Origin of the sequence: Arthrobacter sp. JUb115 (assembly GCF_004365035.1) — a bacterium.
GTDB lineage: Bacteria > Actinomycetota > Actinomycetes > Actinomycetales > Micrococcaceae > Glutamicibacter.
The window spans coordinates 1-230,686 of the sequence record NZ_SOBS01000006.1; the positions used below are offsets into that span (position 1 = coordinate 1).

209 protein-coding genes, 10 tRNA genes and 1 riboswitch are annotated in these 230,686 nt (G+C 60.7%); of the genes, 86 read left to right on the forward strand and 133 right to left on the reverse strand.

The window, feature by feature from the left end:
- Positions 1–247: 247 nt before the first annotated feature.
- The 3 genes from EDF61_RS11400 to EDF61_RS11410 form a co-directional block, all read right to left on the reverse strand.
- Positions 248–321, reverse strand: a tRNA-Gly gene (locus tag EDF61_RS11400).
- A gap of 186 nt (positions 322–507) precedes the next feature.
- Positions 508–1,476 (reverse strand): Fpg/Nei family DNA glycosylase, encoded by a 969-nt coding sequence (locus EDF61_RS11405; RefSeq protein WP_105659203.1) that lies wholly within the window; start codon positions 1,474–1,476, stop codon positions 508–510.
- Positions 1,477–1,478: 2 nt separating this feature from the next.
- Positions 1,479–1,952 carry a ribose-5-phosphate isomerase gene (locus EDF61_RS11410; RefSeq protein WP_105659202.1) on the reverse strand — a complete coding sequence of 158 codons (474 nt, stop codon included), beginning with the start codon at positions 1,950–1,952 and terminating at the stop codon, positions 1,479–1,481.
- 289 nt (positions 1,953–2,241) lie between these two features.
- Between EDF61_RS11410 and pepN the strand changes: the two genes are divergently transcribed.
- From pepN to EDF61_RS11425, 3 genes are all read left to right on the forward strand, one after another.
- On the forward strand, positions 2,242–4,797 hold the full coding sequence (pepN, locus tag EDF61_RS11415) for an aminopeptidase N (protein ID WP_105659201.1): 2,556 nt from the start codon (positions 2,242–2,244) through the stop codon (positions 4,795–4,797).
- A gap of 81 nt (positions 4,798–4,878) precedes the next feature.
- Entirely contained in the window at positions 4,879–5,355 is a 477-nt protein-coding gene (locus EDF61_RS11420) for an OsmC family protein (RefSeq protein ID WP_133834183.1), read from the forward strand.
- Positions 5,356–5,367: 12 nt separating this feature from the next.
- Positions 5,368–5,886, forward strand: a complete 519-nt coding sequence (locus EDF61_RS11425; protein WP_133834184.1) for a globin — start codon at positions 5,368–5,370, stop codon at positions 5,884–5,886.
- A gap of 56 nt (positions 5,887–5,942) precedes the next feature.
- Here EDF61_RS11425 and EDF61_RS11430 read toward each other — a convergent pair whose 3' ends face one another.
- Entirely contained in the window at positions 5,943–6,602 is a 660-nt protein-coding gene (locus tag EDF61_RS11430; protein WP_133834185.1) for a DUF8185 domain-containing protein, read from the reverse strand.
- Positions 6,603–6,775: 173 nt separating this feature from the next.
- Between EDF61_RS11430 and EDF61_RS11435 the strand changes: the two genes are divergently transcribed.
- The gene (locus EDF61_RS11435; protein ID WP_105659197.1) at positions 6,776–7,669 is read left to right on the forward strand and encodes an acyl-CoA thioesterase; all 894 of its coding nucleotides are present in this window, start codon (positions 6,776–6,778) and stop codon (positions 7,667–7,669) included.
- Positions 7,670–7,700: 31 nt separating this feature from the next.
- Here EDF61_RS11435 and EDF61_RS11440 read toward each other — a convergent pair whose 3' ends face one another.
- Positions 7,701–9,437 carry an MOSC domain-containing protein gene (locus EDF61_RS11440; protein ID WP_133834186.1) on the reverse strand — a complete coding sequence of 579 codons (1,737 nt, stop codon included), beginning with the start codon at positions 9,435–9,437 and terminating at the stop codon, positions 7,701–7,703.
- 109 nt (positions 9,438–9,546) lie between these two features.
- Positions 9,547–10,053, reverse strand: coding sequence for a redox-sensitive transcriptional activator SoxR (gene soxR / locus EDF61_RS11445; protein WP_105659195.1), 507 nt, complete (start codon positions 10,051–10,053; stop codon positions 9,547–9,549).
- 132 nt (positions 10,054–10,185) lie between these two features.
- Here soxR and EDF61_RS11450 point away from each other — a divergent pair, with 132 nt between their 5' ends.
- A complete protein-coding gene (locus tag EDF61_RS11450) occupies positions 10,186–10,692 on the forward strand; it encodes a flavin reductase family protein (RefSeq protein WP_166650788.1) in 507 nt (168 codons plus the stop codon).
- 68 nt (positions 10,693–10,760) lie between these two features.
- Here the strand turns inward: EDF61_RS11450 and ettA are convergent, their stop codons facing one another.
- The 3 genes from ettA to EDF61_RS11465 all read right to left on the reverse strand — a co-directional run bounded on the left by ettA (position 10,761) and on the right by EDF61_RS11465 (position 13,973).
- Entirely contained in the window at positions 10,761–12,443 is a 1,683-nt protein-coding gene (ettA, locus tag EDF61_RS11455) for an energy-dependent translational throttle protein EttA (protein WP_105661447.1), read from the reverse strand.
- Between the two features lie 113 nt (positions 12,444–12,556).
- Entirely contained in the window at positions 12,557–13,006 is a 450-nt protein-coding gene (locus EDF61_RS11460) for a single-stranded DNA-binding protein (RefSeq protein ID WP_105659229.1), read from the reverse strand.
- Between the two features lie 91 nt (positions 13,007–13,097).
- Entirely contained in the window at positions 13,098–13,973 is an 876-nt protein-coding gene (locus EDF61_RS11465) for a CPBP family intramembrane glutamic endopeptidase (protein WP_133834188.1), read from the reverse strand.
- A 126-nt stretch (positions 13,974–14,099) separates the two neighbouring features.
- On the opposite strand from EDF61_RS11465, the gene EDF61_RS11470 reads away from it, so the two are divergent.
- Positions 14,100–14,173 (forward strand) — tRNA-Arg (locus EDF61_RS11470).
- Between the two features lie 80 nt (positions 14,174–14,253).
- Here the strand turns inward: EDF61_RS11470 and EDF61_RS11475 are convergent.
- On the reverse strand, positions 14,254–15,966 hold the full coding sequence (locus tag EDF61_RS11475; protein ID WP_286172234.1) for an FAD-binding dehydrogenase: 1,713 nt from the start codon (positions 15,964–15,966) through the stop codon (positions 14,254–14,256).
- Between the two features lie 293 nt (positions 15,967–16,259).
- On the opposite strand from EDF61_RS11475, the gene EDF61_RS11480 reads away from it, so the two are divergent.
- Positions 16,260–17,477, forward strand: coding sequence for an MFS transporter (locus EDF61_RS11480; protein WP_105659215.1), 1,218 nt, complete (start codon positions 16,260–16,262; stop codon positions 17,475–17,477).
- Here the strand turns inward: EDF61_RS11480 and EDF61_RS11485 are convergent.
- Positions 17,474–17,920 carry an Lrp/AsnC family transcriptional regulator gene (locus EDF61_RS11485; protein ID WP_105659214.1) on the reverse strand — a complete coding sequence of 149 codons (447 nt, stop codon included), beginning with the start codon at positions 17,918–17,920 and terminating at the stop codon, positions 17,474–17,476. The two genes, EDF61_RS11480 and EDF61_RS11485, sit on opposite strands and share 4 nt — an antisense overlap.
- A 154-nt stretch (positions 17,921–18,074) precedes the next feature.
- Here EDF61_RS11485 and EDF61_RS11490 point away from each other — a divergent pair, with 154 nt between their 5' ends.
- The 6 genes from EDF61_RS11490 to EDF61_RS11515 all read left to right on the forward strand — a co-directional run bounded on the left by EDF61_RS11490 (position 18,075) and on the right by EDF61_RS11515 (position 23,462).
- Positions 18,075–18,791 carry a LysE family translocator gene (locus tag EDF61_RS11490; protein ID WP_105661450.1) on the forward strand — a complete coding sequence of 239 codons (717 nt, stop codon included), beginning with the start codon at positions 18,075–18,077 and terminating at the stop codon, positions 18,789–18,791.
- 217 nt (positions 18,792–19,008) lie between these two features.
- Complete coding sequence (locus EDF61_RS11495; RefSeq protein ID WP_286172235.1) at positions 19,009–19,629, forward strand: energy-coupling factor ABC transporter ATP-binding protein; 621 nt, start codon at positions 19,009–19,011, stop codon at positions 19,627–19,629.
- Complete coding sequence (locus EDF61_RS11500) at positions 19,626–20,231, forward strand: energy-coupling factor transporter transmembrane component T family protein (RefSeq protein WP_166650789.1); 606 nt, start codon at positions 19,626–19,628, stop codon at positions 20,229–20,231. The genes EDF61_RS11495 and EDF61_RS11500 overlap by 4 nt, the downstream gene beginning before the upstream one ends.
- A 45-nt stretch (positions 20,232–20,276) precedes the next feature.
- On the forward strand, positions 20,277–20,858 hold the full coding sequence (locus EDF61_RS11505) for a biotin transporter BioY (RefSeq protein ID WP_133834190.1): 582 nt from the start codon (positions 20,277–20,279) through the stop codon (positions 20,856–20,858).
- A gap of 4 nt (positions 20,859–20,862) precedes the next feature.
- Positions 20,863–22,302: a class I adenylate-forming enzyme family protein gene (locus EDF61_RS11510; RefSeq protein WP_133834191.1), complete on the forward strand. Its 1,440-nt coding sequence runs from the start codon at positions 20,863–20,865 to the stop codon at positions 22,300–22,302.
- On the forward strand, positions 22,299–23,462 hold the full coding sequence (locus EDF61_RS11515; RefSeq protein WP_133834192.1) for a thiolase family protein: 1,164 nt from the start codon (positions 22,299–22,301) through the stop codon (positions 23,460–23,462). Before EDF61_RS11510 ends, EDF61_RS11515 begins: the two co-directional genes overlap by 4 nt.
- Before the next feature lie 17 nt (positions 23,463–23,479).
- Here EDF61_RS11515 and EDF61_RS11520 read toward each other — a convergent pair whose 3' ends face one another.
- The 6 genes from EDF61_RS11520 to EDF61_RS11545 all read right to left on the reverse strand — a co-directional run bounded on the left by EDF61_RS11520 (position 23,480) and on the right by EDF61_RS11545 (position 28,612).
- On the reverse strand, positions 23,480–23,764 hold the full coding sequence (locus EDF61_RS11520; protein WP_105656642.1) for a metal-sulfur cluster assembly factor: 285 nt from the start codon (positions 23,762–23,764) through the stop codon (positions 23,480–23,482).
- Between the two features lie 147 nt (positions 23,765–23,911).
- Positions 23,912–24,256: a metal-sulfur cluster assembly factor gene (locus EDF61_RS11525; protein WP_133834193.1), complete on the reverse strand. Its 345-nt coding sequence runs from the start codon at positions 24,254–24,256 to the stop codon at positions 23,912–23,914.
- 10 nt (positions 24,257–24,266) lie between these two features.
- On the reverse strand, positions 24,267–25,025 hold the full coding sequence (sufC, locus tag EDF61_RS11530; RefSeq protein WP_105656644.1) for a Fe-S cluster assembly ATPase SufC: 759 nt from the start codon (positions 25,023–25,025) through the stop codon (positions 24,267–24,269).
- Positions 25,026–25,086: 61 nt separating this feature from the next.
- Complete coding sequence (gene sufD / locus EDF61_RS11535) at positions 25,087–26,367, reverse strand: Fe-S cluster assembly protein SufD (protein WP_133834194.1); 1,281 nt, start codon at positions 26,365–26,367, stop codon at positions 25,087–25,089.
- A 2-nt stretch (positions 26,368–26,369) separates the two neighbouring features.
- Entirely contained in the window at positions 26,370–27,830 is a 1,461-nt protein-coding gene (gene sufB / locus EDF61_RS11540; RefSeq protein ID WP_133834195.1) for a Fe-S cluster assembly protein SufB, read from the reverse strand.
- Complete coding sequence (locus EDF61_RS11545; RefSeq protein WP_105656647.1) at positions 27,827–28,612, reverse strand: helix-turn-helix transcriptional regulator; 786 nt, start codon at positions 28,610–28,612, stop codon at positions 27,827–27,829. The genes sufB and EDF61_RS11545 overlap by 4 nt, the downstream gene beginning before the upstream one ends.
- A 190-nt stretch (positions 28,613–28,802) precedes the next feature.
- On the opposite strand from EDF61_RS11545, the gene EDF61_RS11550 reads away from it, so the two are divergent.
- Genes EDF61_RS11550 through EDF61_RS11560 form a run of 3 tightly spaced genes read left to right on the forward strand, consistent with a single transcriptional unit; the run spans position 28,803 to position 31,500 of the window.
- On the forward strand, positions 28,803–29,756 hold the full coding sequence (locus tag EDF61_RS11550) for an ABC transporter ATP-binding protein (protein WP_133834196.1): 954 nt from the start codon (positions 28,803–28,805) through the stop codon (positions 29,754–29,756).
- Positions 29,753–30,517 carry an ABC transporter permease gene (locus EDF61_RS11555; RefSeq protein ID WP_105656649.1) on the forward strand — a complete coding sequence of 255 codons (765 nt, stop codon included), beginning with the start codon at positions 29,753–29,755 and terminating at the stop codon, positions 30,515–30,517. The genes EDF61_RS11550 and EDF61_RS11555 overlap by 4 nt, the downstream gene beginning before the upstream one ends.
- Positions 30,518–30,549: 32 nt before the next feature.
- Positions 30,550–31,500 carry a COX15/CtaA family protein gene (locus EDF61_RS11560; protein ID WP_133834197.1) on the forward strand — a complete coding sequence of 317 codons (951 nt, stop codon included), beginning with the start codon at positions 30,550–30,552 and terminating at the stop codon, positions 31,498–31,500.
- A 49-nt stretch (positions 31,501–31,549) separates the two neighbouring features.
- On the opposite strand, the gene EDF61_RS11565 is transcribed toward EDF61_RS11560, so the two are convergent.
- From EDF61_RS11565 to EDF61_RS11575, 3 genes are all read right to left on the reverse strand, one after another.
- Positions 31,550–32,506: a DUF1700 domain-containing protein gene (locus EDF61_RS11565; RefSeq protein ID WP_133834198.1), complete on the reverse strand. Its 957-nt coding sequence runs from the start codon at positions 32,504–32,506 to the stop codon at positions 31,550–31,552.
- Complete coding sequence (locus EDF61_RS11570; protein ID WP_133834199.1) at positions 32,490–32,840, reverse strand: PadR family transcriptional regulator; 351 nt, start codon at positions 32,838–32,840, stop codon at positions 32,490–32,492. Before EDF61_RS11570 ends, EDF61_RS11565 begins: the two co-directional genes overlap by 17 nt.
- Positions 32,841–33,053: 213 nt before the next feature.
- Positions 33,054–34,001 (reverse strand): heme o synthase, encoded by a 948-nt coding sequence (locus EDF61_RS11575; RefSeq protein ID WP_133834200.1) that lies wholly within the window; start codon positions 33,999–34,001, stop codon positions 33,054–33,056.
- Between the two features lie 808 nt (positions 34,002–34,809).
- On the opposite strand from EDF61_RS11575, the gene tkt reads away from it, so the two are divergent.
- The 9 genes from tkt (at position 34,810) to EDF61_RS11620 (ending at position 46,170) form a co-directional block, all read left to right on the forward strand.
- Positions 34,810–36,924: a transketolase gene (tkt, locus tag EDF61_RS11580; RefSeq protein ID WP_133834201.1), complete on the forward strand. Its 2,115-nt coding sequence runs from the start codon at positions 34,810–34,812 to the stop codon at positions 36,922–36,924.
- Positions 36,925–36,942: 18 nt separating this feature from the next.
- On the forward strand, positions 36,943–38,046 hold the full coding sequence (tal, locus tag EDF61_RS11585; RefSeq protein ID WP_105656655.1) for a transaldolase: 1,104 nt from the start codon (positions 36,943–36,945) through the stop codon (positions 38,044–38,046).
- On the forward strand, positions 38,047–39,621 hold the full coding sequence (locus tag EDF61_RS11590) for a phosphoglucose isomerase-related protein (protein WP_133834202.1): 1,575 nt from the start codon (positions 38,047–38,049) through the stop codon (positions 39,619–39,621).
- Positions 39,622–39,627: 6 nt separating this feature from the next.
- Positions 39,628–41,148 carry a glucose-6-phosphate dehydrogenase gene (gene zwf, locus EDF61_RS11595; RefSeq protein WP_105656657.1) on the forward strand — a complete coding sequence of 507 codons (1,521 nt, stop codon included), beginning with the start codon at positions 39,628–39,630 and terminating at the stop codon, positions 41,146–41,148.
- On the forward strand, positions 41,145–42,086 hold the full coding sequence (locus tag EDF61_RS11600; RefSeq protein WP_105656658.1) for a glucose-6-phosphate dehydrogenase assembly protein OpcA: 942 nt from the start codon (positions 41,145–41,147) through the stop codon (positions 42,084–42,086). Before zwf ends, EDF61_RS11600 begins: the two co-directional genes overlap by 4 nt.
- Complete coding sequence (gene pgl, locus EDF61_RS11605; protein ID WP_133834203.1) at positions 42,076–42,816, forward strand: 6-phosphogluconolactonase; 741 nt, start codon at positions 42,076–42,078, stop codon at positions 42,814–42,816. Before EDF61_RS11600 ends, pgl begins: the two co-directional genes overlap by 11 nt.
- A gap of 91 nt (positions 42,817–42,907) precedes the next feature.
- On the forward strand, positions 42,908–43,891 hold the full coding sequence (locus EDF61_RS11610) for an FAD-dependent oxidoreductase (RefSeq protein ID WP_133834204.1): 984 nt from the start codon (positions 42,908–42,910) through the stop codon (positions 43,889–43,891).
- A gap of 229 nt (positions 43,892–44,120) precedes the next feature.
- Positions 44,121–45,482: a TrkH family potassium uptake protein gene (locus EDF61_RS11615; protein WP_133834205.1), complete on the forward strand. Its 1,362-nt coding sequence runs from the start codon at positions 44,121–44,123 to the stop codon at positions 45,480–45,482.
- On the forward strand, positions 45,475–46,170 hold the full coding sequence (locus EDF61_RS11620) for a potassium channel family protein (RefSeq protein ID WP_181148794.1): 696 nt from the start codon (positions 45,475–45,477) through the stop codon (positions 46,168–46,170). The genes EDF61_RS11615 and EDF61_RS11620 overlap by 8 nt, the downstream gene beginning before the upstream one ends.
- Before the next feature lie 66 nt (positions 46,171–46,236).
- Here the strand turns inward: EDF61_RS11620 and secG are convergent, their stop codons facing one another.
- The 12 genes from secG to uvrA all read right to left on the reverse strand — a co-directional run bounded on the left by secG (position 46,237) and on the right by uvrA (position 59,682).
- Positions 46,237–46,488, reverse strand: coding sequence for a preprotein translocase subunit SecG (secG, locus tag EDF61_RS11625; protein ID WP_105656662.1), 252 nt, complete (start codon positions 46,486–46,488; stop codon positions 46,237–46,239).
- 22 nt (positions 46,489–46,510) lie between these two features.
- Positions 46,511–47,326, reverse strand: a complete 816-nt coding sequence (gene tpiA, locus EDF61_RS11630; RefSeq protein WP_133834206.1) for a triose-phosphate isomerase — start codon at positions 47,324–47,326, stop codon at positions 46,511–46,513.
- 2 nt (positions 47,327–47,328) lie between these two features.
- Positions 47,329–48,558, reverse strand: coding sequence for a phosphoglycerate kinase (locus tag EDF61_RS11635; protein WP_133834207.1), 1,230 nt, complete (start codon positions 48,556–48,558; stop codon positions 47,329–47,331).
- Positions 48,559–48,574: 16 nt separating this feature from the next.
- The gene (gap, locus tag EDF61_RS11640; protein ID WP_105656665.1) at positions 48,575–49,582 is read right to left on the reverse strand and encodes a type I glyceraldehyde-3-phosphate dehydrogenase; all 1,008 of its coding nucleotides are present in this window, start codon (positions 49,580–49,582) and stop codon (positions 48,575–48,577) included.
- Between the two features lie 184 nt (positions 49,583–49,766).
- Entirely contained in the window at positions 49,767–50,396 is a 630-nt protein-coding gene (locus EDF61_RS11645) for a superoxide dismutase (RefSeq protein WP_105656666.1), read from the reverse strand.
- 60 nt (positions 50,397–50,456) lie between these two features.
- Positions 50,457–51,437 carry a DNA-binding protein WhiA gene (whiA, locus tag EDF61_RS11650; RefSeq protein WP_105656667.1) on the reverse strand — a complete coding sequence of 327 codons (981 nt, stop codon included), beginning with the start codon at positions 51,435–51,437 and terminating at the stop codon, positions 50,457–50,459.
- A 27-nt stretch (positions 51,438–51,464) separates the two neighbouring features.
- Entirely contained in the window at positions 51,465–52,490 is a 1,026-nt protein-coding gene (locus EDF61_RS11655) for a gluconeogenesis factor YvcK family protein (protein ID WP_105656668.1), read from the reverse strand.
- Positions 52,491–52,495: 5 nt separating this feature from the next.
- The gene (gene rapZ, locus EDF61_RS11660) at positions 52,496–53,389 is read right to left on the reverse strand and encodes an RNase adapter RapZ (protein WP_105656669.1); all 894 of its coding nucleotides are present in this window, start codon (positions 53,387–53,389) and stop codon (positions 52,496–52,498) included.
- 9 nt (positions 53,390–53,398) lie between these two features.
- Positions 53,399–55,342 (reverse strand): excinuclease ABC subunit UvrC, encoded by a 1,944-nt coding sequence (gene uvrC / locus EDF61_RS11665; protein ID WP_133834208.1) that lies wholly within the window; start codon positions 55,340–55,342, stop codon positions 53,399–53,401.
- Between the two features lie 3 nt (positions 55,343–55,345).
- On the reverse strand, positions 55,346–56,017 hold the full coding sequence (locus tag EDF61_RS11670) for a lysophospholipid acyltransferase family protein (RefSeq protein WP_105656671.1): 672 nt from the start codon (positions 56,015–56,017) through the stop codon (positions 55,346–55,348).
- Positions 56,018–56,725, reverse strand: coding sequence for an HAD hydrolase-like protein (locus EDF61_RS11675; RefSeq protein ID WP_286172215.1), 708 nt, complete (start codon positions 56,723–56,725; stop codon positions 56,018–56,020).
- An 86-nt stretch (positions 56,726–56,811) separates the two neighbouring features.
- On the reverse strand, positions 56,812–59,682 hold the full coding sequence (gene uvrA / locus EDF61_RS11680) for an excinuclease ABC subunit UvrA (RefSeq protein ID WP_286172216.1): 2,871 nt from the start codon (positions 59,680–59,682) through the stop codon (positions 56,812–56,814).
- A 1,054-nt stretch (positions 59,683–60,736) separates the two neighbouring features.
- On the opposite strand from uvrA, the gene EDF61_RS11685 reads away from it, so the two are divergent.
- A complete protein-coding gene (locus tag EDF61_RS11685; protein WP_166650790.1) occupies positions 60,737–61,138 on the forward strand; it encodes a nuclear transport factor 2 family protein in 402 nt (133 codons plus the stop codon).
- Positions 61,139–61,353: 215 nt separating this feature from the next.
- On the opposite strand, the gene EDF61_RS11690 is transcribed toward EDF61_RS11685, so the two are convergent.
- Entirely contained in the window at positions 61,354–61,626 is a 273-nt protein-coding gene (locus tag EDF61_RS11690) for a DNA gyrase subunit A (protein ID WP_133834210.1), read from the reverse strand.
- A gap of 510 nt (positions 61,627–62,136) precedes the next feature.
- Between EDF61_RS11690 and EDF61_RS11695 the strand changes: the two genes are divergently transcribed.
- Complete coding sequence (locus EDF61_RS11695) at positions 62,137–62,424, forward strand: hypothetical protein (RefSeq protein ID WP_286172218.1); 288 nt, start codon at positions 62,137–62,139, stop codon at positions 62,422–62,424.
- A 356-nt stretch (positions 62,425–62,780) separates the two neighbouring features.
- Here EDF61_RS11695 and EDF61_RS11700 read toward each other — a convergent pair whose 3' ends face one another.
- From EDF61_RS11700 to EDF61_RS11710, 3 genes are all read right to left on the reverse strand, one after another.
- Positions 62,781–63,167: a hypothetical protein gene (locus EDF61_RS11700; RefSeq protein WP_133834212.1), complete on the reverse strand. Its 387-nt coding sequence runs from the start codon at positions 63,165–63,167 to the stop codon at positions 62,781–62,783.
- A 147-nt stretch (positions 63,168–63,314) separates the two neighbouring features.
- The gene (locus tag EDF61_RS11705; RefSeq protein WP_133834213.1) at positions 63,315–63,749 is read right to left on the reverse strand and encodes a GNAT family N-acetyltransferase; all 435 of its coding nucleotides are present in this window, start codon (positions 63,747–63,749) and stop codon (positions 63,315–63,317) included.
- Positions 63,750–63,942: 193 nt separating this feature from the next.
- Positions 63,943–64,341 (reverse strand): hypothetical protein, encoded by a 399-nt coding sequence (locus tag EDF61_RS11710; protein ID WP_133834214.1) that lies wholly within the window; start codon positions 64,339–64,341, stop codon positions 63,943–63,945.
- Between the two features lie 259 nt (positions 64,342–64,600).
- Between EDF61_RS11710 and EDF61_RS18940 the strand changes: the two genes are divergently transcribed.
- Entirely contained in the window at positions 64,601–64,897 is a 297-nt protein-coding gene (locus EDF61_RS18940) for a DUF4190 domain-containing protein (protein ID WP_133834215.1), read from the forward strand.
- Between the two features lie 656 nt (positions 64,898–65,553).
- Here EDF61_RS18940 and EDF61_RS11720 read toward each other — a convergent pair.
- Positions 65,554–65,931 (reverse strand): GntR family transcriptional regulator, encoded by a 378-nt coding sequence (locus tag EDF61_RS11720; protein ID WP_105656678.1) that lies wholly within the window; start codon positions 65,929–65,931, stop codon positions 65,554–65,556.
- Between the two features lie 82 nt (positions 65,932–66,013).
- Between EDF61_RS11720 and EDF61_RS11725 the strand changes: the two genes are divergently transcribed.
- Both EDF61_RS11725 and EDF61_RS11730 read left to right on the forward strand, forming a co-directional pair.
- A complete protein-coding gene (locus EDF61_RS11725) occupies positions 66,014–66,667 on the forward strand; it encodes an MBL fold metallo-hydrolase (protein WP_133834216.1) in 654 nt (217 codons plus the stop codon).
- Positions 66,668–66,778: 111 nt separating this feature from the next.
- Positions 66,779–67,420 (forward strand): phosphatase PAP2 family protein, encoded by a 642-nt coding sequence (locus tag EDF61_RS11730; protein ID WP_133834217.1) that lies wholly within the window; start codon positions 66,779–66,781, stop codon positions 67,418–67,420.
- Between the two features lie 45 nt (positions 67,421–67,465).
- Here the strand turns inward: EDF61_RS11730 and EDF61_RS11735 are convergent, their stop codons facing one another.
- Entirely contained in the window at positions 67,466–68,257 is a 792-nt protein-coding gene (locus tag EDF61_RS11735) for a trans-aconitate 2-methyltransferase (protein WP_133834218.1), read from the reverse strand.
- Between the two features lie 77 nt (positions 68,258–68,334).
- On the opposite strand from EDF61_RS11735, the gene EDF61_RS11740 reads away from it, so the two are divergent.
- The 3 genes from EDF61_RS11740 to EDF61_RS11750 all read left to right on the forward strand — a co-directional run bounded on the left by EDF61_RS11740 (position 68,335) and on the right by EDF61_RS11750 (position 71,602).
- The gene (locus EDF61_RS11740; RefSeq protein WP_133834219.1) at positions 68,335–70,869 is read left to right on the forward strand and encodes a DEAD/DEAH box helicase; all 2,535 of its coding nucleotides are present in this window, start codon (positions 68,335–68,337) and stop codon (positions 70,867–70,869) included.
- Positions 70,869–71,336, forward strand: a complete 468-nt coding sequence (locus EDF61_RS11745) for an NUDIX domain-containing protein (RefSeq protein ID WP_105656682.1) — start codon at positions 70,869–70,871, stop codon at positions 71,334–71,336. The genes EDF61_RS11740 and EDF61_RS11745 overlap by 1 nt, the downstream gene beginning before the upstream one ends.
- Positions 71,337–71,410: 74 nt before the next feature.
- Positions 71,411–71,602 (forward strand): hypothetical protein, encoded by a 192-nt coding sequence (locus tag EDF61_RS11750; RefSeq protein ID WP_133834220.1) that lies wholly within the window; start codon positions 71,411–71,413, stop codon positions 71,600–71,602.
- Between the two features lie 16 nt (positions 71,603–71,618).
- Here the strand turns inward: EDF61_RS11750 and EDF61_RS11755 are convergent, their stop codons facing one another.
- Together EDF61_RS11755 and EDF61_RS11760 are read right to left on the reverse strand one after the other, a co-directional pair.
- The gene (locus tag EDF61_RS11755) at positions 71,619–72,557 is read right to left on the reverse strand and encodes a phosphotransferase (RefSeq protein WP_166650791.1); all 939 of its coding nucleotides are present in this window, start codon (positions 72,555–72,557) and stop codon (positions 71,619–71,621) included.
- Positions 72,558–72,635: 78 nt separating this feature from the next.
- Positions 72,636–73,388 carry a metal-dependent hydrolase gene (locus EDF61_RS11760; RefSeq protein WP_105656685.1) on the reverse strand — a complete coding sequence of 251 codons (753 nt, stop codon included), beginning with the start codon at positions 73,386–73,388 and terminating at the stop codon, positions 72,636–72,638.
- 62 nt (positions 73,389–73,450) lie between these two features.
- Between EDF61_RS11760 and EDF61_RS11765 the strand changes: the two genes are divergently transcribed.
- Together EDF61_RS11765 and EDF61_RS11770 are read left to right on the forward strand one after the other, a co-directional pair.
- A complete protein-coding gene (locus EDF61_RS11765) occupies positions 73,451–73,939 on the forward strand; it encodes a GNAT family N-acetyltransferase (protein ID WP_133834222.1) in 489 nt (162 codons plus the stop codon).
- Positions 73,939–75,225: an alpha/beta fold hydrolase gene (locus tag EDF61_RS11770; protein WP_133834223.1), complete on the forward strand. Its 1,287-nt coding sequence runs from the start codon at positions 73,939–73,941 to the stop codon at positions 75,223–75,225. Before EDF61_RS11765 ends, EDF61_RS11770 begins: the two co-directional genes overlap by 1 nt.
- Positions 75,226–75,306: 81 nt before the next feature.
- On the opposite strand, the gene EDF61_RS11775 is transcribed toward EDF61_RS11770, so the two are convergent.
- The 5 genes from EDF61_RS11775 to coaE form a co-directional block, all read right to left on the reverse strand.
- Complete coding sequence (locus tag EDF61_RS11775; protein ID WP_133834224.1) at positions 75,307–75,759, reverse strand: MarR family winged helix-turn-helix transcriptional regulator; 453 nt, start codon at positions 75,757–75,759, stop codon at positions 75,307–75,309.
- A gap of 100 nt (positions 75,760–75,859) precedes the next feature.
- Positions 75,860–76,900: a TerC family protein gene (locus EDF61_RS11780; protein WP_105656689.1), complete on the reverse strand. Its 1,041-nt coding sequence runs from the start codon at positions 76,898–76,900 to the stop codon at positions 75,860–75,862.
- A 245-nt stretch (positions 76,901–77,145) separates the two neighbouring features.
- On the reverse strand, positions 77,146–79,233 hold the full coding sequence (gene uvrB / locus EDF61_RS11785) for an excinuclease ABC subunit UvrB (protein WP_133834225.1): 2,088 nt from the start codon (positions 79,231–79,233) through the stop codon (positions 77,146–77,148).
- A gap of 72 nt (positions 79,234–79,305) precedes the next feature.
- A complete protein-coding gene (locus EDF61_RS11790; RefSeq protein WP_105656691.1) occupies positions 79,306–79,554 on the reverse strand; it encodes a hypothetical protein in 249 nt (82 codons plus the stop codon).
- A 2-nt stretch (positions 79,555–79,556) separates the two neighbouring features.
- Positions 79,557–80,153 (reverse strand): dephospho-CoA kinase, encoded by a 597-nt coding sequence (coaE, locus tag EDF61_RS11795; protein WP_133834226.1) that lies wholly within the window; start codon positions 80,151–80,153, stop codon positions 79,557–79,559.
- 25 nt (positions 80,154–80,178) lie between these two features.
- Between coaE and EDF61_RS11800 the strand changes: the two genes are divergently transcribed.
- The 3 genes from EDF61_RS11800 to EDF61_RS11810 all read left to right on the forward strand — a co-directional run bounded on the left by EDF61_RS11800 (position 80,179) and on the right by EDF61_RS11810 (position 83,773).
- Complete coding sequence (locus EDF61_RS11800) at positions 80,179–80,853, forward strand: IMPACT family protein (protein WP_133834227.1); 675 nt, start codon at positions 80,179–80,181, stop codon at positions 80,851–80,853.
- Positions 80,850–82,034 carry a class I SAM-dependent methyltransferase gene (locus EDF61_RS11805; protein WP_286172221.1) on the forward strand — a complete coding sequence of 395 codons (1,185 nt, stop codon included), beginning with the start codon at positions 80,850–80,852 and terminating at the stop codon, positions 82,032–82,034. Before EDF61_RS11800 ends, EDF61_RS11805 begins: the two co-directional genes overlap by 4 nt.
- Positions 82,035–82,096: 62 nt before the next feature.
- A complete protein-coding gene (locus EDF61_RS11810) occupies positions 82,097–83,773 on the forward strand; it encodes an HNH endonuclease signature motif containing protein (RefSeq protein WP_133834228.1) in 1,677 nt (558 codons plus the stop codon).
- A 28-nt stretch (positions 83,774–83,801) separates the two neighbouring features.
- Here EDF61_RS11810 and EDF61_RS11815 read toward each other — a convergent pair whose 3' ends face one another.
- The 4 genes from EDF61_RS11815 to EDF61_RS11830 all read right to left on the reverse strand — a co-directional run bounded on the left by EDF61_RS11815 (position 83,802) and on the right by EDF61_RS11830 (position 89,121).
- Positions 83,802–85,112, reverse strand: a complete 1,311-nt coding sequence (locus tag EDF61_RS11815) for a hypothetical protein (RefSeq protein WP_133834229.1) — start codon at positions 85,110–85,112, stop codon at positions 83,802–83,804.
- Positions 85,113–85,360: 248 nt separating this feature from the next.
- On the reverse strand, positions 85,361–86,836 hold the full coding sequence (gene rpsA / locus EDF61_RS11820; protein ID WP_013349277.1) for a 30S ribosomal protein S1: 1,476 nt from the start codon (positions 86,834–86,836) through the stop codon (positions 85,361–85,363).
- Between the two features lie 218 nt (positions 86,837–87,054).
- A complete protein-coding gene (locus EDF61_RS11825; RefSeq protein WP_166650792.1) occupies positions 87,055–88,368 on the reverse strand; it encodes a GNAT family N-acetyltransferase in 1,314 nt (437 codons plus the stop codon).
- Between the two features lie 69 nt (positions 88,369–88,437).
- Positions 88,438–89,121, reverse strand: coding sequence for a polysaccharide deacetylase family protein (locus EDF61_RS11830; RefSeq protein WP_286172224.1), 684 nt, complete (start codon positions 89,119–89,121; stop codon positions 88,438–88,440).
- Here EDF61_RS11830 and EDF61_RS19100 point away from each other — a divergent pair.
- Positions 89,108–89,329 (forward strand): hypothetical protein, encoded by a 222-nt coding sequence (locus tag EDF61_RS19100; protein WP_286134100.1) that lies wholly within the window; start codon positions 89,108–89,110, stop codon positions 89,327–89,329. The two genes, EDF61_RS11830 and EDF61_RS19100, sit on opposite strands and share 14 nt — an antisense overlap.
- Positions 89,330–89,422: 93 nt before the next feature.
- Here the strand turns inward: EDF61_RS19100 and polA are convergent, their stop codons facing one another.
- Entirely contained in the window at positions 89,423–92,035 is a 2,613-nt protein-coding gene (gene polA / locus EDF61_RS11835; RefSeq protein ID WP_286172237.1) for a DNA polymerase I, read from the reverse strand.
- An 85-nt stretch (positions 92,036–92,120) separates the two neighbouring features.
- Here polA and EDF61_RS11840 point away from each other — a divergent pair, with 85 nt between their 5' ends.
- Positions 92,121–92,606 carry a hotdog fold thioesterase gene (locus EDF61_RS11840; RefSeq protein WP_105656699.1) on the forward strand — a complete coding sequence of 162 codons (486 nt, stop codon included), beginning with the start codon at positions 92,121–92,123 and terminating at the stop codon, positions 92,604–92,606.
- 83 nt (positions 92,607–92,689) lie between these two features.
- Here the strand turns inward: EDF61_RS11840 and EDF61_RS11845 are convergent, their stop codons facing one another.
- The 4 genes from EDF61_RS11845 to EDF61_RS11860 form a co-directional block, all read right to left on the reverse strand.
- Complete coding sequence (locus EDF61_RS11845) at positions 92,690–93,235, reverse strand: dihydrofolate reductase family protein (RefSeq protein ID WP_105656700.1); 546 nt, start codon at positions 93,233–93,235, stop codon at positions 92,690–92,692.
- Positions 93,236–93,329: 94 nt separating this feature from the next.
- Positions 93,330–93,578, reverse strand: a complete 249-nt coding sequence (locus tag EDF61_RS11850; protein ID WP_105656701.1) for a hypothetical protein — start codon at positions 93,576–93,578, stop codon at positions 93,330–93,332.
- Positions 93,575–94,807 carry an inorganic phosphate transporter gene (locus EDF61_RS11855; RefSeq protein WP_105656702.1) on the reverse strand — a complete coding sequence of 411 codons (1,233 nt, stop codon included), beginning with the start codon at positions 94,805–94,807 and terminating at the stop codon, positions 93,575–93,577. Before EDF61_RS11855 ends, EDF61_RS11850 begins: the two co-directional genes overlap by 4 nt.
- A gap of 290 nt (positions 94,808–95,097) precedes the next feature.
- Positions 95,098–95,715, reverse strand: a complete 618-nt coding sequence (locus tag EDF61_RS11860; RefSeq protein ID WP_105656703.1) for an ANTAR domain-containing response regulator — start codon at positions 95,713–95,715, stop codon at positions 95,098–95,100.
- 189 nt (positions 95,716–95,904) lie between these two features.
- Between EDF61_RS11860 and EDF61_RS11865 the strand changes: the two genes are divergently transcribed.
- Positions 95,905–95,989, forward strand: a tRNA-Leu gene (locus EDF61_RS11865).
- 181 nt (positions 95,990–96,170) lie between these two features.
- On the opposite strand, the gene pyk is transcribed toward EDF61_RS11865, so the two are convergent.
- From pyk to hisI, 12 genes are all read right to left on the reverse strand, one after another.
- The gene (gene pyk, locus EDF61_RS11870; RefSeq protein ID WP_133834232.1) at positions 96,171–97,682 is read right to left on the reverse strand and encodes a pyruvate kinase; all 1,512 of its coding nucleotides are present in this window, start codon (positions 97,680–97,682) and stop codon (positions 96,171–96,173) included.
- A gap of 86 nt (positions 97,683–97,768) precedes the next feature.
- On the reverse strand, positions 97,769–99,238 hold the full coding sequence (locus EDF61_RS11875) for a glutamate synthase subunit beta (protein ID WP_105656705.1): 1,470 nt from the start codon (positions 99,236–99,238) through the stop codon (positions 97,769–97,771).
- Complete coding sequence (gene gltB, locus EDF61_RS11880; RefSeq protein ID WP_502699066.1) at positions 99,231–103,850, reverse strand: glutamate synthase large subunit; 4,620 nt, start codon at positions 103,848–103,850, stop codon at positions 99,231–99,233. Before gltB ends, EDF61_RS11875 begins: the two co-directional genes overlap by 8 nt.
- Before the next feature lie 305 nt (positions 103,851–104,155).
- Complete coding sequence (locus tag EDF61_RS18815; RefSeq protein ID WP_166650793.1) at positions 104,156–104,320, reverse strand: hypothetical protein; 165 nt, start codon at positions 104,318–104,320, stop codon at positions 104,156–104,158.
- Between the two features lie 92 nt (positions 104,321–104,412).
- The gene (lgt, locus tag EDF61_RS11885; RefSeq protein ID WP_286172225.1) at positions 104,413–105,411 is read right to left on the reverse strand and encodes a prolipoprotein diacylglyceryl transferase; all 999 of its coding nucleotides are present in this window, start codon (positions 105,409–105,411) and stop codon (positions 104,413–104,415) included.
- On the reverse strand, positions 105,411–106,193 hold the full coding sequence (trpA, locus tag EDF61_RS11890; RefSeq protein ID WP_133834233.1) for a tryptophan synthase subunit alpha: 783 nt from the start codon (positions 106,191–106,193) through the stop codon (positions 105,411–105,413). The genes lgt and trpA overlap by 1 nt, the downstream gene beginning before the upstream one ends.
- Positions 106,194–107,525 (reverse strand): tryptophan synthase subunit beta, encoded by a 1,332-nt coding sequence (gene trpB, locus EDF61_RS11895; RefSeq protein ID WP_133834234.1) that lies wholly within the window; start codon positions 107,523–107,525, stop codon positions 106,194–106,196.
- A gap of 110 nt (positions 107,526–107,635) precedes the next feature.
- Positions 107,636–108,460 (reverse strand): indole-3-glycerol phosphate synthase TrpC, encoded by an 825-nt coding sequence (gene trpC / locus EDF61_RS11900; protein ID WP_133834235.1) that lies wholly within the window; start codon positions 108,458–108,460, stop codon positions 107,636–107,638.
- Between the two features lies 1 nt (position 108,461).
- On the reverse strand, positions 108,462–108,710 hold the full coding sequence (locus EDF61_RS11905) for an HGxxPAAW family protein (RefSeq protein WP_105656709.1): 249 nt from the start codon (positions 108,708–108,710) through the stop codon (positions 108,462–108,464).
- 156 nt (positions 108,711–108,866) lie between these two features.
- Positions 108,867–109,457 carry a Trp biosynthesis-associated membrane protein gene (locus tag EDF61_RS11910; protein ID WP_133834236.1) on the reverse strand — a complete coding sequence of 197 codons (591 nt, stop codon included), beginning with the start codon at positions 109,455–109,457 and terminating at the stop codon, positions 108,867–108,869.
- A complete protein-coding gene (locus tag EDF61_RS11915; RefSeq protein ID WP_133834237.1) occupies positions 109,454–111,025 on the reverse strand; it encodes an anthranilate synthase component I in 1,572 nt (523 codons plus the stop codon). The genes EDF61_RS11910 and EDF61_RS11915 overlap by 4 nt, the downstream gene beginning before the upstream one ends.
- Positions 111,026–111,128: 103 nt before the next feature.
- Positions 111,129–111,530 carry a phosphoribosyl-AMP cyclohydrolase gene (gene hisI, locus EDF61_RS11920; RefSeq protein ID WP_105656852.1) on the reverse strand — a complete coding sequence of 134 codons (402 nt, stop codon included), beginning with the start codon at positions 111,528–111,530 and terminating at the stop codon, positions 111,129–111,131.
- Positions 111,531–111,664: 134 nt separating this feature from the next.
- On the opposite strand from hisI, the gene EDF61_RS11925 reads away from it, so the two are divergent.
- The 4 genes from EDF61_RS11925 to EDF61_RS11940 all read left to right on the forward strand — a co-directional run bounded on the left by EDF61_RS11925 (position 111,665) and on the right by EDF61_RS11940 (position 114,805).
- Positions 111,665–112,306 (forward strand): TIGR03085 family metal-binding protein, encoded by a 642-nt coding sequence (locus EDF61_RS11925; protein ID WP_286134102.1) that lies wholly within the window; start codon positions 111,665–111,667, stop codon positions 112,304–112,306.
- 102 nt (positions 112,307–112,408) lie between these two features.
- On the forward strand, positions 112,409–113,041 hold the full coding sequence (locus tag EDF61_RS11930) for a hypothetical protein (RefSeq protein WP_133834238.1): 633 nt from the start codon (positions 112,409–112,411) through the stop codon (positions 113,039–113,041).
- A 229-nt stretch (positions 113,042–113,270) separates the two neighbouring features.
- Positions 113,271–113,906, forward strand: coding sequence for a DUF6318 family protein (locus EDF61_RS11935; RefSeq protein ID WP_133834239.1), 636 nt, complete (start codon positions 113,271–113,273; stop codon positions 113,904–113,906).
- Positions 113,906–114,805: a PKD domain-containing protein gene (locus tag EDF61_RS11940; protein WP_133834240.1), complete on the forward strand. Its 900-nt coding sequence runs from the start codon at positions 113,906–113,908 to the stop codon at positions 114,803–114,805. Before EDF61_RS11935 ends, EDF61_RS11940 begins: the two co-directional genes overlap by 1 nt.
- Before the next feature lie 54 nt (positions 114,806–114,859).
- On the opposite strand, the gene hisF is transcribed toward EDF61_RS11940, so the two are convergent.
- The 13 genes from hisF to EDF61_RS12005 all read right to left on the reverse strand — a co-directional run bounded on the left by hisF (position 114,860) and on the right by EDF61_RS12005 (position 126,110).
- Entirely contained in the window at positions 114,860–115,630 is a 771-nt protein-coding gene (gene hisF, locus EDF61_RS11945) for an imidazole glycerol phosphate synthase subunit HisF (protein ID WP_105656715.1), read from the reverse strand.
- A gap of 21 nt (positions 115,631–115,651) precedes the next feature.
- Positions 115,652–116,500: an ATP phosphoribosyltransferase gene (gene hisG, locus EDF61_RS11950; protein ID WP_133834241.1), complete on the reverse strand. Its 849-nt coding sequence runs from the start codon at positions 116,498–116,500 to the stop codon at positions 115,652–115,654.
- A 142-nt stretch (positions 116,501–116,642) separates the two neighbouring features.
- The gene (locus EDF61_RS11955; protein ID WP_038991810.1) at positions 116,643–116,906 is read right to left on the reverse strand and encodes a phosphoribosyl-ATP diphosphatase; all 264 of its coding nucleotides are present in this window, start codon (positions 116,904–116,906) and stop codon (positions 116,643–116,645) included.
- Between the two features lie 72 nt (positions 116,907–116,978).
- Positions 116,979–117,470 (reverse strand): 6,7-dimethyl-8-ribityllumazine synthase, encoded by a 492-nt coding sequence (gene ribH, locus EDF61_RS11960; protein ID WP_133834242.1) that lies wholly within the window; start codon positions 117,468–117,470, stop codon positions 116,979–116,981.
- Between the two features lie 36 nt (positions 117,471–117,506).
- Positions 117,507–118,754: a 3,4-dihydroxy-2-butanone-4-phosphate synthase gene (gene ribB / locus EDF61_RS11965; RefSeq protein ID WP_133834243.1), complete on the reverse strand. Its 1,248-nt coding sequence runs from the start codon at positions 118,752–118,754 to the stop codon at positions 117,507–117,509.
- Positions 118,754–119,377: a riboflavin synthase gene (locus EDF61_RS11970; RefSeq protein ID WP_105656719.1), complete on the reverse strand. Its 624-nt coding sequence runs from the start codon at positions 119,375–119,377 to the stop codon at positions 118,754–118,756. Before EDF61_RS11970 ends, ribB begins: the two co-directional genes overlap by 1 nt.
- Before the next feature lie 34 nt (positions 119,378–119,411).
- Positions 119,412–120,452, reverse strand: a complete 1,041-nt coding sequence (ribD, locus tag EDF61_RS11975) for a bifunctional diaminohydroxyphosphoribosylaminopyrimidine deaminase/5-amino-6-(5-phosphoribosylamino)uracil reductase RibD (RefSeq protein WP_133834244.1) — start codon at positions 120,450–120,452, stop codon at positions 119,412–119,414.
- Between the two features lie 15 nt (positions 120,453–120,467).
- Complete coding sequence (gene pnuC / locus EDF61_RS11980) at positions 120,468–121,169, reverse strand: nicotinamide riboside transporter PnuC (RefSeq protein ID WP_133834300.1); 702 nt, start codon at positions 121,167–121,169, stop codon at positions 120,468–120,470.
- A 115-nt stretch (positions 121,170–121,284) separates the two neighbouring features.
- A riboswitch (FMN riboswitch) is annotated at positions 121,285–121,422 on the reverse strand.
- 41 nt (positions 121,423–121,463) lie between these two features.
- Positions 121,464–122,126, reverse strand: coding sequence for a ribulose-phosphate 3-epimerase (rpe, locus tag EDF61_RS11985; RefSeq protein ID WP_105661463.1), 663 nt, complete (start codon positions 122,124–122,126; stop codon positions 121,464–121,466).
- 28 nt (positions 122,127–122,154) lie between these two features.
- The gene (locus EDF61_RS11990; protein WP_133834245.1) at positions 122,155–123,678 is read right to left on the reverse strand and encodes an RsmB/NOP family class I SAM-dependent RNA methyltransferase; all 1,524 of its coding nucleotides are present in this window, start codon (positions 123,676–123,678) and stop codon (positions 122,155–122,157) included.
- Positions 123,675–124,607 (reverse strand): methionyl-tRNA formyltransferase, encoded by a 933-nt coding sequence (gene fmt, locus EDF61_RS11995; RefSeq protein ID WP_133834246.1) that lies wholly within the window; start codon positions 124,605–124,607, stop codon positions 123,675–123,677. The genes EDF61_RS11990 and fmt overlap by 4 nt, the downstream gene beginning before the upstream one ends.
- 3 nt (positions 124,608–124,610) lie before the next feature.
- On the reverse strand, positions 124,611–125,174 hold the full coding sequence (gene def, locus EDF61_RS12000; RefSeq protein ID WP_133834247.1) for a peptide deformylase: 564 nt from the start codon (positions 125,172–125,174) through the stop codon (positions 124,611–124,613).
- 93 nt (positions 125,175–125,267) lie between these two features.
- Positions 125,268–126,110 carry a PD-(D/E)XK nuclease family protein gene (locus EDF61_RS12005; protein WP_286172228.1) on the reverse strand — a complete coding sequence of 281 codons (843 nt, stop codon included), beginning with the start codon at positions 126,108–126,110 and terminating at the stop codon, positions 125,268–125,270.
- Between the two features lie 192 nt (positions 126,111–126,302).
- Between EDF61_RS12005 and EDF61_RS12010 the strand changes: the two genes are divergently transcribed.
- The 9 genes from EDF61_RS12010 (at position 126,303) to EDF61_RS12050 (ending at position 128,839) form a co-directional block, all read left to right on the forward strand.
- Positions 126,303–126,375: transfer RNA gene (locus EDF61_RS12010), tRNA-Gly, on the forward strand.
- A gap of 54 nt (positions 126,376–126,429) precedes the next feature.
- Positions 126,430–126,500, forward strand: a tRNA-Cys gene (locus tag EDF61_RS12015).
- Positions 126,501–126,527: 27 nt separating this feature from the next.
- Positions 126,528–126,599 (forward strand) — tRNA-Val (locus EDF61_RS12020).
- A 45-nt stretch (positions 126,600–126,644) separates the two neighbouring features.
- Positions 126,645–126,717 (forward strand) — tRNA-Gly (locus tag EDF61_RS12025).
- A gap of 54 nt (positions 126,718–126,771) precedes the next feature.
- Positions 126,772–126,843, forward strand: a tRNA-Val gene (locus tag EDF61_RS12030).
- Positions 126,844–126,888: 45 nt separating this feature from the next.
- A tRNA-Gly gene (locus EDF61_RS12035) sits at positions 126,889–126,964 on the forward strand.
- A gap of 19 nt (positions 126,965–126,983) precedes the next feature.
- A tRNA-Gly gene (locus tag EDF61_RS12040) sits at positions 126,984–127,059 on the forward strand.
- Positions 127,060–127,296: 237 nt separating this feature from the next.
- The gene (locus EDF61_RS12045; protein ID WP_133834248.1) at positions 127,297–127,506 is read left to right on the forward strand and encodes an antitoxin; all 210 of its coding nucleotides are present in this window, start codon (positions 127,297–127,299) and stop codon (positions 127,504–127,506) included.
- Between the two features lie 145 nt (positions 127,507–127,651).
- Positions 127,652–128,839, forward strand: coding sequence for a benzoate/H(+) symporter BenE family transporter (locus EDF61_RS12050; protein ID WP_133834249.1), 1,188 nt, complete (start codon positions 127,652–127,654; stop codon positions 128,837–128,839).
- Positions 128,840–128,863: 24 nt separating this feature from the next.
- Here the strand turns inward: EDF61_RS12050 and zapE are convergent, their stop codons facing one another.
- Positions 128,864–129,904: a cell division protein ZapE gene (gene zapE / locus EDF61_RS12055; protein WP_133834250.1), complete on the reverse strand. Its 1,041-nt coding sequence runs from the start codon at positions 129,902–129,904 to the stop codon at positions 128,864–128,866.
- A 214-nt stretch (positions 129,905–130,118) separates the two neighbouring features.
- Here zapE and EDF61_RS12060 point away from each other — a divergent pair, with 214 nt between their 5' ends.
- The 3 genes from EDF61_RS12060 to ybaK are packed head-to-tail and all read left to right on the forward strand — an operon-like array spanning position 130,119 to position 132,031.
- The gene (locus EDF61_RS12060) at positions 130,119–131,033 is read left to right on the forward strand and encodes a sulfurtransferase (protein WP_133834251.1); all 915 of its coding nucleotides are present in this window, start codon (positions 130,119–130,121) and stop codon (positions 131,031–131,033) included.
- The gene (locus EDF61_RS12065; protein ID WP_105656729.1) at positions 131,030–131,470 is read left to right on the forward strand and encodes a SufE family protein; all 441 of its coding nucleotides are present in this window, start codon (positions 131,030–131,032) and stop codon (positions 131,468–131,470) included. The genes EDF61_RS12060 and EDF61_RS12065 overlap by 4 nt, the downstream gene beginning before the upstream one ends.
- A gap of 57 nt (positions 131,471–131,527) precedes the next feature.
- A complete protein-coding gene (ybaK, locus tag EDF61_RS12070; RefSeq protein ID WP_105656730.1) occupies positions 131,528–132,031 on the forward strand; it encodes a Cys-tRNA(Pro) deacylase in 504 nt (167 codons plus the stop codon).
- Positions 132,032–132,116: 85 nt separating this feature from the next.
- Here the strand turns inward: ybaK and EDF61_RS12075 are convergent, their stop codons facing one another.
- A complete protein-coding gene (locus tag EDF61_RS12075) occupies positions 132,117–133,340 on the reverse strand; it encodes an alpha/beta hydrolase family protein (protein WP_105656731.1) in 1,224 nt (407 codons plus the stop codon).
- Between the two features lie 62 nt (positions 133,341–133,402).
- Between EDF61_RS12075 and msrB the strand changes: the two genes are divergently transcribed.
- From msrB to EDF61_RS12115, 8 genes are all read left to right on the forward strand, one after another.
- The gene (msrB, locus tag EDF61_RS12080; protein ID WP_105656732.1) at positions 133,403–133,846 is read left to right on the forward strand and encodes a peptide-methionine (R)-S-oxide reductase MsrB; all 444 of its coding nucleotides are present in this window, start codon (positions 133,403–133,405) and stop codon (positions 133,844–133,846) included.
- Between the two features lie 149 nt (positions 133,847–133,995).
- Positions 133,996–135,381, forward strand: a complete 1,386-nt coding sequence (locus EDF61_RS12085) for a DUF6421 family protein (RefSeq protein ID WP_133834252.1) — start codon at positions 133,996–133,998, stop codon at positions 135,379–135,381.
- Positions 135,382–135,403: 22 nt separating this feature from the next.
- Positions 135,404–136,108, forward strand: coding sequence for an SDR family oxidoreductase (locus tag EDF61_RS12090; protein ID WP_286172231.1), 705 nt, complete (start codon positions 135,404–135,406; stop codon positions 136,106–136,108).
- A gap of 82 nt (positions 136,109–136,190) precedes the next feature.
- The gene (locus EDF61_RS12095) at positions 136,191–137,252 is read left to right on the forward strand and encodes a threonine aldolase family protein (protein WP_133834253.1); all 1,062 of its coding nucleotides are present in this window, start codon (positions 136,191–136,193) and stop codon (positions 137,250–137,252) included.
- 61 nt (positions 137,253–137,313) lie between these two features.
- Complete coding sequence (locus EDF61_RS12100) at positions 137,314–137,952, forward strand: DUF3000 domain-containing protein (protein WP_105656736.1); 639 nt, start codon at positions 137,314–137,316, stop codon at positions 137,950–137,952.
- A 46-nt stretch (positions 137,953–137,998) separates the two neighbouring features.
- Positions 137,999–139,249: an HRDC domain-containing protein gene (locus EDF61_RS12105; RefSeq protein WP_133834254.1), complete on the forward strand. Its 1,251-nt coding sequence runs from the start codon at positions 137,999–138,001 to the stop codon at positions 139,247–139,249.
- A 158-nt stretch (positions 139,250–139,407) separates the two neighbouring features.
- The gene (locus EDF61_RS12110) at positions 139,408–140,658 is read left to right on the forward strand and encodes a thiolase family protein (RefSeq protein ID WP_208294265.1); all 1,251 of its coding nucleotides are present in this window, start codon (positions 139,408–139,410) and stop codon (positions 140,656–140,658) included.
- Positions 140,659–140,668: 10 nt separating this feature from the next.
- A complete protein-coding gene (locus EDF61_RS12115; RefSeq protein ID WP_133834255.1) occupies positions 140,669–142,792 on the forward strand; it encodes a 3-hydroxyacyl-CoA dehydrogenase NAD-binding domain-containing protein in 2,124 nt (707 codons plus the stop codon).
- Between the two features lie 200 nt (positions 142,793–142,992).
- Here the strand turns inward: EDF61_RS12115 and EDF61_RS19105 are convergent, their stop codons facing one another.
- On the reverse strand, positions 142,993–143,124 hold the full coding sequence (locus EDF61_RS19105; RefSeq protein ID WP_219844114.1) for a putative transporter small subunit: 132 nt from the start codon (positions 143,122–143,124) through the stop codon (positions 142,993–142,995).
- Positions 143,124–144,815: a sodium:solute symporter family protein gene (locus EDF61_RS12120; protein WP_133834256.1), complete on the reverse strand. Its 1,692-nt coding sequence runs from the start codon at positions 144,813–144,815 to the stop codon at positions 143,124–143,126. The genes EDF61_RS19105 and EDF61_RS12120 overlap by 1 nt, the downstream gene beginning before the upstream one ends.
- Before the next feature lie 999 nt (positions 144,816–145,814).
- On the opposite strand from EDF61_RS12120, the gene EDF61_RS12125 reads away from it, so the two are divergent.
- Entirely contained in the window at positions 145,815–146,288 is a 474-nt protein-coding gene (locus EDF61_RS12125; protein ID WP_133834257.1) for a Rieske (2Fe-2S) protein, read from the forward strand.
- A 74-nt stretch (positions 146,289–146,362) separates the two neighbouring features.
- On the opposite strand, the gene EDF61_RS12130 is transcribed toward EDF61_RS12125, so the two are convergent.
- Positions 146,363–147,337, reverse strand: a complete 975-nt coding sequence (locus EDF61_RS12130; protein WP_133834303.1) for an aldo/keto reductase — start codon at positions 147,335–147,337, stop codon at positions 146,363–146,365.
- A gap of 135 nt (positions 147,338–147,472) precedes the next feature.
- Here EDF61_RS12130 and argG point away from each other — a divergent pair, with 135 nt between their 5' ends.
- A complete protein-coding gene (gene argG, locus EDF61_RS12135) occupies positions 147,473–148,900 on the forward strand; it encodes an argininosuccinate synthase (RefSeq protein ID WP_105661468.1) in 1,428 nt (475 codons plus the stop codon).
- 145 nt (positions 148,901–149,045) lie between these two features.
- Here argG and EDF61_RS12140 read toward each other — a convergent pair whose 3' ends face one another.
- The 6 genes from EDF61_RS12140 to EDF61_RS12165 all read right to left on the reverse strand — a co-directional run bounded on the left by EDF61_RS12140 (position 149,046) and on the right by EDF61_RS12165 (position 154,106).
- Positions 149,046–149,381 carry a hypothetical protein gene (locus EDF61_RS12140; RefSeq protein WP_105656743.1) on the reverse strand — a complete coding sequence of 112 codons (336 nt, stop codon included), beginning with the start codon at positions 149,379–149,381 and terminating at the stop codon, positions 149,046–149,048.
- Between the two features lie 21 nt (positions 149,382–149,402).
- Positions 149,403–149,864: a GNAT family N-acetyltransferase gene (locus EDF61_RS12145; protein ID WP_286172232.1), complete on the reverse strand. Its 462-nt coding sequence runs from the start codon at positions 149,862–149,864 to the stop codon at positions 149,403–149,405.
- A gap of 36 nt (positions 149,865–149,900) precedes the next feature.
- Entirely contained in the window at positions 149,901–150,470 is a 570-nt protein-coding gene (locus EDF61_RS12150; RefSeq protein WP_133834259.1) for a hypothetical protein, read from the reverse strand.
- Between the two features lie 28 nt (positions 150,471–150,498).
- Positions 150,499–151,050 carry a DUF402 domain-containing protein gene (locus tag EDF61_RS12155; protein ID WP_286134572.1) on the reverse strand — a complete coding sequence of 184 codons (552 nt, stop codon included), beginning with the start codon at positions 151,048–151,050 and terminating at the stop codon, positions 150,499–150,501.
- A gap of 65 nt (positions 151,051–151,115) precedes the next feature.
- Positions 151,116–153,083: a 1-deoxy-D-xylulose-5-phosphate synthase gene (dxs, locus tag EDF61_RS12160; RefSeq protein ID WP_105656856.1), complete on the reverse strand. Its 1,968-nt coding sequence runs from the start codon at positions 153,081–153,083 to the stop codon at positions 151,116–151,118.
- A gap of 168 nt (positions 153,084–153,251) precedes the next feature.
- Positions 153,252–154,106 carry a phosphotransferase gene (locus EDF61_RS12165; protein WP_133834260.1) on the reverse strand — a complete coding sequence of 285 codons (855 nt, stop codon included), beginning with the start codon at positions 154,104–154,106 and terminating at the stop codon, positions 153,252–153,254.
- A 94-nt stretch (positions 154,107–154,200) separates the two neighbouring features.
- Here EDF61_RS12165 and EDF61_RS12170 point away from each other — a divergent pair, with 94 nt between their 5' ends.
- A complete protein-coding gene (locus EDF61_RS12170) occupies positions 154,201–154,815 on the forward strand; it encodes a class I SAM-dependent methyltransferase (RefSeq protein ID WP_105656748.1) in 615 nt (204 codons plus the stop codon).
- Between the two features lie 96 nt (positions 154,816–154,911).
- Here the strand turns inward: EDF61_RS12170 and acnA are convergent, their stop codons facing one another.
- The 3 genes from acnA to EDF61_RS12185 all read right to left on the reverse strand — a co-directional run bounded on the left by acnA (position 154,912) and on the right by EDF61_RS12185 (position 161,159).
- Positions 154,912–157,620, reverse strand: a complete 2,709-nt coding sequence (acnA, locus tag EDF61_RS12175) for an aconitate hydratase AcnA (protein WP_133834261.1) — start codon at positions 157,618–157,620, stop codon at positions 154,912–154,914.
- 191 nt (positions 157,621–157,811) lie between these two features.
- Positions 157,812–159,134, reverse strand: coding sequence for a class I SAM-dependent RNA methyltransferase (locus EDF61_RS12180; protein ID WP_133834262.1), 1,323 nt, complete (start codon positions 159,132–159,134; stop codon positions 157,812–157,814).
- A 30-nt stretch (positions 159,135–159,164) separates the two neighbouring features.
- Positions 159,165–161,159 (reverse strand): APC family permease, encoded by a 1,995-nt coding sequence (locus EDF61_RS12185; RefSeq protein WP_208294267.1) that lies wholly within the window; start codon positions 161,157–161,159, stop codon positions 159,165–159,167.
- A gap of 145 nt (positions 161,160–161,304) precedes the next feature.
- Here EDF61_RS12185 and EDF61_RS12190 point away from each other — a divergent pair, with 145 nt between their 5' ends.
- On the forward strand, positions 161,305–161,982 hold the full coding sequence (locus EDF61_RS12190; RefSeq protein WP_133834263.1) for a potassium channel family protein: 678 nt from the start codon (positions 161,305–161,307) through the stop codon (positions 161,980–161,982).
- 16 nt (positions 161,983–161,998) lie between these two features.
- Complete coding sequence (locus tag EDF61_RS12195) at positions 161,999–162,664, forward strand: potassium channel family protein (RefSeq protein WP_105656752.1); 666 nt, start codon at positions 161,999–162,001, stop codon at positions 162,662–162,664.
- On the opposite strand, the gene EDF61_RS12200 is transcribed toward EDF61_RS12195, so the two are convergent.
- From EDF61_RS12200 to dut, 4 genes are all read right to left on the reverse strand, one after another.
- A complete protein-coding gene (locus EDF61_RS12200) occupies positions 162,661–163,392 on the reverse strand; it encodes a DUF3159 domain-containing protein (RefSeq protein WP_286172233.1) in 732 nt (243 codons plus the stop codon). The genes EDF61_RS12195 and EDF61_RS12200 overlap by 4 nt on opposite strands.
- Positions 163,393–163,453: 61 nt before the next feature.
- The gene (locus EDF61_RS12205; protein WP_133834264.1) at positions 163,454–163,828 is read right to left on the reverse strand and encodes a hypothetical protein; all 375 of its coding nucleotides are present in this window, start codon (positions 163,826–163,828) and stop codon (positions 163,454–163,456) included.
- A gap of 3 nt (positions 163,829–163,831) precedes the next feature.
- Positions 163,832–164,533, reverse strand: coding sequence for a DUF3710 domain-containing protein (locus EDF61_RS12210; RefSeq protein ID WP_105656754.1), 702 nt, complete (start codon positions 164,531–164,533; stop codon positions 163,832–163,834).
- Between the two features lie 38 nt (positions 164,534–164,571).
- Complete coding sequence (dut, locus tag EDF61_RS12215) at positions 164,572–165,030, reverse strand: dUTP diphosphatase (protein WP_133834265.1); 459 nt, start codon at positions 165,028–165,030, stop codon at positions 164,572–164,574.
- 140 nt (positions 165,031–165,170) lie between these two features.
- Between dut and EDF61_RS12220 the strand changes: the two genes are divergently transcribed.
- Positions 165,171–165,704 carry a DUF3093 domain-containing protein gene (locus EDF61_RS12220; RefSeq protein WP_133834266.1) on the forward strand — a complete coding sequence of 178 codons (534 nt, stop codon included), beginning with the start codon at positions 165,171–165,173 and terminating at the stop codon, positions 165,702–165,704.
- An 87-nt stretch (positions 165,705–165,791) separates the two neighbouring features.
- Here EDF61_RS12220 and EDF61_RS12225 read toward each other — a convergent pair whose 3' ends face one another.
- Complete coding sequence (locus EDF61_RS12225; RefSeq protein WP_105656757.1) at positions 165,792–166,091, reverse strand: DUF4193 family protein; 300 nt, start codon at positions 166,089–166,091, stop codon at positions 165,792–165,794.
- 260 nt (positions 166,092–166,351) lie between these two features.
- On the opposite strand from EDF61_RS12225, the gene sepH reads away from it, so the two are divergent.
- Positions 166,352–167,419 (forward strand): septation protein SepH, encoded by a 1,068-nt coding sequence (gene sepH, locus EDF61_RS12230; RefSeq protein WP_133834267.1) that lies wholly within the window; start codon positions 166,352–166,354, stop codon positions 167,417–167,419.
- An 89-nt stretch (positions 167,420–167,508) separates the two neighbouring features.
- On the opposite strand, the gene EDF61_RS12235 is transcribed toward sepH, so the two are convergent.
- From EDF61_RS12235 to EDF61_RS12245, 3 genes are read right to left on the reverse strand one after another with little or no spacing between them, the layout of a single operon-like run.
- Positions 167,509–168,693, reverse strand: coding sequence for an alkaline phosphatase family protein (locus tag EDF61_RS12235; protein ID WP_133834268.1), 1,185 nt, complete (start codon positions 168,691–168,693; stop codon positions 167,509–167,511).
- A 2-nt stretch (positions 168,694–168,695) separates the two neighbouring features.
- Positions 168,696–169,283, reverse strand: a complete 588-nt coding sequence (locus EDF61_RS12240; protein WP_105656760.1) for a DUF5998 family protein — start codon at positions 169,281–169,283, stop codon at positions 168,696–168,698.
- A 51-nt stretch (positions 169,284–169,334) separates the two neighbouring features.
- The gene (locus EDF61_RS12245; RefSeq protein WP_133834269.1) at positions 169,335–171,995 is read right to left on the reverse strand and encodes a bifunctional acetate--CoA ligase family protein/GNAT family N-acetyltransferase; all 2,661 of its coding nucleotides are present in this window, start codon (positions 171,993–171,995) and stop codon (positions 169,335–169,337) included.
- 98 nt (positions 171,996–172,093) lie between these two features.
- Here EDF61_RS12245 and EDF61_RS12250 point away from each other — a divergent pair, with 98 nt between their 5' ends.
- On the forward strand, positions 172,094–174,727 hold the full coding sequence (locus EDF61_RS12250) for a DNA gyrase/topoisomerase IV subunit A (protein ID WP_105656762.1): 2,634 nt from the start codon (positions 172,094–172,096) through the stop codon (positions 174,725–174,727).
- Positions 174,728–174,798: 71 nt separating this feature from the next.
- On the opposite strand, the gene cydC is transcribed toward EDF61_RS12250, so the two are convergent.
- The 3 genes from cydC to EDF61_RS12265 are packed head-to-tail and all read right to left on the reverse strand — an operon-like array spanning position 174,799 to position 180,804.
- Positions 174,799–178,128, reverse strand: coding sequence for a thiol reductant ABC exporter subunit CydC (gene cydC, locus EDF61_RS12255; protein ID WP_133834270.1), 3,330 nt, complete (start codon positions 178,126–178,128; stop codon positions 174,799–174,801).
- 27 nt (positions 178,129–178,155) lie between these two features.
- Positions 178,156–179,181 (reverse strand): cytochrome d ubiquinol oxidase subunit II, encoded by a 1,026-nt coding sequence (cydB, locus tag EDF61_RS12260; RefSeq protein ID WP_105656764.1) that lies wholly within the window; start codon positions 179,179–179,181, stop codon positions 178,156–178,158.
- Positions 179,182–179,205: 24 nt separating this feature from the next.
- A complete protein-coding gene (locus tag EDF61_RS12265) occupies positions 179,206–180,804 on the reverse strand; it encodes a cytochrome ubiquinol oxidase subunit I (RefSeq protein ID WP_105656765.1) in 1,599 nt (532 codons plus the stop codon).
- 397 nt (positions 180,805–181,201) lie between these two features.
- Between EDF61_RS12265 and EDF61_RS12270 the strand changes: the two genes are divergently transcribed.
- Both EDF61_RS12270 and EDF61_RS12275 read left to right on the forward strand, forming a co-directional pair.
- Positions 181,202–181,573 (forward strand): BlaI/MecI/CopY family transcriptional regulator, encoded by a 372-nt coding sequence (locus tag EDF61_RS12270; RefSeq protein ID WP_066144398.1) that lies wholly within the window; start codon positions 181,202–181,204, stop codon positions 181,571–181,573.
- Positions 181,574–181,830: 257 nt separating this feature from the next.
- Complete coding sequence (locus EDF61_RS12275; protein ID WP_332727150.1) at positions 181,831–182,559, forward strand: M56 family metallopeptidase; 729 nt, start codon at positions 181,831–181,833, stop codon at positions 182,557–182,559.
- 70 nt (positions 182,560–182,629) lie between these two features.
- Here the strand turns inward: EDF61_RS12275 and EDF61_RS12280 are convergent, their stop codons facing one another.
- Positions 182,630–184,738 carry a DNA gyrase/topoisomerase IV subunit B gene (locus tag EDF61_RS12280; RefSeq protein ID WP_105656859.1) on the reverse strand — a complete coding sequence of 703 codons (2,109 nt, stop codon included), beginning with the start codon at positions 184,736–184,738 and terminating at the stop codon, positions 182,630–182,632.
- 221 nt (positions 184,739–184,959) lie between these two features.
- Between EDF61_RS12280 and EDF61_RS12285 the strand changes: the two genes are divergently transcribed.
- A complete protein-coding gene (locus EDF61_RS12285; protein ID WP_105656767.1) occupies positions 184,960–185,184 on the forward strand; it encodes a DUF7455 domain-containing protein in 225 nt (74 codons plus the stop codon).
- A gap of 127 nt (positions 185,185–185,311) precedes the next feature.
- Here EDF61_RS12285 and EDF61_RS12290 read toward each other — a convergent pair whose 3' ends face one another.
- The 4 genes from EDF61_RS12290 to EDF61_RS12305 all read right to left on the reverse strand — a co-directional run bounded on the left by EDF61_RS12290 (position 185,312) and on the right by EDF61_RS12305 (position 190,188).
- Positions 185,312–186,523, reverse strand: a complete 1,212-nt coding sequence (locus EDF61_RS12290; protein ID WP_105656768.1) for an RNA polymerase sigma factor — start codon at positions 186,521–186,523, stop codon at positions 185,312–185,314.
- A 254-nt stretch (positions 186,524–186,777) separates the two neighbouring features.
- Positions 186,778–187,881: a DUF4192 family protein gene (locus EDF61_RS12295; RefSeq protein ID WP_133834271.1), complete on the reverse strand. Its 1,104-nt coding sequence runs from the start codon at positions 187,879–187,881 to the stop codon at positions 186,778–186,780.
- A gap of 85 nt (positions 187,882–187,966) precedes the next feature.
- The gene (locus EDF61_RS12300) at positions 187,967–189,229 is read right to left on the reverse strand and encodes an MFS transporter (protein WP_105656770.1); all 1,263 of its coding nucleotides are present in this window, start codon (positions 189,227–189,229) and stop codon (positions 187,967–187,969) included.
- Positions 189,226–190,188 carry a proteasome assembly chaperone family protein gene (locus EDF61_RS12305; protein ID WP_105661472.1) on the reverse strand — a complete coding sequence of 321 codons (963 nt, stop codon included), beginning with the start codon at positions 190,186–190,188 and terminating at the stop codon, positions 189,226–189,228. Before EDF61_RS12305 ends, EDF61_RS12300 begins: the two co-directional genes overlap by 4 nt.
- A gap of 254 nt (positions 190,189–190,442) precedes the next feature.
- On the opposite strand from EDF61_RS12305, the gene EDF61_RS12310 reads away from it, so the two are divergent.
- The 4 genes from EDF61_RS12310 to EDF61_RS12325 all read left to right on the forward strand — a co-directional run bounded on the left by EDF61_RS12310 (position 190,443) and on the right by EDF61_RS12325 (position 195,918).
- On the forward strand, positions 190,443–191,957 hold the full coding sequence (locus tag EDF61_RS12310) for a leucyl aminopeptidase (RefSeq protein ID WP_105661473.1): 1,515 nt from the start codon (positions 190,443–190,445) through the stop codon (positions 191,955–191,957).
- 283 nt (positions 191,958–192,240) lie between these two features.
- Positions 192,241–193,620: a dihydrolipoyl dehydrogenase gene (lpdA, locus tag EDF61_RS12315; RefSeq protein WP_105656773.1), complete on the forward strand. Its 1,380-nt coding sequence runs from the start codon at positions 192,241–192,243 to the stop codon at positions 193,618–193,620.
- Between the two features lie 117 nt (positions 193,621–193,737).
- Positions 193,738–195,456: a 2-oxoglutarate dehydrogenase, E2 component, dihydrolipoamide succinyltransferase gene (gene sucB / locus EDF61_RS12320; protein WP_133834272.1), complete on the forward strand. Its 1,719-nt coding sequence runs from the start codon at positions 193,738–193,740 to the stop codon at positions 195,454–195,456.
- 111 nt (positions 195,457–195,567) lie between these two features.
- Positions 195,568–195,918 (forward strand): hypothetical protein, encoded by a 351-nt coding sequence (locus EDF61_RS12325; RefSeq protein WP_105656775.1) that lies wholly within the window; start codon positions 195,568–195,570, stop codon positions 195,916–195,918.
- A gap of 78 nt (positions 195,919–195,996) precedes the next feature.
- Here EDF61_RS12325 and EDF61_RS12330 read toward each other — a convergent pair whose 3' ends face one another.
- Complete coding sequence (locus EDF61_RS12330; protein ID WP_133834273.1) at positions 195,997–197,541, reverse strand: serine/threonine-protein kinase; 1,545 nt, start codon at positions 197,539–197,541, stop codon at positions 195,997–195,999.
- A gap of 45 nt (positions 197,542–197,586) precedes the next feature.
- On the opposite strand from EDF61_RS12330, the gene lipB reads away from it, so the two are divergent.
- The 3 genes from lipB (at position 197,587) to EDF61_RS12345 (ending at position 200,210) form a co-directional block, all read left to right on the forward strand.
- A complete protein-coding gene (lipB, locus tag EDF61_RS12335) occupies positions 197,587–198,261 on the forward strand; it encodes a lipoyl(octanoyl) transferase LipB (protein ID WP_286134117.1) in 675 nt (224 codons plus the stop codon).
- A 34-nt stretch (positions 198,262–198,295) separates the two neighbouring features.
- Entirely contained in the window at positions 198,296–199,294 is a 999-nt protein-coding gene (lipA, locus tag EDF61_RS12340) for a lipoyl synthase (RefSeq protein WP_133834274.1), read from the forward strand.
- A 166-nt stretch (positions 199,295–199,460) separates the two neighbouring features.
- The gene (locus EDF61_RS12345) at positions 199,461–200,210 is read left to right on the forward strand and encodes a DUF4191 domain-containing protein (RefSeq protein ID WP_105656779.1); all 750 of its coding nucleotides are present in this window, start codon (positions 199,461–199,463) and stop codon (positions 200,208–200,210) included.
- A gap of 70 nt (positions 200,211–200,280) precedes the next feature.
- Here the strand turns inward: EDF61_RS12345 and EDF61_RS12350 are convergent, their stop codons facing one another.
- Positions 200,281–200,718 (reverse strand): RDD family protein, encoded by a 438-nt coding sequence (locus EDF61_RS12350; RefSeq protein ID WP_105656860.1) that lies wholly within the window; start codon positions 200,716–200,718, stop codon positions 200,281–200,283.
- Between the two features lie 274 nt (positions 200,719–200,992).
- On the opposite strand from EDF61_RS12350, the gene glnA (EDF61_RS12355) reads away from it, so the two are divergent.
- Positions 200,993–202,417, forward strand: coding sequence for a type I glutamate--ammonia ligase (gene glnA / locus EDF61_RS12355; RefSeq protein ID WP_105656780.1), 1,425 nt, complete (start codon positions 200,993–200,995; stop codon positions 202,415–202,417).
- A 162-nt stretch (positions 202,418–202,579) separates the two neighbouring features.
- Here the strand turns inward: glnA (EDF61_RS12355) and EDF61_RS12360 are convergent, their stop codons facing one another.
- The 4 genes from EDF61_RS12360 to glnA (EDF61_RS12375) form a co-directional block, all read right to left on the reverse strand.
- Positions 202,580–203,050, reverse strand: a complete 471-nt coding sequence (locus tag EDF61_RS12360) for a nucleoside deaminase (protein ID WP_105656781.1) — start codon at positions 203,048–203,050, stop codon at positions 202,580–202,582.
- Positions 203,051–203,155: 105 nt separating this feature from the next.
- Entirely contained in the window at positions 203,156–203,638 is a 483-nt protein-coding gene (locus EDF61_RS12365; protein WP_105661476.1) for a DUF1990 domain-containing protein, read from the reverse strand.
- Between the two features lie 8 nt (positions 203,639–203,646).
- On the reverse strand, positions 203,647–206,673 hold the full coding sequence (locus EDF61_RS12370) for a bifunctional [glutamine synthetase] adenylyltransferase/[glutamine synthetase]-adenylyl-L-tyrosine phosphorylase (RefSeq protein WP_133834275.1): 3,027 nt from the start codon (positions 206,671–206,673) through the stop codon (positions 203,647–203,649).
- Positions 206,674–206,725: 52 nt separating this feature from the next.
- A complete protein-coding gene (gene glnA / locus EDF61_RS12375) occupies positions 206,726–208,066 on the reverse strand; it encodes a type I glutamate--ammonia ligase (RefSeq protein WP_105656784.1) in 1,341 nt (446 codons plus the stop codon).
- Between the two features lie 136 nt (positions 208,067–208,202).
- Here glnA (EDF61_RS12375) and panB point away from each other — a divergent pair, with 136 nt between their 5' ends.
- Complete coding sequence (panB, locus tag EDF61_RS12380; RefSeq protein ID WP_133834276.1) at positions 208,203–209,039, forward strand: 3-methyl-2-oxobutanoate hydroxymethyltransferase; 837 nt, start codon at positions 208,203–208,205, stop codon at positions 209,037–209,039.
- Between the two features lie 110 nt (positions 209,040–209,149).
- Here panB and EDF61_RS12385 read toward each other — a convergent pair whose 3' ends face one another.
- Positions 209,150–209,344, reverse strand: coding sequence for a hypothetical protein (locus EDF61_RS12385; RefSeq protein WP_105656786.1), 195 nt, complete (start codon positions 209,342–209,344; stop codon positions 209,150–209,152).
- A gap of 133 nt (positions 209,345–209,477) precedes the next feature.
- On the opposite strand from EDF61_RS12385, the gene map reads away from it, so the two are divergent.
- On the forward strand, positions 209,478–210,353 hold the full coding sequence (gene map, locus EDF61_RS12390) for a type I methionyl aminopeptidase (RefSeq protein ID WP_105656787.1): 876 nt from the start codon (positions 209,478–209,480) through the stop codon (positions 210,351–210,353).
- Between the two features lie 82 nt (positions 210,354–210,435).
- Here the strand turns inward: map and nrdR are convergent, their stop codons facing one another.
- From nrdR to EDF61_RS12475, 17 genes are all read right to left on the reverse strand, one after another.
- Complete coding sequence (gene nrdR / locus EDF61_RS12395; RefSeq protein ID WP_105656788.1) at positions 210,436–210,924, reverse strand: transcriptional regulator NrdR; 489 nt, start codon at positions 210,922–210,924, stop codon at positions 210,436–210,438.
- Between the two features lie 84 nt (positions 210,925–211,008).
- Positions 211,009–212,361, reverse strand: coding sequence for a histidinol dehydrogenase (gene hisD / locus EDF61_RS12400; protein WP_105656789.1), 1,353 nt, complete (start codon positions 212,359–212,361; stop codon positions 211,009–211,011).
- 77 nt (positions 212,362–212,438) lie between these two features.
- On the reverse strand, positions 212,439–216,002 hold the full coding sequence (gene dnaE / locus EDF61_RS12405; RefSeq protein ID WP_133834277.1) for a DNA polymerase III subunit alpha: 3,564 nt from the start codon (positions 216,000–216,002) through the stop codon (positions 212,439–212,441).
- Between the two features lie 106 nt (positions 216,003–216,108).
- On the reverse strand, positions 216,109–217,053 hold the full coding sequence (locus EDF61_RS12410; RefSeq protein WP_105656791.1) for an RluA family pseudouridine synthase: 945 nt from the start codon (positions 217,051–217,053) through the stop codon (positions 216,109–216,111).
- A complete protein-coding gene (lspA, locus tag EDF61_RS12415; protein ID WP_105661481.1) occupies positions 217,050–217,631 on the reverse strand; it encodes a signal peptidase II in 582 nt (193 codons plus the stop codon). The genes EDF61_RS12410 and lspA overlap by 4 nt, the downstream gene beginning before the upstream one ends.
- A 97-nt stretch (positions 217,632–217,728) precedes the next feature.
- Positions 217,729–218,478, reverse strand: a complete 750-nt coding sequence (locus tag EDF61_RS12420) for a DivIVA domain-containing protein (RefSeq protein ID WP_105656793.1) — start codon at positions 218,476–218,478, stop codon at positions 217,729–217,731.
- Between the two features lie 230 nt (positions 218,479–218,708).
- A complete protein-coding gene (locus EDF61_RS12425) occupies positions 218,709–219,005 on the reverse strand; it encodes a YggT family protein (RefSeq protein ID WP_133834278.1) in 297 nt (98 codons plus the stop codon).
- Between the two features lie 23 nt (positions 219,006–219,028).
- Positions 219,029–219,580 (reverse strand): cell division protein SepF, encoded by a 552-nt coding sequence (locus tag EDF61_RS12430; protein ID WP_105656795.1) that lies wholly within the window; start codon positions 219,578–219,580, stop codon positions 219,029–219,031.
- 125 nt (positions 219,581–219,705) lie between these two features.
- Entirely contained in the window at positions 219,706–220,428 is a 723-nt protein-coding gene (locus EDF61_RS12435; protein WP_133834279.1) for a purine nucleoside phosphorylase YfiH/LACC1 family protein, read from the reverse strand.
- 20 nt (positions 220,429–220,448) lie between these two features.
- On the reverse strand, positions 220,449–221,648 hold the full coding sequence (gene ftsZ, locus EDF61_RS12440; protein WP_105656797.1) for a cell division protein FtsZ: 1,200 nt from the start codon (positions 221,646–221,648) through the stop codon (positions 220,449–220,451).
- 219 nt (positions 221,649–221,867) lie between these two features.
- On the reverse strand, positions 221,868–222,602 hold the full coding sequence (locus EDF61_RS12445) for a cell division protein FtsQ/DivIB (RefSeq protein WP_133834280.1): 735 nt from the start codon (positions 222,600–222,602) through the stop codon (positions 221,868–221,870).
- 62 nt (positions 222,603–222,664) lie between these two features.
- Entirely contained in the window at positions 222,665–224,062 is a 1,398-nt protein-coding gene (gene murC / locus EDF61_RS12450; RefSeq protein WP_133834281.1) for a UDP-N-acetylmuramate--L-alanine ligase, read from the reverse strand.
- A 4-nt stretch (positions 224,063–224,066) separates the two neighbouring features.
- Positions 224,067–225,188: an undecaprenyldiphospho-muramoylpentapeptide beta-N-acetylglucosaminyltransferase gene (murG, locus tag EDF61_RS12455; protein WP_133834282.1), complete on the reverse strand. Its 1,122-nt coding sequence runs from the start codon at positions 225,186–225,188 to the stop codon at positions 224,067–224,069.
- Between the two features lie 99 nt (positions 225,189–225,287).
- Positions 225,288–226,541, reverse strand: a complete 1,254-nt coding sequence (gene ftsW / locus EDF61_RS12460) for a putative lipid II flippase FtsW (RefSeq protein ID WP_133834283.1) — start codon at positions 226,539–226,541, stop codon at positions 225,288–225,290.
- 43 nt (positions 226,542–226,584) lie between these two features.
- Positions 226,585–228,129 (reverse strand): UDP-N-acetylmuramoyl-L-alanine--D-glutamate ligase, encoded by a 1,545-nt coding sequence (gene murD, locus EDF61_RS12465; protein WP_133834284.1) that lies wholly within the window; start codon positions 228,127–228,129, stop codon positions 226,585–226,587.
- Positions 228,111–229,214: a phospho-N-acetylmuramoyl-pentapeptide-transferase gene (gene mraY, locus EDF61_RS12470; RefSeq protein ID WP_105656803.1), complete on the reverse strand. Its 1,104-nt coding sequence runs from the start codon at positions 229,212–229,214 to the stop codon at positions 228,111–228,113. Before mraY ends, murD begins: the two co-directional genes overlap by 19 nt.
- Entirely contained in the window at positions 229,211–230,668 is a 1,458-nt protein-coding gene (locus EDF61_RS12475; protein WP_105661487.1) for a UDP-N-acetylmuramoyl-tripeptide--D-alanyl-D-alanine ligase, read from the reverse strand. Before EDF61_RS12475 ends, mraY begins: the two co-directional genes overlap by 4 nt.
- Positions 230,669–230,686: the final 18 nt, after the last annotated feature.

Sequence of the window (230,686 nt, forward strand, 5' to 3'; positions counted from 1 at the left end):
GTTGTTTATCTTTGTCTACTAGACGTCTGCTTGCAGGGTTTCCCATTGCTAGATCTCTTTCTGCTGAGATGTCTAACTTTTGGGGGGCACTTCACAGACACACTTTATTGCCTATAGCCCCGCAAACATTATCGGAGCCTCATTTCTGCAGTGACCCGAAATGGCTGCACTACGCAGAGGAGGCCAGGAAAAGAGCGGCCTTCGTCCAGATACGCGAAAAGGCCCCGCACGGCGAGACCTTTTCATTTGGAGGGGATGACGGGAATCGAACCCGCATCATTAGTTTGGAAGACTAAGGCTTTACCACTAAGCTACATCCCCATTTCGAAGCTTCTGCGCTTCGAACAAGATTCAGTCTAGACCATAAAACTCTTGCTTTGCAAATCGGGGATTCCATGTCTCACTTGGCACCTCTCCCTTATCACTGCCGTACGGTGATGGTTAGCGAAACACGCCGACGAGCCTGAACGAAAAGAACTCCGCTCGTCCCATCGACGAATCTGCAGCTTATGCCTTCACATGTTTGCGCGGAAGCTTCTGGCAACGAGGGCACCAGTACAGCTTGCGAGCCGCGATTTCGGCCAGGGAAATCTGCGCCGAACATTTCCGGCACCCCATTCCCTGCCGCTGATAAACGTAGTACGCGTTATCGGGCCAAACCACGCCCTGTGGGTCGCGGTCTTCGGGCAAGGTAGTGATGATCTTGCCATCGCGAACGCCGTCTTCCATTACCGATACGATGTCCCACCAAAGTGATTTGGCCTTTTGAGCACTAAGTTCATTCGCCGGCAATTCCGGAGCGATTCGATTCCGGAATAGGGCTTCCGCTCGGTAGATATTGCCGACACCAGAAATGAGCGCCTGGTTCATGAGCACGATGCCAATGGCTGTCTTGGTCTTCATCAGGTTCGCCCGGAATTCCTTGAAGCCCGCTTCAAGCCGAATATCTGCGTCCGCTAAATCAGCCTGGCCTTTGGCTGCCCTGAAACGCACTGCGGACCCAATCAATGGATCCGGGCCGAGCTTATCCAGATGAATCTGGACCTGTTCGTATTCCAGAACCTCGCATGCAGTTGGCCCGCGCAAATCAGCCCAGCCGTGTTCGGAAACGATCCGCGCTCTAACTGCTCCTACCGGTGCGGGCGGGCCGGTGTACTTCTCAGCATCCGTACTGGCACTGGCTTCGATTTCACCAATCTTCCGAGGGGCGCCAATCGAGGAAGCACCCGTAAAGTAGCTGTCTCCCCCGAAATTGAACGCGCCATAGAGCCCCAGATGCACTCGCAGATAGAGATCGTTGGAAAAGCGGCAGAAGAGCTGCTTGCCCTTGGCAAAGGCCTGTTCCAGCTGATGGCCGTCGATGCGCGCGGCATCGGAGCTGAAACGGCCCTGCGGAGAAGTAACCAGGACCGTTTGCCCGCCAAAGACATCGTCGAACTGGCGGGCAAGTCGGTGAAGGGAATGACCTTCAGGCACGACTAGTCGATGACCTCGCCGGTCGTTTCATACGTGGCGATCTTGCCGATGCGGCGTACGTGGCGCTCCGCTTCGCTAAATGGTTCAGCGAGGAAGGCCTCGATAAGTTCCGCAGCTTCTTCTACTGAGTGCTGGCGCCCGCCAACGGCTATGACGTTGGCGTTGTTGTGCTCACGGGCCAATTTCGCGGTATCCATGTTCCACGCCAGTGCGGCGCGAATCCCTTCGACCTTGTTGGCAGCAATTTGTTCGCCGTTGCCGGAGCCGCCCAAGACGATACCCAGTGCGTCCACGCCCGCGCGCTGGTCATCAACAACAGCTTGTGCCGCGTTGATGCAGAATGCCGGGTAATCATCCTCCGGGTCATAGGACTTCGGGCCGTGGTTGACCATTTCGTAGCCCTTGGCGGTCAGGTGCTTTACCAGGTAGTCGCTGAGCTCAAGTCCTGCATGGTCAGTAGCGATATGCACGCGCATAGTCGATTGCCTCATTTACTAGGGAGGGTTCTTTTACTTTCCTATCTAGGATAGCGACCGCGGCACGCGCTCCGGCTACTTCTCAGCTGCGCATCACGGAGTATGAACCGAATAAGTCTCCGAGGCGTCCCAAAGCGTGCAATTTCGGGACGCTATTGGAAAATTGAGTAAATTGTTCGGCCCGATGACTTGCGCAATGCCCGGTCAAAGGTGACACAATAGACAGATATTCAATATTCATTTCACAACTTCCACCGGTGGATAGCCATCGCCAAGAATTGGAGAACCCATGCCAGGAATGAACCTCACTCGCGCCGAGGCCAGCGAACGCGCAAATCTGCTCAACGTTGACAGCTATGAGGTAAGCCTGGATCTTACTCGCGGTGAGCGCGTCTTCACTTCCAAGACTACGGTGCGGTTCTCCGCCACCGCCGGCGCTTCGACATTCATTGATGCAGTCACCGACTCGGTACGCTCCATCAATCTCAATGGCGTCGAGCTGGACCCAGCGCAGCATTCAGATGGCATCCGTATCCAGTTGCCGAACCTCGCCGCAGAAAACCTACTCGTGATCGACGCGGACGCGCTGTACATGAACACCGGCGAAGGCCTGCATCGATTCGTAGACCCAGTGGACCAGGAAGTCTACTTGTACACCCAGTTCGAGGTCGCGGACTGCCGGCGCATGTTCGCCGTCTTCGAGCAGCCTGATTTGAAGGCCACCTTCCAGTTCTCGGTCACCGCGCCAAAATACTGGAACGTTGTTTCCAACGCCCCGACTCCTGCGCCAGAGGAAAACGGGAATTCAGCAACTTGGGCCTTTGCCCCAACCCAGCGGATCTCGTGCTACATCACTGCCCTGATCGCAGGCCCCTACCAGGTCGCCCGCGATTCGCTGGTTTCCTCCAGCGGCCGCACCATCGAGCTGGGTGTCTTCGCCCGCGCATCCATGATGCAGTACCTGGACGTCGAGAACATCGTCACCGTGACCCGTCAGGGTTTCGAATTCTACGAGAAGAACTTCGGCACCCCATACCCATTCGAGAAGTACGATCAGTTGTTCGTTCCCGAATTCAACGCAGGCGCCATGGAAAACGCTGGAGCGGTGACCTTCCTCGAGGAATACATCTTCCGTTCCCGTCCAACCGGTGCCATGATTGAGCGCCGCGCGATCACCATCCTGCATGAGCTGGCACACATGTGGTTCGGTGACCTGGTCACCATGAAGTGGTGGAACGATCTGTGGCTCAATGAGTCCTTCGCAGAATTCATGTCCACTCTGGCGGCCGCGCAGAACACCGAGTTCACCAGCGCTTGGACCACCTTCAATACGTTGGAGAAGAACTGGGCCTACCGCCAGGACCAGTTGCCTTCCACCCACCCCATTGTCGCGGAGATCAATGACCTTGAAGACGTAGAGGTCAACTTCGATGGAATCACCTATGCCAAGGGGGCCAGCGTTCTGCGCCAGCTGGTAGCTTTCGTAGGCCAGGAAGAATTCATGGCTGGCGTACGCGAGTACTTCGCCAAGCATGCCTGGAAGAACACCGAGCTGCCAGACCTGCTCAAGGAACTGGAAGCCGCCAGCGGCCGCGATCTCAGCGGCTGGGGCGCATCCTGGCTGGAAACCGCTGGTGTGAACACCCTCAAAGCCGAAATTGAAACCGGCAATGACGGTGCTATTACGTCCTTTGCCATTCGCCAGTCCGCCGTTGCCCAGTTCCCGACTTTGCGCCAGCACCGACTTGCTGTTGGCTTCTACTCGCTCGATGAGGCCGGAACGCTGCAGCGCGTGCACCGCGAAGAACTTGATATCGATGGCGAGCTCACCTTCGTTCCCGCGCTGGCCGGCATGAAGCGCCCGGATTTGGTTCTGCTCAATGACGATGACCTGACCTACGCGAAGATCCGCCTGGATGAAGTTTCCTTGGCGACTGCCACCGAGCATCTGAAGGACTTCCAGGAGTCGCTGCCGCGCACTCTTGTTTGGTCAGCCGCGTGGGACTCTGTACGTGATGCCGAAGCCCCTGCAAGCACCTACGTCCAGTTGCTGCTGAACAATATTGGCCACGAGGTGGATTCCACGGTGATCATGGTGCTGTTGCGCCAGCTGAACACCTCGCTGGATCTTTTTGTTGCTGCAGAACGCAGCGAAGAACTTTCGGTGCAGGCTGCCGACCAGCTGTGGCAGCTGGCTTCCAATGCTGAAGCAGGCTCCGACGCGCAGCTGCAGTTCGTCAAGGCCTTCGCGCACCGCTCGCGCGCCGCCGCCCAGTTGGATCGCGTCAGGAACTTGTTCGACGGCTCGGCAAGCTTGCCAGGCCTGGCCGTTGACACCGATTTGCGCTGGTCCTTCGCAATCGCGCTGAGTGCCGGCGGCTACCTGAGCGATGCTGATCTCGACGCAGTTCTGGCCAGCGACGACACGGCCAAGGGCAAGGCGTCGTGGTACACCGCGCGAGCTTCCCGCCCAACTGCAGAAGCAAAGGCAGAGGCATTCGGGGCGGCAACCGCTGCTACCTTGTCCAACGATCAGCAAAGCGCCGTCATTTCCGGTTTCAACAACGTGCACCAGAACGCGTTGATCTCCGGATACGCCGAGGACTACTTCGGGCTGCTGGTCAACGCGTGGGAATCCTACTCGCATGAGATGGCCAAGCAGATTGTGATCGGCTTCTACCCCAGCTCCAACGTCTCGCAGGAAACTTTGGACCAGACGGATGCATTCCTGGAATCCCTGGGATCCAAGCACGCGGCGATGCGCCGTCTGCTGGTGGAATCGCGTGCCGACGTGGTCCGGGCTCTCGCTGCGCGTCGGGCTGACGCCGAGGCACTAGAAATCTAGGGTCGCTCGTATGGTGGCGGCGGCTTCTGCTCAATGCGGAAGCCGCCGCCACCTTTCGGTTAAAAGTGGGAGAATAGACCTATGGACCTCTCGCAATATGAATATCGGGTAGGGCTCGAATGGACAGGCAATCGTGGAACCGGAACGGAAAGCTACCGCAGCTACGGCCGGGACCATGTATTGCGTGCATCGGGCTTGCCAGATTTGCCGGGCACCGCGGATCCAACATTCCATGGGGATCGCGATCGCTGGAATCCAGAACAACTCCTGCTTGCTGCCCTGAGCCAATGCCACATGCTCTCGTATCTGCATGTAGCGGTTACCCACGGCGTGAATATCACTGGCTATACGGACGATGCTTCTGGAACACTGCGTCTCAATCGGGATAACAGCGGTGAATTCACCCAAGCCATCTTGCGGCCCGTCGTTTACCTTGCCGATGAATCCCAACGAGAACTTGCCGATTCGCTCCACTCCCGGGCGAACAAGGTTTGCTTCATCGCCCGGTCCGTCAACTTCCCGGTTCTCCACGAGCCGGTATCCCCTAGCTCCTCCTGAGGATTTTTACGAATGACTGAAAACCTGCCACTTGCACATGACCCGAAAAAGGATCCCTTCAGCAATCCCCTGGTTCTAGGCCGATCCAGCCAAGAATTCTTGGATGCCGCTGAAACGCCGGTCGACGTTGCCAACTATCCCGGTACCTTCTACGCAGAGGTTGGAGGTCGCGAGGTTTTCGCTCAGCTGACCAAGAATTTCTACAGTTCCGTTGCCGAAGACGAGGATTTCCGTCGGATGTATCCAGAGAAGGAGCTTCGGGCTGCCCAAGTTCGCCTCCAGCTGTTCCTGGAACAATACTGGGGTGGTCCGACAACGTTCTCCGAGCATCGTGGCCACCCTCGGCTCCGCATGCGTCATGCAAATTACCCGGTGAACGGCCACTACCGTGATGTCTGGCTGGGCCATATGAACAAGGCTATCGACCAGCTAGAGCTGCCAATGCTGCAGGCCGAAACCCTTCGGGACTACTTTGAGCGTGCGGCCCACTCGTTGCTGAACACTCCGGATGAACACCGGAATCTGCTCTAAGAATTTATGGACTAGAACCGCCACGGGCGAGTTCTAGTCCATATCCTTATTACTGCTTAGCCGAGCAAAGAGGCTTTGCGGACAAGGACATGCCCTCGCTCGTTACTCAGTCGAGTCCAACTGCCATTGCGGAATATTCGGCTTTGCCCGCCAGGCGCCAGGAAACCCAAGGCATGCATGGCAAATGCGGAGCCCATAGGAATCTTCAAATCTTCTCCTGGCACATCCGCAGCCCAAATTCGCTGCCGTATCTGCACAAGCACAGGCAATCCCGGGTTTTCCGGCAATGCTTGGGCGACGGCGTCGATGCCGTTTTGAGCTGAGGAAGTTAGCATGTCGTTCGCTACGGCTCCTGCATCTTCCCAGCCTGAGACCGGCACGGAGATCCCAGCCCATTTAGGGTTCTCTTCAACCGGTGGGAGCGCGAAGTCGACGGTTGACTCCCCCATGCGAGCAAGGCGATCCTGGATCGATGCCAAGGAATAGCTGGCCTTGAGATCTGCAGGCTGCGCCAAGCGATGAACTCGCATTCCGAGGATGGTATAGCCGCCTTGACCGAGGTCGGAAGGGACCAAAACAGGTACGTAGACAGCCAAGGCCGTATTTCGAGCGACGAATTGGGCCGCATCATCTTCAATTGTTTTCGCCCGGCTAATAAAGTTCGCTAAGTCGCTTACTGAATTACTGTCGTCGAAAATCACCGCATCACTAGCCATATATTTATCGTCTCACGGAGCGGCAACTACGCGTGGCGACTTTGCTCATGGCGTGATGCTGCTCCGTGAAACGTATAGTTTTCCTATGAGCCCGAATCTCAACTGAAAATATTACTTTCGAGTAGCATTAAATTTGGTTTTGTTCCGCTATCGCATTCCAAGGAGCCCGCACAGTGACCGAAGACCTAGGCACCACCCAGATCCTGCTGGATCTGTTGAATCTGGATGGAGAAGACCAGGCGCGCACGGATGAGGATATCTTCATCGGCCATACCCCTGGGCAGACTCGACCTCGCGTCTTTGGCGGGCAGGTTCTGGCCCAATCGATCATGGCCGCCACGCGTACAGTTGAAGCGACCCGTGCGATCCATTCCCTGCACGGTTACTTCCTGCGTCCGGGAGACCCGAACCAGAACATCACTTTCGGCGTACAGCGCCTGCGCGATGGCCGCTCATTTTCCGCACGTCGAGTGCACGCCTACCAAAATGGCGAACCGATCCTGTCAATGATCACCTCATTCCAGGAACCGGCAAACGGCCTCGAACACCATGATCCAATGCCTGCCGGAATCCCGGATCCCGAGTCGCTTCCGACTACCGCAGATCTCGTGGGGCACCTGGACCATCCAGTGGCAAAGGAATGGGCTTTCGAACGGCCTTTCGACGTCCGGCATGTTTCGGAACCGATCTACCTTCCAGGAAATTCGGCCAAGCTTGCCGATAGTGCGGTTTGGCTGCGCACCACCTCGGCAATGCCCAATGAGCCCGCCCTGCACCGAGCTGCCTTGGCTTACGCGAGCGACTACATGCTACTTGAGCCTGCCCTGCGAGCCCATGGAGTGCCATGGGTACATCGCGGCTTGAGCATCGCCAGCCTCGATCACGCAATGTGGTGGCACCGGGATTTCCGAGTCGATGAATGGCTGCTCTACGTACTTCATTCGCCATCGGCCTCGTCGGCCCGCGGACTTGGTGCGGGAAAGTTCTACAACAAGGCAGGCGAGCTCGTCGCGACCGTCGCCCAGGAAGGCATGATCCGCCTGCCTGAGTTCGCAGAGGGGCACTAGCCCTCAATCGATAGCGCACCGCCCGCGTGGTTCATGCGTCCAGTTCAATATCGCCTGCTGGTACGGCCATACAGGCGAGGATCTGGCCCGGTGCTACGCGGGCGCTCGGCTCCAACGGGTAGGAAATCCTGCCCCTGAGCAGGCTAACGGCGCATTCGCCGCAAGAACCCGAGCGGCAAAGACTAGCCGGTTCAAGCCCTTGCTCTTCCAGCGCATCAAGCAACACTCCATTCTCCGCACTCCAGGTGAAATTCTTTTCGCTCCCACGACAAGAGACTTCTGCGGGCGGATAGTTCTCAAAAAGGCGTTCCAGATCGGTCGCTGGTGATGCGAAGGTTTCGCTGTAAATCTGCGAAGCAGAAATTCCCGCTTGCTCGCACGCCTCGAATACCATCTTGGTGAACTGTTCAGGCCCGCACACCACCACCCTGCTGCAACCGCGTAGTCGTGCTGCGATCGCAGCAGCCGCTGGCCGCCCCTCGGAGGTGTCGATGCGATCCAAGCTGATTGGCGCCTTCAGCCCGGCAGCCATCTGTTCCAGCCGGCAGTACAAGGCACTGGCTCCGCCACGTTCGACATGGATGAACCTCAGATCTTGGCTGCCATTCACCGCTGCAGCATCCCCGAGCAGCCCCAAAGCAGGAGTGATGCCAATTCCAGCGCTGACGATGGCAGTGCTGGAGCCTAGTACATTAGCCGAGGTCAGCACACCGTACGGCCCTGAGACAAGAAGTTGCTCGTCCTCCTGCAGCTGTGCTATTTTCGCTGAAGCTTCACCTTGGATGCGAACGGCGATACTAATGCCCCGGTCGCTCACCGAGGTGATGGTGTAATTTCTCCACAGCGGATCTGGCAAGTGAACCCTTAGATGCATGCCCGGTTCATACTCAGACTTAATCCATCCGTAAGGATCGTGAAGCAGCAGTTCGACTACTCCTGAGCCCAAGTCCTCGTTTCGAAGTATGGTCATGAACCGTGGAGAGATCTTCACTGGAACCAGTTCTTCGGCTTCTGTTGCTTCGTTTTCTATTTCAATTGAGGCGCCAGTCTCCAAGACCCCGGATTCCAGAACGGTTCCATAAATGCCACAGTGAACGTGGCCAAAGTGCGTTGCCAGCAAACGGGGTCCGTTGGTATCGACTTCGGTAGTATCCGGATTTACCGAGGTTGCTGAGCAACGGGCGATTGATTTGGTAATGGCAATACGGGTTTCGCCTATGCGCAGCACTTTGCCAATAAGCCCATATTCCGAGTATGCGGGCAGGCCTTCCACCACAAGGTTGCCTCGATACCGCCGGGGATCCAAGTGCACCCCGGATACTCGCGACAGCTCCGCAACCGTATTGGGGTTAATAATCGAAATGCCCGACAGTCGCGAATCGAACATTCCTTGCGGTGCAGACACCAATCTTCGCGGTTTTGGCCCCTGCGCCGGCAAGTGATTCGACAGATAGGCGCTGGCGGCATCCCTGCCATGATGGCTACTGGCATCAAAGGTCAATGGTGCCGCACCTGTAGATGCTGGCGCGGTCATGGTGATAAGTGGAAAACTGGATTCAACTTGCCACTTTTGCAGGCTCTTGTTGTTCTTGAGAATAGTGAAGCTTAGGCAGCTCTGCCACTGCCCGTCTTGGTGCTCAATTGTGCCGTTTCCGAAGGCGACACAGCGATCGCCCTCTAGCCCGCTTCCCTTTTTGGCTGCGACCGAACTGACTGCTTCGCCTGGTAGCCCTTTAACAGGAAAGCGATATATTTGAGCAATTTTCATGATTACATTCTAGTAAGTGCCGAGTTCAGTACGGGAGTTCCAGGCGGCGCCAATCGAAGGCGCCAGAGGATATCGGAATTTCAAAACAGGTAATGTTCTGCCCCTCCGGCTACATGGACTGCTCCCCGGCATCTGCGGGTGCTTCCAATCGCCGCGCGCCCACACCTTCACGCGCCAATTGGTCTTCCGGATTCAGGAGGCTGCAGGCCTGCATCGACAGGCAGCCGCATCCAATGCATCCCATAAGCCGATCTTCTAATTCCTCGATGGCACGCCGCCTCGCTTCGAGTACTTTCTTCCATTCCTCTGTCGCGCGAAGCCAGTCTCTTTCCTCGGGGATTTTTCCCATCGGCACTGGTGCCAAAGCACGCTTGATGTCGCTGAGTGGGATGCCCAACTTACTGCCGACACTGATCAACGAGATACGACGCAGCAAGTGGCGAGGATAGCGTCGCTGATTCCCCGCTGTCCGCATGGAAACGATCAGCCCAATATCTTCGTAATAATGCAGTGCAGATCTGGCCACACCAGTGCGTTCGCTAACCTGCCCGATGCTTAGCAGCTCACGCCCGGGAAAATTTTTTTCGCAATCCCCAGATTCCGCTGTGTGAAGCATCACCACCCCTTTCCTTGACCTCAAGTTTACTTGAGGTCTTAGGGTGGAAGTATTCAAAGTTGTTGGCAAAAGCTCGGGCTTTTGCATCAGTTACTGGAGTTTTATTCCAACTCCAGGCAAAGGAGCGGCTCAGTGAGCGAATTATCAGATGGATTCCGTACAGCCTTCCGTCACCATCCTGCTGGAGTAGCAGTGATTACTGCAGCGGTCGACGGGGCATTCTACGGTTTAACTATCTCTTCCCTCGCTTCACTTTCCATTGATCCCGTTGCCGTTTCGTTCTCGCTGGCCAAAGAATCCGGCGCTGCCGGCGCTGTGCTAGCAGCACCGAGTTTCGTGATCCATATGCTCGGCGAAGACCAGCACGAGCTGGCAAATAATTTCGCGCGCCCGGGTGCCCCACGATTTACCAGCGATCAACATTTCCGGGTCTTGCCCACCGGCGAGCCACATTTCATCGAGGCTCCCGTTGCTTTCCGCGCCAGTATCCACTCCTCCATCAGCGTTGGAGGCTCCCGCCTGATTGCTGCTGAAGTCCATGCGGTACTCTTCGGGCATGCGCAACAGCAACACCTGCTTTACCAGGATCGCGAGTATCTGAAATTGTCCGGATTGCGTGCCGATTCGACGACGAGCTAATTGAACGATGCCTCCTGCGGCATAAAAATAGCCGCCACAAATGTGGCGGCTATTTTCATGCCCGTGGATTAGTCGCGGGTCAGGCGACGGTGGGTAACACGGTGCGGCTTAGCCGCGTCGGCACCCAATCGTTCAACCTTGTTGCTCTCGTAAGAGTCGAAGTTGCCTTCGAACCAGTACCAGTTCGATGGGTTCTCCTCAGTGCCCTCGTACGACAAGATGTGGGTCGCGACTCGGTCCAGGAACCAACGGTCGTGGGAGACCACTACAGCGCAACCCGGGAACTCAAGCAGCGCGTTTTCCAACGACGACAGGGTTTCAACGTCCAAGTCGTTAGTAGGCTCATCGAGCAGCAACAGGTTGCCACCCTGCTTGAGGGTCAGTGCCAGGTTCAGACGGTTGCGCTCACCACCGGAGAGAACACCTGCCTTCTTCTGCTGGTCTGGGCCCTTGAACCCGAACGCCGAAACGTAGGCACGCGATGGCATCTCAACTTGACCGACGTTGATGTAATCGAGGCCGTCAGAAACGACCTCCCACAACGACTTCTCTGGGTCGATATTTTCGCGATTCTGGTCGACATAGGAAATCTTGACCGTGTCGCCGACCTTCAGGGTGCCACCGTCAAGCTCTTCCATGCCAACGATGGTCTTGAACAGGGTCGACTTGCCGACGCCGTTGGGACCAATGACACCCACGATGCCGTTGCGCGGTAGCGAGAAGGACAGACCATCGATCAATACACGATCGCCGAATCCCTTCTTCAAGTTTTCGGCTTCGATTACCAGCTGGCCCAGGCGCGGGCCTGGCGGAATCTGGATTTCTTCGAAGTCCAGCTTGCGGGTGCGCTCGGCTTCCGCAGCCATTTCCTCGTAGCGCGCCAGACGAGCCTTCGACTTAGTCTGACGGCCCTTGGCGTTCGAACGAACCCACTCGAGTTCTTCTGCCAGACGCTTAGCAAGCTTCTGGTCTTTCTTGCCCTGAACTTCCATGCGCTCGCGCTTCTTCTCCAGGTAAGTGGAGTAGTTGCCCTCGTATGGGTGCAGGCGACCGCGGTCAACTTCACAGATCCATTCGGCGACATGGTCCAGGAAGTAGCGGTCGTGGGTTACGGCCAGCACGGCGCCCGGGTAAGATGCCAGGTGCTGTTCCAGCCACAGTACGGACTCTGCGTCCAAGTGGTTAGTAGGCTCATCGAGCAGCAGCAAGTCCGGCTTCTGCAGGAGAAGCTTGCACAGTGCTACACGTCGACGTTCACCACCGGAGAGGTGGGTAACTTTCTCGTCGCCTGGTGGGCAGCGCAGCGCGTCCATTGCCTGTTCGAGCTGATTGTCAATGTCCCAAGCGTCGGCAGCGTCAATCGCTTCCTGCAGCTTGCCCATTTCTTCCAGGAGCGTGTCGAAGTCGGCACCGTCCTGTGCCATCTCTTCCGAGATTTCGTTGAAGCGAGTGATCTTTTCATAGATCTCGCCAACACCTTCCTGGACGTTGCCCAGGACGGTCTTTTCTTCATTCAGTGGGGGTTCCTGCAGCAGGATGCCTACCGAGTAGCCCGGTGAAAGACGCGCTTCACCGTTGGAGGGAGTATCGATCCCCGCCATGATCTTTAGGATCGTTGACTTACCAGCACCGTTGGGTCCCACGACGCCAATTTTGGCACCGGGGAAGAACGACATGCTGACATTGTCAAGGATGACTTTGTCGCCAACGGCCTTGCGAGCCTTGGTCATCGTGTAAATGAATTCCGCCATGTTCTTAAGGCTAGTCTGTTGCGGGGGTCATTTCCGAATCCACACACCACTATTTTGGGTTGGTGGTGCCCGGATTCACACGAAACCCTCAAACACCACCAGAACACGCGTCTTCAGGCCGCTTCCCCATCCTCGCTTTGCCAGCTCGCTTCAGTGTCGGACGAACGTGACGGGTGCTGCACACGCTCCATTTCGCCGGTATCTGTCCGTACACGGTTGAAGGAACTCGTTCCAAAACGCAGATCGTGACCAATTGAATAAGCCTCGATATCTGCGCTATTCCCTCGCGAGCCATCTGCTCGTTCGAATTCTCGGATCTGCAACTTTCCGAAAATCATTACATGGTCGCCTTGCCCCAGGGATTCCATGGAATTCTCTCCCAGGGCACGGAACGCCGAAACCGCATACCAATTGGTCGGCCCGTCGACCCACTGCCCTGTTTCAAGATCGCGTTTTCGCTCATGCGTCGCTACTCGGAATTTCAAGATAGAAACGCCCTTGGGCGTAATGCTGAGTTGAGGTTCCGTTCCGACAATTCCGCGGATTGTCACAAGATCGCTCATTGGACTGCCTCCTATTGGATACAAATGGCAGAAGCCTTTTCTGCCATTGAATCCGATGATGGCGCACCGCAAGATCCGGTCGGACGCAAAGTCAACGGCCTGTGGATAAATCTTTAGCCCATTGAGGTTTGAATGCGCCTTTCAATAGCATGGCGGCTATGACGATTCCTGGCAAGATCCAGCCGGACCAACCCATGATTGATGCTTTTGTTGCGTCCAAAGGAACTCCCATCACCATAAACAGTGAAACCAATCCCACGCTGGCGTTGAAGGCTCCATGCGCCAAAGCCGCTGGCCATACGGAATCACTGTAGGTACGCAACCAGCCAAGGAAGGCGCCAAATACGGTACACATGCCGCACATAGCCATGACTCCCCACGCGCCCGTAGCCATCGGATAGTTGTAGCCCAGAAGCACCAATGGTGCATGCCAGATCCCCCAGACGACGCCGGATACAAGAATTGATACAAGTTGCCCATAAGGCTGCAGGCGAATCCAAAGCCATCCCCGCCAACCAATCTCCTCTCCTAAAGCAAACAAGGAATTCATGAGGCCAGCGACAACTATCAACCCCGCCTGTCCGAGAAGGTAGATTGTCGGGCCTTCCTGGCCGGAGACAACGCGCAGTACGGTGAAATTCTGCAGATCACCAGGGAAGACCCCTAGCCATGTTCCGATGAAGGGCGCTTGAAGTATGAGCCCGAGCGGAATCACATAGGACAGCACCAGTGCGATGGCAAACTTCCCCGGACGCTTGATTGGCCAGAGCCCAACCTCGGAGGTGAAGCTCGTTAGCCGGCGTTCGACAATGGCAATCACTAGAGCAGCGATGGTCGGGGTAAACATCATTGCCATGGCGATTCCTGGAAGCTTGGCATCATTTATGCCTTCTCCCATCCAAAGCGGCAACGCTACGGCCCAAGCTAAAACCACGCTTAGCACACAGAAGCACACGATGCTCAACACGCTACCGATTCTCAATTTCGGCAACTTAACTACTCCTAATCAGATGATGATCTACATTCGTTTCTCCAGCCTATCGGCCTCAAGTCGTATTTTTGGTGATCAATGAGCTAAACTATTTTCGGTTATGCCTCCGTAGCTCAGCTGGATAGAGCAAGAGCCTTCTAATCTCTAGGTCGCCGGTTCGAATCCGGCCGGGGGTACGAAATAAACCGCCGTTCACTTGGTAATACAAGTGAACGGCGGTTTTCGCATCTATCCAGATCTAGGAATTTGACCAGTGTTAGGCCTCATTTCTAGCTTGAGGCCCTTTCCGGCCGAGCCTGTCAGCCAGCCCTCGTCCTATTTGCCGGCCACTAAATAAGCACCCGCCCAAGAAAGTTCCTTCCAGCGCGTTGTACCCATGCATCCCGCCGCCCCCGAATCCAGAAGCTTCACCGGCCGCATAAAGCCCGTCAAGAACTGTTCCGTCGTATTTGAGGACTCGCCCAGATAGGTCTGTCTGCAGTCCGCCTAATGACTTTCGCGTCAGAATGTGCAGCTTCACAGCTATCAATGGCCCCGCCGCAGGATCGAGTATCCTGTGCGGAGCAACTGCTCGGGTCAAACGGTCTCCGATGTACTTTCGGGCATTGCGGATAGATTGAATTTGGCGATCTTTGCTAAATGGATTTTCAGTTTGCGAATCACGAACCATTAGTTGCTGGTGAAGCCGCATCGGATCAATATGTGCTTCCGGCGCGATTGCATTCATCTTCGTCACGAGCTCCTCGACGGTAGTCGCTGAAACGAAATCCGCACCTTTGTTCAAGAAATCCGTGACCGGCCCCGGAGCACCCTTGCCAAAGAACCGGTCCTTGATAACTCCGGCTTTATCCCGATTAGTCAGATCTGGATTTTGCTCCGACCCTGACAGCGCAAACTCCTTCTCGATAATTCGCTGATTTAGCACGAACCATGAATAGTCGTACTTTCGCGCAGTGGGATCGGTGCGCAGGTATTTCAACGTGCCCAAAGTGTCGTGCCCCGGAAGGCAAGGAGGACGAAGGCGGTTCCCTTCGGCATCGAACCACATCGGGCTTGGACCGGGCAAAATTCTAATTCCATGAGCGGGCCAAATTGGGTTCCAATTCTGGATTCCCTCTGTGTAATGCCACATTCGATCGCGGTTAACAAGACGCGCCCCCACATCCTGCGAGAGTTCAATGCCGCTGCCGTCAACATAATTCGGAACGCCGGTAATCATGCGCCCCGGCGCGATGCCGAGCCTGTCGGGCCAGAGTTTCCGAACCAGGTCCTGATTTCCGCCTATTCCCCCGGTTGCAATCACCACTGCTTCAGCCGAAAACTCGAACTCCGAAACCACGTTTCTTGACGACTGTTGCCCGCGTGGAGCGTCATCAGGCGACAAGACCTCACCGCGAACGCCGGTAACTGAACCGTCAGTGGTCACCAATCCAGTAACCCTGTGGCGGTTGAGCAACTCGGCATGTCCCGTTTGCAGTCCGTCGAGCACCCTATTCACAAATGGCATCGATACCCCGGTGCCAGTTCCCCAGGCGATGTGAAATCTGGGTACAGAATTCCCATGCCCTTCGGCGCGACCATCGCCGCGCTCTGCCCAGCCCACAACTGGAGTCAGATCTATGCCTTTTTGCTTGATCCAGGACCGTTTTTCAGTAGCTGCGAACTCCACGTAGGCTTTGGCCCAACGTTGCGCCCACAGGTCCTCATCGTCCAACCGGTCAAATTGTGCACTATGCTGCCAATCCGACCAGGCAAGGTCAAAAGAATCACGAACTCCCAAGCGGCGCTGTTCAGGAGTATCAACGAGAAACAGTCCCCCAAAAGACCAGTAAGCCTGGCCGCCGAGATTACCCCTGTTTTCCTGATCCAGGATTCGGACTCTCAGTCCTGCATCAAGTGCCTCGGACGCTGCAACCAGCCCGGCCAATCCAGCACCCACGATGATCACTCCGCATTGTTCGGAACTCAACTTCACGATCCCACCTCTGCACGCAAGAAATTTACGAGTTTTCATCTCGAGCGTACTTCCCGGTGGGCAATGCCACCATACCCGTATTTTCCGCAAAGAAATCTGCTGACTAGCGAGAACTTTCGTTCTTCACCACCGTTTCTCTTCCTGGTCCGGCCGTCGAATCTGTGAATGTCATGATCGTGAGCCGTGCAGCGGCGCATAATCACTCAGAATCCCGACTGAACAGTAACTTATCCCCCTAATTTGAGATAAACTCTAGGAATTGTAGAAATCGAAAGGGACAGTGCCCGATGACCCAACTGGTCGCCCACCTCGCGCGACAGAGAATCACGGAACGCACCAGCATCAATCTAATATTCCTTCTTGCAGGATTATCTTTTGCGACTTGGGCAGGCCGCCTCTCCATTATCGACGCTGTTTTCGATTTCTCTGGCTTGAACCTCGGATCGTTCTTGATTTGCAGCACCATCGGAACTTTGCTCGGAATCTCCCTTATTCCGTCGGTGAGCAAATTCGTTCCAACACGCCGCCTGTTGTGCTGTTTGCCCATCGGATTAGCAGCATGTTTGGTCGTACTGGGCATAGCCATTTCGATAACCGAGGAAGCCACTCTTGCCTACGTAGCCCTGTTCTTTTACGGGCTTACTTTTGGCTGTTTGGACATCATGATGAACGTCAGCGGCGCACAGGTTGAACGTCGTGTCGGCCGCAGCATCATGCCTTCCCTTCATGGGTTCTTCAGCCTGGGAACCCTAATTGGCGCCGGGGTGGCAACAGCAACCATTTCCTTGAATATCTCGAGCCTTTGGCACTTCTCGTTTGTCGCGGTCATCATTCTTCTTCTCGCTTACGTTGCCCATCGAGGTATTACCTGCTGGGAAAACGAAAATTTGGTTCCAATCAACAAGGATGTCCCCCAGAACCGAATTCAATCAACGCACAAAATGGGACTCTTGCTGCTGCTTGGCATAATGGTCGCCGGTTTAAGTTTCAGCGAGGGTGCGGCCAATGATTGGATTGCCGTTACTTCGGTTGACGGGCACGGTTTCAAGCATCAAATTGGCGCGCTCATGTTCACCTTGTTCGTCGCAGCAATGACGCTGGGACGCTTTGTCGGCGGTCGCCTTGTGGACCGCTTCGGCACGAAAAATACACTCCTGATCATGGGAATTATCGGCCTTCTCGGCGTCGGCTTGTTCATCACCGGCACAAGTCCCTCCCTAGTAGGCCTCGGTGCAGCATTGTGGGGCCTCGGTAGCTCGCTCGGCTTCCCCTTGGGCATGAGCATCGCTGCTTCCCGCGGAGAACGCCTGGGTCCAAAAGCGGTGAGCATCGTCAGTGCGTTTGGATATGGAGCAATGCTTGGCGGTCCACCATTTATTGGTTTCGTCGTCGATACCTTGAAGTTGCCTCAGGCCTTATGGATTTGCGCGGTAGTTCTGATTATTTCGTTGTCCTTGACGCCGGCGGTAACCCGCAACCGGAAGCCGTCCGACAAGACGTCCTAGACGGGCAGAACCGCACGCTCCTTGATGTTTCGCATGACTATGGTGCTCGTCAATTTTTCCACGCCCGGTAGATCAACTAGGACCTCGTCGTATACACGCTGGTAATGCGGCAGATCCTTGGCAAAGACTCGCAATAGGAAGTCTGGCTCGCCGAAAAGGCGCTGCGCATCAACTATTAGCTCTTCCCTCTCTACTGCTAATTCAAAATGCTTAAGCTGCGCTCTGTCTTTCAACGTGACGAAAACCAGGGCCTCGAATCCCAGTCCAACCTTCTCCGGGTCAATCACCGCTTGGTAGCCGCTGATGACTCCCCTGCGCTCAAGATCTTTGATCCGGCGATGGCAGGGAGCCACCGATAGCCCAACTTTTGCAGCTACCGCGGTAGCGCTCATCCGTCCGTCATTCTGCAACTCGGCCAAGATCGCACGGTCTAGTTCATCCATGAAATCAGACTACAGCACAAATAATTTGCGCCATTTAACGCCAGAGCAATTTTTTCTTGCCGAAGGGCCGGGTATCCCCAAAGAATCGGCAAGCACATTTCACGATTTTTTCCTTACTGTTATCAGAGCACAGGTTTCTAGATTTGGAGAAGCAATGGATCTCTCGCAGTTCACCGGGTTCCTCTTGGTATCGGTGACGTTGGCGTGCACGCCCGGCGCCGACTGGGCGTACATCATTTCCTCTGCACTGGGCAAAACCAGCTATCGCCCAGCCGTATGGGGATTGCTCTCGGGATACCTGGTTCATACTGCATTGCTGGTGTGCGGAATTGCGGCCCTGGTCGCGAGTTCCCCGTCACTTCTCCTCTGGCTCACGGCAGCCGGATCGGTCTATCTGCTGTGGCTAGGCATTGCGACCCTGCGTTCCTGCAGGAACGCCAGGTTCTTTGATGCCAATGCTCCATCTACCTCCGAAATTGAAGCACTCGATGGCGATTACCCTCGGAGCAATCCCGAACCTACCGATAGCACCGTCGCGCTGTTGGACAAGGTCCGTCATCGATCGCTACGCGGCCAATTCCTCAAGGGCCTGCTCACCAGCGGCACTAACCCCAAGGCACTACTGCTGTATGTGGCCCTCATCCCGCAGTACCTGGATTCATCCCTGGATCTTCCGCTCTCCCTGCAAACCGGCGCTCTTGGGCTTACTCATTTCGCGGTATCGATCCTCGTGTACTTCTCCGTTGCATTGGCTGCCAGGGTGCTGCTTCGCTCCCGGCCCATGGCGGCACGCATCGTAACCATGTGCTCCGGAACCATAATGATCCTCTTGGCCCTGGGCTTGGTCTACGAACAATTCTTCGTTGCATAAGAATTTATTGAACACTGATCAAGACAATTGAACGGTGATCAAGTATGCTCTTAATCGATGGCTCTTCGGTCATCTGTAACGCAAGCATGAATGGCTGTCCGATCATGGAGCCCGCCGTTCAAGCTACGAACCTTGCGCTGGAGCACTCGTGGAACTACCCCCAATTCGATTTGAGAATGTCACTGTCCGCTTTGAAGAGCGCGATGTCCTCAAAGATGTGCGATTGACTCTCAACGAACAGCGCATCGGCATTATCGGGGCAAACGGTGCTGGGAAGAGTACGCTCTCCCGGCTCATCAATGGCCTCGTTTTGCCTACTGAAGGATCCGTGCACGTTGGCGACCTGAACACTCGGAATCATGCAAAGCAGATCCGCCGCGATGTTGGTTTTGTCTTCCAGAATCCAGCAAATCAAATCATCATGCCGCTGGTCTCTGAAGACATTGCGTTCGGACTGAAGAATTTGCAAATTCCCAAAGCAGAGCGCCAATTGCGCGTGCATGAGACACTGGCAGAGCTCAACATCTCGCATCTGGCAGATCGCGAAAGCCACACTCTTTCCGGCGGCGAGCAGCAAATGGTCGCACTCGCTTCCGTCCTTGCCATGCGGCCTCGAACCATTGTTTTCGATGAACCCACTACGATGCTGGATCTGCGCAATCGACTCGCGTTCCAACGCGAAATAGCCAAGCTGGCGCAACGTGCAATTGTGGTGACGCACGATTTGGAAATACTTGAAGATTTCGACCGCGTTCTCGTGGTCACCGACGGAGCTATCGCATTCGATGGCCGACCGGAAGAAGCAATCGCCCATTACCGCCAATGGAGCCACGCATGATCGCGGCCAAGAATACTTCGTATCTAGCGCGTGTTAAGCCGGGATGGAAATTCGGAACATTGCTGGTTCTGAGCATCGGGCTTTACTTGATTAGCTCGTGGCAGGTCTTGCTGCCCCTGTTCATTCTCAGTGCGATACTGCTGCTTTCGGCTAGGGTCGACCTCAAGCAACTGCGCATGCCACTGTTCTCATTGGCCATGATTCTCGGCATCGTCTTCATTCTTCTCGCCCTGCAAACCGATTGGGCCAACGCCGTGGTCTCGGTCCTGCGGCTGCTGACCATGTGCCTGATGGCCTACGCCGTCAGCCTCACCACAAGCTTTGACGCGATGCTCGAGCTCTTCCAACAGGTTGCCTCTCCATTACGATTCCTTGGAGCTAATCCAGCGCAAATCGCATTGGGATTGTCCATGACAATACGGTTCATTCCGGAATTGAAAAAGGTATACCTCGAAGTCCGCGAAGCCCAGCATGCTCGGGGTCTGGGCAACAATCCGTTGGCCGTGAGTGTCCCATTAGTTATCAGATCACTAAAAATCGCTGACGAGACAGCCGAAGCGTTAGACGCCCGCGGCTACGATTCAGCACCTTACCGACGCTAAGCGCGTCAGCTACTTCCATCTCGCTCGCACTTCCAAGGAAACACAATGCCAACTCGCACCGACTCAACTTTGCAAACTCACAATACGGTATACGTCGCAGTCTTTGCCGCCATGATCGCGGCCATGGGGCTCCTTCCCCCTATTACATTGGGGATCATCCCGGTACCCATTACCCTGCAAACCCTGGGTGTCATGCTGGCCGGCGCCTTATTGGGACCTTGGCGAGGTTCATTGGCCTCACTGGTTGTCGTAGTCCTGTCTTTGGCAGGGCTGCCCTTGTTGGCTGGTGGGCGTGGTGGGCTTGGAGTCCTGTTCGGGCCGACCGGCGGATATCTCATTGGATGGATTTTCGGGTCACTCGTTATTGGAGCCCTCTTCAAATACTGGGTTCTGCGCAACGAAAACAAGGTCGCCCGATTCATGTCCGGACTGGCCTCGGCTCTCGTTGGCGGAATCGTCGTCATCTATCTGTTTGGCGTTCCGTGGACCGCTGCTGTTACCGGGCTTGATCTGGGCACATCCTTGCTGGGGTCTCTCGGATTCCTGCCCGGGGACGTCCTCAAAGCCGTAGTCGCCACCCTGGTGGCCCTGACCGTGCACCGTAGCTACCGCGGGTTGATGAAGTAGCTCGATGGAACTGTGGCAGGCACTGGCAAGGTGGGCCAATCAACGACCGGATCATCTTGCCCTGCTCACGGTTGAAAGCCGGCTGACTTATGCGCAGTTGGCCAGCAGAAGCGGTGCTCTGGCCAAGCGGCTAGAATCCGTTCCAGGCAATCGGATCGCTGTGCACACCAGCGATCCGATTGAGATGGCCATCGCTTTTTATGCGATCGCGCGCAGTGGCAAGACATTGGTGGTGATTGACCCTGCTTGGCCCGGAAATCTGGCCACTTCCATGGCAACCGCTCTTCAATGCGATTTCGTGCTTGAATCGACGGTTCCGCGGCCTTTGCCCGGCGTCCCAAGATTCGCCTTGCCGCCCGAGCCACCCGAGCCCGGTGAATACATTGCGCCCGCGACCAAGACTCATTGCGCTGAAGACCTGCTGATCATTTGTACTTCTGGAAGCTCATCGCGTCCCAAGGCTGTGCTCCGGAGTGCTGCATCGTGGGAAGCGTCCCTGAGTGCCGGCGCCACGATTTTGGGCGCTTCGCCAGATGATTCCACTCTTTGCCCGAGTCCCATTTCCCACGGTCTGGGCCTCTACGCGATGGTCGAGTCCCTGCATACTGGCGGCACCTTCGTGGCTTCCGGAAAATGGGATCAAAAGGGCGTTGCATCATTGCTGGCGCGCCTCAGCTGCACCCGTATCGTCAGCGTACCGACAATTCTAGCCAAGGTGCTGGCCCTGGATGACCCGGCACGGTTCTCCAGCCTGCGATTGGTCATCAGCGGAGGGGAATCCCTGGACCAGGAGACCATGCAAACTCTTCACCAGATGGCTCCCTCGGCGCGCTGCGTTGAATATTTCGGGAGCAGCGAGCACAGCCTCATCGCGTATCGCGAGCGACTGGCCAACCATCCGCGAACTCCCTATTTCGACGGTCAGCTGTTTCCCGGGGTGCAGGCTCACACCCATGAGGCAACGCCGGGTTCAGGCTTTGGCTCGCTCTATATCGATAGCCCGTTCAACGCCAAGGGGTACGACCTTAGCTCGGACTCTGTCATCGCTCGGTGCGGCACAGCAATCGGCATTGGTGATCAGGCGAAGCTCCTGGGTTCAAATCGCATCGTCCTGTCCCGTCGCAACGACGGGATGATGAATCTCAACGGAAACAATATCCACCCGGGCGAAGTGGGCGCAGCGCTTAATGCCGAGGGGCTGGCCAATGCCGTAGTGCGGATCGATGCATCGAGCGCACCAGCCAGGTTGCTGGCCTACACGGTTTCGCCACCCCGCAATCCGTCCGCTCTTCTCACCGGCCTGCAGAAGCATTTGCCCCAGTACAAGATCCCGCACCAAATCATCTACTTGCGATCGTGGCCCGAGACCTTCAGCGGAAAATTGAATGCCTCGGCTTTGGACTTCCAGGATCTGAACATTGAACGGAGCGACTGGCTCAGATGAATGACGCCTTCATTATCAATGCAGCACGCACGCCCATCGTTAGAGCAGGCAAGGAGTATTCCCGCATTACCGCAGACCAACTGCTGGCTCGGGTGATCAACGCGCTAATAGATCGAAGCGGCATCTCCCCTGCGGATGTAGACCACGTATTTGCCGGCAATGCGGCGGGACCGGGCGGAAATATAGCGCGAGTGTCTGCTTTGGCGTCGGTGCTGCCCAAGACCGTCAGCGCGACCAGCATCGATGCCCAATGCGCCAGTGGACTGGACGCAATTGCCGCCGCTGCGCGGATGATACGTTGCGGTGAAGCGCATGTCGTGGTGGCCGGTGGCGTGGAGTCGGTGAGTACCGCGCCATGGCGGGTTGAAAAGCAAACCTCCGTAATCCAGCCTCCGCGCCTCTACTCGCGTGCCCGATTCACTCCAGAGCGAGACCCGGACCCCGAAATGGGCGAAGCTGCGGAGAATATTGCCCAGTCCTACGGCATTGCACAAGAGCGGCAAGATTCTTTCGCATTGCAGAGCCACCAGCGTGCGCTGCGCGCTCAAGCGGCTGGACTCTTTGATCGCGAGCTTGTCACCGTGGATACAAGCAACGGGCAAGTAGCGGCCGACACCTGCCCCAGGCCCGGACTGACACTTCGCAAGCTCGCTGCGCTCAAGCCGGTATTCGTACCCGGTGGCACCGTGACTGCGGGAAACTCCTGCCCGATTAACGATGGTGCAGCTGCGGTAATCTTGGTGAGCGAACAAATGCGCCAGAGACTGAACCCAACCTTCGCAATGCGCTACCTTGCTTCTGCTTCAGGTGCTTGCGATCCCAGCATTCTCGGCATGGCGGCGGTACCGGCGTACCGCAAGCTCATCGGCCTGCTGCCATCCGCTGCTGCTTCCAGCACTCCACTGATCGAGTTCAACGAAGCCTTTGCGGTCCAGGCCCTGGCATGCCTCGATGAGCTAGGGATCACCGAGGTGACGGTGAACCAAGGTGGCGGGGCCTTGGCGTTGGGACACCCCTACGGTGCTAGCGGCGCGATTCTTGCGACTCGGCTGTTCTGGCAGGCCAACCAGGCTCGGATACCTGGGCAAAGGGCGATCGCGCTCATGGCCGCCGCGGGTGGCACCGGAAGCGCGGTTGCTTTCGAGTCAGTACCGCATTGAGCCCTTGGGGCATTGGCCTAGATGTTGAACCCCAAGGCCTGCATCTGATTCCGGCCGTCGACAAGGTTCTTCAGCACTTCATCAATCTGCGCTTCGAGTAGATCGGTCAGCGGGCAGGCAGGCGTCGTCAACGTCAGGTCGATTTCCAGGACTGAATCGCCGTCGAAACACCGTCCGTAAAGCAGGCCCAGGCCAACAATGTTGACTCCCAGCTCGAGGTCATTCACGTCCTTGGGTGCTTCGTCGATTTCTGCGATCGGCCACGTTGCGCTCTCATGTGCACCATTTGCGGCTTCGGACATGCGCTGCTCCCCGATTCTGCCCCGGGTACCCCTTTCCCTTTCGGCTCTTCCACGAGATACCAGAAGGAATGCAGGCCCCTCGGGCGTTAACGAACAGAACCGCTCACCCCCGTAGGGAGCAAGCGGTTCTGCTTGAAACAGCCTAAATTAGATGTTGAAGCCCAGGGCTCGCATCTGATCGCGACCGTCATCGGTGATTCGTTCTGGACCCCAAGGCGGCATCCAGACCCAGTTCAAACGGTGGTCGTCTACAACGCTCTCCAGCGCCTGGCCGACCTGCTCTTCGATAATATCGGTGAGCGGGCAAGCGGCGGTTGTCAGCGTGAGGTCCAGCAAGAGTACGCCGTCATCCGCGTACTTCAGGCCGTACAGCAAACCCAGGTCGACAATATTGACACCCAGTTCAGGGTCAATGACGTCCTTGAGCGCTTCCTCAACGTCTTCCAGAGGAGTCGTAGCGGCTCCCGTGCTCTGTTCGGTCGATTCGCTCATGATTGTAACCTTAGGCCTTGACGTTCAGGTAACGGTCGTAGCCTTCTTCTTCCAGACGGTCAGCCAGTTCCGGGCCGCCCTGTTCTGCAACTCGGCCATCCACGAACACGTGCACGAATTCTGGCTTGATGTAGCGCAGGATGCGGGTGTAGTGGGTGATGAGCAGGGTGCCCATTTCGTTCTCGTCCTGTGCGCGGTTAACGCCCTCGGAGACAACCTTCAGAGCGTCGACGTCCAGGCCGGAGTCGGTCTCGTCCAGCACTGCGAACTTGGGCTTGAACAGTTCCAGCTGCAGGATCTCGACGCGCTTCTTCTCGCCGCCGGAGAAGCCTTCGTTGACGTTACGGCCAGCGAAGTCGGCATCGATCTTCAGCTTGCTCATAGCTTCCTTGACGTCCTTGGTCCAAGTACGCAGCTTTGGAGCTTCGCCGTCGATGGCGGTCTTGGCGGTACGCAGGAAGTTGGTCATGGTTACGCCTGGTACCTCTACCGGGTACTGCATAGCCAGGAACAGGCCAGCCTTGGCGCGCTCATCGACGCTCATCTCCAGGACATCTTCACCATCGAGGGTGATGGAGCCGGAGGTGACGTTGTAGCGCGGGTGGCCAGCGATGGTCGAAGCCAAGGTCGACTTGCCCGAGCCGTTAGGGCCCATGATTGCGTGGGTTTCGCCGGTCTTGATGGTCAGGGTTACACCCTTGAGAATTTCCTTCTCGCCCTGCTCGGTGTCAATCGAGACGTGCAGGTCCTTGATTTCCAGAGTAGACATACGTCGTTCCGTTTCTTTCTAAAAAGCGCTAAGGCTAAAAAGCTGGTGAAGCGAGCACTACCTAGTTCTCGGTAGCAGCCAATTCTTCTTCGATGGTGTCGGTCAGTCGCTCCTGCAGAGCCTCATCGCCGATCTGCTGAACGATTTCGTTCAGGAATCCGCGAACTACCAAGCGGCGTGCGGTCTTTTCATCGATGCCGCGAGCCATCAGGTAGAAGAGGTGCTCATCGTCGAAGCGGCCGGTGGTCGATGCGTGGCCAGCACCATCGATCAGACCGGTTTCGATTTCAAGGTTCGGAACCGAATCAGCGCGGGCGCCATCGGTCAGAACCAGGTTGCGGTTGGCTTCGTAGGAGTCGGTACCAACAGCAGCCTTCTGGATCAGCACATCGCCAACCCACACGGTGTGTGCGTCCTTGCCCTGCAGCGCACCCTTGTACAGCACGTTCGACTTGCAGTTGGCCACAGCGTGGTCAACGAACAAGCGGTGCTCCAGGTGCTGGCCGGCATCTGCGAAGTACAAGCCGTAGAGCTCGATCTCAGCGCGTTCGCCGGTGAAGCGAGCCGACGGGTTCACGCGAACCAGGTCGCCACCGAAGGAAACAACAATGTGCTTGAACGAAGCGCCAGCAGCTACCAGCGCCTGCTGCGAGGAAGCGTGAACGGCGTCATCTTCCCAAGCCTGCAGGGAGATCACGGTCAAGCGGGCGTTGGCCTGGACGTCGAACTCGACGTTCTGTGCCAGCACTGCCGAACCGACGTGGTCCAGCACAACAGTAGCCTCGGAATTTTCCTCGGCAACAACGATGAGGTGCTGAGCCGCCGCTGCCAGCGACTCGCCGGTGATGCGCAGGGTTGCGTTGGCACCTTCGGCGTTCTTCGGGATCGTCACAACGTGGGTCTCGGAAGCGAACTTCCAAGCGTTGGCCGACACGCGGTCATCCGGGGTATGCGCAACACCGTTCAGCGCGTCGCCAGCCGGAACAACCGACAGCTTGGCGATTCCGTTGCCGGCGAGCTCTATCTTGGGAGCCGCGCCGGTGAGGTCATCGCTGTGCAGGCCCTTCAGGCGCTTGAGCGGGGTGAAGCGCCAGTCCTCTTCACGACCGGTCAGCTTGGCGAAGTCATCTACATTGGTGCTGGTCAGTCGACCGGCACGCGATGAATCGGGAACTCCAACTCCGCCGCCGTGGCTGTGCGCCTTGGTGGAGGCACCGGCCAGCGGCGAGCTGTCGTTGTCGTTGATCGGCGAAAGGTCTTCGCCCTCTTCGGTGAATCCAGGAATCGATGGTGCGCCGATGCGCGCCTTCTCTGCTGGGATATGGGTGGTGGTCTCCGACATTCTTAGCCGACCGATCCTTCCATCTGAAGTTCAATAAGGCGGTTCAGTTCCAGCGCGTACTCCATAGGCAGCTCGCGTGCGATTGGCTCAACGAAGCCGCGCACGATCATTGCCATGGCCTCGTCCTCGGCCATGCCGCGGGACATCAGGTAGAACAGCTGCTCTTCGGAAACGCGCGAGACGGTCGCCTCGTGGCCCATGGTTACGTCGTCCTCGCGGACGTCGATGTACGGGTAGGTATCCGAACGCGAGATCTGGTCGACCAGCAACGCGTCGCAGACCACCGAGTTCTTGGTGCCCTTGGCGCCTTCCTGGACCTGGACCAGGCCGCGGTAAGCCGAGCGGCCACCGTTACGAGCCACCGACTTGGCCACAATGGCCGAAGAGGTGTTCGGAGCGATGTGGACCATCTTGGATCCGGTGTCCTGGTGCTGGCCCTCGCCGGCGAAGGCGATGGACAGGGTCTCACCCTTGGCGCGTTCGCCAACGAGGTAAACGGCTGGGTACTTCATGGTGACCTTCGAGCCGATGTTGCCATCGACCCATTCCATGGTGGCGCCTTCTTCGCAGACGGCACGCTTGGTCACCAGGTTGTAGACGTTGTTCGACCAGTTCTGGATCGTGGTGTAGCGAACGCGGGCGTCCTTCTTCACGATGATTTCCACAACGGCAGAGTGCAGCGAATCCGACTGGTAGATCGGTGCGGTGCAACCCTCGATGTAGTGAACGTAGGAGCCCTCATCAGCGATGATCAGGGTGCGTTCGAACTGGCCCATGTTTTCCGTGTTGATGCGGAAGTAAGCCTGCAGCGGGATCTCCACGTGTACGCCCTTCGGGACGTACACGAACGAGCCGCCGGACCACACGGCAGTGTTCAGCGAAGCGAACTTGTTGTCGCCCGCTGGAATGACCGAGCCGAAGTACTCCTGGAAGATCTCCGGGTGCTCCTTCAGTCCAGTGTCGGTGTCAAGGAAGATGACGCCCTGGGCTTCAAGGTCTTCACGCAGCTGGTGGTAGACAACCTCGGACTCGTACTGGGCGGCAACGCCGGACACCAGACGCTGCTTTTCAGCCTCTGGAATACCCAACTTGTCGTAGGTGTTCTTGATGTCTTCTGGAAGTTCTTCCCAGGAGGTCGCCTGCTTCTCGGTGGAACGCACGAAGTACTTGATGTTGTCGAAATCAATACCCGAGAGGTCTGGACCCCAGGTAGGCATTGGCTTGCGATCGAAGTACTTCAGCGCCTTCTGGCGACGCTCCAGCATCCATTCTGGCTCGGACTTCAGGGCGGAAATATTCGCCACTACGTCCTTGTCGACGCCACGGCGCGCATTTGCACCCGCGTCGTTCTTGTCTGACCAGCCGTATTCGTAATTGCCGATTCCGTGGAGTTCGGGGTTCTTCTCCAGAATTTCGGAAATTACACCCGGGTCGGCAGACTCCTGTGCAATCTGATCCGTCATCGCGGCCTCTCCTGCTTCGTGAACTGAATTCGAGTTCTTTTCTCAGCGCGCATTGGCGCCTTTTCACGCCCCACAGGGATGTGGGTCGTGCACACGTGTCCTCCACCGGCCAAGGTCGACAGTCGTCGGACGTCGACGCCTAGCAAGCGGGCGAACATTTCCGTTTCCATGTCGCAAAACACTGGAAACTCTCGTGCCAAGTCTTGTATCGGGCAGTGTCCCTGGCATAGCTGCACGCTATGCATCAGGGCAGTTGCCACTTTGGTATCCACTTTTCGGGTGTATCCCACGAATCCATCTGCACTGAGCAAATTGCCCAGCACCTCGGCTCGTGCTTCCAGCCCTTCAACGCCGACCAGCGCCTTGGCGTATCGGTCTTCCATTGATGCGAAGCGGTTACGCGCAAACTTGCGAATCGCGTCCTCTCCGGCCGCATCGCCGAGCATCTTCAATGCGTCGGAAGCAATCTCCAGGTAATCGTTGCCCAACTTCGTCTGCCCGCGGTGCGAAAGCACGTAGCGACGCGACGGACGTCCAGCACCGGTTTTCTGGTTGGCTACCAGTTTCACCTCTACGAGTCCCGATTTTGAGAGCGCGTCGAGGTGACGGCGGACCGCAGCAGGCGTGAAGCCCAGCTTGCTTCCAAGCTCGGCAGCACTGACCGGCCCGTCCTCGAGTACTGCGTACAGGACGCGGTCGCGCGTACGCTCCTCGGTATCCCCAACTGCGCCAACTGTCGCGGCAGTGGAGCCACTAGCTGATTCTGAATTTGATGAATACACAACACAATCATGCGTAAATTTTTGCTCTAGGTCTAGTAAGGAAGGACTTACTAAGGACATGCTTGCCCGACTAGTGCGTTACATGAATCGAACCTCTGACACTTCCATTGTCCCGCCCACCTCAACGGAACTCGAGGGTTGGTGACAAAACACTCAGCTCAGCCAGTTCGACATGTCGTAGAATGTTTCAGTGTCTTCTGTAACTCCCAGCCTTGTCATCAACGAGCTGGCTAAAGATTTAGGTCCAGTCCCCGCCTTGGACAATCGCATGTTGCGAGTCCTGGAGTCGGTGTCCCTAAAAGCTTATCCGGGTCAGGTCACCACGCTTTTAGGAGCTAACGGAGCCGGCAAATCCACGACCCTCGCTTGTGCCCAGGGGCTGCTTCAGCCCGAAGGTGGAACCGTCGAACTCCTGGGCCAGAACCCCTTCGGCGACAATCCCGAATTGCGTTCCCGCGTCGGAGTCATGCTCCAAGACGGAGGGTTGCCACCCTCAATGCGACCGGTTCCGCTCTTGAGGCACGTCGCTTCCCTCTATCAGAAGCCCATTGATATTGATGCGTTGATCACACGGTTGGATCTCGAATCATTTGGCACCCGCACGATCCGCCGTCTCTCTGGTGGCCAGAAGCAGCGCGTCGCCTTGGCCCTGGCGCTGGCCGGAGATCCGGAAGTGCTCTTCCTCGATGAACCAAGTGCTGGGCTGGATCCGCAGTCCCGCCAGGTAGTCTTCGACCTCATTGCCGAACTTCGCGATGCAGGAAAGGCCATCATCCTCACCACCCACCTCATGGATGACGCGCAACGCCTCAGCGACTACGTCTACATCATCGACAAGGGCTGCACCGTGGCGCAAGGCACCGTGGCCGAGCTGACGGCCCGCGCTGCCGAAGACCAGGACACCCGCCCGGTGTCCTTCTCCGCCCCAGCAGGGCTGCGCCTACCTGAACCACCGGCAGGATTGCACCTGGAGGAGACCGGAGCCGGCCAATACCGGCTCGACGGGGTCAACTCCCCCGAACACTTGAACTGGCTAACCCATTGGTGGCTCCAGGAGGGCATTTTGCCAACCGAGCTCAACTTGCAGTCACGAAGCCTCGAAGACGTTTTCCTTGAAATCGCACAGAAGGAGGGAAGGGCATGAGCCAAACACAGGCACGCTCCAATGCTGTCTCGCCACTGCGCCGAATCCTGAACCAGGGTAAATACGAATCCATCCAGATGCTCAGCAATGGCGAACAGCTCATTCTCGCTGTTGTCATGCCGCTCATTGCGCTCTTCGTGCTCACCCTGACCGATCTGGTCAAGGATGTCGCAGACCGCAGCATTGATGCCGCCGTTCCTGGCGTCTTGGCCTTGTGCGTCATTTCGACGGCTTTCACCGGGCAGGGAATTGGCACCGGATTTGACCGCCGCTATGGCGTGCTGACCATGTTCTCCACTACGCCGCTGGGGAAAACCGGACTGATTTTCGGCAAGGTCATTGCCGTGCTGTCGGTCCTGCTGATCCAGGTCGTCTTAATCTGCTCTGTCTCCTTGTTGTTCCTGGACTGGCATCCGAACCCTTGGGGCATTGCTCCGGCTATACTCTTCCTGCTCTTGGGCGCAGCCGCGTTTACCGCGCTAGGCCTGCTGATTGCCGGCACCGTCCGCCCTGAAGCGACGTTGGCGATCACCAACCTTGCCTGGATCCTGCTGGCCGGTGCCGGCGGTGTCCTCTACCCCTTGAGCATGGCCCCTGATTGGGCCCAGCCAACCCTGAATGCGCTGCCATCGGCAGCGCTGGGCGATGCCATGCGCGATGCCCTGATCCACGGCCAGTTCAGCATTGCTGGCCTTATCTTCTTGATCCTTTGGTCAGCAGTTGGCTCCTTTGCAGCCATCAAGCTGTTCAAATGGAGCTGACCACCACCCAAATTCCGAAAAGGGAGATTTCAATGTCTTCAGCCCAAGCCACCCAGAGCTGGGCCGATAAACTGCCCACGAAGGTCACTCGCCTCGTGCATGGTCTCGCGATCGCATCCCTGATCTCGCAGATTGGCATTATCGTCACCGGTGGAGCCGTACGCTTGACGAATTCGGGCCTCGGCTGCTCCCACTGGCCCAATTGCGTTCCCGGTTCGATGACCCCTGTCCCGGAAATGGGCATCCATGGAATCATCGAGTTCGGCAACCGCCTGCTGACCTTTGTCCTGCTGGTCATCGCTGTCGCGTTCCTGATCTCCGTCTGGAAGATGCGCCCTACCCACCGCACCCTGTTCAAGCTGTCCATCGGCTTGCTCGCCGGCATCGCGTTGCAGGCACTCATCGGAGCCATCACCGTGTGGACCGGACTGAACGCTTGGGTCGTTTCGGTGCACTTCCTGATTTCCGGCGCACTGGTCATCATGGCAACATTCCAGGTGAACCGCACCGCCAAGGAACTGAAGAACCGCAAGTGCGATCAGAGCAGCAAGTCGATCCGCCAGCTCTCCTTCGCCGCATGGATCTTCTCCCTGCTCGCAGTGGCATTCGGAACTATCGTGACCGGCACCGGACCGCATGCAGGCGATGCCGATGCCCCGCGCCACTTGTTCGATCCGCTGCTGGTAACCCGCATGCATACTGCTCCGGTGTACTTGCTCGTTGCCGCAACCATCGTGGTGCTGATTCTGGCCTACAAGCAGGGCGGAAACATCCAGCTTCGCATCGCCATCTGGTGGCTTGTCGCGGCAATTGCGGTCCAGGCAGCAATTGGCTACATCCAGCATTTCAATGGGCTGCCAGTCGCCCTGGTACTCTCCCACATGCTCGGCGCGAGCTTGCTGCTTGCCGCCTCCGCAAACGTCTGGGATCGGGCTGCCATCCTTCCGGAATACCAGCGCAACGATTCCGAGAATCCTGAGTAAATGACTGGGGGTTGCCCTGCACTCGATGTGCAGGGCAAACCCCAGTTGCTTAACGCTGTCCCCCGGCCGTTCCACGGCGCGTGAACCACATCAAACCATAAAGTCCAAAGAAGAAATAGACTGTTCCGGCTAGCCAGAATGCCGCAAGCAGCAGCCCTTGATCCACGGTGGAAACCGCAAGAAGGGCGGCACCGTTAGCGCAGGTAGCCCATAGAGCAATCCGGGAATTGGACAAGAACCCGATGCCGCAGGCCAAGCCCAGGGCAAGGTATGCGTACACGGCGACGTTCGGCTCGATACTCGTGAACGATGCGGCTCCCAGGAGCACGACTGGCAATAGCAGAGCAGTGCCACCAATGATGCGGATCAATTTCGAACGCGGTTCTCGATTCACCGATTTGGAAGAACGCCCATTGATTCCGACTAGCATCCATGCTGCGACCATTGACGGGATATAGAAGATTCCACTGCTGGTAATGAATCCGGCAACGAGCGCTGTCATGCACAAGGCCGCCGCGTAGCCGTAGATTCGTGCCGCTTTTCCCTTCATGGCCGCGGTGGCCGCTACGCCAAGTCCGAATATTGCGAAGATCAGCAGTTGCAATGCGCCTTGCTCATATATCGAGTCGTAGCTACTGCCCTCACCTTCTGGCACAGAAGCGCCAAAAATCAGGTCACCCAGGGTATCTGCCAGAGTCGTATCGATGATGGAGACAAGGACACCGAGGACCAGTGCCACCGCACCGAGCACCAAGCTATTCCTGCGTAGGATGGCCCGCTCCTGCGGAGCCGCGTACTCGGCCATCAGAGGGGCTGCAACAGCTTCAGGACTGCCTAGCGCGGCGAGGATTTGGTCATCATCCCTGCCTAGGGCTCGGCCATCCTCGATATGCTGCGCCACATCCTCCAGAAGCTCTACGCCCATATCCCTTGGAGCACCGCGCAGGAGCTTCCCCAATTCCCGCAAATACGCTTCCGCGCTGTACTGCTCAGCTGTCGATGCCATGTTGCTCTCCAAGTAGATCGGTGACTTGCATTGAAATTGCTTCCCATACCCCGCGGAACTCTCCAACCATCAGATGCCCGTGCTCGGTAATGGTGTAGTACTTCCGTTTGCGTCCCGACGCGCCTTCTTCCCAGTAGGTTTCTACCAGCCCAGTGGCTTTCATGCGCGCCAGCAACGGATACAGGCTCCCCTCGCCGGCGGTAAGCTTCCGCGCGGTGAGCGCTTCTGCCAGCTCCAACCCGTATTTATCTCCGCTGGCTAACGAAGCCAGCACACAGTATTCAAGGACGCCCTTGCGTATATTCGTGGCGATTTTCTCGCGTTGATCGGACATGCGATAACCATACCTTGCGTAGCAAGACTTGCATAGCAAGATCTAGTCTTATTTCCCTCGATGAGAGTAATTTCTGCCTAAACGCATAGTGCGCATGCATTGGCCGACGCGAAGGGCAACTACGCTCGAACGCAGAAAAGCGCCCTTCCTGGAATCCATTTTCATTTGGATTCCAGGAAGGGCGCTAACCGACGCTCAGCTGCGGCGTTGAACCTAGCCGAACAGCGGGCTACCCACGAACGGGTCAATGGCCAAGGCCAGGAATACGATCGACAAGTAGGTGATGGAGATATGGAAGACCTTCATGGCCTTGCGGTTGATCTCAGCCGGCTTATGGTCGCTCTGCGCTTCGCGGTAGAGCACGTGCGATTCGTAGACGAACCAGATGCCCGCGCCACCAGCGATTGCAGTGTAAACGATTCCTGCGCTACCCAGTGGGACCAGCAGCATCGAGCAAACGACAGTGGCCCAAGCGTAGAGCACAACCTGTACCGAAACGCGGCGAGCGTTGGCGATCGCGCCCAGCATAGGCACTGAAGCCGCGTTGTAGTCATCCGCATACTTCATGGACAGCGGCCAGTAATGCGGCGGGGTCCAGAGGAAGATCACCAGGAACAGGATGATCGCTGGCCATTCAATTGTGTTGGTCACTGCGGCCCAAGCGATCAGCACAGGCATGCAGCCGGCGATGCCACCCCAGACAATGTTCTGAGCGGTACGGCGCTTGAGGATCAAAGTGTAGAACACGACGTAGAGGAGGATTGCAGCCAGGCCCAAGACGGTCGTCAGCGGATTGGTGCCAACCCAGAGAACCACCAGGGAGGCTATGGCCAATACCCAAGAGAAGACCAGTGCTTCCCTCGGGGTGAGGTCCCCAGTGACTAAAGGGCGCCCCTTGGTACGCTTCATCAACTTATCCATATCGCGATCGATATAGCAGTTGAATGCACCAGAAGCACCTGCGGCCATAGCTCCACCAACAAGGGTGGAGATCATGAGCCAGACGGAGGGGAAACCCCGTTCGGCAAAGATCATGGTCGGAAGGGTGCTCACTAGCAGCAACTCGATTACGCGAGGCTTCGTCAACGCCACGTAGGCATTGGCCTTGCGCTTCAGAAAATCGCCGGCATTCTCATCAGGCTGACGCGATGCGCGGGGCACTGATGCTGCGGCGACACTTTGAGTCTTCAATTAAACGCACTCAGTTCTTCACGGGTACAAGACAGACACTGTCATTCTACGCTGGATAGAAATTGATTGAAACTCCCCAGGAGAGGATCACAGTTGAAAAATGGTGATTTGGCTCAATTCAAGACGCTACAATCGCCTGCCCGGCGGCTAGCCATGCACCTTTGCGGCTTCACGCTCCCATCGGATTCTGCTCCTCGAACCGATCTTCCGCAGGCGGCCCCCGCCCCAACCAGCGTTTCCCGCGTACCGTTGCAGCACGCCAAAGTCGACAAGCCGGGAGCCTTCGATGGAATAACCCCGCGCGGCGGGAGAACTCATCCAGTTCCAAATGCCCAACAGCATTTCGGCAGATTGCGCGCGGTCCCCCGGACCCTGCTCCCAAATGAACAAAGATGGCAACTGATGGCCGCTAGTGGAACAAATCTTGTTCTTTGTAGCGTTGGCTGGTTGCCGTGCACCGGCTGGCAGAAGTGCCCGGCCACCCATATCCCCCGGCTGCCACCTGCGCACGAATGCGCAGAATGCCTGAGCAATTCGCTCACGCCGTGGCATGAATAGCCGTATCAAGTCCACCTTCTGCGCAAACCGAATAATTCTGTGTCATCTTGCTAAATCCAACGCCCCAATACGCCTTTTCGCGATAGAGTTGACTCAGATTGCGCCGTCGCGACCTGCATCCCTCTGAATAAAGCACAGCCGGAGGAAGCAGGAGGCGACGGCGTATTGCGTGTCAGCGGGAGATATCTCCCGTCCAAGCCTGAATGGAAGGAACGCCGCTGTGGCGACTGAATCCTTAGTTGAAGAATTCTCACTGACCGAGTTGGACCGTAAGGCCATCGACACCACCCGTGTCCTGGCAGCCGACGCCGTCGAAAAGGTTGGCAATGGCCACCCCGGTACCGCAATGAGCTTGGCTCCGGCCGCCTACTTGATTTTCCAGAAGCACCTGCGCCACGATCCGAAGGATCCGAACTGGATCGGCCGCGACCGTTTCGTGCTTTCCCCGGGCCACACCTCGCTGACCCTGTACCTGCAGCTGTTCCTCTCGGGCTACGGTCTGGAGATGGAAGACATCGAAGCGCTGCGCACCTGGGGCGCCAAGACCCCGGGCCACCCGGAGTTCGGCCACACCGCCGGCGTTGAGATCACCACCGGTCCGCTGGGCCAGGGCCTGGCTTCCGCCGTTGGTTTCGCCTACTCCCAGCGCCGCATGCGCGGCCTGCTGGATCCAGCTGCCGAGGCAGGGACCAGCCCGTTCGACCACACTGTCTACGTCATCGCTTCCGATGGCGACCTGCAGGAAGGCGTCACCTCCGAGGCCTCCTCGCTGGCCGGCCACCAGGAACTGGGCAACCTCGTTGTGATCTACGATGACAACAAGATCTCCATCGAGAACGACACCGACATCGCCTTCACCGAAGACGTGCTGGGCCGCTACGAGTCCTACGGCTGGCACACCCAGCGCGTGGACTGGACCGTCACCGGAGAATACGTCGAGGACATGGCCGCACTCGATGCTGCTGTGCGCGCCGCGAAGGCCGAGACCTCCCGCCCATCGATCATCAGCCTGCGCACCATCATCGGATGGCCATCGCCGACCAAGCAGAACACCGGCGGCATCCACGGCTCGAAGCTGGGTACCGACGAAGTTGCCGGCCTGAAGACGATCCTGGGCTTCGACCCCGAGAAGAACTTCCAGATCGAGGACGATGTACTGGCTCACGCCCGCGAGGTCGTAACCCGCGGTGCACAGCTGCACGCCTCGTGGAACGAGACCTTCGAGGCCTGGAAGTCCGCCAATCCGGAAGAAGCCGCCCTGCTTGAGCGCCTGCAGGCTGGCGAATTGCCAGAGGGCTGGACCGAGAAGATCCCGACCTTCGAGCCAGGCGCCACCATGGCTACCCGCGCCGCGTCGGGCAAGGTCATCAACGCGATAGCCGATGAATTGCCAGAACTCTGGGGCGGCTCTGCCGACCTCGCCGGTTCGAACAACACCACCATCGAGACCGCGAAGTCCTTCGCTCCCGAGCGCCGCTCCACCGATTCCTGGTCCGCCAGCCCGTACGGCCGCGTGCTGCACTTCGGCATCCGCGAGCACGCCGCCGCCTCGATCGTGAACGGCATCGTGCTCTCCAGCCCGACCCGTGCATTCTCCGGAACCTTCCTGATCTTCTCGGACTACCAGCGTCCGGCGATCCGCTTGGCCGCGCTGATGGGTGTCCCCTCGATCTTCGTGTGGACCCACGACTCCATCGGCCTGGGCGAAGACGGCCCGACCCACCAGCCAGTGGAGCAGCTCGCGTCGCTGCGCATCATCCCCAACTTCGACGTCGTCCGCCCGGCGGATGCCAACGAAGTCGCCTACGCATGGCGCGGCATCCTCGAGCTGACCGGCACCCCTTCGGGCATCGTCCTCTCCCGCCAGAACCTGCCAATCTACGACCGCGCGGCCACCGGCTTCCGCGGCGCCGAAGGCACGCTGAAGGGCGGCTACATCCTCGCCGAGGCTGTGCGCGATGGCGCGGAGACCACCCCGGATGTCATCTTGCTGGCCACCGGCTCCGAGGTCGAGCTCGCCATCGAGGCCCGCGAAGCCCTGGCTGCCAAGAACATCGCGGCCCGCGTCGTTTCGCTGCCGTCGCTGGAATGGTTCGCCAAGCAGGACGCGGCCTACCGCGAAGAGGTCCTGCCGGCAGCCATCACCGCCCGCGTTTCGGTTGAAGCCGGCGTGGCCCAGGGCTGGCGCGAGCTGGTCGGCGCGCACGGCGAAATCATTTCGCTGGATCACTTCGGCGCTTCCGCCGATTACAAGAAGCTGTACTCCGAGTTCGGCATCACCACCGAGGCTGTTGTAGCCGCTGCCGAAACCTCCATGCAGAACGCTGCCAAGTAAGGAACCGAAGTAAAGATTATGAGCAACCCGAATACCCAGGCCCTGTCCGATGCCGGCGTCTCCATCTGGCTGGACGACCTTTCGCGTGAACGGCTGACCAGCGGCTCGCTGGCCAAGCTGATCGAAGAGAAGAACGTGGTCGGCGTGACCACCAACCCGGCAATCTTCGCGGCATCGCTGTCCAAGGCAGAGGTGTACGGCGAGGCCATCGCCGAGCAGAAGCACCGCTCGGTGGAGGACGCAATCACCGAGATCACCAGCGACGACGTGGCAGCTGCCTGCGATCTGTTCAAGGGCGTCTACGAGTCCTCCCAGGGCTTCGACGGCCGCGTGTCCATCGAGGTCGATCCCCGCCTGGCTCACGAGACCGCACCGACCATCGCCCAGGCCAAGGCCCTGTACGAACGCGTGAACCGCGAGAACGTGCTGATCAAGATCCCGGCAACCGTCGAGGGCCTGGAAGCCATCACCGAAACCATTGCCGCCGGCATTTCGGTGAACGTCACCCTGATCTTCTCGCTGGAACGCTACCGCGAGGTCATCAACGCCTACCTGCTGGGCTTGGAGAAGGCCCACGCTGCCGGCGTGGACCTGTCCAAGATCCACTCGGTCGCTTCCTTCTTCGTTTCCCGCGTGGATTCGGAAATCGACAAGCGCCTGGACGCCATCGGCACCGATGCCGCGGCCGCCGTGCGCGGCCAGGCCGGCGTGGCCAATGCCCGCTTGGCTTACCAGGTCTTCGAAGAGTCCTTCGCTTCGGCACGCTACGAGGTGCTGGCAGCTGCCGGCGCCAACGTCCAGCGTCCGCTGTGGGCTTCGACCGGCGTGAAGGATCCTGCCTACCCATCGACCCTGTACGTGACCGAACTGGTCGCGCCGCAGACCGTGAACACCATGCCGGAGAAGACCCTGGACGCCACCGCGGCTGAAGCCGAGGTGCGCGGCAACGCGATCGCCGGCGGCTACGATGCGGCCAACCGCGTGCTGGACAAGCTCGCTGCACTGGGCATCGACTACAACGAGGTCGTGGACCTGCTCGAGGTCGAAGGCGTTCAGAAGTTCGACGTCGCATGGAACGAGCTGCTTGAGGACATGGCTGTGGCATTGAAGGGAGCCAAGTAGATGGAGCTTGGTCTGGTAACCTCCGGCGAGGCCCTGGCCTCCGTCGATGCGTTGCTCCCGAAGCTGATCGAAGCGAAGATCGGCAGCCGCATCGCCGCCCAGGACCCGACCATTTGGGGTCCTGAGGCAGAAGCTGAATCGGCCATCCGCCTCGGTTGGGTCAACCCCTTCGAGGCAGCTGGCAAACTGATCCCGCAGATCCTGGATCTGCGCGATGAGCTGCAAGAAGAGGGCCTGACCCGCATCGTGCTGTGCGGCATGGGCGGCTCCTCGCTGGCTCCTGAGGTCATCACCGCCCATGACGAGGTGGAACTGGTCATCTGCGACACCACCGATCCGTCGATGGTCAAGCAGATCGTGGAAACCGATCTGCAGCGCACCGTCGTGGTGGTTGCTTCCAAGTCGGGTTCCACCGTGGAAACCGATTCGCAGCGCCGTGCGTTCACCGCAGCTTTCCAGGCTGCCGGCATCGATCCGGCGACCCGCTTGGTGCTGGTCACCGATCCGGGCTCGCCCATGGATAATCCTGATGGCGTGCGCGCGGTATTCACTGCGGATCCGAATGTCGGCGGGCGCTACTCGGCGCTGACCGCTTTCGGCCTGGTCCCTTCGGGCCTGGCCGGCGCGGACATCGAAGCCCTGGTTGAAGAATCCGGGCTGATCAACGATGTGCTGGCCCTGGACGACGAGGACAACCTCGCGCTGCACCTGGGTGCCGCCATGGCTACCGCGGGCCGCGACAAGCTGCTGATTGCCTGTGTGGGCGATGCCCTGCCGGGCTTCGGCGACTGGGCCGAGCAGCTGATCGCCGAGTCCACCGGCAAGGAAGGCAAGGGCGTGCTGCCTGTTGCCGCGCATGTGGATGCACCGGAGCTGGCGAACCCGGCTCAGGACGTGCTGCCGCTGTTCGTCTACGACGCGCTGCCTGAGGATTTCGACGAGGACGCCACCGCCGTGCACTTCAGTGCACCGCTGGGCACCGCCTTCATGATCTTCGAGTACGCCACCGCCGTGGCCGGCTACCTGCTGGGCATCAGCCCCTTCGACCAGCCTGATGTCGAGGCCGCGAAGATCGCCGCCCGTTCCATGCTCGATGCTCCGGCGCAGAGCGCACCGGATGCAGTGGACGGACCAGTTGAGCTCTACGGCACCGGGGCCAAGACCTTGGAGGCGGCTGTGGAGCAGCTCGCCGCGCAGCTTCCGGCAGACGGCTACCTTGCCATCCAGGCATACCTGAACCGCAATGCGGACCAGGAGCTTGCCGCGCTGCGCGATCTGCTCGCCAAGAAGACCGGCCGTCCAGTCACCTTCGGCTGGGGTCCGCGCTTCTTGCACTCCACCGGCCAGTACCACAAGGGCGGCCCGGCACAGGGCGTGTTCTTGCAGGTCACCGCGGATCACAAGGAAGACCTTGGGATCCCGGAGCGTCCGTACACCTTCGGCGGCCTGATCACCGCCCAGGCGATCGGCGATGGCGCAGTACTGGCTGACGCCGAACATAACCGCCCAGTGCTGCGCGTGAACCTCACGGACCGCGCCGCCGGAATCGCTGCCCTGCTAGAGGCAGCGAAGTAAGGCACTATGAGCAACCCACTACGCGACGCCCGCGACCGGCGGCTTAACCGCATTGCCGGTCCGGGCGCGCTGGTGTTCTTCGGAATCACCGGCGACCTTGCCCGCAAGAAACTCATGCCAGCGGTCTACGACCTGGCTAACCGCGGACTGCTTCCCCCGAATTTTGCGATTGTCGGCTTCGGCCGCCGCGACTGGACGGCGCAGGACTTCGCCGACCAGGCCCGCGAATGGATCCTCGCCAGCGCCCGCACCCCCTTCAACGAAACCGTGTTCGCCCAGCTGGCCGCCGGCATGCGCTTCATCTCCGGCGCCTTCGACGATGATGGCGCCTACGAGAAGCTGGCCGCGACCCTGGACGAACTGGCCGAATCCCGGTCCACCGGGCGCAACCACGCTTTCTACCTCTCGATCCCGCCGAGCTGGTTCGAGGTTGTCTGCCAGAAGCTCTCCGAGCACAAGCTGGCCAAGGACAAGAACCCGGGCTGGGAACGCGTGGTCATCGAGAAGCCCTTCGGCCACGACCTGCAAAGCGCCCGCGAACTGAACGAGATCGTGGAGTCCGTGTTCCCGCCGGACGCGGTGTTCCGCATCGACCACTATCTGGGCAAGGAAACCGTGCAGAACCTGCTGGCTTTGCGTTTCGGCAACCAGATGTTCGAGCCGCTGTGGAACAACAAGTACGTGGACCACGTGCAGATCACCATGGCCGAGGACATCGGCATTGGCGGCCGCGCCAGCTACTACGACGGTGTGGGCGCGGCCCGCGACGTCATCCAGAACCACCTGCTCCAGCTGCTGGCGCTGACCGCCATGGAGGAACCCATTTCCTTCGACGCGGACCACCTGCGCAGCGAAAAGGAGAAGGTGCTCACCGCCGTCCAGCTGCCCGAGGACCTGGGCGCGGCCAGTGCCCGAGGCCAGTACACCTCTGGCTGGCAGGGCGCCGAGGAGGTCGTCGGCTTCCTCGACGAGGAGGGCTTCAACCCGAAGTCCAAAACCGAGACCTACGCGGCGGTGCGCCTGAACATCAATACCCGCCGCTGGTCCGGGGTGCCGTTCTACCTGCGTGCCGGCAAGCGCCTGGGCCGCCGCGTCACCGAAATCGCGGTGGTCTTCAAGAAGGCGCCGAACCTGCTGTTCACCGACCACAAGGACGACGAATTCGGCCAGAACGCGTTCGTGATCCGCGTGCAGCCCGATGAAGGCGCGACCATCCGCTTTTCCTCCAAGGTGCCCGGCACCCAGATGGAGATCCGCGATGTGACCATGGACTTCGGCTACGGCAACGCCTTCACTGAATCCTCGCCCGAGGCCTACGAGCGGCTGATCCTCGATGTGCTGCTCGGTGAGCCGCCGCTGTTCCCGCGCCATGAGGAAGTCGAGCAGTCCTGGCGCATCCTGGATCCTTTCGAGGAGTTCTGGGCCTCGCAGCCCACCCAGCCAGATCCCTACGCTCCGGGCTCCTGGGGACCCGAAAGCAGCGATGAGCTGATGGCCAAGGATGGAAGGACCTGGAGACGACCATGATGATCGATCTTCCCAACACCACCACCTCCAAGGTGGCCAAGAAGCTGATCTCCTCGCGCCGCACCCACGGCGTGGTAGCGCTCTCCCGCGTGATGACCCTGGTGGTCATCACCCGCGAGGGGTTCGCCGAGAACGCGATCGAGGCGGCCAACTTGGCCAGCCGCGAGCACCCCTGCCGGATCATCGTGGTGGTCCGCGGCAACAAGTCCGAGGCCAACCGGCTGGACGTGCAAATCCGCGTGGGCGGGGACGCCGGCGCCTCCGAGGTGATCGTGATGCGCACCTACGGCCCGGATGTCGTGGCCGACGAGGCGCTGATCTCCGCACTGCTGCTGCCCGATGCGCCGATCGTGGCCTGGTGGCCGCATGGCGTGCCGCAGGATCCGGCCGGCACCGCGCTGGGCAAGCTGGCGCACCGCCGCATCACCGATTCGGCGGAAACCGAAGACCCCACCGCCGCGCTGTTCAGCCGCATCGAGACCTACCAGGCCGGCGACACCGACCTCGCCTGGACGCGGCTGACCCTGTGGCGTGCCCAGCTGGCGAGCATCATCGACCTGATCGGCACCGAGGGGCTCTCGGGCATCACCGTGAAGGGCTCGGATAATTCCCCGTCCACCACCTTGCTGGCCGCCTGGCTGACCCTGTGCCTGGACGTCCCGGTGACCATCGCCGCGGACAAGTCCAATGGCGGGCTCTCCAGCGTCCGGCTGGCACGCGAAGCCGGCGACGTGGAGCTTTCGCGCCCTTCCGGCGCGGTAGCCCACCTTTACCTGCCCGGATCGGCCCCGCAACGCATCTCCCTGCCACGGCGTTCGGTGGCCGAATGCCTGGCCGAAGAGATGCGCCGCCTGGACGCCGATGACGTCTTCGGCGAGGTCATCACCAAGGGCCTGAACCTGACCAACCTGAGGAGCATCAGATCCAGTGATCGCTAGGCAAATACTGATCCATGAGAACCCGGAAGCTACCGCCCACGCCATTGCGGCCCGGCTGATCACCTCGATCGCCGATGCACTGGCCGCCCGCGGAGTTGCCCACGTGGTGGTGACCGGCGGTTCGCTGGGCATCGCCGCCCTGGAAGCCGTCGCGGCCAACCCCGCCAAGGCCTCGGTCAACTGGTCGCAGGTGCACTTCTGGTGGGGCGACGAGCGCTTTGTCGCCACCGATTCAGCAGATCGCAACGTGCTGCAGGCCGCAGCCCTGTTCGACGCGCTGGATGAATTGGGCCTGGACCGCGCCACCGTGCACGCCATGGGCGCCAGCGACAAGTACGAGTCCGCCGAGCAGGCCGCCGCGGCCTACGCCGAGGAACTGGCCGGGGAAGCCGAAGACAGCGCCTTGAACCCCGCGTTCGATGTGCTGATGCTGGGCATGGGCCCGGACTCGCATGTCGCCTCGCTCTTCCCGAACCACACCCGGTCCGACGAGCCAGGAGTCATCGCGGTCCACGACTCCCCCAAGCCGCCTGCGCACCGCGTCACGCTCACCATGGGCACCATCAACACCGCCAAGGAGGTCTGGCTGATCGTGGCCGGTGCCGACAAGGCGCCGGCGCTGGCCAAGGCCCAGCACGAGGTCAACGAGACCGCTGTCCCGGCCTCCGCCGTGCACGGCACCCAAGCGACCCGCTGGATCATCGACCGCGCCGCGGCCACCTTGCTCTAGCCTGCACCGCATCGCCGGTGCCGCGATCCTGCACTCCAGGATCACGGCACCGGCCTTTGCTTTCCCCTCGCCACCTGCCCGAAAGGTTCCCATGCATCCCGCCCCGCTGCCCGATGCCGCGCAGCCATCCCGCAAGGTCACGGTGATCGGCGCCGGCGTCATCGGGCTCTCCACCGCCCATGAGCTGGCTGCCGCCGGCCACCAGGTCACCGTCATCGCCGACCAGCTGCCGCTGCAGACCGTCTCCGCGGTGGCCGCAGCCATCTGGTTCCCGTACCACTCGGAGAACTCCGCAGCCGCCGATCTGCTGCTCGCCCGTTCGCTGGCACGCTTCGAGGAGCTCTCCGGCATCAAGGAAACCGGCATCGACCTGCGCCGCGGCCTGAATCTGGAAGCGTCCCCGGAGGAAGACCGCTCTTGGGCACAGATCGTCGCCAACGCCGCCGAAGCCCCAGCAGAAGACATCCCGCGCATTGCCGCCGCCGGCATGCGTGCCACCGTCCCGGTGATCACTATGCCTCTCTACCTCTCCTGGCTGCATGAACAAGCCTTGGCCAAGGGCGTCAAGTTCATCCAGCGCACCATCGGATCCATCGACGAGGTGCAGGAAGAGGCCGACACCGTCGTATTGGCCACGGGCCTGCGTGGCGGCGAACTCACCGGGGATGACGGCACTGTCTACCCCATCCGAGGCCAGGTGATTCGCCTGGCAAACACCGCAGGGTTGGTCCACTGGCTCTGCTATGACGAGCATCCCCAGGGCGTCACCTACATCATTCCGCGCCGCGATGACATCATTGTTGGCGGTACCGACGTGGCCAACGACTTCAACGCCGAGGTCGACCCGCAGACCGCCACCGACATGCTGCGCCGTGCCATCGGCCTGGTCCCCCAGCTGGCCGGCTGCGAGATCCTGGAGCACAAGGTGGGGCTGCGCCCGGCACGCGAGACGATCTGCTTGGAGCGCGTCGACGGGCACGCGGTGCCTGTCATTGCGGCCTACGGCCACGGCGGGGCTGGGGTCACCCTTTCTTGGGGTACCGCACAGCGGGTCGTGGAATTGCTCGGTACCTAGCAGTACCAGCGGCAAACCGGCAGCCACGCGTTTTCCGCGTGGCTGCCGGTCTGCTTTAACCGGCGGCGGGACTGTGGCAGAACGGACCAGGCGCTCCCGCAGGTCCGCTATCAACTACGGGCCAAGTGACGGGAATCACCATTGACACCCGCTTTTCCGAGCGTATTATTTCATTCGTACTACTCGTCCCACGGTTTCGCGAGACGTTATTTCGACCATTGCGATCTCCATGAATCTTCCCAATGCGCGGTCCGCCGCGCAGCACAGCGTGCTGGCCAAACCCGCACGCGCAGTAGCCGTCGCCTTTGCCGGCGCAATCCTCATTGGCGGATTGCTCCTGTCTTCACCGGCGGCCAACACGCAAGGCACCTTCACATCCTTGGTGGACGGGATCTTCACCGCGACGTCAGCGGTGTGCGTCACTGGCCTGACTGTCTTGGATACGGCAACCCACTACACCCTCTTCGGCAAGATCGTCATCCTGGTCCTGATCCAGGTCGGCGGCCTGGGCCTGATGCTCGTCGCATCGTTGCTGAGCATGCTGGTCATGGGCCGCATCGGCTACCTCACCCGGCTCTCCACGCAGCGCGAAAGCTCCGCCGTTTCGGGCGCCGACGTGCGCACCTCGGCATTGATGATCATCAAGCTGTCACTGGCCATCGAATCCGCAGTGGCCCTCGTCTTGGCCCTCCGCTTCTGGCTGGCCTACGACTACGAACCCGCCAGGGCGATCTGGCATGGCCTGTTCCATGCGGTCTCTTCCTTCAATAACGCGGGATTCGCCCTCTACTCGAATAACCTGATGGATTTCGTCGCGGACCCGTGGCTATGCATCCCCATCAGCATCGCCATCATCCTCGGCGGCTTGGGCTTCCCGGTTCTGGTCCAGCTCAGGCATCACTGGCGGAATTCGCTGAAGTGGACGATGAACACTCGCCTGGTCCTGCTCATGACCGCATTGCTGCTGCTTGGCGGCACCATCTTCATCACCGCCATGGAATGGTCCAATCCGAAGACGCTGGGCGAGCTTGAACCTGCCCAGCGGATCCTGGCTGGATTCTTCCAATCGGTGCAGACACGTACCGCTGGCTTCAATTCCATCGATATCGGCGCGATGCATCCAGCCTCCTGGCTGGGCATGGATGTGCTGATGTTCATCGGCGGAGGGCCTGCCGGCACCGCCGGCGGCATTAAGATCACCACGGCTGCGATCCTGCTGTTCATCATCATGACCGAACTTCGCGGCGAGACCGCCGTCAATGTCCTAGGCAAGCGCCTGTCCCGCTCGGTGCACCGGCAGGCCATCACGGTGGCGCTGATGGGCGTAGCGGCGGTATTCGTCGGCACCATGGGCCTGCTGCTGCTGACCGGCTATTCCCTGGACCGCTGCCTCTTTGAAGCCACCTCCGCATTCGGCACCGTCGGGCTGTCCACCGGCATTACCCCGGATTTGCCGGACCCTGCCAAGGGCATCCTCATTGCATTGATGTACCTGGGCCGCGTCGGGGTCCTCTCGCTGGGCTCCGCGCTGGCCCTGCGCGATCGAAAAGCGCTCTACGAACTCCCCAAGGAAAGGCCTTCAATTGGCTAAGCTACTGAATTTTCGAAATGACGCCAAGGGCCTGTCTAAGGCGGACTCCGTTGCAGTGATCGGGCTCGGGCGATTTGGCGAATCCCTGGCCCTGGAACTGATGAAGTCCGGTACCCATGTCCTGGGCATTGACGTGCACGAGAACATCGTCCAGTCCCTGAATGGGGAATTGACTCAGGTGGTTCGCGCCGACGCCTCAAGCCGGGAAATCCTTGAACAGCTCTCGATCCACGAGTTCGACCGCGTGGTGGTTGCCGTAGGCAGCCACCTGCAGTCATCCATCCTGTGCTGCTCGCTCTTGGTCAGCATGGGGATCCCGCAGATCTGGGCCAAGGCGCAGGACGATCGGCACGGTCTGATCCTGGAGCAGCTCGGAATCCACCACATCGTCTACCCGGAGAAGGATATGGGCAAGCGAGTCGCCCACCTGGTGCGCGGATCCATGATGGACTACCTGGAAGTCGATCCAGGCTATGCCATGGTGAAAATGAGCGCACCAGCCACATTGCACGGTGTGAAACTCAGTGATGCCGGGGTACGCAATAAATACCGGGTGACCATCGCTGCCACGACCAATGCGGCCGGCGAATGGAAGAACACGGACGGAAACACCGTCCTGCAGACCGGAGACAAGATCCTCGTGCTGGGATCGATTGCCGATACCGAGAAGTTCGGGCAACTGGCCTGAGACGCGCAATAGGCGCCTTCCACATGATGTGCAAGGCGCCTATTGACTGCTACGGAAGGGTACTGCCTAGGCTTCGATGCTGAATCGCAGGACCAGAGCGAGGCCGATAATCACGGCACCCCAGATCAGACCAAGAATAATGGTGATGCGGTTCAGGTTGCGCTCGGCTACACCCGAAGATCCCATTGAGCTGGTCATGCCGCCGCCGAACATGTCGGACATACCGCCACCACGGCCCTTGTGCAAAAGGATCAGCAGGGTCAGCAGGACGCTTGTAATGCCCAGCAATACCTGCAAAATGATCTTGATAATATCCAAGTCGACGGTTCCTTAGTTAGATTCAGTCGGTGACGAGATGATGCTCGAACCTGACAATATTAGCAAATTCCTCGGCATCCAGGCTGGCACCGCCAACCAACACGCCATCAACATCGCGTTCGCGCATGATCGATGCGGCATTTGCTGCCTTAACACTACCGCCATAGAGCAGTTGAGTCTTCTCGGCAATCTCTGCACCGAAGCGTTCAGCCAGCGCACCGCGAATTGCGGCGCACATTTCCTGCGCGTCAGCTGGTCCGGCAACTTCGCCCGTACCGATGGCCCAGACTGGTTCGTAGGCGATGACCAGGCTTGCGGCCTGCTCAGCGGTTACGCCTTCCAGCGACTGAGCCAACTGGTCCAGGGTGAATGCCACATGCTCGCCGGCCTTGCGTACTTCCAGGCCTTCGCCGACGCAGAGCATCGGGGTCAGGTCGTGGCGGTAGGCAGCAGCCAGCTTGGCGGCAATCACCTGGTTGGTTTCATTGTGGTACTCGCGACGCTCGGAGTGGCCTACCAAAACGTAGGTGCAGCCGAGCTTCTTGAGGAACTGGCCCGAAATTTCACCAGTGTACGCACCTGAGTCCTGTGCGGACAGATCCTGGGCACCGTAAACGATATCCAGTTTGTCGCCCAGGGTCAGTGTCTGCACGCCGCGGATGTCGGTGAAGGGAGGCAACACTGCGACCTCGGCACGATCGTAATCGTGCTCATGGTCCTTCAGGGTCCACGCCAGCTTCTGCACCAGGGTGATGCCCTGGACGTGGTCCATGTTCATCTTCCAGTTGCCGGCAATCAGCGGCTGGCGCACAAAGGCGCCGTTCTGCGAAATGGTCATTATTAGCCTTCCAATGCGGCAACACCCGGCAGGGTCTTGCCTTCGAGGTACTCCAGCGAAGCGCCGCCACCGGTGGAGATATGGCCGAAGTCATCCTCCGAGAAGCCCAGTGCGCGCACGGCTGCAGCGGAATCGCCGCCGCCTACGACGCTGAACGCTTCCGAGTCCGCCAGAGCCTGCGCGACGGTACGGGTACCTTCGGCGAAAGCAGGGATCTCGAAGACGCCCATCGGGCCATTCCAGAACACGGTATTTGCGCTGGTGATGTAGCTTGCGAACAGTTCAGCGGACTTTGGTCCGATGTCCAGGCCAAGGCCGTTGGAGCCGAAGCTGGCTTCTTCGATCATGTCTGCGGCCAGCACCTCGTGCTCTGCGTCGGCACCGAACTTGCTTGCCACTACGACGTCGCTAGGCACGATGATGTCGCAGCCGAGCTTCTCGGCCCGCTGCAGGTATTCCTGGCAGGTCGCGATCTGGTCTTCTTCAAGCAGCGAGCTGCCAATGGCGAAGCCCTGCGCCTTGAGGAAAGTGAAGGCCATGCCGCCACCGATCAGCAGCTGATCGGCCTTGCCCAGTAGGTTGTCGATGACAGCGAGCTTGTCCGATACCTTGGACCCTCCGAGCACCACAACGTATGGGCGCTTCGGGGCCTCGGTCAGGGTCTTGAGGACCTTGACCTCGGTAGCAACCAGGTCGCCCTGGTAGCTAGGGAGCAGACTGGCGATGTCGTAGACCGAAGCGTGCTTCCGGTGCACAGCACCGAAAGCGTCGTTCACGTAAGCGCCGTTCTGACCGGTCAGCGCAGCCAATTCCTTGGCGAACTCTTCGCGCTGCGCATCATCCTTGGAGGTTTCGCGAGCATCGAAGCGGACGTTCTCCAGAACCAGCACGGAGCCCTCTTCGAGGTTTGCCGCCAACTGGCGAGCGGAGTCGCCCACCACGTCTTCGGCAACAGCTACGTCGAAGTCAGCCAGTTCGTCCAGGCGGTTAGCCGCAGGAGCGATGGAGTACTTGGCATCGACCTGGCCCTTGGGGCGTCCCAAGTGGGCCATTACGATGACCTTTGCGCCAGCTTCAGCCAGCTTGCCGATGACTGGCAGCGACGCGCGGACGCGGCCATCATCGGTCACAGTTGCACCGTCGAGCGGTACGTTCAGGTCACTGCGGACCAGAACGTACCGTCCGCGGACGCCGTTGTCAGCGATCAATTCGTCAATGGTGTGAGAAGACATGTCTCTAGGTTATCGACTAGAGGCTGGATCCCACGAATTCAACGAGGTCAACAAGTCGCGAGGAGTAGCCCCACTCGTTGTCGTACCACGCGACGACCTTCACGCTGTTGCCCATCACGGTGGTCAGACCGGAGTCGAAAACTGCCGAGTGGGGGTTGGTCACGATGTCCGAAGAAACCAGTGGATCGGTGGAGTACTCAAGGTATCCGCTCAATGCACCCTCGGCAGCTGCCTTCTCGAATGCTGCGTTGATTTCTTCCACGGTTGCGGTGCGGGCCAGGTTCACGGTCAGGTCGGTGGCCGAACCGGTTGGAACGGGTACGCGCATAGCGTAACCGTGCAGCTTGCCCTTCAGCTCTGGGAGCACCACGCCGATGGCCTTGGCGGCACCGGTGGAGGTCGGGATGACGTTCAGTGCTGCGGCACGGGCACGGCGTGGGTCGCTGTGCGGCGCGTCCTGCAGGCGCTGGTCTGCGGTGTAAGCGTGGATGGTGGTCATCAGGCCATCAACAATGCCGAATTCTTCGTTCAGCACCTTGGCTACTGGAGCCAGGCAGTTGGTGGTGCATGACGCGTTCGAAATGATGGCGTGGTTTGCAGGATCGTACTTGTCCTGGTTGACGCCCATCACGATGGTGATGTCTTCATTCTTGGCAGGAGCCGAGATGATGACCTTCTTTGCGCCAGCAGCTACGTGCTTCTTGGCGTCTTCTGCGTTGGTGAAGAATCCGGTCGATTCAATGACGACATCGACGTTCAATTCGCCCCATGGAAGGTTGGCTGGCTCGCGCTCAGACAGAACCTTGATACGGCGTTCTCCGACGACGATGGTATCGCCGTCCACGGATACCGGCTCGCCCACTGGGCCGAGCACGGAATCGAACTTCACCAGGTGAGCAAGCGAATCGATTGAACCAAGGTCATTGACGGCGACGATTTCAATGTCTGCCTTATGGGCCAGAACTGCACGCAGGAAGTTGCGTCCGATACGACCGAAACCATTGATTCCAACACGGGTTGTCACGTGACTATCTCCTCTAAATGGGATGATGATGCCACGACCGCACGCGAGCGGAGGTGGCCTTCTTTAAGAGGACACTCCGTTGTGCCGTGCTTGCGGATCCCAACGAATTGCCGGGATCCGCAACACACTTGAAACATACTACGCTACATTAGCGCAGAATGTGAGCTAACTTACCAGATAAGTCTTACTTACCTGGAAGGATCAGCGCTGCTGCGCCGTTGCGGGCAGCTTCGAAACGAGCCTGGACATCTGCCCAGTTCACGATGTTCCAGAATGCCTTGACGTAGTCAGCCTTGACGTTGACGTAGTCCAGGTAGAAGGCATGCTCCCACATGTCCAGCATCAGCAGCGGGGTGGTTGCCACTGGGATGTTGCCCTGCTGGTCGTACAGCTGCTCGATGACCAGCTGGCCGCCCAGTGCGTCGTAAGCCAGCACTGCCCAGCCCGAGCCCTGCAGGCTCATGGCCGAAGCGGTGAAGTGGCCACGGAAAGCGTCGAACGAACCGAAGAAGTCGTCGATGGCCGCTGCCAGCTCGCCCTCAGGCTTGTCGCCACCCTCTGGGGACAGGTTGTTCCAGAAGATCGAGTGGTTGGTGTGGCCACCCAGGTGGAACGCCAGGTCCTTGGACAGCTTAGGGATATTGCCGAATTCGCCCTTTTCGCGAGCTTCAGCCAACTGCTCCAGTGCCGAGTTTGCGCCAGCAACGTAGGTTGCATGGTGCTTGGAGTGGTGCAGTTCCATGATGCGAGCCGAGATGTTCGGCTCCAGTGCAGCGTAGTCGTACTGCAGTTCTGGCAGTGAATAAACAGCCATGATTCTCCTCAATCTTCTCAATTGGTTGAATCTCCGCGGGAGGGCTCCCGCGGGGACATTTTAATGTTCCAGTTCATCTCCTGGAACGCTGGACTCCGTACCTGGTATTCCCAGATCGCTCGCCTTTTTATCCGCCATAGCCAAAAGGCGGCGGATTCGGCCAGCGATGGCGTCCTTGGTCATTGGCGGTTCGGCCATGCGGCCGAGCTCATCCAAGGATGCTTGCTTGTGCTCAAGGCGCAGCAGTCCCGCATAGCGCAAGTGCTCGGGAACCTCGTCGCCCAAGATGCCCAGTGCACGCTCAACGCGGGCACCGGCAGCTACCGCTGCCTGGGCACTGCGCCGCAGGTTGGCGTCGTCGAAGTTCGCCAAGCGGTTCGCCGTCGCGCGAACTTCCTTGCGCATGCGCCGTTCTTCCCAGACCATGAGCGCATCGTGAGCGCCCATGCGGGTCAGCAGTTGGGCGATGGCATCGCCATCACGGATCACAACGCGGTCCACACCGCGCACTTCACGCGCCTTGACAGTCAGTCCCAGGCGGCGAGCTGCACCGACCAGCGCCAAAGCGGCTTCTGGCCCAGGGCAGGTGATTTCCAAAGCGGAGCTGCGTCCGGGTTCGGTCAACGATCCGTGGGACAGGAATGCGCCGCGCCATACAGCTTCAGCGTCGGCGGTAGAACCGTTGACGATCACCGAGGGCAGGCCGCGTACCGGCCGGCCGCGCTGGTCAAGCAGGCCAGTTTGGCGTGCAAGCACTTCGCCGTCCTTGGAAACACGCACAATGTAGCGGCTCCCCTTGCGGATGCCCGATCCGGAAACCATGACGATTTCGGCATCGTGGCCGTACAGCTCGCCGATAGCAATCTTCAACCGCCGGGCCGTCGCCGCGAGGTCCACTTCTGCTTCGATGACAATTCGTCCGGAGACGATGTGCAGCCCGCCGCTGAAGCGGAGCATGGTCGAAACCTCGGCCTTGCGGACCGATGGCTTGCGAATCTCTACCCGCGACAGCTCGTCTTTGACGGAAGCCGTCAATGCCATGAATCAAACTCCCTTACTTGGATCTTCCTAAGACCCGATCGCGGTAAACACCTCGTGATAGGCCGCCGCTAGTCGCAACGGGTCGTGCACAGCACGACCGTCAGATACTCCTACTGTACTAAAAAAGACACGCGCACCGAGTTTTTGCGCTGCCAGCTCAAATCGATCCCTGTTAAGAATCTTTGATTCGTCGGCAATAATTGCATCGAATTTGACCTCGGGTGCGTAACGTCCCAGCACCTCCAAGTGCGCCGCGGCGTCCATCCCGGAAGTCTCTGCCGTATCAAAGGCCAGGTTCATGGTCAGCAGCTTCTTGGCCGTGGTCGATGCCAGGGCCTGGCGCATATCCGGCAGCAGCAGATGCGGGAGCACCGAGGTGTACCAGGAACCGGGACCGAGAATCACCCAGTCCGCCAGATCGATGGATTCCAGCGCTTCGGAGCAGGCCGGCGCATCGGACGGTTCCAGGTACACGTGGGTAACCAGGCCGCCAGAACCGGCGCGAGCCAGCTTGGCCTGCCCATCGATTCGGCGACGCACCAAGGTGTCGTTCACCGGGTCGGATTCAAGAACCTCGCCATGGATGGACAGCGGAACCGTGCTCATTGGCAGGACCTGCCCGCGCGCGCCAAGCAGGGCACCTGCCCAACGCAGGCCAGCTACCGGGTTATCGAGCAACTCCCACAGCGCCAGGATCAGCAAATTGCCAACGGCATGGCCGTTCAATGGCTCGTCGGCGTTTTCGGTCGATTCAAAGCGGTACTGCATGACATCGCGCCAGGTACGGCCCCAGTCATTGTCGTCGCACAGCGCAGCCAGCGCCATGCGCAAGTCTCCCGGGGGCAGCACATCGAAGGATCCCCGAAGCCGCCCGGAACTGCCGCCGTCATCGGCCACCGTTACTACGGCGGTGAGGTCGGTAGTCAGACGGCGCAGGGCAGAGAGCGACGAGGACAGCCCGTGTCCCCCGCCCAAGGCCACCACCGATGGGTTGCGGTAATCATCACTTCGAGTCAGTCCCTGGATCGGGATCGGACCTGTAGCAAAGGCCATGGCGGCTACTCACGCCCCAGATCACGGTGGCTGATATTCACCCTGACGTTCGGGAACTGCGCCAGGCGCCGGCCCAGCTCAATGGTGGTTGCTACCGAGCGGTGCTTGCCGCCGGTGCAGCCCACGGCAATAGTCGCGTAGTGCTTATTCTCGCGGCGGTAGCCTTCAAAGACCGGTTCCAATGCCTTGAGGTAGTTCTCGATGAACTCGCTCGTGCCTTCCTGGCTCAGCACATAGTCCGACACTTCCTTGTCCTTGCCTGTCTGCGGGCGCAGTTCAGGTACCCAATGGGGGTTGGGGATGAAACGGACATCTGCCACGTAGTTGGCATCAGCGGGCAGGCCGTACTTGAACCCGAAGCTCATCACGTTGATGCGCAGGATGATCGGCCCGGATTCGCTGAACAGTTCGTTGACTGCACGTGCCAGGTCGTGCACCGACATGGTCGTGGAATCCAAGATGATTTCGGCAGCTTCACGCAATTGATCGGTGATCCCGCGTTCGCGCTTGATGCCGTCGACAATGCGGCCGTCATCCTGCAGCGGATGCGGCCGGCGACCCTGCTCGAAGCGGCGGATCAGCACCTCGTCGCTGGCGTCGAGGTAGACCAGGCGGAACTTCACCCCGCTGGCTGTCAGGTTCGCCAAGGCATCGCGGATTTCCGGGAACATTTCCTTGGAGCGCACGTCCATCACGACAGCCATCTTCGGGATGGAGCCCTGCGAACGGCTCATCATCTCCGTCAAGGGTCCAAGCATGGCCGGTGGAAGGTTCTCCACTACGTACCAGCCCTGGTCTTCCAGAGCATGCGCGACTGTGGTGCGACCGGCACCTGACATGCCGGTTACGATCACGAGTTCGGACTCAGGGGGTTTTACTGCTTCATACTCAGCGGTCATATCACAAGGCTAGTCGACAATTTCGCCTGTAGTCATATTCACACCGGTTAATGAAGCGTCTTCTAGGGACTCTTTGATGGAAGTCGCAAGTTTTTCACCGACTCCTGGCACGTCCATCAGCTCCTCGATGCTCGCCGCACGGATCTTCTTCATCGACCCGAAGTGCTTGCGCAGGGCAGCCTGCTTGGACTTGCCCAGCCCCGGGATCGCGTCCAAATCCGAGGCGATCATTGATTTGGCACGCTTGGCGCGGTGGAAGTTGATCGCAAAACGGTGCGCCTCGTCGCGAAGCCGCTGCACCAAATACAGGGCAGCTGAGGCACGCGGCAGGATCACCGGGAACGGATCGTCGGGCAGCCACAGTTCTTCCAAGCGCTTAGCCAGGCCGACCACTGGAATGTCATCGATTCCCAGGTCGTCCATGGCCTTCTGCGCCGCGGCCACCTGGGGCGGTCCGCCGTCAACGATCACCAGAGATGGCGGGTAGGAGAATCGCTTCTTTTCCTGCTCACCGGTTTCTTCATTCATTTCCCCGGTTGCAAAGCTCTTGGGGTCGATCTTCTCCTTCAGATAGCGGCTGAAGCGACGGTAGATCACGTCGTACATGCTGGCGGTATCATCGCGTGCTGCATCACCGGTGATGGAGAACTTTCGATATTCGCTCTTCTTGGGCAATCCATCTTCAAAGACCACCATGGAAGCAACCACGTTGGTGCCTTGGGTATGCGACGCGTCATAGCATTCGATGCGAAGCAGTGCTTGTTCGGCTCCCAGTGCATCCTGCAGTTCCTGCATCGCCAGCGAACGAGTGGTGATATCACCTGCTCGCTTCGATTTGTGCAGGCGCAGCGCTTGTTCGGCGTTCTCCACGACGGTGGATGCCAGTGCCGCCTTGTCGCCGCGTTGGGCGACGCGCAAGGAGACTTTGGAACCGCGCAGCTCAGTGAGCCAGGTCGTGACATCCTCAATGTCTTCGGGCAGAGTCGGAACCAGGATTTCCTTGGGAATCCGGTCCGCGTGATCTGCGTAGACCTGGGTGAGAAGCTGCTCGACGAATTCAGCGCCGGTGGTATCCGCAACCTTTTCGACGACCCAGCCTCGTTGCGAACGGATACGGCCGTCGCGGACATGGAATACCTGCACGGCGGCTTCCAATTCATCGCCATGAATGCCGAAGATATCAGCTTCGGTACGGTCATCAAGGACCACGGCGTTGCGTTCAAAAACTCTGTTCAGTGCGGCAATGTCATCGCGATAGCGGGCGGCCTTCTCGTATTCGAGTTCTGCCACCGCCTCTTGCATCTTGGCTGTCAGGGCCTTGGTGAACTTAGTAGCCTCACCGCTCATGAAGGTGCATAGGTCATCAGCCAGTTGACGGTGGTCTTCTTCGCTGATGCGCCCCACGCAAGGCGCCGAGCATTTGTCTATGTACCCCAAGAGGCAAGGGCGACCCGATGCTTCGGCACGCTTGAACACGCCCGGCGCACAGCTGCGCACAGGAAAGACCCGCAACAGCGTATCGAGGGTTTCCCGGATGGCCTTGGCCGGATAGAACGGCCCGAAATACTTCACGCCCTTGCGCTTGTCCCCGCGCATGACCAGGGCGCGCGGGTACTTTTCGTTCAAGGTGACAGCAAGGTACGGGTAGGTCTTGTCATCACGGAAAACAATATTGAACCGGGGATTGTATTCCTTGATCCAGGAGTACTCCAGCTGCAGCGCTTCCAATTCGGAACCCACCACGGTCCACTCCACGCTGCCGGCGGTGAATACCATGGCCCGGGTTTTGGGCGTGAGCCGGTCAGGATTGGCGAAGTAGGAGGTCAAGCGGTTGCGCAGGACCTTGGCCTTTCCAACGTAGATGACACGGGCGTGTTCATCGCGGAAACGGTACACGCCCGGTTTCGTGGGAATGTCCGAAGTTCTCGGACGGTAACTTGCCGGATCAGCCATGGTCTATTTCGCGTCCGGTGGCAGCTGGTTGTAGGAATCGACCCGTTCCTGGCCGGAAAGCTCGGCAATCGCATCAACGATCCGGTCCGTGGCCTGGCGGCGCTGCGGCAACGGGTGCTTGCGTCCCAACTGGTCGAAGTACAGCGGCTCGCCATAGTGGATATGGAATTTGGCAGGACGGAAACCCTTTGAACCAGCAGGCTGCAGCTTCTCCGTGCCGATCAAGCCCACCGGCACCACTGGTACACCGGTGGTCAGCGCCAGCCAGCCCACGCCGGTGCGTCCGCGGTACAACTTGCCATCGCGCGAGCGAGTGCCCTCGGGGTAGATGCCGATGCCCTTGCCGCCTTCGACGATTTCCACCAGGGAATCGAGGGCGGCAACCGAAGCTGCCTGTTCGCCACGCTGCACCGGAATGGATCCCACGGATTCGAAGAAGGTCTTCATCACCTTGCCCTTCAGTCCCGGGGTGGTGAAGTATTCCGCCTTGGCGAAGAACGCCACGTCGCGCGGGGTCAGCGCCTGAATGATCAAGGAGTCGAAGAATGACAGGTGGTTGGAGGCGACAATGAAGCCGCCTTCCTTGGGAACGTTCTCAAGCCCGGTCACTTCCGCACGGCATACACCGTGGATGACGCCCCGAATCGACGAACGGGTCATGGTGTAGATGCTCATCTACTTTGCACCTTCCTGCATGAGGTCATCGTCGAGGTTCAGCGTGTTTGCCAGCTGTGCTCCGAGCAGGAGCTCAGCAAGGTCCCGGGTTGTCGCCACAGTTGCGCCTGCCTGCTGCAGTTCATCATCGTCCTGGGCAAAGCCCCACGCGACGCCGACCGAAGCCACCGAATTCTCGCGGGCGGCATCCCAATCGTAGTAGCGGTCACCCACAACGACGCTGCTCGCCGGGTCCAGCTGCCCGTGCTCCAAAGCTTCAGCGACAATGTGCGTCTTGCTCGAACCCATGCTCCCGTGCTCATCCGCGTTGCCGTGAATCGCATCGAGATGCTCATCCAGCTCCTTGCGTGCAATGAGCTGGCGCGCAATGTTGATGGGCTTGGCCGTGGTCACTGCGACGTAGATCCCGGCCGCGCGCAACGCGTCCAGGAGCGCCACAATGCCCGGGTAGATCACGGATTCTGCCATGCCCACCTCGGCATAGCGGGCGCGGTAGGCCGCGATGATGGAGTCGATGTTCTCGTCGGTGACGCCGTCAAGCGTGCGCAGCCCGATTTGGAGGGGCGGGCCTACCAGCGCTTCAACTCGTGCTTCGCCCGGATCGGCCAAACCATGGGAGGTGACCGCGTGGCGGATACCCGAAGTTATGGCACCGGCAGGGTCCACGAGGGTCCCATCCAGATCGAAGAGCACACTTGTTACCGACATATTCACCTAGCCATCTTCCCATGAAGCGGACGCGGGTTAGCAATCCATAACTGAAATCGCATATGTCGAACATTCTCCGCCAGGCATTACAGGATCTCGGAGAGGAACTTCCCGGTGTGCGATTCGCTCACCTTGGCCACCTTTTCCGGGGTGCCAGCAGCCAGGATCGTGCCGCCGCCTGAGCCGCCTTCCGGGCCGAGGTCGATGACCCAGTCAGCCGACTTGATGACATCCAGGTTGTGCTCGATGGTCAACACGGTGTTGCCCTTGTCGACCAATCCCTGCAGCACCTTGAGCAGCTTGCGGATATCTTCGAAGTGCAGACCGGTGGTCGGCTCGTCCAGGACGTAGATGGAGCGGCCATTGGAACGCTTCTGCAGTTCCGCAGCCAGCTTCACGCGCTGGGCCTCGCCGCCGGAGAGGGTGGTTGCCGGCTGACCCAGGCGCACGTAGCCCAAACCCACGTCCACCAGCGTGCGCAGGTGGCGGGCGATCGGGGTGAAGGCACTGAAGAACTCGGCGCCTTCGGCAATCGGCATATCCAGCACATCGGCAATGTTCTTGCCCTTGTACAGCACCTGCAGGGTTTCGCGGTTGTAGCGGGCGCCCTGGCAGACCTCGCAGGGCACGTAGACGTCCGGCAGGAAGTTCATCTCGATCTTCAGCGTGCCGTCACCCGAGCAGGATTCGCAGCGTCCGCCCTTGACGTTGAAGGAGAAACGGCCCGGCTGGTAGCCGCGCAGCTTCGCCTCATTGGTCTCCGCAAACAGCTTGCGGATGTGGTCGAACACGCCGGTATAGGTCGCAGGGTTCGAACGCGGGGTCCGGCCGATCGGCGACTGGTCAACGTGGACCACCTTGTCCAGGTGCTCCAGGCCCTGCACGCGGGTGTGGCGGCCGGGCACCTGCTTGGCGCCGTTGAGCTTGTTGGCCAGCACCTTGTACAGGATGTCATTGACCAGGGTGGACTTGCCCGAGCCGGACACGCCGGTCACCGCGGTCAGCACGCCCAGCGGGAACTCCACCGACACGTTCTGCAGGTTGTTCTCGTTGGCACCGACCACCTTGAGCTTGCGCTCCTTGTCGATCTTGCGGCGCTTGGACGGGATGTCGATCTGCTTGCGGCCCGAAAGGTAGTCTCCGGTCAGCGACTTGGTGTTCTGCTTCAGGCCCTCCAGGGATCCGGAGTGCACCACTTCGCCGCCGTGCTCGCCGGCGCCCGGGCCGATGTCCACGATCCAGTCAGCTTCGGCAATGGTGTCTTCGTCGTGCTCCACCACGATCAGGGTGTTGCCCAGCGATCGCAGGTGCAGCAGGGTGTCGATCAGGCGGCGGTTATCGCGCTGGTGCAGGCCGATGGACGGCTCGTCCAGAACGTAGAGCACGCCGACCAGGCCCGAACCAATCTGCGTAGCCAGGCGAATGCGCTGCGCCTCGCCGCCGGACAGGGTGCCAGCAGCGCGTTCCAGGGTCAGGTACTCCAGTCCGACGTCCAGCAAGAACTTCATGCGCGCGTCGATTTCCTTGAGCACCTGCGCGGCGATCTGCGCCTCTCGCGCGGTGAGCACGATCGTGGAGAGGAATTCCGCGGCGCTGCGCAGGTCCATGGCGGCAACTTCAGCGATGGAACGCCCGCCCACCAAGACCGAGAGCGACGCCGGGTTCAGGCGCGCGCCGCCGCAGGTAGGGCACGGAATCTGGCGCATGTACTGCTCGTAGCGGTCGCGGGCGTGATCCGATTCGGTTTCCTGGTGCTTGCGGTGCACGTAGGAGATGACGCCCTCGAAGCCGGTGGAGTACTTGCGCTCGCGGCCGAAGCGGTTCTTGTACTGCACGACCACCTTGTGGTCCTTGCCATTCAGGATCGCTTCGCGGGCAGCGGCCGGCAGGTCCTGCCACTGGGTGTCCATGGTGAAACCCAGCTCATGGCCCAGGCCTTCGATCAGGCGGTTCCAGTATTCGGTGGTGGCCTTGCCCAATGACCATGGGGCGATCGCACCCTCGGCCAGGGTGACCTCGGTATCCGGGACGATCAGGTGCTCATCGACCTCCAGCTTGGTGCCGATGCCGGAACAGGCCGAGCAGGCACCGAACGGGTTATTGAAGGAGAAAGTACGCGGCTCGATCTCATCGATGGCCAGCGGATGCTCATTGGGGCAGGCCAGGTTCTCGGAGAACGCGCGCACGCGCTGGGGATCATCCTCGTCCAGGTCCACGAAGTCGGCCAGCACGCGTCCTTCGGCGATGCCCAGGGCCGTTTCGATGGAGTCGGTCAAGCGCTGGCGGGCATCTTCCTTGATGGCCAGGCGGTCGACGACCACCTCAATGGTGTGCTTGACCTGCTTGGCCAGCTTCGGCGGATCGTTCAGCTGGATGGTGGTGCCGTCAACGCGGGCACGGGCGAAGCCCTTGGAAGAGAGCTCCGCGAACAGGTCGACGAATTCGCCCTTGCGCGAGCGCACTACCGGGGCGAGGATCTGGAAGCGGGTTTTCTCCGGTAGCTCCATCAGCTGGTCGACGATCTGCTGCGGAGTCTGCTTGGAGATCGGTTCGTGGCAGATCGGGCAATGCGGACGGCCCACGCGGGCCCACAGCAGGCGCATGTAGTCGTACACTTCGGTAATCGTGCCCACGGTGGAACGCGGGTTGCGGCTGGTTGACTTCTGGTCGATGGACACCGCTGGCGACAGGCCCTCGATGAAATCCACATCGGGCTTGTCCACCTGGCCGAGGAACATGCGGGCGTAGGCAGAGAGCGATTCGACGTAGCGTCGCTGGCCTTCGGCAAAAATGGTGTCGAAGGCCAAGGAGGACTTGCCCGAGCCGGACAGGCCGGTAAAGACAATCATTGCGTCACGCGGGAGATCAATGTCCACGTTTTTCAGGTTATGCTCGCGTGCACCCTTGACGACCAGGCGAGTCAGATCAGTTCTTTTACTCTGCGATGAAATAGCCACGAGGCAATACTAATCGAAAACTACTTCGAATACGTGTACGAATGGACGCAACTCACAGTTAATTCTCCAAACCCCTGATCCGGCGCACGGCGAGCGCTATGCGTGCTCGTTCATCCACCCGAAAAGGCGACCGGTGAGCCGGCATCCCTGTGAATCGAGACCGGACCACGACGTCCCATTCGAGGTACCGGTTGCCCTTGGAACCCCGCGCTGACGGGATGGACTTGGCCGGCTCCCGCGTTTCCCACTGGCATGCTGCCTCAGGGCCGGCACATGCCGGACCTCCCCGAAGCCTGCTGTTCCGAACCGGAACCGATGGGCCCTGTGGTCGAATACGTTGGCTGGCGAATAACCTAGCCGGTCGAGATCCACCGACCGCTGCCACCCTGCCGCACTCAACGTTGGAATACACCCACCTGGTGGCCGCCTTCGGCTCAAGCCGCTTCAGCAACATCATGAACCGTCCCGCTCCTGCGCCTGCCACGTGTGCGATACCTCCCCAAGATCGCAGCTATCTCATAGATGCCAATGAGCGGCGAGCGCATGCCCCGTGTTGCGCAAGCCAGAAAACGGATAAAGTTCGTCGTTCGGTTCACGCCGTCAATCAGGGCACCGCAATCACTGATCCTCAACGCAACTACATCGCGAACCTCGCCAAACGATCCGCCTAGTGGCGTCATCCGCGGTGTCAAGGCCATCCGACAGCAATTCTTTTCCGTGCCAGCATTCAACATCATGAGGCAGCGGCAGATCGTTCCGTTTTATGCCCCCTCACCGGTCACTACACCGGACGGGGTATACGGAACGGCCAGCTTTCCCGTGAATCCATGAAACTTCTGTCATCCAGGTCAGCACGTGGTGTGTTCCTGTACGAGACCGGCTTGCGAGACATTTTGAAAAAGTCAGCACCAAGCAACACTGATCGAACCTATAACGTGAATCTGCTCGGCCGATAGTAGCGTTGCAAGCAATTGCAAGCCTTATGGGAACCTGGCTGCCCGCGCGGCCCGAACAACCTGCAGTCACCAATCAACTACGTCAACAGGAATTCAACATGCAAACTCTCGAAGCCGCGCAACGCTGGGCGACAACATGGGCCGCCGCTTGGCCACTCAAGGACGTGGATGCAATTGTCGGGCTACAAGCTGATGACGGCGACCACTGGGCCTCGATGTTCAGACCATTGCGTGGGCCTAGCGGTCTGCGCGCTTATCTGGAGGAATGCTTCGCGGAAGAAACCAATCCGGCAGAAACATGGTTCAGCGAACCAATCGTCAACGGAAGTTCAGCTTCCGTCGAGTACTGGGTCGTCATGTTCATCAAGGACCAACCAATGACCGTTTCAGGATGCACAGTGCTTTCATTCGACGATTCAGGCTTAGTAACAACGGCGCGAGACTACTCACACGTCAAAGAAGGGCACCACCTGCGACCTGAGCATCCATTCAGCGCCTGACGTCACACTCTGTCCCGTTCAAGGTTCGTTTATAGACAGCAAAGGAATGAAGGTCAGTGCAAGTCAGGCTGGCGGTTCAACTGACACTTCTTTTGCAAGGCCCACTCATTTTGGTCCAAGGGATATGAACTTTCCTGGAACCAACCCAACCACTGAAGCATATTTTCACTATCCGCCTATGCTGCGTAGAGCAGCCTCCGGCGTTTATGATCCATTCATTGTGCACGAGATAACTTTGATCTGAGTTCCTCTACGTGCGAAGCTAAAATTTGACGCTGGTCTCGGGTGAACCTTCTGGCCTGCATGTCGAGAACCGCTCGACTACAGTTGTCTCCCACTCCCAACAGCTGAGATACACGAAGATTAGCTTCGTCCAGGTTCTCTGAACTTCCTATCGCGTCGAAAACTTCCTCACGCCGATCGATCGCTTGAACTAAAGCCTCGAGGATCATCATTTCTTGTTTCGTCCGCAGCTCGCTCTCATCCATGCGGCGATTGTTTCACAAACTTTAATCCTGGGGTAGACCACCTCCGGCGGATGGATTCGAATACTCCCGATTGGAGTAGCCCAATACGTTGTTCTGACACGTTCATGCTGTTTCTGAGTCAATACTGAAGGCACAGGAAATGTCCTAAATCGCGGTCTGGACTGAATATTCAGGGCGGACCGGAGTTTGGCAGCTTGGCAGCTTGGCCAAGCAAGCCAGGAATCCGCAAACTGGAGGTCAATATGACGGCAGAGCGATCCAAAACCGAGTTTTAAAAGGCACCATCACGGTAGTTACTCAGCCGTGGGCACTCAAGATGCAGCTGTTCATCTTGCTCTCTGTGTGTCGTCCCGTAGAGCGTTCCACTTGCGGACCGGCCAGGCGCTGAACTTCATGCGTGGGTTCACCCAGAATCTGGCCACCGGCCATCGACCGACTTGCGGGACGGTGAGTGGATTCCTGCATGATTCACCCCGATCGGGATAGATTGTCACCATGGATGTGGGAAGCATGAAGATATCCCCCGTTGATCCGCGCTATGTCAGCGAAGAAAACCTCACTCCGGTGTACCGCGTGGACTTCTGGAATGAAAACTGCGACAGCAGCGAGCACCGGATCGAGAACGCAGCGTGCGTGGAAGACGTCCTTGCCTGGGCGGAAGCCAATAGGAATGGACGCCAGGCAGTGGTCTGGGTCGAGTACAACTATGGAGGCGGAATCGGAATGTGCCGGTTGCACGGGCAGGAGCCCACCGGTGAGGAAACGCCGTTGCCGCCAAGCCCATTGCTCGAACCGTGATCATGAAGACGGGAGAATATGGAATCCTATCGATCTAAGCATCCCGCTGAACGTTCGGCGACTGGAACGCATGCCTGATTTGACCTGATTGCGCCTCACCGCAGTGCTGAGCGTCCTCGATAGACGCCGGTGAGAAGATCTGGAAGAGTTGCAGCATGGAAAACACTTGGTTTCTCGTTGTTCTAATTCTCGTTAATCTCTTCGCGAGCATAAGTATCATTGGTGCGTTGAATCGGATCAGGAATGCGAGCGAAAAAGCCCTTGTGCTCCTTGAAGAACAATCTGCCCGGCAAGGTGCAGGGAAAACGTCCCAATAACGCTTCCTGAGCAGGACAGTAATCTGTGCAACTCTCGGTTTATCGAATTACTCCGTGATCCAGTTGATTCCACAATTGGTCGCGCTCGGTACAGATGACTCTGGTGGCAGTAAAGCTGGTCTCTTGACCATTCCTGGGATCATCGGTGACGAAATGTCCGTCTCGCAGTTCTTCGGCTGAGTACCATCCTGGCCCGTAATCCTCCTCCGGTAATTCGTGCTCGCCGTCTAACCAATGCATTTGGGACCACATATTCTCTTGCTTGTCCCAGAAAAACGGGAACGATCGCATAACAGTGATCGAAATGGTCAGCCACCCTCTGGTCTCTCCGGCGAGCGTGAGCTCCCAAACTGAATCACGGAATTCATCCAAGAGAGGATCCCTCGGCCAGTCAGTTTCATCGAACCATTTCTCAATCCATCGCATGCATCAGTTCTACCAGAGTGAATACTAGGTCTAGCGGTCGCTAGCAATCTTAGGTCCCGTCGGGCGTTCCTCTTGCGGGCGCTCGTTTAGGGCACAGTAATATGGAGCGGTATCCATTTGTCCCGGATAGCCTCGTGGTTAATGCGCCTACGTGCTCACGAGGTGAAGAATTGGGAACGCTCGGCCTTCACCGTCGGTTTCGGACCGACCTATCTGCGTGAATCCCTTTGCGGCGTAAAAGTTTCGTCCCGATGGATTCTGTTCATTGACGTCGACTCGTACGGAATCGCGGCCAGCGACGACCGAATTAAGCAGAGCGCTCCCAATCCCACGCCCCTGTGCAAAAGCATCAACAAACAGCATCTCAACAATGTCTTTCTCGATCGCGATGAACCCCATCGGTTGCCCAACTTCTTCGGCTACGCGCAAATCGGACATCTGAGGCAAATATTTTGCTACGTCCAGTTCAATGGAGTCGATATCCGCTGGAGTCAAGAACTCGTGTGTTGCCTCGACTGAGCGGCGCCAAATCGCAAGTAAAGCAGAATAGTCGGTATCAATGGCTGTGCGGATAGAAACCATGGCCTAATTCTAGTACTCGGAAGAATCCCGGATCAGTTCAAGTGCCAGCACCGCGTCGTCCGCCAGGTAATCCTGAGCATACTCGGATGGAAATGAGCACCTGGCACAGGGGTTCACGTTCGGGCGACACAGAACGGAGGACAATGGGCAGTACTGCTGACCAGCCCGGACAATGTTCCCAGTCGCCAATGCGTTAACTGAACTGCTGGAGCTTCCACTCCGGTCCGTGATTGCTCGGTATGCAAATAAAAGCGCGTCGAAAGACGGATCTTTTATGAGCTAGTAGCGGCTTCGTGCTGAGGACAAAAGTCGCAACGTCATCGATCGTTTCTTCCACGAATTCCATGACTTCGTCCAAGCCTTCGGGAATCGTTCGAAATCCTATATATCGCCCATCGTAGACGAGTTCCGGCGCTTCTCCGCCGACTACCAGTGTGAAGACACTGAGCCGGTGACCTTGAAGATCTAAGTGAATATGGTGCTTACGAACGTAGACTTGAGCGCTATTTTCCTTCGGCAAGTTTATGATGACCTTCTCAATCTGTTCCTTCAACTGGGCGAGGTAGTCCAGTACCTTTTGGTCATCTTTCATGAGCCAAAATCTAGCATCATTCGTTTAGGATACGTTCATGCATCTAGGCCAACCACAATCAGTCCGCGCTCGTGCCCCGCAGCGCGTGACCCTCGGCGTGCCCACCTAGCTCATTTCGAAATATCAAGCCGGACGAGCACTACCAGTACTGGTACTTTCGATCCGAAGCTCACGAACCCTTCCAGCTTGTTGACTCCCTGGCCTTTCGAGGGAATAGGCGTCTAAACTCCGTCGTAACAGCAATCGATGGAGGAACCGCATGGCAACGCAAAGAGTCTCGTCATACACGGATGCGGGATCACTGAACAAGTACTCCGTTGCAGCCCTGGCCCTGGTGGCCCTTGCCGTTCTGAGCCTATGGTTCTTTGGCAATTCAGGTCTGGCCATCTTGGCCGTGGGCGCAGGCCATGTCGCGCTAAGCCAGATCACCATACGGGGCGGACGCGGCCGCCGGCTGGCAATCGTTGCGCTCGTGGTGGGATACGCCATTGCCGCCTTGGCGCTCTTCACGATGTTAACTGCCATCCCGGCAATGATTCAGCAATACAACGCATAACGCCGTAATTTCACGAGCTAGGTTTCATGACCCTGCGCTGAGACCTATCCACCGGTGTCGCCTCATTTTTATGAAGCGGACTACCTCACCGTGCTCCACGGCGTTAGGAATGTTGCCCATCTGGCAGACAAGCCAGAACATTCTCCCCCACGCGCATGGCACTCGTTTCAAATCAGCATGCCTGGGTTCTAAAACTCCCACTCGCTTGGGCGACTTAGCGGGTCTGGGCCGAGAATCGGAGCGCACATATTCACAACGCCAATGGATGCCAGCAGGTGGATTCGGAGGCGCGGACGGTGCAGGCACGAACGGCCCGGCGCAGCGCGTTGGCCTAGTTTCCCAGGCTCCAGTCCGCAATCTCTCCAGTTATCGCCAATGGCCTCTATTCGCGGGCGAGCTCTTGCAGTTCGCCGTTGAACGGACCACTGGTTTGGATAGCGGCGGGCGCGCGGATAATCCCCACCTCGATGGGGAAGCTACGCTCGTTGGCTATTGGCAGATGAAGTTAGGTGAACCCGCAAGGTTCCTAGTCCTGCTCCCATGGCCAGTCAATCGCCACGGGGCAGTTGCAGGAATGAATGCCGTCATTCCAATTCGCATTCATCAGGTTCCACCTGCGGCTGGTTCCCGGAATCACTTCCAGAGGTGCCTTGGGTCTACCTTGGCAGGGAACTGAATGCCGCGCGCAAGTACTTCACCGCGGTCGCTTCGTCGACCGACCACAGTTGGGCGATGCGGGCCAGGTCGGCGGCCGCATCGCTGACTTCCTGCTCTGCACGATTCTCGGCGGCTTGGACCACGGTTCCGTGGCGGCCGCGGGTGACAACGGCACCTTGCAGCTCAAGTTCCTTGTAGACCTTGGCGACGGTATTCACCGCGAGGTTCAGGGTGCCCGAGAGCGCCCGAACCGAAGGCAACTTGGTGCCTGGAGCAAGTTTTCCCTTGGCGATAGCTGAGAGGATCTGCTCGCGGACCTGCTGATACGGTGCCACGCCCGAGTTCGGCTCGATCTTGATGAATTCCAGTTCGGTCATCCTGCACTCCATGCTTTGGACTGTGTTTGATATTTACCCGAGCCTATCGCGTTAGCCGGGATCTGCACCGTAGTCTGGTTGCATGAACGAACTATTACTGAACGATGTGACCGTCCGTTGGGTATCAGTATCCGACATGGCAAACAACGTGTACCTGGTGACCAATCGGAAGACCGGGGAGCAGCTGCTGGTGGATGCGGCGGATGACATGCAGGCCATCGAGCGGCTCATCCAGGCAGCCAGTGAAGACGCCAGCGACCCGCGCATTATCGGCATCGCCACGACGCATCAGCACTGGGACCACGTGCGCGCGCTGGCCGACGCCGTGGAGAAGTACCCGGTGCCAACCTACGCCGGTGCAGACGACGTGGCCGGCATCGCTGAAGAATCCGGGGTCAAGATCGACCATGCGCTGAATCACGGCGACCAGCTGAAGCTGGGCGATGTGACCATCGAGGCGATCCACTTGCGCGGGCATACGCCAGGTTCGATCGGCTATGCGCTGGTAGATTCCTCCGGGCAGCCAGTCGTCCTCAGCGGCGACAGCTTGTTCCCCGGAGGCGTGGGCAACACCTGGAAGGATCCGCAGCGGTTCCTATCGCTGCTCACCGACGTCTCCGAACGCATCTTCGGCCGCTTCCCCGACGAAACCAAGGTTCTGCCGGGGCATGGCGATTCGACAACGGTGGGGGCAGAACGCCCGAATTTGGAGCAGTGGCGCGAACGCGGGTGGTAGCCCTTGGCTGCATGGCCAGCGGCATCCGTGCCGCTGGCAACAGCTTCCCACGATGCAGGCCCTCGTTCAGCTGATGCCTGCAGCCGGATCAGATCCGTATAATCACCACTTGTGAATTCACCGTCCCCCGCACGAATTGCCATCGCCCCTTCGCGGCCAGCCATCATCATCGCGGTCCTCGCCTTGCTGGCGCTGGCCGCCTATCCGTGGCGTGATGCCTTGTATCTGGGAATTTCAGGAACCGTTGCGCAGTCGGCGCCGCTCTCCGCGGCGGCTGTGTTCTTTTCCGAGACCTTGCTCTTGCTGCTGATGGCCGGAGCCTGCACGCTCACCGTCCTTTGCTGGTTCCGTGACCGAATTGCGTTCTGGCGCCTGGTTTCAGGGGCAATTGGCGCGGTAGCGGCCTATGGCCTGAGCGAGCTGGCCAAGATTCTGGTCGCCGAAGAGCGCCCGTGCCGCGCCCTGGCTGCAGTCACCGCGCTCGCTTGCCCGGAAGCAGGCGACTGGTCCTGGCCGTCCAACCATTCGGTGGTCGCAGCCGGCGTCGCCGCAGCCTGCACGCTGGCCCTTCCGAAGCTGGCCATGAACGCGATACCGGCCGTCTTGCTCATTGCCCTCTCCCGCGTGGGCGTAGGCGCCCACTTCGTCCACGATGTCTTCTCCGGGGCGGCACTGGGCATTCTGGTGGTCCTGGTCTTCGTCCGCGTGCTGCCCGGACTGGCGCGCAGGTGCCTCCCGGGAAGCATTAGCTGAAGCAGCGCACCCCCACGGCTATCGCCATGCCGGCCCTGGAGCTAGTCAGCCGAGCTTGTGCCCGATCATGAAAATCCTGCGGAACGGGAAGTTCGTCAGGACGGTACCGTCCTGCGAAGCAAATGACGGATAGTGCGTGGAGACTTCGGCCCGGTAGTCGTTTTCGAACTCCCGATAGTCTTCGTCGCTGAGCGTGTGGCGAATGGGCAGCAGCGCCGTCCCGCGAACCCAGTTCAGGATCGGGTCCTCCCCCGCGAGCAGCTGATGGTAGGTGGTTTCCCAGACATTAGCCTGGAACCCCGCGTCCAGGAAGATCCGCTGGTATTCGCCGGGCTCGCCCACCACGTCGTCATGGCGCAGCACCCCTGCCAGCTGGCCGGACCACTTCGAGCTGTCGGCAACTGCGCGCATCACCGCATGCGACGGAGAGCCGAAATTGCCCGGGACCTGGATGGCCACGTTCGCTCCGGGCTTCAGGTGCTCCAGCCAACCGGCCAGCAACTCGCGGTGCCCCGGAAGCCATTGCAGCATCGCGTTGGAGAACAGCAGGTCCGTGTCGGAGTCAGGGGTCCACGCCGTGGCATCGGCCAGCGCGAAGCCCAGGTTTTCCTCGTGCTCGCTCTGCGTGGCCCTGGCGATCATCTCCGGTGAGGAATCAAGTCCGGTGACCTGCGCTTGCGGCCAGCGCTGGGCCAGCAGCCGGGTCATATTTCCCGGCCCGCACCCCAGATCGATGACCTTCGACGCGTCAACCGAGACCAGCTGCCCCAGCAAATCCAGGTACGGGCGGCCCCGGTAATCGGAGAATTCGGTGTATTTCGTCGGATCCCATTTCATATTCCCGAGCCTAAACGAGAGGCGCACGCAACAACTAGCCCCCAGTCATAGTTCTCAACCGATAGGCTAGGAACATCATGTTGCTCACCGATTATCTGCCAGCAGACGCCAAGAACGTATCCGACGACGAAATCTACGAGGCTTTCGGCCAATGGGTCGCAACCCGTGGCATCAACCTCTACCCCGCACAGGACGAAGCGTCGATGGCGCTGGCCGGCGGCAACAACGTCATCCTGGCCACCCCCACCGGCTCGGGCAAGTCCATGGTTGCCGTCGCAGCCCACTTCTACGCCATGGCCCGAGACCAGATCAGCTTCTACACCGCGCCGATCAAGGCGCTGGTCTCCGAGAAGTTCTTCGACCTGTGCAAGATCTTCGGCGCAGAGAACGTCGGCATGGTCACCGGTGATTCCTCGGTGAACGCCGACGCCCCGATCATCTGCTGCACCGCTGAGATCCTGGCGAACATCGCCCTGCGCGAAGGCTCCAAGGCGGACGTGGGCTGCGTAATCATGGACGAGTTCCACTTCTACGCCGATCCGCAGCGCGGCTGGGCCTGGCAGGTGCCGCTGATCGAACTGCCGCAGGCGCAGTTCCTGCTGATGAGCGCCACCCTGGGCGATGTCACCCGCTTCGAGCAGGAACTCGAAGAGCGCACCGGCACCCCGACGGTGACCGTCGCGCACACCGAGCGCCCAATCCCGCTGCACTTCTACTACTCCATGGAGCCGGTGCAGGAGGCCGTGGAGGAACTGATCAAGACCAAGCAGGTGCCGATCTATATCGTGCACTTCTCCCAGCTCGATGCCATCGACCGCGCCACCGGGCTGATGAGCGTGAATGTGGCCACGCGCGAGGAGAAGGAAAAGATCTCCGAGATGATCGGCGGATTCCGCTTTGCCGCCGGGTTCGGCAAGACGCTGAACCGCCTGGTGCGCCACGGCATCGGCATCCACCACGCCGGCATGCTGCCCAAGTACCGCCGCCTGGTCGAGCAGCTGGCGCAGGCCGGCCTGCTCAAGGTCATCTGCGGCACCGACACCCTGGGGGTGGGCATCAATGTGCCGATCCGCACCGTGGTGATCACCGCGCTGTCCAAGTTCGACGGCACCCGTACGCGCATCGTGAACGCCCGCGAATTCCACCAGATTGCCGGGCGCGCGGGCCGCGCAGGTTTCGATACCGCAGGCACCGTGCTGGTGCAGGCTCCGGAGCATGCGATCGAGAACCACAAGGCCATGGAAAAGGCGCTGAAGAAGCACGGCGAGGGCTCTTCCAAGCTCAAGCAGATCCCGAAGAAGAAGCCGCCGCAGAACTTCGTGACCTGGGGCGAGAAGACCTTCGAGAAGATCGTCGAGGCCGCCCCCGAGACGCTGAAGTCCTCATTCCAGGTCTCGCACTCGATGCTGCTGAACCTGCTGGAGCGCGAGGACAATTCGTTCGAGGCCGCCCAGCGCCTGCTCAGCGAAAACCACGAGACCCCGGCGTCCCAGCGCAAGCTGAAGCTGCGCGCCCTGGGAATCCTGCGCGAACTGATCGCCACCGAGGTGGTCGTGCGCCGCAATGAGCCAGACGAATACGGCAACTACTATGAGCTGACCGTGCACCTGCAGCAGAACTTCGCGCTGAACCAGCCGCTCTCGCCCTTCGCGCTGGCCGCCCTGGACCTGCTGGATCCGGATTCGGCCAGCTATGCGCTGGATGTCGTTTCGGTGATCGAGGCGACCTTGGAAAAGCCGCGCCAGGTGCTCTCCGGCCAGGAGAAGAAGGCCCGCGGCGAGGCCATCGCCGCGATGAAGGCCGAAGGCATGGACTACAACGACCGCATGAACGCACTGGATGAAATCACCTATGCGATGCCGCTGGCCGAGAAGCTGGAAAGCGCCTTCGAGCAGTACCGCTCCGGCGCGCCGTGGCTCTCGGACTTCGAACTGGCGCCGAAGTCGATCGTGCGCGACATGTACGAACGCGCCATGGGCTTCTCCGATTTCGTCCAGTACTACCAGCTGGCCCGCTCCGAGGGCGTGCTGCTGCGCTACCTCACCGATGCCTACAAGGCCCTGCGACAGACCGTTCCCCAGGACGCGCTGCGCGAGGACCTCGAAGACCTGATCGAATGGCTCGGCGAGATGATCCGCCAGATCGACTCCTCGCTGCTGGACGAATGGGAAGAGCTCTCCCGCGGCGAGCTGAGCGAGGCAACCGAAACCGCACCGCCTCCGGCACCGGAAAAGCTGACCAGCAATGTGCGCGCCTTCCGCGTAATGGTCCGCAACGAGATGTTCCGCCGGGTGAAGCTCTTCGCCGATGAGCAGGACAAGGCCCTGGGCGAGCTCGACGGGCATAGCGGCTTCGACGCGGACACCTGGGCCGATGCCATGGACGACTACTTCGACGAGCACGAGGACATCGACGACGGTCCCGCCGGACGCGGCTCGAAGCTGTTCATCATCAAGGACATGCCCCAGCGCACCTGGGAGGTGCGCCAGATCTTCGCCGACCCATCCGAGCACCACGACTGGGGCATCACCGCCACCATCTCGCTGGATGACTCGGACGAGGCCGGCGAACCTGTGGTCAAGGTGACTTCGGTGGGCCGCCTGGACTCCTGATGCCCGCCATCAGCTACGCCATCTTGCGGCGCGCCGACGAAGTCCTGCTTCAACTGAGGTCGGGAACCGGCTACATGGACGGGTTCTGGAGCACGGCGGCCGCCGGGCACGTTGAGCCCGGCGAGGCTGCCGTTGCCGCCGCCGTTCGCGAAGCCCGTGAGGAACTGGGCATCCGGATCGCGGCAGACCAGCTCCAGCCGCTGTGCACGGTGCACCGCTACCTGCAAGCGGGCAGCGGCGCCCAATCCCCTGTGGATTTCTTCTTCCTGGCGCGCCAGTGGGACGGTACTCCGCGCCTCATGGAACCGGAGAAAGCCTGCGAGCTTCGCTGGTTCCCGCTCGATGCCCTGCCGCAGAACCTCGTTGCGCAGGAACACCTGGTACTTTCCCGGCTGGATTCCGGCTTGCCGCCAATTATCTGCATGGGATCCGGCACGGCGCTGGACCGGCCCCGGCATCGGGGCTAGTCGCGCACTCGATGCCCGAGGCATTTTCCCGGAGTCCGGTGGCAATGCTGCGGACAGTGCCGTAGGGTATGGCCATGAACGGGTACAAGCTTCGCCTGCTCGGGGCAGGCCTCCTGCTGCTGGTCCTGGTCGGGCTGCTCAGCGGCTGGTCCGAGCTCTTTGCTTCCGGCGCGTGGCTGGCGACCTTGGTCCAGCTCGGTTCGCTGGTCCTGGGCCTGGCCCTGGTCTACCGCGGGGAAAATGCCACGCCGGCCCGGTTCGGCTAGCCTCTGCAATCGCCAACTAGGCCAGCCGCGCCTTGAGCCATCCACCGGTGGCGGCCGCCTGCTTCGCGTGATAGCTGCGCAGCGTGGGCAGTCCCGGAACCTCGGGCCTGCGCGCCGCGTCCACATAGTAGGCGGCCAGTCCAGCTAAGACCGCGCTGACCGCGTCCGCGCCCACCGATTCGAAGATCGGGTGGGAGGCGGCAATGGCGTCCGCATCCAGCGCCGGGTCGAAGATCCGCGCTTCAACCAGCACCGTCAACGCGTCATACCATGCGGCGCCCCGCGAAGCCCACGGCCAATCCACCAGCAGCACTTCTCCGCCGTCTCCCAGCAGGATGTTGTCCGAGCGCAGATCCGAATGCACCAGCTGGTCTCCGGCCAGCGCCCCGATACCGTCCATGGCCAGCCCATGGAGTTCTTCCAGGTTCTGCGCCACCCAGGGATCAGCTGGAAGCCAGCCGTCCTGCATGATCCGCGCAAAACCGGCTACGTCCTCGCGCAGTTCCTCTTCCAGCGGCGGCAGCAGCTCGATCAAGGAAAAAGGGGCCTGATGAGCCAGCTGCGCCAGCGTGTCCAGTACCCGTTCCAGCTGTCCGGCCGGCCAGGGAAGCTGCGGGCTGGCCCCTGGGCCTTCAGCGAAGACCAAGGCCTCCCAGCCTTGCCAGCTGATGCGCCCCAGGAACTGCGGAACCGGCAAGGCCGCCGGGAGCTTGGCCGCTATTGCCGCTTCGCGGGCGTGCAATGCCGTGGCCGGCGCGCTGAGGCCCGGATGCACCGCCTTGGCGAAGACCCTCTGGCCATCGGCGGTGAGCAGCCGATCGGCGCTGCCCGGGGAAAATCCCGAGGCTTGGCTTTGCGCCCGGATCACCCGGGAGCCAAGGTGCGATTCGATCCGTGCGCGCAGTTCGCCGGGAAGCTGATGCCAGGTGATGCGCCGGGTGAATTGAATCTGCATGGTACGGATCATGCCAGATCACCGGCTTCCAGCCCAAGCGCGTTTCAATGCGACAAGCCGGTAGCGGGCCAGCGGCTGTCAGGCAACGATCAGCGCGATGCCCACATAGGTAGTGAGCAGCGTCGCGAGCAGCCATTCGGCGGTGGAGCCCGTCTCGGCCAGAATCGGCAATGCCACCCGCCCATTGGACTTCCAGCAGCCGCCAATCAGCGGCAGCCGGCGGAACCAGCGCGGCGAGCCGATCTTGATCGGCCACAGCAGATTGCAGCCGCCGATGGTCAGCATGTCGCCCAGCACGTGCACGATCGCGCCCAGGGAGACTGCCATCAGGAACCAGAGGTTCTGCTCCGGCGCATTCATCCCGACGAAAGTCCCGGCGGCCAAGGCGATAATCCAGCACAGCAGCGGCGGCATGAATTTCATGGTCTTCACCGCGAAGGAAATCAGCAGGATCGCGAACAGCGCCGCGGCCGGGTAGACCGTGCCCAACGCCGCGGTCTGCACATCCCAGCCGTTGGCCAGCCAGGCCAGGAAGATGAAGAAGGCGATGCCGATCAGCGAATGGGTTCCGTTGCGGTGCCCACCCGAAACCGAACCGACAATCCGCGTGAAAATGCTGGAGAACGGGGGCAGCGAGCGGGCGATCGTGGCCCCATGGTGATCCGCGTCGGGCAGCAGGGCCGCGCCAGCGCAGACGATCGCGCCGGCCAGGGTTTCCCAGCGGTCCATCTGGAAAGTTCCCAGCCCCAGGTTCACCGAACCCACGGTGACGTCAGTTGTAATTGCCAACCATGCGGCTGCGCCGCTCACCGCGTGGTGTCCACCCATCATGCATTCAACCTTAGGTCTGGTCACCGACGTTTTAGCGGTGCGACGGAGGTAAGCTGGAACACATGAGTATTGTGCGTGAAGCTGTTCCGGGCGACTGCCCGCAGATCTTGGCGATGATCCAGGAATTGGCCGACTATGAAAGGGAACCTGATGCGGTGCTCAACACCGCAGCAGACCTCCAATCCCATCTGTTCGGCCCCAATCCCCAGGTCTTCGCCCATGTTGCCGAGGATGAAACAGGGACGCTCAGGGGCATGGCCCTGTGGTATCTGACCTACTCCACCTGGGAAGGCCGGCACGGCATCCATCTGGAGGATCTGTATGTGCGCGAATCCCAGCGCGGTTCAGGCACCGGCACCGCGTTGCTGCGCACGCTGGCGCAGATCTGCGTCGAACGCGGCTACAAGCGCCTGGAATGGTCAGTGCTGGATTGGAACGAGCCGGCCATCAGGTTCTACGACGCCATCGGTTCCAGTTCCATGGACGGCTGGAGCACCCGGCGCCTGGACGGCGAAGCACTGCAACAACTTGGCATGCAAGGAGCGAGCTAATGCGCCATTACCGCGGTATGGATGTCACCGACCATCGCATCGAGGTTCCACTGGATCACGCCGATCCGCAGGGCGAAAAGATCTCGGTCTTCGCCCGCGAGATCAGCACCGGCACGGCCAAGCCCTGGCTGCTGTTCCTGCAGGGCGGTCCCGGGGGCAAGTCCCCGCGCCCCGGTTCCTTGTCGGGGTGGTTGGCCGAAGCCACCAAGCACTTCCGCGTGCTGCTGCTGGACCAGCGCGGCACCGGGCTGTCCACCCCGGCTAACCGCAAGTCCCTGCCGCTGCGCGGGGACTCGGCCGCCCAGGCCCGCTATCTCTCGCATTTCCGCGCCGACTCGATTGTGCGCGACGCCGAAGCCCTGCGCGAGCACCTGGGCATCGAGCAGTGGAGCACTCTGGGGCAGAGCTACGGCGGGTTCTGCACCCTGACCTATCTCTCGCTCTTCCCGCAGTCGCTCACCCGCTGCCTGGTCACCGGCGGGCTGGCCTCGCTGGATGCCGACGCGAAGACCGTCTACCGCGCCACCTACCAGCGGATGGCAGAACGCAACCGCGAGTACTTCTCCTGGTACCCCGAGGACTTCCATACCCTGCACAGGATCTACGAGCATGTGCGCACCAATGACGATGAGCTGCTGCCCAACGGCCAGCGCGTCACCGTGCCGCTGGTGCAGATGCTGGGCATGTACCTGGGCGGAAACACCCGGGTGCACCTGCTGCATCACATCTTCGAGGAGGCCTTCAGCCACACCCCGGGCGGCGACCGCCTCTCGGATAACTTCCTCGAAGCGCTCTTGGCCCAGAGCTCTTTCGCCTCGAACCCGCTCTATGCGCTGATGCATGAAACCATCTACGCCCAAGGCGAGCCGACCAATTTCGCGGCCGAACAAGTCCTGCCGGAGTTCGCCGACTTCACCCGCCACGCGGCGACCCCGCTGCTGACCGGCGAGATGATCTACAGCTGGCACTTCGCCGAAGATCCAGCCCTGCGCCCCCTGGAGGACGTGGCCCGCATCCTGGCCGAGCACGAAGGCTTCGGCCCGCTCTACGATCTGGACGTCCTGGCCAAGAACACCGTGCCTGTGGCCGCCGCGGTCTACCATGACGACGTCTATGTGGACCGCGAGCTCTCGCTGCGCACCGCCTCGCAGGTGGCCGGGTTGCAGACCTGGGTGACCGATCAATTCCACCATGACGGCATCGGCGACGATGGCCCGGCGATCTTCCGCCGGCTGCTGGCCATGGCCAACGGCGAAGACCCGGGCGCCGCGGCCCAGGACAGCTAGCCCGCGCACCGGTTACGTTAACGCGCAGGGCGCTTGAATCCCACGGGGATTCAAGCGCCCTGCGCGTTAAGCCGAGTGCTGCTAATGGTCCAGCTTCGCGGCAACCTGGTCATTCAATCGCTGCAGCAGCGGCACAGCCTCCGCCAGAATCCGCCGTTCCTCGGCGCTGAAGGAATCGATGCCGCCGGCCAGCGAGGAAATCGCGCGCTGCCGGTAGGCTTCAATGGCCTCCTTGCCGTCGCCGGTCAGGCTCACCAGGCTGGCGCGCCCGTCTCCAGGGTCCGGTTGGCGCTGGACCAACTGGTCGTTTTCCATGCGGATGACTAGACCGGTCATGGTCGGCTGGGCCACGCGCTGCTCGATGGCCAAGTCTCCCACGCGCTGGGGGCCCAACCGGTCCAGGGTGGAAAGCACCCGCCAAGCGGTCACCGATCGGCCTTGCCCGGCCGCGCGTCCAAGCAGCCGGGACATGGTGCCCGACGCTAGTGCTACGCCGGTGGCAATGCCACTGGCTTCTGTCGATAGGTCGCTCATGGAAAATACCTTAGCAGAACAGCATAGGCACACTATGCGGGTACGGAAAACCCGCCGGGGCCAGTTGGAAGCAACTGATCCCGGCGGGTAATTGTGCGGATTACTTGGCGGCGTCCTGCTCTGCAGCTTCCGCTGCGCCGGCGAGCTCCGCGGCTTCAGCCGAAGCAGCTGCGCGCTTGCCCCATGGGCTCCACAGCGACAGCACGGTTGCGATAACGATCGCGCCCAGGATGACCAGCAGCGAAACACCCACGGAAATATCCAGCCACGCGTAATGCAGCGGCTCGCCGCCGTTGATGAACGGCAGGCTGTTCTCGTGCAGGGCGTGGAAGACCAGCTTCACGCCGATGAAAGCGAGGATGAAGCTCAGTGCGTGCTTCAGGAAGACCAGGCGGTTCATCAGGCCACCGAGCAGGAAGTACAGCTGGCGCAAGCCCATCAGCGCGAAGATGTTCGCGGTGAACACGATGAACGCGGACTTGGTCAGGCCGAAGATCGCCGGGATCGAGTCGAAGGCGAACAGCAGGTCGGTCATGCCGATGGTCACGAAGACCAGCACCATCGGGGTGAACAGCTTCTTGCCGTCGACCACGGTGCGCAGCTTGGCGCCATCGAAGTCCTTGGAAATCGGCAGCTTGGAGGTCAGCTTCTTGACCAGGCCGCTTTCCTCGTCCTCATCCTCGTCCTTGAGCTGGTTCCATGCGGTCCACAGCAGGAACGCGCCGAAGATGTAGAAGACCCACGACCACTGCTCGATGATCGCGGCGCCGAGCACAATGAAGATTGCGCGCAGGACCAACGCGATGATGATGCCGAACATCAGCACTTCCTGCTGGTACTTACGCGGTACCGAGAAGCGCGCCATGATGATGATGAAGACGAACAGGTTGTCCACCGACAACGCGTATTCGGTGACCCAGCCGGCGTAGAATTCCTGGCCGAGCTGCGGTCCGGCCTGCGTCCAGATCACGGCACCGAAAATCAATGCCAAGGAGATGTAGATGCCGACAAAAATGCCTGCTTCCTTCATGGAAGGAATGTGCGGACGCTTGGTGACGTACAGCAGGTCTGCGATGAGCACCGCGCACAGAACAATCAGCGCGATGATCTCGAATTGAATAGTTAACCCATTAGTGCCCACGGACGAGCGACCTTTCGTTGGAGGGTATGGAAAATCGCCGCAAGTCTCTCCGCCGCCACACCAGAATTCGAAACGCTTAGATAGCTGGCTCAGTGATCGGCTGCTGTGCCCGGCGAAACATCATTGGTTCGCGTGTTGACGTCCACAGCATTGGGATACTCCCCTACGTCCAGTGATCAAGTGTAGCGCACAGGAACTGCACAGGCTCGGCGCATGTCCCAATACTGCGCCGGACAGCAGCAGGGCTACGCGTGCCCGGCAGCCTTCATCTGGCGCAATTCCTTCTTCAACTCGGACACTTCATCACGGATCCGGGCGGCCAGTTCGAACTGCAACTCGGCGGCCGCGGCGTGCATCTGCTCGGTCATCTCCCCGATCTGGGCCAGCAGGTCCTCGGCCGGGGCGGCGGCCAGTCCGTCCTTGCGCACGGTGGACGAGGCCTTGGTGCGCTTGGCATTTTTCGCCAACCGGTTGTTGTTCAGCAGTTCCTGGGTGTCGGCATCCTCACGCGCCAGCTGGTCGGTGATGTCAGCGATCTTCTTGCGCAGCGGCGTGGGGTCGATCCCGTGCTCCTTGTTGTGCGCTTCCTGGATTGCCCGTCGGCGATTGGTCTCCTCGATCGCCTGGTCCATCGCATCGGTGATCTTGTCGGCATACATGATCACCTGGCCCGAGACGTTACGCGCGGCACGGCCGATGGTCTGGATCAGGCTGGTGGCCGAACGCAAGAAGCCCTGCTTGTCGGCATCCAGGATCGCGACCAGCGAAACCTCGGGCAAATCCAGGCCCTCGCGCAGCAGGTTGATGCCCACCAGCACGTCGAAGGAACCCATGCGCAGCTCGCGCAGCAGCTCCACGCGGCGGATCGTGTCCACATCGGAGTGCAGGTACTGCACCCGCACCTGGTGCTCGGTGAGGTAGTCGGTCAGGTCCTCGGCCATGCGCTTGGTCAGCGTGGTGACCAGCACGCGCTCATCGCGATCCACACGGGTGCGGATCTCATCGAGCAGGTCATCGATCTGGCCCTTGGTGGGCTTGACGATGATCTCAGGGTCGATCAGCCCGGTGGGGCGGATGATCTGCTCCACGAACCCGTCGGACTTGCCCAGCTCGTACTTGCCCGGGGTGGCCGAAAGGTAGACGGTCTGCCCGATGCGCTCAAGGAACTCGTCCCACTTCAACGGGCGGTTGTCCATGGCACTTGGCAGGCGGAAGCCGTGTTCCACCAGCGTGCGCTTGCGGGACATGTCGCCCTCGTACATGGCGCCGATCTGCGGCACGGTGACATGCGACTCGTCGATCACCAGCAGGAAGTCATCGGGGAAATAGTCGATCAGGCAGTGCGGGGCGCTGCCGGCATCGCGGCCGTCGATATGGCGCGAGTAGTTCTCGATGCCGTTGCAGAAACCCATCTGCTCCATCATTTCCAGGTCGTAGGTGGTGCGCATGCGCAGCCGCTGGGCCTCGACGAGCTTGTTCTGCGATTCCAGCTCCTTCAGGCGCACCGCCAGCTCGTCCTCGATCCGCTTGATCGCCTTGTGCATCCGCTCGGCACCGGCCACATAGTGGCTGGCCGGGAAGATGTACATCTCGGTCTCCTCGCGGATCACCTCGCCGGTGACCGGGTGCAGGGTGTGGATCGCTTCCACCTCGTCGCCGAAGAACTCGATGCGCACAGCCTGCTCTTCGTACATCGGGATGATCTCCACCGTGTCCCCGCGCACGCGGAAGGTGCCGCGGTGGAAGTCCATGTCGTTGCGGGTGTACTGCATGGCCACGAACTGGCGCAGCATCGCGTCGCGGTTCAGTTCCTCGCCGGTGCGCACGGTGACCATCCCGGCCACGTATTCCTCGGGAGTGCCCAGGCCGTAGATGCACGAAACGGTGGCGACCACAATGGTGTCGCGGCGGGTGAGCAGGGAGTTGGTGGCCGAGTGGCGCAGGCGCTCGACTTCCTCGTTGATCGAGGAGTCCTTCTCGATGAAGGTATCGGTCTGCGGGACGTAGGCCTCGGGCTGGTAGTAGTCGTAGTAGGAGACGAAGTACTCCACCGCGTTATTGGGCATCAGCTCGCGGAACTCGTTGGCCAGCTGGGCGGCCAGGGTCTTGTTCTGCACCAGCACCAGGGTGGGGCGCTGCACCTGCTCCACCAGCCAGGCGGTGGTCGCGGACTTGCCGGTACCGGTGGCACCGAGCAGCACGATGTCCTTCTCTCCGGCATTGATCCGCTCGGTCAGCTGCTTGATGGCCTGCGGCTGGTCGCCGGCAGGCTGGTACTCGCTGATGACTTCGAAGGGGGCGACCACGCGCTTGATCGGCTGTGCAAGACTCATGCTTCCAGCATATCCACTTGCCCCGACCGTTGGGGCCGCGCCCTAGCCAGCTTTCAGCTTAAATCCGGGGTGCTATTTGCGCATCCCGTAGCGGATCGCATTGCGCTTGACGGTGCGCTGGATGCTGCTGCCGAAGAATCCCACGGTCATGATGGTGGCGGCAATCAGCCCCAGCAAGGCCAGGCAGCCGGAAATGTAGACCACCGGCGAATACGGCCCGGATTCGCTGGCAACGAATTCGGCGCGGCCGCCAAAACCGAGCCACAGCACCAGGGCGACGGCGAAAGCGATCAGGGTGCTCCACTTGCAGATCTTGTACATTCCTACTCCTGTGCTGGCGCCAATTGGCGGTAGAGGGCAGAAACCTGCGCCTCCAGTTCTTCCAAGGTACCGGAATTATCCAGCAGGTAGTCGGCTACGGCCGCCCGTTGGTCATCCGTGGCCTGCGCGGCCATCCGGGCCTCGGCATCTTCCCGGGTCCAGCCGCGGTCCTGGACCATGCGGCGGATGCGTTCGGCGTGCGGGGCGGCCACGACGACCACCGCGTCGAAGCTGTCCAGCTGGCCGGTCTCGACCAGCAGCGGGATGTCCTCGACCACCAGCGAGCCGGCTGGCGCTCCTTGGCGCAGCTTCGCCGCTTGCTCCCGCACCAGCGGGTGCACGATCGCGTTGAGCTTGGCCCGCGCCGCCTCGTCGGCGAAGACTATCGCGCCCAATGCGGGACGGTTCAGCGACCCGTCGGCCAGCAAAACGGCTTCGCCAAACGTGTCCTTGATCGCAGCCAGCCCGGGCGTGCCGGGTTCGACCACCTGGCGCGCCAACGCGTCGGCATCGATGACTACGGCTCCCAGGGCGGCCAATTTGGCCGAGACCGCAGATTTTCCGGAGGCCACTCCCCCGGTCAGTCCCACATGCATCATGTTCCCACCCTATAAACTAAGAGGGATGAACACCAACGACTCGGCCGCGACACGGTACACGACCTTGACCAGCGATTGCGTGCACGAGCTGGAAATCAAGCGTTCGCGATTCATCACCTACCTCTTCCGGGTCGAAACCGAGGCCGCCGCCCGCGCGCAGATCGCGGCCCTGCGCAAGACCCACTTCGATGCCCGCCACCACTGCAGCGCGTTCATCCTGGGCCCCGATCGCATGGCCCAGCGCTCCAACGACGACGGCGAGCCCTCGGGCACCGCCGGCATCCCGATGCTCGATGCCCTGGCCAAGCGCGAAATCGCCGACGGCAGCGTGCTCTCGGACGTGCTGGCCGTGGTGGTCCGCTACTTCGGCGGGATCAAGCTTGGCGCCGGCGGACTGGTCCGCGCATATTCCGAGGCGGTATCTTCCGGGCTGGACAATGCGCAGCTGCACCTGCGCCAGCGCATGCGGATCTTCACCTTCCCCGCCGCCCACGCCGACGCGGCCCGCTACGAGAACGAGCTGCGCGCCGCCTGCTACCAGGTCGAGCCGACCCTCTGGCAGGCCGATGCCGCAATCGTGCAGATCGGCATCCCGGACACTCCCGAAGCCGCCGCGCAGCTGCGCACCGGCATCGCCGCACTCACCTCCGGCGCCGGGGAACTGGCCGCAGCCAACACGCAATGGGTTGATCTGATTTGAACTCCGCCGCCAATCCCGAAGGCACGCCCGCTGCCGCCAGCAGCCTCCAGGCCCTGCTCCCCGCCCTGCGCCGCTGGCCCGATGTCGAAGCCGCCAACCTCTACGCCGCCGACGCCTGCGACCGGCTCATCCTGGACACCTGCGCCGCCGCGGCCGGACCCTCGGACCGCTGGCCGGATGCCATTGCGGTCATCGGCGACCACTACGGCGCGCTGGCCCTGGGCGCGCTGGCACTAGGCAGCACGAGCGTGCGCGTGCACACCGATTCGCTCACCGCCCGCCGGGCCATCGAGGCCAACCTCGCCCGGCTCATGCCCGAGCGGGCCGGAGACCTCGAATTCTGCACCCTGGAACAGGTCGCCCAGGGCGCCAGTTCGATCCTGCTGGCCCTGCCTCGCGGACTGGACGTGCTGGGAGAACAGGCCGCCGCGGCAGCTGCCGTCGCCGATCCAGGCGCGAAGCTTTTCGCCGGTGGCCGCATCAAGCACATGAGCCGTTCCATGAACGAGGTGCTCGCGGCGCATTTCACCCGCGTCGATGTCTCGCTGGCCCGGCAGAAATCCCGGGTGCTCACAGCCAGCACCCCGCGTGACGAACAGCCCGCCAGCAGCTTCCCGGCCACTGCCACCCACCAGGTGCGCGGCACCAGCTTCACGCTGCATGCCGGTGCCGGGACCTTCGGTGCCGCCCGGCTGGATCCAGGCACCCGGCTGCTGCTGGAAAACCTTCCGGACCTCTCCGGGCACGCCACGCTGGTCGATCTGGCCTGCGGCAACGGCGCGATCGGCATCTGCGCTGCGTTGGAAAACCCGCAGCTGCGCGTGGACGCCTCGGACCATTCGGCCTCCGCGGTCGCCTCCACCCTGGCCGCCGCGCAACGCAACAACCTGGCCGGACGCATCACCGCCGTGCAGGATGACGCCCTGGGCCGCCTGCCCGACGCCAGCGCCACCCTGGTCACGCTGAACCCGCCCTTCCACATCGGCAACACCGTCACCGCCGACATCGCGTTCAAGCTGATCGACGACGCCGCCCGCGTGCTCGCTCCCGGAGGCACCCTGCTGTGCGTGTTCAACTCGCACCTGCGCTACCGCAGCGAATTGGCCCGCCGCGTTGGCCCCACCGAACAGCTGGCCCGCGACAGGACCTTCACCGTGACTGCATCCAACCGCGCGCACTAGGCTTTTCCACAGGCCGTATTGCCGGCCGGTACGCCGCGCACCGCTTGGCGCATGCTGGGGCCATGAACAGAACTGTCAGCCAGGCGCTAGCCGGGCTTGCCCAAGCGATCAAGGACGCGCCGGCCCTCGCGGTGGACGACGCCCTGGCCGTCGCCGCGTTCATCCCCGTCCTGCACCAGACCCTGCTCTGCCCCGATCCAGCCACCGGCCCCGAACCCCACTACCTGCACGATCCGCGCTACGCCTTGGCCCTGGCCACCGCGGCTGAAGCTTCGGCCCACCAGGCCCTTCGCACCCAGATCTACGCAGCCCACCTGGTCGATGACACCGCGGCGCACACCCTGGCCCAGGTTGAACTCGCCGCGGCCCGCCAGGGCACCACCGATTTCTCCGTCCCTGCCCAGCGCACCGGAATGCGGCCCAGCTTCACCGGCCCTGCGGCACTGCTGGCATCTTGGCTGCGCACCGACCATTTCGAGGCCAAGCGCCGCATCCAGTCCGCCAGCCACGTCTTTGCGCAATACGACTACCAGCATCAGCGGCACCAGGCACAGTTCCCGCTGCTGGCGCGGCGCTTCGCCGATCTGCGCCAGCCGCCAGCCGAAGTGCTCAGCGCGGCCCGGCGCCTGGGCGCTCTGGAACCCCAACGCGACGAATACGCCGCACCGGCCACCGCCTCGGCGCTCACCGAAGATGGCGAGTTGCTGGAATCCATCGTCAACCAGCAATTGGACGAGCCCGACCCCGGCACCCGCAGGCAATTGGTCAACAGCTTCCTGAAATCCCAGAAGGAACGCTTGGGCAAGAAGCGGCCCGAAGCCCAGGAAGGCCTGTACCGGCGGGGCGAACGCGGCGGCCTGGTCCACTACGACCTCGCCCTGCGCCCTACGCGCGCAGAACTCTTCGAATCGGGCATTTCGCAAAGCGACAATCCCCGCTCCGGTTCCGGCCAAGCCGCACGGGAGGCTTTTGCCCAGTCTCCAGGACAACGTACAGAGCAGGATGCTGCCCCTGGCACTTCCTACCAGGCCGACGCCGGAGGCCATCCGGACTTCTTGACCGATGAGGAAGCTGCCGCCAGCGAAGATCCTGTTTCCCCACCGCTTTCTCCCGCGGCACGCCGCCTCAACGGCCTGATGAATCTGCTGGAGATCAACACGAAGCGGCTCCAGGAGCTGCTGGATGCCGCGCGCAATGGCGGGACCCCCAAGGGCGCCGATGGGAATGATGCAGGCACCGTGGATGTCCCCACCATCACCCCGCAGGTCGTGGTCATGCTGACCTTGGACGAGTTGGAAGGCCGCGCGAGAACCCATGGCATCACCCAGCACGGTTTCAAGCTCGATGCAACTGACCTGCGCCAGACCCTGGCCAGGGCACGCATCATCCCGATGGTGCTCGGCGGCAGGGGCGAGCTGCTTGATATCGGGCGCAGCCAGCGCAAGCATCCGAACTACATGCGCCTGGGTGTTGCGGTGCGCGATCGCGGCTGCATAGTTCCCGGGTGCACCATGGATCCCGAACGCTGCAACATCCACCACATCTGGTTCTGGTCCGAGGGCGGTGTCACTGCGGTCTACTGGAGCGCGATGCTCTGCGACACGCATCATCATGACGTTCATGCCGGGTTGATCAAGGTCATTGCCGACGATGGCGTACCCAAGGTCATCCTGCCCAGCTTCGTCGATCCCACCCAGACCCCGGTGCGCAACAGCTACCACATGGCCAAGGCCGCCTAGTTCGCGGCAATGCGCCGGCGCCATCCGGCTAGATCAAGAAAGGGCGTCCACCGTGCACGCGGACGGCTTGGGCGTTGATCCCCAATGGACGAAGGTCGATCCGGTCGATCTCGCCCCGCTCATTATTCTCGAAAGTATCAGCCGTAACCGAATCACCGGCAGGGGTCAGAACCGCCAGGCGGCGCTTGTTTCTGGCCAGAGGCTCGCGTGCCGATGCCGGGACGTAGTAGGCGCTGGCCTGCTTCCCTCCACCGTAGAGCCATGAAGCGCGCACCGCGACCGGGCGTGAGCCCCAGCCGCTGAGCCCTGCAATGACCAAGCGCTGGCCGGTTGCCTCTAGCAGTTTCCCATTCAGGTTTTCCCCATAGACCCAGGGCTGGGACGCGATGCCCAGGAACTCTTCGGCAGAGCGCTGGTTGACCGCATGCACCCCGTGCACCGGGCACACCTCTGAGCAGAAAATGAATCGCGGATCCTCAAATTTCTGCTTGGACCCGTTCTTGTCGTCGTTGCGGCACAGGCAGGCCCCGGTTTCTTCCGTTTCGATGAGGATCGCGTTGCCATAGGCCCGCAATGACGTTGGACCAATTCGGTGGTCCGCTGGAACTTCGAGTGCGAAAAGTCCCATCGATTTCAAGCGCATCCAGCGCAGCATGCTCAGCAGCAGGCTGATGCCCAGCAGGACGGCCGCGGCGTACACGTCAAGACGGTAGCCTTCATCCAAGTCATGCAGCGAATGAACTTCCGTGCTGACCAGTTCCCAGCCCAGCCGGAGCAGCGGGTAGATCAGTGCTCCTACCGCAAGCTTCCATACCATGGGCGACATTTGCTTGGTGATTCCAAAATCGCTCTCTTGCCCCGGCGCCAAGGCGATGCCTCCTGAGGCTTCACGCTTCCAGGTTCTCAGCAGGCGTCGGAACCGTGCGTCCATGAGACCTACGGACAGTGCGAGCAGCAGGAAATAGCCCAGCGCCAGCATCAGGATCCTTTGCAGGTCCCCGGCAGGAGCCAGCAGGAAATAGATTCCGGCGGCTACGCCCAAGCCCATCCAGGGTGATTGCCGTCCGCCGCCAAAGATCATGGCCAGGACGGTAGCGACCATGGAGAAGGAGAGGATGTCCATGAAGCCCTTGTCCAGGTACGGGGAATGCAGAAGATCCGAACGGACGAAGACCACCAGTGCAACCAGCGGAAGCCAGGTCGCTACGGCAACCCAGAAATTGGGAATAGTGCGCGGTACAGTTTCCCACTCCTCGTGGCTGACCTGGCGCACCGGGATCTGCTGTCCGGCAGTTGCGCCTGCCGCATAGTCTGCCGGCGAATTTCCTGTCGTTGCCATGTGCTACTACCTGCCGCTAGTGAGTCCACCTGATCGGTGCACTTTTAGTCTAACCTCAGCAAGTATTAAGAGCAGTGCTCCTTCGGAGCTATTCCTGCCCGGCGGATGTCAGCAGAAATAATGACGTGCCAGCCATGCCGGCATGCAAAAAAACCAGTTAAACAAACGAAGGTCCAACCCTTGCAGGGTTGGACCTTCGTGAATCAGCTAGAGCTAATCACGATCTCTGCACGAGGCAGAAGCCGGAATTAGTTGCCGGTCAGCTTCTCGCGCAGTGCAGCCAGTGCTTCGTCCGAAGCCAGGGTGCCTGCATCGGTGGCTGGTGCCTCCGAGGAGTACGAAGCTGGAGCTGGCTCGGAACCACCGGCAGCAGCAGGCTCTGCTTCTGCGTCGGCAGCGATAGCGGCAACAACCTGCTTCTTGTGTGCTTCCCAACGCTCCTGGGCAGCAGCGTACTGTGCTTCCCATGCAGCGCGCTGGGTGTCGAAGCCCTCGAGCCATTCGTTCGACTCTGGGTCGAAGCCCTCTGGGTACTTGTAGTTGCCGGCCTCGTCGTACTCTGCAGCCATGCCGTAGAGTGCTGGGTCGAACTCGGTGCCCTCTGGGTCAACACCTTCGTTAGCCTGCTTGAGCGACAGCGAGATGCGGCGGCGCTCCAGGTCGATGTCGATGACCTTGACGAACAGTTCGTCGCCAACGGAGACAACCTGCTCAGCCAGTTCAACGTGGCGAACTGCAAGCTCGGAGATGTGAACCAGGCCTTCGATGCCGTCTTCGACGCGTACGAACGCACCGAATGGAACCAGCTTGGTAACCTTGCCCGGTACAACCTGACCCAGTGCGTGGGTGCGGGCGAAGGTCTGCCAAGGATCTTCCTGGGTAGCCTTCAGCGACAGGGAAACGCGCTCGCGGTCCAGATCGACTTCCAGAACCTCTACGGTTACTTCCTGGCCAACCTCGACAACCTCGGATGGGTGGTCGATGTGCTTCCAGGACAGCTCGGAAACGTGTACCAGGCCGTCTACGCCGCCCAGGTCCACGAATGCACCGAAGTTGACGATGGAGGAAACAACGCCCGGACGAACCTGGCCCTTTTCCAGCTTGTTGAGGAAGGTCGAGCGAACCTCGGACTGGGTCTGCTCGAGCCATGCACGGCGGGAAAGCACAACGTTGTTGCGGTTCTTGTCCAGCTCGATGATCTTGGCTTCGATTTCCTGGCCGATGTATGGAGCCAGGTCGCGCACACGGCGCATCTCGACGAGCGATGCTGGCAGGAAGCCACGCAGGCCGATGTCCAGGATGAGGCCACCCTTGACAACCTCGATGACGGTACCGGTAACGACGCCGTCCTCTTCCTTGATCTTTTCGATGTCGCCCCAAGCGCGCTCGTACTGCGCACGCTTCTTGGACAGGATCAGGCGGCCTTCCTTGTCTTCCTTGGTCAGGACCAAGGCTTCGACGCTGTCGCCAACGGTGACAACTTCACCTGGGTCAACGTCGTGCTTGATGGAAAGCTCGCGGGAAGGGATGACACCTTCGGTCTTGTAACCGATGTCGAGCAGAACTTCGTCGTGGTCAACCTTGACGACGGTGCCTTCGACGAGGTCACCATCGTTGAAGTACTTGATGGTGGCGTCGACTGCGGCCAAGAAGTCCTCAGCAGATCCAATGTCGTTGATTGCGACGACTGGTGCGCTGTTGTTCTCGTTCGAGGTGATGGTCATGTAGTAGGGACTCCGATGTGGATAGATTTGATCAGTCGAAACCCCGGAAGTCCCGGAATTTCGAAGGGGGTAGAACATGAATGCGGACATGACGAAGCCATGGCACGCTGTTCAAGTCTACGCGCCTAGCACACCGCGGGTCAAAGCGTAACCCGCTAACATCCTCGCCAGCATTTTGTGAACTTCGTCATATAAACCGGATAATGCGACCCGTCCCACTAGAAACCGTGCGGCGTGAAACCCTCGCGAGCCACGCTGAACAAGTGAACCCAGTCCCCCGCAGCTCCCCCGCCGACCAGTTCGGCGCGTCCCGAATCCAGCAATTGGTCCAGCTGCACGGTGCCCAGGTACAGTCCAGCCAGCTCCCGCTCCGAAAGCGCCACGCGCGGCAGCCCGGAGTCGGCCTGCCCGTCCTCGATCCGGCTCACCGTGGCGCGGGAATCGGACACCTCGAAGAGGTAGGTTCCGGAGATCAGCTCCAGCCGGTCGCTCACGCTCAATAGCAGCCGGGCATCGCGCTGGTAGCCGCGCGCTTGGAAGGCGGCAACAACATCGAGCACGCGCAGCCACAGCACATCGTCAATGGAACGCACGTGGTAGTCCCGCACGTTCTCCAGCACCTGGCGCAGTGGATCGGCCACCGGGCCTTGGCCATGCACTTCTTCGACCAGATCATGGTTGCCCAGGTACTCGAAGAGCTTGATGCGCGCGGCGTCGCTGGTGGCCACCAACTTGTGCACCACCAGCTTCGCCTTGGGCTCGTCCCAGCCGCCGAACTTGTAGGTGGCGAATCCGCCGAGCTGGCCAGCGTCATCGTAGTAGGCGGCAAAACGCAGGTTCTTCGGCTTTTCCAGGGTCTCCCAGGTGTCCCAGCGGCCCAGGGCAAAGCCATTGTCGAACTCGGTGCTGTCCACGGAGCCGAAGGTCTGCTCGAGCGCGCGCACGGCCAGCGCGGCATAGCCGGGCCCGAAATGCTGCGGATCGGCATCCACCACCCGGCCGGGTACCTGCACGCGCAGCTTCACCCCGTGGGCGCACTTGAGCGTGAATCGGCTTTGGTAGGTAGCTGGCTCGAAGCCGTACCGCCCGTAGATCGTCGCTTCCGACGCGGTCAAAGCCGCAATAGGGAAACCCGCCTGCTGGGCATAGGCCAGGTCGGCGGTGATTTGCCTGGACAGGATGCCGCGGCGCCGATAGCTCGGCGCGACGGTGACCGCGGAGATCTTGTGCGTTGCCACCGGCGCCTCGCCGCCGGCATTGAGCAGCCCGGGGAATGCTCCATAGGTGTGCACCGGGTAGGTTGCATGGCGCGAGTGCGGTTCGGCCTGCTGATCGAACACCAGGGAGAAGCGCATTTTCTGCGCATAAGTCAGGTCCAGGTAGTGCGTCCAATTGGGCTCTTCGGGCAGCTGCTCGTAGAAGCCGATCCCGGTGGCCTGATGGAACAGCTTGATCGATTCGTCGAGTTCCGGACTGCGGATCGCAGCCTGGCAGGTCCGGGTTTCCAGCTGCGGCGGGGTCTCTGGTCTCATCGTGCTCCTTGGCGAGGAAATCGGCTGATCACAGTCTATGCGCCTGTCCGGCCGGCGCAAGGGGTGCATTCACCAGGCAGCGGAGAGCGTGGTGAACCGCAGGCCGGAATCCAGCACCTGCCCCAGCCCGAGCGCCACGCCCTTGGCAGTACCCGAGGCGGGCTGGTTGAAGTGCCCGATGCCGACGTCCCCGGCGGCCAGCTGGCGGACCTGGGCGGCCACGGCTTGCGCGCCAAAGGTCGCCCCGGCGTCCAGGTTGACGGTGAAGTTCATCGGCACCACGCCCAGGTCCCGGCACATTGCCGCGCCGGCTTCGTCCATATGGGCGGTGCCGGAGCGGAAGAATTTCGCGGTGATGCCGAATTGGTCGGCAAGATACCGCTGGTTGCCCATCACCTCGTCGTAGGCCTGGCCGATCGACTCCGTGCCCCCGATGCCGTAGGCTGCCTGCCCGGAAGTGGCCAGCGGGGCGTGGCTGGTTCCGTGGTTGGCGATCTCGAACAGCTCGTCGCTTACCAGCTCGTCCATCAGCGGCGCGTTGGCGCGTGCCCAGCGTTCGTTCACGAAGAGGGTCGCGGGCACCTGCTTGGCACGCAAGGCGTCCAGCAGGGCCCCATCCACTCCCGAGCCCCGGGGTCCCCCGCAGGCATCGAAGGTCAACGCCGCGGCGGCATTGCCCTTGGGCAGGCCCAGCTCGATGCCCGGGACTTCCAGCCCGAACTGCCCTGCAGGAACATTCTTGAACTTTTCCATGACCTGGCTCCGGCTCGGATACACCGTCTGGAGGCTGGCGGTAGGCCGGGGCGAAGCAGTGGCGGTGGGCGAAGGACTCGCCATTGCCGAGGCCGACGCGGACCCGGCTCGTTCCGCCGGTCCGCCGGTACTGCAACCGGAGACCACCGCGGCGGCCAGCGCCCCCAGCCCCAGGCTTCCGGTTTTCAGCGCCCAACGGCGCGAGTAGTGCTCCAAGTTCGCCTCTTTCCCCAAGCCCATTCGATCCTGCCGAAAGGGGCAGGAACACCCGCGGTGCCCCTGCCCCTTTCGATTGCTGCCCCTAGTGCGCGGCGTCGTGCCAGGTCCGGCCGATGCCCGGCTGGACATCCAGCGGCACCAGCAGATCTGCGGCCTGTCCCATTTCGCGGGTCACCAGCTCCTGCACTGCTTCCAGCTCCCCCTCGGCGATCTCCAGGATGAGTTCGTCATGGACCTGCAGCAGCATCCGGGACTTGTACTGCCCAGCGCGCAGTCCCTCATCGATGCGCAGCATGGCCACCTTCACCAGGTCGGCGGCCGAACCCTGGATCGGGGCGTTCAACGCGGCACGCTCGGCGATGTCGCGCAGCCGGCGATCCGAGCTGTTCAGCTCCGGCAGGTAGCGGCGGCGTCCGAAAATGGTTTCGGTGTAGCCATCCTTGCGGGCCTGGTCGACGACCGAACGCAGGTAGGTGCGCACGGCACCGAAGCGGTCGAAGTAGTCCTTCATCAGCTTGCGGGCCTCGTCCACGCCGATCTTCAGCTGCTTGGACAGCCCGAAGCTGCTCAGCCCATAGGCCAGGCCGTAGCTCATCGCCTTGACCTTCGAGCGCATCTCCGAGGTGACCTCGTCCGGCTCGACGTTGAACACGCGCGAACCGACATAGCGGTGCAGGTCCTCGCCGTTCTGGTAGGCCTCGATCAGCCCCTCGTCTTCGGAGAGGTGCGCCATGATGCGCATTTCGATCTGCGAGTAGTCCACTGTCAGCAGGCTCTGGTAGCCGGCCCCGACCATGAAGACGTCGCGGATGCGACGGCCCTCTTCCGAACGCACCGGGATGTTCTGCAGGTTCGGGTTCAGGCTGGAGAGGCGCCCGGTCGCGGCCACGGTCTGCGCATAGGTGGTGTGGATCCGGCCATCATCGTGGGTGGCCTTGAGCAGGCCGTCCACGGTCTGGCGCAGCTTGATCGCGTCGCGGTAGGCCATCAGCGCGACCAGGAACGGGTGCCCGGTCTTGACCAGCAGATCCTGCAGCGACTCGGCATCGGTGGTGAAACCGGTCTTGATCTTCTTGGTGCGCGGCAGATCCAGCTCTTCGAACAACACCACCTGCAGCTGCTTCGGGCTGGAGAGGTTGACTTCGTGGCCGATCGCGGCGAACGCGTCGTTGGTGGCCTGGTCCACCTGCTCGGTGAAGTGGGCACGCAGTTCGTTCAGGCGATCCACGTCCACTGCCACGCCGGCGCGTTCCATCTCGAAGAGTACCGGAATCAGCGGCAGCTCCATCTCGGCAGCCAGTTTGTCCGCGTGCTTCTCGGCCAGCTTGGTAGCCAGGTAGGCGGAGAGGTCGTGGATGGCCTGCGCCTGGGCCAACGTTGGCTCGGCAAGATCCGAAGTGAGCCCCAGATCCAGTTCGCCCTTCTTGGCCTGATGCACCGGCACGGCGTACTTCAGGTGGTACTGCACCACGTCCACCAGGTCGTGGCTGCGGCGATCGGGCTGGATCAGGTAGGCGCTGATCAAGGTGTCGTCCTTGATGCCGGCGATCCGCAGCCCGCGCTCGATGAGCAGGTGCATGGCGGCCTTGGCATCGTGGAAGAGCTTCGGCGCGTTCTCATCGGCCAGGAACTGCGCAAGCACGCCTTCGGTGGCTTCATCGAGTTCGGCCAGTTCCAGCCAGAGGGCTTCGGACCCGCGGAAAAGGGCCAGACCCACGGCTTCGCCGTCAACCGCAGCAGGCTGGATTGCGATCGGCGCGCCCTTCCCGGCCCCGATGAATCCGTCCAGTGCGTCGGCATCGGCGCCGAGCACCCGGGAGAATTCGGCAACTTCGGGTGCCGCTTCCTCTTCCTGGGCTGCAAACAGGTCGAACAGGCGCTTGCGCAGGGTGTTGAATTCCAGCGCGTCGAACAGGTTCTCGATCTCTTCGCGGTTCGGGGCTTCGAGTTCCATCTGATCGAGCGTGACCGGGAGTTCCAGGTCGTGCTTGAGCTGGTTCAACCGGCGGTTGCGGGTCACGTTGTCCACGTGCTCGCGCAGCGACTCGCCGACCTTGCCCTTGATGTTCTCCACATTCTCCAGGATGCCAGCCAGGTCCCCGTAGAGGTTGATCCATTTGGCGGCGGTCTTCGGCCCCACGCCTGGCACACCGGGCAAGTTATCCGCGGTTTCGCCGACCAGAGCCGCCAAATCCGAGTAGCGCTCGGGACGCACGAAGTACTTGGCTTCCACCGCTGCGGCATCCATCGGCGGGATATCGCTGATGCCCTTCTTCGGGTACAGCACCAAGGTCTTGTCGGTGATCAGCTGGAAGGCGTCGCGGTCGCCGGACACCACCAGCACGTTGAAACCGGCTTCTTCGCCCTGGGTGGCCAGCGTGGCCAGGATGTCATCGGCCTCGAAGCTCTCCAGGGTGATCGAAGGGATGTTCATCGCCTTCATGACTTCCTGGATCAGATCGATCTGCCCGTAGAACTCTTCGGGCGTCTTATTGCGTCCGCCCTTGTACTCGGTGTACTCCAGCGAGCGGAAAGTCGGGGTGTCCAAGTCGAAGGCCACCGCAACGTGGGTGGGCTTTTGCTGGCGGATCATCGTCAGCAGCATCGATACGAATCCGTGCACGGCATTGGTGTGCTGGCCGGTGCTTGTTGCGAAGTTCTCTGCAGGCAGCGCATAGAACGCGCGGAAGGCCATGGAGTGTCCGTCAATAATCAGCAGTCTCTTGTCCGACGAGGCAGTCGGTTTGGTAGTTTCGCTCACACCTGAAAGCCTAGTTGCCATGAGCGACAATTTCACTTCTCGAACCACGCAATCTTCGGCACATCCGTTTGCCGCGCAGCTGGCCCGCCACGGCATTCCCGAATCCATGTGGCCCTACCTGCTGCACAATGGCGTGGGCGAACTCGTGGAGAAACTGGAAATCATCTTCACCGGGTTCGAACCGCAGCGCGTTGCCGCCACCATGCCGGTGGCGGGCAACACCCAGGTCTACGGCATCCTGCATGGCGGCGCTTCGGCGGCACTTGCCGAAACCCTCGGTTCGATGGCCGCTGCGCTGCACGGTGCCGGCCGGGCCAACCCGGTCGGCGTGGATTTGAACATCACCCACCACAAGGCCGGGCGCACCGGGCTGGTCACCGGGGTATGCACGCCGGTGCATCTGGGCCGCAGCAGCACCTGCCATGAGATCGTGATCAGCAATGAGCAGGGCCAGCGTGTCGCGACCGCTCGCATCACCAATATGCTGCTGCCGGTCGAAAACTGATCCCCGCAGGCGCCGTTCGCGCCAAGCGCGGCGGATCCGGCTTCTCCGGAACGCGGACCTGGCCGGCAGATTCCTTTGGCCGCTTAGCCGATCGCGTAGCGCGAGAGGAAGATATCCGCGCCGAGCTCGGTGATCCCCAGGGCCGAGAGCTGCGTGCTGATCCCGCGGCCAAAGATATTGGCCCCGTCGCCCAGCACCTCCGGAACGGTAACCAGAAGCAGCTCATCGAGCGCATCGGCTTCGACGAACGCTCCAGCCAGGTCGGCACCGCCAACCACCCACACGTCCCCGGCCCCTGCGCTCTGGGCGATGTCCCGGCTCCAGAAGCCCACCTCGCCGCGGATGAAGGTCAGGTCCGCTCCGGGCAGTGTCGGCAGTTCATGGTGTGTGAAGACCCACACCGGCTTCTCGCCGAACACCCACGGCACGGTTCCCTCGGCAGCATCACGGACGATGTTCTCGTAGGTCTTGCCACCGATCACTACGGCGCCGACGCTCCCGAAGAACTCGTCGAAATGCTTTTTCACTCCCGGCTGCGTGGCATAGGGGATGAACCATTGGACGCTTCCGCTGCGATCGGCGATAAAACCATCGATGGAGGCACCCACGTAGTACTTGAAGCTAGTCATGGCTCCAGTCTAGGGGTGCCTCCATCGAAGGCAATATCAAGTTGTCGAGGGACCCGAAAATCGTGTCGGATCCACCCGCAGCCGCGAGCAGTTCCTAGTGGCTCGAGGAGAAGCCCAGGATCGCTTCGCTCAGCTGCGGCACGATCAGCACCACGCCGAAGAGGACGATCAGGCCGCAAATCGCGAAGCAAGCGTAGGCTCCGGCATTGCTCAGGCTCTGGTTGCGGCCCTCGTCCTTGGCAACTGCCAGCAGGCGGACGCCGAAGGAGTAGGCCGCCACGATCGCCATCGCGGAAAACCAGGTGATGGCGGCGACGATGAGAAAGGCTGTCCAGTCAATCATGAATTATCGGCTTCCTTCTGCGCTGCGGCAGCCTTGGCCAGCTTGGCTTCCGCCTTGGCCTTGGCACGGCGTTCCTTCTTGGTCAGGATGTTCACCGCTGCGCCCGAGTTATCGATGTCGGAAATGTTCGACTCGTGGTCATGCGGCTGCTTGCGCGAGAGGAACCAGATGGTCAGCATGGCGCCGGTGCCGGCGATCGCGACAATCACGATGCCGATGGTGCCCAGGTGGGTGATCGCTGCGGCCACGCCGCCAACGGCCGCGGCTGCTGGCAGGGTGAACAGCCAGCCCAACGCGATGCGTCCTGCGGTGCCCCAGCGGACTTCGCCGCCCTTGCGGCCCATGCCCGAACCGATCACGGAGCCGGAGGCTACCTGGGTGGTGGACAGCGCGAAGCCCAGGTGCGAGGAGGTCAGGATCGCCGAAGCGGTGGACATCTCGGCTGCGAAGCCCTGCGCGGGCTTCACGTCGGTCAGGCCCGAACCCATGGTGGCGATGATGCGCCAGCCGCCGGTGTAGGTACCCAGCGCGATGGCGAAGGCACAGGTGGCAACAACCCAGAACTGCACGCCGGAGTCGGAATCCTGCAGGCCAGAAGCCACCAGGGTCAGGGTGATGATGCCCATGGTCTTCTGCGCATCGTTAGTGCCGTGGGACAGCGCGACCAGCGAGGAAGAGAAGATCTGCCCGTAGCGGAAGCCGCCGCGCTTGGGCGCCGCTCCATTCTCGCGCTTGGTGATCGCGTAGGCCAGCTTGGTGCACAGGTACGCGGAGATGCCGGCGATCACCGGCGCGCACAGGGCCGGAAGCAGCACCTTGGAGAGCAGCACGCTGTAGTTCACCGAGGCGAAGCCTGCACCGACGATCGCGGCGCCTACCAGGCCGCCGAACAATGCGTGGGAGGAGCTCGAAGGCAGTCCCAGCAACCAGGTGAACAGGTTCCAGATCACGGCGCCCATCAGGCCGGCGAAAATCATCGCCGGCCCAATAGCCACGCCCGAGGTCGGGTCTTCGTTGATGATGCCGCCTGAAATGGTCTTCGCTACCTCGGTGGAGAGGAATGCGCCAACCAGGTTCAGAATTGCGGCGAGGGCAACTGCCTTCTTAGGGGAAATTGCTCCGGTTGCGATTGGGGTGGCCATCGCATTGGCCGTGTCATGGAAACCATTGGTGAAGTCGAAAAACAACGCCAAGGCAATGACCAGGACGACGATAAGCGTCAAATCCATTGAATACCAGCCTGAGGGGTCGAACGGCAAGGAAAAGGAGAACGGGCCAGAAATAGGATCCTGCGAAAGGCATTGGCGTGCAGGACTTCGTTCTAAGCGCAATTTCCATCTTAGGCGTACGGCGCAGTACGTCAATCCGGAACTTCAACCCCATCCGGGGAAAACTCGGATGAACAACTGGTTACCAGAGGGTTAACTAGCCTCCAAGCGCGGTATCGGCGCATCGCAGGCATAAAAAATGTGCGCCAAACCATAAGTGGCTTGGCGCACAATCCAGTGCTTGGCGGTCCCTACTTGACCTGGTCGACGACCGTCTCGGCAACCTGGCGCATGCTCAGGCGGCGATCCATGGAGGTCTTCTGGATCCAGCGGAACGCTTCCGGCTCGGTCAAGCCCATCTTGGTGATGAGCAGCGACTTGGCGCGATCAACCAGCTTGCGGGTTTCGAACTGCTCGGCCAGGTTGCTGACTTCTTCCTCCAGCGCGCGCAGCTCGTCATTGCGGGAAATCGCGATTTCGATGGCCGGAGTGAGGTCTGCCGGGGTGAACGGCTTGACCACGTAGGCCATGGCACCGGCTTCGCGGGCACGCTCCACCAGTTCCTTCTGGCTGAAGGCGGTCAGCAAGACGACCGGGGCGATGCGTTCCTTGACGATGGCTTCGGCGGCGGTGATGCCATCCATGACCGGCATCTTCACGTCCATGAGCACCAGATCGGGCTTCAATTCGCGCGCCTTCTCCAGGGCGGTCTGGCCGTTGTCGGCTTCGGCGACGACGTCGTACCCTTCGGAACGGAGAATTTCGACGATATCCAAGCGGATCAGGGTTTCATCCTCGGCAACGACCACTCGACGCGGAGTGGATTGCACCTCGGATGGGATGCGGGTGATTTCAGGTAGTTCGCTCATTGGCGCCTTCCTCCATGGTCAGAAATCCTGCCCGCTGAATGGGCAGTATCTAGATGGTTTCAGTTCAGCGAAGCCACGTTGCCTCGGTTTCACATCTAAGCCTACTGGCATGTACTCTTGTTGAGGCGAAGACGCGAGGTTCCTGATTAGGAAATCTGGAAAACCTCTAGTAAAGTAGTCAAAGTGCCAGCCCAAGTGGCGGAATCGGTAGACGCGCCGCACTCAAAATGCGGTATCGAAAGATGTGTGGGTTCGAGTCCCACCTTGGGCACCAGCATGAAGGCCGTTGGATCGGAAATTGTCCGGTTCAACGGCCTTTTTTGCGCGCGCAACCACAGGGCACGTGCTCGAGTTCACAATCGCGCTTTGCGGGCGCCAAGGCAAAAAATCCACCCTGCTCCAGAATTCTGGAGCAGGGCGGATTTTCTTGCCTCAGCTAGTGCGCGACAGAGCGTCTACAGGTTTTTCGGCGTGGAGACGTTTTCCGGTGCCCACGGACCGACCTTCTCGCGAGCAGGCATCGGCTTGCCATTGACCAGCTGGCCGGCATCGGCGAGGTCGCCGACCTTGTGCACGCGCAGCGAGTTGGTGGACCCCGCCTGTCCCGGAGGGGAGCCGGCGGCGATGCACACGATATCGTTGAGCTCCGCCAGGCCTTCGGAGAGCAGCGCCTCGTCCACCTGGGCGGTCATCTTGTCAGTGTGGTCGGCGTAGGCCACCAGGCGTGCCTGCACACCCCACATCAGGGTCATGATGTTGTAGGTCTGCTGCAGCGGGGTGAAAGCCAGGACCGGCTTCTTCGGGCGCAGGCGCGAGAGGCGCCGTGCCGAGTCGCCGGACTGGGTGAAGGCGACGATGTACTTCGCGTCGAGCTGATCGGCGATCTCCACCGCGGCACGGGTGATCGCGCCGCCGCGGGTCTTCGGCTGGGAGCCCAAGCGGGGAATGCGATCCAGGCCGTGCTGCTCGGTCGAGGAGATGATGCGCGACATGGTCTCCACGGTTTCCACCGGGTACGCGCCCACGGAGGTCTCCCCCGAGAGCATGACCGCGTCGGCGCCGTCGAGCACCGCATTGGCGCAGTCCGAAGCCTCGGCGCGGGTCGGGGTCGGCGATTCGATCATCGATTCGAGCACCTGGGTGGCGACGATGACCGGCTTGGCCCAGCGGCGTGCCAGCTCCACGGCACGCTTCTGCACGACCGGAACTTCTTCCAGCGGCAGCTCCACGCCCAAGTCGCCGCGGGCGACCATGATGGCGTCGAAGGCATTGATGATTTCTTCCAGCGCGGCCACGGCCTGCGGCTTCTCGATCTTGGCGATCACCGGCACGCGTCGGCCTTCTTCGTCCATGATCTCGTGCACGCGCTCGATGTCCTCGGCATTGCGCACGAAGGACAGTGCGACCATGTCGATGCCGGCACGCAGTGCCCAGCGCAGGTCGTCCTCGTCCTTTTCGCTCAATGCGGGAACGTTCACCGCGACGCCTGGCAGGTTGATGCCCTTGTTATTGGACACCTCGCCTCCGACGACAACCTCGGAACGCACCGAAGTCTGGTCAACTGCCAGCGCCTTGAGCTTGACCTTGCCATCGTTGATCAGCAGGAAATCGCCCGGCTGGACATCGGTGGGAAGGCCCTTGAAGGTGGTGGAGCACAGGTTGCGGGTACCTTCGATGTCCTCGATGGTGATGGTGAATTCCTCACCAGCCTCGAGGATGTACTTGGCGTTGTCCTTGAAGCGGCCAAGGCGGATCTTCGGACCCTGCAGGTCGGCGAAGATGCCGACCGCGCGGCCGATCTCCGCGGCCGCATTGCGCACATTCGCCAGGGATTGTGCGTGCATGGAGTGGTCTCCATGGCTCATGTTCAGGCGGGCTACGTCTACGCCCGCCTTCAGTACCGCTACAGTATTTTCATAACTTGCCAGGGCCGGGCCCCAGGTTGCCACAATCTTTGCGCGTCTCATTCCGTCAGCCAAATGCCTTTCATGTTCACATAGGCAAAATGCGGCCCACCCGGCATCCGGGTGCGCCGCATTCAAGCCTATGTCACTCAAATGATGCTGATGGCCCTATCGGTTGGAGCAACCGGTGCAGGAAGGGTAGTCGAACCCATGAGGAACTTGTCGACCGCGGCCGCGCAAGCGCGTCCTTCGGCGATAGCCCACACGATCAGCGACTGTCCCCGACCGGCGTCTCCGGCGACGAATACCGATTCGGTGTTCGTCATGTAGTAGCCATCTCGGGCGACGTTGCCCCGGTTGTCGAATTCGATACTGACCTGTTCGTCCAATCCGGAAACTTCCGGACCGGTGAACCCGAGGGCAAGCAGAACCAGATCCGCTTTGATTACGCGTTCGGTTCCAGGCTTCGGGAGGCGCTTGCCAGCAACAAATTCTGTCTCTGCAACTGTAACACCGATCACCTTGTTTTGCTCAGTTCCCTCGCCGGAGATGAAGTTCACGGTCGAAGCCAGGTAGGTTCGCTCGCCGCCTTCCTCATGGGAGGTCTGCACCTCGAAAAGCACCGGCATCATCGGCCACGGCTGGTCTTCGCGGCGCTCGGTGCCCGGCTGCTGGCCGATGGCCAGCGTCGTGACGCTCGCCGCTCCCTGGCGCAGGGCGGTGCCGATGCAGTCCGAGCCGGTGTCTCCGCCGCCCAGCACGATCACGTGCTTGCCCGCCGCATCGATGCGCGGGGCATCGAGCTGGCCGGCGACCACGCGGTTGCTCTCGGTGAGGAACTCCATGGCATGGTGCACGCCCTCGAGCTTATTGCCCGGCACCGGCAGCTCGCGCGGCACCGTGGCACCGGTGGCCACGATGACCGCGTCGTAGTCGCGGCGCAGCTGCTTCCAGGAGATGTCCTTGCCGATCTCGATGCCGGTGCGGAAGATCGTTCCTTCGGCTTCCATCTGGGCCAGACGCAGGTCGATGACCTGCTTCTCCAGCTTGAAGTCCGGGATGCCGAAGCGCAGCAGGCCGCCGATGGCTTCGTCGCGCTCGTAGACGGCCACGGTGTGCCCGGCACGGGTCAGCTGCTGGGCGGCGGCCAATCCGGCCGGCCCCGAACCGACGATCGCCACGCGGTGCTCGGTGTGGCGGGCAGGCGGCTGCGGCACGAAGTCGCCGGCGTCCATCAGGTGGCCAGCGAGTTCGGCTTCGACCTGCTTGATGGTCACCGCGGGCTGGTTGATGCCCAGCACGCAGGAGGACTCGCACGGGGCCGGGCACAGCTTGCCGGTGAGCTCCGGGAAATTGTTGGTGCTCAGCAGCCGGGCGGCCGCATCATCCATCCGGCCCCTGTAGGCCAGGTCGTTGAACTCCGGGATCAGGTTGCCCAGCGGGCATCCCGAATGGCAGAACGGGACGCCGCAGTCCATGCAACGGCCGGCCTGCTCCTCCAGGATGCCGGACTTCTGGCGCTCGACGACCTCCTTGTAGTCCATCAGGCGCACCGGCACCGGGCGCTTGGGCTGGGTGACACGTTCGGTCACCTTCAGGAATCCACGTGGATCAGCCACGGGTCACCTCCAAAATCTTGTTCCATACCTGCGGCGAATCCGGGTTCTGCCCGTTGGCTACTGCGTCGCTGCGCAGCTGCTGCACGGCGGCGAAGTCGCGCGGGGTGATGCTGGTCAGCCGGCTGCGGGTTCGTTCCCAGTCCAGCAGCAGGCGGGAGGCCAGCGGGGATGCGGTCAATGCGATGTGCTCGGTGAGCAGCTCGTGGATGCGTTCGGCTTCGGCATCGGTAATCGGCGCTACCAGCAGGTCCGACTGCCCGGCAGCCAGCGGGTTCAGCTTGGCTGCATCGAAGTCCAGCACCCAGGCCACGCCGCCGGAGAACCCGGCGCCGAAGTTGCGGCCGGTGGCTCCCAGGATCAGCACCTGTCCCCCGGTCATGTACTCGCAGCCGTGCTCGCCGATGCCTTCGGTGACAATCGTGGCCCCGGAGTTGCGCACCGCGAAGCGTTCGCCGACCATGCCGTTGATGAACAGCTCCCCGCTGGTGGCGCCGTAGCCGACCACGTTGCCGGCGATGACCTGCTCCTCGGGTTTGGACAGGGTGGTGTGCGGCGGGTGGATCGCGATCCGGCCGCCGGACAATCCCTTGCCGACGTAGTCATTCGCGTCGCCCGAGAGCTTGAGCGTAATGCCCTCGGGAAGGAAGGCGCCCAGCGACTGGCCGGCGCGGCCCGAGAGGTTCACCTTGATGGTGTCCCGCTCCAGGGTCTGCAGCCCGAAGGTCTTGGTCACATGGTGGCCCAGCAGCGTGCCGGTGGAGCGGTCGGTATTCACGATCGCCGCGTCGATGCTGACCGGCAGGCGGTCAGCCAGCGCCGGTCCGGCCGCGGCGAGCAGCTGCTGGTCCAGGTGCGTGTCCAGCCCGTGGTCCTGGCCGATGCGGCGGCGGCGCGCCGCCAGCTCGGTATCCGGCACGTGGGTGATCGCATCCAGCGCCAGCCCGGAGACCTTGTCGTGCGCGGCGAACTGGGCGGGATCGGCCTGGAGCAGTTCGACCTTGCCGATCACCTCGTCCAGGGTGCGCGCCCCCAGCGAGGCGAGCAGCTCTCGCACCTCCTGGGCGATGAACTCGAAGAAGTTCACCACGAACTCGGCCTTGCCGGTGAAGCGTTCGCGCAGCGCAGGATTCTGCGTGGCCACACCCACCGGGCAGGTGTCCAGGTGGCACACGCGCATCATGATGCAGCCCGAGACCACCAGCGGCGCGGTGGCGAAGCCGAATTCCTCGGCACCCAGCAGGGCGCCGATCAGCACGTCGCGCCCGGTTTTCAGCTGGCCGTCGACCTGCACGGTGACGCGGTCGCGCAACCCGTTGAGGATCAGCGTCTGCTGCGCTTCGGCCAAGCCGATTTCCCACGGGGTGCCGGCATGCTTCAGCGAATTCATCGGCGAGGCGCCGGTGCCGCCATCGTGCCCGGAAATCAGCACGACGTCGGCCTTGGCCTTGGCCACGCCGGCCGCGACGGTGCCGATGCCGGACTCGGAGACCAGCTTCACGTGCACGCGGGCGGAAGGGTTGGCGCACTTCGCGTCGTGGATCAGCTGGGCCAGGTCCTCGATCGAGTAGATGTCGTGGTGCGGCGGCGGGGAGATCAGCCCGACACCCGGGGTGGAGTGGCGAGTCTTGGCGATCCAGGGGTAGAGCTTGGCGCTCATCAGCTGGCCGCCTTCGCCGGGCTTGGCGCCCTGGGCCATCTTGATCTGGATGTCATCGGCGTTGGCCAGGTACAAGCTGGTCACCCCGAAGCGGCCCGAGGCGATCTGCTTGACCGCGCTGCGGCGCACCGGATCGAGCAGCCGCTCCGGATCCTCGCCGCCTTCGCCGGTGTTGGACTTCGCGCCCAGCTGGTTCATCGCGATGGCCAGGGTTTCGTGGGCCTCGGCCGAAATCGAGCCGTAGCTCATCGCGCCGGTGGCGAAGCGCTTCACGATGGAGCTGACCGGCTCCACCTCGTCGATGGCGATCGGGGTGATCCCCTCGGTCTTGAACTTCAGCAGCCCGCGCAGGGTCTTGAGCTGTGCGGCCTGGTCGTCGACGGCCTTGGTGTACTCCTTGAACACGTCGTAGCGGCGGGTGCGGGTGGAGTGCTGCAGGCGGAAGACGGTTTCCGGGTTGAACAGGTGCGGCGGGCCTTCGCGGCGCCACTGGTACTCTCCCCCGGTTTCCAGTTCCAGCGGCTGGGCGCCGCCGTCGATCTCCGGGTAGGCGCGGGCATGGCGGGCGGCGGCCTCGGCGGCCACCACATCCAGCTCGATGCCCGAGAGCTTGGTGGCGGTGCCGGTGAAGTACTGGTCGACCACGCGCTGGGACAGGCCCACGGCCTCGAAGGTCTGCGCGCCGCAGTAGCTGGAGACCGTGGAGATGCCCATCTTGGACATGATCTTCAGCACTCCCTTGCCCAGCGCCTTGATCAGGTTGCTGCTGGCCTGGTGCCCGTCAACTCCGGGCAGCTCGCCGTTCTCGGCCATCTGCTCGACCGATTCCAGGGCGAGGTAGGGGTTGATGGCGCTGGCGCCGTAGCCGATGAGCAGGGCGATGTGGTGCACTTCGCGGGCGTCGCCGGACTCGATGATCAGCGAAACGCGGGTGCGGTTGGAGCTCTTGAGCAGGTGGTGGTGCACCGCGGAGGTCAGCAGCAGCGACGGGATCGGCGCCCAGGCCGCGGAGGAATCGCGGTCCGAGAGCACAATGTAGCGCACCCCGCGGTTCACCGCGGCGGAAACCTTCTCGCAGATTTCCTGCAGGCGGGCGCGCAGCTCGGATTCGCCGCCGGCCGGGCGGTACAGGCCGCGCACCTTCAGCGAGTACTTGGACCCGGATTCGTCGCGCAGGTGCACGATCTTGGCCAGCTGGTCGTTGGTCAGCACCGGGTAGTCCAGCGCGATCTGGGTTTGCGGGACACGGTCCAGGGACAGCAGGTTGCCGTCGGGGCCGATCGCGGTGCCCATCGAGGTGACCAGCTCTTCGCGGATTGCATCCAGCGGCGGGTTGGTGACCTGGGCGAAGGACTGGGTGAAGTAGTCGAACAGCAGGCGCGCCCGGTCAGCCAGGGCGGCAATCGGGGTGTCGGTGCCCATGGCGGCCAGCGGTTCGGCACCGGTGGCGGCCATGGGAGCGAGCAGCACGCGCAGCTCCTCGGTGGTGTAGCCGAAGGTCAGCTGGCGCAGGGCCACGGAGGCGGAGTTGTGGCGCACGTGCTCCAGGTCCGGGAAGTCGGCCAGCGTCTTCAGGTTCTGCGAAACCCATTCGCGCCATGGCTTGGCGGCGGCCACTTCGGCCTTGATCTCGGCGTCCTCGACAATACGCTGGGCGTCCAGGTCCACGGCGAACATCTTGCCCGGGGCGACACGGCCCTTCTTCACGATGTGCTCTTCGTCGACGTCGATCACGCCGACCTCGCTGGCCAGGACCACCAGGCCGTCGTCGGTGACCCACCAGCGGGCTGGGCGCAGGCCATTGCGGTCCAGCACCGCGCCGGCCATCGCGCCATCGGTGAAGCAGACGGCGGCGGGGCCATCCCACGGCTCGATGAGCATGGACTGGTACTGGTAGAAGGCGCGCAGGTCCGCGTCCATCTGATCGTCGTTTTCCCACGGCTGCGGGATCATCATCATGATGGTCTCGGTCACGTTGCGGCCCGAGAGCATGAGCATTTCGGCGACCTCGTCGAAGGAGGCCGAGTCCGAGGCGCCGGCGGTGCAGATCGGGAACAGTTCTTCGGGCACCTCGCCGAGCAGCTCGGATTCCAGGGTCGACTGGCGGGCGCGCATCCAGTTGCGGTTGCCCTTGACGGTGTTGATCTCGCCGTTGTGCGCGATGGTGCGGAAAGGCTGGGCCAGCGGCCACGACGGGAAGGTGTTGGTGGAGAAGCGCGAGTGCACGATCGCGCAGCGGCTGGTGAAGCGGGCGTCGGACAGGTCCGGGTAGAACGGCTCGAGCTGCGCGGTGGAGACCATGCCCTTGTAGACGATGGACTGCGAGGAGAACGAGGCGAAGTACACGCCCATCTTGTTGTGCGCGCGGCGGCGGATGCGCCAGGCGGCGGCGTCCAGCTCGCGGCGGGTGGCGGCCGGGGCGCCAGCGTGGGTGCCGATGAAGATCTGGGTGATGTACGGCATCACCTTGCGGGCCGAGGCGCCGAGCACGTCGGAATCAACCGGTACCTCGCGCCAGCCGAGCACCGCCAGGTTCTCCTCGGCGGCCATGGTTTCCAGTTCTTCCTGGGCGAAGGCACGTTCGCCGGCGTCGGCCGGGAGGAAGCCCATGCCCACGGCGTAGGAGCCGGCGGCGGGAAGATCGAATGCGGTGACGCTGCGCAGGAAGGCGTCGGGCAGATGCAGCAGGATGCCGGCGCCGTCGCCGGTGCCTTCATCGGCCCCGATGGCGCCGCGGTGCTCAAGCCGGCGCAGGGCGGTCAGCGCGTGGGCGACGATCTCGTGGCTGGCATCGTTCTTCAGGGACGCGATCATCGCCAGGCCGCAGGCATCCTTTTCGGCCGCTGGGTCATACAGACCCTGCGCGCCAGGCAGCGCGGAAAAACGGGTGTAGGGCGAGGGGACCTCCTCGCCAAAACCTGGCGAGGCGTTCATCTGGACTCCGGTCATGCTCATGAGCGTGCCTTTCTGTGGTTCATGCAGGATAGGCGCGCGGCAGCCCCCGGTAAAGGGCTTATTCTTGGCAAGGGCTTCCGGCCGCCTGGATGTTTCATCTAGCTGAAACTTTTCGACAGTGCTAAGCGGGGTCTGCTTGCGCATCGAGGTTTCGGGGACGAACATTTCCCACCTCGTTGTGGTGCTGCACCAGCTGGCCTTTCCAGGGGTCGATCGACCAGCGTGGCGCGTGGATCACACGTTACGCAGGTTTTGTTTCTCGCATGCGCGTGCTTGTGTTTCAGGAATGTTAAAAACTTCTGCCGCTACCGGCGCGGAAAAAGCAGTTTTTTGCGGGCGGGGATCGCGAAAACCGGTTTTGCCAGCCGGTTTTGATAGCCGCCCAATGTTTCGGGCATGTTGCGCCCGAGGGACGGAAAACTGCCCAGATTTTCCGGACATTTCGCCATATTGGGGCCAGGGCGCGTCATGAAAGCGGATCCGGGCAGCTGCTGGCGCGGCTTAAACCACCGGTGGCCGGCAAGCGTGGATGCTTGCCGGCCACCGGAATGGGGCTATGGAATTATTGCTGCCGCTCTGTGGCGTCGCTGCCCGGATCGGAGCTGGACTCCGCCGGTGAGTGCGCGGCGGGCTTGGCGCGATCTGCTTCGACCGGCTGCGCCGGGGCCCTGCCTGGCAGGTAGAACGGATCGACCTGCTGCTTGCGCAGCTTGCCCAGGACCACGATCAGCGCGAGGATGCCGGCGATGGCGATGCCGATCGCCAGCCACTGGTGCACGCGCAGGGCCAGCGGCCCGATGGCGATGATTTCGGCCGGGTCCAGGCGCAGCGATTCGGTGAAGGTACGTCCGATGCCGTACCAGATCATGTAGCAGCAGAACAGTGCGCCGCGGCGCAGCTTGAACTTCCGGTCCAGCGCGATCAGCACGAAGGCGCCCAGCACATTCCACAGCGACTCGTACAGGAAGGTCGGGTGGAAGAGCGTGTCCGCGGGCAGCCCGGCCGGGAAGTTGTAGCTGTCCGCATCGATCTCCAGGCCCCACGGCAAGTCGGTCGGCGCGCCGAACAGCTCCTGGTTGAACCAGTTGCCCCAGCGCCCGGCCGCCTGCGCCAGCAGCAGGCCGGGCACGGCCGCGTCGACGAAGGCCGAGAGCCGGATGCCGGCTTTCCGGCAACCGATCCACGCTCCGAGTGCGCCGAGCGACACCGCGCCCATGATGCCCAGCCCGCCAAGCCAGATCTGCGGGATCTCGGCCAGGTGGGCGGTTTGCCCGCCGAGCCCGAAGTAGTACATCGGGTCGGTGATCAGCACATGGTAGAGGCGGCCGCCGATGATGCCGAAGGGGATCGTCCAGATGGCGATGTCCCAGAGCATGTCGGAGTTGCCGCCGCGGGCGCCGAGGCGCTTGTTGGTCAGCCACAGCGCGATCAGGATGCCCGCGAGGATGCACAGCGCGTAGGCGTGGATGGTCAGCGGGCCGATCGAGATCCTGGCGAATTCCGGCGGCGGCGAAGGGATGGAGACGGGCAAGGCAAGCGCCAGCTGCGCGGCAAAAGCCATCAGGCCCGTCCGCTCAGTTCAGCGGCCAGGGCGCCCACGGCGGGCACTCCCCCGTCACGCAGGGCGGCGACCAGCGCGGTGCCGACGATCACGCCGTCGGCGTAGGCGCCGATTTCTTCCACGTGCTCGCGGCGCGAGACGCCCAGGCCCACGCAGGCATTCTCGGCGCCGGCGTTGTGGGCGGCGTCGACCACTGCCTGCGCGGCGGAGGACACCTCGGTACGGGCGCCGGTGACGCCCATCAGCGACACGCAGTAGACGAAGCCGGAGGACGCATCCACGGTGCGCTGCACCCTCGCTTCGGTGGACGACGGGGCAATGAGGAACACGCGCTCCAGGCCGTGCTTCTCGCTGGCCTGGATCCATTCGGCGGCCTCGTCGGGCACCAGATCCGGGGTGATCAGGCCGGCGCCGCCGGCTTCGGCGAAGCGCCGGGAGAACTCGTCCACGCCCAGGCGCAGCACCGGGTTCCAGTAGGTCATGACCATCACGGCCACGTCGGTGCGTTCGGTGATCCCGCGCACGATGTCGAAGATCTGCGGGACCTTGAAGCCGTTGGCCAGCGCCTGCACGGTCGCTTCCTGGATCACCGAACCGTCCATCACCGGGTCGGAGTACGGGATGCCGATCTCGATGACATCCACGCCATTCTCGGCCAGCGCCACGGCGGCCTCGATGCTGGTGGCGACGTCGGGGAAGCCGGCAGGCAGGTAGCCGATGAGGGCCGGGCGGCCCTCGGCGCGGGCTGCGGCGATCTTCTGGGCGCTGGTCACGCGGGTCATCTACTTCTCCTCGGATTTCTGCGAGCCGGAGTTCTGCGCAGTGGCCGCGTTGATTTCGGCCTCGGCGTCTTTTTCGTCGATCATGTTGAACCAGGCGGCAGCGGTGCCCACGTCCTTGTCCCCGCGGCCCGAGAGGTTCGCGATGATGATGGTCTCTTCGGGGACCGCGCCTTCGGCGATCTTGCGCGCCGCCAGGCGGATGGTGCCGGCCAGGGCGTGCGCGGACTCGATCGCCGGCAGGATGCCCTCGGTGCGGCACAGCGCCTTGAACGCGTCCATCGCCTCGGTGTCGGTGACCGGCTCGTACTTCACGCGGCCGATGTCGGCCAGGTAGGCGTGCTCCGGGCCGACGCCCGGGTAGTCCAGGCCCGCGGAGATGGAGTGCGATTCGACGGTCTGCCCGTCCTCGTCCTGCATCAGGTAGGACTTCGCGCCGTGCAGCACGCCCGGGCGGCCCAGGGTGATGGTCGCGGCGTGGCGGTCGGTGTCCACGCCGTCGCCGCCGGCCTCGTAGCCGAAGATCTCCACCTCGGGATCGTCGAGGAAGCCGTGGAAGATGCCGATCGCGTTCGATCCGCCGCCGATGCAGGCGGTCACCGCGTCGGGCAGGCGGCCGGCCTGGGCCAGGATCTGCTCGCGGGCCTCGTCGCCGATGACCTCGTGGAAGTAGCGGACCATGGCCGGGAACGGAGCGCCGCCGGCGGCGGTGCCCAGCAGGTAGTGGGTGTTATCCACGTTGGCCACCCAGTCGCGCAGCGCCTCGTTGATCGCGTCCTTCAGCGTCTGGGAGCCGACGGTGACCGGGATGACGGTGGCGCCGAGCAGGCGCATGCGCGCGACATTCAGCGCCTGCCGGCGGGTGTCCTCCGCGCCCATGTAGACCACGCATTCCAGGCCCATCAGGGCCGCGGCGGTGGCCGAGGCGACGCCGTGCTGGCCGGCGCCGGTCTCGGCGATGATGCGGGTCTTGCCCATGCGCTTGGCCAGCAGCGCCTGGCCGAGCACGTTGTTGATCTTGTGGCTGCCGGTGTGGTTCAAGTCCTCGCGCTTGAGGAAGATCCGCACCCCGCCGCAGTACTGCTCGGAAAAGCGCTTGGCTTCGGTGAGCAGCGAGGGGCGCCCCGAGTAGTTCTTGTTCAGGTCCTTGACCTGGGCGATGAACTCGGGGTCGTTCTTGGCCGCTTCGAAGGTCTCGTTCAGCTCGTCCATGGCGGCCATGAGGGACTCGGGCATCCATCGCCCGCCGTAGGCACCAAAGTACGGGCCGCTTGCGTGCCTTAGCGACTGTGCATCGATCGACTGGCGGTGCTCGGAGTTTTCCGGAGTGCTCATCGATTCCCTCTTTCCTCGTACGGAGCTTGATTCGTGGTAAGTCTCGTGCCCCGCCGGAAACTCCTGCGGGGCACGAATTGCAGTTCTGGGTCCTTCGCCGCCGTGCGCGGCTAGCGCTGCGGCTTGGCGCCGGTACCGGCTTTGATGAACGCGGCGACCGAAGCGCGCGGATCGGCATGCTTCACCAGCGCTTCGCCGACCAAGACCGCGTCGGCGCCGGCCGCACCGTATTGGACGACCTGTTCGGTGGATTCCACACCGGACTCGGCGACGATCACCGCCTGGGCCGGCAGCAGCGGAGCGAGCTTGCCGAAGGTGGCTGGATCGACGTCCAGCGTCTTCAGGTTGCGCACGTTCACACCGATGATCTTCGCTCCGGCCTTGCTGGCGCGGGCGATTTCCTCCTCGGTGTGGGTCTCCACCAGGGCGTTCATTCCCAGCTGGTGAGTCAATTCTAGGAAAGATGCCAGCAATTCATCATTCAGCGCCGCAACAATGAGCAACACGAGGTCAGCGCCGTGGGCGCGGGCTTCGTAGATCTGGTACTCGTCGACCGTGAAATCCTTGCGCAGCACCGGAATCTGCACGGCAGCGCGTACCGCGTCGAGATCCTGCAGCGAACCGCCGAAGCGGCGGGCTTCGGTGAGCACGGAAATCACCGAGGCGCCACCGGCCTCGTATTCTGCGGCCAGTACGGCAGGCTCCGGGATATCTGCCAGCGCACCCTTGGACGGGGACTTGCGCTTGACCTCGGAGATGACACGCAGCGTGGTGTCGCGGGCGGCCTGGTCGGCGTGGCCACCGAGCGCGGCGAAAGCATCGCGCGCAGGGGCTGCCGCTGCCGCGGCCTGCTTGACCGCTTCCAGGCTGGTGATTGCGCGACGGGCGCCCAGGTCTTCCCGGACGCCCGCGATGATCTCATCAAGAACAGTCAATTTAGTGCGATGCTCCGCTGCGAGCGCCGCCCACGCCGAAACCGGCTGCCTTCAGGATCCAGCCCAGGAGCAGGCCGACCACCATGATGCCGCAACCGACCCAGACGATGGACCAGGCGAAGTAGGCGAAGGCGATGCCGGCCACGATTGAACCGGCAATCATGGTCAGTACGCAGGCCCACGCTGCGATGGAGTTACCGTGGCCAATCTCTTCGGTGTATACCGGATCGAGCTCGGTGTTCTGCGACATGTTCGATGTCTCCTCATGTTGTGATGCTGCGTCCCGGCAGGGCGTTGCTGCCCGGGACGTTGGTCTTCAGGTTCCATTCTGCCACCTGCGCGCGGGAACCTCCTATTCCGGAAGCCTTCGTTTCGCGCCGGTGGTGCGAATCACGATCCGCTCGGGTTATTTCCGGCCAGCAGTCGGGTCTTCACCATCCGAGAGCTGCTCCCAGCTGGCGATGTTGCGCGAGGACTGGTCCTTGGGCTCCGCGCTGGACCTTGCCGCCTGCCGATCGTACTTGCTGGCCTTGGCGGGCCAGCGGCCGGCGAAGACGAACACCAGCACGGCCTGCAGCGCCATCAGCACTCCGGCGAACACCGCGACCGCGGGCCACGCGCTGAGCGTGTACTCGCCGACGTTCTGGGCCAGTCCGGTAGCTTCGGCCACGGTGGTGGAGGCGACGGCCTGCGGATCGCGCAGCGCCCCGAGGCCGGCGGCAACCACGGTGGCACCGGCGAGCAGGCAGATCGCCGCAATGATGTAGCGGGCGATCTTCCCGGCGATCAGCAGCGCCAGCGAACCGGCCAGCACCACCACGGAGACCGCGGTGACCGAGGCGGCCGCGGTGGCGCCGTCGATGGCGATCTGCGGGATCTGCACGGAGCTGGAGGCCACATCGACGGTGATCCATGTGCGGGTGGCCGACCAGAGGCCGATCAGTGCGCCGGCCATGCCGAAGAGGGCGAGGGTGCGGGCGCTGGTCAATTTCTTCACTTCGTTTCACCTGATTCGGTGTTGATGTTGTGGGCCGCACGCATCGACTGCGCAGCCCAGACGGCGCGCAGCGGAGCGGCTGCCTTGTTCACGGTTTCCAGGGCTTCGTCGGCGAACTTCGAGTCGTTGACGATGCCGCCGCCGGCTTGCACATAGGCGCGTTCCCCCTTGAGCAGGGCGGAGCGGATGGCGATGGCCATGTCCATGTCGCCGGCGAAGTCCAGGTAGCCGACCACGCCGCCGTAGATGCCGCGGCGGTACGGTTCGTACTCGTCCAGCAGCTGCAGGGCGCGGGGCTTCGGTGCGCCGGAGAGCGTGCCGGCCGGGAAGGTCGCGGCCAGCACGTCGTAGGCGTCCACGTCGTCGCGGGTCTTGCCCACCACATTGGAGACCAGGTGCATGATGTGGCTGAAGCGCTCGACCTCCATGAACTGGGTGACTTCCACGGTGCCGGCCTTGCAGACCCGCGAGAGGTCGTTGCGCGAAAGGTCAACCAGCATCAGGTGCTCGGCGCGCTCCTTCTCGTCGTTGAGCAGCGACTTCTCGTGCAACTGGTCGTCCTCGTAGTTCGCCCCGCGCGGGCGGGAACCGGCGATCGGGTGGGTGACCGCGTGCGAATCGTTGACGGTGACCAGCGCTTCGGGCGAGGAGCCGACGATCTCGAACCGTTCGCCGTGCTCGTTGACGAAGTTGAACAGGTACATGTACGGGCTCGGGTTAGTCGCGCGCAGCACGCGGTAGACATCCAGCGCGTCGGCCTGCGTTTCCAGCTCGAAGCGGCGCGAGACGACGATCTGGAAGACCTCTCCGTCCACGATCGCGGTCTTGGACTTGGCCAGCGCCTTGAGGTACTCGTTCTCATCCCAGGAGTGGGTGACAGCTTCCATCAGGGTTTCGCGCGGCACATCGGTACCGGTGAGCACCGCCGCGGCCGAATCCACCGGCACCGCGAGCTGGTCGAGCATCGCCTGCAGGCGGGTGACGGCACGGTCGTAGGCGTCGTCGACATTCTCGTCGCTGCCATCGAAATTGATCGCGTTGGCGATCAGCGTGACGGTGCCTTCGGCCGCATCATGGGCAGCCATGTCTGCTACCAGGTTCATGCTCAGCTCAGGCAGGTTCAGATCATCGGCCGGCGGGTTGGGCAGCTTCTCCCAGTGGCGCACGCATTCCCAGCCGATGAAGCCGACCATGCCGCCGGTCAAGGGAGGCATGCCGGGAACGGGTTCGGTCTTCAGCGCGCGCACGGTGTCGCGCAAGACCTCCACGCCCGCACCGCCGGTAGGCAGGCCAGCTGGCGCATGGCCCTGCCAGTAGGCTTCTGAACCACGGGTGCTCAGCGTTGCCGGGGAGTTCACTCCAATGAAGGAATAGCGGCTCCAGACACCGCCCGGGGCAGCCGATTCCATCAGGAAAGTGCCCGGGCGGCCCTGCGCCAGGGTGCGGTAGAGGCCGATGGGCGTGAGCGAGTCAGCCAGCACGGTGATAGTCACGGGGATGACACGACGGTTCGCGGCCATGGCGCGGAAGGACTCGCGGGACGGGGAAATCTTGCCAAGGGTTTTCATCTGTGTTCTTCTTCTACGTATTCTTCGAGCGCGTGCTGCGATGCGCAGCTGGGCGCGGCATTCCCGGCGCTAGCCAACCGCGTGTGCCGATGCTTCGAAAGTCCTACTCGGGGCGGTGGCCCACGACGGCCGGCAATTCACGATCGGTGAAGCAGGATTCGGTGCCGGTGTGGCAGGCGGCGCCTACCTGGTCGACCTGCACCAGCAGCGCGTCCCCATCGCAATCCAGGGCAACGGACTTCACGAACTGGAAGTGGCCGGAGGTGTCGCCCTTGCGCCAGTACTCCTGGCGGGAACGGGAGTAGAAGGTGACCCGGCCAGTGGTCAACGTGCGGTGCAACGCTTCATCGTCCATCCAGCCGAGCATCAGCACTTTCCCGGAGTCGTACTGCTGCGCGATGGCAGCAAACAGGCCATTGGCATCTCGCTTGAGACGCCTGGCAATAGCCGGGTCGAGGCTATGGGATTCAGGGCTCGGATTCGAGCCGTCGTTAGAAGTAGACATCACCATTAGCATACTGGTTTTCCGCGGAATCCAGAGACCTGTGACGTACCGCTCGTCGACGCGCCACGCCGTCTTGGCGACACCACTTTCACCTTGCACAATTAGTCACTTGGAGCGTGCTAGTTTCAGAAGTGATGCACTTAGTTCAGGCTTCCAGACTTGCGTTGGCCGAGACCCTGCTTGCGGCAGGACCTACCGCCGACACCCTTTGCGACGGTTGGCAGACCCGCCATCTCGCCGCTCACCTTGTGTTGCGCGAAAGCTCACTGCTTTCTGCCGGCATGTTCTTCAAACCGCTGTCCAAGAAGCTCGAGGCGAAGCAGAACCAAATGGTGATCGCGGCGCAGACTCCCGAAGGCTATGCCGGGTTGGTCCGCAGCTTCCGATCGGGTCCACCCGCTTTCTCGCCGTTCGCCATCGACAAGGTCAACCAGTCGGCGAACCTCTCCGAGTTCTTCATCCACACCGAAGATGTGCGGCGTGCCCGCGGCCAGTGGGCTCCGCGGGTCCTGGACACCGAGTACACCGAACTGCTCTGGCAGTCGCTGACCCGCATGTCTCGCCTGCTGTTCCGCCATGCGCCAATTGGCATTATCCTGACGCGTCCCGATGGCCAGCGTCATGTCGCCAAGAAAGCTCCGAACGCTGTTTCGATTACCGGCCCGGTCACCGAGCTGATGATGTACTCGTTCGGCCGCATCGACCAGAGCCTGGTCTTGTTCGAAGGCGGGGAAACCGCATTGGAAATCGTCAAGGGCTTCAAGCCCGGGCTATAGAGCTCCCTTGGTTATCCACATTCGTGGGTGTGCCGTCCAGGTTCGCGTCGCACCGGCCTAGGATTTCGAGCAATCGATATCCAACAGGTCTGGAGCTTGGCCATGAACACGCGCAGAGTCCTTGAGCATTTTCCCAGTGTCGCTATCGCCATCGTGCCCGCGTTCGTCTTGGTTGCCCTGGTATCAGCACTCTTCGTTTCAGTCGCTCCCGCCGATCCGGCGTCCTCGGCTTCATTGCCGACTTCTTCAAGTACCACGCAGGCACCTCCATCAAGCGAACTGGAGCTTCCGGAGTCGGCAGATATCACGTATGAAAAATCGGATTACGGAGTCCAGGACGCCGGAACGTACTTCTTCGACTTGCTCAATTATGAAATCATCTACCAGGACTCCGCCGATTTCACCCCGATAGTTACCGGAACATGCAAAGCGGAACAGTGCTGGAAGACCTTCCGCGAGCAAGAAGACCTCCGAACAGGTCCGGAAGACATGCAAACCGGCGGCTACTACTTCCTGCACACGGACTATATCGTCCGGTTTGACGGTAATTCTGCTTATCTGATGGGCGAGCTGACCTTGTCTGAACGTTCGCTCCTTCGTCCCGATCAGGAAACCATCATTGTCGAAGAACAAAATCTGGGTGAAATCACCATGGGACTTGAATACACCGACACCGGATGGAAAGTTTCTGCCATCGCGCTTGAGAGTCCCCCGAGTAAAGCACCGCTCAGCTAATTGAACGTGCCTGATTTCAGGCTAGGCGATTCCATGAGTCCTGAAATCAAACGTCGCCAGCCGCATCGTTTCACTCCAGACCGTCATCAAACGTGGTTACAGGTAGTTGGGATTCGGGATTTAGCTGCCCTGAGTTTTCCACAGATTCCTCGAAAACTCTCCACTTTCTTGAAACACGGGCATAGGATGGCGCACAACCTGGCATTCCCAATGATCATGGAGAGTTCGAATGGACACTCGGAAAATTGCAGTTGTCGCGTCCGTTGCAGCTGTTGCGCTCGCACTATCAGGCTGCAACGCCGGGAACGCTGAAGGGCCAAAGACCTCACCGTCCGCCGCTATCGAGACGTCACCGAATCCGGTTTCGACAGCAGAGAAGCCGTCGCCGGCCGAAAGCCTCAAGTACAAGCCTGCCTCAGCCGATGGACCCGCAGAAAATGTTCCTGTCCCGGAACGGCCAGCACTTGCGGGCGAGTACAGCGAGGACGGAGCAGCCGCCTTCACCAAGTTCTATTTTGATCTAGTGAACTATTCCATCGAAACTAACGATGCGGCGCCTCTAAAAAAGGTAACCACCAAAGAATGTATTGTGTGTGGCGTTTCAATAATCGATGAAGCGACAGAAGCGGAGGAATTAGGTAAATGGCAGGTCGGTGGAAAACATCACCCCAAGATTCTTGATGCCTATATCACTGGGGAAAACTTAGCGGCGGTCACTGTCGAGTACACAGCTGATAATGCAGAAATTTATCTCGCCCCACATGAACTTGCTTCTAAATTAGACAAGCTAGAACCAACTACTGTAGCTGTGGGCGTGAAATTCGATCGTGACTGGAAAGTTTACGAAATTATCGGTGCGGAATAATGAAGTTGAAATTATCAATGAGAGTGTCGTTAGTTCTCACATTTTCCGTTGGCTTACCAGCTCTTCTTGGCATACAAGCGCCCCTCGGTTTAGCAGACCAAGATGAGCGCGGGATTCGCATGCGCCCCGAATCAATTCACGAAAGTCACGACGAAAAGAAAGATTTCAACTATCAGGAGGAATCTCGAAATTCGCAACCCAAAAAACAACCCCATTCGAAGCCTTCTCCTAAAGAGCAATTCTCCATACGCGATTACGAAAGTTGTGACCCCAGAAGCTCGAAGGCGCGATTCTGTATCAGCATTCCTGAGGAAGGAAATTGCCCAGATGGGGCGGCTCCGGTATATCGCCAAGTGATCGATAGTCAAGGTTACGTGGTTCGGCAGTACCGTTACTGCGCCGGAAACCCACCAAAAATCGACCTACCTGAAGACTCGATTACCCAGGAAATATTGATAGATATAAACACATTCAAAGAATATCCGATACTCCCTTCGAAAATAATGAGTTACCCAAAGAAATTTTCTCTAAGAAACGGGAATACGCATTTCTTGGCTACCGAAGAAGTCCAATCTTTCTCATCTAACCTCTCTGGCTCAAATATAAGTATCAGGGCAATACCGATTCAGTGGAACTGGAACTATGGGGATGGGACGACTCGAAATCTAAGTTTCCCTGGCGAACCGATGCCGCACCATACGCTGAGAGATGAAACCCCCACGAGTCACTCGTATGGAGAGACGGGAACTTTCAAGGTCGGGGTGACCACTCTCTACCGCGGAGAATTCAGCGTCGATGGCGGCGCGTGGCAAGCTATACCCGGCCAGGCTGCCGTCGCCAGCGTTCCTATTGAAATTGACGTCTGGCGGACCGAGAAGGAACTGATTGCCAACGATTAGCCGGGTACAGCTAAGGCCCAGCACCATTTGGTGCTGGGCCTTCGGCTTACGTGCCTAGCGAACTGGGTAGCCAGCTTCGCGGATGGCCTGTTTGACCTTGGCGATCATGTCCTTCGGACCGAAGTGGAAAATCGAGGCGGCCAAAACAGCGTCGGCGCCTGCTTCGATTGCTGGAGGGAAGTCCTCAGGCTTTCCTGCACCACCCGATGCGATCAGCGGGACCGAGACCTCGGCGCGAACTGCACGGATCATTTCCAGATCGAAACCATCCTTGGTGCCATCAGCATCGATCGAGTTCAGCAGGATCTCCCCCACGCCTCGTTCAGCCGCTTCCTTGGCCCAAGCTACGGCGCACATGCCCGTGCCGGTCCGACCACCATGAGTAGTAACCTCGTAGCCCGATGCAATCGTCGGATCATCTGTGCGTCGGGCGTCGAGCGACAGCACGAGTACCTGGGAGCCGAAGCGCTGGGTAATCTCGTTGATGACCTCAGGACGGTTCACCGCCGCAGTATTGATCGAGGCCTTGTCGGCGCCGTTGCGCAGCAGGCGATCGACGTCTTCGGCAGCGCGGACGCCTCCGCCTACGGTCAGCGGGATGAAAACTTCTTCTGCGGTATGGCGAACGACCTCATAAGTAGTTTCACGATCCGCGCTGGATGCGGTGACATCCAAGAAGGTCAACTCGTCGGCACCTGCATCATTGTAGCGACGGGCAAGCTCAACGGGATCGCCAGCATCGCGAAGCCCCGCAAAGTTCACGCCCTTCACAACACGTCCGGCGTCAACGTCGAGGCAAGGAATAACACGAATTGCAACGCTCATCAGCGAATTTTCCTTGTCTACTTAGATGCGGCAGGCGTGGATCTGGCTGACCAAGATGGCGCGGGCGCCAACTTCGTACAGCTCGTCCATGATGTTATTGGTCTGCGACTTCTTGACCATGGCGCGCACGGCCACCCAATCGGAGTTTGCAAGGTCCGACACGGTTGGCGATTCCAGGCCAGGGGTCAGCTCGCAAGCCTGGTCGGCAAGCTCGCGGCGGACGTCGTAGTCGAGCATGACGTACTGGCGGGCAACGAGCACACCGTTCAGGCGGCGGATCAGCACGTCCAAGCCGGATGGCTTGTGGCCGACACGGCCGATCATGACTGCTTCGGAGTTCAGCAGCGGATCGCCGAAGATCTCCATGCCAGCGGCCTTGATGGTATTGCCGGTTTCTACAACGTCAGCGATGGCATCGGCCACGCCCAGCCGGACCGAAGACTCGATGGCACCGTCAAGGCGAACGATCGAAGCCTGGATGCCGGACTTTTCGAGGAAGTGCCGCAGCAGCACGTCATAGCTGGTGGCAATGCGCTTGCCATTGAGCTGCTGTGCATCGTTGAAGGCGCCAACCGGGGCAGCGAAGCGGAAAGCCGATTTCCCGATGCCTAGCGAGAGCTGCTCTTCGACAGCGTCGTCGACATCCGCGTCAAGGTACAGATCGCGACCGGTGATGCCTACGTCCAGGATTCCCCGGCCGACATAGACTGCGATGTCGCGCGGACGCAGGTAGAAGAATTCAACTTGGTTTTCCTCATCGACCAGGACCAGTTCGCGGGAATCGCGGCGCTGGAGGTAGCCGGCTTCCTTGAACATGGTGGAAGCGATTTCGGATAGGGCACCCTTATTGGGTAGGGCTACGCGGAGCATTATTGACTCATTTCGTCATGAATGGCGCTGCGGCGATTAGCCATAAACAAGCGCCAAGGATTAATTCGTTGGCCGTTGTTTCTGCCGCCGTGCGTTGACTGCGACCTGATCGGCAGTGGATCAGGCCGCAATCGCGCGACGGCTATAGATGCTTGTAAACGTCGGCCAAGGTCATTCCCTTGGCGATCATGAGGACCTGAAGGTGGTACAGCAGCTGGGAGATCTCCTCCGCCGCGGCCTCATCGGTTTCGTACTCCGCAGCCATCCAAACTTCGGCGGCTTCCTCGACGATCTTCTTGCCGATGCCATGGACACCAGAGTCGAGTTCGGTGACGGTACGTGAGCCTTCCGGGCGGGATTGTGCCTTGAGCGATAGTTCGCTGAAGAGCTCGTCAAAAGTTTTCACGGAACTTATCCTAGCTGTTTTCTCTGCAGGGGCTGCATTCTGGTGGCCCTTTGTGACAGGGCCACCCGAATGCTATGGCAGTGCGGCTACCGTCATGACGGCAGCCGAGTAGGCTTCATAGCCTTTGTCCTCGCTGGAGTTTTCCAAGCCAGCGCGGTCAAGGGCCTGCTCTTCGTTATCGCAGGTGAGCACGCCAAAACCGATTGGTGTTTTGGTGTCCACGCTCACATTGGTTAAGCCATTGGTCGCGGCCAAGCAGACGTAGTCAAAGTGCGGGGTACCGCCACGGATGACCACGCCCAGCGCGATGACCGCATCGTAGTCGCCGGCAAGAGTGGAGGCAGCGACCGGCAATTCGAAGGTGCCCGGTACGCGGATCAGGGTGGTGCTCGATTCCAGACCGGCATCCTTGGCGGCGCGCTCGGCGCCGTCAATCAGTCCGTTCATGATCACCGCGTGCCAGCTCGCGGCCACGATGGCCACCTTGAGCTGTGAGAACTTCTCCTGAACGGCCAGGGCCTTCAGCTGTTCGCTGACATCGGCAGGTGCGCCATGCTTGCTCATCTTGATGCTCCTTCTATTCTTCTGGATTCGTGGGGTTCAGGCGCCGTGGTAGGCGTCGGCCTGCTGGTCATCGTCGGTATCGGGCAGATCCAGGTGGTGGCCGAAGCGCGTCTGCTTGGTGCGCAGGTAGGCCGAGTTCTGCTCACGCGGTGCAATCTGCAGGCCGATCAGCTCTGCTACCTTGATTCCCGCGTCATTCAGCTGTTCCTGCTTGTCCGGGTTGTTGCTCAGCAATCGGATTTCGTCCATGCCCATGGCCTTGAGGATGGCAGCGACGGCGAAGTACTCGCGTGCGTCGGCAGGGAAGCCCAGATGCAGGTTGGCGTCCAGGGTATCCATGCCGCCTTCCTGCAGGGCGTAGGCGCGCAGCTTGTTGGCCAGGCCGATGCCGCGGCCTTCGTGCCCGCGGATGTAGATGACGTGACCGCCTTCGCGGGCGATGGTTTCCATCGAAGCATGCAGCTGTTCGCCGCAGTCGCACCGGTAGGAACCGAAAATGTCCCCGGTGAGGCACTCCGAATGGATGCGCACCAGGTTGCCGGGCTTAGCGCCGTCGGGGCCGGCGTGGCTGAGCACGACGTGCTCGTGGCCTTCTGCGGTAGCAGCGCGGGCGGTGAAGTCCCCGAAGGCGGTGGGCAGCTTGATCGGATCGGTCAGCTCGATCTCGTCGTTGACTCGGCGCCAGCGGGCCAGGTCGTCGATGGAGATCAGCGGCAAGTTGTGTTCAGCTGCGAAGACGCGCAGGTCATCCAGGCGCATCATTTCACCGTCGTCCTTGGTGATTTCGCCGATCACCCCAACCGGTTCCAAGCCGGCGGCTTGGCACAGGTCGACCGCCGCTTCGGTGTGCCCGCGACGTTCCAGCACTCCCCCGGCCGCAGCTCGCAGCGGGAAGATATGGCCCGGGCGGGAGAGCTGGGCCGGTTCGGTGGCCGGGTCGGCCAGCAGTCGGCTGGTCAGCGCACGATCGGCAGCGGAAATACCGGTGGTGATCCCTTCGGCGGCGTCGCAGGTGACGGTGAAGGCAGTGCCCTTGGCATCCTGGTTGATGCCGACCATCGGGGCCAGGCGCAGCGCGTCGGCCCGCTTGGCGCCCAAGGGCACGCAAATCACCCCTGAGGTGTAGCGGATGGTGAAGGCCATCAGCTCGGCCGTAGCGTGCTGGGCGGCGAAGATGATGTCGCCCTCGTTTTCCCGGTCCTCGTCGTCGACGACCACTACGGCTCGGCCGGCGGCCAGGGCTGCCAGCGCGGTAGGGATGGAATCCAAAGTCGAGGTGCCCATTACTGCTGGCCACCGAATTCATTCAGGCGTGCCACGTACTTGGCGAGCACGTCGACCTCGATATTGATCTTCTCGCCCACTTGGCGGGTGCCCATGGTGGTCTCGGCGAGGGTGATCGGGATGATGCCGACCTCGACCCAGTGCCCACCGGAATTCGTTGCCGGGGAGACTGCGGTAATGGTCAGCGAGATGCCGTCCAGCGCAATGGAACCCTTTTCCGCGGTCAGCGGCGCGTAAGCAGCGTCGATTCCAATGCGGAAGGTGGTCCACTGGCCGTGGTCTTCGCGGGCCAGCACCTCGCCGACGGTGTCTACGTGGCCCTGCACCACATGCCCATCGAGCCGGCCGCCGGCGGGGGTGCAGCGTTCGAGGTTGACCTGGTCGCCGGTTTTCAAGGCGCCGATGGTGGTGCGGCGCAGGGTTTCGCCCATGACGTCGACGCTGAGCGTGTCGCCTTCCAGCTCGGTGGCGGTCAGGCAGACCCCGTTGACGGCAAGAGAACCGCCAAGGCCCAGGTTTTCGGTGTGGCCCGGGGCACGCAGGGTCAGTACTGCCAGATCCTTGCCGCTGAAGGTCTCGATGCCTTCTATGACTCCCTGGCCGGTGACAATTCCGGTGAACATGATTACTCCTTGAAAAGTTTGGGGTTGCTGGCGCTTAGGCGCGGGGCAACGGTTCTAGATGCAGGGCAATATCATCGCCCAGCCGGGTCAACGATTCGTTGCTGGCCGAATCCAGCCGGAAACGCTGCGCGTCACTGAGTGTGGTGGTGCTTGGCATGTTGACCGATGAGCTGCCTGCGCCGATCAGCACTGGTGCTTGGTAGCAGTAGATTTCGTCGGCCAGATCTGCTGCGATGAAGGCCGAGGCGACCGTGGCGCCACCTTCAATCAGCAGGTGGGCCAGGCCCAACTCGTTAGCCCGGGCGATGGCCTCTTGCACGTCGTGGCTGCGGATCTGCGACCAATCGCTTCCCTGGGCGAGTGCCAGATCTGCTGGCAAATCGCGTTCGCCCATGACCAGGCGGAAGGGCTGGCGTTCATGCAGCTGCCCCTCGGGAGTGCGGGCGGTCAGCCGCGGATTGTCGATGATCGCCGTGTTCGTGCCGACCAGGATGCCATCCACGCGGGAGCGCAGGGTGTGCGCGTGGTTGCGCGAGGCCTCGGAGGTGATCCATTGGCTCGTGCCATCCGGTGCGTTGATCCGGCCGTCGAGCGACTGGGCAATTTTCACCGTGATGAACGGTCGGCATTCGGCCTTGGCGATGAACCAGCGGTGGTTCAGCTGCTTCGCCGCGGAGAAATCCTCCAGCTGGGTGGCTTGGGTTCCGTGGCTGCGCAGGTAGTCGGCACCTCCGCTGGCGGCGGTGTTATCCGAGACTGCGTAGTACACCTGCCCGATGCCAGCTTCCACGATGGCTCGGGCACAGGGACCTGTGCGACCGGTGTGGTTGCACGGTTCGAGGGTCACTACCATCGTCAGTTCGCGGGCCTTGGCAGGAGGCATCTTGCCCAGGCGGCGCAGTGCGTCGACCTCGGCGTGCGGATGCCCCGCCCCGATATGAAAACCGGTGGCGATGATATTTCCCTCGGCATCCAGGACGCAGGCGCCGACCAGCGGGTTGGCCCCGCGGTGGCCGCGTCCGGCGGTTTCCAGCGCGGTGCGCAATGCGGCGTCGAGCTGCTGGGTCGTAATCATGGTGCTGCTCCCCTTTCAGCGTTGGCGCGAGATGGTTGGATCGAGCATTTCGGTTTCAATCTGGGGTTTCGCGTCGCGCTTGGACTTGGCCCAGACGAAGAAGCCGACCAGGGTGAATGCCCCGTAGAACAGGTACATGAACGCGCTGGCGTAGTAGCCGGCGGAGAACAGCAGCGGCACGCCTACGGCGTCAACGGCGACCCAGATCAGCCAGAATTCGACCCAGCCCTTGGCCATGCCGTATGTGGCGAGCATCGAACCAACGAAGGTCCACGCATCAGCCCAGACAGGTTCATAGGAGCCGAGGAGGCGGAAGATCGGTGTCACTGCGAGGGTACCGATGATCAGCACGGCGATCAGGCCCAGGCGAGCCTTGTTGGAAGCCCATTCAGGGGTGACGGCGCTACCGGTGCCGTTCTTGGCCTGCTTCCAGCGGTACCAGCCGAAGACCGAGACGGCGATGAACATGATCTGCCGGCCGGCTTGGCCCCAGAGGTTGGCAGTGTATCCGGTATCGAAAATGCTGCCCAGGAACACCGTCAGCAGCAACAGGTTGCCGACGATTCCGATAGGCCAAGCCCAGACTTTGCGGCGCATGCCGCCCACGGCGCTGGCCAGGCCGAAGATATTGCCTACGACTTCGCGCACCAAAAGTGCCGACGAGCCGATCGCAATTTGTGAGTTGAAAGCTTCAATGAGCCACCGCAGGAAATCCATCATTCCACCCTTCTCGAAGCGGCGGCTCCGGGGGTGTGCATTTGATGGGCCTGTGGCTCTGCTTTAAGAGATAGACCCGGTGCGGGCTATCGGCAGTACTAGTAGGCATATCAAATTCGTGCTTCTCCCATCCAGACTTTAACTGTCGGTACCGGAATTTCACCAGTTCAACCGTTCCCTCAGCTTGTGGCTTTGGTTGCGGGTCGCGGACTATCACCGCCGGTTCGGACTTTCACCGACCCCGGAGCACGTATTCGTGTTTACTGAGTTTATTCTGACACACTTTGTGCGCCGCTAGTGACCGCCCAGCGCAAGATTGCGTAATACATCGATTTCCACAGATGGCTCCTGGGCCGAGTACACCGCGGAACCGGCGACGAAGACATCCGCACCGGCTTCGGCGGCGCGCAGGATCGTGTCGCGTGAAATGCCGCCGTCAACCTGCAGTGCAATCGGCTTGCCGCTGCCGTCAATGGCAGCCCGGGCGCGCTTGATCTTGGGAAGGACCAGATCCAGGAACTTCTGGCCGCCGAAACCTGGTTCCACGGTCATCAGCAGAACCATGTCCAGCTCGCCGAGCATGTCCAGGTAGGGTTCGATCGGCGTCGCCGGGCGCAAGGCCATGGCGGCCCTGGACCCGGCGGAACGCAATTCACGAGCCAAGCGGACAGGAGCCGCCGAAGCCTCGGCATGGAAAGTCACCGAATCCACGCCGAGCTGCGCGTATTCCGGGGCCCAGCGATCCGCGTTCTCAATCATCAGGTGCACATCGATCGGCAGCTTGCTGACCTTGTGCAGCGCATCAACCACGGGCAAGCCCAAGGTCAGATTGGGAACGAAATGGTTGTCCATGACATCCACGTGGACCGCGTCGGCAGTGTGGATGCGGTCCAGCTCGCTAGCGAGGTTCGCAAAATCGGCGGACAGGATCGACGGGTTGATCCGCGCATTACGCATGGATGCTCCTTGGAATACTCGGGCTTGGCTAGGCTTTTTTGGTCAGGATTGCCATGAACATGGCGTCGGTGCCGTGCACGTGCGGCCACAGCTGCACGGTGCTCCCATCGCCCAGTGCATGGCCTGCCGATGGCGCGTCCTGATACATCACCGAGGAAACCGCGGCGCTGGTATCCAGCAGTGCCGCGTTTTCGTGGTGCTTCAAGAAGTCTTCCACAACCAGGCGGGTTTCGGCCTGATGCGGCGAACAGGTGACGAAGCCGATGACGCCGCCGACGCGGACCGCGTTGAAGGCTGCAGCGAGCAGCTCGCCTTGCAACTTGGTCAGTTCCGGAATGTCGCGCGGGGCTTTGCGCCAACGCGATTCCGGGCGGCGGCGCAATGCGCCCAAGCCGGAGCAAGGTGCATCGACCATGATGCGGTCGTAGTCCCCTGCATAGTCCAGACCGCCGAAGCTGCGTCCGTCGTCACCGGTGACCATCCAGTAGTCATGCGGCACCGCAGCCAACGAGTTCTCGACCAGGCGAGCGCGGTGCGGAGTGGGCTCGTTGGCAGTCAGGCGGGCGTCGCGCTGCACGGCGATCGCTGCGAGCAGCGCCGCCTTTCCGCCTGGACCTGCGCAAAGATCCAGCCAGTAGCGGTCCTCGCCGGCTTCGGGCAATTCGATAGTAGCCAGGGCGCGGGCCATGACCTGGCTGCCGGCATCCTGGACACGCACGGTGCCTTCCTTGACCCCTGGCACACGCGAGACGTCGCCGTGCTTGTAGGTGGCCGAATCAGCCAGCAAGGTGCCCGGTTCCGCCCCGGATTCCAGGGCGCCGGACAGATCGCCCAGCCCTGGCAGGGACACCAGGTTCACCAGCGGCGCCAGGTTATCCGCTTCCAGCAGGGCTTCAAGTTCGCTGGCGTCGCGGCCATGGGAAATCAGCGCGCCGCGCAAGGCACGGACAATCCAATCCGGGTGCGAGTGCTCGATGGCCAGCCGCTCGGACTCCGAAGCGGCAGCATTGCCCAGCAGCTCAGTCCACTCATCGGCTTCCTTGGCAGAAACGCGCCGCAGTACGGCGTTGATCAGGCCGGAAGGGCCGGCGCCGATCTGCGCACGAGCCAGCGACACGGTTTCATCCAGGGCGGCGTGCTTGGGCACACGCATGGCCAGCAGCTGGTGGGCACCCAGGCGCAGCGCATCGAGGATGGCCGGATCCAGCTCGGCCAGCGGACGGTCAACCAGGGTGGTCAGGATCGCGTCGTAGAACCCCTGGCCGCGCAGTGCCCCGTAGGCCAGTTCGGTGGCGAAGCCCGCGTCGCGGCGGTCAAGCTGGTATTCGCGGATCATCTTCGGCAGCACCAGGTTGGCATAGGCATCCGCGCCGGATACCTCACGCAGGGTCTTGAAAGCTACCAGGCGTGCCGGGTCGGCCGCGCGCTTTCGCTGGCCGGGTGCGGATGCCGAATACTTGCGCGGGCCGGCCTGGCCGCGGTTGCGGGTACGGCCCTGCTCATTGCGGCGATCATTGTCGCGGTATCCGCCGCGTGGTTCCTGTCCGCTCATGCGAAGCTCACTTTCGTTCCCTGGGTGAGCACTCCACGTGCCCAGTCGCTGGCGTTCATCATTTTCTTGCCCGGAGGCTGGATTTCGGTGGGCTGCAGAGCCCAGGTGGCGGTGCCGATGTATACCTTCGGCTGCTTGCCTGGCTCGATGCGCACTTCGCCTGGCGCAAGGTCGGTGATCTCGCGGTGCTCACGCAGTGGACCGAATTTGAAGCGCTTGTCTTCGGCCTTGACCCAGGCGCCCGGGGACGGGGTGGTTCCGTGGGCGCGCCGACGTATTTCCGTGGCGGTCCGGGTGAAGTCCAGCTCCGCATCCACGTCGGTAATCTTCGGTGCGTAGGTGTGCGATCCGGACTGCGGAATGGCAATGGCCTGCCCGGAATCCAGAGCTTGCAAGGTCTGCACCAGCAGGTTCGAGCCGGACCGGCTGAGCCGTTCGAGCATGATGCCTGCGGTGTCCAGTTCACCAATTCTCTCGGTGACCTGTCCGAATACCGGACCTGTGTCCAGTCCGGTTTCCAGCTGGAAGGTGACTGCACCGGTGATGTCATCGCCGTTGATAATGGAATGCTGCACCGGAGCGGCACCCCGCCAGTGCGGCAGCAAGGAGAAGTGCAGGTTGATCCAGCCATAGGTTGGAACTGCCAATGCCGCCTCCGGCACTAGCCCTCCATAGGCGACGATGGCCGCGGCTTCAAGGTCCAAGGCCGCAAGTTCGGCGGTAGTTTCTTCGGTGATCTTGGCAGCCTTGATGATCGGCAGGCCAAGCTCTGCGGCGCGAGCGGCAACCGGCGATGGGGTCAGCACGCGTTTGCGTCCCAACGGGGCATCGGGACGGGTGAGCACTGCGGCAATTTCAAAACCGGCCTCGTGCAGGTAATCCAGGGAAGTGACGGCGACCTGTGGTGTGCCGGCGAATAAAATACGCATGAGTTAGAACCCCAATCCTGCGCCAAAGCTGGAGCCCAGGGCTCCGGAACGTTTCTTTACGGTGGCGTTAGCGGTCTGCGAGTAGTTGTTGGCCCGCAAGGTGCGCCACGCCGCTTTCTTTTCTTCTGGTGCCAGCCGGTCCAGGAACAAGATGCCGTCCAGGTGATCGGTTTCGTGCTGGAAGCAGCGGGCGAGCATGTCGGCGCCTTCGAGTTCTACCGGGTTGCCGAACTTATCGAAGCCGGTGGCCCTGACATAGCGCCGGCGCCGAACTGGTGCTGCAATGCCCGGGATGGACAGGCAGCCCTCCACCTGGTCTTCCTGGTAATCCTCGCTGAGCTCCAGCACCGGATTCACGATATGTCCGCGTTTTTCGCCAATTTGGTAGGTGAAGACACGCAGGGAAACACCGACCTGCGGTGCGGCAAGTCCTGCACCGGTGACGTTTTCCATCGTCTGATCCATGTCTTCGACGAGCTTCTGGAGCTCCGGGCCAAAGTCGGTCACCTCCTGCGCTGGGGTGCGTAGAACGGGGTCTCCGATGATCCGAATTCCCAAAATCGCCATAATCCGCTGGTACCTTCCCTGCCGTGGACATTGGTATTAGGTTTCGCAATGCCGAAAGCTAACCGTTCCAGTCTACGCGGTGGGCGTGCGACTTTATTGAGCTGGCGGCGTGATTTCGGCCAGTGAGGCACGCGACTGCGCGATCCTGAATGAGGCTTCCCAATTCCGGCGCAAGGCATAGAACTTGGACCAGTAGTCGGGCAAAGCTGGAGGTGGGGCCATGAAGGTGCGTGCCCCGGTCTCGCCCAGGGCTACGGCGAGCAGCATGGCATCGGTCCCGTGCTCCCACCCTTTCCACGTGCCTTGTTCGGCATCGACTACTTGCTCTTCGGCTTTGCATGCGGCCGCGAGCTGCATGATCACCTTGTCGTCAGGACGCTTGACGAAGCCGTCGCGGTCGGTGTTTTTGGTCTTGTAGTCAACGAGACAGGTTCGACCGCCAATCTTGGCGACCAGGTCGATGGTGCCGGCGTAGCCGACGCTGTGATTCCAAACCGTCACCTCGGCGGCAATGGGCTGGACGTTGTAGTCTTCCCACCATTGGTCAAAGTGGCGTGCGAAGCCCAACTCCTTATTCGCTTCGAGCGCGGCTTGAGCTGCGCCCAGGTCATGTTCCAGATCCAGCGCTTGCAGGGCGCGCTGCTCCGCGTAGTTATGCACCCGGTCCCCGCGCATGGCCGCGGAATCCCGATAAGCTTCGGCCGCACCGGCTGCATCTCGCACGAGTGAGCGCAATTGGCGCGGGTCCCCCACCGCTTGCACCAGCCGATGATCATCGGAAAGCGACTTGGCCGCCATGTACCCGGCCCAGCCGGAGAGGTCGAGCTTGTCCATGCCGATGACTGTGGTGATGGATGGGACAATCGCTTCCCCGCCGACTTTTCGGCTGTACATGCGGCCCAGGTCTGTTTGAATAGCCAGTTTTGGTGACGTCATGCACACGATCATGGCATGCACTCGGATTGCTTCGCTCCTAGTCGAGACGGAAAAATCAATTTTCCGCGTAGTTCCGCGGTTTTTAGGCCATGTGAACCAGATCTCAGCGTTTCGATTTGTGGGGATGCGAAAACTCGTATAGAGTTTTTACTCGTTGGAGCGAACGGAAACGTTCAGAAAACAACACATTTTGCGGACATAGCTCAGCTGGTAGAGCGCAACCTTGCCAAGGTTGAGGTCGCGAGTTCGAACCTCGTTGTCCGCTCGCAAAAAGATTCACCGACTAGGTAAAACTAGTCACTCTGACTTCGGTCAGTATGGTGGGGTGGCCGAGAGGCGAGGCAGCGGCCTGCAAAGCCGTATACGCGGGTTCGAATCCCGTCCCCACCTCGCAATGAAGATTGCTTGATCTTTTTTGCGCGATTGGCGCAGCGGTAGCGCGCTTCCCTGACACGGAAGAGGTCACTGGTTCGATCCCAGTATCGCGCACGGAATCATGGTTCACCAGACCATGGATCTAATAACTAAATATATGCGGTCATAGCTCAGCTGGTAGAGCGCAACCTTGCCAAGGTTGAGGTCGCGAGTTCGAACCTCGTTGACCGCTCTGTGAATTCATAAGGCAATTTTGAATTCTGTCGAGATTCCTTGCGAATCTTCGGCGCGATTGGCGCAGCGGTAGCGCGCTTCCCTGACACGGAAGAGGTCACTGGTTCGATCCCAGTATCGCGCACGGAATCATGGTTCACCAGACCATGGATCTACTAATTAAATATATGCGGTCATAGCTCAGCTGGTAGAGCGCAACCTTGCCAAGGTTGAGGTCGCGAGTTCGAACCTCGTTGACCGCTCCAAATAATTGAATATAGTTTTGCGGTCATAGCTCAGCTGGTAGAGCGCAACCTTGCCAAGGTTGAGGTCGCGAGTTCGAACCTCGTTGACCGCTCCAAATAAAGATGGGAATCACTTTTCGTGATTCCCATCTTTGCTTTAACCATCATTCCAGGCGGCTACCACTTCCCTGACTAGTAAATAGCTAACCTGTGTGCAATCTGACATCCACCAGCAAAACACCTAGGCAACTGGCGAAATGTCTCTAATACACTTCCATGCGTTGGCCTGAGCCTTTAGGGTGGGTAGTAGTTGTGGAGCTACAGGGGTTCCCACAGACGAATGGAGGTGCAGCATGGCAGGATTTGATGATCTGCGTGGCAAGGCAGAGGAATTCGCCAAGGAGAACCCGGAGCAGGTATCCCAGGGTATCGAACAGGCTGGTGATTTTGTCGATGACAAGACCGGCGGCAAGTTCGCCGAGCAGGTAGACGGTGTCCAGCAGGGCGCTGGCGACTACCTCAATGGCCTTGGCGGAGGCGAAGGCGAGAATAACGAGGCCTAATTCCTCGACGCACTCCCCTCGGCTTGCCCGAGCATCCTGGGAAGGTACCGACCGAGGTCGGTGCCTTCCCTGCTTTAACGTCATATCAGGGGAATTAATTCATGCCGATTTTCGGCAAACCGGCGCCACCCTGTAGAAAAAGAGTATGACTCGTCACACGCCCCCGGATGGAGCTGGCCTTTTCCATTCCGTGCTTGCGGGATTGATCACCACCATGGTGGGATTCGTAGCATCCTTCGCTGTCGTACTGGCCGGATTATTCCAGGTCGGAGCTTCTAGCGAACAGGCCGCCTCAGGCTTATTCGTCCTGTCCCTCTGCGTAGGCCTGAGCACCATTGCGCTTTCGCTGCGATACCGCCAGCCGATCAGCATTGCATGGTCCACTCCCGGTGCCGCGATGCTCGCCTCACTGGCTCCCGGAGTGTTCGGGTTCAATCAGGCAGTGGGGGCATTCATCGTCAGCGGCGCGCTGATCATGTTGACCGGTCTGGTACCGTCCTTGCACCGGCTGCTCACTCGTATTCCGGTCCCAATTGCCCAAGGCATGCTCGCCGGTGTCTTGATCCCGCTGTGCCTGAAACCATTTACAGCCGTGGCCAGCATCCCGTTGCCCGCGTTGGGTATCCTCCTGGTGTTCTTCGTCGGGCTCAGGATCCTTCCGAAATTCGCTGTAGCGCTGAGCATGCTGGCGGCGGTGGGGTTCGGCCTATGGCATATTGGACGCACCGCGACGTGGGATTCACTCGAAGTTCTTCCGCAGCTGCAATGGGTCAGTCCTGAATTCTCCTGGCAGGCCATTGCCAGCATCAGCGTTCCGTTGTTCGTGGTGACGATGGCATCGCAGAATATTCCGGGCGTGGCCGTGCTCAGCTCCTTCGGGTACACAGCGCCGTGGCGCCCCACCATGCTGGCGACCGGAGTGGGGTCGGCTAGCGGCGCGTTCTTCGGCGGGCATGCCATCAACCTGGCGGCAATCACCGCGGCGCTGGCTGCCGGAGAGCAGGCCGGCCCGGACCCCCGGCTGCGTTGGCGGGCGGCGGCGAGTTCAGGCGTCTTCTACTTGGTCTTCGGTGCCTTGAGCGCGCTGATCGTATCGGTGGCCAGCGCCTCGCCCGAGGGGCTGTTCCAGGCGGCGGCGGGCTTGGCGTTGCTGGCAACACTCGCCAATGCGCTGCTCGGAGCGATGGCCGATTCCTCCTGGCGGTTGAGCGCATTGGCCACGGTCCTGGTCGCTGCCGGCAATCTCACGCTCTTCGGGATCGGCGGTGCCTTCTGGGCCTTGGTGGCAGGGCTCTTAACGCACTTCATCGTCGAGCGCAGGGCTCGACGATGAAGTGGCGGGACCGGTGTTTCCGGCTTAGAGCGCTGGTTCTCCAACTTGGCCTTCACGAGCCAAAGCGGTCAGGCGCGAGACGGCGCGGAAGTACTTTTTCTGGTAGCCGCCGGACATCATTTCCGGGGTGAACAGTTCGCTGAATGGCTTGCCTGAGGCAACGATTGGCACGTCCTTGTCGTAGAGGCGGTCAGCAAGAACCACGAAACGCAGGGCGATGGCCTGATCGGTGATGGTATCCACGTTGTGCAGAACCAGCACATCAGTCTCGGAAAGCAACTGGCGGTAACGCGACGGGTGAACCTTCGAAAGGTGAGCCACCAGATCGTCGAAGTTGTCATCGGCCAAGGTCTTGTCCGGGTAGCGATCCAGGGCGAATGCCTCGATGCTCGCATCGTCCAAGGGCTCGGGGGCATCGGGCAGGCCACGGTGGCGGAAGTCTTCGCCTTCGACGCGGTGCACGTCGAACTGCTCGGACAGGGTCTTGATTTCACGCTGGAAATCCACTGCCGCGAAGCGCCCCTCGCCCAGCGCACCAGGCAGGGTGTTGGAGGTTGCCGCCAGCTTCACGCCACCATCGGACAGCTCGCGCATCAACCGGGACATCAGCACGGTGTCCCCCGGATCATCCAGTTCGAACTCGTCGATGCAGACCAGCGAGTATTGGCTGAGCACTTCAACGGTCTGGCGGAAGGACAGCGCGCCAACCAGGTTGGTGTACTCAACGAAGGTGCCGAAGGCCTTGCGGCCCGGGGCTGCATGCCACAGGGAGGCGAGCAGGTGGGTCTTGCCTACGCCGAAGCCGCCATCGAGGTAGATGCCGTTCTTGGTTTCCTTCTTCTTGCCGAAAAGCTTGGAGAAGAACGAACCGGAGCTGTTCTTGCCCACGGTTTCTGCGAAAGCCTTGAGCTTATTGACGGCTTCGGTCTGCGAAGGCTGGTTAGGATCCGGGCGATAGGTATTGAAGGACACTTCACCAAAGCGGTAGGACGGGTGGAATCCGGCCAGCAGTTCTTCGATTGAAAGATTCGGCTTGGTCTCGCTCAGGTGGGTGATCGTCGCCATTGGCTGTGGGAGTCCTTCAGTTGATTGCTCAGGAAATGGTCGGGAAGCCGTGGCTTTCCCATCGGCCAGTTTACCTTGAACGCGGCGAATCATTGCCGAAAATGTCGTAGAGCACACTGGGTTCGCAATGGATGAGGACTAGGCTAGAAGTAATGCCCGTGCCCGCTGTTTCCAGCGTGGCAAAAACTGACACCCGCAAGGATCGTGATTAGGAATGTCGTTGCCCGTCGAATCCAACGAGAAATATGCTGCCTATGCTCACCCAGAACGACTGGTTTCCACCCAGTGGGTGGCAGACAACCTCGGAGCCGAGAATCTCGTAGTACTGGAATCGGATGAGGACATCTTGCTGTATTCCACTGGCCACGTGCCAGGCGCGCTGAAGATTGACTGGCACACGGAGCTGAACGACGAAGTCACGCGCGACTACGTCGACGGCGAAGGCTTCGCACAGCTGATGGCCGCCAAGGGCATCACCCGCGAGTCGACCGTGGTCATCTACGGGGACAAGTCCAACTGGTGGGCCGCCTACGCGCTGTGGGTCTTCACACTTTTCGGCCACGAAGATGTACGCCTGATGGACGGCGGCCGCGACAAGTGGATCGCTGAAGGCCGCGAGCTGAGCACCGAGAAGCCGGCCGTGACCGCCACCGAATACCCGGTGATCGAGCGCGTCGACTCCGAGATCCGCGCTTTCCTTCCGGAGGTCCTGAAGCACCTGGGCAACCCGCTGATCGACGTGCGTTCGGCCGAGGAATACACCGGCGAACGTACCCACATGCCGAATTACCCGGAAGAAGGCGCCCTGCGCGGCGGGCACATTCCAACCGCCGCATCGGTGCCATGGGCCAAGGCTGCGGCCGAGGACGGCACCTTCCGCTCGCGCGGAGAATTGGAAGCCATCTATCTCGACGGCGCCGGCCTGAAGCCGGGCGACGATGTGGTGGCCTACTGCCGCATCGGTGAACGTTCGAGCCATACCTGGTTCGTGCTCAAGCACCTGCTGGGCTTCGAAACCGTGCGCAACTACGACGGTTCATGGACCGAGTGGGGCAACGCGGTTGGCGTGCCCATCGTTCGCGGCGAAGCCGCCGGCGAGTTGCCTGCGCAGCGCGGAGCCCGCGCATGAGCCAGCTCCCCGATGCACTGAACGAAATCGTCGAGGAGTTCACCGAGGTGCCCGAGGCCGACCGCCTGGAACTGCTGCTGGAGTACTCGCGCGAGCTGCCCGAGCTTCCAGCACGCCTGGCTGATCATCCTGAACTATTCGAGCAGGTTGTCGAATGCCAGTCGCCGCTGTTCTTGGCCGTAGAAGTCTCGGCCGAAGCGAATAACCCGGTGGGACTGTTCTTCTCCGCTCCCCCGGAGGCTCCAACCACCCGCGGCTTCGCCTCGGTGCTGGCTGCCGGCCTGGACGGCGCGGAGGCCGCAGCGATTCTCGCCGTTCCCGATGACATGCCCCAGCAGCTGGGTCTGACCCGTGCGCTGTCGCCGTTGCGCATGCGCGGCATGACCGCCATGCTCGGCCGCATTAAGCGCCAGATCTCAGAGCAGCTGCCTGCGTAGGTTTTGCATCGAACGCAGCTAGAAGCCAATAAGCAGTAGTTAAGGATCCCCAAGCACGTGGGCAAGAAGAAGCAGGCCGCCTCCACCCCGGCGACCGCCGCGCTGGATGCGGCAGGTATCAGCTATGTAGCGCACAGCTATGCGCATAGCGACTTGGCCGAAAGCTACGGCGCCGAAGCAGCCGAGCAATTGGGTGCCAGTGGCGACCGGGTCTTCAAGACCCTGATGGTCTCCACCGGGGCCAACGCCGCCCAGGATCTGGCCGTCGCAGTGGTGCCAGTGAATGCGAAGCTGGATCTGAAGGCGATTGGCACCGCGTTGGGCAAGAAGAAGGCGCAGATGGCTGACAAGGCTGCCGCCCAGCGACGCAGCGGCTATGTCCTGGGCGGGATTTCCCCGTTCGGGCAGCGCCAGAAAACCGCTACCGTCATTGACTCCAGTGCGCAGCAGTTCGAGACGGTATTCATTTCTGGCGGGCGCCGCGGTTTCAGCCTGGAGATCGCTCCGCGAGATGCCGCGAAGGCGACCGGAGCCATTTGGGCGCCGATCGCCTCCGGCTAGACAGCGATTGGCCAAAAAAGGGCCCTGCCTGCGGGATCGAGATCTGTTGATCGTTCTCGCGGGCAGGGCCCTTTGCCGCCTTGGGCTATTGGACTTGAGGCAGCGGCATGCGCTTGCTCAAGAAGTCGGTGATCGCCCGGGCAAAACCCTGTGGATCCACATTCGGCTCACGCGTGTGCCCTGCCTTGGCAAAGGTCTTGAGCGTGACCAAATCCGGGCGCAGCGCCGCCAGTTTCAAGCTCGGGCCATTAGGGACGAACTCGTCATCACGGCTGTGCATTATCAGCGTCGGGAATTTCAATTCGTCCGCGCGGTCCACCCAATTCAACCGGCGCAGATTGACCGGGGCCGCTTGGCCGGTGACCCAGCGCCCTGCCTTATTGGACAGCAGCCACTGGCCGAACAGGCCCACCGATTGCGGGATCTTATTGGCCCGGGCCTGGTGCGAAAGCACGTCTACCCAATTGATTACCGGGCCGACCAGCATGAGCGAGTCAATATGGTGGGCCAGCTTGCTCCGATCGGCGGCCTGCAGGCTGATGGCACCTCCCATGGACCAGCCCAGCAAGATGATCTGCTTCGCTCCGCGGTCCAGTGCGAATTGGATACCCGATTCCACGTCATGCCATTCGGTATCGCCCAGACCGTAGCGGCCATCCGGGGCGCTCGGAGCCAAACCGTCATTGCGGTAGCTCATCAGCAAGGTCGTAACCCCGAGTTCGCTCAAGGCAGGCAGCGCCCGAATGGTCTCATTACGTCGGGCGCCTCGGCCGTGCACGCCAATCACCCAGACATCTTCGTTCGTGGAGCCACGCACCAGCCAGGCTGGACCGTCGCCGCCATCCAGGGGCACGACTACGTCTTCTGCGTCAAAGCCCAGGTCCGCGGGGTGCTCGTAAATTGCCCCGGATAGGTTGCCGCGGCGTACTCCCTGGAGGGTGCCGTGATAGATCTTCTCGATTTTGCGCGCCACCAGGCGGGATTTGCCCGGAACGGCTTCCGGCGCGGAAAGCCGCAGCGCGCAGGAGTCGAATTCGGTGAGGAAGCTGCACGGACCAGGTTCGCTGGTATCGGCGTCCTTGTTGAAATGCAACCAGAGTTTGCCCTCGGCATCGGTGACGACCTCCCGGATGATGCTGTTGCCGGTGCGGCGTTCTTCCGGGGTCACTACACGTCGGGCGAAGTAACCGGCGAGCGCTGATACGCTGGCGGCCACCAGGGAACCAGCGCCCAGTCCCAGCCCAACCCCAATCAGGGTTGCAGGCACTGCGCTGCGGGGTTGCATGGTATCTACGATGTTCCGAGCCATGTTTTCATCTTTCCATGACCTGGCCCGGGAATCATCTAGCCTGCTCAAGCGTTTTATATTGCATGAATGATGAATCGGTAAACCAATCAGCACAGCCAGCAGACGAAGCAACCGCGCGCAGCGATGTGCAGTGGCAGCAGATCCTCTCTTCCGAGGAATTCCGCGTATTGCGCCAAGCAGGGACCGAGCGTCCATTTACCGGCGAATACTGGGATACCACTACCGAGGGCGTGTACTCCTGCCGAGCCTGCGGTTCGGAACTGTTCGCCAGCACTACGAAGTTCGATGCCGGTTGCGGCTGGCCTTCCTTCTTCGCGCCGTTGGCCGAAGATCGGGTGCGCTATATCAGCGACGAGTCCATGGGCATGAAGCGTGTTGAGGTGCGTTGCGCCAATTGCGATTCGCATATGGGCCACGTTTTCGAGGGTGAAGGTTTCCAAACCCCAACCGATCTGCGTTACTGCATGAACTCTTTGAGCTTGACCCTGCGTCCTGCTCAGGGCTAATGCCTTTGTCGGTGGCAAGGCATGGATCACTTTTAGAGCAAGAGTTGCTTATTCACTGATGACTTAGCATCACCTTTTCTGTTGTTTGAGCGTAGCGTTCAAGGTAAGCACTTTAGCGCTGCCCCAAACATGAAAAGAAGGTGTATGAAATGACTCAGATTTCCTCCAAGCCAGTACCGGCCACCGACGCAGAAGTACTGCAGATCGCAAACTCGGAAGCTTGGCTGACGCTGAAGTCTGCCGCCACCGAGTTCCAGGGCCTCCAGGGACAGGACGGTTCCTTGGCCGACAGCGCATCTGCACCACAGGCTGCCAAGCTCGTTGATTCCATCATCGAGTCGGTGCAGTCCTTGCGCGTGCACTTCGAGCACGACGCAGAGTACCTCGAACAGCTGGTCACGGACCTGCGCCAGTGGGCAGATGCAGGCTTCGGCGTTCCCGACTTCCTCGATTCGCTGATGCAGTTCCAGCCCCAGGCCCAGCGCATTGACGGCCTGCTGCATCTGGTGCTTTTCCCGATGTACACCCAGAACGGTTCAACCAACCGCCACCTCGAAGCCGTGCTGGTGCAGGTCATGTGGCCTGAGTTCATTGCCGATCTGGAGAGCAAGGACTACGCCAACGCCCTGTTCGTGCCGCTGCGTTTCATCGACTTCACCGAAGGCTACAACACCAATTCCGCGGTGCTCTTCCCGGAGTCGGTCGCCATTCGGCAGACTCCGTCATTCACTTGGGGCGCGATCTTCCAGGATCGTGAGGCTGTACGCTTCCGCAAGGTCCTGCAGGAAGCTACACGCATCACCAACCTCGAACTGCCCGATGACGCCGCAGAGCTGCTCAAGGACCAGCACCTGACCGAAGAAACCTTCATCATGTGGGACCTGATTCACGACCGCACCCACATGCGTGGCGATCTGCCATTCGACCCGTTCATGATCAAGCAGCGCATGCCGTTCTTCCTTTACTCGCTCGAAGAACTGCGTTGCGATTTGACCGCGTTCCGCGAATGCATGAAGATCGCCGCCAACCCGGCTTCGGATCAGAAGAGCGCCAAGATGGCCAAGCTGGTGCAATACGCGGTGATCTTCGACCGCATCTTCCGCTTCGCCATCACCGGCTCGCGCGTACGCAACTACGACGGTCTCGGTGGCCAGTTGCTGTTCGCATGGATGCACCAGCACCATGTACTGCACTGGACCGACACCAAGCTGAGCATCGATTGGGATCAGGTACCCGAGGTGGTTGCAGCCTTGGGGGATGCGATCGACGAACTGTATTGGAAGTCCATCGACCGTCCGAAGCTGGCCCACTGGCTTGCTGCCTACGAACTGGTTTCGGCCACCGTCACCCCGAACCCCGCGTCGGTCTGGGCCAAGGGTCCGGATGCCCTGCCGCTGACCGCACCACTACGTGAAATCACCGACCAGGTCATGGACGATGAATTCCCGCTGTCGATGTTCTACGAAGCTCTGAATAAGAAAATGGCCACCGTCATCGAATCGACTAAGGGCATGACCGGGGCAACGAAAATCTAGCCTTTCCTCTAGGCTAGAAAATGTGAGCAAAGAAAGAATCTTCTTGAACGAGACATCCAGGCTAGTGCTCCTTGCCGGTGCTACTTCCGCCTCCGGCATTGCCAGCGCCACCGCGCTGGTTGATGCCGGAGCGCGTGTGCTTGCAGTGGGAAGCAACCAAGAGCGCCTTGACGAACGCCTCCCGTTCGTTCATGCCCGCTATGAATGCGATCTGGGCGACTTCGCAGCGGTCAAGCAATTGGCGCTGCGGATTCATGAAGAGCACGGCAGCATCGATGCGCTGATCCACCTGGTAGGTGGCTGGCGTGGCGGTAAGTCGATCACCGGCCAAACCGACGAGGACTGGGATTTCTTGCACAGCAGCGTGCTGACCACCCTGCGCAACACCTCCCGCGCCTTCGTCGATGATCTGGTCGCCTCCCCCGCAGGCCGCTTGGCGATAGTCAGTGCCGAGGCAGTGCTGAATCCGACCCCGTCCAATGCCAACTACGGTGCGGTCAAGGCCGCAGCGGAACACTGGGTCAATGCCATCGCCCGCCTGTTCGCCAAGCAGGCAGAAAATGCCGCCGCGGTGAGTTGGGTCGTCAAGGCATTGAGCGACAAGTCTCCCGAAGAAACGCCTTCCGGGCAGACCCCGGTGCAGTTTCTTGCCCAAGCCGCAGTGGCTTTGCTTGGCCAGGATGCCCGCGAGCTCAACGGCACCCGGGTTGCATTGCCCAAGGCCTGATTACTGGTCGGTGCACACCTCTGGGCGCTGCACTGGCATAGCTTTCGACTTCACCCCTTGAACTACTAAGGACCTCCACAGCATGACTTTTACCCACGACGCTTCGATTCGCGGATTCGCTTCGGATAATTATTCTGGCGTGCACCCGCGCATCATGGATGCGATTGCCCGCGCCAACGGCGGCCACCAGATCTCCTACGGTGAGGACCAGTACACCGAGGAACTAGGCAACGTCGCCCGCAATGCCTTTGGCTCGGAAGCCCAGATCTTCCCGGTTTTCAACGGCACCGGCGCCAACGTCATCGCCTTGCAGTCCTTGCTTCCACGCTGGGGCGCTGTCATCTGCGCATCTTCTGCACATATCAACGTGGATGAGAACGGTGCGCCGGAGCGCATCGGCGGCTTCAAGCTGCTGCAGGTTGACACTCCCGACGGCAAACTGACTCCAGAGCTGATCGACCAGGAAGCATGGGGCTGGGGCGACGAGCACCGCGCGCAGCCGCTGGCCGTGTCGATCACCCAGGCCACCGAGCTGGGCACCCTGTACACCCCTGGGGAAATCAAGGCCATCACCGACCACGCGCACAAGCTGGGCATGAAAGTGCATCTGGATGGCTCGCGCCTGTCCAACGCCGCGGCCTCCCTGGGCGTGCCGTTGCGCGCGCTGACCACTGACGTCGGCGTGGACATTGTTTCCCTCGGCGGTACCAAGAACGGCATCCTGCTCGGTGAGGGCATTTTGACCCTGCGCAGCGAACTGGCCCAGGACCTGAAGTACCTGCGCAAGATGAACATGCAGCTGGGTTCGAAAATGCGCTTCATCTCCGCACAGCTGATCGAGCTCTACGGCACCGATCTGTGGCGCGAATTGGCAAGCCACTCCAACGCCATGGCCGCCAAGCTCTCGCAGGCAGTTGAGGAAATTGACGGAGTCCAGCTGGTCTACCCGACTCAGGCCAACGGCGTCTTCGCCCAGCTGCCTACCGAGGTCAGCGACCAGCTGCGCGAGCACTTCCGCTTCTACGACTGGGATCGCGCGGCCGGCCAAGTGCGCTGGATGTGCTCGTTCGACACCACCGAGGAAGATGTTGCAGCGTTCATTGCCAAGCTGCACGAGCTGCTCGGCGCCTACGCCGCCGCTTAGCATGAACCCGCGGTCGGCGCGCCGTACCCATGCTCGGGTACGGCGCGCTTAGACTCAAATTGTGACCAATGATCGCCCTGCTTCCGCCATTCCGAAGGCCTTTGCCACGGCCCTTGAAGAGTTGTCGCATGCCAAGGTGCGCAAGGAACTGAAATTCACCGAAATTCCGGCCCCTGGCAGGCTGGCGCCGTTCGCGCTGGCACTCAGCGGCGACGTGATGGATGTGGTTGCTCCCGGACACGGCCCCCAGGGCCAGGAGATTGGCCGCACCCCGTTCCTCCAACCAGCCGAGCAGCTGGCCACCGGACGCTTCATCCTCCTCTTCGACCCCGCAGGCCAAGAACTGTGGAATGGCCAGTTCCGCATCGTCACCTACATTCGGGCCCGTCTGGATCATGAAATGGGCCAGGATTCCATGCTGGCTTCCGTCGCGTGGTCATGGCTCGAAGAAGCCCTGCGCGATCGCGACGCCGCATACCATTCCGCTGGCGGTACTGCGACTCGGGTAATTTCCGAATCCTTCGGCAATCTCGCCGGGGAACAAGACCATATCGATATCGAGCTGCGTGCTTCCTGGTCCCCGGACTCTGACCATCTGGGAACGCATCTGAGCGCGTGGGCCGATATGGTTTGCACTTTCGCCGGCCTGCCTCCCCTGCCCGAAGGTGTGCAGCAGCTGCCTCATCGCCGCCTGAGCTAGCGACTATCAATGCGATGGAGCCGAATAGTCCTAGAATGGAAGCACCATGCCGAATTCTGACTCTTCCGCTCCCGCATCATCCACCACTGCCAACGAGGCCGCCGCACCCGTTCTGACGCCACTAAGTGCGCCACGCGACGGGATCCCCGAAGTCATCGACACCGCACCTGCCTTGCGCCGTGCAGTGCGGGCGCTGGAAGCCGGCATCGGCGATCTGGCCGTGGATACCGAAAGAGCCAGCGGGTTCCGCTACGGCCAGCGCGCCTTCTTGCTGCAGATTCGCCGAGAAGGTGCGGGTACTTGGCTGATCGACCCTGAAACCCTGGACGATCTGTCCCCGCTGCGCGAGTTCGTCAACGAGCAGCCCTGGATCCTGCATGCGGCCACCCAGGATTTGCCGTGCCTGCACGAATTGGGCATGTCCCCTACCTCGCTGTTCGATACCGAGATGGCTGGCCGTCTTGCGGGATTCCCCCGCGTCTCGCTGGGTACCATGGTGGGCGAATTGCTCGAGCTGCAGTTGGCCAAAGAACATTCGGCAGTGGACTGGTCCACCCGCCCGTTGCCTGAATCATGGCTGAACTACGCCGCACTGGATGTGGAAGTTCTCGAAGAGCTGCGCCAGGCCATCACCGCGGTGCTGGAAGTGCAGGGCAAGCTGGATTTCGCCTTCCAGGAATTCGAGTACGAACGCAATCTGCCTGACCCTTCCCCGGCACAGGTGCCGTGGCGCAAATTGTCCGGCATCCATAAGCTCAAGAGCCGACGCAATCTGGCGGTAGCTCGCGAACTGTGGCTTTCCCGCGAAGCCCTGGCGCAGAGCCGCGACGTTGCCCCGGGTCGGCTCATTCCCGACCGCGCCATCATGGCCGCCGTGGATCAGCGCGCCACCAGCGTTCCAGCGCTCTTGCAGATCCCCGGGTTCCACACGCGCAATGCCAAACGCGATGCCGCACGCTGGGTCGACGCGATCAAGCGCGGCAATAGCACCAGGGACCTGCCCGACCTGCGCGCCCCCAAGCCGGACTTGCCGCACCCCCGCTCATGGGCCGAAAAGAACCCGGCCGCGGCGAACCGGCTGGACGCGGCCAAGCTGGTCGTCAATGAGGTGAGCGAGCACTGGAATATTCCGGGCGAGAATCTCTTGACCCCGAAGTACCTGCGTGAATTGTGCTGGAATGCGCCGGCTCGCATCAGCGAGGCAAGCGTAGCGGACATGCTGGAAAATCTCGGTGCCCGCCAGTGGCAGCGTGGACTTCTTGCGGACAAGCTGGCCATCGCGTTGAAGCAGGCCTAGGCGGTTTCCAAGAAGGATTCACCGCGGGTTCCCGGATTTGCGAGGTGCTGCACTTGCACTTCAAGTTACTACTGAGTAACGTATGGTTCAGGTCACAGTGATGCTGGCCACTGCCCGGTCTTCACGGGCAGCATGAACTAAACCCAAGGAGCCCGACGGTGAGTGCCAACGCTTCGACCGTGCGCAACAATGCGCGCCCTTCGCTCGACGACCGCGATGTCGTCTTCATCGACGGGGTACGCACCCCATTTGGCAAAGCCGGCGAGAAGGGGATCTACCACGGTACCCGCGCCGATGACCTTGCCGTCAAAGCCGTACGCGGCCTGCTGGAACGCAACCCGGAAGTTCCTGCCGAGAAGATCGACGAGATCTCCATTGCCGCAACTACGCAGTCCGGCGACCAGGGCTTGACCTTGGGCCGCACCGTGGGCCTGCTCTCCGGTATCCCCAAGTCCGTTCCGGGCTTCGCCATCGACCGCATGTGCGCCGGAGCGATGACCGCCGTCACCGCGACCGCCGGCGGCATCGCTTTCGGCGCCTACGATGTAGTGGTCGCCGGCGGCGTGGAGCACATGGGCAACCACCCCATGGGCGCCGGAGCGGACCCGAACCCGCGCTTCCTCTCCGAGCGCATCGTCGACCCGCAAGCATTGAACATGGGCAATACCGCGGAGAACCTGCACGACCGCTTCCCTGCGATCACCAAGGAACGCGCCGACCGCTATGCTGTCGCATCGCAGGCCAAGCTGGCCAAGGCCTACGAGAACCAGCAGATCCAGGCCGATCTGATCCCCGTGGCAGCCAAGCGGCCGGGCGAAGGCTGGGCCGTGAACTCGGCTGACGAGCCGCCACGGCCAGGCACCACCATGGAATCGCTGGCCGAACTGCGCACCCCCTTCCGTGCCCACGGACGCGTGACCGCAGGCAACGCAGCAGGCTTGAACGACGGAGCCACCGCCGCCCTGCTGGCCAGCGGCGCGGCAGTGCGCGAACTGGGCCTGGAACCGAAGATGCGCATGGTCTCCTTCGCCTTCGCCGGCGTGGACCCGGACGTGATGGGCTACGGGCCGGTGCCGGCCACCGAAAAGGCCCTGGCCAAGGCCGGCCTTGGCATCAACGACATCGGCCTGTTCGAAATCAACGAGGCTTTCGCCGTGCAAGTGCTGTCCTTCCTCGACTACTACGGAATCGACCAGGACGATGAGCGCGTGAACCGGTACGGCGGTGCCATCGCCGTGGGCCACCCGCTGGCCTCTTCCGGCGTGCGCCTGATGTCCCAGCTGGCCCGCCAGTTCTCCGAAGACCATTCGGTGCGCTATGGCATCACCACCATGTGCATCGGCTTGGGCATGGGCGGCACAGTGATCTGGGAGAACCCAAACCACGCGGACTTCGGCAGCAAGGCATAAGGAAGAGACAATGACTGCAATGAGCAAAGATTTCCAGGCTGTCGCGCAGCTGATGCACGATGAGACTGTCACCCACACCTTCGTGAAGGATGTGGCCTTGCCAAGCGGCAAGACACTGGCACTGCTGACCCTGGATAACGGCCTGGACCACAAGAAGCCGACCACCCTCGGGCCCAATGGCCTGCTGGAACTGCGCGCCGCGCTGGAAGTCCAAGCAGAACGCGCCAAGAATGGCGAGATCGATGCCCTGGCGATCACCGGCAAGCCGTACTTCCTGATTGCCGGTGCCGACCTGTCGGCCGTCACCCGCCTGAGCGCACCGGATCAAGCAACCGCCATGGCTTCGCTGGGCCACTACACCTATGAGCTGCTTGCCGATTTGGGCGTTCCGACCTTCGCTTTCATCAACGGCCTGGCGCTCGGCGGCGGCTTGGAAATCGCGCTGGCTTGCAACTACCGCACGGTCAGCACCGCCGCGGGCGCTTTGGGCCTGCCAGAAGGTTTCCTCGGCCTGATTCCGGGTTGGGCCGGCGTATACCGCCTGCCCCGCCTAGTCGGCCCCGAGAACGCGCTGAAGGTCATGATCGAGAACCCGCTGAACAGCAACCGCACCCTCTCCGGTCCGGCAGCTGCCAAGATGGGGGTGGCCGACGCCCTGTTCGAACCAGCTGACTTCATCGAGCACTCCATTGCCTTCGCTGACGGTGTCATCTCCGGAACCACAGAGGTCAAGCGCCCCAATGCGGTCGATCCAACCGATCCCGAGGTTGCTCGCCGCTGGCTGGATGCGGCCGACGCTGCCGAAAAGTTCGTCGATGCGAAGCTGTCCGGCGCGGCCCCGGCACCGTACAAGGTGCTTGAGGTCTTCCGCAAGGGCCTGGCCGTCTCGCAGCAGGAATCAGCAGTCCTTGAAGTCGAAGCGCTGACTGGCCTGATGAGCACCCCGCAGTTCCAGAACACCGTGTACGCCTTCCTGGACCTGGTCCAGAAGCGCGGCAAGCGCCCCGCCGGCGCACCGGATCCAAAGCTCGCGCGCCCCGTTACCAAAGTGGGTGTCGTTGGCGCAGGGTTGATGGCTGGCCAGCTGGCCCTGCTGTTCGCCCGCCGCCTGAACGTTCCGGTGGTTATCACCGATCTGGATCAATCGCGCGTGGACAAGGGCCTTGCCTACATCCATGGCGAGATCGACAAGCTGCACGCCAAGGGCCGCATGAGCCAGGATGCGGTCAACCGCACCAAGGCTCTGGTTACCGGATCGGTCACCAAGAAGGCGTTCGCGGATGCCGACTTCGTCATCGAGGCCGTCTTCGAAGAGCTGAATGTGAAGAAGCAGGTTTTCGCAGAGGTTGAAGCGGTGGTCTCCCCCGAGTGCATCCTGGCCACCAACACTTCCTCGCTCTCTGTCACCGAGATGGGCCGCGACTTGTCGTATCCAGAGCGCCTGGTCGGTTTCCACTTCTTCAATCCGGTAGCCGTGATGCCGCTGCTGGAAATTGCTGCTACGGAGTGGACCAACGATTCCTCGCTGTCCACTGCATTCGTGCTGGGCAAGAAGCTGAAGAAGACCACGGTGAAAACCAAGGATTCTGCCGCATTCGTGGTCAACCGCGTACTGCTTCGCCTGATGAGTGAAGTCCAGGCCGCTTTCGACGAGGGCACCGACGCGAAGACAGCTGACTCGGCACTGACCCCCATGGGCCTGCCAATGAGCCCGTTGACCTTGTTGGCGATGGTAGGTCTGCCGGTCGCGCAGCATGTCAACGAGTCGCTGAACGCCGCTTTCGGCGAACGATTTGCCCTCTCGGAGAATCTGCAGAAACTGATCGATGCCAAGATCACTGCCCTCTGGGTCAAGGATGAGGCAGGCAACCAGGTGCTGAATCCCGAGGCTGAAAAGCTGATGGCCTTCGGCGATCAGCACTCGAGCAAGGAACAGATCCTGGCTCGTGTTCAAGATGCTCTGGCCGAGGAAATCGGGCTGCTGCTGGATGAGGGCGTCGTTGCCGAAGCAGCCGACGTCGATCTATGCATGATCACCGGTGCCGGCTGGCCAATGCACCTCGGTGGCATCACCCCGTACCTGGACCAGGTTGGCGCCTCCGAACGTGTCAACGGGAAGAGGTTCAACGGCTAGTACCTTCCGGGCCGTTCTTGGTTCCGGTGCTTCTCCCTGAGTGCTGGAACCATGCGAAATGCCGGGACCGCTTCCCTCATGAGGAAAGCTGGTCCCGGCTTCTTGCTGCCCCGTTAAGATGCAGGAACCCCGTACAGCTGGTAAATGCTGCTGTACGGGGTTCCTGCGCTCCATGGAGCGCCGCTTCGCGTGCCCGGTTACTAGATGATGTCTTCACCATTGCGGCGGGCTTCCAGCCATTCCTGGATAAATCCCCTGCTGATGAAGAACAGTACTCCGGCCACTATAACTGGCCACACCAGTACGTACAGGCTCAAGAAAAACGTCGTCATTATTTGCCTCCCAGGCTCTTGGCATCGTGTCCGGCATCTGCAGCGTCAGGCTTTCCAGGTACTGCGTCGAAGTCGCCGGTGCGTACAGCGATGACATCGAAGTCGAATTCCATCTTGGATCTGAACGACAGCAGGTAGCAGACGATGGTACTGACCGAGTAGGCAACCAGCGAGGCGCTCAAGGTCGTGTAGTCGCGCAGGAAACCGAAGACGAACGGCGCGCTGGCCAGCATCGCGACGACACCGACAATCTTGGCAACTCGCAGGCCGAAGAACCCGAAGCTCATCAACGCCACGACCACGCCGATGCCAATCACCGACAGCAGCTCGATCAGCAAGCCGGTGACGCCATTGACTGGGATCAGTTCGAAGCGAACAGGGATGAAGATCGCCAGTGCAACGAGTACCGAAACGGTGAAGGCCTTGTTGGTGACCTTTTTCCAGTAGAAGCTGGCCAGAACCGGGAAGACCAGAGCACCCCAAAGAGCTCCGACGAAGACCAGCAGGTCCAGGATGTTCAGCTGCATGCTCGCGAAAGCGACTGCCAATGCGGTGGCAACGACCATGGTCGCACGGCCAATGAGCAGCATCTTCTTCGGATCGGCCTTGTCCTTGCCGGCAACGTTCTGGCCGTACACGTCAGCCATCACAATCGAAGACAGGGCCGCCAAGTCCGAGTCAGCAGTTGACGACAGCGCACCAATGATCATGATGAAGAACAATGCCAGCAGAACACCTGGAAGGTAGCTGGCAGCCATCTCGGGGATGAGGTTGTTCATGTCTCCACCCGACGGCTCGAACCCAAGGTACAGGGCGAGCACGCCGAGCATGCCCACGCCGATGACCATCGCTCCGTAGCCGATGGTTGCAGTGATGAAGGTTGGCTTGATCAAGTCCTCGCGTACTGCGAAGAGCCGCTGGGCAATAGTCTGGTTGCCAATTGCGTAGGCCAGAACGGCTGCAATGTAGGGTGCCCCCTGGCCCAGGAATGCTTCAGAGGAGAAGAAATTGGACTGTTGCGGGGTCAAGTTGCTCGCACCGGTTTCGAATGCGGCCGGGAACCCTGCGGCAAAGAAGATCGCCGGGACAATGATTGCTACAGCGCCCAGCATGCCTACGACCTGGACAAAGTCGGTCAGTACCGAGGCACGGAACCCGGACCACAGGGTGTAGAGCAGAACGCCACCGGCAACGGCCAGCACGCCCTGGATGAAGTTGAACGGCGAGAGCATCGAGATCAATACGCCACCGGCGATGAAGTTGGACATCAAGGAGATGACCGAACCGACAATATTCGACCCGGCCAGCATCAGCTGGCTGGAGCGGCCGTGGCGTGCATGCATGACCTCGGCGAGGGTGTGCGCGCGGGGCGCGACCTTGCGAATCCGCTTGCCGAATGGGTAGATGAACAGAATCATCAACGCGCCCCAGAGCCCATAGTGGATCGGACCGGAGATTCCATAGGTGTACCCGGAGGTGGCTGAGGCGTACATCGACGAAGCCCAGATCCAGGTAGCCGTCATACTTGCAGCGGAAATTCCGAATCCAATTTTATTTCCCGCCGTCATGTAGTCGTCGGCGTTCTCTTTTTTCTTTCCGATTCGGGTGGAAATAAAGAAGGTGCCTCCGTAGAAGAGCACCAATAGCAAGACAACAGTTAGGGCGCTGAAGTGCACTATTTCGTTATTCACGCGCCACCTCCCTCTAATAGACAGTGATGAGATTCGCGCCGGGAGCTAAATGCTCAACCGGCGACTTATCCTGCACGTCTTCCTGCGAGATTTCATCGCAAGGGGTAAATTTCAGCCGACGCGCACAAGCCCCTGGGCCCATGAACCACTTCCCTACACTCAAGTTTCGTTCGTTTCTCATTCGTATCGTTCATCCCTAGTCACGGGGAGCACCAGCTCGTGGATTCGTTCCAGACCTAGCGCTTTTGGCTTCACAACGTGAATCCGGACCCATGGTTTGCCTGCATCGCACTTGCGGCTATCCATATTGTCGCGCAATGGCGCTTCGGGTCAGTTCAGGCGCGGTACTCGCGTTGGCGAATACCGCCGGTTTTCCATCGGAGGGCTGCTACCCGGAACTCAACACGCGATTACTGCGCGGAGTAACTCAGTCGGCGATAAAACGCCGGACAGGAAAACAGCGAAAGCTCTCTCCGAAATTAGTAGCTTCAACTAACTACATACAAATATTAGCATGAATGCAAAGATATTCGAATCTTCCGCCGCAAGGCAGCGGGGCAACCCACTCACCGATCGGCCGGCAGGGGCACGATGTTGAATCAGCCCATCGCCTGTATCAATCACGGGACTACCTTGCAGATGCGTGTAACGGTGCGCACATAAGTGCGGAAAACCGGGATAAAAAATATCTAGTTCTGGCCGTTCCATTCCCCACTGGGAGACGGGCGGGCATGCCCCAATTACACCACCCGAAATGCCCCACCTGGATTACTAACCTCTCCAAAGTGCGGGATTCAGAGCCATGCCGAGGGAGCACCCGGCGCTATGGATACTCTCGGGACTTCGAAAACACTGCATAAATATTCATAGTATTCGATACCGCCTGGCGAACGCATGCAGACCGCTCCCCCGCCGATCAAACTCACCGCATGCCGCATCCTCCTGACGCGGACGCTTTGCTCTTAGCGCCGGCACAGAGATCTCTGCCAGAATGGGTGCATGACTGACATCGCCCGACCAGCCCGTCGTACGTTCATGTGCGCCTCGGCAGCACTTGGTTCCGCCGCACTGCTCACCGCCTGCGGTGATGGACATTCTGAAGCCGACACCCCCGAGGCATTGCCGATCCCTGAACCAACCGGAGAAGGACAGGCGCTCATGAAGGCCAAGGACCTTGCCATCGGATCGCGTGCACTCGCTCCAGCCAAGGATCCTTCCGGAAAAGAAGTAGGCGTTTTGCTCTTCCGCAAGGATGAGAAGACAGTTTTGGCCTACTCGAACGTCTGCACCCACCAGGGTTGTGCCGTGAGCCCGAAGTCCAGCAAGGAAGATTTCTACTGCGCCTGCCATGGCTCACGATTCGCACCCGCTGACGGTACCGTGGACGAAGGTCCAGCTATCGCGGCTCTGCCACGCTACGCGGCGGCAATTGAAGGTGACGACATCGTCGCCTATATCACCGCCGCAGAGTAGTTTCCCAGCTCTTTTAAAGCACGAAAGGCTGAACCCGGATGGGTTCAGCCTTTCGTGCTTTCTAATTGGTTCGTTTAGAACAATGCAACCTTCTGCGGGGTCGGGAAGAGCTCATCCATCTGGACCCGTTCCGCAGCGCTCGGAACCCAACGCACCGCTGCAGCGTTGGCTCGAATCTGCTCGGGACGGGTGGCACCGGCAATCACTGAGGCCACCGGCGACTGCGCTGCCAGCCACGAAAACGCCAATTCGATCGGCGTCAGATCCCGTTCGGCGGCAAACGCATCGAATTGATCCAACTGCTCGAAATCGCTGGTTTCCACGAGATGCTGACGAGCGTGAGTCAGGCGACTGCCTTCTGGGGCATGCCCCTTGGAGTATTTCCCGGTCAGCAGGCCGTTTGCCAGCGGGAAGTAGGGCAAGACGCCCAGATCGAATTCACGAGCCGCTGGAAGCACTTCCAGTTCTGCACGGCGGTCAATCAGGTTGTAGTGATTCTGTGCCGAGACGAATCGCTCGGTTCCCAATTCACGGGCCACGTACTCCGCCTGGGCGATTTGCCAGCCGGCCCGGTTGGAATGACCGATGTAGCGAACCTTGCCGCTGGTGACTAGCTCATCCATAGCCCGCAAGGTTTCTTCGATGGGAGTGTTCGCATCTGGGGTATGGAACTGATACAGGTCGATGTAGTCGGTACCGAGCCGCTTGAGCGACGCTTCGACGGCTTTGACGATATAACGGCGCGAACCACGTGCATTGAAGTCCGGACCATTTGCGCCCTGCATATCCATGCCGAATTTGGTGGCCAGCACGATGTCATTGCGTGCTTGCCCTAGCGCTTTGCCCAGACGGATTTCGGAAAGCCCTGGTTCCTTTCCATAGACATCCGCGACATCGAAGAGCGTAATACCCGCATCAAGCGCCGCATGGATAACCGCGTCGGTTCCTTCTTGGGATTCGGTCGCAGTACCTGCGCGGCCAAGATTGTTGCAGCCTAGCCCGACGACGGAAACACTCAGGCCGCTGCGGCCTAGCTGACGGAATTCCATGGACACCTCATCTGTTGGTTTGTTCATCCGCTTCACTGAGCGACGTTATACCCATAGGCTATCCGGTAGGTAGTTGTGCTCAACATTTCACAGCACAATTCACTGCATTGCATATTTATCCATTAGGATGGAAACATGTCTAAAGTTCTTACCAATCTCCCTGTAGGCGAGCGCGTAGGTATCGCGTTCTCCGGTGGCCTCGACACCTCGGTGGCAGTAGCCTGGATGCGCGACAAGGGCGCCATCCCTTACACCTACACTGGCGACCTCGGCCAGTACGACGAGCCAGATATCGACGCTGTACCTGGCCGTGCATTGGAGTACGGTGCAGAGAACTCCCGCCTGGTTGATTGCAAGCCTGCTCTGGTTGAAGAAGGCTTCGCAGCACTCGCCTGCGGCGCTTTCCACATCCGCACTGGCGGCAAGACCTACTTCAACACCACCCCGCTGGGCCGCGCCGTCACCGGCACCCTGCTGGTCCGCGCAATGCGCGAAGATGGCGTGGATGTCTGGGGCGACGGTTCGACCTACAAGGGCAACGACATCGAGCGCTTCTACCGCTACGGCTTGATGGCCAACCCTAAGCTGCGCATCTACAAGCCATGGCTCGACCCCAACTTCGTTGCAGAGCTTGGTGGCCGCCAGGAAATGTCCGAATGGCTGCAGGAGCACGGTTTCCCTTACCGCGATTCGGCCGAAAAGGCCTACTCAACCGATGCCAACATCTGGGGCGCAACCCACGAGGCGAAGACCCTGGAACTGCTGAACAGCTCCATCGAGTCTGTTGAGCCGATCATGGGCGTGAAGTACTGGGACGAGAACGTAGAGATCAAGACCGAAGATGTCTCGGTTTCCTTCGTCGCTGGCCGCCCGGTAGCCATCAATGGCAAGGAGTTCACCGATCCGGTGGCTCTGGTCAACGAAGCTAATATCATCGGCGGACGCCATGGTCTGGGCATGAGCGACCAGATCGAGAACCGCATCATCGAGGCCAAGTCCCGTGGCATCTACGAAGCACCAGCAATGGCGCTGCTGTACATCGCCTACGAACGCCTCGTGAACGCGATCCACAACGAAGACACCGTGGCCAGCTACCACAACGAAGGCCGCCGCTTGGGCCGTCTGATGTACGAAGGCCGCTGGCTGGACCCGCAGGCCCTGATGCTGCGCGAATCGCTGCAGCGCTGGGTCGGCTCGGCCATCACCGGTACCGTCACCATCCGCTTGCGCCGTGGCGACGACTACACGATCGTGAACACCGAGGGCGAGAACCTGAGCTACCACCCGGACAAGCTTTCGATGGAGCGCGTAGGCGACGCCGCTTTCGGCCCAGTGGACCGCATCGGCCAGCTGACCATGCGCAACCTGGATATCGCGGACTCCCGCGGCCGCCTGGAGCAGTACGCCAACATGGGCCTGGTCGGCGGCACCACCGCTGAACTCGTCGGCTCGCTGGAAGCTGGCGGAGCTGATGACATCGTGAACGCAACCCAGGTTGATAGCGATGACCTGGCGACCGACCGCGCTATCGAGTCTGCTGCATTCGACGCAGGCACCGACTAGACGCCAAGGCACAGCTAGAGGATCGGCCAGGTTCTCCCTTCACGGGGAGAACCTGGCCGATCTTTTATTCTGCCCGGAAACCGGTCAGCGCAAAAAAATAGTCCCAGACGTGTGAACGTCCGGGACTAGCCTGGGTTGCAGGCTGTCAGCCCTCGATCAAGGACAGCAGCGGGCTCACCGCGATGGTGAAACCAATCAAGGAAATCAGTCGAAGTACCATGCGGACACGTGCTCCCTGCTTGGTATTCGGTTCTGGCAGGCGGAAGCCCTGTTCAACGATCCACACCAATATGGCAATGACAACTCCGGTCAAGGCAACCTGCGCTGGGGCGAGGCCAGAAAGCAGGGACACCACTCCAATGCCGATGATGACACCGACGCAAGCCTGGAAAACCAGGTGCAACGGCGTGCGGGTTGCTCCCATCCGCGGGACTTTACGCTGGGCACCGGGGGTCTCGTCCCGGTCTTCTTGTGGAATCATTTCTCCTTGTTTCCTGCTCGTTTAAACCTGTGCTTTCGCGGGGCCGCGCGAAGACACCACTTCCTTGGACAACAGCAGGCCACTGCCGCCGTTAAAAACCACAGTACCGAACCGTGGAGCCCGGGCTACTTCTTCGAATCCCAGGGCACGATGAAGCGCCAAAGACGCAGTATTCTGCGCGTTGACCACGCACCATGCGGTCGAAGCGCGCTGCGCAATCCATGACAGCCTGGCCTCGGTTAGGCTTCGTGCCACGCCCCGTTGCCGGTATCCGCAGGCAACCTCGATCCCGGCAAGGTAATAGCCAGCTGGCGCCAACGGATCAGCAGGCTCCCACCAATGGGCTCGAGCCCAGCCAAGCAGCTCTCCGGCCGGGTTCTTGACGACTACCTGGCATTCACCAGCGCCCCAATTTCCAGGTTCAGCCTGACGCCCCAAACTCTCCGACAGCCGACGGATGGCCGGGTGGTCCGCTGCCTGCATTGGCTGCGTCGCAACTATGGGGCTTATCATTCGTGATCAGTCGATGGACATCGGCTTTGGTGGCATCGGGTGCGCCATCTTCAGCTTGTTCAATTCCGCATAGGGCGCAACACCGATACTCATCTTGGTGAAGTCCAGCTTGGCTTCGCGGATGCACGTCTTGATCGCAGCGACTGCAAGCTTTGGAGCTGGTGATAGGACTCGGATGTTCAGCTTTCGGTTACCGAAATCGCTGGACTCCACCGTGCCAAGTCCGCGCCATGCCAAGTGGCCGGTCAGCGCTTCCTTGGCCTTCTTGTCCAGGTACTGGTCGCGCTCGGTGCCATTTGCGGATTTCAGCGCGTACTGCACGATAACCCACGACTGATCTTCTTCCTTGATCTCTGCATAGCCTTCGGCAGCACAGGCTTCAGCGAAACCAGCGAACAATTCGTCGGCGCGGTCGGTGTTTACGTCCTGGACTTCATTGGTCTTGGACATATGTCCCACGGTGCCGTGATTGATCACGAACTGACCCAATTCATCGTCCTCGAACTGCTGGAACCATGCCTCGCGGAATTCCAGTTCGTTCTTTTCGTTCATCCGGTAGGTGCGAATGATCGCCATGTGATTACCCCTTGGGTCTACGGTGTGCTTAGTTATCTAAATTTTTGGAGGCTTCGGCAAGCTGTGCGGCTAGGCGCTCAGCCTTGGATTGCCAGGTGGCGCGGTGTTCGGCATTGAACGGTGCATCGTTGTTGATCACGGTGCCGAGCAACAGTCCAGCTTCTCTTCCAATACTACGAACTAGGGAAGCTGGATAGTTCATGCCTATTTCATGTTCGGCGAATTCATCTTCATCATCAAGGAACACGCCTTGGCTACGTGAACGAATCACGTCCAAATCCATGTCAATGGAGTTGACTTCCCAAGCGCCACGCTTCATCCGTCGCCATCCGATGTTGCTGGACAGGTCGATGTAGACATCAAAATCTTCCAGTGCATCCGCATAGAGGGTGGCAATCCACTGGCCCGAGTGTGGAATCAGGCAGAGCGCATTACTCGCTGCCAAGTGTGCGGTGCCCGGACGGGCTACCAGTGCGCCGGCCGGCTGGTGAAGCCAATGTCCGTATTTGTCCTGTCCGAGATAAAATCCGGGCACCACCCAGTGCGGGCTGGAATCATACTTCCAGGCGCGCGCTACCACCAAGGAACCCTCGGCGATAGTTTCTGGGCTACGGGGCAGGTCTACCGGGCAGCCGGACGGTGAGCTCACAGCTTCGGAATCTGACCGGTAGGCAGGTCTTGTCCAGGGAGGGGCCGGGCGAATGGAACCTTGGTTCCCAGAACCTGCGCCAGGGTATCGCGGGCTACCTGCTGTGCAGTCAGTCCAACGCGGTCCAAGACCTCAGCACGAGTTCCGTGCGCCAAGAATTCGGTAGGCAAACCTACTTCGTTCAGAGCCGTATCGACACCCGCTGCACGCATTTCGGTGCGCAAGCGCGAACCCACACCGCCGGCTCGGACGCCATCTTCGATGCAGACCACAATGCGGTGACGGGCTGCCAGTGAAATCACCGAGGTTGGCATTGGTAGAACCCAACGAGGATCCACCACGGTCACCGATACGCCCTGGCTGTTCAGTCGTTCTGCGACATCCAGCGAAAGCTCGCTCATGGCGCCCACGGAAACGATGAGAACATCCGGTGCGGAACGGTCCCCCAAGCGTGCCAGAACATCCACGCCATCTGGCAGGCGGTCCACAGCTTCGATGGGTTCACCCACCGAGCCCTTGGAGAATCGCACGACACTTGGCGCATCATTGATGTCAAGGGCTTCACGCAGTTCCTCCCGCAGGCGGTCGGCATCGCGCGGCGCAGCCAGATGCAGGTTAGGCACGATCTGGGTCAGCGCCATATCCCACATGCCGTGGTGGCTGGCGCCGTCCGGGCCGGTGACTCCAGCGCGGTCCAGCACGATGGTGACACCTGCCTTATGCAGGGCCACGTCCATCAGCAATTGGTCAAAGGCACGGTTGAGGAAGGTCGCGTAGACGCAGACCACCGGGTGCAGTCCGCCAAAGGCAAGGCCGGCGGCAGTAGTCATGGCGTGCTGTTCGGCGATGCCCACGTCAATGACGCGTTCAGGGTGTTCCTGGGACATTTTCTTCAGGCCCACTGGCTGCAGCATGGCACCGGTGATCGCCACAATGTCCTCGCGCTCGTTGGCCACCGCCGCGATCTCTTCGCCGAAGACGCTGGTCCAGCTCTGCGCGCTGGACTTGGAAACCGGCAGACCGGTGATTGGGTCGATAACGCCAACGGCGTGGAACTGGTCAGCTTCATCGGCGCGGGCCGGAGCGTAGCCGTGGCCCTTCTCAGTCAGGGCATGCACGAGCACTGGGCCCGCGTACTGCTTGGCCTGCTGCAGCGCTTCTTCTACTGCGCGCTGGTTGTGGCCATCGATCGGGCCGATGTACTTCAGGCCCAGGTCCTCGAACAGGCCTTGCGGTGCCCACCAGTCCTTGATGCCCTTCTTGGTGGCGTGAAGGGACTTGTAAGTGAAATCGCCTACTGGCCCGGATCCCTTGAGCTTGACCTTGAGCTTGTCCATGGCGTTCTCGTAGGCCGGGTGGGTACGGAACTTGTCCAGCTGCTGGCGCAGTCCCGAAAGCTGGTTGGCCAGGCCGCCGATGGTCGGGGCGTAGGAGCGGCCGTTGTCGTTGACCACGATGACTGCTTTGCGGTCCTTGTCGGCAGCGATGTTGTTGACTGCTTCCCAGGCCATGCCGCCGGTCAAGGCGCCATCGCCCACCAGGGCTACGGCGTAGCGGTCATTGTTATTCATCAGCTTGTTGGCGCGGGAAATTCCATCAACCCACGACAGCGAGGAGGAAGCATGGGAGGACTCAACCACATCGTGTTCTGATTCACCGCGGTCAGGGTAGCCCGACAGGCCTCCTTGCTGGCGCAAGGTCTCGAAATTCTGGCGTCCGGTAACCAGCTTGTGCACATACGACTGGTGTCCCGTATCGAAGACGATGGAGTCAGTTGGGGAATCGAAGACACGATGGATGCCCAAGGTCAGCTCGATAACACCGAGATTGGGACCCAAATGGCCGCCAGTACGAGCAACATTGTCGATGAGGAAGCCGCGGATTTCCTCCGCCAAGTCGTCGAGCTGCTCGAGGGTAAGCGCCCGCAGGTCACTTGGTTTCTTGATGGTCTTCAATAAAGACACGTTCATCCCCTTCACAAATTCGCCGACAATAGGCTGGAAAGCCCATGCGAAATACCTAGTTTACCGCGTTCAAGGCTTCTTTCATTATCCGTCAACGTCCGTGCTGGTGCTAATTTCCTAGCAATGACGTTCACTACCCCGAACGCATGTGCCCGTTCGCGTGCGAGCCTAGTTGCGGTCCAGCGTATCGGCCAGCATTTGCAGCCCTTGCGCTTCGAAGGATTCATCTCCAACTTCATAAGACCAGACGGCCGTGCCCAGGCCTTCACGTAGTTGCATCATTTTCCATGATAATTCTTCGCGCGGATCATAGCCGTAGCCCTGAAGGAAGGCTTGTTCCAGCTCCGGATGCCCCACCCACTGCTGTAGTGAGAGTCGCGCGAAGTCGCTGGAAGCTGGACGGAATTCAAAACGTCCAAAATCAATGACTTTCAGTTTTCCTTGGTCTACGAGCCAATTACGAGGCTGCCAGTCTCCGTGCGTTGGGACGACGGCCACGGATTTAGGCTCGTAGCTGGTGAACAGGTCCCTGATCTGCCGGCACCGTGAAGCACCGATGCGGTGCTTGCGTTCAAGCAGCTGAAGGAATTTTGCCGTCAGCCGGGCTTCGTAGCCATGAGCAACACGCTGTTCTTGATCGTGCAGCAACCTGAGCGCGTGTCCCGCCTGTCGATGCGAATCCGGCGCGTATTCATTTTCTGTCCCTACGCACAGTTCTCCGGGTTGGTAGTCCAGCACTGCCAGGCGGTGCACGTCGCTTGAAAAACGCAGCCGCGCGGCCAGCCCGGCTTCGGCAAGTACACGCGTGTACCGGCGATGTGCTTCCAGCTCCCGGATGATGTGATGGTTGCTTTCGCCCGCGGTCTTGAGCACGAAGTGCTTTCCGGCTGCATCCAAATGGAGGACTTTAATGTCTGTCAGCCCCCAAGACATGTCCGAAACGACTGTTGCCTCTCCGAGCCAGGAACGCACTTGGTGCACTTGGCCCGCATTCAGCAGATCTTCAAGGGCAGGTGACGTCATCGGAAGTTCCTCTCCGCCAACAGTTTTCTGGAAGTGATTCCCGAGTCTAGCAATTGATCTCCAGGCTCCCTGCGGGCGGCGCTAAGCTGAGCGTATGCCATCTTCCTTCGATCCTCATCACGTCTCAGCGAGTTATTCGAGTCTCGCCAGCGCCTATATCGATCTGTTCGCTTCGCCCGAGCAGGCGGAGCTTGAAGACCGGGAGCTGATTGCGGCGTGGGCGGGGCAGCTGGAGGGGCCGGTCCTGGACGCTGGCTGCGGGCCTGGGCATTGGACACAGTTCATCGCCGATGCCCATCGGCCGGCTACAGGCGTTGACCTCGTTCCGGAGTTTCTTCACTTCGCACGGCGCAACTTCCAGAAGCCCGATTTCCTGCGTGCGGACTTGGCACAGTTGCCGTTCGAAGACCACCATTTTTCCGGGGTGCTCGCCTGGTACTCGGTAATCCATGCTCCTCCAGCCGAGCTTCCGCAGCTGTTGGGCGAGTTTGCCCGGGTGCTCAAGCCACGCGGCAAGCTGCTGCTCGGATTCTTTGCCGGGGATCAGCTAGAAGCCTTTGGCCACCAGGTCGCCCCGGCCTGGTATTGGCCGCCCGGGGAATTGGAGCTGTTGTTGGAAACGTCAGGCTTCAGCGTGCTGGAAGTTGGCACCCGCACCCGGTCCACGGCCCGCACCCATGGTCAGCTGAGTGCGCAAAAGGCTGGTTAAAAACCTGAGACCCAAGGCAATTGCCTTGGGTCTCAGGTTTTCCCGCGATGCGGAACTACTTAGAGATTCGCTTCGACCGGAGCCGAGGTGGATCTGCTAGTTGGCAGCGGCGATCTGGCGCAGTACGTACTGCAGGATGCCACCGTTGCGGTAGTAGTCAGCTTCACCTGGGGTGTCGATGCGCAGAACTGCGTCGAACTCGGTAACCTTGCCGTCTTGTGCGGTTGCGGTAACCTTCAGGGTCTTCGGGGTGGTGCCGTTGTTCAGCTCGGTCACGCCGGAGACAGCGAAGGTCTCGGTTCCGGTCAGACCCAGCGAATCAGCGGATTCGCCCTCTGGGAACTGCAGCGGCAGAACGCCCATGCCGATCAGGTTCGAGCGGTGGATACGCTCGAATGATTCGGTGATGACGGCCTTGACGCCCAGCAATGCGGTGCCCTTGGCAGCCCAGTCACGCGAGGAGCCCGAGCCGTATTCCTTGCCGCCAAGAACGACCAGCGGGGTGCCGGCAGCCTTGTAGTTCTCTGCAGCGTCGTAGACGTAAGCCTGCGGAGCATCAGCCTGGGTGAAGTCGCGGGTGAAGCCACCCTCGACGCCGTCCAGCAGCTGGTTCTTGATGCGGATGTTGGCGAAGGTACCGCGGATCATGACTTCGTGGTTGCCACGGCGCGAGCCGTAGGAGTTGAAGTCCTTGCGATCCACGCCGTTCTCGATCAGGTAGCGGCCAGCCGGGGTTTCCGACTTGAACGAACCTGCAGGCGAGATGTGGTCGGTGGTCACCGAGTCGCCCAGCTTCAGCAGCACGCGAGCGCCGCTGATGTCCTGGACTGGCTGGGGCTCGGCGGTCATGCCGTCGAAGTACGGTGCCTTGCGTGCGTAGGTCGACTTCTCGTCCCATGCGAAGGTCGAACCCTCCGGGGTGTCCAGTGCCTTCCAGCGAGCGTCGCCTTCGAAGACTCCGTCGTAGCCCTTGGCGAACATTTCCTTGTCGATCGACGAGTCAATGATCTCCTGGACCTCGACAGGCGATGGCCAGATGTCCTTCAGGAAGACATCGTTGCCCTCGGCGTCCTGGCCCAGTGCGTCGGTCTCGAAGTCGAAGTCCATGGTGCCAGCCAGTGCGTAGGCGATGACCAGTGGCGGGGAAGCCAGGTAGTTCATCTTCACGTCTGGGTTGATGCGGCCTTCGAAGTTGCGGTTGCCCGAAAGAACTGCGGTAGCTGCGAGGTCGTTGGCGTTGATGGCCTCGGAGATCTCGGCATCCAATGGACCGGAGTTGCCGATGCACGTTGCGCAACCGTAGCCAACAACGAAGAAGCCGAGCTTCTCCAGGTATGGCAGCAGGCCGGACTTCTCGTAGTACTCGGTAACGACCTTCGAGCCTGGCGCGACCGAAGTCTTGACCCATGGCTTGGAGGTCAGGCCCTTGTCAGCTGCGTTGCGAGCCAGTACGGCTGCGGCCAGCATGACCGAAGGGTTGGAGGTGTTGGTGCACGAGGTGATCGAAGCGATCGAAACCAGGCCGTGGTCCAGGGTGAACTGGGTGCCATCTTCCTTGGTGACATCGACGGCTACCGACGGGCGGCCAGCGCCCTGGGTGTCGTCGGCGTTCGATACGTAGTTGTGCAGGTCCTTGCGGAACTGTTCCTTCGAGGAAGACAGCTCGATGCGGTCCTGTGGACGCTTCGGGCCGGCGATCGATGGAACCACGGTCGACAGATCCAGCTCGAGGTATTCCGAGAAACGGATCTCGCGGCTTGGATCGTGCCACATGCCCTGTTCCTTGGCGTAAGCCTCGACCAGTGCCACGTTCTCGTCGCTGCGGCCGGTCAGGCGCAGGTAGTCGAGGGTGACATCGTCGATCGGGAACATCGCGGCAGTGGAGCCGAATTCTGGGGACATGTTGCCGATGGTTGCACGGTTGGCCAGTGGCACTGCTGCCACGCCTTCGCCGTAGAACTCAACGAACTTGCCAACAACGCCGTGCTTGCGCAGCATTTCGGTGATGGTCAGCACCACGTCGGTTGCGGTGGCGCCAGCTGGGATCGAGCCAGCCAGCTTGAAGCCGACAACGCGTGGGATCAGCATGGAGACAGGCTGGCCGAGCATTGCTGCCTCGGCTTCGATGCCGCCAACGCCCCAACCCAGCACGCCCAGGCCGTTGACCATGGTGGTGTGGGAGTCGGTGCCTACGCAGCTATCCGGGTAAGCGCGCAGTACGCCGTTGACCTCGCGGGTCATGACGGTGCGTGCCAGGTACTCGATGTTGACCTGGTGCACGATACCGGTGCCCGGTGGGACGACCTTGAAGTCATCGAATGCAGTCTGGCCCCAGCGCAGGAACTGGTAACGCTCGCCGTTGCGCTGGTACTCGATCTCCATGTTGCGCTCGACAGCGCCTTCGAAACCGAAGGTGTCGATCTGCACGGAGTGGTCGATGACCATTTCGGCTGGTGCCAGCGGGTTAACGCGGGTTGGGTCACCGCCGAGGTCCTTGACGGCCTCGCGCATGGTTGCCAAGTCAACGACACAAGGCACGCCGGTGAAGTCCTGCATCAGCACACGTGCAGGGGTGAACTGGATTTCGGTGTTCGGCTGAGCCGAAGCATCCCACTGACCCAGTGCATTGATGTGCTCGTTGGTTACGTTCGCGCCGTCTTCGGTGCGAAGCAGGTTCTCAAGAAGAACCTTAAGGCTGTAAGGAAGGCTGTCCGAGCCTTCAACCGTATTTAGTCGGTAAATTTCGTATTCGGTTCCATTGACGTCAAGTACGCCCTTGGCACCGAAGCTGTCCACATTGCTCACGTGGGACTCCTCTCGCCAGACACTCATTCTGTTGCACACGCACACTGTAATTCCAGTTAGGAGTTCCTAACTGAGATAGTCAGGCTCCTAGCGTGGCAGAGCTAAAACCAGTCTATCGCCTAAGCTCATAAAAAGACTCCTCGGAATAAATTTTCATCCGAATTCGTGTCTAATCGGACAATTTCAGGTGTTTAACGGCGCACGAAGAACCCGATGGACTCCATATGGTGGGTATGCGGGTACAAATCGTGAATCTCCATATGCTCTAATTCGTAGCCGCGGCCCATCAAACGCGCGGTATCACGGGCGAAAGCCGCAGGGTCGCAGGACACGTAACAAATCCGGGATGCAGCAATGGAAGCCAGCTCCGCAGCCACCTGCTTATCGATCCCGGTGCGGGGCGGGTCAAGTACCACGGCGTCCAGGGAGGCATCCCCGGCGACCTGCCGTAACACTCGCTCAACACGGCCTCGGATCACCGTGGCCTGCGAATAGGAGCGCAGATTCTTCTTCGCATCGGCATGCGTGCCCGGAGCGCCTTCAATTGAGAAGACCCGGCCCTGGGAGCCAACTGCCTTAGCCAACGGGACGGAGAACAAGCCAGCACCCGCATAGAGGTCGGCGATTTGCTCGCCAGCGGCTGGCTCGGTCAGTTCAACTACGCGCTGGGAAAGCAGGCTGGCCGCCTCTCGATGCACCTGCCAGAAGCCTTCACCGGTAATCCGGAACTTCTCCCCCAGTACCTTTTCGGTCAGGAACGCCGAACCAGCCAAGGTCTGCAAGCTGCCTTTGCCGTCAGCCGCCGAGCCGCCCCGCTGGCTGAAAGCGGCGACATTGACACCCTCCGGGAACTGCTTTGCCACCTTTGCCGCGGCGCCGGTACTTGCTTCAGCCAGCAGGATCAGCACGGTCTGGTCATCCTGGCTGGATACCGCAGCCTCGACACGCTCGATTCCGCTGTAGTCCACAGAGTACAAGCCGGTGGCCTCGATAGCCGGATGGGCCAATGGCATCTGCGCGATGCCGGTCAACTGGTTACTGCGGAATGCGCTCATCGCGAGCTTGCCCTGTGCGTCCACCGAATAGGACATCCGGGTACGCCAGCCCAGGCCGTCGGCCGCGCCCTTGACCGCTTGCACCGCAGGGAAGTTGTAGTCCTCCGCCTTCAGGCCGCCTAGACGGGTCATCTGCTCGGCAGCAACCTGCGACTTGAGCTCACGCTGGTGCTCAAGGGTGATGTGGCCGAACTCTGCGCCACCCACCGGGTCACGATGCTTCAGGGCATCAGCGGCATCCCAGAAGTGGGGCACGCGGTGCTCGCTGGCTTCGAGCACCTCGGCGACGTCGGCACGCCAGAATTTGGCCTCCGGCGCACTGTCCGTCAGGCGCACATTCACCAGTTCTCCGGGAATGCCGTGGCGCACGAAGATCACGCGGCCCTCATGGCGGGCGACGGTGTGGCCGCCATGGGCAATCTTGCCCAGGCGGACGGTGAGCATTGGTGTTTCAGTCATCGATCTTGTCTTTCATCAGAAGCATTGAATTCAGCGGTGTGCCGAAGATTCTTCGGTCGGCCCGCCGCCCAGGGCATGCGAAGCACTGAGCAAGCGCCATGGAACCGAGGCGATCAAGACGCCCGGTTCATAGTGCAGCCGGTTTTTCACTCGTAAAGCGGTTTGGTTGTGCACCAGCTGTTCCCACCAGTGGCCCACTACGTATTCAGGGATGTACACGACGATCAGTTCCCGCGGGGATTCACGCTTGATGGAACGAATATGCTCAATCAGCGCCCCGGGGATATCGCGGTACGGAGAAGCCAGGGCGGTGATCGGCACCGGAATCTGCAGGCGTTCCCAGTCCCGGAGGGTCTTTTCGGTTTTGCTTCGTTCCACATCCACGATGATTGCTTCGAGCTTCGAGGGACGCGAAGCTCGGGCGAAGGCCAAGGCCCGCAGCACCGGCTTGCGCACGGTGGAGACCAGCACCAGTGCATGCACCCGGGAGGGCAAGGCCGTGGCGGCAACGTCCTCATCCACCGCCAGCTCGTCGTCAACCTTCTGGTAGTGGCGCTGCAGTGAATCCATGATCAGCATCAAGGCCGCAATGCCCAGCACGGCCAACCACGCGCCGTGGACCAAGCGGGTGGCCAAGACGACCACCAGCACCAGTGCCGATAGGATCAGGCCCACCAGGTTCAGCAGGCGCTTGCGCTGCTTGGCCGCACGGATCCTGCGGTCGGCAATGGGAACCAGCACGCGTTTCCAGTGCTTGAGCATGGCCAGCTGGCTGAGCGTAAAGGAAACGAACACGCCCACCACGTACAGCTGGACCAGCAAGGTGACATCGCCTTGGAACAGCAGCACCAGTGCAATCGCGGCAACGCCCAGGGACAATATGCCGTTGGAGAAGCCCAGCCGATCACCGCGGGTACGCAGCTGGCGTGGCAGGAAGCCGTCGGTAGCCAGATGGCTGGCCAGCAGGGGGAAGGAGTTGAAGGCCTGGTTTCCGGCCAGCAGCAGCACGGCAATGGTCAGCACCGAAACAATGACCAGGCCGAAGGTGAAATCGCCGAACACGGCTTGCGCCAGCTGGCCAAGGACCGGGACCTGCACAAACCCTTCAGGGATCGGGGCACCGTCGAGCAAGAATGAGGCCTGCGGGTCGGCGACGACCTTGATGCCGGTGGCACGGGCAAGCATCAGCGTGCCAAGTGTCAGCACCCCGGAGAGCAGGCCCAGCACCAGCAGGATCCGCGCCGCGTTCTTGGCCCGCGGCTTGGCCAGGGTCTGCACGTTCGAGATCGGGACCTCGATACCGGTCAGCGCCGCCGAACCCGTACTGAAAGCACGCAGGATCAGCAATGCACCGACGACACCGTGCAGCCCATTGGCAAACTCTTCTTCCGGCACAATCGTGAAATCCGCGCTCGGGGCAAGCCCGAGGGTACCGGTCAGCGCCATCACCCCGCCGATAGCGACCAGCAGCAGCATGCCGATCACGAAGAGGTAGACCGGAATGGCCAGGGTCCAGCGCCCTTGTCCCCTGCCGCGCAGATTACCGACCACGAGGAATGCGACAAGTCCAGCAGCCACCCAAGCCTTGTACTCGGCCACTGCAGGTAAAATGGCGGCGAGATACAGGGCAGCTGATGAGCTGGACACAGCAACGGTGAGCACGAAGTCGACCAGCAGCGCAGCGGCGACCGCTGTTCCCGGGCGCGCACCCAGGTTCTTCTTCACGATCTCGTAGTCGCCACCGCCAGAGGGGTACTCCATGACCGATTGCCGGTAGGACAGCACCAGCACCACCAGCACGGCAAGGACAGCAAGTCCGACCATCGGCGAAAGCGCGGTGGCCGCGATGCCCGCAATGGCCAGGGTCAGCAAGATTTCGTCTGGCGCGTACGCCAAGGACGACAGGGCGCTGGACGAGAAAATCGGCAACGCGACGTTAGGTGGCAACGGCTTCTTTTTCAGCTGTTCAGTTCTGAAAGGCCGGCCCACCAAGATCCGCTTCAGACCGTCAAATAATGCAGGCACGACACAACGTTATCGCAGGGTGCAAGGCACATGGGTGCTGCACCACCGATAAACTGGGTGCGATCAGCGCTATTGTTGCATTCGGAGCACACAGCTTGTGTGCGCCACTGGACATGCAGCAAGCAGTAGACCCAAGGAGTTCTCGGTGGCACATTTCGTGATCATGGGGTGCGGACGCGTCGGTGTCTCGCTAGCCCACACGCTGGATTCAGCGGGGCATTCCGTGGCAGTCATTGACCAGGACCCGCATGCCTTCCGCCGGCTGAGCAAAGGCTTCTCAGGTTCCACGGTGACCGGCATGGGGTTCGACAAGGACACCCTGGAAGCTGCCAAAATCGATGAGGCCTATGCTTTCGCCGCCGTATCAAGCGGTGATAATTCCAACATTCTCGCTACTCGCGTATCGCGCGAAACCTACAACGTCCCCCATGTCGTGGCCCGCATCTACGATCCAGGGCGCGCCGAGATCTACCAGCGCCTGGGTATCCCCACCGTGGCCGCGGTCCGTTGGAGCACCGATCAGGTGCTGCGCCGGATCCTGCCCGACTATTCGATGCGCGGTGACTTCCGGGAGCCATCGGGGCGCCTGGTGCTTTCCGAAGTTGCCCTGCACCGCGACTGGTATGGACGGCTGGTCAAGGAGCTGGAAGCGGCCGCCGGGGTACGAGTGGCCTATCTGACCCGCTTCGGCGAAGGCACCATCCCCGAGAGCCGCACCCGATTGCAGGGCGGCGACCTGGTGCACGTGATGATGCGGCTCGATGAGTCCAAGGACATCGAAAAGATCCTTGCCAGCCCGCCGGCTGCGCAGGCCAACGAATAATCTGAGAGGCACCCCCATGAAGGTCATGATTGCCGGGGCCGGCTCGGTCGGTTCCTCCATTGCCCGCGAACTTGTGATCAACCATCACGAAGTCCTGCTTATCGACCTGCAGCCGGAAATGGCCGAGCGCGCCGACCTGGAAGCGGTGAAGTGGCTGATTGGCGATGCCTGCGAATTAGCTGTCTTGCAGCAGGCACAGCTGGAAGAGTACGACGTGGTCGTTTCGGCAACCGGCGATGACAAGGTGAACCTTGTGGTCTCGTTGCTGGCCAAGAGCGAATTCGGCATCCGGCGCACCGTAGGCCGCGTGAACAATCCGAAGAATGAGTGGATGTTCGATGACGCCTGGGGCGTAGATGTAGCGGTCAGCACCCCGCGGCTGATGACCGCGCTGGTGGAAGAAGCCGTGGAGGTGGGCGACCTGGTGCGGCTGCTGACGCTGAAGACCGGCGAGGTCTACATGGTCGAGTTCACAGTCCCGCACGATTCGGCGTTGATTGGCCGCAGCATCGGGCGCATCTCCTGGCCCGAAGACACCACCATGATGGCAGTGGTTCGCGATAAAACGCCGTTCCCGCCCAGTGCCGATGATGTGATTGAGGGTGGCGATGAAATCTTCTTCATCACCACCCCGCAAGCCGAAGCCTTGTTGCGCCGCACGCTGCGCGACGCCACCCGCTAGACGGCTTGTGCTGGAGGGCTGGTCCCGTTGCTGGCTTCTGCTACAGGCTTCGAGACCAGCCAGGCAAACCAGAGCCCCGCTGCATACAGCGGCACCCCCATCAAGGCGCGGGCCAAGCCCAAGGCCACGACGTCATCTGCGATGTACATCGGGATCTGCACTGCAAGGCGCAGCGCGAAAACAGCAATGATGATCCAGGTGGCCACCTGGTAGCGGCGCAAGCGCGCGGGTTTCTTGCGCCACTCGGTGCCTTCATTGCGGATGAACCCGAAGAGCAGGCCGATCAGCGGCCAGCGGGCCATCACCGAAATCAGCAATCCCGCCAAGTAGGCGGCCGATACGTAGAACCCTGGAATGTAGTAGTCCTTGGCATTGCCTGAATTGCGTGCGGCGAACGCGCAGATCAGGATGCCGATCAGCCCGGAGCCGGCCTGGATCAGCGTCGAGCGCTTGGCTAGGCGGATGATCATGAACACCACGCCAAGACTGATCGAAGCGATCAGCCCCCAGCCCAGATTGGAGGTCAGCGCGAAGACCATGATGAACACGAAACCGGGAAGCACCGTTTCCAGGATTCCGCGCACGCCACCGACGGTGGAGAGCAGATCTATCCCGCCGTCGGCATTTTGCGCGATGTTGGCGTTCGAGCCAATCATTTCCGCGAAGCTTGGATGCTCTGCTTCCGGCGTGGATCCATCTTCCGGACGCGATTCGTCGTTGTTCATCATGTTTTCTTCCAGTTAGACGCCAGCATGCTCTCGTTCCCAAGACCTTGAGGGAACGCGCGGATCACCCGCGGGCCTCCGGCACGATTACGTAGCGCGGATTAAAGATCGTCGGAACTTGATCCACGGGAGCGACCATTCCCGAGTATTCCACCTTCACGCCCGGCTTGATTCCCGGAACGGATTTCTGGCCCATGAACGCCAAACGCACATGCGGTACAGTCCCGCGACGAGCAGACACCGCACCGAGCCGGTCGACCACCACCGCGGTCAGCGTGGGTGCGACGTGTGGCGCGGAATAGCTAACCGATTGGATGTAGCCCGTGTGCTCCACCCTGCCCTTGACAGGCAGCTGTTGCAAGCTGTCCAGCCGCTGGTAGCTGAGCTTTTGGCCCGAGGGGCCAAGCAGCGCAGTGACGGGTTTGTCCTTCAGCGACATGCATTAGCCGATCTGGGTGATCTCTGGTCCGCGTTCTGGACGCTTCAGCTCAGAGTTCTGCTCAGGGTTCTGCTCAGTGCCTGCCGGGCGGGCCTGCGCATTGGCCGGAACGCTCAGGGGCAGGAGTTCGGCCGGTGGCAGTGGCTTGTCGCCGCGGTTGACCACGACAGTGCGCAGGATCCCGTCAACGATGCCAGCCGCTTCTTCGTCTCCAATGGCAGCGCCGCCAATGACCGCACGCAGGAACCAGCGGTGGCCGTCGATGCCGACAAAGCGCAGGGCGACATGCCCGGCGCGACCATCAGGCAGCTGCTGAGGCACCTTGGCGAGCAGCTCCTGGCCGTAATCGCCGTCGCGGGTGAAAATTTCGCCGTTCTGGGCACTGATATCGCTCTTGATCTTGTCGCTGATGCCAGGCCACAGCGATTCGGACTTCGAGGAAGAGAAAGCCATCAGCTGGATACGCGACTCGGCGATCTCCAGCGACACCGCGATGACACGCTTGTTGGACTCTTCAACGTCCATGCGGACCTTCAAGCCTGCTACTGGCTTGATCAGGATCGAGCCGAAGTCAAGGTATTCCTGCGTATTCTCGACCTCGCTGTAGTCGAACGGGCCGTCCTTCGGCTCGGCCTCACCCTGGCCTGCCTCAGCAGCTGGTGCGTCGACTGGCTGGTCTTGGGCTTTCTTGCGCTTGAAAATCATGGTGTCCTTAGAAAATCTCGTCTTGCACTCAAGGGTACTTACTTGGAACTGAATCCGCCGGTCGAACCGAACCCGCCAGCGCCGCGAGCACTGTCGTCCAGCGAATCGACTTGGATGAACGCTGCCTGCTCGACTTTCTGGATTACCAGCTGGGCGATTCGGTCGCCTCGGCTGACTTCGAAAGACTCAGACGTGTCGGTATTCAGCAAGGTGACCATGATCTCACCACGGTACCCCGCGTCAACAGTGCCCGGTGCATTCACAACGGTAATGCCGTGCTTAGCAGCCAAGCCGCTGCGCGGATGCACGAGACCGACATAGCCATGCGGGATGGCCAGCGCAATGCCTGTTGGAATGAGCGCGCGGGCGCCAGGCTCCAGCACCAGCGACTCGCGAGCATGCAAGTCAGCACCGGCATCTGACGGATGCGCGTAGCTGGGAACCGGCAGTTCGGTGTCAAGCATCTTGATGGCAATGGAAATTGATGGCTCACTCATCGGTGTAGGTCTTCCCCCGGAGTTATGTGAAATAGTCACTCGATAGTTTCTCGTGGCTAACTCTATCGCGCGCGCAGGGCAATCCCCTGCCGCCAGCCCCGAGGTCATGGAACCAGGAAATATTGCCTAAACTTGGAACCATGAGTAATTCCAGCCCCGAGGGTTCGAACGTCCTGTACAGCGAAAAGCTCTGGCCATCGGCCAGCACCTGGATTTGGCCGATCATCATTTCCATCACCGCAGGTATCGCAGTAGCACCGATTAACAGCATCCTTGGATGGGTTGCCGGTGGCGTAGTTTTGATTTCACTGGTCGCGGTGTTCCTGCTGCGCGTGCCAGCCATCGAAGTCACCGATGATCTGGTCACCGTTGGCCGGGCCAGCATTGAACGCAAGTACATCGGCAACGTCGTCGGCTACCGTGGCGACGAAGCTTTCAAGCAGCGTGGACAGAAGCTTCACGGCTTGGCCTACATGCTGTTGCGTGGCTGGATCGACGGTGCCGTGCGCATGGAAGTGACCGACGAGCGAGACACCACGCCGTACTGGCTGACTTCCACCCGCCGTCCCGAAGAGCTGGCTGCCGCACTCTCGGGCGTGATGTACGAATTCACCGAGGAAGGCAAGGCCGAAGCAGCCAAGCAGGAACAGGCAGAAGACGCTTCAGGCGAATAGCATTCCCGGCTCCATGGAATAAAGCGATGGCGTCCTGGACCTTCCGGTCCAGGACGCCATCGCTGTCAGAACTGTTGCGTAAGCTTCCTACCCTTCGCACTCGCTGCAGAATTTCTGCCCGTTGTCTTCACGGGCCAGCTGCGTGCGGTGACGCACCATGAAGCAAGATGCGCAGGTGAACTCGTCTGCCTGCTCCGGCAGGATCTCGATGCTCGCTTCTTCCTGCGATGCTTCGCCGCCGGGCAAAACATATTCCTCAGCCAAGGGTGTTTCGGCCTCATCGACCAGGTTGGCCATGGCTGCGGTCTTGCCTGCCTTGAGCTGAGCGATTTCCTTGGCTCGTTCCGCTTCTGACATTGCCACGGGTGCAGCAGATTCATTTGCCATAATCGTTTTTCGCTCTTTCCTGCAGGTCTTCGTCCTAGCCGGCTGCTTCACAAGGTGAAAACTTATACCGGCATAGAAGTATAGCGTTATTCCGGGTCATCCATTCCCGTTCTTGCCAGGCTATGCCATGGGCGGAAGGTTCAAGGAATTACTGCGTGAGGTTGATGACTAATCTTGCGCCACACCCTGCGCGGTGGTAGGAATTCAGGCCTCGAGGTGGCAGAGTTTTACACAGGAAATAGAGCGTGTGGAGGGTAGGAATGCGTCAGCTGAGACTGGTAGGAATTCATGAAAATGGTTCCAGCCTGCAGGTCAGCAGCGACGACGGGATGAGCTTCGAGCTACCTGTTGACGATGCACTGCGCAGTGCAATGGCCGAAATTGCCCGTTCGCGGGCTCCAAGGAACCGTGAGGAGTCCTCGGTCCATTCGCCGCGCGAAATTCAAGCGCGAGTGCGCGCTGGTGCTTCCGCCTACGATCTGTCTCTCGAGTGGGATATCCCAGTCGAGGACATCGTCAAGTACGAAGGTCCGGTACTGGCTGAGCGCGAGCACATCGCCGAGCTAGCACGTCGTGTCGAGGTTTCAGGACCACAAACCGATGCCGAATACCGCGAAGTATTCGGCGAAGAGCCTGCGGATCTTGGTTCCATGGTGGTCCACCGCCTGCACCAGCTGCACATCGACGCCGACTCGGCTCGATGGAACGCCTGGAAAGATCCAGAAGGCCAATGGATCGTTACCGTGCAGTTCGATTCCCCGCTGCCGACCGAGAATGTCGAGTCCCTGGGCTCGGATTCCACTGAAGCTTCCTCGAACAGTGCGCGGTGGGCATTCACACCGGCACGCAAGTCGTTGAAAAATCTGAACCGCTGGGCACAAACCTTGAGCGAACAGGTGGCCCCTGAATACTTTCGCCCGGTCTCTGCGCCGAACCAGCCAGAGCCTGAGCCGGCTCCTGCAGCCAGCACCCCGGAACCGGATGAGACCGAAGAACTGGTCACGTTGCTGAACGCTCGTCGTGGGCAGCGCACGAAGGACCAGGATCCGGAGCGCGAGTCACGCTACAACGAGATCATCGAACGCAGCATGAGCAAGTACGACGCCGACGATGAGGACTCGCTGCCGCACCTTCCGCAAGGAATTTCGGCACGCACTTCGCAGCTGGTGGTCGTCACCGATCAGGATGCCGGCGGTGCGAGCAGCGCTGAGGACAAGCCGTCCGAGCAGAATGCCGAGGAGTCCGCTCCGCGCAAGGCCAAGCGGTCTTCGGTTCCCAGCTGGGATGACATCATGTTCGGCAAACGCAAGAAGGACACCGATTCCTGACGCGCCGCCGGGCTAGAGCGCATACGGGTGCGGGAGCAGCATTGATTCAATGCTGCTCCCGCACCCGTATGCGCTTGTTCCGTTGAGAACTAGGTGGTGCGGTGCACCAGCAGCGGGATGAAGCGCTCCCCCGCAGTGAGCGATCCGTGCTGCCCTACCATGTCAAACGCCATCGGCGTAACGCGTCGGCCGTCGTAGAAAGCGATAGCTTCCGCTGCCAGAATCATCAGATCACCCAGCCGGGCTGCATGCTCTTCGGTAATGGCGCCGAAGTAGCCCAGTTCAATGGCTTCCTCGCGCGTCATCACCCAGGCTTTGGTGCCGTAGGCCTGCTGCCAGGCCTCGCGTACGCGTAACCGGCTAGCCGCGTCGGTCTGCGTGTCGAAGGTCAATTGGACTCCACGAGGTTCGCCGCTGGTCAGCTCCACGCCTTCGATAAGCTCCGGCTGCTGGCTGTAGTCGATGCGTTGGGATGCGGGGATGTCCACCATTCCATGGTCACCGGTAATCAGCACCGTGGTTTCTTCTGGCAGCTTGGAGACCAGGTTCTTAATGACGTAATCCAACTCTTCGAGCGTGTCCCGCCATTGGCTGGAGTCCACGCCGAATTTGTGTCCGGCCTTGTCCAATTCATTGAAGTACGTGTAGACCAGCGAATTGCGGTTCGACTCGAAAATGGTTCGGGTAGCACGCGCACGGGCCGCAGGCTGGTTCGCCGGCACGAATTTGGGGCCGCGCAACGAGGCGCGAGTCAGGGCCGACTTGGCGAACATCGGAATAGACACGGTAGCCACGTGGATGCCGTGCTCGGCGACTTTCTGGAAAACGGTCGGGCGAGTCTGCCACGCTTCGGGGTCCAAGTCCCCTGGCCATCCTCCGAGCTGGTTAACTACACGGCGCTTGGCCGGATCGATGACGTCATAGCCAACCATTCCATGTTCGCCGGGAGCCAGGCCCGTGGCCAGGCTGCTCAGGGACGTCGCGGTGGTGGAAGGGAATCCCGTTCCCAGCTTCTGCCCCTTTTCGAACAGGCCGCGCAGGAAGGGTGCATGCCCGAGATGGCTTTTGAGCTGGTTCCAGCCCAGTCCGTCAACCATAATCAGTGCCACACGTTTTGTCGGTGCAAAGCCCAAAGCGTTCTCGTAGCCCGGAACGCCCATTGCAGCGGCTGCCGACGGAAGGATCTCCGACAGCGTAGCTTGGCCGTACTTGGGCGCGTCCGGGATTTTCTGTGCCGGGACAGGCAGGTTGCTGCGTTTCTGTTCCTCGATCATGCTCAGGCGATCGTGGCCAGGCGCAAGCGGACAGCGAATTCCCGGGCCTTGTTCACGGCCTGCTGGCCGTCGGCCTCGGCGCTGACGCGGATGACCAAGTCCTCAGGCTGCGAGGTGCCGTTCAGCCCATGGTCGGCATCGCACTGCGGATCGGCGCAGGCGGCAGGGGCCAGATCAATCCGCTTGGTTCCGTTCCAGGACAGTCCGAAGGTCAATTCCTTGACCGGGTCAGCGGCCGAGTAATGCTGCGGCTGGTGGTAGACGTAACTGGTGGCAACCGAGGCGATGCGGGCCAGGGAAATCATTTCGACGGAGACCTGCGCCATGACGTCCTTGCCGTGGTCGTCAAGCTGCTGGTCATCGACGTGCACAATGAAAAGCACCTTTTCACTCATCACCATAACGGTGATATGGCGGTGCACTTCGGTATGGTCGAAGTGAGTTTCCAGATGTACATAGTGGTCAAGCACTGGTTGGCCCATCATGGCTTCAGCCAGTACATCTTGGACCATCTGCGGATAAAAACCCGCACGGACCAGATCATGCTGAAGCTCAGCGCCAGGAGTGGTCGAATACGTTGGAGAACTCATGCCCCAATTCTACTCAGTCGCCACAGGCAATTCACGTTTCGGCGATTGCGCTCAGTTACGCAATGCCCGGCGGACGCTATCTGTGCGTTGCTCAGCGTTGCTGATCTGGATGTTCACCGCCAGCACGCTCAACGAATCGGTGGCAACGGTGATCGGCGCGAATTTGGCAACGGTCACTTCAGGATGGTTGTCCTTGAACAGCGAGACGCGGGTAATGAAGTCCTTCAGGGCATCAAGATCCACCGCCGGCAATCCCTGGTAGCCGAAGAGCCGCACGCTGCTGCGCGGACGGCGGATGAGCTGTTCCAGATCATGGGTGGAGAACGGCGCCACGCCGTGGGCCCAATCATCGAGCAGGTTTACCGGATCGCCGCTGAGCCCGAAGGAAATGACTGGACCAAGCAACGGGTCTTCCACGGCCTTGACCACGCAAGCCTGGCCAGCAGGAGCCATGCTCTGCACTTCCAGGGAGTCCACGCCGTAAACCGCCATCAGCGACTTCATATGCGTGAAGTTCGCTTCCAGGCTCTGCTTGTCCGGGATGCTCAAGCGCACGCCGCCCAAGTCCAGGCGTTGGCGCAGATCAGGGTCGTTGGCTTTCAGTGCCACCGGCCAGCCGAATTCTTCGGCCGCCGCAACAGCTTCTTCTGCGGTGTGCACCACCCGATGGGACAGGAACTTGATCCCGTAGAAGTCCAGCAGCTTCTGCACCTGCGCGTCGTCCAATTCCAGCAGGTTGGTCCCCGAGATGGTCTGCACCAATTCATCAAGGTACTCCGCGGCACCGTCCACGTCGATTCCAGCTGGATCCTTCATCGGCTCGTAGGGAACGTCAACCCACTGCTGGTATCCATAGGCCTTGGCCAGGGCGCCGATGACGGTGGTTGGCGAGGTGTATACCGGAATCCCCTGCTTCAGGCCGCCAGTAATTTTCGTATCCGCCAGGCCCGGAACCAATGCCACCACTGGTTTTGGCTGGCCAATGAACTCCTTGGCGACCTTCAGAACTGCGCTGGTATCCAGCTCCGAGTAGGGCAGGTGCGCCAGCAAGATGGTGTGGACCTGCGGGTCTTCCACCAGTTCCTTGATCCGGGCGCGCAGCACCGGAATGGCCTTGGACTGGCCCATGCTGTAGTCCAGCTCTTCGCTCTGCACGACGGTGTTCAGGTTCCTGTCCTCGGCGACGTCGCACACCACCTCTGCAATGGTCGAGGAGTTGGACAGGATCGCAACGTTCGGGCCCTTCGGCGCAGGGAAGACCGAAAGCAGGGCCGTGACATCCAGCAGCTCTTCTGATGAACGCACGCGAATCACGCCAGACTGGCGAAGAATTGCGTTCATTGCACCTGGTGGCGCTTGGCCTACGCGCACCGAGTGGCCCGGTGGAAGGCGGCGGCCCATCACATCGGATTTAGCCACGATCACAGGCTTGCTGCGGGCCAGACGCCGGGCGATGCGTGCGAACTTGCGTGGGTTGCCAAAGGATTCCAGGTACAACGCGACGACGTGGGTACGCGGGTCGTCTTCAAAGAACTGCATCGCGTCGTTGCCGGATACGTCAGCGCGCAGGCCTGCGGAAATGGCGCTGCTGGGGCCAACACCTTGCTGCAAGGCCACACCCTGGATGATTGTGCCCATGGCGGCCGACTGGGTGAAGAATCCGACGTTTCCGGATGGCGGAACTTGGTGGCTTCCGGTGGCATACAGCTTCACCTGCGGGTCGGTATTCATCAGCCCGGCAGAACCCGGCCCTACCACCCGCATGCCGTTGGCACGAGCCAGCGACACAAGTTCACGCTGGGCACTCAACCCTTCCGGAGTTTCGTAGCCGGTGGTCATGATGACCAGGGATTTGACCCCGTGGGTGGCGCAGTCCCCGATGGCTTCCATGACCCCTTCGCGCGGAATGCACAGGAAGGCGACATCCACCGGTCCCGGGATTTCGGTGATCTTCCCATAGGCCACCATGCCGCCCACTTCCAAGGCCGCATCGTTCACCGCATACACGGCACCGGTGTACCCGGATTCCACAATTTGTTCCAGCACGTCGTGCCCCAGCTTGCCCCAGGTGCGGCTGGCTCCGATGACGGCAACGGACCTAGGCGCCAGAAGAGCAGCAACACTGCTCGCCTCGGCGCGGTGTTCTCGCGCCTCGGTCACTTCGCGGGATTTCTCGGTGGGACTGATGGAAAATTCGAGCATGACTACGCCGTCTTCAAAATGCCGTGCGACCGCGTACCCGGCATCGGAGAAGACGGTGAGCATCTTCCGGTTCTCTGGAAGAACCTCGGCCGAGAACTTCTCGATGTCGTTTTCACGGGCCGCCGCGGCCAGATGCTCCAAGAGGATCGAGCCGATACCGGTGCCCTGGTATTCGTCCGAGACGTTGAAGGCGACTTCCGCCTCCCGCGGGTCATCCAAGCGGTCGTAGCGGCCGACGCCGATGATCCTTGCGCCACGAACCACGGTGAAGGCGACGCGATTCACATGGTCGACATTGGTGAACCGTTCGAGCTCTTTAGGGGTCAGTGACGACTTATACGTAAAATAGCGTAAGTAGACTGACGTCTCAGACTGCTGCTTGTGCATCTCCTGGAGCGCTTGGGCATCCTGCGGAGTAATCGGCCGCAGGTGTGCAGTTGTCCCATCGCGAAGCACAACATCTGCTTCCCAATGCGCCGGATATGCCGCCGAAAGTTTACGATCCACCATAGGCTTAGGATAGTCGGCAGTTCGGCGTTGCGCCCAGATGCAACACGAAGATTCGGCAGTTCCGGCCCTAAGACAGTAGATGAAGGACGAACAGAGTAATGGCTCGTAAGAAGTCTGAAGAGATTCCAGCGGATTTCGTTGAAAATATCGTCGATATAGACGTCACCAATGAAATGGAATCATCCTTCTTGGAGTATGCCTACTCGGTGATCTACTCCCGCGCGCTTCCCGATGCCCGTGATGGGCTGAAGCCAGTTCAGCGCCGCATCCTCTTCCAGATGGCGCAAATGGGCTTGCGCCCGGAGAAGGGCCATGTCAAGTCTGCCCGCGTGGTCGGCGAAGTGATGGGCAAGCTGCACCCCCATGGCGACACCGCGATCTACGACGCCATGGTCCGCCTGGCCCAAGACTTCTCTCTTCGGCTGCCGTTGATCGATGGCCACGGAAACTTCGGATCGCTCGATGACGGCCCGGCAGCCCCGCGTTACACCGAGGCCCGTCTGGCAGCCTCCGCTGTTGCCATGACCGCTAACCTGGATGAAGAGGTCGTGAACTTCGTCCCGAACTACGACAACCAGTTCATGCAGCCCGAAGTGCTGCCGGCAGCATTCCCCAATCTGCTGGTCAATGGCACCACCGGCATTGCCGTGGGCATGGCCACCAACATGGCTCCCCACAATCTGGGCGAAGTTGTCGCTGCTGCGCAACACCTGCTCAAGGAACCTGACGCCACCGTCGAAGAACTCATGAAGTTCATTCCGGGCCCGGATTTGCCCTCGGGCGGCAGCATTACCGGTTTGGACGGCATCAAGGATGCCTACCGCACCGGTCGTGGCTTGTTCCGCACCAGAGCTACCGTGGCCCTGGAGAAGATCTCCGCACGCAAGTCGGGCCTGGTAGTCACCGAACTGCCTTATGGCGTGGGCCCTGAAAAGGTCATCGAGAAGATCAAGGATGGCGTCAACAGCAAGAAGATCTCCGGCATCTCCGATGTTGTCGACCTGACCGACCGGCATCACGGCCTGAAGCTGGTTATCGAGCTGAAGAACGGTTTCAACCCGAACGCTGTCCTGGCCAGCCTGTACAAGTACACCCCGATGGAAGACTCCTTCGGCATCAATAACGTTGCCCTGGTCGACGGCCAGCCACGCACCATGGGGCTGGGCGAACTGCTCACCGTGTATGTGGACCACCGACTGGATGTTGTACGCCGTCGCACCGCGCATCGCCTGGCCAAGCGTGAAGACCGTTTGCATCTGGTGGAGGGCCTGCTGATTGCCATCGTTGATATTGACGATGTCATTGCCATTATCCGTTCCTCCGAGCAGACCGCAGAAGCACGCGAACGCCTGATGACGGTCTTCGACCTGAGCGAGCCGCAGGCCAGCCACATCCTGGAACTGCGGTTGCGCCAGCTGACCAAGTACTCCACGCTGGAGCTGGAGACCGAAGCCGAGCAGCTGCGCAACGAAATCGAGGAACTGCGCGCCATTTTGGAGTCCGATGAGCTGCTGCGCACCCTGGTTTCCGATGAGCTCGGGGAAATGGCCGACACTTTCGGCACCCCGCGCCGGACCAAGCTGCTGAAGTCTGCTCAGCTGGCACCGCTGAAGGGCACCGCGTTGCCTGAAGAAGTCGGGACAGGCAAGAAGGCCAAGTTGGCCATGGAAGTCTCCGACAGCCCGTGCTGGGTATTGCTCTCGGCCACGGGGCAGCTCGCCCGGACTCCTGATCGGGACGTCGTGGACTACTCCGCGGCGCGCATCAAGCACGACGTGCTCACCTCGCAGGTTGCTTCCAGCGCCCGTGGTGAGATCGGAGCGCTGACGAGTGTCGGACGGATTATTCGCATCTCGCTGATCGATGTTCCGGTGCTTCCCGAATCCCATGGCTTCCCGCAGCTGGCCCACGGCGTGCCGATCTCCGAGTTCCTCAAGCTGGGCAAGGGCGAAAGCGCGGTGGCACTGGTTCCGCTGAACCAGGTGATTGCCGTGGGCACCAAGAACGGTGTGGTCAAGCGGGTCACCCCGGACTACCCGCTGAACCGTGACGAGTTCGAGGCGATCACGCTCAAGGACACCGACGTCGTGATTGCCGCGGCGCCGGCCGAGGATGCCGATGAGCTGGTGTTCCTGACCAGGCAGGCTCAGCTGCTGCGTTTCAGCGCTTCGGCGGTGCGTGCCCAGGGCCGCACCGGACAAGGCATGGCCGGCATCAAGCTCGCCGCCGATGACCAGGTGATCTTCTTCGGTGTGGTTCCTGCCGGTGCTGGCGACGCGGTGGTAGCCACGATCGCTGCCGGTTCGCAGACCCTTCCTGGCACCTCGGGCCAGTCGGTGAAGCTCACCGACTTCTCCGAGTTCCCGGCGAAGGGCCGCGCCACCGCGGGCGTGCGCGCTCACCGTTTCGTCAAGGGTGAGGACTACCTGCAGCTGGGCTATGCCGGCCAGGGTCCTGCGCGTGCCAGCTCCACGGCAGGCGTAGTGCGTGCTTTGCCTACCGAATATGGCAAGCGCGATGGTTCGGGCGCGCCTTTGGCCCAGTCAGTGAACATCATTGGCGGAACCATTGCCGGCGGGCACGATGCTTCTGCAGCACCTGCTGCCCAGGACCTCCAGGCAACCGCGCGGCAAGAAGCGTTGATTCCCGAGACAACCAAGGCAAAAGCGGCCCCGGCCATCACGCCGGGCGAAGACGCGCTGCCTTTCGACGACGGTGGAGTAATCCTCTAATCCAGCAGCGCCAGAACTGAACGCGGCGTCGTTTCCACCTCCTATCCGTGGGTGGAAGCGACGCCGCAGTCCTATGCGCTGACCCTGGGCTTCTGGCTTCCCAGTTCAATGCGGTGGGTGCACTGCCCGGCAAGCATCTGGTCATGGGTGATCAAGACGACGGTTCGTCCGGCAAGGGCGAGATGCAAGGTGGAAAGCAGGTCCTGGGCTTCATCCACCCCCAGATGGGCAGTCGGTTCATCAAGCAAGATGATCTGGTGGCCGCCCACCATGGCACGGGCCACGGCGAGCTTGCACCGCTGACCGCCGGAGAGCTGGTGCCCGCCGGAACCGATGCGTGCCTCGAGGCCTTCTGGCTGTGTTGCCAACCAGTCCGACAGCCCGACTTGCTCCAGCACTTCTTCCAGCTGCGCATCGCTGCGCAGCTGGCCTTCAGTGACGCCCAGCATCAGGTTCCGGCGAATCGAGGAGTCGAAGAGGTGCGCCTCTTGCGGGCACCAGGCAACCGATGACAGGTCTGCCTGCTCTAGATCCAGCAGGTTCCCGCGGGCATCGATGCCCTTCAACTTGCCCGATTGCGCTGGCAACGCGCCCAGCAACGCGGTGAGCAACGTCGATTTGCCAGAACCCGATGGACCGGTAATGGCCGTCCATTGCCCTGCCGGGATGCGGGCGTTCAGATTCTCCAGAACTGGCGTTCCCTGCTCGTACCCGAGGCTCAGCGCTTGCGCATCGAAGCCGGCGATCCTGCTTTGCTTCACCGGCGGGTTGTGCTGCGCTGCTCGTGCGCCGTGGCTTTGCATGCCGCGTTCTTCCAGCTTCGATGACAGTACCTTCAGCGCCCGCCCCTGCTGCACCGCCAGCAGGGCATTGCCAGCGCTCTCCCCCAAGGCCAGGCCCAGGAGCACGGCCAGTGCCGTAAACGATGCGCTGCTGTGCGATAGCGCGGTGATGGCAATGGCAAGCAATACGCTGGTCAACGTGGCCAGGGCCGTGGCGCTGCCTTGGCCCAGGGCATGCCGGCGAGCGCGCTGCGTATTGCGTGCTTCGGCGTCCTGGAACCGGCCAATGGTCCGTTCCATGGCCTGATTGCTGCGCAGTGCGGACTTGTGCCGCAAGATGCCCAGCACGCTCTGGTTCATCTGCATCCGGTGGCTGAGCTGATGCACGAGGTGTTCGCCTTCAATGCGCTGCACAAGCCAACGCACCGGGAAGACCAGCACCAGCAGCGCACCGAGGGCCAGATATCCGAATTCGGGCTGGATGAAGTACAAGGCCGTTGCTGCTGCAACCCACACTACGATTGCCTGCAGCGGCGGGAACAGCACCCGGGCCAATAGGTCGCGCAGTTCATCGACCTCGGCCAGCAAGAATCGCAGGATGACCGAGGAACGGGTCAGCAAGCCCCACTGTGCGGGGTTGGCCACCATCGCGTTCCACATCTTCTCGCGCAAATCCGAGGCATAGGCCAGCACCGCGTCGTGAATCGCGAGCTGTTCCAGGTAGCGGAAGGCAGCTCGTCCGATTCCCAGGCCTCGGACCATCGCGAAGGCTACGGTCAGGTGCAAGATGGGAGGCTGGTAGCTGGCTTCAACGATCAGCCAACCGCTCAGGGCCGCGAGCGCCACGGCGCATAGCACGCTGACTGTCCCCCAGAGCACGCCCTTGGGGGCAGCTTTGTACCCGGCAAGCAAGTCGCGCATCGGGGTGAACTTGGACTTCACCGGCCGTTGGCCAGTGGCGCCAGGCTGCGTTGCCGCGGTGGCTCGCGACCGGTTGCCTGCGGATTCTTCACGGTGGGCAGGGCCAGCACCATGCGCTATGCTGCCCGCACGTTCGTCCTGCCCGAAGGCGGGGTCGTGGCTGGCGACCAGCATCGCGCAGCGGGCTGGAAGTTCACTCAGCAGTTCGCGTACTTGCTGGGCGTTGCGCTCATCGAGGTGCGCGGTAGGCTCATCGGCCAGCAGCACGGTGCAGTGGTCGTCGCTGTGAACCCGCAGCAACGCGCGCAGCACTTCCAGGCGGCGCAGCTCGCCGGGTGAATATTCACCGATCGGGCGCTCGAGCATGGACTCCATCGATAGCCGGGAGCTGAGCTCTCGGCGCAGTTCAGCCGATGCCGCGGGGGCGTCCTGGTCCAGTTGCCCGTTGCCGGTTGCTGCGTTGAATTGCGGATGCTGGCTAATCACTGCAAGCTGGCCGGCTATGAAGACCCGCCCGGTGGCCAAGGCCGGATCGAAGGTGTTGTCGCTGCTGTGCGCCTCGGCGATCAGCTTGAGCAGCGTGCTCTTGCCCGAACCGCTGGCAGTGGACAATACCAGGCGCTCCCCCGCGCGCAACTGAATATTCACGGCTTGGTGGATTGGATGCATGCCATCGTAGCTGATCCGCAGGTCCGCGACGTCCAGGACGCTATCTGCGTTCCTGGCCGTGCTGGCACGAAGCTGATGGACCGGGGTGGCAGCGGTGATGGCTGTGTACTTCTGGTAGGCAGCCAGCCCGTCATCGGCCGCATGGTAGGCAGAGCCCACTTCGCGCAGTGCCGAGAACAGCTCGGGTGCCAGAATGAGGATTATCAGCCCGGCGGCGAGATCCATATTCCCGCTGACCAGTCTCACGCCGATCATCACCGCGAGTACCGCCACCGAAAGGGTTGCGATCAGTTCCAGCCAGAAGCTGGACATGAATACGGTTTTCAGGTTGGCCATGGTGGCCGCCCGGTATTTGCTGCTGACGGCGGCGATGGCGCTGCCGTGGGCCCGTGCCCGGCCCAAGCCCAGCAGTGCGGGCAAGCCCTGGGCGAGTTCGTAGAGCTGGTGGGCAAGCCGATCCAAGGTGGCTTGGGATTCGTTGAGGGTGTCCTGGGTGTGCATGCCGATCAATGCCATGAACACCGGCACCAGCGGGATCGTCAGGAGCAGCACCACTGCGCTGATCCAGTCCAGCTGCAGAATGTAGAGGCCAAGCAGCAGCGGGACGGCCAGGGCGCCGATGAGCGCAGGAATGAATTTGGTGAAGTAGTCATCGAGCTTCTCAAGGCCATGGCTGGCCAAGGTGGCGGTGACCGGTATGGAATTCTGTTCCGCCGCGGGGACGATGGCCGGTTGCGCGGCTTGCCTGCGCACCAGGTTCAGCCGTAGCCGTTCCTTCGCGCCCAGGCCCATGCGGCGGGCGCCGGCGTTCAATCCCCATGCGCTGAGCGCTCGAAGCGCGGCGCCGGCCAGCGCCAGGATCAGCAGGTGCGATTCATTGGCCCCTCCATCGGCCATGGTGGCGATCCATTGGCCCAGCGCGTAGGCGACGAATACCAGCCCGACGACTTTGAGCGCGGAGAACAGCGCCAAAACCAGGAATTGTCGTGGCGTGATCAGTTCACGCGGCAGGAATCGCGGGGCTGGCATTACTACTTCTTTCCCTCGGAAATGCGGTTACTTGATGATGGAGACGACTCGATGAGTTTCTGGAATGTGCTCTTCGCGCAAGCGCTTGCGGAAGACCCAGTAGCTCCAGGCCTGGTACGCCAGGACCATTGGCACGCCGAAGGCGGCCACGACGCTCATGAGCTTCAGGGTGTAGGCAGTGCTGGACGCGTTAGCCACGGTCAGGTCGAAGGCCGGGTCGATGGTCGATGGCAGCACTACCGGGTAAGCGGCGGTGAAGATCGCTGCGACCCCGGCGAGCAAGGTGGCGCCCAGGGCGATGAAGGAGAGTCCCTCGCGCCCAGCGCGGCCGCTGGCTATCGAAATGGCCAGGCAGACCGCTGCCAGGCCCAATACTGCCCAGGCGATGGTGGAATCGTTGTCCAGCAGCACCAGCAGGACCCACGCAACTAAGGGCAGGATTGCTAGCGGCAGCCAGCGGCCTACGAGCTTTCCTGCTTCATGGCGGACTTTTCCGTCGGTTTTCAACCGCAGGAATGCCAACGCATGGATCCAGCAGAACGCCACCACTGCTGCGCCGCCGAGGACGGCATGCCAGTTCAGCCACGCGAAGGCCCCTCCGATTCGGTCGCCGTTCTCGTTCAAAGGCAGGCCCAAGGTGGTCAATGCCAGCATGGCACCGACACCGAAGGCGGCCACCAGCGATCCGATTCCCAAGGCCAGGTCCCAAGCTTTCCGGGTTGCTGCGGTGATCGCCTTGCCTCGGTACTCAATGGCAACGGCACGGAAAATCAACGCCAGCAGGACAAAGGTCAGCGGAATGTAGAGGGCCGAGAACAGCGAGGCGTACCAGTGCGGAAACGCTGCGAAGGTCGCACCGCCGGCGGTCAGCAGCCATACCTCATTGCCATCCCAGACCGGGCCGATGGTATTGAGCAAGAGCCGTTTGCGCTTCTCGGTGGAACGGCCGAGACCGATGAGCATGCCCACCCCGAGGTCAAAGCCTTCGAGGAAGAGATAGCCGCACCAGAGCAGCGCGATCACAATGAACCAAAGTGTTGGAAGCCAATCCATTGATGTTCTCCTTAGTCCGTGCCGCTAGTAGGCGAAGGCCAGTACGTCGTCGTCATCGTTGTCCGGGTCCGAGGGGCCGTCCGCTGGTGAATGATCTGACGGTTCAAGCTCCGGCATTGCCGATGCCACGCCGCCACGAATGTAGCGGCTGAGCAGCACCAGTTCCACGACCAGCAGCACACCGTAGATTGTCGTGAGCGCGATCAGCGAGAAGAGCAGTTCTCCTGCGCTCACTGTCGGAGAGACCGATGCTGCGGTGTACATGAACACCTGGTCCACGCCACCCATCTGCGGGTTGGGGACTACAGTGAATGGCTGCCGGCCCATTTCGGTGAAAATCCAGCCAGTGGCGTTTGCGCCGAAGGGTGCGGCAATGCCTAGCAGGGCAAGGCGCGAGAGCCATTTGTTTTCTGGGACGGTGCCCTTGCGAGTGATCCATAGCGCAACGCCAGCAGCCAATGCCGAGAGCCCGCCGAGGGTGATCATCAAGCGGAAGCCCCAGTAGGTCACTTCCATCACTGGCAAGTAGTTGATTTCCTGGCCTGCGTACTTGCCGAAGGATTCATCGTTCGGATAGTACTTGCCGTATTTTTCCTGGTATTCCGGAATCAGCGTGTTCACGCCCTTGATTTCGGTGGTGAAATCCCCATTGGCCAGATACGAGAGAATGCCCGGGATTTCGAAGACCGCTACGACGTTGTCGCAGTTGGTTGAACCCTTGGCGGTGATATCTCCCAAGGACAGCACCGAGAAGCCTGTTCCATCGTGGCAAGCTGCCTCCGCAGCAGCCATTTTCATCGGCTGCTGCTCGAACATGAGCTTTGCTTGTTCGTGCCCGCTCAGTGCCACACCGAGGAACGCGACCATTGCTACCGCGGCGCCGATGCGCAGGGACTTGATCCAGACTTGGTAGTCCACCTTGTCACGGCTTTTACCGCGGCTGGGATCTTCGCCCACGACAACATATCCGTTGGCATCCACCGAGTCGATGCCTTCTTTGCGTCGGCGGTAGAGATGGAACCATGAGATGCCCAGCAGGAAGCCGCCGGCAACGGCGAAGGCACCGAAAATAGTGTGCGGGAACGTCACTAGCGCCGTGTTGTTGGTGAACACCGCCCATGCGTCGGTCATCACGGCTCGGCCGTCAACTATTTTCGTTCCAACCGGGTGCTGCATCCATGAGTTCGCAACAAGGATGAAGTAGGCGGAAAAGATCGTTGCCAGGGATGCGCACCAGATGGTTGCCAGGTGCACGCGTTTGGGAAGCTTCTTCCAGCCGAAGATCCAGAGCCCCAGGAATGTAGATTCTACGAAAAAGGCCAGCAGTGCTTCCATGGCCAACGGCGCTCCGAATACGTCCCCTACATAGCGGCTGTATTCGCTCCAAGCCATGCCGAACTGGAACTCTTGGACAATGCCCGTGGCGATGCCCATGATGAAGTTGATCAGGAAAAGCTTGCCCCAGAATTTTGTCATTCGCAGCCAGTGCTCGTTGCCGGTGCGATGCCACATGGTTTGCAGCGTGGCCACGGTCAGGCCTAGTCCAATGGTCAGGGGCACCATCAGGAAGTGGTAGACCGTCGTAATGCCGAATTGCCAGCGGGCAATCTCTAGAGCATCCATGGATTCCTCAACTATCGTGGGATCGAAGTTCAATCACTTTTCTACGTTCCGTAGAAAAGTTCTCCAAGGCCACCATAGACGATTTCGACAGCGTGTAGAAATCGAGCCGATGAGCAATTTCAGAAACTGGAAACTTCGCCAGTGCGCACGTGGGCGCAAATACTAAGCCTATTGACAGGGTTGTGTCTACGGTTCTTAAAAAACCCAAGTCAACAAGTTTCACCCGCGACATTCTCGCACCTCATTGCGAAACGGGTAAAGCATGTACTCACCCCTCTCTTTTACATGCCGTAGAAATATTGTGGAAAGATGGCTACAATTAAGAACCCAAGCAGTGTGCTTGCACTCCATGAGTCAAGCAACCGCGTCAAAACTAATGCAAGTGAGGTACGACCTAGTGGCCAGCCTTGGCGATCTGGAACGCTCCGTCATGGATCTTCTGTGGGATTCTGCAGAACCACTCACCGCGAATGACCTTCGTGATGATTTGGCGGCGCTTGGCACCGACGCGAAAGAACTCGCAGTCACTACGGTGCTGACTGTGCTAGCCCGTCTCGAAAAGAAGGGTTTGGTAGAGCGCGAGCGCACTACCCGCCCTCACCGGTACGCAGCTTCATCCTCCCGTGAGGATCACACCGTTGGACTGCTCAACGACGCCCTGGGCACCGCCCAGGACCGTGAAGCAGTCCTGGCACGATTCATCGGAGGCATCTCCCCCGACGAGGCAGCATCCCTGCGTGCTATCTTGGACTCAGTAAAGTCCGCATAATTTAGAAGAACTTCGGGGACTGAGTGCTTCTCACCTCATATTTCCTAGCGGCGTTGGCTATCGCATTGGCGTGGCCGACGCCGTTGGCTTTATCCAAGGCTAAATGGACCGCCCGCTCACCAGTGCAAGCGGTACTCCTTTGGCAAGCCATCGCATTAGGCGGTGGACTTTCCATGATCGGCTCGATGCTTGTTTGGGGCTTGGCCCCATTGGGCGATGACCTCATATCGGCGCTTCATGGCGGCTGGCTCCTGATAATGGGAGATCCCAGTGTGCCCGACCCCGGCGAAGTGCACCTGTTCGCCTTGAGCGCAGCACTGCTCTTCGGATTTCACCTGGTATTAACCCTCATACGAGCGGCTTGGCGCATCTCTCGCCAACGAGCCAAGCACCGGCATCTGCTGCGCCTCTTGAGCAACCCGTCCCAGACGCGGCCAAATACCCTAGTGATTGATCACGACATGCCTGTTGCATATTGCGTGCCGGGGATTTCGCAATCGGTGACCGTGCTATCGCGCGGATTGCTCACCCAGCTCTCTGCCGAAGAGCAACAGGCGGTTATTGCCCATGAACGCTCCCATTTGGATCAACGGCATGATCTGCTGATCCTGGCATTCACGGCGTGGCACGAAGCGTTGCCTTGGCTACCGACTTCACGCCTTGCCCTCGACGCAGTGCGCCAACTGATAGAAATGCTCGCCGACGACAAAGCACTGGAAAAGGTCAATAGGCACACTTTGCTCAAAGCCATTGTCACTGTCGCCACCGCCGCAGCAATGGATGATTCGTCGTCAAAGAATCATTCGTCCAGTGCCGGCCTAGTTGGCATGCCAGATGGTGAAGTCTCCTCCCGCCGGCTGCAACGCTTGCTCTCCCCGCAGGATCCGCTGGGCCGCCCGCAGCGCGCACTAGTGCTCCTGAGCACCATCATGTTGCTGATCTGCCCGACAGTCCTGCTCATCGCACCGCGGTTGCTGGACTGGTAGCACTCTCTTGGCGCAAACAGCGAAGTCCCTGGACCCCGTTAGGGCCAGGGACTTCGCCGTTTGCATTGCTCTAGACGTCGATACGATCTCGTTCAAGATCGTCGGCGCCGTCGATAATGAACTTCTTGCGAGGCGCTACGTCGGAGCCCATCAGCAGATCAAAGACCTCCTCGGCTGCCTGCGCATGCTCGATGCCGACACGGCGCAGCATACGATGACGCAGGTCCATGGTGGTTTCAGCCAGCTGGTCCGCGTCCATTTCGCCTAGGCCCTTATAGCGCTGGATCGGCTCCTTGTAGCGTCGGCCTTCCTTCTCCAAGTTGGCCAGCAGCTTGGTCATTTCCGCCTCAGAGTAGGTGTAGATAACCTCATTCTGCTTCGACCCCGGATTAATCACCTCAATGCGGTGCAGCGGCGGAACCGCTGCATAGACGCGACCGTGCTCGATCATGGGACGCATGTAGCGATAGAACAACGTCAACAGCAATGTCCGAATGTGCGCACCGTCAACATCAGCATCAGTCATCAAGATGATCTTGCCGTATCGGGCTTGCTCAATGTCGAAGCTGCGCCCCGAACCGGCCCCAATCACCTGGATCATCGCTGCGCACTCCGCGTTCGAGAGCATGTCCGAAATCGAGGCTTTTTGCACGTTGAGGATCTTGCCTCGAATTGGCAGCAGCGCCTGGTACTCGCTGGAGCGCGCGAGACGGGCAGTGCCTAATGCGCTGTCGCCCTCGACGATGAACAGTTCAGACTTTCCAACTTCCTTGCTGCGGCAATCGAGCAGTTTGGTTGGCAGCGAAGAAGACTCCAAAGCGGTCTTGCGACGCTGGGTTTCCTTGTGCATACGTGCCGACACGCGAGATTTCATCTCGTTGACGACCTTCTCCAGCAGCGTGGACGCTTCAGCCTTCTCGTTGCGCTTATTGGATCCCAGTCGGTCGTTGAGTGCCTTCTCCAGCACCTTGGAAACAATCTGGCGCACCTGCGGTGTACCCAAAATTTCCTTGGTCTGCCCTTCGAACTGCGGCTCTGCCAGTCGGACGGTCAGCACGGCAGTCATGCCCGCCAGCACGTCGTCCTTCTCCAGCTTGTCCTTCTGGCCGAACTTGAGCTTCCGTGCATTGGCCTCCACGTTCTTGCGGAAGGACTTGAGCATGGCCTGTTCGAAGCCGGCAGTATGCGTACCGCCCTTGGGGGTCGCAATGATATTCACGAAGCTGCGCAGCGAGGTTTCGTAGCCGATTCCCCAACGCACCGCGACGTCAACTTCGCAGACACGCTGCACATCTTCAATATGGCTGCGACCACTGCCATCGATGACCGGAACCTTTTCATGGAACGATCCGCTGCCATGGAAACGCCAGATGTCCGTGACCGGCGAGTCGCTGCTCAGATAGTCGACGAACTCGCTGATGCCGCCATCATGCTGGAACACTTCCTCATGAGGCCCGTCCGCACCCGGGGTATCCGGTAATCCACGTTCATCGCGCAGGGTGATGCGCAACCCAGGAACCAAGAAGGAGGTCTGGCGCGCTCGATCCTGCAAATCCTTATAGGAGAACTTCGCATCCGGGGTGAAGATATGGTTATCCGCCCAGTAGCGAATGCGCGTTCCAGTCACGCCCCGCTTGGCTTTGCCGATAACGCCCGGAGCCGTCGCCGTCTCATGAGCCTTGAAGGAAGCGTCCGCTTTCTTGCGGCCCTTATCGGTAAATTTGCCTGGCTCTCCACGACGGAACTGCAGGCCGTAGGTCTTGCCACCGCGGTCAACTTCGACGTCCAAACGGGCCGACAAGGCGTTGACGACCGAGGCGCCCACGCCGTGCAGACCGCCCGAAGCACTGTAGGAGCCGCCACCGAACTTGCCGCCGGCGTGCAGCTTGGTGAAGACAACTTCCAAACCGCTCAAGCCTGTCTTGGGTTCAACATCGACAGGAATGCCGCGGCCGTCATCCTGGACTTCAACGGAGCCGTCAGAGTGCAAGATGACGTCAATTGCCTGGCCGAAACCGCCCAGCGCTTCGTCAACTGAGTTATCGATGATCTCCCAGAGGCAATGCATCAAGCCACGGGAGTCGGTGGAGCCGATGTACATGCCTGGGCGCTTACGAACCGCTTCCAGGCCTTCCAAGACCGAAAGGTGCCGGGCGCTGTAATTGTCGGATGAAGCCACTGAGCTGTTGTCTCCTACTTGCATGAGAAAGTACGTCTTATTCCATATTCTAATCGTTAATGTGTTCGAATACCCGCTATTTTCCGGTGCTGCCCAGCACGCCGGTCCCCTATGACCTTATCCACATGCGCTACGCGGTGAGCGAAAGAAGAGGCAAATCGGGATAAAGTCAGAGCCCAAGCTGGTTGTATAGAGTAACCATCAACTTTAGGAGGCTGGCAATGACTACTACGACCGCTAGTCGTGAACTGAACGCCCTCGACCGGTGCGACCGCTGCGGCGCACAGGCCTACGTGCGAGCCGTGCTGGCTTCGACAGGCGGTGAGCTGCTCTTCTGCGCTCACCACGCCCGCGATGTAGAACCCAAACTGCGTCCGCAGACGTCGGTATGGCAGGATGAGTCTTCGCGACTCTATGAAAAGCCCAAGGTGGACGCCAACGACTAAACTCGTGGCCAGCCACTAATTCGAGAAGGTGACCCAATTCTGGGTCACCTTCTTCTTGCATTAACGGCAAATAAAAAAATGTGGCCAGCAGTTCATTGAATGAACTACTGGCCACATCCTCAGATTCTTAGTCTAGGTAATCGCGCAGCACCTGGGATCGCGATGGGTGACGAAGCTTGGACATCGTCTTGGACTCGATCTGGCGAATGCGTTCACGAGTCACACCGTAGACCTTGCCGATTTCATCCAAGGTCTTAGGCTGGCCATCGGTCAGGCCGAAGCGCATGGCCACCACACCTGCTTCACGCTCTGAGAGCGTGTCGAGCACCGAGTGGAGCTGTTCCTGCAACAGGGTGAACGAAACGGCGTCAGCTGGGACTACTGCTTCCGAGTCTTCAATGAGGTCACCGAATTCGGAGTCGCCGTCTTCACCCAATGGGGTGTGCAAGGAAATTGGTTCGCGACCATACTTCTGGACTTCGACAACCTTTTCAGGGGTCATGTCCAATTCCTTGGCCAGCTCTTCTGGGGTTGGTTCGCGGCCCAGGTCCTGGAGCATCTGGCGCTGGACACGTGCCAGCTTGTTGATGACTTCAACCATGTGCACTGGAATACGAATGGTACGTGCCTGGTCAGCCATGGCACGGGTAATTGCCTGGCGGATCCACCAGGTGGCGTAGGTCGAGAACTTGAAGCCCTTGGTGTAGTCGAATTTCTCCACTGCACGGATCAGGCCAAGGTTGCCTTCCTGGATCAGGTCCAGGAACAGCATGCCGCGGCCGGTGTAGCGCTTGGCCAGCGAAACTACGAGGCGAAGGTTGGCTTCCAGCAAGTGGTTCTTGGCGATCTTGCCGTCGTGGATGATCTGCTCATAGTCCCAGCGCAAGCGCTGGTCCATCGAGCCGTCGTCCTTTTCCAACTTGTCAGTTGCGAACAGGCCCGCTTCGATGCGCAGAGCCAAGTCAACTTCCTGCTCAGCGTTCAGCAGCGCGACCTTGCCGATCTGCTTCAGGTAATCCTTGACTGGGTCAGCGGTCGCTCCAGCGACCATGACCTGCTGCTGTGGAGCATCATCGTCACCGGTTGAAAGGGTGAAGCCCTTCGAATCATCGTCAGACTTCGAGTCCTTCGAATCGGTGCCTTGCTCAACATCGTCATCGGCGTCAGCCGACGCTCCGGTTGATTCGTCTTGCACTGCAGTTTCAGCAGCGACCTTTTTAGTCCGAGGCTTGGCCTTGGTAGCGCGCTTCTTCGCTGCAGGGGCGGCTGCCTCGACCTCGGCCGCTTCAACCTCGGCCTCAGTTGCTTTGCGATTAGCGTTCGTCTCAGAAGATGACACGAATAACCTTTCTAACGATGCGTTCCGGATGCACCTGCCGGTAACACCACTATGACCCTGTCAAGTCCGATGGCGTTTAATCATTGACTAAACACCGAGGGCTGGCACATTGATATCAACGCATCAAGCCCGCCTAATGTTCCCGAAATCCGGAGATTTCAAGACATAGGCAATTCGAACCTAACCGGGTCTGTTGTCCCATTATCCATGAATTGCCACCAGGACACCACTTGAGACACTCCGGCTGTTGCTGCTCAACTGAAACTAGCACGCCATGCCCGCAATTGGTCGGTCGCCCATTCTGGCATGATTCCATGGGACATCAGCTTTTGCAGCAGCCTGGCCAGCTCGTAATTCGGGTTTTCCTCGACCGCTCGCCCCAACAGGCACAACGCCATGGATCCCCTGCCTCGCGCCCACTCGATCCACGCAAGAATGCACAGCAGGGCCTGCCGCGCGTTGCCTTCAGCAACGCCGAGCAGGTCTCTGGCGACCAGCCACAACCGGTCAATCCTCTGCCAGTCCGGAGCATGCCAACCACGTCCCAGCAAATAGTTGGTCAACGGCGCGGCGGCAGCTTCGCGATCCCCGCGCATCACGCCGAACAGCACATCCAGTGATGCTTCAAGTCCTTGACCAGCCAGGTACGGAAGAAGGTCACGCACGATTTTCACTTCCAAGGAACCCAGTAGCAATGCGGCATGCTCATGCTCATCGTGAATCCAGGCCCGGGCTTCTGGCTCAGCTAGGTCCATGGTCTGCAGCCACGCTTCCAAGCAGTTGACGACGTTGTGCTGCTGATTCGAGATGATCTTCAGGATCTCAGCAGCCTGCGGCCATTGCGGGATTCCGCTACCGTCCCATGGAATATCCAACGGAGCCGACCCGGCGAAGACCAACGACAAATGCGTTTCGTTCGTTTCCACCGGGCGCACGGGCGTCGGCTCTGCGTAATCATCGGTCGCGTAGTTCCAGACCACACGATCCTGCCGGCACCAGCTGTGACGCAGCAAGACCTTTTTGCTTGTCAGCCCCTGCTCTAGCTGCGCGACCAGATCCGCGTAGGGAATACCGGAGCCGGCCGACGTTCCTTCGGGCGCATAGACCACCAGAACCACCCCTTGGATATGGGGCATTTGTTCTAGCAGACTCAGCAGCTGCGCGGTCCACGTCCCAAGCTCTGCAGCCGTGTTTTCCTCGGGCAGATCAACTCGCAAGGTCGCTTCCAGATGGTCCTCGTCTATCAGCATCAGCACGGCCGAATTCTGAGGATAGAAACCTAGGGCATGGGGCACATACGCCAAGATGTCCTCGCAACTGGACAGCGAGAGAGGGTGGCGTTCCGGTGTAGTTGTCATGGCTCCACGGTGCAACGCTGCGCTTGGCGCATGAGGTCAGAGGCTGCGAGCTGTGGAGAACCTTTCGGATCGCCCCGGTGCGGGCTTACTGCTCGGCGAGGAAGCGGCGTGCCTTGCGGCGTTCAACGACCATGAACACCATACCGAGCAATGCCATGGCGAACTGGACTGACAGGGCCACGCGGAAGGCCTGAAGATTGTAGAGCTCGCCCACCGAGCCGTTGGCCTTATACAGCATGTCCATGATGAATCCGATGACGTAGATCGTGACAAAGGCACCTATGAACCCGCCGGTGTTCACCAGGCCGGTGGCCGTTCCCAGCACCTGCGGCGGGTTGAACGTTCGGGCGAAGTCGAAGCCGATTACGGAGGCCGGGCCACCGGCGGCAATGGCGATCATCAATAGCACCAGAATCCATAGCGGGGCCTGCCCTGGCCAGAATAGGACGACTGCCCACATCACCAGGATTGAGCCGACAATGCCCAGGGCAAAGTTGGAACGCTGGCTGGCATGGCGCGAGGTCAGGGCGCCGAGGATCGGTCCCACCACGATGGAAACGACAACGAACACCGCCATCAAGCCCGATGCCAGCGCACCGTCTATGCCTTGGCCTTCGACAAGGAAAGGATAGCCCCAGGTCATCATGAAGGTGTTGATCATGAATGCCGTGGAGAAGTGGGTCCAGAACCCCAAACGGGTTCCTGGCTGTTTCCAGGCCCGGGCGATCCGCGAGCCGGTCTCCTGCTCCCCCTGGCCGGACCCTTCCCAGGTCCTGCCATTGCGCACGAAAGCGATCGTGGTGATGAAGGTGGCAAAAGCGAAACCGGACATGACCGAGAACGCCGCGGACCAGCCGACGCCCAGCAAGATCATATGGAAAGGAAAGAGGCTGATGAGCTGGCCGAGCTGGCCGAAGGTACCGGTGAGCTGGGTCAGCACCGGGATTCGCGAGCCGGAGAACCATAGGGGCAACAGCTTGAGCACCGATACGAAGACCATCGCATCGCCCATGCCAACCATGACGCGCCCGGCCAACCCCATGGGGACGTTGACTGAAATCGCAAGGAACGCTTGACCTGCGGCCATCAGCAGGGCGCCGCAGGTAATCAGGATGCGCGGACCGAATTTATCCAGCAGCAGCCCTACGGGCACCTGCGCGCCGGCATAGACAACCAGCTGCACGACGGAGAAGGTCGCCAAAATCTGCGCGCTGGCATCAAATCGTTCGGTGGCTTGGATGCCAGCGACGCCGAAGCTGGTGCGCTGCGAAATTGCAGAAATGTAGGCAAGAATTGCGAAGCCGAAGACAACCCACGACTTTGGTGAATTCAGATGGGCCTGGCTCACTGGTCGTGATCACCTGGCAACGGTTCGATGTGACCGTTTTTCAACCAATCTTCAGTGTTCTCAATGGCCGCAAGGAAATGCTCGGCGCTGGCGCCCAATTCCTCGGCATCCGCCATCTGCTCGTCTTCATCCAGCAACAGCGAGCGCGGTTCATGCTCTTTGGCATGCGCATCGAACCGTTCTTCGAATCCCTCGACCATTTGGCGAACATCGCTATTGGTTTCAAGCTGTTCGGCTAGCTGCTGGTCGACCAGTCGACCTGCCTCACGCAGCTTGTCCGTTGGCAAAGCCAGCTTCAGTGCCGCTCCTACGTATTCCAGCGTCGCAACGGCAACGGCCGGGTACTCGGATTCGGCGAGGTAGTGCGGGGTGTGCAGGGAGTATCCCACGACATCACGGCCAGCTTCGCTCAGGCGAATTTCGAGCAGCGAGGCCAGACCTGCTGGCGATTCCACCGTAGGGCTCCACGTCGAGATGTTCTCGATCAGATCCTTGCGGTTTCCATGTGCGGTAACGCCTACCGGGCGGGTATGCGGCACCGGCATCGGCAACGATGCGGTCCCCACAACCAGCGATACGTTGAAGGCTTCAATGAAGGAATGCAGTTCCGCGATCACGCGTTCCCACTTCAAGTCGGGTTCTACACCGGTGAGGAACCAGAACTTGCGGTCCATCTCATCGGTCATCAGGTAGATCTCCATGCGTGGAGCCTGGTATCCAGCGAAGTGGTCACCCAGGAAAGAGACCCGCGGGCGCTGGGAGGTGTAGGCGATCAGCTCATCGGCGTCGAAAGTGGCGAAGAGCTCCGAGTCGAGGCGTCCGAAAAGCTCGTTGGAGACCTGCGAATGGTTATGCCCGGCATCACTGATGCTCTTCAGCGAGACGAACATGCCAAGACCTTGAAGGCGCGAGTCATCCAAGTCGTCTGCGACCAGCGTCATCAACGATTCCTTGGACATTTTCTCCTCATTCAGGGTCGGCATCCGGCAAAGCGGGAGCGGCAACCATCGGCTGGGACTGCACTTCAAGTACAGATCAATGGTCCATCTTATCGCTACTTGGCTTTCGCTCGCTGTGAAGTAACGCACGATGACGCGGAACCTCGGATAACCTTGGGGTAGGAGACGCACAGCCCGCCGGCATGACCTGTTCCGGAAAACCACAGGGGCTGTCGCGACCTTAGACCCTACAAAGGCATAGAAGGAATGATTTTGTGATCAACTCCAGTGATCTCACTTTGAGCGCCATTGGCGCCGACATCAAGCGCAAGAGCGCTGACACTCTCATCCTGGGTGTACTCAAGAACGGCGAAAAGGTGTCCATCGCGGCATCCCCATTCACCGCCGAAACCACCACTTCCCTGGAGCATTCGCTTTCAGCTTTGGGCGTTGCCGGGAAGGCCGACGAAATCACCGCGCTGCCAGGCGTAGACGGTGCCAAGACCAAGACCTTGCAGTTCATCGGCCTGGGCGTTGACGAGCTAGCTGATCTGACCGAGGAGAAGCTGCGCCGTGCCGCCGGTTCGGCTGCCCGCCAGCTGAGCAACGCCAAGAGCGCCATTTTCGCCCTGCCTGCTGACAGCGTGGAGCGCGTGGCCGCCATCGCAGAAGGCATCGCGCTGGGCAGCTACCGCTACGAGAACCACCGTTCGAAGAAGAGCGAGAAGCCGGTACTGGCCGAAGCCCAGATCGTCACCTCGGTAGCGACATCCAAGGACCTGCCAGCAGTACTCAAGCGCGCTGCCATCCTGGGCCGCGCAGTACGCGGCACCCGCGATCTGATCAACGCCCCAGCCAACGTGCTGTACCCGGAGTCCTTCGCCGCAGCAGTGAAGGACCACTCCAAGTCCCTGCCGCTGAAGGTCACCATTTTCGACGAGAAGCGCCTTGCTAAGGACGGCTTCGGCGGCCTGATCGGTGTTGGCGGCGGTTCGGTTCGCCAGCCGCGCATGGTCAAGATCGAATACGCGCCGTCGAAGGCCGCCAAGCACATCGCCTTGATCGGCAAGGGCATTACCTTCGACACCGGTGGCACCTCGCTGAAGCCTGCTGCCGGCATGCACGCCATGAAGTCCGACATGTCCGGTGCCGCCGCGGTTTTCCAGACCGTTGCCGCAGTCGCCGAGCTTGGCCTGAATGTCAAGGTCACTGCCTGGCTGTGCCTGGCAGAAAACATGCCTGGCGGCGCCTCGACCCGTCCGGGCGATGTGCTGACCATGTTCGGCGGCAAGACCGTTGAAGTGCTCAATACCGACGCCGAAGGCCGCTTGGTCATGGCCGATGGCCTGGCAGCTGCCAGCTTGGAGAAGCCGGATGTCATGATCGACATCGCTACGCTGACCGGCGCCCAGATGCTGGCCCTGGGCCTGCGCACCGCAGGTGTCATGGGCGACAAGCAGGTCGCCAGCGACTTGGTTGCCGTCTCGGACAAGGTGGGCGAATTGGCTTGGGCCATGCCGCTTCCGGAGGAGCTGCGCCCGTCCATCGAGTCGCAGGTTGCCGATCTGGCGAACATCGGTGAGCGCATGGGCGGCATGATGACTGCCGCCGTGTTCCTCGAAGAGTTTGTCGGTGAAGTGGACGGCAAGAAGATCCCTTGGGCCCACATCGACTTCGCTGGTCCTGCGTTCAACGAAGGCAGCGCCTGGGGCTACACTCCGAAGAACGGCACCGGCTCCCAGGTACGCACCCTGGTTGCCTACGCAGAGCAGCTCGCTGCAGCAAACTAGCCGCAGCAACGCAGGACTAATGGCAGTTCCTGTGTCCTGGAACTCATCCCGGTATCGCCAGAACTATCTGCACGATGCCGGGATGAGTTTAAAAATAAGAGACATACCTGACTTTTAATGCCCCGAAGGTGACTGCAACCATTGGACGGTACTAAGGTAAGTTTTGAAACATCACCGTGGATTAATGGTGCGCGCCCGCATGTGTCACGCTCCAGGAAGTCCACACCCGATCCCCTGGTCGGCCTAAGCCGGCCTCACTAAGCGAATACGAGGGAGCGTTCACGTGGCCGATTCGGCAGCAACGCAAGAATTTGATGTCCTCATCCTCGGCGGCGGATCCGCTGGATACTCGGCAGCATTGCGCGCCATCCAGCTGGGCTACACCGTTGGATTGATCGAGAAGGAAAAGCTGGGCGGCACCTGCCTGCACACCGGCTGCATCCCAACCAAGGCTTACCTGCACGCAGCAGAGCTGGCCGAGAACGCTCGCGAGGGTGCCAAGTTCGGCATCAACTCCTCGCTGGAGTCGATCGACCTGGCTGGCGTGCGCAAGTACAAGGAAGACATTGTTGCTGGAAAGCACAAGGGTCTCCAGGGCTTGCTGAAGATGAAGAAGGTCAACGTTATCACCGGTAACGGCCGACTGGTCTCCCAGGATTCCATCGATGTTGATGGCACCGTCTACAAGGGCAAGTACATCATCCTGGCTACCGGCTCCACCTCCAAGACCATGGGTCTGGAAATCGGCGGCCGCGTACTGACCAGCACCGAAGCACTGAACATGGAAGACCTGCCAAAGAGCGCCATCGTGCTCGGCGGCGGCGTCATCGGTGTCGAGTTCGCTTCCGTATGGAAGTCTTTCGGCGTCGACGTCACCATCGTCGAGGGCCTGCCTTCGCTGGTTCCGAACGAGGACCCAGCCATCATCAAGAACCTGGAGCGCGCTTTCAAGAAGCGCGGCATCAAGTTCAACACCGGCGTCTTCTTCGAGAAGGTCGAGCAGGATGCTAACGGTGCCAAGGTCTCCCTGGCTGACGGCAAGGTCCTGGAAGCAGAGATCGTTCTGGTTGCAGTGGGTCGCGGTCCGGTAACCGAGGGCCTCGGCTTCGAAGAGCAGGGCATCACCATTGACCGCGGCTTCGTGATCACCGATGAGCGCCTGCACACCGGCGTTGGCAACATCTACGCAATCGGCGACATCGTTCCAGGCGTACAGCTTGCACACCGCGGTTACCAGCATGGCCGCTTCGTAGCCGAGGAAATCCACGGCATGAAGCCAACCATCGTCGAGGACATCAACATCCCGAAGGTGACTTTCTGCGAGCCAGAGATCGCTTCCGTGGGCTACTCCGAGCCGAAGGCCAAGGAGAAGTTCGGTGCCGACCAGATTGAAACCACCGAGTACAACTTGGCTGGCAATGGCAAGTCCTCGATCCTGGGCACCAGCGGCATCATCAAGATGGTTCGCGTCAAGAACGGCCCAATCGTTGGCGTTCACGGCATCGGCGGCCGCATTGGCGAGCAGATCGGTGAAGCCCAGCTGATCGTGAACTGGGAAGCTTACCCAGAGGACGTATCGCAGCTGATCCACGCACACCCAACCCAGAACGAGTCCCTGGGCGAAGCCGCAATGGCTTTGGCCGGCGCCCCGCTGCACGGTTAATCACGCTTTGGTCATACAGGCAGCGCGTTAGTTCAACGCGCTGCCTGTATGCACTAGGCTCGGAGGCAACGCCTCCCACCACTTTTCAAGCTTTATAAAACAAGGAGATACGGGACGATGTCTGAAACCGTAAACCTACCCGCACTGGGTGAAAGCGTTACCGAAGGTACGGTAACCCGCTGGCTGAAGCAGGTCGGCGACCGTGTAGAGGTAGACGAGCCGTTGGTGGAAGTTTCCACCGACAAGGTTGACACTGAAGTTCCTTCGCCGGTTGCCGGCATCATCGAGGAAATCTTCGTAGCCGAAGACGAGGACGCTGAAGTTGGCGCCCCACTGGTTCGCATTGGCGATGGCTCCGGCGTTGGCGAAGCTGCACCAGCAGCTCCGGCCGCTGAAGAAGCACCTGCCGAACCAGCCGCTGAAGAAGCACCAGCAGCACCTGCAGCCGAAGAAGCTCCAGCAGCTGCACCAGCCGCCGGCGCTGCTTCAGGCACCGAAGTGACCCTTCCAGCTCTGGGCGAGTCGGTTACCGAAGGTACCGTCACCCGCTGGCTGAAGGAAGTTGGCGAGGAAGTCTCCGTCGACGAGCCACTGCTTGAGGTTTCCACCGACAAGGTTGACACCGAAGTTCCTTCCCCCGTTGCAGGTACCCTGCTGGAAATTCGCGTTCCAGAAGATGAGACCGCTGAAGTTGGCGCTGTTCTGGCTGTTATCGGTGCAGCTGGCGCTGCTCCAGCTGCCGCCCCAGCCAAGGAAGAAGCACCAGCTGCTGCTCCGGCTCCTGCAAAGGAAGAGGCTCCGGCCGCTCCGGCTCCCGCTAAGGAAGAGGCACCTGCCGCTCCGGCCGCTCCCGCTCCTGCAAAGGAAGAGGCACCGGCTGCTGAGGCAACCAATGAGTCCGGCTACGTCACCCCACTGGTCCGCCGCTTGGCTAACCAGCACAGCATCGACATTGCTTCGGTGAAGGGTACCGGCGTTGGCGGTCGCATCCGCAAGCAGGATGTCTTGGACGCTGTTGCCGCCCAGGAAGCTGCTGCACCAGCTGCCGCCCCTGCTGCCGCCCCTGCTCCTGCCGCCGCGAAGCCAGCTGCTCCTGCAGTTGAGGTTTCCTCGCTGCGCGGCACCGAGGAGAAGGCTCCACGTATCCGCCAGGTCATCGCTCGCCGCATGCGCGAATCCCTGGACGTATCGACTCAGCTGACCCAGGTCCACGAGATCGATATGACCCGCATCGTGAAGCTGCGTGCTTCGGCAAAGGCCAACTTCAAGGCCACCAACGGCGTGAACCTCACTTACTTGCCATTCATCGCCAAGGCTGTTGCCGAGGGCCTGAAGGCACACCCTAAGTTGAACGCCGAGTACAACGAAGAGACCCAGAAGATCACCTACCACAATGCCGAGCACTTGGCATTCGCAGTCGACACCGACAAGGGCCTGCTGGTTCCTGTTGTATCGAACGCTGGCGATCTGAACCTGGCTGGCATGGCTTCGCGTATCGCTGATGTTGCTGCACGCACCCGCAGCAACAAGATCGGTCCGGATGAGCTCTCCGGTGGCACCTTCTCGATCACCAACATCGGTTCGGTTGGCGCACTGTTCGACACCCCGATCATCAACCAGCCACAGGTAGCCATCCTGGGCACCGGTGCGATCGTGAAGCGTCCAATGGTCGTTACCGACGCAGAGGGCAACGATTCGATTGCCATCCGCCACATGATGTACCTGTGCCTGACCTACGATCACCGTCTGGTAGACGGTGCCGATGCAGGCCGCTTCCTGCAGACCGTCAAGGCTCGCCTTGAAGGCGGCGCTTTCGAAGGCGAACTGGGACTGTAAAGATCCAGCTTTCGCTTTCGCAGCCTAGGTAGATAATCGCCCCTGTCGTTGGTTCGACAGGGGCGATTCTGCGTTTTCTACGATCAGTCGAAAATAGATTAGGCTAGTATCATGACTATTCTTCTTTCAATCCTGATTTTCGTGCATATCTTGGGTGCAGCAGCTATCTTCGGCGGCTGGCTTGCTAATTTCAAGACTCCAACCGTCTCCGTATGGCAGTGGTATGGCGCTATCGTTCAGGTCGTAACGGGTCTGGCCATGGTCGGTATTCTCGAGGCTGGCGACGGTTCGCCAAACCACATGAAGATTGGAATCAAGTCGCTGATTGCAATCATTATCTTGGTGGCAGCGTTCCTTGGCCGGAAGAAGATGAAGAACGGCGAGGAAGTTCCTACGGGGATCGCTCACGCCGTGGGTGGCATGGCCTTGATCAACATCGCCATCGCGGTACTCTGGAACTAATCAGCATTAGCATTGACGGCGGGAGCCGCAACCATCAGCTTGGAGCAAGCTGTGGTTGCACCTCCCGCCGTTTCGCTTTTAACGGCGCAATACCTTGCCAATTTTCCAGCGCTCGTCTTCCAGCACTAGTTCCACTTCGATGCGTTGCGGCTGCGCGGTCTGGACGGCGTGAACCGTGGCTCCGCGGGCATCCACGTAGCGGTATTCCTCTTGGGTAGAAGTGGCAGCAAGAATGACAGAGTCCCCCTGCCCACGCGCCGATACCGTGACGTCCGTGAGTCTCGTGCGCAATCCCGCAAATTCCAAACCCATTTTCCGAAGCTGATCGATTGTTTCGAGATCTCGTTGCAGCTGCACCGCTCCTGAAGTGTAGAGCCCCTTGAGCTTCTCCCCCGCCAGCTGCCCCATCGCTTCATCGCGCTCTCTTGAAAGCGCGAGGAATGCAGAGATCACGGTGTCCCGATTCAAGGCACAAGCTGGAACGTGCGCCCCGTCTTCAATTCTGCAGCTTTGCTCTGCTGACGGTACTGCCGTAGCCGCAGTCGTTTCGGTGGCCACAGCCGCACGGAAATGATTGACGCCCACGAGGCTCCCGATAATAACCAAGGAGCCCAGTGCTGCGGCACCGGCCAATTTCACGGCCCCGGGGGTCCGGCGCAATCGATGGCTATGCCAGGAGTCATCGCGGCTGGGGCTTCGCTGCCTGCTTGCGGTATCGGCCTGGCGCTTGAAGCGCTTGTGCGCAGCATTCTGTTCCGCGGATGGATGGATGGTCTCCATCAGATGAGTAGCTTCTGGAGCTACATGCCCTTCCCAGCTGATGGGCTCTGCCGGACAGCTTGCGAACAACGTTCGAGCAAACTGATCTGCGGTCGGTCGTGCTTGCGGATCTGGATTCAGCGAATCGATCAACAGTTCATGAATGATCGAAGGGATTCCGGGGAACATCACGCTTGCCGGTGGACGCATCAGTTCCTCTTCGGGAATCCGTCCGGATAGGAGAAACCACAAGCAGGCGCCCAGCGAAAACACGTCCTGCTCTCCAACTTGGCTTTCCCGTACCCCGGCCTGCATTTCAGGGGCCATGAATCCTGGCGTACCGGAGCCGGTGAGCGCCTGCCGTGCTGAAGCTGATTCCTGGAAGTCAATGATCTTCGGCATTCCCTTGGCAGTGAGCAATATATTGGCCGGCGATAAGTCTCCATGGCGTTGGCCCTGCGCATGCATCACCGAAAGCGTATGCGCGATGGGTGCCAGCGCGGTCACGCACTCCCCCAGGCCAAAGGCGCTTCGACTTGCCACAAGATCAGCCACGCTGCCACCGGGGCAATATTCCATAGCCAGCCCCTCGCCCAATTGTGTCGACAGGGTTCCGTAGAAATCAACGACATATTTCCTTGACTGCTTTACCTGCTCTTGGCGAAGCGAAGTGATGTTTTCCATAGTCAGGCTAAGTTTTAGCGTGAGGTACAACTGGTCGCTTTCCCTCCGGATCAGCCAAACTTTACACGGTGACTTGGAACTTAGCGGCCTTACCGTGACATGCCCGGGGCTTGTCGGCCACGCTAGAACATTCGTAGAATCATCCATGACTCCGTTGTAACCCAGAATCGTAAATTGCAAGCTGGATATCCACAGATGGGTTCGACGGCTCTGAATTAGCGACCGATCGTTCAAGAGCGTAGGCTAGCCGTCATGGCGATCGAATTCGAACGAGTCGGACTAGGCTCAAAATTTGTGCCCTACATGGAAGCTTGGGATTACCAAATCCAACTGCATGATGCGGTAGCCGCGGACACGCAAACCCCAAAAGTCCTGTTCCTGGAGCACGAAGCGGTTTACACCGCAGGCAAGCGAACTGAACCTGAAGATCTCCCGATGGACGGGACCCCCGTGGTGGATGTGGATCGCGGTGGAAAGTTGACCTGGCATGGCCCGGGACAGCTCATTGGCTACCCCATCGTCAAGCTACGCAAGATCAGCGCAATCCGACTTTACGTGGAGACCTTGGAAGAAGCCCTGATTAACGTGGTCAGCGAGCTAGGCATTCCGACGGCCCAGATCAAGGGCCGCTCCGGGGTCTGGGTACCGGGCAAAGATGGCGCTCAGGACCGCAAAATCGCAGCAATTGGAATCCGCATCAACCACGGTGTCACCATGCACGGTTTCGCATTGAACTGCTCTAACGCGCTTTCCGCCTACGAACAGATCATCCCCTGCGGCATCTCCGATGCAGGTGTCACCACCATTTCCGAAGAACTCGGCCGTACCGTCACCCCCGAAGACGTCGTTGACCGCGTACAAACCGAAATAGAGCGTCTGCTCACCCCTCAAGTCGTCTAGACAGTCACGCCCTCACCAAAGAAAGAGCTGTTTAATGAGCGTCGAACCAGAAGGCCGCCGTATGCTGCGCGTAGAAAAGCGCAACGCTGCCGTACCTGTGGAGCGTAAGCCAGAATGGATCAAGGCCAAGTTGAGCATTGGCCCTGAATACGTTGGCCTGAAAAATCTCGTACAGAGCGAAGGCTTGCATACGGTCTGCGAAGAAGCAGGCTGCCCGAACATCTTCGAGTGCTGGGAAGACCGCGAGGCTTCCTTCCTGATCGGCGGTTCAGAGTGCACCCGCCGTTGCGACTTCTGCCAGATCGCCACCGGCAAGCCCTTCGCAATTGACCGCTCAGAGCCATTCAAGGTCGCCATGAGCGTGAAGAAGATGGATCTGCGCTACGCCACCGTAACCGGCGTCGCCCGTGATGACCTCGAAGACGAGGGCACCTGGCTGTATGCCGAGACTGTGCGGCAGATCCACAAGATGAATCCAAGCACCGGCGTAGAGCTGCTGATCCCCGATTTCAGCGGCAAGCCGGAGAACCTGGATACCATCTGCGATTCGGAGCCAGAAGTCTACGCCCACAACGTAGAGACTGTGCCTCGCCTGTTCAAGCGCATCCGCCCGGCTTTCCGTTACGAGCGTTCCATGGATGTGATCACCCATGGCCGCAAGCGTGGCTTGATCACCAAGTCCAACCTGATTCTGGGTATGGGCGAAACTCGAGAAGAAATTTCCGAGGCCATGCGTGATCTCCATGAGGCAGGCTGCGATCTGCTGACTTTGACCCAGTACCTGCGCCCAACCGACCTGCATCTGCCAGTCGACCGCTGGGTCACCCCGCAGGAGTTCCTGGAGCTTCAGCAAGAAGCCGAAGAACTCGGCTTTGCCGGAGTCATGGCGGGGCCACTGGTCCGTTCTTCCTACCGCGCTGGCCGCCTGTGGGCCGGCGCCATGCGCAAGAAGGGCCGCGAAATCCCAGAGGCATTGGCACATATCGAGTCCTCGGGCAACACGCGCCAGGAAGCAGCTTCGCTGATCAAGTAGCTCGGTCCAGTGGACCCCACGGCTAAGGCCCCGGAACTCCTGATGGAATCCATCGAGGGTTCCGGGGCTTTCCCACTGCCCGTCCATGGGCAATTCAGCTGAAAATGCCGTGTTGGATCCGGCTCGGCTTAGAACTATCAACTTCATCGCGTAGAATTAAGGCACTATGGCCAAAAACTCCGACAACGACGCAGCCGCGCCTAAGCGTGGCTTGTTTTCGCGTAAACCAAAAGCTGAGAAGAAGAACAAAGAACCGGGCCGCCTGAAGCAAATTGGCCAGGTCTTCCAGATGACTCGCCGCAATGACCCGATGGTCGTGTGGTGGATGGCATTGGCAGCCTTGGCCGTCATTGCTGTCTGCTTGGTCATCGGCTTCTTGATCAAAAACTGGATCACGATGTTGATCATCGCAATCCCGCTGGCGCTCCTTGCTGCAATGTTCGTGATGTCCCGCCGCGCAGAGAAAGCTGCGTTCTCGCAGCTTGAGGGCCGCCCCGGCGCTGCCGGCGCCGCCATGAGTGTGCTGCGTCGCGGCTGGATCCTGAAGCAGGAACCAGTTGCCTACAACCGCCACCAGGATCTGGTGTTCCTCGGTATCGGTCGCCCGGGCATCGTCCTGGTCACTGAGGGACCAAAGAGCCGGGTTCGTGAGCTTGCCTCTTCCGAGCGCAAGCGCATCGCCCGCGTTCTGCCGAACGTTCCCGTGCACATCATCAACGCTGGTTCCGAAGAAGGCCAGACTCCGTTGGCTGAAGTCGGCAAGGCAATGAAGAAGCTTCCAAAGTCGATTACGAAGCTGGAAGTCAGCGCAATCGACAAGCGCTTGAGCACTTTGACCGCGAATCGTCTGCCTATCCCCAAGGGCGTAGACCCGAACCGCGTCCGTCCAAACCGCCGCGCTACGCGCGGACGCTAAAGACAACTACTAAAGAAGCCGCAACTGGAATTTCTAGTTGCGGCTTCTTTCTTGCTGTCCGGATCTATTGCTAGGAGATATTCACCAGGATGGTCTTGGGCAAACGATCATGCAGTCCACGCTGGTCCTTGTCGGTGACGAAGGCCGGAATAGCCAGGCAAAGCAGCAAGGAACGAATCAGGCCTTGGAACGGCTTGATTGCGGTTCCATCCAGCGACTGCACCTGCATTCCAAAGGTACGGTGCCCGATCGTGTGCCCGGTGAACCCGACACCGATGATCTGCCCGGCGCAGAACAGGCTCAATGTTGCCAGATCGTGGCTGTCAAACAGCCACCAGCTCAGCAGCATCGAGAGCCCCCAGTCCAAGAGCAGTGCACCGACCCGTCGCGGGAATCTGGCAATGGAGCCGGGGCCCTTCTCGGGGCGCCCCATATCCTGCCCGGGCCATTGTTGCGTATTATGCTGCGGCGGCCCTTCAAGCCACGAGCTGAAGTCTTTTCTTTCCACCAATACAGTCTATCCAGCGATTCTGTGCGCCAGTTAGAACGCGATAACCAGGTAGCAAGTATCCAAGTCAGATTGTTACAGCAGGCAATCAGCGCAGATCAGCGCGATACGACACGCCCGGATTCTCCGCTTGTAACAGGTTGGAAACAATAGAGACACCATTCAGAAATGGATTATAGGTAAGCTTGATACGTAAGCAAGAGGACCAGCCGGATCATTCCGGCTACCGGTTCCGTTTACCAAACCTTATATCTCACCAGGGAGTCACCTGCACATGTTTACCAGTCCAGAAGAAGTCTTGGCATATATTGCCGAAGAGGACATCAAGTTCGTCGATATCCGTTTCACCGACCTACCAGGTGTACAGCAGCACTTCAACGTGCCTGCCAAGTCCGTGGATGCCGACTTCTTCGTCAACGGCCAGCTCTTCGATGGTTCTTCCATCCGCGGCTTCGCCGGCATCTCTGATTCCGACATGCAGCTGATCCCGGACGTCACCACCGGCTTCATCGATCCCTTCCGCCTGGAAAAGACCCTGGCCTTCAACTTCTCGATCATCAACCCACGCACCGGTGAGCCGTACCACCGCGACCCACGTGGCGTTGCGGAACGTGCCGAGGCATACCTGGAATCGACCGGTATCGCTGACACCGCGTTCTTCGCCCCAGAAGCAGAATTCTTCATCTTCGAAGACGTTCGCTACGAATCCAAGCCACAGGGCGCGTTCTACTCGATCGATTCCGACGAGGCACCTTGGAACACCGGCCGCAAGGAAGAAGGCGGCAACCAGGGTTACAAGACCCCGTACAAGGGCGGCTACTTCCCAGTTGCACCGACTGACAAGCAGGCTGACCTGCGCGACGCGATCTGCGTCGAGTTGGACAAGGCTGGCCTTGAGGTTGAACGCAGCCACCACGAGGTGGGCGCTGCCGGCCAGGCAGAAATCAACTACAAGTTCAACACCATGGTTCACTCCGCTGATGAACTGATGCTCTTCAAGTACATCGTGAAGAACGTCGCTGACGCGTGGGGCAAGTCCGCAACCTTCATGCCAAAGCCAGTCTTCGGCGACAACGGCTCGGGCATGCACGTGCACCAGTCGCTGTGGGCCAACGGCGAACCGCTGTTCTACGATGAAAAGGGCTACGCTGGCCTGTCCGATACCGCACGCTGGTACATCGGCGGCCTGCTGAAGCACGCAGACGCCGTGCTCGCGTTCACCAACCCAACCGTGAACTCCTACCGCCGCCTGGTCAAGGGCTACGAAGCTCCAGTGAACATGGTTTACTCGCAGGGCAACCGCTCTGCCGGTATCCGTATCCCGATCACCGGTTCGAACCCTAAGGCGAAGCGCATCGAGTTCCGCGCTCCGGATGCTTCCTCGAACCCATACCTGGCGTTCGCAGCCCAGCTGATGGCTGGCCTGGACGGCATCAAGAACCGCATTGAACCTGCAGAGCCAATCGACAAGGACCTCTACGAGCTTCCTGCCGAAGAGGCCAAGGAAATCCAGCGCGCACCTGAAAGCCTCGAAGAGGCGCTCAAGGCCCTGGAAGCTGATCACGAGTTCCTGCTCGAAGGCGGCGTCTTCACCGAGGACCTGATCCAGACTTGGGTCGAGTACAAGCGTGAAAACGAAATCAAGCCATTGAGCCTGCGCCCGAACCCATACGAGTTCGAGCTCTACTACGGTTGCTAATCAGCTGACGGGGCATCGCCCCGTGTAGTTTGCAGAGGAGTCTGCACAAAGCGCAAGAACTATGTTCTGGCACTTGTGCGGACTCCTCTGTTTAAGCATCAGTGCGGGCCCGCACATGGGCGGCCATCGCGCTCAGGGCAAGTGCCGCCCCGATAACAAGTACTAGTATTCCTGCTTGTCGCTCTTTGCTTCCCAAAGCTCAAATGCCCTGAGCGCACCGGAATCTTCAACCTTGGTAAACGGAATTTTCCGCTCGCTCATGGGAAGCTCAAGCTCCTTGTAAATGAAATCATCATCGAAGCCGATCTTCGCGGCTTCGTCGCGCGTATTCGCGTAGTAGACATGCTCGAAGCGGGACCAATAGATGGCACCCAGGCACATGGGACATGGCTCGCAGCTGGTGTAGAGCTCGCATTGCGACAGATCGAAGGTTCCCAGTGCTTGTCCCGCTGCGCGGATGGCATTGATTTCGGCGTGCGCCGTTGGATCCTGGCTACCCACCACCGAGTTGTAGCCAGCGGAAACGACTTTTCCGTCAAGGACTACCACCGCGCCAAATGGTCCGCTGTCATTGGATTCCAGGGCCAGCAAGGACTGATCAATGGCAGCCTGCAGCATCTTTGGGTCCAGCATTTTCGAAGCTCCCCTGCACTCATTATTCGCGTAGAGATTACAATCCCCACCCTAGTCCCCCGCATCCTGTTCCGGCGGGAAGCGCAGGAAATTGCCGGTTGCGGACTAAGGTTTCAGCGCACGAAGGTAACGCTGACGTGTCACCCACTGCGCCAGGAGCAGCGCCTTGAAGACTCGACGCCAAGCAGGCACATCAGAAGGTGCCGTGACCGACCTGATCAGCAGGAAAACTTGCTCGTCCGCGCGTTCAAGAATGAAAGCTTCCACACCCTGAACCGGATGCCCCGGCAGCGTCCGGTAGGAAAACCCTACCCAATCACTTTCCGCAACGACGTCAACGACCTCCACAGGTTCATGGATGCGCAACGGTCCGACACCGATGGTGATCAAGGGTTGCTGGCCCACGGCGACCGGCAACTGCGGCTGAAGCCTGAACCCGCTGCGTGTCTTGACTTCCCAACGGAGCAAGGCAGCGCACGCAACGTTCCACAGGGCTACTCCCCTACCTAGCAGCACGCGGCGTTGCCACGGCCTGGATGAAGCAGCCAGCGGGCTCCAGGTACGTTCCAGCAGCGTTTCAACGGCCACCGCGGTTCCTAGTTCTCAAAGCCGTAGAACAGCAGTTCAAAGATGCCACGCGCGTGCCGGGTTGCACGCAAGTAGTCCTCTTCGAGTTCCACGCCAAAGTGCGGCTCATAGCCGCACCACCGAGCCACGGCTTCCATATCGCGCGCCGAACTCGGCAAGACATCGCTGGAACGACCGGACGTGATGATTTCAGCACTGCGAATCTGCGTAGCCAGCCGCCAAGCAATCGCCAGCAGTTCGCTATCGTCTTGCGCAATGAGCTCCAATTTCGCCAGCTCTTCCAACGCCTGGAGCGTCGAGGTGGTGCGCAGGGATTCGTGCTTCCAGGCGTATTGCAACTGGTAGAACTGCACCAGCCATTCAATGTCCGAGAGCGAGCCTCGTCCCAGTTTCAGGTGGCGGTTGGGGTCGGCACCTCGTGGGAGCCGTTCGGACTCAACGCGGGCCTTGATCTTGCGGATATCCCGGATCTCCGACTCGTCCAGTCCCTTGCCGTAGCGCACCGGCCTAATCAATTCCATGAAATCTTCAGCCAACTGGTCATCGCCGGCAAACGGGCGTGCACGCTGCAACGCCTGGCGTTCCCAGATTTCCACCCATCGCTGGTAATAGGTGGCGTAGGCGTCGAGAGAACGGACCAGCATTCCCTGGCGGCCCTCGGGGCGCAGATCCGAGTCCACTTTCAATTTCACTTCAGCTGGAATGGCTGGTTTCAACGGTTTGGCGGTCCACGACACCAGGTCGGTAACTACCCGAAGCGCTTGTTCTTGAGCAGCTTGGGCCGTGGCGCCAGGAACCGGGCGCTGCACGAACAGGACGTCCGCATCAGAGCCGTAACCGATTTCCCGACCGCCTTGGCGGCCCATGGCAATGACCGAAACGACAGCATGTTCCCCGTGCTTGGCCTGGTCAGCAGCCAAGAGGACCTTCAGCACCCCGTCAACCATGGCGGCGTCGATGTTCGAGAGTGCTACGCCGACTTCGTCAACGGTCAGCAGGCCAGCGCCGTCGGCAAGCGCGACACGCAAGAACTCGCGGCGGCGCACCATGCGGATCATGCGGATGGCAGCTTCTGGCTGCTTCGTGCGATGGATGATCGAGGTGTTCTGCTGCAGCAGGTTCTCGAATGTCTGCGGCGTCAAGGACGCGTCGGAGCCCAGCCAAGCGGCCGCCGCCGGCTCATTGGCCAGCAGGTCGGTCAGGAAGCGCGTATTGGAGAGCAAGTGGCTCAGCCGTTCAGCGGCAGCGTTGGTATCGCGCAGCATGCCGAGGAACCAATGGGACTTGCCCAGCGCTTCGCTGAGCCGGCGGAAGCCCAGCAATCCAGCATCCGGGTCAACCCCGCGGGCAAACCAGTCCAGGAGTACCGGCAGCAATTGCCGTTGCAATGACGCACTGCGCGAGACCCCACCGGTCAGGGCTTCAATGTGCCGCATCGCCGCCTTCGGGTCGAGATAGCCCAGGGCGCGCAGGCGGGCTTGCGCCGATTCGGCGGTGAGCTTGACATCATCGGCCGAGAGGTTGGAACTACTGACCAGGAGCGGACGGTAGAAAATACGCTCGTGCAGCGAACGCACCATGCGCTTGGTTTCATTCCAGCGGCGCATCAGCTTCTCCGGGCTGCTGAGCTGCAGGTCTCCGGCACCACGGATCGATCGTGCAAGCACGCGCTGGGCGCTTTCTGCCCGGGGCATCAAGTGGGTACGGCGCAATTGGCTGAGCTGTATCCGGTGCTCCAGCAAGCGCAGGAAACGGTATGAGTCATCGAAATTCGTCGCATCATCACGGCCGATGTAGCCGATATCGCTCATCGCTTGGATGGCCAGGGTGGTGGTTGGCACCTGGATGGCGGGGTCGACTCGACCATGGACGAGTTGGAGCAGCTGGACGGTGAATTCGACATCGCGCAGCCCACCGGGGCCCAGCTTGATTTGCCACGCAACATCTTGCTTGTCGATGTTGTCGCTGACGCGTCGGCGCATGGCCTGGACGGATTCAACGAAGCCCTCACGCTCGGAACTGGACCAAACCATTGGCGAAACCATCCGCTCATAAGAGCGTCCCAGTTCCTTGTCGCCGGCAATCGCGCGGGCCTTGAGCAGGGCTTGGAATTCCCATGAATGAGCCCACCGGCGGTAATACGCTTCATGGGATGAGAGCGTACGGGTCAAGGCCCCGTCCTTGCCCTCGGGGCGAAGATTCGCATCCACTTCCCAGAGCATCGGCTCAGGGCCAGGGACCATCAGTGCACGTGCCGTGTTCCCGCAGATCACCGTCGCGATCGCGGCGGCCAGGTCGTCATCGATTCCCGGCGTGGAATCGTGGACGTAAATGACATCGACGTCCGAAATATAGTTCAGTTCACGTGCACCGCACTTGCCCATGCCAATGATGGTGATCTTAACCCGATCAACGTCGCCAGCATCATATTGTTCGGCGGCTTCGGCCCGGGCAATGGCCAATGCCCCCTCCAACGCGGCACCAGCCATGTCGGCCAGTTCGGCGGCGACCAGGGGCAGAATGCGCTGCGGCTGGGTGGAACCCAAGTCCCGGTGGGCCAGCGAGAGCAAGGCCTTGCGGTAGGCGGTGCGCAAGCGCTGTCGCGCTTCAGCACCGGTATGGGAAGAGACCCAGTGCCCGCCGTCTGATTGCTTGGCCTCGATCGATGCCAGCAAGTCCTCGACCAGCTGTTCCGCGGGCACGGGGACGAATTCACCGGGTGGGGCGTGGCGGACGATCTCCAGCGCCTCGGGACAACGCATGAGGAACTCCCCGAGCGCAGAAGAGCTGCCCAGAAGCCTGACGAGCCCTTGGCAGCTATCGGGCTCCAGGAAGATATCGATGACTTCCGGGTGCCGATCTACCAACCGCAGGGCCAGCAGCAGTGCCTGGTCCGGATCTGGCGCATGCGCCATCTTGCTCACGATCAGGCTGGGATCAATCCGGGACAGTTCCTCGGCCTGAAGGAATTTCTTGGCCCTTTCGATGTCGCTGAAGCCAGCGTTGAGCAATGCTCGCGAGGGTACTTCCGGCATGGTGTCTCGTGTTCTCCCGCATTTCGCCGCGCAGCTTCACGCGGCGAAGTCTCTAGAGGATTCCCAAATACTTGTTCAGTTCGTAGGGGGTAATGACCTGGCGGTACTCTTCCCATTCGGTGCGCTTGTTCGACAGGAACGAGTTGAATACCTGCTCGCCGAGGATCTCGGCCATCAGTTCCGACTCTTCCATGGCGCGCAATGCGTCGTGCAGGCTGCCAGGCAGCGGAACGTGGCCCGAGGCGCGGCGTTCTGCCGTGGACAGGCTCCAGACATCATCCTCGGTTGGCTCTTCCAGCTCGTAGCCTTCGCGGATGCCCTTCAGCCCAGCGCCCAGCAATACTGCGTAGGCCAGGTACGGATTGGCTGCCGAGTCGATACCGCGGTATTCCACGCGGGCGGACTGTCCCTTGCCTGGCTTGTACAGCGGCACGCGGACCAGTGCCGAGCGGTTGTTGTGCCCCCACGAACGGTGGCTCGGCGCCTCCCCTCCACCCCACAACCGCTTGTACGAGTTCACGTACTGGTTGGTGATGGCGGTCATTTCCGGCGCATGGTGCAAGATGCCGGCGATGAAGGACCGGGCCACATCGGAGAGCTGGTATTCGCGGCCAGCTTCGAAGAACGCGTTAGCGTCACCTTCGAACAAGGAGAAGTGGGTATGCATGCCGCTGCCCGGATGGTCGGCAAATGGCTTGGGCATGAAGGTTGCGTGGATGCCCTTTTGCATCGCCATCTCCTTGATGACGGTACGGAAGGTCATGATGTTGTCGGCGGTCTGCAAGGCATCTGCGTAGCGCAGATCGATTTCGTTCTGGCCTGGACCTGTTTCGTGGTGGGAGAACTCCACCGAAATGCCCAGCGCTTCCAGCGTGGTCACGGAAGCACGGCGGAAGTCCTGCCCAACGCCATCTGGCACGTGGTCGAAGTAGCCACCGTTGTCGATCGGCTGGGGACGGCCATTGGCATCCAGCTGATCGTTCTCCAGCAAATAGAATTCGATCTCCGGGTGGGTGTAGCAAGTGAAACCCATATTCGATGCTTCGGCCAGCTGGCGCTTGAGCACCTGGCGCGGATCTGCATTGGACGGCTGGCCCTCAGGGGTCAGGATGTCGCAGAACATGCGGGAGGTCGGTTCGACTTCGCCGCGCCACGGCAGGATCTGGAAGGTGGCAGGATCTGGCTGAAGCAACATGTCAGACTCGGAGATCCGGGACAGTCCATCAATGGAGGAACCATCGAATCCCAGACCTTCTTCGAAAGCATCTTCAACTTCAGCAGGAGCCAACGCCACCGACTTGAGCGAACCAACGACGTCAGTAAACCACATTCGCACAAATCGAACGTCGCGTTCTTCAATGGTGCGCAGTACAAATTCCTGCTGACGATCCATTTTCCACCACCTTTGGGATTCTGATATCCGGCGCTGATCACAACCGGTAAGAAAATTGACCTGTGGCAACACTATATCGGTTCAGAACCGTCCCAACGATCAGCATCGCCCTGTCCAAGTGCGATAAAGTCGATTCATGCCACAACCATACCTAGGGAACCCTGAAAAAGGCCCGTCCCGTATCCGACTTCATCATTTGCAGCAGGCCAAGGACAATGGCGAAAAATTCGCGATGTTAACTGCTTATGACGTAATGATGGCAGAGATTTTCGATTCGGCCGGGATCGAGATGCTGCTGGTTGGCGACTCCGCTGCCAATACCGTACTCGGCTACGAGTCCACGCTGCCCATTACCCTCGACGAAATGATCATGTTCACCAAAGCTGTCGCCAACGGGGCCAAACGCGCCATGGTCGTTGCCGACCTCCCGTTTGGCAGCTACGAGCAGTCCCCTGCCCAGGCCGTTGCCACTGCGGTGCGCCTGATGAAGGAAGGCCATGCCCACGCGGTCAAGATGGAGGGCACCGCGCAATACGCCGAGCATGTCCGCGCCATGGTCCTTGCCGGAGTTCCCGTTATCGGGCACATCGGATTCACTCCGCAGTCCGAGCATGCATTGGGCGGGTACCGCGTGCAGGGCCGTGGCGACGCTGTAGAGCAGATGAAGCACGACGCTGTGCAATTGCAGGATGCAGGCGCCTTCTGCATCCTGATGGAAATGGTGCCAAGCCCGGTCGCTGCCAAAATCGATGCCGCGCTGAAGGTGCCGACCATCGGCATCGGCGCTGGCAACTCCACCACCGGACAGGTCCTGGTTTGGCAGGACATGCTGGGTCTTGGCGGAGGGCGCACCCCGCGCTTCGTGAAGAAGTACGCTGATCTGCGTGAGGTTGTCGGCAACGCGGTGCGCGAGTACCACCAGGACGTGGTTTCCGGCACCTTCCCCTCGGCAGAGTACGAGTTCAAGGAATAGAAGCCGGCTCACGCCATATCGCAAAGCGGTGCGCTGCCTCGATGTCATCCATCGTGGCAGCGCACCGCTTTGCCATTCGCCGCACCGGCCTGGCTCGGTGCCCTTGACTTCTACTCGTCGTCTTCCTCTGCGTCGTCCCACGCCTCATTGCGTGCCTGGACTTTCGCCATTGCCGCTTCGGCTTCAGCAACCGTGTCATATGGGCCAAGCAACTGCGACCAATCAGACTGCGGGCCATTCTCCACGGTCTTGGTCGAGACGTTGTACCAGTACTGCCCCTCGCCCGGGGTGCCAACTGAGCTCATGGAAAACTCCTCTATTCTCGATTCTTGCTGCTTCTTCCACGGTATCCCAACCGGCGGAAAATAGGTGCAACACCACCTGTTCTATCGGCTATCTCCTAGCGAAGCGGCAGATACGTGAAGCTAGAATAAAAGCATGGCTATTGCTTCAACTGCACCCCTTGGAAATCTCACCGCCGGCACGGTCTCCCCGGAACTTCCGGTACCGAAACACATTGAACGCCCCGAATACGTTGGCAAGAAGGAACCTGCCAGCAACACGGCTTCGGAAATCAAAAGCCCAGAAGTCATCGAACGCATTCGCATAGCTTCAAGGATTGCCGCTCAGGCACTGCAGGAAGTTGGCAAGGCTTGCCAGCCGGGAGCCACCACCGACCAGCTCGATCGGCTTGGCCACGAATTCCTCATGGATCACAACGCCTACCCGTCAACCTTGGGCTACCGCGGATTCCCCAAGTCGCTGTGCTCCTCGTTGAACGAGGTCATCTGCCACGGCATCCCGGACACCACCGTGTTGCAAGATGGCGACATCATCAATATCGATATCACCGCCTTCATCGGTGGCGTTCACGGAGATAACAACGCCACCTTCCTGGTCGGTGACGTGGATGAAGAATCGCGCCTGCTGGTCGAGCGCACCGAAAACTCGCTGAAGCGCGCCATCAAGGCCGTGATGCCAGGGCGTGAGATCAATGTGATCGGCCGAAGCATTGAAACCTACGCCAAGCGGTTCGGCTACGGCGTGGTCCGCGACTTCACCGGCCACGGCGTCGGCGAGGCCTTCCATTCCGGCTTGATCATCCCGCATTACGATGCGGCGCCGGCCTACAACACTCCCATCGAGCCAGGCATGGTTTTCACCATCGAGCCGATGCTCACCTTGGGCACCGTCGAATGGGACATGTGGGAAGACGACTGGACCGTGACCACCAAGGACAAGAAGCGCACCGCGCAGTTCGAGCACACCCTGCTGGTCACCGACGATGGCGCGGAAATTCTCACCCTGCCATAGCCGCTGCGACGCCTACGCCAAACGCCAGTGCCCGCGACCACGAAAGGTCTGGGGCACTGGCGTTTGCTCTATGCGAAAACTGCTAGTCGGCCGAGAGCGGACGCTGGTTTCCCTGCGGAACCTTGCCACGGCGATCGCGCAGCCGGGCAATGGCGGTCTCGAAATCAGTCAGCGACTGGAAGTTGTGGTAGACACTGGCAAAGCGCAAGTAAGCGACCTCATCGAGGCGCGACAATGGCTCCAAGATGGCCAAGCCCACCTGGTGGGCCGGGATTTCAGCAGCCCCGGAGGTCCGGACTGCCTCTTCGACTTCCTGGGCCAGGACGGCAAGGTCGTGATCGGTGACCGGGCGGCCCTGGCAGGCCTTGCGAACACCGTTAATGACCTTGTTGCGCGAGAACGGTTCTACGGCACCGGACTGCTTGAGCACGTTGAGGCTGGCAGTTTCGGTGGTGGTGAAACGGCGCGAACAAGCCGTGCACTGGCGTCGGCGGCGGATCGAGACGCCGTCGTCGGCAACTCGACTATCGACCACTCGGGAATCCGCATTGCGGCAATACGGGCAGTTCACGGCACCTCCATCTGTAGCCTAAGAAGCATTCTCGGTTCACCCATGGTGGCAAGAATCAACTCATGTCACCTAACAGTTTAGCGTCTATTGCGCGTTTCGCACCGCGACCGCGTCTCCATGGGCTGGCAGGTCCTCGGCATTGGCAAGATTAATCACGTGAGCGGCCACTTCGCCCAGCGCGGCCTTGTCGTAGTTGATCACCTGGATGGCTTTCAAGAAGGTATTCACGTTCAGCCCCGACGCGTGCAGCGCGGTGCCACTGGTCGGCAGCACGTGGTTGGATCCTGCGCAGTAGTCGCCCAGCGAAACCGGGGCATAGGCGCCGACAAACACTGCGCCAGCGGCGGTGATGCGGGCCGCGGTGGATTCCGCCTCGGCCACCATGATTTCCAGGTGCTCGGCGGCGTAGGCGTTGCACACCTCGATCCCCTGCTCCAGGTCCTTGACCAAGATGACGGCCGATTGGGATCCTGACAGTGCCTCTGTCACACGGGCGGAGTGCTTGGTGGCGGCAACCTGCACCATGAGTTCCTTGCGCACGCCAGCAGCTAGTTCAGGTGAATCGGTAATCAGCACGGCCGCGGCGTTGGCATCGTGTTCTGCCTGCGAAATCATATCGGCAGCGACGAAGCCCGGGTTAGCTCCCTTGTCGGCAAGAATCGCGATTTCCGTAGGACCAGCTTCAGCGTCAATGCCTACCACGCCCTTGACCAAGCGCTTGGCGGTTGCCACGAACACGTTGCCTGGACCGGAGATCACGTCAACCGGTTCGATCCCGCCACGCTCATCGTTCGGCATGTCCACCCCGTAGGCGAACGCGGCAACAGCCTGGGCACCGCCCATGGCGTGCACCTCGTCGATGCCCAGCAGCTTGGCGGCAGCCAAGATGGTGGGGTGCGGCAGTCCGGCGAATTCCTTCTGCGGCGGGCTGGCCAGGGCTAGCGAGCTGACGCCGGCTGCCTGGGCAGGTACGGCGTTCATGATGACCGAGGACGGGTAGACGGCCAGGCCACCTGGCACGTACAGGCCGACGCGGCGCACCGGGACCCAGCGCTGGGTGACAGTTGCCCCGGTAGCGTAGCGGACTTCGGCGTCGTCCGGGCGCTGGGCCTTGGCGAATACGCGGGCGCGGTCAATGGATTCTTCCAGCGCCAGGCGGACCTGCGGGTCCAGTTCTTCCAGGGCGCGGTCCAGCTCATGCTGCGGCACACGGGTATGCTCCAGCTCAACATGGTCAAAGCGCTGGGCCAGGTCCTTGAGTGTTTCCATGCCATGGGCGCGGACATCATCGATGATCTGCTGCACGGTTTCGGCAGCGGTCTGGGAGTTCATCTCCGGGCGCGGCAGCTTGGCTTTCAGCTGTGCGTAGCCCAGGGATTCGTTGCGCCAATCAAGGGTGGCGAGTGCTGAGAATTCGGTTTCTGGAATAGTGCTCACCTACCTAGTTTAACGCCGATGACCGGGGAAGGTTCATTAGTTACCTTCCCCGGTCATCCAAGCCGTGATCCGATTACCTATACGTCCAGGCAGTGCGGGCCCAGCAGCACCTTCAAATCGCCGAACAGGGCAGGATTGGGGTTTACCCTGAAGTTCATGCCCAGGCGCAGCAGCGAGGTGCCGCGGCTGCCGGTGAGCTTCACCCGCACCTCGGTGTTGCCACTGTGCGTGCGCAGCACATCACCCAGCTTCTGCACCAGGGTCTCGGTGGCCTTGTGTGTCGGAATGCCGATGACTACCGGTCCCCCGTTGGCATCCTCGGAAATTTCCGGGATCATCATTTCCTGCGCGTTCAGGGTGATGGAGCCGTCATCGCGGCGCTGCACGCGCCCCTTGATGACCACGATCAGGTCATCGGCCAGGATCTCGGCGATCGGCTGGTAGGCCTGGCCGAAGAACATGACCTCCATCGAACCGGAGAGGTCTTCGATCTCGCAGCGCGCATACGGGTTGCCGCTCTTCTTGGCGATGCGCCGCTGCAGACCGGAAATCATGCCGGCGATGGAAATGATGTGGCCATCCTGCGGGCCGTCATCCGAGAGCACGTGCGTGACCGGCATGTCAGCGTACTGGTCCAGGGCCGAGCCCAGTCCCTGCAGCGGGTGATCGGAAACGTACAGGCCGAGCATGTCGCGCTCGTAGGCCAGTTTTTCCTTCTTGTCCCAATCGGGCATGTCGGGGATCGCCACGTGCATCGACTCCGAGGACTCATCCGCGCCCAGGGCGCTGAACAGGTCGAACTGGTTGGCCGCCTCGTTGCGCTTGACCTGGATCACCGAATCCACGGCTTCTTCGTGGATGGCCACCAGCGCCCGGCGTGGATGCTTCATGGAGTCGAAGGCACCGGCCTTGATCAGCGATTCAATGGTTCGCTTGTTGCAGACCACGGCCGGGACCTTGCCCAGGAAATCGTTGAAGTCGTTGTAGTTGCCCTTCTCCGTGCGGGCCTCGACCATGCCGGCCACCGCATTGGTGCCGACGTTGCGGATAGCGCCCATGCCGAAGCGGATATCCTTGCCCACTGGGGTGAAGTTCAACGCCGATTCGTTGACATCCGGCGGCAGCACGGTGATGCCGATGTGGCGGCATTCGTTCAGGTACAGTGCCAGCTTGTCCTTGTCATCGCCCACCGAGGTCAGCAGCGCGGCCATGTATTCGGCCGGGTAGTGCGCCTTGAGGTAGGCGGTCCAGTAGGAGACCACGCCGTACGCGGCCGAGTGGGCCTTGTTGAACGCGTAGTCGGAGAATGGCAGCAAGATGTCCCACAGGGTCTGCACGGCGGCGTCCGAGTAGCCGTTGTCGTTCATGCCCTGCTTGAAGCCGGCGAACTGCTTATCCAGTTCCGACTTCTTCTTCTTGCCCATGGCACGGCGCAAGATATCGGCCTGGCCCAGCGAGTAGCCGGCCAGCTTCTGCGCAATAGCCATAACCTGCTCCTGATACACGATCAGGCCGTAGGTGCCGCCGAGGATCTCTGCCAGCGGTTCAGCGAGCTCCGGGTGGATTGGGGTGACTTCCTGCAACCCGGTCTTGCGCAGGGCGTAGTTGGTGTGGGAGTTGGCGCCCATCGGGCCCGGACGGTACAGCGCGATCACTGCGGAGATGTCTTCGAAGTTATCGGGGCGCATCATCTTCAGCAGCGAGCGCATGGGACCGCCATCGAGCTGGAACACGCCCAGGGTGTCGCCGCGGGCCAGCAGGTTGTAGGCCTCGGGGTCCTCGATACTCAGGGTCTCGAGGTCGATTTTGGTGCCGGTGTTGTACTCGATGTTCTCCAGGGCATCGGAAATGATGGTGAGGTTGCGCAACCCCAGGAAGTCCATCTTGATCAACCCCAGGCCTTCACAGGTCGGGTAGTCGAACTGGGTAATGACCTGTCCATCCTGGATGCGCCGCATGATGGGGATGACGTCGATGATCGGGTCCGAGCTCATGATCACGCCGGCGGCGTGCACGCCCCACTGGCGCTTCAGGCCTTCCAGGCCCTTGGCCGTCTCGAAGACGCGGGCCGCCTCCGGGTCATTGGCCACCAGGTTGCGGAAGTCCCCCGCCTCCGAATAGCGCTTGGATTGCGGGTTCTCGATGTCGTTCAGCGGGATGTCCTTGGCCATCACCGCCGGCGGCAGCGCCTTGGTCAGGGTCTCGCCCATGCTGAACGGGTAGCCGAGCACGCGCGATGAGTCCTTCAGCGCCTGCTTGGTCTTGATTGAACCGTAGGTCACGATCATCGATACGCGCTCATCACCGTACTTCTCGGTCACGTACCTGATGACCTCGGAACGGCGGCGATCATCGAAGTCGACATCGAAGTCGGGCATGGAAACACGTTCCGGGTTCAGGAAACGCTCGAAGATCAGGCCGTGCACCAGCGGATCGAGGTCGGTGATGCGCATGGCGTAGGCGACCATGGAGCCTGCACCCGAACCACGCCCCGGGCCAACACGGATGCCGTGGTCCTTGGACCAGTTGATGAAATCGGCCACCACCAGGAAGTATCCCGGGAAGCCCATCTTGATGATGACGTCCAGCTCGTAGTCTGCCTGCTTGCGCGAAGCTTCTGGGATGCCGTTCGGGTAGCGGTAGTGCAGTCCCTTGTCGACTTCCTTGATCAGCCAGCTGGTTTCGTCCTCCCCCGGCGGGCAAGGGAATTTCGGCATGTAGTTGGCGTTCGTGTCGAAGGAGACCTCGACCCGGTCGGCGATCGCCAGGGTGTTGTCGCAGGCTTCGGGAAATTCCTTGAACAAATCGCGCATTTCGCGCGCCGATTTCAGGTAGTAGCCGGTGCCGGAAAAAGCGAAGCGGCTGCCGCCCTGGTCATAGGTGGGCTCGTCGAGCGTGGAGCCGGAGTTGATGGCCAGCAGCGCCTCGTGGGCCTTGGCATCGGATTCATGGGTGTAGTGCAGGTCGTTGGTAGCCACCAGCGGAATGCCCAGTTCCTTGGCCAGGCGCAGCAGGTCCTTGGTGATGCGGCGTTCGATCTCCAGACCGTGGTCCATGATCTCGCAGAAGTAGTTTTCCTTGCCGAATAAATCCTGCAGTTCAGCCGCGGCCGCCTTCGCCGCATCGTACTGGCCCAGGCGAAGCTTGGTCTGGACTTCACCCGAAGGGCAGCCGGTCGTGGCAATGAGGCCCTCGTGGTGCTCGTTGAGCAGCTCGCGGTCCCAGCGCGGGTATTTGCCGAACACGGAGTCCAGCGAGGCGCGGGACGAACCCTTGAAAAGGTTGTCCATGCCCTTGTTGTTGTACGAGAGCAGGGTCATGTGGTTGTACAGGCCGCCACCGGAAACGTCATCGCCCTTTTGCGATTCGTCGGTACGCCATTTCACGCGGGTCTTGTCGTCGCGCGCGGTGCCCGGGGTGACATAGGCTTCTACGCCGATGATCGGCTTAACGCCAGCTCCGGTGGCTTGGCGCCAGAAATCGAAGGCACCGAACAGGTAGCCATGGTCGGTAATCGCCATGGCTTCCATGCCCTGCCGGTTAGCTTCGGCGAAGAGTTCGCCTAGGCGCGCAGCACCGTCCAGCATGGAGTATTCGGTGTGGGTATGAAGATGGACAAATCCGTCACGTGTAGCACTCACCCAACCAGTCTAGCGATCAAACCCGGACTTGGGCCCACCCCGGCGCGGTGCTGTGGCTAGCACGACACAAGGTGCTGCCGGCCAGTGGCCAACAGCACCTTGGAACTCAGTATCCGCCTTCGCGCAGCAGCTCGACGGCGCCTGCCAGATCCGCAGGATATTCGCTTTCGTATTCCATCCACTGGCCGGAGACCGGATGGGAGAATCCAAGACGTTTTGCATGCAGCCACTGCCGGGTCAGGCCCAGAGCGGCACCCAGCTTGGGATCCGCCCCGTAGGTCTGGTCTCCGGCACAAGGGTGCCCGAAGGCTGAGAAGTGGACGCGGATCTGGTGGGTGCGCCCGGTTTCCAGTTGCACCTCGACCAGCGAGGCGCGGCCGAAGGCCTCGATCACCTTGTAGTGGGTGACCGAGTCCCGCCCGCCATCCAGGACAGCGAACTTCCAGTCGTGGCCCGGGTGGCGCCCGATCGGCGCGTCGATGGTGCCTTCCAGCGGGTCAGGCAGGCCCTGCACCACCGCATGGTAGATCTTCTTGGGGGTGCGTTCCTTGAAGGCGCGCTTCAGTTCGGTGTAGGCGCGTTCGGTTTTCGCCACGACCATCAGGCCGCTGGTGCCCACGTCCAAGCGGTGCACTATGCCTTGGCGTTCGGCGGCACCGGAAGTGGTGATGTTGTAGCCCTCGGCCATGAGTGCGCCGACAACTGTCGGGCCCACCCACCCCGGGGATGGATGGGCTGCGACACCCACGGGCTTGTCGATGACCACATAGTCATCGTCGTCCGCGATAATCTTCAGCTCTTCCACTTTCTCAACCTTAATTTCTAATGGGTCTGCCTGCGGCGGGATGGTGACTACCAGCTGGTCCCCCGCCTTGATCTTCAGAGATTTGGCAATGGTTCGTCCGTTGACCTGGATCTGCGAATCCTTGCAAAGGCTCGAAGCCAAGGTGCGCGGGATCTGCAGGGACCGGGAGATATAGGCGTCAAGGCGTGCGCCGGCATCGGCTGGGTCAACCAGCAGTTCGTGAATGGTGGTTTCGTTCGAGATCATGCGTTTGGTTCTGCTTCCTCCTTGTTGGACTTGTCTTTCTTTGGAGGATCGCCAATGCTGCCATCGAGGTTGCGCCCGCGGATGAGCATGTACGCCACCGCGATCATGGAACAGACGATGAAGGAGTCGGCGACGTTGAAGATAGCGAAGTGGGTGACGGAAAACATGTCTACCACATGGCCGAATCCGAAGCCCGGTTCACGGAACAGCCGGTCCACGACATTGCCCAGGACACCGCCGAGCAGGCAGCCCAGGGCTATGGCCCAGCTTCTGGACAGCACCTTGCGGAAAAACAGGTAAATGACGTAGACCGCGACTGCCGATTGCAGGATCGCGAAGACTATGGTGAAGTCTTCGCCGATGGAGAAGGCGGCACCAGGGTTCAGGATGTAGTGGATGTTGAAGAATCCGGGAATCACTTCAATCGATTGGCCAAGCCGCATGTTCTGTTCAACGGCAATTTTGACGGTTTGGTCCAGTACCAGCGCGATCAGAGCGATCACGAGGCCAAGGCCAACGTATTTCTTCGCCTTCGCGCCCGCGTTTCCGGATTGAACTGCGTCCACAGTGGTACCCATTATTTCCTCTTAAACGTCAACGGTGGTGATCGGAATGTATCCGTTCACCACCGTTGATCTTACTTGATAGCTAGATCAAGTTATGAACTGTCAGCGACTAGCTGGTCTTGCCTGCCGCACCAGCATCGATCGAACCCTGGGACTCAAGGTCACGCAGCTGTCCTTCGATGTATGTCTTCAGGCGAGCACGGTAATCGCGTTCGAAGCCACGCAACTGCTCGAGCTTGCGCTCAAGAACCGACTTCTGCTGCTCCAAGGCCGACAAGGTCTTGCGGCTCTTCTCTTCAGCGGTGGTGACCAAGGTGTTAGCTTCGGTCTTCGCTTCGGAGATGATCTTGTCGCGCTGCTCGACACCGGCAGCGACGTACTCGTCGTGCAGACGCTGAGCCATGGACAGCACGTTGGCTGCCGACTCTGCGGATTCGGAGCGAGGAGTTGCAGCTGGCGCTGCTGCTGCGGCCGGAGCTGCAGGTGCCTTCTCAGCGGCAGCTGGCTTAGCTTCTGCCTTCTTTTCCTCAGCTGGCTTGGCAGCTGGGGTTTCTGCCTTCGCTGGCTCTGCAGGCTTAGCTTCTGCCTTCTTCTCTTCAGCTGGCTTAGCAGCTGGAGCAGCAGGAGTAACTGGAGCGGCCGAAACAGGTGCAGGAACAGCCTGCTCCTTCGATACCGAACCCGCATCTTCGCCAAGTTCGGCAAGGCGGCTGCGTAGAGCCTCGTTCTCACCGGTTAGGCGACGCAGCTCCACAACGATTTCGTCGAGGAAGTCATCTACCTCGTCTTGGTCGTAGCCTTCACGGAACTTGGTCGGCTGAAACCGCTTATTGACTACGTCTTCTGGCGTCAGAGCCATTGGGTCACCTCAATACTGGGATCATTTCCGCACGACCATTGTCTTGCCTTGCGAAACACTTACCGTTTTTGTCAGTGTCGCGACCGGTGAAGTCGGAGCACCATTTCCTAAAGGATATAACGATTTGGACAATTATTACGAAATCGAGCTTACGCGCGAGTCTCTTATTCTTTGAATCTACAGCTTTTGACTGCTCAGGACAATCCCCGTGAAGCACGGAAATGCCCTAATCAGATCCCTGTCTTGAGGCCCAGGTTGGCTACCACCGCTTTAAGAATGATTACGACGATGAACAACACAAGAAAGGACAGGTCAAGACGGATTCCGCCGAGATCCAGGGGTTTGATCTTCCGGCGCAACCAGCGCAGCGGAGGATCGGTAATCGACACGATTGCACTTGCGACAATCAATGCGATGCCTTTGGGTCGCCAGTGGCGAGCAAAGCTTTCCGTTACATCCAACACAATTCTCATTAAGAGCAGAATCTGGAGGATGGCTAAGGCGAGATAGATGATCCCGAACACCATTTTGTGCTTGTGCTCCTGGTGTCTTAGCTCTGATTAAAGAAGGTTGCTTGCGCTTCGGACTGCTTGCGATCTTCACCGAGGACCTCAACGGTCGCTGGTGAGAGCAAGAAGACCTTGTTCGTGACTCGCTCAATGGAGCCGTGCAGGGCGAAAACAAGACCGGCCGAGAAGTCGACGAGGCGCTTGGCATCGGTTTCACCCATGTCGGTGACATTCATAATCACCGGGATGCCGTCACGGAAGTTCTCACCGATGATCTTGGCATCGTTATAAGAACGAGGGTGGACGGTAGTAATCTGACGCAATTCGGAATCCTCATCCCGTACTGAAGGGGCACGCTTAATAGGGGTGACCGGAGCACGGTATTCCGTCTCTGGTTCTCTAGCTTGAGTTTGCGGCGCAGCCTGCCTTGCAACAGGCTGTGGGCGTGGGGCTTCGGCAGGTCGCTTTGGAGCTGTGTCCTCAACTACCCGAACCTGGGTTTTGGGCTCAGCGTGTTGTGTCTGGGTCTCTTCCTGCTCGACGGCGTCCGCCAAGCCGAGATATACCATTGCCTTACGCAGTCCGTCAGCCACGATGTTTCTCCTCGTTTATCCCATGCATGCAACCCCATTGCACGCTTCCGCTACTCCGACGCTACCGCACAAAATAATGCAGGCATCGTTCATTCGATCAATTCTTGGCGGTGTGTCGCGCACGCCTACGCGGCGGTCCAGATGAGTCCGGCAAGTCGTCCTGCACGGCTTGAACGCCGGTAGGAATAGTAGCTTTCGTCTTCCAAGGTGCAGACACCGGATTGCCGCACGTCCACCCCGAGGCCGCGCAGTTCTTGTTCGGCTGAGGCCGGAAGGTCCAGCCCATGGGTCCCCCAGCGAGTCGTGGTGCGAATCCCGGTGCGCAACTCTTCGGATTCCTGGGCCATGCTTTCTGGAACTTCATAGCATCGGCCGCAGATCGAAGGGCCGATCACGGCTTCCACTGTGTCGGCACCATGAGCCTTCAGGCCCTCGACCGTTTTTGCCAGGATCCCGTCGAGCAGCCCGCGCCTGCCGGCGTGGGTTGCGGCACTCAGGGTTTGCCCATTGCGCGTGTTTCTTCCGACAAAGAGCACCGGAAGGCAGTCGGCGACCATCACTGCCAGGGGCTGGGTGCCAGTTGGGTCCAGCAATCCATCGCAGGTTGGCGCTGCCGGCTCTAGCCACGAGGTGCGCCGCACCGGCGTGACCTCGTATACATCGGCGGAGTGCACCTGGTTCATGAAGTTAAGCGAGAAGCGTCGAACCCCGATCAAGTCCTCCAATTTGGCTCGATTCTCCGCCACAAGGCGGGGATCGTCATTCACGTGCAGGGCGAGGTTTCCCTCAGCCTGCGATGTGAATGCCAGTTGGATGCTCGGATCGAGGTTCGACGCGAAATGTAGCACTGCTCAGCTTCTTGCTGTTTTTACTTCAGGAAGTCCGGGACATCCAGGTCGTCGTTCGAACCGTTCAGGTCCGAGTCGACAACATCTGGAAGGTCCTGGAAGGAGCTAGCCTGCTCTGCGGCAGCTGGCTTCTCATGAGCAACCTGGGCTGGCTTCGCAGCTTCGGTTGCAGCAGGTGCTGGTGTTTCTGGAATGCTCGCTGGCACTTGCTCAGCCGGGCGCGCGGAGACAGCTGGCTTTGCTGCGACCGGTGCCATTGGCTTGCTGGTGACATCTGGCTCGTCGAAGCCGGCTGCAATCACGGTGACACGTGCTTCGTCGCCCAAGGCGTCGTCAATGACGGCACCGAAGATGATGTTGGCTTCCGGGTGGGCAACTTCCTGCACGAGGCGTGCAGCTTCGTTGATTTCGAACAAGCCGAGGTCGGAGCCGCCCTGGATGGAGAGCAGGACGCCGTGGGCGCCATCGATAGAAGCTTCGAGCAGTGGCGAGGCAATAGCCAGCTCCGCTGCCTTCACTGCACGGTCTTCGCCCCGCGCCGAACCGATGCCCATCAATGCCGAGCCTGCGCCCTGCATAACGGACTTCACGTCGGCGAAGTCGAGGTTGATCAGGCCCGAGGTGGTGATCAGGTCGGTAATGCCCTGCACGCCGGAGAGCAGAACCTGGTCTGCCTGGCGGAATGCATCGAGCACCGATACGTTGCGATCCGAGATCGACAACAGTCGATCGTTCGGGATCACAATGAGGGTATCCACTTCGTCGCGCAGGGCTTCGATGCCCGACTCGGCGGAGTTAGCGCGGCGGCGACCCTCGAAGGTGAATGGACGGGTGACCACGCCGATGGTCAGCGCGCCAAGCGAGCGGGCAATGCGGGCCACGACCGGCGCGCCGCCGGTACCAGTACCGCCGCCTTCGCCAGCGGTCACGAAGACCATGTCCGCGCCGCGCAGGACGTCTTCGATTTCTTCTACATGATCTTCCGCTGCCTGGCGTCCCACATCAGGGTTGGCGCCAGCGCCCAGGCCACGAGTCAGTTCGCGTCCTACGTCGAGTTTGACGTCGGCATCACTCATAAGCAGAGCCTGGGCATCGGTGTTAATGGCGATGAACTCTACGCCCTTGAGACCGACTTCGATCATTCGATTGACTGCGTTTACACCGCCACCGCCGATTCCGACGACTTTAATGACCGCGAGGTAATTCTGTGGAGCTGCCACGTCCCGCTTCCCTTGTTAGATGTGCTACATATTTCACGACTCCAGCTAAAGACCTTCACCTTTAGCCTTAAGGTTAAGATTCTGTCAAGCTGTCGTTATTAGAAACGCTATGAGTCGTGTGGTCTTTCTGCAACGACCGCCTAGGCGTGTCGCTTATTCAAAACTATCTTTCCAGAATTTCTTGGCTTATTGGTCTTCCCGCGCCCAGAGCACCGCGACTTAATAGACCACGGGATTTTCTGGGTTGGTGACGTCGATGGTCGTCTTGGCCGCGTGCTTTTTCTCAAGCTCTTTCAAGAAGATCGTCGCCACTTCATTTTTCAGCGCCGCTTTCTTGGCGTCTCCCCAAATCAAAGTACGGTTCTTCGGCAACGCCAGTTCGGCGAACCCTGCCTTGGACAAGGATGCCGTTGAGACTTCCTTGAGCACTTTCTTGTCAACGGTGCTCAAGATTCCGGTCAGCAGCTTGAACTGCTCCGGATCAGCAGTGACGTCGGTGGCCTTGATCTTGGGCAACTTGTCCTTGTCATTCTTGCCGACGGTGCGAAGCTTCTTGCCGGTCTCGGAGACCAGGTACTGCTTCTTGCCCTCCAGCAAGATGGCCACCGGCACAGCTTCGATTACCTCAACGACCAAGGTGTTGGGCATCTGGGCCTTGACCACGATTTCGTCGATGGCCGGCTGCTCGCCGATCAGCTCCTGGACCCTCGATTCAGAGATCCGCGGCAGCGGAACGCCCTTCAATGGTTCCAGGGACTTCCCCAGCTTCTCGGAATTGACCAGCTTGGTGCCGGTTACTTCGATCTTCTTGGCAGCGATCACCGGTGAGAAGCTCAAGATCAAAACCGCAGCGAGGCTGAGCACGACGATGCATGCCGCGAGAATAATCAGGATCTTGCGCCGTTTTTTCTCCGGGCTCTCCGGAAGTTCTACGACTTTTGCTGCTTCACCCATGGATCACCTTGGTAGACGGAAGTGGACCAACTGCGATGGCCTCGGACTCGGGACGGAATTCGTCAGCTCAGCGACTTGACGATGTCTGGACCTAGCGCTGTGACATCGCCGGCGCCAATGGTCATGATGACATCGCCCGGCTCGGACTGCTCAACCACGTGCGCTACAGCGGCTGCCGGCGAAAGTACCTGGGCAGGAACCTCGATGCGCGATGCGATCAGTTCGCTGTCCACGCCATCGATAGGTTCTTCACGTGCCGGGTAGATATCCAGCACGGCCACCGAATCGGCCAGGGACAAGGCCTGGGCGAATTGGCGGAAGAACTCTTGGGTACGGCTGAACAGGTGCGGCTGGAAGACAATGTGCAGCCGGCCGGTGCCGGCAACCGTACGGCCGGCGGTCAGCGCTGCCTGCACCTCTGTCGGGTGGTGCGCGTAGTCGTCGTAGACACGGACCTCTGCGGCTTCACCCTTGAATTCGAATCGGCGAGCTGCCCCGGAGAAACTGGAGAGCGCCTGCAGCGCTTCGTCAACGTCCACACCTGCATCAATGCCGACAGACAATGCGGCGGCAGCATTAAGCAGGTTGTGCTGGCCGGGCACTGCCAGATCCAGGATGCGGCTTTGTCCGCTGCCCCATTCGATGGTTGCGGTGAAGCGGCCGTCTTCGGTGGCGCGGGCATCGGAAAGGCGGCGGTCGGCGTGATCGCTGAAGCCGTAGGTCTGCACGCGGATTTCCGGACGCTCTGCGCGCATCTTGTGCGCCAGATCGTTGGAACCCTCATCATCTGCACAGCAGATCAGCAAGCCGTCTGCCGGCAATAGCCTGGCGAAGTCCACGAAGGCCTGGTGCACTGCTTCAGCGGTACCGTAGTGATCCAGGTGGTCGGCTTCGACGTTGGTCACGATGATGGCATCCGGCCGGTAGTTGAGGAAGGAAGCGTCGGATTCGTCCGCTTCGGCCACGAAGTAGGATCCGGATCCGAGCTCGGCGTTGGTGCCCAGGCTTGGAATATTCGCTCCCACGGCGAAGCTCGGACGCGCGCCAATGGTCTTGAGCATATGGGCGGTCAGCGAAGTAGTGGTGGTCTTGCCGTGAGTACCGGCGATGGCCACGATCTTCTCGTGGCCGCGCATGGTAGCTTCCAGGCCTTCGGAGCGGTGCAAGATTCGCAGTCCGCGGCGCAGGGCTTCGTCGTATTCCGGGTTTCCGGCCTTGATGATCGAGGAGATCACCACGGTGTCGGCGTCGCCGAGGTTCGCTGGGTCGTAGCCTACGTGGATGCGCGCGCCGCGCTCACGCAAGCCATCGAGCACCGGAAGATCCTTGGCATCGGTGCCGGAGACAGCCAGGCCGTAGTCGAGCAGCAGCCGTGCAACCGCTGATACGCCAACCCCGCCTACACCCATCAGGTGTACCTTGCCCAGATCGGCGTTCAGTTCGTCGGCTCGCAGTGCCATGGTTCTAGCCTTCCTGACCCGCACGGCGGCGGGTTGAAACTTCATCAATAATCCGTCGCGCCATGATCTGCGCGGCGTCGCGCTGCCCCAATGAGGCAGCGGCTTGAGACATCTTTTCAATTTTATGCTGATCGGTCAGCAGATTGATGACATTTTCGGTGATATAGGACTTTGTGAACCCCGCGTCGGAAACCAGGACGGCTCCCCCGGCAGCGACCAGCTCACGGGCGTTGAGCTTTTGCTCGCCGTTGCCGATGGGCAGCGGAACCAGTACCGAGGCGGTGCCAGCTACGGCCAGTTCGCAGACGGTGCCCGCGCCGGAGCGGCAGATCATCAAATCCGCGACGGCGTAGGCGTAGTCCATGCGGTCCACGTATTCGGTCTGGCTGTAGCCTTCATGGGACAGCAGATTGCCCGAGGCGTCCAGAATCTGCTTTCCGCGTCCGGTGATGTGGATAGTGTGGATGCCAGCTGCGTTCAGCTCGTCCAGGGACTGCTCGATGGCGGTATTGATGCTCTGCGCTCCGGAGGATCCACCGGTGACCAGAAGTACCGGCTTCTGCCCGGTGATACCGAAGTACCCGCGTGCTTCTCCTCGCAGCGCGGCTTTGTCCATGGTGGCAACGTTGCAGCGCATCGGCATGCCCACCTGCATCTCACCGGGCAGCCCGGTGTTGGCGAAAGTGGTTCCGACGAATGCCGCGTTCTTTGCCCCGAGCTTGTTGGCCATGCCGGCAACGGAGTTGGCCTCATGCACGAAGATCGGCAGCTTCAGCTGCTTCGCGGCAAGATATGCCGGGGTGCAGACATAACCGCCGACGCCCAGGACGGCCTCGGCCTTGGTGGTGCGCAGAACGTTCTTGGCGTTGTTAATGGCCTTGATGAAACGGAAAGGAAACTTGAGCAGATCCATGTTGATGCTGCGTGGCATCGGGGCCTTGGGGATGAGTTCGAGCGGGTAGCCGGCTTCCGGCACCAGCTTGGTTTCCAGGCCACCGGGAGAACCCAGTGCTGTGACCATTGCTTCGGGATGCTCGGCCTTCACGGCATCAGCTATGGCCAGCATGGGCGAGATATGGCCGGCAGTTCCGCCGCCGGCGACGACTAGACGAAGTGCTTCGCTCATCTGTTGCTGTACTCCTTCGTCCTGCCAATGGGCAGGATCAACGTCCACCGCAGATTCAGCGATGGGCCTCTGCTTCTGATAGCGGCCGCTTGCGGCGCACTATTTGGTTTTCTTGCTCTTTGCCGGTTTCTTTTCCAGCGTTGCTTCGAATTCAAGTTTTTGCGCCCGGGCCGAGGAGAGGACATAGCCCATTGCCAGCATGATGGCGAGCATCGCCGAGCCGCCGGAGGAAATGAACGGCAGCGGAACACCGATCACGGGAAGTACGCCGGTGACGGTACCCAGATTCACGAAGGTCTGGCCGATGACCCAGGACATCAGGCAACCCATGAGCACCTTGGTGTACAAGTCCTTGGCGCGTGCTGCAATGCGATACATCGCCAAGGCCAGCAGCATGAACATGACCAGGACGAACAGCACGCCGATCAGGCCGAACTCTTCACCCAGGATGGAGAAGATGAAGTCGTTCTGCGCCTCAGGCACATAGGACCACTTCATGCGGGACTGGCCTGCGCCCACACCGAACCAGCCGCCGGAGGCGAAGGCGTGAAGGCCCATGCTGGCCTGGTAGCAAAGGTCGCTGCTCGGGCCGCAATCGGTATCAAGCCAAGCGAGGATGCGCTGGCGGCGGTTGGAGGAAGCGAAGATCGCCACGGACAGGCCCAGGACACCGACCACCGAAAACGCCGCCAGCCACTTCATCCGGATGCCGCCCAAGAACATCGCCGAGGCAATGATCATCAACAAGACCAGCGCTGTACCTACGTCCTTGCCGACCACGATGAGGCCAACAATGAAGACCCCCACCGGGGCAACCACTGGGACGACCAAATGCTTGATGTCGTGCAGCAGATGCTGCTTCTTTTCCAGCATGAACGCGGCAAAAACAGACAACGCCAGTTTGGCGAACTCGCTGGGCTGCAGGCCGAAGCCGCCGATGCGGATCCAGTTTCGGTTGCCGAGCACCGTATGGCCCAATGGCGTGAACGCCACGAGGAACAACAGGACCACTGCCGCAATAACCGAAGGCCAGGCCAGCCGCTTCAGCGTTTCCGGCCTGATCCGCTGCATGACCAGCATGCAGAGAATACCCAAGGCGGCAAAGCCACCCTGGGACAGCGCCACGGTGAAACCGTCCCTGCCCTTCGCGATCGCTTCAACCGACGCCGATGACTGGACCATGACCACACCGAAAACGGCCAGCACGATGGAGCCCACGAGCACCAGCCAGTAGTCCGTGGAGGCCATGCGGCCGCTGGAGTTCTCGACGGTTCCGAGCATCCTGCCGAATCTCACGTACCAAGGGAGTTCGGCTTTGGAACCTGCTGGCTTCTTGTTCATTTTCATCGCCATCGGTGCCTCCTGCCTCGGTGTCGTTTATTCGGTCAGCTTTCGATTACTGGTCTTCGCCAGTTTTATCCATCAGATCACTGACGGCAGCGATAAATGCGTTGCCACGCTGGGCGTAGGAACTGAATTGGTCCATCGAGGCCGCGGCGGGAGCCATGAGCACGGTATCCCCTGCTTCGGCTACTTCGGCAGCCTTGGAGACCGCACGCGTCATGACCTGGGCGCCGCTTGGAACCGAACCGTCACCGCCCTGCGCTGCTCCGGTGATGTCGATGACTTCAACCTCTGGCGCGTGGGCAGCGAGTGCTTGGCGCAAACCGGCGGTGTCGGTGCCGATGAGCAAGACCTTGGCCAGGCGCTGCGCGTGCTTGGCGATCAAGTCGCCGTATTCCACGCCCTTGGACAAGCCACCGGCAATCCAGACCACACGGGTGAATGCGGCCAACGAAGCATCGGCCGCATGCGGATTAGTGGCCTTGGAATCATTGATCCACAGGATGTCGTTCTTGCGGGCGACGGCCTGGATCCGGTGATCGCCGGAATCGAAGTTCGCCAAACCCGCAGCGACAGCTTCTGCATTCACTCCGTACGCGCGGGTCAGCGCCGCGGCGGCAGCCGCGTTCGCGGCGGTGTGGCGCGGAACAATCTCGCCGATGTCCTTCAGGGCGATCAGTTCCACGGCACTGGTCTTGCGCTCTTCGATGAAGGCGCGGTCCACCAGCAGGCCTTCGACAACACCCACCATCGATACTGCTGGGGTATCGGTGGTGAAGCCGATAGCACGGCAGCCTTCGATGACTTCCGCGTTTTCCACCATGGTGATGGTGCGCTCATCGGCGGCGTTGAAGATCGCAGCTACCTGGGTGCGTTCGTAGATCTTGGCCTTGGCGGCCTTGTAGTTGTCGAAGCCGCCATGCCAGTCCACGTGGTCTTCGGCCAGGTTCAAGACCACCGAGGCAAGCGGAGAAATGCTATGCGTGTAGTGCAGCTGGAAGCTGGAGAGCTCGACGGCGAATACGTCATAGTCCACCGGTTCGCGTACGGCATCCAGGATCGGGGTGCCGACGTTGCCGACGGCGATGGCCTTCAGCCCATCGGCGCGCAGGATCGCCTCGGTCATACCCACAGTGGTGGTCTTGCCGTTGGTGCCGGTAATCGCCAGCCACTGTGGTGCTGTGTGGCCGGCACGGTTCTGCACGCGCCAAGCCAGCTCGATATCGCTCCAGATCTCGATGCCCTCGGACTCGGCCTCTGCGATGACCGGATTACGGGGATTCCAGCCTGGGGAAACCATGACCAGCTGGGCCGGCTTGCCATCGACCAACGGCAGGGCTTGTACGTTCCCGTCGCCCAGCAGCACCTCATGGGCCCCGACGATCTTCAGCGTCTCGGCACGTTGCTGGTTCAGCTGGTCATCGCGGCCGTCGATGACGGTGACGATGGCACCCAGCTCGATGAGGGTGTCGGCCGCAGAGAATCCGGAGAGTCCCAGTCCGGCGACGACTACGCGCAGGCCTTTCCAATCAGCATCCCAGCTGGTTAGCGAGTCAAGAGATTTGCCAGCGTCTACGCTCACAGTGCGACAACCCATTCAGAGTAGAAGAGACCCAGGCCCGCGGCCACGAACAGGCCGGCAAGGATCCAGAATCGGATAACAACGTTTTCTTCGGACCAGCCCGAAAGCTCGAAGTGGTGCTGCAGCGGCGCCATCTTGAACACGCGCTTGCCGCCCGAGAGCTTGAAGTAGCCCACCTGGATGATCACCGACAGGGAGATGATCACGAACAGGCCGGCAATTACCACCAGCAGCAGCTGGGTGCGCGAGAGGATCGCGAAGGCAGCCACGGCGCCGCCGATGGCCAGCGATCCGGTGTCGCCCATGAAGATCTTCGCCGGCTTGGCGTTGAACCAGAGGAAGGCGATCAGCGCACCGGAGAGGGTGGCCCCCAGCAGGGCCAGGTCCTGCGGGTCGCGTACCGAGTAGCAGACGTCCAGCGAGTCCATGTTGCTGCAGGCCTGGTTCTGCTGCCAGATTCCCATCAGGGTGTAGGCGCCGAAGACCATGATCGAGGCACCGGTAGCCAGTCCGTCCAGGCCATCGGTCAGGTTCACGCCGTTGGTAGCACCGGTCACGATGAAGTTCGCCCAGAGCACGAACAGGATCATGCCCAGCATCGGGCCTGCGAAGGCCAGGTCGATGTTGGTGTCGCGCAGGAAGGAGATCGCGGTAGAGCCCGGAGTCAGGCCCTGGTCATTGGGGAACTGCAAGGCCAGCACGGCGAAGCTGATGCCGAAGAATGCCTGCAGGACAATCTTCTGCCAGGCGCGCAAGCCCAATGAGCGCTTCTTGAAGATCTTGATGAAGTCATCGAGGAAGCCGACCAGTCCCATGCCGCCGAAGAGCATCAGGACCAGCATTCCGCTGGCGGTAATTCCCGAAGAAGTGCGTCCCATGAGCGAAAGGATGCCATGGGTGGCGAAGTACGCCACGAACACGGCCAGGACGAAGACCACTCCGCCCATGGTCGGGGTGCCGGACTTGATGGCGTGCGAGTTCGGCCCGTCGTCGCGCACGACCTGCCCGTATTGCTTCTTGGTGAGCAGGCGGATGTACAGCGGCATGGCCACCATGGTCAGCACGAGGGCAATGCCGGCCCCCAGAATCAATGCGATCATGCGTTGTCGCCTTCCTTCGCGAATGCTGCAATGTCGTCGCCGAGGAAGCGTAGACCGGCCCCGTTAGAGGACTTGAACAAGGCGATGTCGCCTGGCTGAAGCTGCTCTTGCAGCAGCGCGCGAGCCTCATCTACGTCTTCAACGTAGAAGGCCTCGTCGCCCCAGCTGCCTTCGAGCACAGCGGAGTTGTAGGCGGGCTTTGCGCCACGGCCTACCACTACAAGTTTCTTGATGTTCATGCGAACTGCCATGCGGCCCAGCAGGTCGTGCTGGTGGATGCTGTCATCGCCCAGTTCCAGCATTTCGCCCAGGACTGCCCAAGTGCGTCGGCCCGGTGCGCCGTCGGCGCCCAGGCCCAATTCGGCCAGGGTCACCAGCGCAGCGCGCATTGATTCAGGGTTCGCGTTGTACGCGTCGTTGATGATGCTCACGCCGTCAGCGCGCTCGATGCGCTCCATGCGCCAGCGGCTGCCGGCAGCGCGGCCTTCCAGGCCTGCGGCGATCAATTCCGGGGCGATATCCAGGGCCAGTGCAGCGTTGGCCGCGGCGAGGATATTCGAGACGTGATGGCGTCCCAGGAGGCCCGAGGTGATGCGCTTGCTGTAGCCGCCAGGGAATTCAAGAGTGAGTTCTGGCTGCCCGTGGGAATTCACAACAACGTCGGTGGCCCAGACCCCAGCGTTTTCCGGCTTGTTCTTTCCGGTGCCGAAGAAGCGCACGGCTCCCCCGGAACGCAAGTCCATGCGTGCCACGCGGGGGTCTTCAGCATTCAAGATGGCCGTGCCATCGGCTGGCAGGGCTTCAACGAGTTCGCCCTTGGCCTTCTCGATGTTCTCCACCCCGCCGAATTCGCCGGCATGGGCGGTACCGACGCACAACACGACACCGACCTGCGGGTGCACCATATCTGTCAGGTACGTCAGGTGGCCAATGCCGGTGGCCCCCATCTCGATGACAAAGTACTTGGTCTCTTCGGTGGCGCTGAATACCGTCAGCGGGACGCCGACTTCGCCATTGTACGAGCCGATTGGCGACACGGTCGGCGCCACTTGCGACAGAATACCGGCGAGCAGGTCCTTGGTGGTGGTCTTGCCGGCCGAACCGGTGATTCCCACGACCTTGGCGTCGTTCTTTTCCTTGAGAAGCGCAACGATGTGCGCGGCAATTTTGCCCATTGCTTCTACCGCGTCTTCAATGATGATCGCCGGGTGTTCCCTGCGGTCTTCATCGTGGGTAATGCGTTCAGCTAGGGCCAGCACTGCGCCGGCGGCGCGTGCACGGTCGATAAAGGCGTGCCCGTCGGAGAGTTCTCCGGGCTTGGCGACGAATAAGGCACCCGGGACGACTTCGCGCGAGTCAGTGGTCACGGAAGTGATCACCGTGTCGGAGGCGGCTGTAGCAGTCGCTTTTCCGCCGGTGATTTCCAGCAGGTCGGTCAGAGACAGTTCAATCATGGCAATAAGGACTTTACA

Excerpts from the sequence above, each read along its gene's own strand:
- EDF61_RS11410 (WP_105659202.1), bottom strand. The coding sequence starts at position 1,952 with ATGCGCGTGCATATCGCTACTGACCATGCAGGACTTGAGCTCAGCGAC.
- pepN (WP_105659201.1), top strand. The coding sequence starts at position 2,242 with ATGCCAGGAATGAACCTCACTCGCGCCGAGGCCAGCGAACGCGCAAAT.
- EDF61_RS11420 (WP_133834183.1), top strand. The coding sequence starts at position 4,879 with ATGGACCTCTCGCAATATGAATATCGGGTAGGGCTCGAATGGACAGGC.
- EDF61_RS11425 (WP_133834184.1), top strand. The coding sequence starts at position 5,368 with ATGACTGAAAACCTGCCACTTGCACATGACCCGAAAAAGGATCCCTTC.
- EDF61_RS11430 (WP_133834185.1), bottom strand. The coding sequence starts at position 6,602 with ATGGCTAGTGATGCGGTGATTTTCGACGACAGTAATTCAGTAAGCGAC.
- EDF61_RS11440 (WP_133834186.1), bottom strand. The coding sequence starts at position 9,437 with ATGAAAATTGCTCAAATATATCGCTTTCCTGTTAAAGGGCTACCAGGC.
- soxR (WP_105659195.1), bottom strand. The coding sequence starts at position 10,053 with ATGCTTCACACAGCGGAATCTGGGGATTGCGAAAAAAATTTTCCCGGG.
- ettA (WP_105661447.1), bottom strand. The coding sequence starts at position 12,443 with ATGGCGGAATTCATTTACACGATGACCAAGGCTCGCAAGGCCGTTGGC.
- EDF61_RS11460 (WP_105659229.1), bottom strand. The coding sequence starts at position 13,006 with ATGAGCGATCTTGTGACAATCCGCGGAATTGTCGGAACGGAACCTCAA.
- EDF61_RS11480 (WP_105659215.1), top strand. The coding sequence starts at position 16,260 with ATGACCCAACTGGTCGCCCACCTCGCGCGACAGAGAATCACGGAACGC.
- EDF61_RS11485 (WP_105659214.1), bottom strand. The coding sequence starts at position 17,920 with ATGGATGAACTAGACCGTGCGATCTTGGCCGAGTTGCAGAATGACGGA.
- EDF61_RS11490 (WP_105661450.1), top strand. The coding sequence starts at position 18,075 with ATGGATCTCTCGCAGTTCACCGGGTTCCTCTTGGTATCGGTGACGTTG.
- EDF61_RS11500 (WP_166650789.1), top strand. The coding sequence starts at position 19,626 with ATGATCGCGGCCAAGAATACTTCGTATCTAGCGCGTGTTAAGCCGGGA.
- EDF61_RS11505 (WP_133834190.1), top strand. The coding sequence starts at position 20,277 with ATGCCAACTCGCACCGACTCAACTTTGCAAACTCACAATACGGTATAC.
- EDF61_RS11510 (WP_133834191.1), top strand. The coding sequence starts at position 20,863 with ATGGAACTGTGGCAGGCACTGGCAAGGTGGGCCAATCAACGACCGGAT.
- EDF61_RS11515 (WP_133834192.1), top strand. The coding sequence starts at position 22,299 with ATGAATGACGCCTTCATTATCAATGCAGCACGCACGCCCATCGTTAGA.
- EDF61_RS11520 (WP_105656642.1), bottom strand. The coding sequence starts at position 23,764 with ATGTCCGAAGCCGCAAATGGTGCACATGAGAGCGCAACGTGGCCGATC.
- EDF61_RS11525 (WP_133834193.1), bottom strand. The coding sequence starts at position 24,256 with ATGAGCGAATCGACCGAACAGAGCACGGGAGCCGCTACGACTCCTCTG.
- sufC (WP_105656644.1), bottom strand. The coding sequence starts at position 25,025 with ATGTCTACTCTGGAAATCAAGGACCTGCACGTCTCGATTGACACCGAG.
- sufD (WP_133834194.1), bottom strand. The coding sequence starts at position 26,367 with ATGTCGGAGACCACCACCCATATCCCAGCAGAGAAGGCGCGCATCGGC.
- sufB (WP_133834195.1), bottom strand. The coding sequence starts at position 27,830 with ATGACGGATCAGATTGCACAGGAGTCTGCCGACCCGGGTGTAATTTCC.
- EDF61_RS11555 (WP_105656649.1), top strand. The coding sequence starts at position 29,753 with ATGAGCCAAACACAGGCACGCTCCAATGCTGTCTCGCCACTGCGCCGA.
- EDF61_RS11560 (WP_133834197.1), top strand. The coding sequence starts at position 30,550 with ATGTCTTCAGCCCAAGCCACCCAGAGCTGGGCCGATAAACTGCCCACG.
- EDF61_RS11565 (WP_133834198.1), bottom strand. The coding sequence starts at position 32,506 with ATGGCATCGACAGCTGAGCAGTACAGCGCGGAAGCGTATTTGCGGGAA.
- EDF61_RS11570 (WP_133834199.1), bottom strand. The coding sequence starts at position 32,840 with ATGTCCGATCAACGCGAGAAAATCGCCACGAATATACGCAAGGGCGTC.
- tal (WP_105656655.1), top strand. The coding sequence starts at position 36,943 with ATGAGCAACCCGAATACCCAGGCCCTGTCCGATGCCGGCGTCTCCATC.
- EDF61_RS11590 (WP_133834202.1), top strand. The coding sequence starts at position 38,047 with ATGGAGCTTGGTCTGGTAACCTCCGGCGAGGCCCTGGCCTCCGTCGAT.
- zwf (WP_105656657.1), top strand. The coding sequence starts at position 39,628 with ATGAGCAACCCACTACGCGACGCCCGCGACCGGCGGCTTAACCGCATT.
- EDF61_RS11600 (WP_105656658.1), top strand. The coding sequence starts at position 41,145 with ATGATGATCGATCTTCCCAACACCACCACCTCCAAGGTGGCCAAGAAG.
- EDF61_RS11610 (WP_133834204.1), top strand. The coding sequence starts at position 42,908 with ATGCATCCCGCCCCGCTGCCCGATGCCGCGCAGCCATCCCGCAAGGTC.
- EDF61_RS11615 (WP_133834205.1), top strand. The coding sequence starts at position 44,121 with ATGAATCTTCCCAATGCGCGGTCCGCCGCGCAGCACAGCGTGCTGGCC.
- tpiA (WP_133834206.1), bottom strand. The coding sequence starts at position 47,326 with ATGACCATTTCGCAGAACGGCGCCTTTGTGCGCCAGCCGCTGATTGCC.
- EDF61_RS11635 (WP_133834207.1), bottom strand. The coding sequence starts at position 48,558 with ATGTCTTCTCACACCATTGACGAATTGATCGCTGACAACGGCGTCCGC.
- EDF61_RS11645 (WP_105656666.1), bottom strand. The coding sequence starts at position 50,396 with ATGGCTGTTTATTCACTGCCAGAACTGCAGTACGACTACGCTGCACTG.
- whiA (WP_105656667.1), bottom strand. The coding sequence starts at position 51,437 with ATGGCATTGACGGCTTCCGTCAAAGACGAGCTGTCGCGGGTAGAGATT.
- EDF61_RS11655 (WP_105656668.1), bottom strand. The coding sequence starts at position 52,490 with ATGGCCTTTGCTACAGGTCCGATCCCGATCCAGGGACTGACTCGAAGT.
- rapZ (WP_105656669.1), bottom strand. The coding sequence starts at position 53,389 with ATGACCGCTGAGTATGAAGCAGTAAAACCCCCTGAGTCCGAACTCGTG.
- uvrC (WP_133834208.1), bottom strand. The coding sequence starts at position 55,342 with ATGGCTGATCCGGCAAGTTACCGTCCGAGAACTTCGGACATTCCCACG.
- EDF61_RS11670 (WP_105656671.1), bottom strand. The coding sequence starts at position 56,017 with ATGAGCATCTACACCATGACCCGTTCGTCGATTCGGGGCGTCATCCAC.
- EDF61_RS11675 (WP_286172215.1), bottom strand. The coding sequence starts at position 56,725 with ATGTCGGTAACAAGTGTGCTCTTCGATCTGGATGGGACCCTCGTGGAC.
- EDF61_RS11685 (WP_166650790.1), top strand. The coding sequence starts at position 60,737 with ATGCAAACTCTCGAAGCCGCGCAACGCTGGGCGACAACATGGGCCGCC.
- EDF61_RS11690 (WP_133834210.1), bottom strand. The coding sequence starts at position 61,626 with ATGGATGAGAGCGAGCTGCGGACGAAACAAGAAATGATGATCCTCGAG.
- EDF61_RS11695 (WP_286172218.1), top strand. The coding sequence starts at position 62,137 with ATGAAGATATCCCCCGTTGATCCGCGCTATGTCAGCGAAGAAAACCTC.
- EDF61_RS11700 (WP_133834212.1), bottom strand. The coding sequence starts at position 63,167 with ATGCGATGGATTGAGAAATGGTTCGATGAAACTGACTGGCCGAGGGAT.
- EDF61_RS11705 (WP_133834213.1), bottom strand. The coding sequence starts at position 63,749 with ATGGTTTCTATCCGCACAGCCATTGATACCGACTATTCTGCTTTACTT.
- EDF61_RS11710 (WP_133834214.1), bottom strand. The coding sequence starts at position 64,341 with ATGAAAGATGACCAAAAGGTACTGGACTACCTCGCCCAGTTGAAGGAA.
- EDF61_RS18940 (WP_133834215.1), top strand. The coding sequence starts at position 64,601 with ATGGCAACGCAAAGAGTCTCGTCATACACGGATGCGGGATCACTGAAC.
- EDF61_RS11720 (WP_105656678.1), bottom strand. The coding sequence starts at position 65,931 with ATGACCGAACTGGAATTCATCAAGATCGAGCCGAACTCGGGCGTGGCA.
- EDF61_RS11725 (WP_133834216.1), top strand. The coding sequence starts at position 66,014 with ATGAACGAACTATTACTGAACGATGTGACCGTCCGTTGGGTATCAGTA.
- EDF61_RS11735 (WP_133834218.1), bottom strand. The coding sequence starts at position 68,257 with ATGAAATGGGATCCGACGAAATACACCGAATTCTCCGATTACCGGGGC.
- EDF61_RS11740 (WP_133834219.1), top strand. The coding sequence starts at position 68,335 with ATGTTGCTCACCGATTATCTGCCAGCAGACGCCAAGAACGTATCCGAC.
- EDF61_RS11745 (WP_105656682.1), top strand. The coding sequence starts at position 70,869 with ATGCCCGCCATCAGCTACGCCATCTTGCGGCGCGCCGACGAAGTCCTG.
- EDF61_RS11750 (WP_133834220.1), top strand. The coding sequence starts at position 71,411 with ATGAACGGGTACAAGCTTCGCCTGCTCGGGGCAGGCCTCCTGCTGCTG.
- EDF61_RS11755 (WP_166650791.1), bottom strand. The coding sequence starts at position 72,557 with ATGCAGATTCAATTCACCCGGCGCATCACCTGGCATCAGCTTCCCGGC.
- EDF61_RS11760 (WP_105656685.1), bottom strand. The coding sequence starts at position 73,388 with ATGATGGGTGGACACCACGCGGTGAGCGGCGCAGCCGCATGGTTGGCA.
- EDF61_RS11765 (WP_133834222.1), top strand. The coding sequence starts at position 73,451 with ATGAGTATTGTGCGTGAAGCTGTTCCGGGCGACTGCCCGCAGATCTTG.
- EDF61_RS11770 (WP_133834223.1), top strand. The coding sequence starts at position 73,939 with ATGCGCCATTACCGCGGTATGGATGTCACCGACCATCGCATCGAGGTT.
- EDF61_RS11775 (WP_133834224.1), bottom strand. The coding sequence starts at position 75,759 with ATGAGCGACCTATCGACAGAAGCCAGTGGCATTGCCACCGGCGTAGCA.
- uvrB (WP_133834225.1), bottom strand. The coding sequence starts at position 79,233 with ATGAGTCTTGCACAGCCGATCAAGCGCGTGGTCGCCCCCTTCGAAGTC.
- EDF61_RS11790 (WP_105656691.1), bottom strand. The coding sequence starts at position 79,554 with ATGTACAAGATCTGCAAGTGGAGCACCCTGATCGCTTTCGCCGTCGCC.
- coaE (WP_133834226.1), bottom strand. The coding sequence starts at position 80,153 with ATGATGCATGTGGGACTGACCGGGGGAGTGGCCTCCGGAAAATCTGCG.
- EDF61_RS11800 (WP_133834227.1), top strand. The coding sequence starts at position 80,179 with ATGAACACCAACGACTCGGCCGCGACACGGTACACGACCTTGACCAGC.
- EDF61_RS11810 (WP_133834228.1), top strand. The coding sequence starts at position 82,097 with ATGAACAGAACTGTCAGCCAGGCGCTAGCCGGGCTTGCCCAAGCGATC.
- EDF61_RS11815 (WP_133834229.1), bottom strand. The coding sequence starts at position 85,112 with ATGGCAACGACAGGAAATTCGCCGGCAGACTATGCGGCAGGCGCAACT.
- rpsA (WP_013349277.1), bottom strand. The coding sequence starts at position 86,836 with ATGACCATCACCTCGAACGAGAACAACAGCGCACCAGTCGTCGCAATC.
- EDF61_RS11825 (WP_166650792.1), bottom strand. The coding sequence starts at position 88,368 with ATGAGACCAGAGACCCCGCCGCAGCTGGAAACCCGGACCTGCCAGGCT.
- EDF61_RS11830 (WP_286172224.1), bottom strand. The coding sequence starts at position 89,121 with ATGGAAAAGTTCAAGAATGTTCCTGCAGGGCAGTTCGGGCTGGAAGTC.
- polA (WP_286172237.1), bottom strand. The coding sequence starts at position 92,035 with ATGGCCTTCCGCGCGTTCTATGCGCTGCCTGCAGAGAACTTCGCAACA.
- EDF61_RS11840 (WP_105656699.1), top strand. The coding sequence starts at position 92,121 with ATGAGCGACAATTTCACTTCTCGAACCACGCAATCTTCGGCACATCCG.
- EDF61_RS11845 (WP_105656700.1), bottom strand. The coding sequence starts at position 93,235 with ATGACTAGCTTCAAGTACTACGTGGGTGCCTCCATCGATGGTTTTATC.
- EDF61_RS11850 (WP_105656701.1), bottom strand. The coding sequence starts at position 93,578 with ATGATTGACTGGACAGCCTTTCTCATCGTCGCCGCCATCACCTGGTTT.
- EDF61_RS11855 (WP_105656702.1), bottom strand. The coding sequence starts at position 94,807 with ATGGATTTGACGCTTATCGTCGTCCTGGTCATTGCCTTGGCGTTGTTT.
- EDF61_RS11860 (WP_105656703.1), bottom strand. The coding sequence starts at position 95,715 with ATGAGCGAACTACCTGAAATCACCCGCATCCCATCCGAGGTGCAATCC.
- pyk (WP_133834232.1), bottom strand. The coding sequence starts at position 97,682 with ATGAGACGCGCAAAGATTGTGGCAACCTGGGGCCCGGCCCTGGCAAGT.
- gltB (WP_502699066.1), bottom strand. The coding sequence starts at position 103,850 with ATGAGCATGACCGGAGTCCAGATGAACGCCTCGCCAGGTTTTGGCGAG.
- EDF61_RS18815 (WP_166650793.1), bottom strand. The coding sequence starts at position 104,320 with ATGACGCGCCCTGGCCCCAATATGGCGAAATGTCCGGAAAATCTGGGC.
- lgt (WP_286172225.1), bottom strand. The coding sequence starts at position 105,411 with ATGGCTTTTGCCGCGCAGCTGGCGCTTGCCTTGCCCGTCTCCATCCCT.
- trpA (WP_133834233.1), bottom strand. The coding sequence starts at position 106,193 with ATGACCCGCGTGACCAGCGCCCAGAAGATCGCCGCAGCCCGCGCCGAG.
- trpB (WP_133834234.1), bottom strand. The coding sequence starts at position 107,525 with ATGAGCACTCCGGAAAACTCCGAGCACCGCCAGTCGATCGATGCACAG.
- EDF61_RS11905 (WP_105656709.1), bottom strand. The coding sequence starts at position 108,710 with ATGTCGCAGAACACCGAGCTCGATCCGGTATACACCGAAGAGATTGGC.
- EDF61_RS11915 (WP_133834237.1), bottom strand. The coding sequence starts at position 111,025 with ATGAAAACCCTTGGCAAGATTTCCCCGTCCCGCGAGTCCTTCCGCGCC.
- hisI (WP_105656852.1), bottom strand. The coding sequence starts at position 111,530 with ATGTCTACTTCTAACGACGGCTCGAATCCGAGCCCTGAATCCCATAGC.
- EDF61_RS11925 (WP_286134102.1), top strand. The coding sequence starts at position 111,665 with ATGCACTTAGTTCAGGCTTCCAGACTTGCGTTGGCCGAGACCCTGCTT.
- EDF61_RS11930 (WP_133834238.1), top strand. The coding sequence starts at position 112,409 with ATGAACACGCGCAGAGTCCTTGAGCATTTTCCCAGTGTCGCTATCGCC.
- EDF61_RS11935 (WP_133834239.1), top strand. The coding sequence starts at position 113,271 with ATGGACACTCGGAAAATTGCAGTTGTCGCGTCCGTTGCAGCTGTTGCG.
- EDF61_RS11940 (WP_133834240.1), top strand. The coding sequence starts at position 113,906 with ATGAAGTTGAAATTATCAATGAGAGTGTCGTTAGTTCTCACATTTTCC.
- hisF (WP_105656715.1), bottom strand. The coding sequence starts at position 115,630 with ATGAGCGTTGCAATTCGTGTTATTCCTTGCCTCGACGTTGACGCCGGA.
- hisG (WP_133834241.1), bottom strand. The coding sequence starts at position 116,500 with ATGCTCCGCGTAGCCCTACCCAATAAGGGTGCCCTATCCGAAATCGCT.
- ribH (WP_133834242.1), bottom strand. The coding sequence starts at position 117,470 with ATGAGCAAGCATGGCGCACCTGCCGATGTCAGCGAACAGCTGAAGGCC.
- ribB (WP_133834243.1), bottom strand. The coding sequence starts at position 118,754 with ATGGGCACCTCGACTTTGGATTCCATCCCTACCGCGCTGGCAGCCCTG.
- EDF61_RS11970 (WP_105656719.1), bottom strand. The coding sequence starts at position 119,377 with ATGTTCACCGGAATTGTCACCGGCCAGGGAGTCATAGAAGGCATCGAG.
- ribD (WP_133834244.1), bottom strand. The coding sequence starts at position 120,452 with ATGATTACGACCCAGCAGCTCGACGCCGCATTGCGCACCGCGCTGGAA.
- pnuC (WP_133834300.1), bottom strand. The coding sequence starts at position 121,169 with ATGGATTTCCTGCGGTGGCTCATTGAAGCTTTCAACTCACAAATTGCG.
- rpe (WP_105661463.1), bottom strand. The coding sequence starts at position 122,126 with ATGCGTAATGCGCGGATCAACCCGTCGATCCTGTCCGCCGATTTTGCG.
- EDF61_RS11990 (WP_133834245.1), bottom strand. The coding sequence starts at position 123,678 with ATGAGCGGACAGGAACCACGCGGCGGATACCGCGACAATGATCGCCGC.
- fmt (WP_133834246.1), bottom strand. The coding sequence starts at position 124,607 with ATGCGTATTTTATTCGCCGGCACACCACAGGTCGCCGTCACTTCCCTG.
- def (WP_133834247.1), bottom strand. The coding sequence starts at position 125,174 with ATGGCGATTTTGGGAATTCGGATCATCGGAGACCCCGTTCTACGCACC.
- EDF61_RS12005 (WP_286172228.1), bottom strand. The coding sequence starts at position 126,110 with ATGACGTCACCAAAACTGGCTATTCAAACAGACCTGGGCCGCATGTAC.
- EDF61_RS12045 (WP_133834248.1), top strand. The coding sequence starts at position 127,297 with ATGGCAGGATTTGATGATCTGCGTGGCAAGGCAGAGGAATTCGCCAAG.
- EDF61_RS12050 (WP_133834249.1), top strand. The coding sequence starts at position 127,652 with ATGACTCGTCACACGCCCCCGGATGGAGCTGGCCTTTTCCATTCCGTG.
- zapE (WP_133834250.1), bottom strand. The coding sequence starts at position 129,904 with ATGGCGACGATCACCCACCTGAGCGAGACCAAGCCGAATCTTTCAATC.
- EDF61_RS12060 (WP_133834251.1), top strand. The coding sequence starts at position 130,119 with ATGTCGTTGCCCGTCGAATCCAACGAGAAATATGCTGCCTATGCTCAC.
- EDF61_RS12065 (WP_105656729.1), top strand. The coding sequence starts at position 131,030 with ATGAGCCAGCTCCCCGATGCACTGAACGAAATCGTCGAGGAGTTCACC.
- EDF61_RS12075 (WP_105656731.1), bottom strand. The coding sequence starts at position 133,340 with ATGGCTCGGAACATCGTAGATACCATGCAACCCCGCAGCGCAGTGCCT.
- msrB (WP_105656732.1), top strand. The coding sequence starts at position 133,403 with ATGAATGATGAATCGGTAAACCAATCAGCACAGCCAGCAGACGAAGCA.
- EDF61_RS12085 (WP_133834252.1), top strand. The coding sequence starts at position 133,996 with ATGACTCAGATTTCCTCCAAGCCAGTACCGGCCACCGACGCAGAAGTA.
- EDF61_RS12095 (WP_133834253.1), top strand. The coding sequence starts at position 136,191 with ATGACTTTTACCCACGACGCTTCGATTCGCGGATTCGCTTCGGATAAT.
- EDF61_RS12105 (WP_133834254.1), top strand. The coding sequence starts at position 137,999 with ATGCCGAATTCTGACTCTTCCGCTCCCGCATCATCCACCACTGCCAAC.
- EDF61_RS12115 (WP_133834255.1), top strand. The coding sequence starts at position 140,669 with ATGACTGCAATGAGCAAAGATTTCCAGGCTGTCGCGCAGCTGATGCAC.
- EDF61_RS19105 (WP_219844114.1), bottom strand. The coding sequence starts at position 143,124 with ATGACGACGTTTTTCTTGAGCCTGTACGTACTGGTGTGGCCAGTTATA.
- EDF61_RS12125 (WP_133834257.1), top strand. The coding sequence starts at position 145,815 with ATGACTGACATCGCCCGACCAGCCCGTCGTACGTTCATGTGCGCCTCG.
- EDF61_RS12130 (WP_133834303.1), bottom strand. The coding sequence starts at position 147,337 with ATGGAATTCCGTCAGCTAGGCCGCAGCGGCCTGAGTGTTTCCGTCGTC.
- argG (WP_105661468.1), top strand. The coding sequence starts at position 147,473 with ATGTCTAAAGTTCTTACCAATCTCCCTGTAGGCGAGCGCGTAGGTATC.
- EDF61_RS12140 (WP_105656743.1), bottom strand. The coding sequence starts at position 149,381 with ATGATTCCACAAGAAGACCGGGACGAGACCCCCGGTGCCCAGCGTAAA.
- EDF61_RS12145 (WP_286172232.1), bottom strand. The coding sequence starts at position 149,864 with ATGCAGGCAGCGGACCACCCGGCCATCCGTCGGCTGTCGGAGAGTTTG.
- EDF61_RS12150 (WP_133834259.1), bottom strand. The coding sequence starts at position 150,470 with ATGGCGATCATTCGCACCTACCGGATGAACGAAAAGAACGAACTGGAA.
- EDF61_RS12165 (WP_133834260.1), bottom strand. The coding sequence starts at position 154,106 with ATGACGTCACCTGCCCTTGAAGATCTGCTGAATGCGGGCCAAGTGCAC.
- EDF61_RS12170 (WP_105656748.1), top strand. The coding sequence starts at position 154,201 with ATGCCATCTTCCTTCGATCCTCATCACGTCTCAGCGAGTTATTCGAGT.
- EDF61_RS12180 (WP_133834262.1), bottom strand. The coding sequence starts at position 159,134 with ATGACTGAAACACCAATGCTCACCGTCCGCCTGGGCAAGATTGCCCAT.
- EDF61_RS12195 (WP_105656752.1), top strand. The coding sequence starts at position 161,999 with ATGAAGGTCATGATTGCCGGGGCCGGCTCGGTCGGTTCCTCCATTGCC.
- EDF61_RS12200 (WP_286172233.1), bottom strand. The coding sequence starts at position 163,392 with ATGATGAACAACGACGAATCGCGTCCGGAAGATGGATCCACGCCGGAA.
- EDF61_RS12205 (WP_133834264.1), bottom strand. The coding sequence starts at position 163,828 with ATGTCGCTGAAGGACAAACCCGTCACTGCGCTGCTTGGCCCCTCGGGC.
- EDF61_RS12210 (WP_105656754.1), bottom strand. The coding sequence starts at position 164,533 with ATGATTTTCAAGCGCAAGAAAGCCCAAGACCAGCCAGTCGACGCACCA.
- dut (WP_133834265.1), bottom strand. The coding sequence starts at position 165,030 with ATGAGTGAGCCATCAATTTCCATTGCCATCAAGATGCTTGACACCGAA.
- EDF61_RS12220 (WP_133834266.1), top strand. The coding sequence starts at position 165,171 with ATGAGTAATTCCAGCCCCGAGGGTTCGAACGTCCTGTACAGCGAAAAG.
- EDF61_RS12225 (WP_105656757.1), bottom strand. The coding sequence starts at position 166,091 with ATGGCAAATGAATCTGCTGCACCCGTGGCAATGTCAGAAGCGGAACGA.
- sepH (WP_133834267.1), top strand. The coding sequence starts at position 166,352 with ATGCGTCAGCTGAGACTGGTAGGAATTCATGAAAATGGTTCCAGCCTG.
- EDF61_RS12235 (WP_133834268.1), bottom strand. The coding sequence starts at position 168,693 with ATGATCGAGGAACAGAAACGCAGCAACCTGCCTGTCCCGGCACAGAAA.
- EDF61_RS12240 (WP_105656760.1), bottom strand. The coding sequence starts at position 169,283 with ATGAGTTCTCCAACGTATTCGACCACTCCTGGCGCTGAGCTTCAGCAT.
- EDF61_RS12245 (WP_133834269.1), bottom strand. The coding sequence starts at position 171,995 with ATGGTGGATCGTAAACTTTCGGCGGCATATCCGGCGCATTGGGAAGCA.
- EDF61_RS12250 (WP_105656762.1), top strand. The coding sequence starts at position 172,094 with ATGGCTCGTAAGAAGTCTGAAGAGATTCCAGCGGATTTCGTTGAAAAT.
- cydC (WP_133834270.1), bottom strand. The coding sequence starts at position 178,128 with ATGCCAGCCCCGCGATTCCTGCCGCGTGAACTGATCACGCCACGACAA.
- cydB (WP_105656764.1), bottom strand. The coding sequence starts at position 179,181 with ATGGATTGGCTTCCAACACTTTGGTTCATTGTGATCGCGCTGCTCTGG.
- EDF61_RS12265 (WP_105656765.1), bottom strand. The coding sequence starts at position 180,804 with ATGGATGCTCTAGAGATTGCCCGCTGGCAATTCGGCATTACGACGGTC.
- EDF61_RS12275 (WP_332727150.1), top strand. The coding sequence starts at position 181,831 with ATGGGAGATCCCAGTGTGCCCGACCCCGGCGAAGTGCACCTGTTCGCC.
- EDF61_RS12285 (WP_105656767.1), top strand. The coding sequence starts at position 184,960 with ATGACTACTACGACCGCTAGTCGTGAACTGAACGCCCTCGACCGGTGC.
- EDF61_RS12295 (WP_133834271.1), bottom strand. The coding sequence starts at position 187,881 with ATGACAACTACACCGGAACGCCACCCTCTCTCGCTGTCCAGTTGCGAG.
- EDF61_RS12305 (WP_105661472.1), bottom strand. The coding sequence starts at position 190,188 with ATGTCCAAGGAATCGTTGATGACGCTGGTCGCAGACGACTTGGATGAC.
- sucB (WP_133834272.1), top strand. The coding sequence starts at position 193,738 with ATGTCTGAAACCGTAAACCTACCCGCACTGGGTGAAAGCGTTACCGAA.
- EDF61_RS12325 (WP_105656775.1), top strand. The coding sequence starts at position 195,568 with ATGACTATTCTTCTTTCAATCCTGATTTTCGTGCATATCTTGGGTGCA.
- lipA (WP_133834274.1), top strand. The coding sequence starts at position 198,296 with ATGAGCGTCGAACCAGAAGGCCGCCGTATGCTGCGCGTAGAAAAGCGC.
- EDF61_RS12345 (WP_105656779.1), top strand. The coding sequence starts at position 199,461 with ATGGCCAAAAACTCCGACAACGACGCAGCCGCGCCTAAGCGTGGCTTG.
- glnA (WP_105656780.1), top strand. The coding sequence starts at position 200,993 with ATGTTTACCAGTCCAGAAGAAGTCTTGGCATATATTGCCGAAGAGGAC.
- EDF61_RS12360 (WP_105656781.1), bottom strand. The coding sequence starts at position 203,050 with ATGCTGGACCCAAAGATGCTGCAGGCTGCCATTGATCAGTCCTTGCTG.
- EDF61_RS12370 (WP_133834275.1), bottom strand. The coding sequence starts at position 206,673 with ATGCCGGAAGTACCCTCGCGAGCATTGCTCAACGCTGGCTTCAGCGAC.
- glnA (WP_105656784.1), bottom strand. The coding sequence starts at position 208,066 with ATGGATCGTCAGCAGGAATTTGTACTGCGCACCATTGAAGAACGCGAC.
- panB (WP_133834276.1), top strand. The coding sequence starts at position 208,203 with ATGCCACAACCATACCTAGGGAACCCTGAAAAAGGCCCGTCCCGTATC.
- EDF61_RS12385 (WP_105656786.1), bottom strand. The coding sequence starts at position 209,344 with ATGAGCTCAGTTGGCACCCCGGGCGAGGGGCAGTACTGGTACAACGTC.
- map (WP_105656787.1), top strand. The coding sequence starts at position 209,478 with ATGGCTATTGCTTCAACTGCACCCCTTGGAAATCTCACCGCCGGCACG.
- EDF61_RS12410 (WP_105656791.1), bottom strand. The coding sequence starts at position 217,053 with ATGATCTCGAACGAAACCACCATTCACGAACTGCTGGTTGACCCAGCC.
- lspA (WP_105661481.1), bottom strand. The coding sequence starts at position 217,631 with ATGGGTACCACTGTGGACGCAGTTCAATCCGGAAACGCGGGCGCGAAG.
- EDF61_RS12420 (WP_105656793.1), bottom strand. The coding sequence starts at position 218,478 with ATGGCTCTGACGCCAGAAGACGTAGTCAATAAGCGGTTTCAGCCGACC.
- EDF61_RS12425 (WP_133834278.1), bottom strand. The coding sequence starts at position 219,005 with ATGGTGTTCGGGATCATCTATCTCGCCTTAGCCATCCTCCAGATTCTG.
- EDF61_RS12445 (WP_133834280.1), bottom strand. The coding sequence starts at position 222,602 with ATGGGTGAAGCAGCAAAAGTCGTAGAACTTCCGGAGAGCCCGGAGAAA.
- murC (WP_133834281.1), bottom strand. The coding sequence starts at position 224,062 with ATGGCACTGCGAGCCGACGAACTGAACGCCGATCTGGGCAAGGTACAC.
- murG (WP_133834282.1), bottom strand. The coding sequence starts at position 225,188 with ATGAGCGAAGCACTTCGTCTAGTCGTCGCCGGCGGCGGAACTGCCGGC.
- ftsW (WP_133834283.1), bottom strand. The coding sequence starts at position 226,541 with ATGGCGATGAAAATGAACAAGAAGCCAGCAGGTTCCAAAGCCGAACTC.
- murD (WP_133834284.1), bottom strand. The coding sequence starts at position 228,129 with ATGGGTTGTCGCACTGTGAGCGTAGACGCTGGCAAATCTCTTGACTCG.
- mraY (WP_105656803.1), bottom strand. The coding sequence starts at position 229,214 with ATGATCGCATTGATTCTGGGGGCCGGCATTGCCCTCGTGCTGACCATG.
- EDF61_RS12475 (WP_105661487.1), bottom strand. The coding sequence starts at position 230,668 with ATGATTGAACTGTCTCTGACCGACCTGCTGGAAATCACCGGCGGAAAA.